The sequence below is a fragment of the Desulfogranum japonicum DSM 18378 genome, from assembly GCF_000429945.1.
Taxonomy (GTDB): Bacteria; Desulfobacterota; Desulfobulbia; order Desulfobulbales; family Desulfobulbaceae; genus Desulfogranum; species Desulfogranum japonicum.
In genome coordinates, this window is the sequence record NZ_AUCV01000001.1 from 288,358 (window position 1) to 452,846 (window position 164,489).

A 164,489-nucleotide genomic window follows, 5' to 3' on the forward strand; every position below is an offset into this window, starting at 1 on the left:
GGCTGGTTCTGTAACTGTGATTGGCTGGAACAATGATGTACCGGACAGCTGTCAAATCGGTACAGGGTGCACTGTCTGGCCCAAAATTACCGCAGAAAGGTGGCCGGGAAGACCATTGCAGGACGGGGAGGAACTCAAATGAAAAATGGTTCAGACGCGCTGGTCCTGCTTTTGGCAGGCGGCATTGGCAGTCGCCTTAATCTTTTGGTCGGGCATAGGGCAAAACCGGCAGTACCTTTTGGCGGCCTGTACCGAATCATCGATTTCAGTCTTTCCAACGTCATGAATTCAGGATTAAGCAAGGTTGGGGTACTCACCCAGTATAAGCCTCTTTCCCTCATGGGGCATATTGGTGGTGGTGAGGCCTGGGATTTTACCGGCCGTACACGCGGCGTAAAGATTTTGCCGCCGCGTACAGGGGAAAAGGACAGCGACTGGTACCAAGGGACAGCTGATGCCATCAGGCAGAATATTGATTTTATACAGAATAATCCTTCTGAGCAGGTGGTGATTCTCTCCGGTGACCATATTTATCGCATGGATTTTGACGCCATGCTTTCCTACCATCAGTATAAACAGGCAGATATTACCATTGGTATGATGGTTGTTCCCAAAAGTGAGATTCATCAATTCGGTGCCGGAATAGTCGATGGCCAGAACCGTATCATCGATTGGGAAGAAAAACCCAAGGAACCTAAAACCAACCTGGCGTCCATGGGCATCTATGTGTTTGATACCGGTTATCTTCTGCGCACCCTGGCCAATAATAAACAGGAGTTTGACTTTGGTATGCATATCGTACCCAGAGCAATTCAGCAAGATCGAGTCTTTGCCTATCCATTCTATGGGTATTGGCGTGATGTCGGTACTATCCAGGCGTACTGGGAAGCGAATATGGATCTTATTCGGGAAAATTCAGGTATTTCCCCAGAAGAATGGGAAATTCAACCCAATCCCGAATATGGAGGTCGTCCCATGGACCGTGCTCCCAGTCGTTTCGTCAATGGCTGTTCTGTGACTTCGTCCATTATTTCAGCTGGCTGTGTCATTGAAGGGACTGTTGAAAACTCTGTGCTCTCCCCCGGGGTACATGTAAAGAAAGGAGCTGTGGTTTCCAATTCGGTCGTTTTTGATGACAGCGTCATAGAAGAAGGAGCCAAAGTGGACCTGGCTATCTGTGACAAGCGCATCTGGGTTGGTCCGAATGCTGTCATTGGTAACGGTAATAACATGGATATTGCGAATAAACTCTTTCCCAAGCATCTCTATACAGGAATCAGTCTTGTCGGCAAGGAGGCCAGAATACCTGCCGGCGCACGAGTTGGTCGAAATTGCCGAATTAATTTCGGGTTTGCTGAGAGTACATTTAATGGTTCTCTGGAGCTGTCAGATGGTGATTCTGTTTGATTTTTCGCACAGATAGTACCAGGTAGCTTCCCCCTGGGATCAGGCTCATCTGGCTTTCGCAATAATCTGAAATCAGGGGTAATAGATGCAGGTTGGCCGTTACCGTTTTGATCGTATGGAGCTGGCCGGGTCTCTGGGAGATCTTGGAACTCTCTTGCCCATTGCCTTAGCTATGGTACAGGTGAATGGCATGAGCCCGGTTGGGATTTTTTTCAGCATTGGGCTCTATTACATTCTGGCTGGCTTCTACTTTGGTATAACTGTGCCTGTGCAACCCATGAAGGTTGTCGGGGCATATGCCGTTGCTACTTCGGTAAGCGGTACCCAGATTGGTGCAGCTGGCCTGTGTATCGCGCTCTTTCTCCTCCTCATTGCCGTCACCGGGGCCATAGACCTTATCAGGAAATATACTCCTGCCAGTGTCATTCGAGGTGTGCAGCTCAGTACCGGAATCCTGCTCATGGTCAGCGGGCTTCGGTTTATTCTCGGTACATCGAGATTGCAGGAACTCCTGGAGGCTGTCGAGCCTCACCTTGTTCTGCAGAGAATTGGACCTGTTCCTGTCAGCCTGATTATCGGATCCACAGGTATTGTCCTTACATTCTTTTTGCTCAAAAGCAGGCGTATGCCGGCAGCTATTGCCGTCCTCGGTTTTGGGATCATTACAGGGCTGGTACTTGGCGGTATTGCTTCCCTGTATAAATTGGCACCCGGTGTGTTCCTTCCTCAACTGCTGCCCCTGTCTTTCCCTTCACCTGCAGATTTCATGTTTGCTTTGCCTGTTCTGGTGTTACCGCAATTACCCATGACTTTGGGTAACGCCGTTATGGCATATACGGATTTATCCAGGCAATATTTTGGATCAGAAGCGAACAGGGTGACGAATCGTGCCGTCTGTTTAAGTATGGCCATTGCCAACTTGTTGAGTTTCCTGGTTGGAGGCATGCCGCTCTGCCATGGTGCTGGCGGGTTGGCGGCCCATTATCGTTTTGGAGCCCGTACAGCCGGTTCAAACCTGATTATCGGCGTAGTGTTTCTTTTGCTTGTTATATGCTTCGGCACGCAGATTACCCTGTTTCTCGATTTAATTCCTTTGTCCATTCTTGGAGTTCTGTTGCTGTTTGCCGGCTCTCATCTGGCTGTATCCATCATGGACCTGGAGGAACGCAAAGATTATGTTGTTGTAGTTACAATGCTCAGTATAACTTTGGTGCTCAACCTGGCCATAGCCTTTCTTGTAGGTTTGCTTTTGGCTCACTTGTTTGAACGTAAGGAGTTTTCAGCTTAGGGTCGCGGAAAATAATAAATGTCCAAAAATTGCGTAGGATATCGGTTTGGTAACGTCGTCGCGTCAATGGTTCCATACTGGCTGTATTGAGCCATTGACGCGACGACGTTACCGAGTTGAGAGACAAGCAAGATTGGATATTTATTTTTTCCGTGACCCTTAATAACGAATCTGATTTCACATAACAGATCACAGGGCGTGTAATGACGGAGATAACATGGGAAAAACATTGCTTCGTGACAAGCAGACGCCGCTATGGAATACAACAGTTCTCGTTATAGGCTGGCTGGCAGGTTTGTTGATTGCAACTGTTGTCTATCTGCAAGTGGAGCCGTTACAGCAACTTGAACGTTTAAGTTATGATTTTTTCCTCAGGTATCGCAGTCCTCCCCTTGATCAACCCAAAGACATCCTCCTGATCGATATTGATGAGTCCAGCTTGGCGCAATATGGTCAGTGGCCCTGGCCCAGATATCTGCTTGCCAGAATGCTGGCCCGTGTGAATCACGGTAATCCTCAAGTCGTTGGCATGGATATCATTTTCGGGGAACATGACCGGGCAGCACTCGCCAATGTTCAGCAAAGCCTGGAGAAGAGCCATAACGTGAAATTGATGCTGAGTAATTTGCCCGATGAAATTGTGCATACAGACCTTGCTCTGGGAAAAGAGTTGCGGAAAAGTCCGAGTTATCTTGGAGCTATGTTTCTTTTTGGAGAAGACTCTGTCAAAAATGATGTATCGGTTGCACCGGGGCTTGGGGTTGTGGTCCTGCAGCCTTCACATGTTGCTGACCTCTTTACCACTGCATCAGGTCTTGTGGCTCCTGTCCCCCTTCTATTGGAGGCTGCCAGGGGTGTAGGGTTTGTGAATGTATTACCTGACACTGATGGCGTCCTCCGAAGGGTTCCCTTGTTGCTCAGGTATAAACAGGAACTGTATCCATCCCTCGCTCTCCGTATGGCTTGCGAAGCCCTGGGGGAGAATATGGTGCTTGTTGAACAGAACATGCTTGGGGAGACATCCCTTCAACTCGGTGCTTTTTCTTTGCCACTGGATGAACAGGGATATTTTCTGGTACCATTTACGGGCAATGGTACAACCCATGAGACCATCAAAGCTAAAGATATTTTAAACGGTGCTGTGGCCCCGTTGGTATTTACCGACAAGATTGTGCTTGTTGGATCATCTGCCAATGGACTGCTGGATACCCATGCCACACCAATGGATTGGAGTCTGCCTGGTGTGGAGGTGCATGCCGCAACCATTGCTGCAATACTTCATAATGACACTATTGCGGAGCCGGGCTGGATTAAAAGTGCCCAGGCCCTGTTCGCTTTTTTGGCAGTGATCAGCGCGGTGATTGTGGGGTTACGTTTTTCAACGTTGGGAGCAGCTTCAATTCTGCCCATAGGTTTTATTACGATACCGTTATGTTCCTTTCTGCTCTTTGTTTTTGTACACGTGTTCGTAGCGCCCACAACGGTACTGATAATTTTTGTCAGTACGTTCATATTGGTTGCTTTGGTACGCTTTCGCAGTGAAGAGCTGGCCGAGCAACGTCGTGAGCGCGATTTGATTGCAGCAAGGGATTGCGCCATAGTTGCTCTTGCCTCGCTGACGGAAACGCGGGATACCGAAACAGGAGGTCATGTGTTGCGAACCCAACATTATATCCAGGCCCTGGCACAACATCTGGCTGTTCACGGTCCGCAGGAATACCGTTTGGCACCACAGGAAATCGAGATGTTGGTGAAATCGTCTCCTTTACATGATGTGGGTAAGGTTGGGGTGAGAGATTCTGTTCTTTTGAAACCAGGGCGTTTGACAGAAGAAGAATTTGAAGAAATGAAAATGCACACCATTTACGGCAACACTGCTTTGGTTAAGGCTGAGATTGCCTCGGGGATTCCTCACAGTGCTTCTTTTCTGAAAACAGCTCAGGAAATTTCGTTAACTCACCATGAGCGTTGGGATGGATCTGGTTATCCAAACGGGCTTGAAGGTAAAGAAATACCTCTCAGCGGTCGTTTGATGGCCGTAGCCGATGTGTATGATGCCCTGATTTCCAAACGGGTGTATAAATCTGCAATGAGTCATGCTGAAGCAGCGAAGATTATCAGAAATTGTGCACACACACATTTTGATCCGGTAATTGTGCAAGCCTTCAAGGCGTTGGAGCATGTCTTTCAAGACATTGCCAGACAGTTTGCTGATAATGATGCAGGTGCATCGCAGCCCGACTCAAGTAACGAGATATCCACTTGACGAAATTGAGTGTGTTTGGTAAAAACATCATCCCATTTTTTGTACAAGAAAAATTTCGCTTTTTGTCTTTGATCCTGCTATATCAAAGATAGTCACCATATGTGGTCCCGTAGCTCAGTAGGATAGAGCACCAGATTCCTAATCTGGGTGTCGCAGGTTCGAATCCTGCCGGGATCACCATTTTTTTCTGGCGCTTATCCAGGGTCGGGAAAATCTTTTCATTAAACACCGATGTGTTCAACTTCTGCACATTCTTTTCCTGTTAAATGTGTTTTCTTGGTTGATCCATCTCCCCATAAAAGTTGAAGCGATGATTTAAAAAGAAGTCATGGCCATAAATACCGAAGAAGAATTCATTAATCTGGTCAAGAAGGCAGAAAAAGAAGCCGAAACCAACTCGAAGGCTTATGCAGCGAAAGTTGCCTTATTCGCCCTGTTTGGATATTTGGTGATATTACTTGTATTTGTCGTGCTTCTAGGGCTTGGGGCAGGTCTGGTCGCCGCCGCCTTTTTTAGTACAGCGCTGTTCTTTCTTCTCATCAAGAAAAAGCTCATATTTATCGTGGCGAGTGGAATTTGGGTGCTGTTTCAAGCGCTGTGGGTGAAAATAACACCGCCGGATGGCTATTCTTTACAACGAAAGGAGTTCCCCGAACTGTTTGCGGAGCTTGATGCCCTGAGCAGCCAGCTGAAGTCTCTCAAAATCCACGAAGTGATTCTCGACAACAATCTCAATGCTTCTGTATTACAACATCCGAGATTGGGTGTACTGGGCTGGAATAAAAATTACCTGATTCTTGGGTACCAGTTGTTGCTCACGCTCTCACCTGAGGAGATGCGCTCAGTATTGGCCCACGAATTTGGTCATCTCTCCGGCAACCACAGTCGCTTCAATGGATGGATATACCGGGTCCGCCTGTCATGGCTTCGAGTGATGGCCGCTTTCGACCAGGCAGAGTCGTGGGGTGGTATGTTGATGGGTAGATTTTTCGATTGGTATTCACCCCGATTTGAGGCGTATTCGTTTGCCCTTGCACGTAGCAACGAATATGAGGCGGATTCAATTGCCTCTGAATTAACCTCGCCAGAGATAGCTACTCGCGCTCTGGTAAACGTTTACGCAACTGCACCTTACCTGGATCAAAGGTACTGGGATATCTACCTGCATTATGCAGACGAGCATGCGCAACCGCCATATGCGCCTTTTGAAGGGTTGATCCGTTTTTTGAAAGATAATCCGTTGTCCAAGGAGGATATGCTCGTTCGTATAAAAGAGGAGATGACCTTAAAAACCCACTATGCGGACACGCATCCCTGCCTCCACGATCGAGTTGCTGCACTGGGTGCTTCGCCTCAACTCCCTGTTCCTTCTGAAACCAGTGCTGCTGAAGCCTGGTTGGGGGAAGGTAATAAGAAGATAAGGGAAGATTTCGATCAGGAATGGATTCGCAATAATCTTGATTCCTGGAAAGAACGCTATGAATATGTAGTCAATGCACAGACCCGTTTAGCGGAATTCGCTCAGGCGCAACCTGTGGATCTCTGTGATGACGACCTATGGAGCTATGCTTGCTGGACGGATGAGTTCGTCTCCGGAAAAACAGCCCTTCCTCTGTTTCGTATTTTCCAGGAGCGTTACCCTGAAGATCCCTATCCCGCTTTCTTTATCGGTGTTGCCTTGCTTGAACAAGGCGATGATGCCGGGTTAGAGCATCTTCGTCTGGCTAGTAAAAGCGTCCAACTCATCGAGCGTGTAGCACATGCCGGGTACGATTTCCTCAAACAGAATGACAGGGGGGAAGAGGCAGAGGCGTGGTGGCAAATGGCGTTGGAGCAAAACAAGATTTTTATTGCGGCTCAGCAGGAGAGGGAAACTATAACCTGCGAGGACGAGCTGGAACATCCACAGATAGACAATGAATTGCTTCAGCAATTGATTGCCAATCTCAAGAAGCAAAAGAAAGTAGGCAAGGTCTGGCTGGCACAGAAAACGGTCCAGTATTTTCCCGAAAGCCCTGTTTATATTATCGCCTTCGCTGCCAAAGGATTTTTGTTCTCTCTCCATGGGATCCAGCAAAAGGTTGCTGAGAAATTGGATGTTGAGGGTGATTTTTTTGTAGTGTGCAGAGCGGGTGAGACCAGGAAGTTTGCCAAAAGGGTTGCAAAGACTGGCAAGAGAATCATCTGAGTAAAAGTATTGGTTTTTTGTCATAGTTGCGGAACGATGCGTCTTCCCAACCCCTTCTCCTTATGGGTAAAAGGGCTTTGGGCGAAATGAAAGTATATACCAAGATATAGCGCCGGATATTCTCAAGAAATATATTATGGGAGAATCGCTATGTAACTTGTTGTCTTGTCATTAGTAAGCGTCGTGAGGAACATGTGACCTACCCGCAACTATGACAAAGGTACTGATATCTGGCCGTGACTGTAACCAGATAACGCGCTCTGACAATCCAACTACTTATACTCAGATCTCGTTTCATTTTTTCTTTATTCTTTTATAAGGCAACCAATGCAAAGACCATATAATGACAACCAGTCCTATCATTTACAGATCTGCGGTAAGGTGGCAACGGAATTACAGTTAAGCATGTATGATTTACGCGAACTTGATCAGTTCGAGGCCAACCAACTGCCCCTGAGATGCGGCAGTGGCGAACCCAAGGGATGTTCACTCTCTGGAAAAGGAGTGCTGCTCACAGATGTAATTAATCTGGCGGATGTAATTGCTGCCGGGCATAATGATACAAAAAAAATGTTTATCATTGCCAGGTCAGACGATGGGTATACAACCGTATTTTCCTGGCAGGAATTGTTCAACACAGTGGTGGGCGAGGGGGTTTTGATCCTACTGGAAAAAGATGGTGTGCCTCTCTATGGCGGCCATGGGCCTGCGGACCTTATCTCTGGACGAGATTTTTTGAGTGGTCCCCGTTATGTGAAACGCCTTGCACGTATAGAAATTGTTTTGCTTGATGAGTTCATATAAAAACAGGTAACTGTTCACCGTGCACCTGATCTTTCCGCGATCAGCCTGGCTTACGTATGATCCAATGCTACGCCAGCCTGATTGCGAAAATCTCAGATACCATGTAACCAGTTACAAATACAGGTGAGTTTCAAGTTTATCCCTTTCTCTATGAGTAGGTACAAAAACAGTTGGCGAACTCTGTATTGAGGTGACTGCCAGCCAACTGTTCCCAGGAGTCTGTGGGAGAATTGCTATTTTTTCTCCCACAGGCTTCTAGCTTGCTGCAAGCCTCTTACACTACAGCACTGGCAAATCGCAAATGCTTTTTCAGGAGTTTGGTGCCGCCACCTTCAGAGAGAATCACCTTCAATGGTTTTGGCTCAGTGACAAATGCCCCGCTGAGTTGGCTTATCCGGGTATCTTTAAATATTTCAGGACAAACAGGTGTGGAAGGACCGAGCATGAGAGCTGCTCTATTTTTTTTCAGCGATGCCAGCACTTCTTCACAGGTATTGTTGATAATGGTGGTGGCAGTGATGATGGCCACGTCACAGCGGGCAAGGGCTTCTTTACCCTGTTGAGCATTTAAGACATTTGGCTTGAAGGTGTTCAGTTCCACAATATCAAGGGAGCATCCTGTTTCACGGATACGTTTGAGCACAGGAGCAAAGTAGCCAACCATAACCACATGGTCTTCCGGTTTAATTCCAAGCAGTGAAATAGCTTCCTCATCGGAAAGAGAACGGTCAACTTTGCTGTTCAGGGCATTAAAGACTGCAAGACCAATGGCGCGGGCCAGGTGATTGTCACTTTCCAGCCATTCCAGACAGGTAAGGGCATCGCTGCCCTGGATGGTACCGGCGGTTTTGAAGTGGGTACATGTTCCCTGTGGATTTTTATCTGGAGTCCAGGCGATGCCCATACTATTGTCAGATAACTCTGCGCAGCTATAGCCCAGCCCAAGGCGAATTTCCTTGACTGTTAACCCGTTGGCAAGTGGGGTTCCAAAACGGATAAGTTCTGCTGCAATACTCATGTGATTCTCCCATGGTGTGAGGAAAAGATAAGGGAATCCTTCATCTTTTCCGAGTTCCGCCTACCTGCAGACAGCAATACTGAAAAAATTGTAAACAGGCAAGGGATTTAGACCTATTGTCTCGCTGTAACTGCTCACAGAACACCCGATCTTTACGCGATTAGCCAGGCTTACGTATGATTCAATGCGATCCGCCAGCCTGCTTGCGAAAACCTCAGGTGCCCTCTTAGGTCTGATCAGGCCTTATCACATGGCCAACCATGGAAAAAAATCTGCTTCAATGAATCAGGGACCCGAGATAAACAGGTACTGGCGCAAGTTGATACCTGCTGTTTCATAGCCGGCGAGCAGTTACACATTTTCAGTTTCATTTGTGTTGTGTGCCACCTTGTAGCATGAAAACCATGTTGAAAAATTGTCATAATTCTTCTATAACCTTGAAGGTCTAATTGGTGAACCTGTTTCTTGCTGTTATTGAACAGTCTTCGGTTTGTATGTGGTTACAGAGTGCCTGGGTCATTCGCAAGCAGGCTGGCGGATCGTATTGGATCATGCGTAAGTCAGGCTGATAGAGGAAAGATCAGGTGCCATGTGAGCAGCCGCCCTGTATTTTTCGTTTATGAGTTTTATATGTCATCCCCCCGTAAAGTCTATGTAGAAGTAACCACCCTTTGTAATTTGCAGTGTTCCATGTGTGTGAAGCATGCCCAGGGCAGTTGTATACCTGAGGGGCATATGGCGATGGAGGTTTTTCAATCTCTTGTAACAGGTTTGCAGTCTGTGGAATTTCTCGTGTTGAACGGGATTGGTGAACCGCTCCTGCATCCAGATCTCGTCAAAATGGTTCAGTTGGCAAGGCAACACATGCCGGAGAAGGGGATTATAGGTTTTCAATCCAATGGCCTGCTGGTAAATGATAGTAACGCTGAAAAACTGTTGGTATCAGGGCTGGATACCATCTGCCTGTCTCTCGATAATCTGGAAGATACGCGTGCGGAATTAAGAGGAAAAGAGCATTCTTTGTCACCAGTCATCAATGCGGTAAAGAGCCTTGACCGTGCCCGCAACAAAAGTGCACGACCATTCCAACTCGGTATTGAGGTGGTGATCAGTAGAGACAACATGCATCAATTGAATGATCTCGTTGCCTGGGCTGGCACGCATAGGGTCGATTACATCCTGGTCAGTCATCTGTATTCCTATGATGGAAGAGGGCAAGAGTCTATTCTCTTTTCTCCAAACACCAGAAGTGCAGTGCAGCTCTATGAAAAATGGCAAAAGAGAGCCCAAGAACTAGGGGTGAATCTGGAAAATCTTCCGAATGTCCGGCTGCACTATGCTCGCGATCATCAGGACCAGACTCTTCTGGAAATTGGAGAATGGATGCGCAAAGAAGCAACTGCCTCAGGTATACGAATGCATCTGCAGAATTTATTTACTTTTGATGCAGAGTTGGCGCAAACGTTGGGACAGATTTTTGAACAAGCTGAGTGTGCAGCAAAGTCCCTGGGGATAGCCCTGCATTTACCTCCCAAACTTGCCTACGAAGAGAAAGAACGTCACTGTTTTTTCATGGATGAGCAGGCATCGTTTGTTGATCAATATGGTAATATCTCTCCGTGCCATTTTCTATGGCACACCTTCAGGTGTCAGGTGAATAATGAACCCCTTCTGGTTGAACACCATACTTATGGAAATGTTCAAGACGAATCCCTGGAGGAGATTTGGCAGAAAAAGAGCTACAAGGAGTTTCGCCAAGAGGCGACACAAAGTTCCTACTCCACCTGCTGGAGCTGTACCCCTGGACCGTGTGCTAACCTGTTGAAACAGAATGCCATGGATATTCGCGACTGTCACGGTAGCCAAGTGCCATGCGGGCACTGTATGTGGTCAATAGGTTGGACCAGGTGTCTTTAAAATGGATTTTAGCTCTTGACAATTAGTTTAGGCTAGACTAATCAGGGAAGGAAGATATCGCGTTCACTATGCTGGTGGGCGCGAAAATTTTTGCCAAAAGGTTTAGGGGTGCCTAATAAAAAGTGTTGTCCCTAATGGGTGATTGTGTTGCCATGCATGCAAGCTGACTTTTTTGAAAAGTGTGTATCATCTTTACCGGAACGTAAGCATGGAATGGTTGTGTGGACAGTTGAAAGTAGGAAAAAATTAGGCAAGAAACCACAGCAGGTAATCATGATTGCGCCACAAGTTTTTTGGTTGATTACAAAGGATTAATGGGAGGTAATATGAAATTACCATCTGAAAAGCAAGTCGATTCCAGTAACAGAAAAAACCGTAAAAAATTATGGGAGATCCATGAGGGGTATCACTGTTCCGTCGTCGGAACGTGTCTCAGTAAGCATGATCTTCAGGTGCTGGCAAGGAAAAAGCTTTTTTCTCAATCATCAAAACCCACTGAATATACTACGCACTCAGTTCTAGTCGGGCTTGCCTCGGTTCGGCAACCGCAGTCCAGGTATCTGCAGAAATTGCTGGATCGAAAATACCGTCTGGCCATAGTCAGGTATAAACGTGCAGGTAACGATGAGCAGATCTGGCAGCTTTGGAACGAAGATTTTGAGTCGGGAAGGGTTGCAGGAGCATATTGGGCTGTCATGACCCATCCTTCGCCGGATAATAAGCTCATTAATGAAATATACGGGCAAGTGCATATGTTGGGGCATGAATGTATGGCGCAATTTCAGCATCGTAAAAAGACTGTTGATACATTGCAGACAAGGTTGAGCATGCTTGAGGAAGTATTGGCATCTGAAAGACAGGTGACTAGGGAAAAAGCAGCTCTGCTGATAGAAAAAAGCCAAGAGGCTGATGGGTTGAGTCTGGCCAATTTGAAACTTCAGGGCACAAACGAAGCTTTGGTCAGAAAAATCAAGGATCTGGAAAGCGGTCAGCATTACAGGGAAATAGCTGAAGAACGTGACAGTTTAGGAATGGAACTCGCAGCATCTCGGCAGGAGTGCAATCTGTTATGTGGCAATATGGATATACTTTCCCGTGAACGTGATGAAATGTTGGCGGAGCTAGAGCGAACCCGGGCAGAGGTTTTGAGTTTAAAACAATCTCTCATACAGGCACATCGACAGCAGCATGAAGTTGAAGAGGAGCTGCAATCTTTGGAGGCTATCTGGCATAGTGCTCTGAATACAGAGACGCATTGTGCTGCATGCGATGATCGTGATTCTGACCGATGTCCTGGGGCTGATCTATGTGGAAAAGTCGTACTGTACGTTGGTGGGATGCATAATCTTGTGCCTCGGTACAGGACAATAGTAGAGCAGCACGGAGGGAAATTCCTCCATCATGACGGAGGAAGGGAGGTGGCGCGCAGCATGTTACCGAAACTGCTTAATACGGCCGATGCCGTTGTTTGTCCGGTGGACTGCGTAAGTCATGACGCCTGTACATGTGTGAAGAAAATCTGCAAACGTTACGATAAACCGTTCGTGATGATGCGCAGTTCAGGTTTATCCTCTCTTGCGAGGGGAATTGCTGAAATTGTCCAGTGAATGGATGGTTCAAGCTACTATAATGAAGGTGAGTGGTATGGGCGTTCAGAATCGCATCGAAGCAAATCAACGAAATGGTAATCTGCATATAAAGGTGTATGGCTATTTTAGCCAGGAAACAGCGGGGGAGGTGGTGTCTCTTGTAAGTCATGTATACACAGGGCAGGGGAATGTGTTTATTCATACTAAAGGGCTAACCAGGGTCGATCCCTTTGCAAAGTATATTTTTTCAAGCCATCTCAAACAAATACGTGTGCCTTGCGAACGTGTATATCTCACGGGTGAGAAGGGGATGGAAATCAGCCATGACGCAGCCAGGGTTATTGTTCAGCCGGCAAAAAAGAAAAGGTGCGGAGGGTGTGGAAGCCGGCAATGTGGTATTAAAAACAAGTAGTCCCCAGTTACTGAGTGCTGAGTGATGTATTTTTTGAAACCGGCAATGTGTCTCCTCCCCAATTCTTGGGCCGTTGCCGGTTCCCCTTCCACGATCCATTTTCCAAACTTCATTCTTCCTCGTTTTTTCTCATAATCCCGATCATTGCCTGCACAATCTCCAGTTTCTTGATCAGGTAAGCTTTGCCTGATGTGGAAAATATGGTATACATGGTGCGAGAATTTCGTGAATATAAAGGGGTATATTCGGAGATTAATGACAGCGCCCACAGACAGAAAACCAAATACGGCAGTGATCATGAGGGGACGAGGAGTCTCGCTTATGGTCGTAGAGGTGTTCCATGCCGATCTCGTTGCATTGGAACAGGAATTACAAGAAAAATTAACAGTAGCACCCGCCTTTTTTCGCAATGCACCTGTGCTCATGGATTTTGAGCATCTGGAAGATGCCATTGATCTTAAGTGGTTCAACGATGCGTATGATATGCTCTATATGCATTCGTTTATTCCAGTTGGTGTGGTTGCGCCTCCTGATTATCTTAAGCAGGCTATTGCAAAGCAACAGATAGCTGTCTGGCCTTCAGCGGAAACTGCCCGTAAAGGGAATCAAAGCGTTTCGTCCAGACATGAGGATTCTGTTGCTGAACAGCAGGAAGCTGATACAGAAGAGAGGACTGTTCCTGAAGATCAGCAGGATGAATCAGGAGCAACAGCCACTTCCGCAGGGCAAACTGTCTGCGGAGAGTTGGTTGATGAGCCGCAGGCGCAACCAACAATGTTGGTTCTGCAGCCTGTACGTTCCGGGCAGAAAGTGTATGCCAAAGGAGGAGATCTTATTATCATGGCTGCTGTGAGCACAGGAGCCGAGGTGATGGCAGATGGCCATATTCATGTGTACGGGACACTACGTGGCAGGGCTTTTGCAGGTGCTCAGGGAGATGAGAGTGCGAGGATTTTCTGTAAAGATCTTCAGGCAGACCTGATATCTGTAGCAGGTACCTACCTGATTAATGATGATTTACCGCAAAAATTTCGAGGAGCTTCAGTGCAGGTGTATCTGCGTGAAGAACAACTCATCATCAATCCCCTGTAACGCATGGCTGTATCTCAACAAATGTACTATTTCTGGATATTCACCAGGTAACGATTCAGTATAGAGGAGACTTCGATGGCAAAAGTTATCGTCACTACATCGGGAAAAGGAGGGGTTGGTAAAACAACTACCAGCGCCGCTGTGGCAACAGGTCTGGCCTTGCGGGGCTATAAAACTGTTGTGATTGATTTTGATGTCGGCCTGCGTAACCTGGATTTGATCATGGGATGTGAGCGCAGGGTTGTATATGATTTCGTGAACGTCATACGTAAAGAATCCAATTTAAAACAGTCGCTCATTAAAGACAAAAGGGTGAGTGATTTGTATATCCTGCCCGCTTCACAGACACGCGATAAAGATACTCTGGATATTGATGGGGTTGGCCGAGTTATTGAAGAGTTGTCTGAAGATTTTGATTACATTGTCTGCGATTCCCCCGCCGGTATTGAACGGGGAGCGTTTATGGCCATGTACTTTGCCGATGAGGCCATAGTTGTTACCAACCCTGAAGTCAGTTCAGTTCGTGATTCTGATCGTATTCTGGGGTTGCTTGCCAGTAAAACAAAGCGCGCTGAGAACGGTCAGGATCCAGTGAAGGAACACTTGCTGTTAACCAGGTATGATCCTTTACGAGTTGAAAAAGGAGAAATGCTGAGTGTTGAGGATGTTACTGAGATTTTAGCAATTCCACTGCTTGGAGTCATTCCCGAATCTAAGGACGTACTACAGGCATCCAATGCAGGGTGTCCCATTATTTTGGAAAATGAAACAGATGCAGGGCAGGCGTATGATGATGCCGTTGGCAGGTTGCTTGGCGAAGATATAAATCATCGTTTTATTGAGGTGGAGAAAAAAGGTTTTTTTAATAAGTTACGACTGTTCAGGAGCTAACTATGCGTTTTTTAGACTTCTTTCGCAGTAATAAAAAAACATCTGCAACAGTCGCCAAGGAACGATTGCAGATTATTGTGGCCCGCGAACGGTCTACACGTGGTGGCCCTGATTATCTGCCGCTTATGAAAGAAGAGTTGCTCCTGGTAGTGCGAAAGTATGTGATGATTGATGAAAGTGCAGTCCAGGTGCAGCTGGAGCGGGACGGTGACTGTGAAGTATTGGAGTTGAATATAACTTTGCCTGAGGAGGAAAAGGAGGGCGTGTAACCCTTTTTCTCATATTTCAATCTCTTTTTAGAACCGGTAGATGGGGTTTACCATCTACCGGTTTTTTTTTGCCGAAGCTCAGGCTGTACTTCCTGGGAAGATGTCAATCTGAAATGAGATAGCCTGTTTGCGGAGATCTCACTTGTCGGACATACAGCAGCGAGTGAGTGCTTGTCAATAATAGCTCTTTTCTGCATCCCTTAAGATAAAACTTATTTATGGACAGAAACTAGCCTGTCTATGTGTGAAATTGCGATTACACAAAGAGGCAAGCTACCAGAAGGAGGCTCCGTGAGTGTCTGTGATCAGTTCGTTTAACTGAGAAGTCAGGAATCATGTAACTATTTACAAATAGTAATCTGTTTATAATTGCCCTTATTGAGCAACGTGATTCCTGGAAATATTGCTGGTGAAAGACATTTTAAGTTTGAGTAAAAAGTTTAGGAGCTGGTTAAAATTTAGCATCTTCTAACTTTAATGTTGACATGGAAGCCACGGCAAGATAGAACACGGGTATATTTTATTAGGCATGACTAATATTGCAAAGCTTGATTAACAATGCAAGGTGGTGTGAATATGTCGAAGGTTTATTGTGCTCGTGGCTTTGAGCGAGAATATGGTTTATCCCCGTGTGCTTTACCATTATCGATGGCCTGTGAAGGTGAGGTGGTTCGAGTGGTCGGCATACGTGGGGGGTGCGGTATGCAGGAGCGTCTGTTGAGCATGGGCATTGCTCTGGATGATGAGATAAATGTGTTGCAGAGACAGGGGAAGGGAGCTGTTCTTATAGGCAGGAATGGTACCAAGTACGCCCTTGGTGGTGGCATGGCTCAAAAGATTCAGGTGATAAGGTGTAAGTAATGAAAACGACATTAGCTGAAATGGCTGTTGGCAGAGAAGGAAAAGTTATAGGGTTTGCTTCAGGTTCCAGCGCGTACAGGCAAAAATTGCTTGCCATGGGAATGGTTAAAGGAACTGAATTTGCCGTAACCAGGGTGGCTCCAATGGGAGACCCGGTGGAAATTACAGTCAGAGGTTACAGGTTAAGTTTAAGAAAAGATGAAGCATGTGCTCTGCAGATTGAGGAATTGAAATAATGAACACAATACAGATTGGAATAGTTGGAAACCCTAATTGTGGTAAAACTACTCTGTTTAATAATCTGACTGGTGCAAGGCAAAAGGTTGGCAATTGGCCCGGTGTTACCGTTGATCGTAAGGAAGGAAGATATGAGTACAAGTCTGTCCCCGTGACGGTAGTTGATACACCAGGTATTTATTCGCTGGCTGCGACTTCATTGGACGAGGAAATAGCCAGAGGATATGTGCTTTCAGGTGATGTACAGGTCGTTGTGAACATAGTTGACGCGTCAAATATTGAGCGCAATTTATATCTTACATGTCAATTGCTTGAAATGCGTGTTCCCATGATTGTTGTATTGAACATGATGGATATTGCTCAAGACAAGCAGATGCAGATCAATGTGACAAAACTTGAGGAGGAGCTTGGGTGTCCGGTTGTGACCATGGTAGCTTCCCGCGGGGTTGGTCTGGATACACTAAAAACAAAAATTATTGAAGTTGCAGAAGATCGCATTGTCCCAACAGCACAGATAGAATTTCCACAGGTTGTGAAAGATATGACTGTGGGGTTGGAAAATGATTTGGTTGAACTTGCAGCTGTACACAGGCTAGAAAAATCATGGTTGGCACTCAAGTTACTGGAAGGTGATCAACAGATATGCCAGATGATTGGCAGCAAGCAGTTGCAGATAGTTGATAGGTATCGGGAAACAATTGAGTCCATCGAAAAGGAAGAAGCTGATATCGTTATTGCCTCTGCTCGGTATGATTATATATCATATTTAACACGCGAATGCCTTACTAGAAAAGGAGAGATGAGTGAAACTGTTTCAGACACGGTTGATAGATTTGTTTTGAATCGCTTTGTTGGGATTCCCCTGTTTTTGGTCGTGATGTATGCAGTGTTCATGATGACCATTAATGTAGGTGGCGCATTTATTGACTTTTTTGATCTGTTTGCCGGAGCAATCTTTGTAGATGGCATAAGTTACCTTTTGCAGAATGTATCTGCACCTGACTGGATAGTTACCGTCCTTGCCAACGGGATAGGCGGTGGGGTGCAGACCATGGCCACTTTTATTCCGCCCATTGGTTTCATGTTTCTCTGTCTGTCGTTTTTGGAAGACTCCGGATATATGGCAAGGGCGGCATTTGTTATGGACCGCTTTATGCGCATAATAGGTCTGCCTGGTAAGGCTTTTGTACCAATGCTCGTGGGGTTTGGTTGTAACGTGCCAGCAATAATGGCAACACGTACATTGGAAAATGAGCGTGATAGAAAGCTTACAATAATGATGAATCCCTTTATGTCATGTGGGGCACGCTTGCCTGTATATGCATTGTTCGCTGCTGCATTTTTTCCAGTAGGCGGGCAAAATTTGGTTTTTTTGCTTTATCTCATCGGGATTGGTTTTGCTGTTTTAACCGGGTTAGTGTTGAAAAATACTCTACTTAAAGGAGAGGTCACCCCATTTGTAATGGAACTGCCGCCTTATCATCTACCTGGTGTGCGCACCGTAATTTTACGTGCTTACGAACGGTTGACAAGCTTTCTTTTTAAAGCAGGTAAAGTTTTGGTTCCAGTCATTGTTGTTTTGAGTTTTTTGAATAGCATGGGGATTGACGGTAGTTTTGGAAACGAAGAAAAGGAAACGTCCGTGCTGGCTGCAGTAAGCAAAGCCATAACTCCAGTTTTCGCTCCAATGGGTATTACAGAAGAGAACTGGCCTGCAACCGTTGGTATCTTTACAGGAATTTTTGCTAAAGAGGCAGTGGTTGGAACTCTGGATTCTCTCTATGCAGGGATTGGAGAAGATGAAGGTAAGGAAGACAGTTCTTTTCAACTGGGGCGGGCAATAGCAGATGCCTTAGCAACTATCCCTGAAAATCTGTCCGGTTTGGCAGGAACTTTCCTTGATCCCCTGGGGATCTCTGTTGGTGATGTAAGTAATAGAGATACTGCAGCAGAAGAACAGGAAGTTGGCGTTGGTACTTTTGGCAGTATGGTGGCTCTCTTTGAGACAAAAATAGCAGCTTTTGCCTACCTGTTGTTTATTTTACTGTATTTCCCATGCAGCGCTGCCATCGCGGCTGTATATCGTGAAACCAATTTAGCCTGGACAGCTTTTGCAGGCTTCTGGACGACTTTTCTTGCCTACCTGGCTTCTACGTTATTTTATCAGGTCGCAATGTTTAGCAAGGCACCAGCAGTATCTACCATGTTTATCATTGGAGACATCTTAGCTTTTATAATAGTATTCATGCTCTTGAAATATTTGGGCGGAAATCACTTTGGGCACCATTCTCAATCAACCCGGCCAAGCTACGGTACCACAGAAGGATATACGATATAGGGAAGTGGAGGACTTATGAATCTCATAGAGGTACGTGATTATGTTCAAGGGCGAAAATTGGTCCCTTTGTATGATATAGCTTGCCATTTTAGAGTTAATGTCGAGGCTGTCCGACCCTTGCTGGGAGTTTGGGTGGAGAAGAAAAAAATAGTTAAACACAAGGGGAACATTGGTTGTGCCAAGGGGTGTTGTGCTTGTGATCCTGCAACTGTGGAGACGTATGAGTGGGTAGGAGGTTGATAAATACCTTGGGATAATCATTGTGATAACGTAGCGCCTTCATCTATCCTGTTGCTTTAATGCCTCGGAAGACATAGTGTTTATTGCTTTAGAGTATGATTCAGGGTGAGCAGAGATAAACAAAACGTGTTGGTGCTATGATTTATAGAAGATTTGGCAAAACCGATCTCCCCATGCCGGTTCTTTCCGCCGGGGCCATGCGTTCCATGCAGTCCTGGAGTGATCTGGAATTAGGAAAAGTAGAGAAAGGCGAGCAGAGACGGCTCAAGGACATCATTGGAACCGCTCTGGACAAAGGTATTAACCATATCGAAACTGCCAGAGCGTATGGTAGTTCTGAACGACAACTGGGGCAGGTGCTCCCGTGTTTTTCCAGGGGGCAGTATATTCTGCAAACCAAAGTCGCCCCGGAAGCTGATCCTGAAAGATTCAGAGAAAATGTGTTGGATTCTCTGTTGCGATTAGGCGTAGAACGGGTTGACCTTTTAGCCCTGCATGGCGTAAATAATTATCGGAAATTATGGTATTCCTGTAGGCCTGGAGGATGTCTTTTTCAGGCGAGAAAGCTGCAGCTGGAAGGTAAGGTCGGGTATGTCGGCTTTTCAGGTCATGGGCCTGTTGACGTTTTGCTACAGGCTGTATCCCATGCAGAGGATGGTGGTTTTGATTATATCAATCTTCACTGGTATACTATTTTTCAGCATAATAATCCCGTGTTAGCTGCGGCAACGGAAAGGGATCTTGGGATATTTATCATCAGTCCTTCGGATAAAGGGGGGCGTTTGTATTCGCCTCCCCCTATCATTGAACAATTTTGTTATCCTCTCAGTCCGATGCAGTTCAATGACATGTATTGTCTCCAGCGTGAGGGAGTACACACCATCAGCGTAGGGGCAGCTGCTGCAACAGATTATGATGCTCATCTGGACGCTCTAGAATATATTCATGATTATGAACGTATACGCTCCATCTATTCCAAATGGAGCGAACGCATGGAAAATAAATGCGGAGTCCCAAGGCCCGATAGCCATTGGGACAGATTCCCTCCATTTGAAGAAATTCCTGGGTTCATGAATATTTCCTTTATTCTTTGGCTGTATAATCTGGCTATTGGATGGGATCTTATGGAGTATGCCCGGGCAAGGTATGCCATGCTAGGCAATGGAATGGAATGGGTGCAGGGCAATAACGCTGCCAACGTCTCCCAACATTCGCTGAAAAAAGTAGCTCAACGGTCTGGGATGGAAGAAGGTGATCTGATGGAGAAACTATTTCTCGCTCACGGTCTTTTAGGTCAGGGGAAAGGGTGCCCAGGTTCTTGAGCTCGGACGGACGCGCCGCAGGTTTTCGCGTGCGAAAAACCATTTACTGGAATTCTCTCCCCACGTTTATCGGTGGTGGAACTTCAGGTGTCCTCTTCAAGAAGGTTTTCCTGGGTTAACAATTCATTTACTTTTTGAAGAACGTCTTTGTAGTTTTCTGCTGTGATACGGAGTTTCAGAGAATAGCAGGGGTGTTTTGCCCGCTTGTCTCTGGTCAGGTTGAAGTCTGTCTTTTTGGCTTTGTCGCCAAAATATTCCTTGCGGAGATGTTCTACCTTTGTCGGCAATGAGACCATTTTCTCCTTCGCTGGAGAGGTGCCATGCCTGAAGAGGCGCATGAATGTTTGAACGGGTTGAGGGGATTCAAGGGCTTTCTGAAGACTCTCCTGGGTTTTTGCGTTTTTGATAACCTGGCTGAGAGATGGCCCACTGTGCTCCAGCAAGCTGATAATTTTTTTAATCTGGGGGCGTGTTGGTGTTAGGGGTTTAATGATTTCAGTGTAAAGTAAATCTCTGTCCTCTGTATTTTTAATAGGAGCCAGAATTTCTGCTGCTACGGAAAACTGCAGTTTTTCGTTGATGATATCATTTATCATCTCCGAAGATTCGCCTCTCTCACGTATCTGATTTATTTTTCTATACTTGTGAATGGTCGAATGAGAGACCTTTTGGCCAGGTGTACCTATCCCCAGAGTCTGCCCGAATTGTTCGGCAAGTAAAGTGTTATTGAGACCCATCGTTCGGCTGGCTGCATCCAGGAAATTACCTATTTCAACGGGGTTCAGGTTGCGACGTCTGGTATTCTCAGCTAGTGAAATGTTAAAAAAATCCTCTGTGTTGAAATCTGATTCCTGATATATTTTTGCTTCAACCCACTCCTGGTGTAACCTGGAAATTGCCTGAAATCTCCGAAATCCACAGAGTATTTTGTAACGACCATCCTCCTTCTGCAGAAGAACCAGAGGGTGTAACAGACCGTTACGTTTAATGGACAGCGCCAGTTCATCAATATATGATTCCCTGGCCAGTTCGGTATAACGATTATCGTTGTGAATACGGAAAATATATTGCAGGTCAGAGTCACTGAGCGTATCTATGTCACTGATTTTAATCTGACGAACCAGTGACATCTTTTGAGCAAACGGTTTAAACGCTCTGGAAAGTCTTAATGCTGTTGATTTGGCGGTTTGCTGATCTTTTGTAAGTTCAGGTGACAGTGTAACGAGGAGGGAGTGCACTTCGGGATCGTAAAATCCTTCCAGATAGTTTTTCTGTTTGAAGAGTTGATTAAGACTGGATGCTTCCCTGCCGCAGAATTCTGACTCCAGCGGTGCTGTATCAGTGCGTATATTCTGGTCCTCCACAGCTAAACGGATTTTGGTAAGCAGGGATGGCGGGAGAGTCGGACTGTGTCGCCGCTGTGTGTTACCCCTTTCTCCCTGGCCATAGCCAAAAAGTATCTGTGCATCTTGGGTTGCATGCCCTTGTTGCAGGATCAAAACCAAAGGCAGGAGGCCATTGCCAGAAATCTCATCTTTAAATCTACGTATCTGCAACAAAAACGACTCTGTTAGCTTCCTTCGTGACTTGACTGAGTCCAGGTTGTTCAGGTCTGCGATGGCTTTCTTATATTTTGCATTAAGAACTGCATAACAGCGAAGGTGCCTGGTAAGTTCCGTTCCCAGGTCTATGAGATGATTTGGAGCGCCTTGTCGGTCGACATGTCCATGGGGAAGAAGAATGAGAATATTGTTATTTCCCAGAGTGGTGTGGATAGTCGGAACGGCAGATCTGTCCATGTTGATCTCTATAAACTGGTTAGCGGAAATGAATGTTGATTAACTGCTTTCTTGGCACCTTGGAGAGCGAGTTCGCTGAGGTGTGCACCTGGAGATGTGTTTTGTTCTGCCCCAAGAACAATGTCTATGACTTCGCCTGGATTCAGTTGCTTTGCCACTGTAACCGGGAGGAAGTTGTCTTCGTCGTTGACAGAGGCAACCCGAAGCAGGTTTCCTTCAACCAGGTGTTGGGCAATCCACTCAACTTCTGTTAAGAAAGCCCATGGGATATCCGAGGCAAGATGCTCTGCTGTTGCAGGAAGACGTTTAACATGCCTGTGGAAGGTTGCGTTCAGTACATCATAAGCCAGTTGAAGCTGACGCTGTGGGGACAGTTTCTCTTCATGTGTCATATAGTGCTTCTGATTCTGTACGGCATAGGCTAAGGTCGCACCAAGTAAAATAATGATCCATCCTAGATGCATCCAGATTAAAAACAGGGGAACCGTGGCAAATGAACCATATATGGCGTTGTAGTTGGCAACCCCGACTTGCAGGAAAATGTATATTTTTTGTACTATAAACCAGAAAATAGCTGCAAAAAGAGCACCTGACAATGCTGCGGCTGTGGTCACCCTGGCTCTGGAAAAAAAGAGGTACATTGCCATTAAGCTGAGGACAATAAACAGGAAAGGAAGGAGGCTTAAGAGCATTTTTAACAGCCAGGGAATGGGGATTACAGTGTGCAGGTGCTTTAAAATTTTGTCGCTGGCCAAAATCGCTTCCCCTGCAAAAGCTGTATTTATAGATAATGGCAAAAGAATAAGCAGGGCAACATAATCCATTATCTTGCGAAAAAGTGAGCGGCCTCGATGTGCTCTCCATATAGAATTCATGGCATCTTCCACAGCACTGAATACGCCAATGGCTACCACAAGAAAGCCGATGACCCCGAAAACTCCCAATGCTGCAAAATTCGTGTTGTCCACATAATTGAAGATGGTGTCCACTGCCTCATGTAGATGATCTGACAGGGTTTTTCCTTCGATACTATCATTTTCATCGGTAGGGGAAGTATATGTGTTGGCAGGTACTACCTGGTCAATCACTCGTTCTGCAGCCAGCCTGAGCTGGCCTCCGCTGCCAATGCCTTTCAAAATCGCAGTGGATAGTGCGAGCATGGGGACCATGGCCAGAATAATTGAGTAGGTCAGCGCAGAAGCGCGGATGGTAACCTTTGCACGCATGGCTTCAAGTGTCATAATGGTGAGTACTCTGACAACTATGCGGCAAAGGCGGATGTAGGCATTGTCGTGTAATGTTGAACGAAATGCCCAGTTGTGAATCCGATTCAGTCGGTTTTGGCCGTTGATATCATTGTGGTTGGTTGTTTCACCAGCTTCAGAAGACATGAGCAAGCCTTATCTCCCGAGCTCTCGGAATAACCATTTTTCAATTATTTCAAAGACAATTTCTCTTTTTATCGGTTTGCTGATGTAATCATTCATGCCTGCTTCCAGGCAGATTTCTCTGTCCCCTTTCATGGCATTTGCCGTCATGGCGATAATTGGAACACCGGTATAACCTTTTTCCCTCAATGTTCTGGTCGCCTCAAGGCCATCCATCTCTGGCATTTGAATATCCATGAGAATGAGATCAATATTTTCAGAATCTTCCATATACAGATCTACAGCTATTTTCCCATTGTCTGCAACCTGTACATTGTAGCCAGCTTTGCTTAGAATCAGGGTGGCTAATTTCTGATTTACCAGATTGTCTTCTGCCAGGAGTATACGAATGGATTGCTTAATCTCTTCACGAACGCTGTACTGGGTGATGAGTTTCTCCTTTGAGATTTTATCTGACATCTGCTCCTCCTCACCGAGAAGTTTTTCTATGGTCTTAAAAAGTATTTCTCGACGGGTAGGTTTGGTTAAAAATGCGTCAAACCCCGCTTCGTTGCAGCGTTGGGCATTTCTTTCGGTGGTAGAGGTGTAAGCAAGCAGAGGGATATTGCGAGTTTCGGCTAATTCATGTCGTAAAAGGTTTGCCAGGGCGTATCCGTCAGGCTGTGGCATTTGAATATCAAGGATAATGAGGTCGAAAAGTTGATTTTCGATTTTTGCCTTTTCAATAATCTGCTCCACCTTTTCACTGTCACATTCAGCTGTCACCACAAGGCCGGCGGAAGAAAGGATGTGATTAAGAATACTTAAATTGCTTTTGTTATCATCAACAATGAGTACACGTTTACCTATCAGTGAAATTTTACGAAATTTTTTAATGTGCTGTTGTTTGGATTTCTTCAGGGTTGCCGTAAAATGAAATACACTTCCCCCTTTTTCTCCACCGGATTCTGCCCAAACCGAGCCATGCATCAGTCCTGCAATTTTTCGACAGATGGATAACCCCAAACCTGTACCACCGTATTCTCTGGTGGTTGAACCATCAGCCTGTTGGAATGCCTCGAAAATGGAATCAAGCTTATCTTCGGGGATACCAATACCGGTATCGCGAATATAAGAGTGCAGTGTGATGGTATCCTCTGTTTCATCGTCAACCATAATGGCCAACTCAACCTCTCCCTTTTTGGTGAATTTAGCCGAATTTCCCATAAGATTGACAAGAACCTGGCGAAAACGTCCGGGATCTCCCATAACATTGGCCGGAAGGTTATCGTCAATACGGCAGAGTACTTCTATCGGACGAAAACTCACCTTTGGCCGGATAAGGTCGCAAACATCCTGGGCCGTGATTTCCGGATCAAAGTCAATGACTTCCAAGTCCAGTTTGCCAGCTTCGACTTTGGAAAAGTCCAGGATGTCGTTGATGAGTGACAGCAGTGCTTCTGCGCTTCGTTTTATGGTTTGGGCAAATTCATCCTGTGCTTCATCAAGATCAGTGTCCAGCAGCATATCTGTGAAGCCGATAACTCCGTTCATAGGTGTACGAATCTCGTGACTCATCGCGGCAAGGAATTCGCTTTTGGCCACATTGGCTGATTCGGCTGCTTTTTTTGCTTTCCGGAGTTCGGCTGTCTGTTGTTTTATCTCCTCTTGCAATCGTTTGGAATAACTGAGCTGTTGTTCTTGTATTTTTCTGTAGTTCTGTTCGTTTTCAGCCATGATGTCCTGGAATTTTTTTTCCAGAACCGCTGTCTTCCGGTCGTACTGTTTTTTCTGTATACGGAGACGGTTTATGGTTTCCTCTGTTTCTCTGTGTGCAAGGAAGAGGCGAACTACGGAACGTAGCGAGGTGGTTAGCAAATCTGATTGCGGGAGTTCTGGCACCGACGACGAAGGCGTTGCCAGTACAAAACTCATCAGGTCCGGCACTGCCTGGAGTGCGTAATGTCTGCCGCCGTGTTCAAGGAGTATTTCAGAAGACTGGTCCATGGATTTGTTTATAATATCCAGGGCTTCTTCAGAAGACAGGGGAAAAGATTTTGTTGCAGAAAAATTTCCGTTGGTGTCGGCACAAAAAAAGAGCAGTGCATCGGTTTCCTGCTCAAGGCGATCACACAGAGTTGTTAATTCTTGAACCGGATCAACCAGGTCTGGAAAAAGTTGATTCAGAACCATGTAGATACCCTCTATTGACCGTACATTGCTTTTGTATTTTCCAACTCTTCCGGCAGATCTTCAGCCAGCACTTTATATTCTTCCATATTGCTCTGAATGTGCATGGTTAATTCCGGTGCAAGGCTTCCTGGTACGCCTTCCTTGACAGCAATGCCAAGCTGATTGACAATATATTCAGCCATTTGCAGTATTCCTGTTGCGGATTGAGCCTGCTGGTCAACATTGACGCCGTGATGGTCTCTGATAGCCTCGGACAGCTGATCGGCAACCTGCCATTCCTGCGCTAGGATATAGCCGATCTCACAGTGATCGGTACCGAGAATTTCTCGTTCTATAACCATAATATCAGGGCCACCGGGTTCCAGGCGCTGAATAATTTCCAAAAAGCCTTCAGATGCAGCTTCATATTCAACAATAAGGCCGATGTCATGAAGAATTCCGCAGAGATACGCATCATCTCCATTGATACTGAAAATACGTTCAGCAATCATCTTGCAGCAGATACCGACAGCCGCACTGTGGGACCATAGTCTATCAGGAGAAAAACCTGCAGGCTTGATGTTCGTGTCGATCATGCCTTTGATAGCATCTGTGATGGCTATGTTGTGCAAATTTTTCATACCAAGCAAGGCGACAGCTCTGGATATGGAGTCCACCTTTCTTGCCATGCCGAAATAGGAACTGTTGACCAGGGTGAGGAGGCGTGCCACAAGGGTAGGATCAAGTTTGATAACTTCCTCAAAATCTTGCAGTGTGGAATCCTCATCATTGATAAGCTCAGCCAATCTGGTCACAATGTGTGGCAGAGTTTTTGTTTTTTTGAATTTTTTGATAAGAGATTTGGCCGAGGTCATGACAATTTCCCTGAAGGTTTGAGGTTCAAGGTCTCAGGATGCGTTGCCTGTCCAACCGAACTACATATATGAACAGGCCGGGGGCTGATTGGCATCGCATCCTGTAGCTCGGTTGCGTAAGGAAACAGTGTATCCGTAACTGATAACGTATATTTATTCTATTTCTGTTTTGGAAACAGCTTCAGCTTTGATTCTGTCAAGCAGGTCAGAAAGGACTGGTTTGATGTTTTCCCTGATGTCTCCGGCGACAAGAATAAAGAGTAGGTCATCTCCTGGCTTGAATGTCCCTGAATGGGCTTCAACAAGTATTTCGTAGATCCCTTCGGATTTCAGATATTCCTGACGAAGTTGTTCGATTTTATCAAAGTCAACCGTTGTCTGTAACTCGCTTACCTGCTGTTTATCTTTTCTCGACCAGTTGCGAACCGTGCCGTTATGAACGAGGATCATTCCAACATTATCGGTAAAGTCGGGGCGTTGTTTAAGTTCTGCGATGGTTTTAGATATATCCATAACTAACTAACTCGATTAATTGGGTTTTGTTTTTCCTTTCCCAATAACAAGGGTGGGCCTCGTTGACTGGAGGGGAAGGAATAATTGCTGTCCTGCTATGATTGTAGCGGTTTTGTCTAATTTGTTCAGTTTTTTAAGCACATTTATGGAAATTTTATTTCGTTTTGCGATCTGACTGAGTGTGTCTCCCTTTTTTACAATATAAATAGTGTGGTTATGTTGACGCTTATGATAGGGAAATTGACGCATTTGCATGCAACGCAGTCGTATCCGTTTATTTTTGGGAAGTCTGACTTCGTATCCCTTAGGTATATACGATATACCTTTGACAACCGGTGAAAGGAGTGCCGGGTTAAGTCGCGTTATATCTTCTTGAGAGATTCGAAAGAACGTACATATATCAGATACTGAAGCGAAGCCTGTCATCGGTACCAGAAGGGTGGCTTCCGGTCTCTCCAGAATAATAGTACTATCTGCCTCAATGCGCTTGGCAACCTTTACGGCGGCAAGGAATTCCGAATAGAAGTTTCGGGAGGCAAATTTAAAGAGCCCTGTTTCATGTTTGCTGAAAATGGTTTCGTAATCTTTGTGACTTGCCACAGCACGGACCATACCGGGCCGTCCGTAATTGTATGCCGTCAAGGCTAGGGGCCAGCTTTGCAGGTGTTTGTAATTTTCCTTGAGGAGTTCTGCGGCAGCATGAGTTGATAGCCATGGGTCGTAACGCTCATCAACATGTTCGTTTATGGTCGTATACATGAGGCCTGTACTTTTTGTAAATTGCCATAAGCCAACCGCACCTGCTTTGCTGCTTGCCGTGGGATTAAAAGATGACTCAACGTGGGGAAGATAGGCCAGAGCTTCTGGAAGACCATGCTCTTTGAAAATCTTCTTTATAGCAGGCATATACTTACCTGAACGTATGACTCCCTCTATAAAACGGTTTTTTTGCCCGAGTTGGAGCCTGATGTTATCCTTTGCCTTGAGATACGATGTCCGCCTGGCTTTTGGAAAGAGCGCGGCAATACGTTTTTCCTCTTCAGTAGATGGGGATCGGCCGTGACCAAGCTTATCCAGGGTATCCTTGAGCTGAATTTTTGCAAGCTTGATCAGGTTGCTGTTAATCTTTGATGAGCCGGGTGTTCCCCATGGGACGAGTTGGACAACAGCATAGATTCTGTTGATTTCTTCCCGGTCGTGTAATACCGCTTCCCTGGTGGAATATTTTCCGTATATATCTTCCCAGAAGGATACATTGGGCCGTATGATTTGGTACTCGGGAAAGGTTGCGCAAAGACAACTTCTGGGAGACAGAGCACCGGCCAGAAAGAATAAAAGAATAACGGGAAGTGCGAATTGCATCGGCCCAATCTTTATTATGCGTGTATAAGATGTTGAAAACATGGTTATATGTCTGCAGTCAGGCCCAGTTGGTTAGGTGAGGCTTTAGCTACTGTTTGTAAAGAACGAATAGTACTGATTGTCTGGCTGAGAACTTGTTGATAGTTTATCACAGAATAGAAATACCAGATGGAAATTTTTTCTTTTGAAAATGATAATATATATTACATAGAGTAGCACATGGAAAAACAGACCTATCAAAGTATTATAGGCACACTGGGATTTATTTTATCTGCCGATGGGCAGGAAACACTTCTTGTGTACAGAAATGCCAGGAAAGATGACCAGCATTTGGGTAAATATAATGGACTTGGCGGGAAATTGGAAGAAGGAGAGGACGTGGTAACCTGTATGCGCAGGGAGATTATGGAAGAAGCCGGGATCTATTGTGAGCGTATGGAGTTACGGGGAACGGTTCATTGGCCTGGCTTTGGCCCCAATGGAGAAAATTGGCTGGGGTTTATTTTTCTCATCCATTCCTTCAGAGGTACACCACGAACACATAATGAAGAAGGTGAATTGGCCTGGCATAAAATCGAAATGCTGCACAAACTCCCCATGTGGGAGGGGGACAGGTATTTTCTTCCCCTTGTTTTTGATAAAGACCCAAGGGTTTTTCATGGTCATATGCCCTATTCTCAGGGACGACCTGTTTCATGGCAATATAGAAGATGCTGAGCTTCGTGTTTGAATGTTACTCTGTGGAAAGGCGACTTCGTTATAAGCCTGCAGCGTGATTTATATGAAGACTGAAAAACAGAATGGCCTAATCCCGCCCCCAGGTGGGTATCTTTTTGCTCAACGTGAGTAAACATCCGTATTGATGGGCAGGTGCCAAGTAATATCGTGAATATAGGACCCTCCGCGAATCTTTGAGGATGAGGATTTGCGTGAAAAACAATGGTTGCTTGAAACGCGTGTTAATGGACAGGTGAAAAATAGGAACACGCAAGCAGGAATGTAAATAAACTCTCTGAACGAGAGTCACTAACCTGCCCTAAAAATCTTGCGTAAGCATTGTACGGTCGGTATAGTGAAAGTCTCTTGCCGGAGCCTGTACAAAAAGGCCTATAGCCCGTCAGGAAAGAGATTTTTACTCCGATAGCTGAACCAGACTTTATATCTTATACACAGAATGCAGCTTTGTGTATACTGCGGTAAAATGCATCGCGTGCTTTAGCCTGAGGCTAAAATACTATTTCCGGAGAAGGCTTTGCAGAGAGAGTTTTTTTCTTACATATAGGAGAAACGTCCTGTAACGGGACATTTGTTTAGAGAGTACGTAGCACCAGTTTAAAATACCTTCGGCATTGCCGGATAAATTTGTACAAGGGGATGATATGGATCAAAACGCTGAAATGGTTCGGCTGGAAGAACTTGTTGACAAACTGCTTTCAAAGTATACTCAACTTCAGGCCGATTATCAGGCTATAGAGGAGATGCTTCAGGAAAGGGATATGGAGTGTGCTGAGCTGAAGCGTAATATCGAAAACCTCAGTGATGAACAGGCAACTGTCAGCAACAGGGTGGCGAGCCTGCTCGACAGAATTACCCAGTGGGAATCTGAACAGAATGGTGAGACTGTATCTGCCGGGCAAGAGGAAGAAAACCCCCAGGGGTTTGCTGTTCAGGGAGAATCTGAAGGAAACTTCGGTTAAGTTGTTGAGCGGTTATGAAAGATCGCCTTGTTCAATTTGAACTTTTCGGGCAGGAATTCGCCTTTTACAGTGATGCTCCCGATGACGAGGTGGAGAAGGCGATCAAGTTGCTCCGTGATGAGCTGGAAGGAGACGAACATTATGGTAGAAGTCATCTACCTTCCAGCAAAATGTTAGTATTGGGTTGTCTTCGGCTTGCTGCAAAATATGTGCAGATGGAGCGGGAACACGCTGTGTTATATCAGGAACAATCTCGCTCTATTGCCAATTTGATTCGTAAAATGACTGTGAGCATTGAGTAATTTGATTCAGTAAGAAATATTATCGTTTAGTTTCAGTCCGTATTCTGCTATATTGATAATAAGGAACACCCCTGCTCTGTTGGTGATTATCGGAGTATTGAGCCAACTCTCATGACAAGGGTAGCTTCATTGCATAAGGATGGAAATCTTTATTGATTACCTGATTTGTGTAAGATGCATTGCCCACCTAATTTTATTAGGTTTAATCATTTCGTTAACACGGCAGCGCGGGGGTTCTTTTTGATGAATCAGTGAGCACGTAGACTTACTGTATATATATACAAAACCGTCTTGGGTGGTGAGGTCGGGATGGTTACAGGAAGCATAATGGGCACCGGTAGGTCCAGTAAAAAAAGACAACTCTGATGAGATCAGGTTTATATAGAACCCCCTTCAACTGGGCTGTTTTTCAGAGAAAATTATTGCTATGTCAAGGTGGATTTTCTCTTGAGGGTCTTCATACATGATGAAAACGCGTATACACTGAGTTTCCACCGCAGGCCGTCTCCCCCCTCCTGTAGCAGCTTTCCTGCATGCTGAAATGTATGCTGAAAAGACTTCTTTGTCTCCCGCCTGTAGTATTTTCGCAGTGATTTCAAACTTTACTGCACTACACATTTAGGAAATATACATGGAACTCAATGTTATGACCATGGTTCTGGCAGTGGTCAATTTTGTCATTGGTGTCGTACTGGGGGTGTATTTCAGGAAAAGACTTATTGAAGGAAATCAGCGTAACCTGGAGTCTCAGGGACGCCAGATAATTGAAAATGCCATCAGTGAAGCTGAACAGATCAAGAAAGAAGCAATCATCCAGGCTAAAGAGGATGCCTACCATATAAAACAGGAAGCCGACAGGGAAATAAAGGTAAGCAGGCAGGAACTCAAAGACGATCAACGTCGGCTGAATCGCAAATTTGACGAAGTACAGAAAGATTTTCAACTCCTTGAAGAACGCCAGTCTATTCTCCGTGAACGCGAAGAGATAGTCACCGCAGCTGAAAAGGTGGCCGAAGAACAGAAAGATAAACTCGAGACGCTCGTTAATGAGCAGCGTTACAAATTGGAGCAGATCGCAGGTATAGATCGTGAAGAAGCCAAAGTGCAACTCATGCAGTCCATTGAGAGCGAGGCCAGGATGGAGTGTGCAAAACGGCTTTCCAGAATTGAAAATGAAATGAAAATAGAGGCAGACAGGAAAGGGAAAAATATCCTGGCCCTGGCCATCGCAAGGTATGCCGGCGATTATGTTGCTGATAAAACCGTATCCATGGTGCCTTTGCCAAATGACGAGATGAAAGGGCGGATCATCGGTCGTGAAGGACGAAATATCAGAGCCATTGAAGCTGCAACCGGCATTGACATAATTATAGATGATACGCCTGAAGCCGTAATTCTTTCTGGGTTTAATCCCATTCGCCGTGAAGTTGCCCGCCTTGCCCTGGAACAGCTTATCTCCGATGGTAGGATTCATCCGGCTCGGATTGAGGAAGTGGTACAGAAAGTAACAGAAGAGCTTGAAGTAAGCATTCGCGAATCCGGCGAGCAGGCCACCTTTGATGTAGGTGCCCACGGTATTCACGTCGAACTTGTTAATCTTATAGGCAGACTTAAGTATCGTACCAGTTATGGACAAAATATTCTGCAGCACTCCCTGGAAGTAGCCTTTCTCTGTGGCATAATGGCCTCTGAACTCGGTTTGGATGTGAAAAAAGCAAAGCGGGCTGGTCTGTTGCACGACATCGGCAAGGCTGTTGATCATGAGGTTGAAGGGAGTCATGCGATCATTGGCCGGGATCTGGCAAGAAAATATGGTGAGGCAGAGGACATCGTCTACGCTATCGGGGCCCATCATGAAGATCAACCTCCTAAAAGCGTTCTTGATGTTTTGGTGCAATCTGCAGATGCCCTGTCAGGTGCCAGACCTGGTGCCAGAAAGGAAATGCTGCAGAGCTATGTTAAAAGGCTGGAAGATCTCGAAAATATAGCCAATTCATTTACAGGTGTTGAAAAATCGTACGCCATTCAGGCTGGTAGAGAATTGCGAATCATAGTTGACAGCCATAAAATAGCTGACGAAGCCGCATTTCTGATGAGTAGAGATATTGCAAAGGCTGTGGAAGAACAACTTACATATCCTGGTCAGATCCGGGTGACTGTCATCCGTGAAACTCGAGCTGTAGAATATGCAAAATAGGCGGTAGGATGAGACAAAGCAAAATGCCTTGATTGGGGAAAAATGCTTATTTTCGCACGAAGATTCTCACGTATTGACAGACACCATACTTTACGGTAGCCCCACTGGTTTGGTGCTGCCGTTTTTTTGTTCATGGGCAGTGCGAGGCCTGGGATCTTCGCTGTTAAAAGATGAGGAAGTATGCTAGGTTGCTTCCGTACGTCACTGTGCAGAGCCTGGGTTTGTTCACCTGCTACAAAACGTCATAACACATGGGCAATTGAACTCAGGCTCAAGGCAATCCGTAATCTGGAGATACAACAAGCTTTGGACAGTATAAAGGTGTGTCTTTCTACAGTAACTGAAAGAGCAGAATTTCTGTCGTTATTCCTCGTATTCATCTTCTTGAATTTTCTGGCATTCTGGACAAATACCCGTAAATTCTATATGGTGACCAAGAATTTGATAGGAGCTTGCCGTAGATGCTTCTTCGGTCAGCGTGTTGAAAACAGGGATTTCCAGATCATCAACCTTGCCGCATCGTGCGCAACGAATATGATAGTGGTTGTCTGTTGTTGCATCAAATCTTTTTTGTGTTCCCCCTACTTCCAGTTTGAGTATCATGCCGTTTTCTGCCATTAACTCAAGGTTTCGGTATACGGTACCCAATCCTATACGTGGAAGCCGTTTTCGGACCATATCGTAGATTTCACTTGCCGTAGGATGGGTTTTAACTTTGGAGAGCTCTTCTAATATGACTTGGCGCTGGGTTGTCAACCGCAGCATGGGTGCTGGAGCATTCATGTGTATAACTCAATTTACAAATTATTAATAAGGAATCATTATCAGTATAATACTGATCCATGATGAAATTTTCAAGTATGAAATGAATCATTATTCAGAGAAAGAAAATCTACAGAAAGCCAATATACAAGTGAGAGGCTTGGAGATCAGCCCTCCATTACTCCTGGCACCCATGGCAGGGCTTACCCACTCTGCTCTGCGAACAACAATTCAATCCTGTGGCGGGATAGGTTTGCTCAGTACCGAGATGCTTGCTGCATGGCGTCTGCCTAACGAAAATGCAACTGTTTCACCTTTTCTATTTCGAACAAAAAGTGAAAAACCTCTTTCCTATCAGATTCTTATCAATGATGTTTCGCAATTGGAGCCAGCTGTACAGGCTTTGCATCGGTTACAAGCTGATGCCATTGATATCAATATAGGGTGCCCTGCACCCAGGGTGCGTAAGGCGGGTGGTGGGAGTGCTCTAGTTGAAAAACCTCAGCTGTTAAGAGATATACTTTCCCGTGCCCGAAACATAACCGAAGGTCCATTGACTGCAAAAATACGACTCGGCGATGGCAACGAAGCAGTCCTGAAGCCATTTTGTCAGATGTTGGTGGATCAGGGCGTTGATATGTTGAGTATTCATGCCCGGTTGCAGGGCGAATCCTTTGCAAGGAAGCCGCATTGGTCGATGATAGCTGAAATTAAGAAATGGGTGAATGTTCCAGTTATTGCAAACGGGGGCATTGATTCTGTTAATACCGCCAGGGCATGTCTTGACCAGAGTGGGGCAGACGGTCTCATGATTGGAAGAGCAGCCGCAGCAAAGCCCTGGCTCTTTGCAGAGATCGCAAGAGATCTTTATAATGAAAAAGGCCTGGATACAAACTATAGCAAAGTGGAACTGTACAACCAATTCTGCAAGGCTCTCAATGAACGTTTTCGAATTGAGAGAAGATTGGGCAGGCTCAAGGAATTCACCCATTATTTTGCAACGAATTATGCGTATGGGCATCATCTTGCCAGCAAAGTACAGGCCAGTAATACTATGGAGCAGGCAGTTGAAAGGGCCCAACATTTTTTTTCCGTGCATGACCCGGAAGGTTTTGCACGGGTGTGGAGCCAGCCGGCTGATTAGTGCAGCCGGTCATTCATTGAAGGTAGCGGGCATGTCCGGCAATGTATTACAACCATGTAAACTTTTATTCAACGTGAACAGGGGGGTTATAGTACCCGTAACGCAAGTTTGGAAAGGTACTGCGAAGTTCTTGGAACCATTTCCGCATCCCCATTGCTGCATCAGCCTGGTGTAAGGTGGCTTTGAGATATACCTCAGGGTCAATATTCAAGTTTCGCAATTGGATAAAGTCTGGTCGGTGGGCTGTAATGAGTTGACAGAGAGCCTCAAATTCAGAGGGATGATCTGTAAAACCGGGAAGGATAAAGTAATTGAGGGAGACATGGCGGTTATACTCTTTCATGACATCAATGGATTGCATGACGTCGGCAAAGGCAAAGCCTTTTGGACGATAGTAAAGAGTATGTTGCTTTTCCCTGGCACTATTGAGCGATATTCGTATCGAATCCAGTCCTGCCTGCGCCAGCCGTCTTACCGCATGAGGCAGGCTGCCATTGGTATTCAAATTGATTGTTCCCTGATGGGTTGCCTTGCGAATACGCTGTATGGCTTTCTCCATCACCTCTGCCTGAAGAAGAGGCTCACCTTCACACCCTTGTCCGAAACTCACAATTGGCTTTTCTGCTGTTTCCAGATGCTCAACTGCTATTTCGGCAATTTCCAGCGGTGTAGGAACAAAGGTGATTCTGTCTTGTGTAGATGCACAGCATCCTGAAGGTTGCAGGGAAATGCATCCGATGCAGGATGCATTGCATTGGGGAGAGCATGGAAGAGGCGCTTCCCATCGATTGAGAAAGTAATTTTTTGCTGCAGGACAACAGTATGTCAGGCAGCATTTTCCCAGGTGCTGAATAAGACGGTTGTGAGGATGGCGCTGTAATTTTGCCCTGGTCTGTTTCTCAAGAAGGGACTGATTGAAATGGGCCACATCCTGACGAACATCAGCATCGGAACGAAATCCTGTTACCCAGAATTTACCGTCCAGCCAACCCACGGCAGCATAGGAAAAAAGCGGCAGCATTGGACTCTGTGAATCAGTTGTCAAATATCCTGCTGTATAGAGGGCCGTATGCGCTGGAGCCATGAAAGCTGCCACAGCTTGAACCTGCTCACCTGCTTCATAAGGGTTTTCTGCAAGCAGTGCCGCTTCATTGCTATCAAGCTCTATACCAACCGGTTGTCTTCCTGGAAGTATGAAAAGCTCACTTCCTTCGGGCAGTTCTATGAGATCCTCAAGTTCAGGTTCATAAAAGTTGCCGGCACTGCTTCCGGACATTTTCAATCCGTCATATTCCAGAATTTCTCCTTCCGCATTGGCAAACACCAAAAAGGGAGTTGTCCGTGGGTGTAGCATATCCATAGTGTTGAGCGTACCTGGCTTCAGGGACGCAATACGCGCATCACGCTGTCGACAGCTCGATAGACGTCAAGATCATCTCCAAACACATCCTGTATATTGGAGTGATCAATAAGGTCCTCAACAATGTATTGGGTGAGATAGAGGCTGATAAGGTTAGGGTCCTGGGTTAAGTTTCGAATGGGAGCTATTTTATAGCGCATTTCAAACTCTTCCAGGTCTATCATTGTTCGTAATTGCTTTTCGATTACTTCTTGAATTTTACCCACAGAATCAGTTTCGATAATATGGGTGTCGAGCAATCTTTGTACTAACGTAATAGCCAGATCCTTGGAATTATCTCGCGCTTTTTTCAACATGAACATTCGTTCACGTTCGCGTTTTCGATCGATGGCATCGATAGTCTTGTTGGTCGAGTTACTGGGATTAATATGACGGGCCATGGGTTTTGCTCCTTATATGCATAAATGGCGCGAATAACCGTATCGTATTTCAACAGGAAGCATTCCACGTGAGGTAACTGGTCACGGGTATCTTCTTGGTTTCACTAACCTCTAAACTGCAAACGGGCCACAAGTGCTTCATTTTGGATTAGTGCGATTTTACGCAGGCAAGCATAGATTCCGTAGGATTAGCTATGCGTGAAATTGCGATCCATCAAAGATGGAGTGCCTGTGATCCGTTACCTGGTAACAGCTGCGGTAGTTCAGTGGTGATACATACGAAGAATTGGCTTGCATTCAAGCTTCATGCGATCATCGTTGAATCTTAAAACCTTTGCTGTTTTCCTCATCCTCCTGAAATAACTGGTATGTCAGGTTTTACAGGGCTCGTAGACAACACAAGCTTCGCCATATTACGCAAACAAGCCATTCTTTGCATCCTCTATTTGCATGAAGTTGTTATTTCCCCTCAATGACTTCGCTCTACAGGCTAATACCATGATGGTATCAGCCGATCAAGGATGCGTGGATGTATGTAAGGGCTGAATAGATGCATATATCGTCAAAAATCGCTGGGAAGATCGCTTTGATACAGTTCCTTGAAGCTGTTAATTTTTGCAGCTGCATCAGGCTCCAAATGTAAGTTGTACGTTTGAATGTATTCAGCTGCCATTCTGTGTGTATTGAATATTGGGACATTCAGCTTCAGGTTATTGACAGCTATATCAAGAAATTCGTCATGTTTACTGTAAAATGTTTCGAGCACCGATGGCAGGAGATTGTAAAATGAATCGGCATCTTCTGCGTACAGGAGGCTTTCCCGATCTTCACTCAGGTCCGAATCTTCAATCGGCCCTTCATAACCAAATTTCCATCCTGTAGCACCGTTATGATACCCTTCCACCCACCATCCATCCATGACACTGATGTTTGGTACACCGTTCATCGCGGCTTTCATTCCACTTGTTCCGCTGGCCTCAAGTGGACGTTTGGGACAATTCAGCCATGAGTGAACGCCTGAGACGAGAAGTTTGGCGATACACATGTCATAGCCGGGAATAAATACAAGTTTACCGAGACCATTGCTGAGTTTATAAAGTCGTTCCTGATTATCAAGGATGAGTTTGAGAACCATTTTTCCAGGTTCGTCTTCCGGGTGGGCTTTTCCGGCAAAAAGAAAATTGATTTTCCAGTTGTTTTTTACCAGAATTTCAGCCAGCCTTGAAATATCGTCGAAAATGAGATCCGCTCGTTTATAGGTGGAAAACCGGCGGGCAAAGCCCACTGTGAACACATTAGGTTCCAGCCAGTCCGGGACCGAAAGATGGGAAAGATAATTTGGCGGATCTATCCAGGTTTCTGTCATCTGCCGACGATGATTATCCAACATGTGGTTGGTGTAGGCTATCAGGCGCTGGTTATCAATCAGCCATGCCTTACGGAGGCCTGATACAAGCTCTGGATAGTCAGAACGGGAAAGTGAGGAAAAACAACCTGGGGCTGTACGCCAGTCACGTGTGGAGGCAATACTGTCAAAGAGAGCTGCCCGACTGTTACTGGTCCAGGTCAAATGGTGCACTCCGTTGGTTATTGCTTTAATTTTTGATGCAAAGGATGGAAATTGTTTACGCGTGACATCACGATGCAGACGGCTTACACTGTTGATCCCTCGATTAATACGCATGGCCATTGCTGTGAAATTGTATTCATGCTGATTGTCCTCATCATGGGCCACCAGATCAAGAATACGTTCAACCGTACCATGACTGAAGGAAGAATAGAGATCTCTGCTGAAACGGTCATGTCCCGCCTTTACGGGGGTGTGAATGGTGTATATAATCTGTTGACCAACTTTTTCAGCTGCATGTATAATGTCTTCTTTTGACATGCGCTGTATGTAATCAGGCCCAAGTGCTTTCTCCAGTTCTTTTACAATGAGGTGAAGAGTGACGGTAACACCGTGTTGTTCGTTGAGATGTATGGTGTTTGCCGTAAAGCCGAATGCTTCCATTATAGGAAGTACTGCACTTCCGAGCATTCTTCGTTGATTGGCCTTTACAAGATTGGACTTGGCATTGTAAAGTTGCTGTGAAGCTTCGCTCAACCATTTGGGTGCGCCTGGCAAGTCGTAATCCAGAAGGAATTCGGGGGTAAAGTAGTCAAGATTGTCGGAGCATTCCAGTTTCATCCAGACTTGAGCTGTGCAGTAAACGGGATCTTCATGTTCACTGAAAAACGGGACTTCAATCTCCAGGGGCAGTTCCGGTTTTTCAGGGTCTTTGAGCTGGTAGAGTGTTGGTGTGGTTTCCGGGGTCCAGGTGGTGGCTTGATCAATTTGGCCGATTTTGGAATCAACAAATTGAGAGAAATATCCACCCCTGTATAAAAGGCTGACTGCAAGAACCGGCATATGCAGGTCAGCAAAGCTTTTCAGCGTGTCGCCGGCAAGGACGCCAAGGCCACCGCTATAATTTGGGATTTTACGCGGGCCGTCCAGGTATTGTTTGAGAAAATGACTCAGAATACGATGAGAACTTTCCAGAATGCCTTCCTGTTGTAAATAATTTTTCACAGGAGAAAAAACATCGGGATCTGCACCAATCTCCATGGAAATATAGACAACTGAGTTACCTGTAGGTGAGCAGAGACGTTTCCAGACACGATCAAAAGTGGCCTGAGAAATACCGAAGTATGTCCCAAAATCATTACAGGACAAGAGCTTTGAGGCTAAGTCTGGTTTCATGTTAAAAAAATCCGATGGATTGAATTAAAAAGTAATTGTCTCAATAGTCAAAAGATAATAAGGAATGTTTCTCGAAAAGCCAAGTAGGCAAAGTGTAGATTCACACTAATAGTTTTGCAAGGAAATTTCTTGAATGGAAAAAAATGTTGTATTCCTTCGTGGGTTAGGTAGAATCGACGCTTATTTTATACATGTTGTCAAATAATTATTACTTTTGGGAGGATGTGATGCGCATCAATAAACCGTTGTATTTAGTCATAGCCATGTTGGTGTTTATCACCTTGGGTCTTACCGCCGGTTGCAGCAAAAAAGCACCTGAGACCAATCCGGAACCACCGGCAGAGGGGTTAGGGCCGGAAGAGCCTTTGGAAAGCCAGGATACGGGCATTATGGAAGGCCGCACATCTGGGCCAATGCTGCCAGTGTACTTTGCCTTTGATGATTCGAATATTACTGGCGATCAGGTACAGCGGATAGAAGGGAATGCTGCCTTCTTGTCCGAGAGTGCAGATGTTACTATTCGTATCGAGGGCAATTGTGATCCTCGCGGGACCAAAGAATACAATCTGGCACTTGGTGAAAGAAGGGCACAGAGCGCAAAAGCATATTTAATCAATCTGGGCATTGACTCTGAACGCCTCAGCACGGTAAGCTGGGGAGAAGAGAAGTTGCTGTTGTTTGGACATGATGAGCTTTCCTGGGCCCAAAATCGTCGGGCAGACTTTGTTATTGTAAAATAGGAACAGAGTAAATGTTCGCGAAACCGGGCTGGGACGGGTCCCATGCCCGGTTTTCTTTTTTAGGTTGAATTGTAGCTGAATACGCGTTATTCGGAGCAGACCGCTTCTGAAGGTATCCAGAGGCTGACAATTCGATTCATAAACATTTATGAGGGGAATACTGTGATATACAATAAAATGATTGGTGCGTTGCTGTGTACTATTCTGGCATTGGGGGTACAATTTCCGTTATCCCAGGCGCAGGCTGCAGATCTCAAAATCGGGATAATAGACATGCAGCGCGTGGTTGTTACTTCAACAGGCGGGAAGAAGGCTCAGGAAATTGTAAATAAAAGAATGAAGGAACTCCAGGGAGACTTCAAAAAGGATGAAGACGCTCTGCTGGGCCTTCAGAAAGAAATTGAAAAGAAGAGCTCTGCCTGGAGCGATGAAATGAAGCAGGAAAAGGCCAATGAATTTCGAAAAATGCGCAGAGACCTCATGGCAAAGCAGGAAGATGCCAATGTGGAAATCAAACAGCTGCGTGAAGAAAATTTAGGGCCAATTCTCCAGGAACTGCAGAAGGTCGTATCCCAGCTGGGCGAGAAAGAGGGATATACGTTGATTTTGCCACGCCAGGCGGCTATTCACGTAGATAAAGAAATTGATCTGACTGACAAAGTCATCAAAGCATTGAACGAAGCCAGTAAATGAGTTGATAAGCGATCATCGGCCTCTCCCCCCTTCCTGGGGAATCTGTTGGTCGCGTCCTTCCTTGCATGGGCGCGATTGCCCGTATTAATATGATGTTGTCTTGCCAATCCGGCCATTTTTACGAGCGATCACGCCTGCACAGATTAGAGCATCTCTTGGTAGTTACAGAGTATGTGGTATAATACATATTGAATCACACTGCCCGTAATGGGCATATGGAGATCAATATAAATCATTAAGGTATATTATCTGCAATGATGCAGCACGCATATATAGACATGGTCAACCAATTCAAGGGCTGCAATGTACTTGTAATTGGTGATATCATCATAGATCATTTTATCTGGGGATCGGTAACCAGAATTTCTCCGGAAGCTCCTGTTCCGGTTGTCAACGTCAAGAAAGAAGAATTATTGCTGGGTGGAAGTGCAAATGTCTTGCGCAACATCATATCCCTTGGAGGCAGAGGAGCGCTCTGTGGCCTCATTGGCAGTGATGCCATGGGAGAGCAAGTAGTTACATTAGTAGAAGAACTTGGCGCCGGAGGGCAGGGGATAATACAAGGCCAACGGCCAACGACGGTTAAGACTCGAATTATTGCCCAGGGGCAGCAGGTAGTCCGTTTTGATCGTGAACAGACAGGTGACCCATCCCCGGAAACTTTTTCATATCTCATCGGTTATTTACAAGAACATGTGCATCAATTTGACGCTGTCATGATATCTGATTATGCCAAAGGTGTTGTTCATGAACAGTTGATGATAGAGCTTCGTCGTCTTCTTCAGCAGCATGCCGATAAAACGGGCAGGCGTTTACCTGTAATTGTTGACCCCAAACCGTCAAATATGCACTGTTTTGTTGGGTGTTCGGTTATAACCCCGAATCACCATGAAGCATCACAGATGAGTGGTATCCGCATTCATGATGAGCAGACGTTACTTGCTGCTGCACGTCAGATTCGGGAGGACATCGGTTGCGAAGGGGTTCTTATTACCCGTGGAGAAGCTGGAATGGCCCTTCTTGAGGGAAATCATGATCTTGTTACCATTCCTACAATGGCGAAAGAAGTCTATGACGTCACAGGCGCGGGTGATACCGTTGCAGCGACCATGGCTTTGGGGATGGCTGCAGGGTGTTCGCTTGCAGATGCTGCCGTTCTTGCCAACCACGCCGCAAGTGTTGTTGTCGGTAAGGTAGGAACAGCTTCTGTGAGCACAGAAGAATTACTTGAAGCCCTGCCCAGGAGCACGTCGCGCTAGGCAACTGCCAGCACTCCGTCTGTATGAGCTGACTGACCTGGCATAGAGAAATCATGGCCTGCCAGCCGATTTGTGCACAGGCGAAGTCTTGGTGGTCTTACTGTGATGATGTGAAAGCGAGTAAGGCGTTATATACCTGTGATCAGTTAGTGCCTGTCCGTAAATAGTCTTTTTGCCCAATTATTTGTATTATGCTTAAAGCTTTATCAATGAAATATCGGGTAGATGTTTGTGGTGAAACTTGTCGCATGCCTTAAATGTAGCAAGAAAGCCTATTTCCGGACAGACACCAGTTACCTAAATATTGTTACCCCAGAGGAGAATCGTCTATGGGACGTCCCAGAAGTATGACCGGTTTTGGGCGAGGAGAAGCTGAAGCCCAGGGTCGCACCTGGATTGCAGAGGTTCGAACGGTTAATCATCGTTTTTTGGACCAGCGTGTCGTGTTACCTAGAAGATTTGCAGCCTGTGAAGAGCAGGTTAAAAAGACTGTCGCACAGGCAATGGATCGTGGCCGGGTTGACATTTCATTGACAGCCAAAGGTGATCTGGCAGATCGTGGGAGTTTTTCAGTGGATCATGGCATTGCCGAGCAGTACCACCGCTGCCTCAGTCAACTGCAGGACACCTATGAATTATCAGGTGGAATTACTGTTTCCGACATGTTGACCATCAGGGATATCATCAGTCAGGAAGAGGTTGACCCTGATATGGATGCAGAGCTTAAAATCATTATTACATCGGTACAACGAGCTCTTCTGGCCTGCGATCAGATGAGGGAGCAGGAAGGACAGTCTTTGAAACGCGAATTGTTAGAGCGGCTGGCTGGCTTTGAAAAGATTGTATCAACCATTGAAACGAACAGCCCGAAAATTTTGGAACAGCGGCAGCAGGAATTGCAGGTGAGATTAGCTAAACTTCTCAGCAATGTTGATATTGATCCTGCTCGGCTGGCCCAGGAATCTGCTATCATGGCTGACAAGAGTGATATCACTGAGGAGATAGTGCGTCTACATAGTCATATTGAACAGTTTCGCCAATATTTGGAGAGTGATGAAGCGGTTGGCAGACGGCTCGATTTTCTTTTACAGGAATTTCTGCGAGAAGTGAATACACTGGCTTCAAAAATTACAAACGCCAGCATCGCTCACCTTGGTGTTGAAATGAAAAATGAGATTGAAAAACTGCGTGAGCAGGTACAGAATATTGAATAGTATTAATGTCGTCCATGGCGTTGTCGTATTGATTAGCCTGTCCAACAGGCTGTCACTCTTAAAGCATACCATTTTGTACAAGAGCTTGGGTTTTCATCTTTCAGGGAATATCATATGATAAACAGTCGCTTGGTAAATATAGGGTTTGGTAATGCTGTCAAGGTTAACAGAATTCTTGCAGTAGTGAATCCTGGATCTTCTCCCATTCGAAAACTGAAAGATGATGCACGCACAGAAAAAAAGTTGATTGATGTTACAGAAGGCAGGCGTACTCGGGCTATCATAATCCTTGATACCGGTCATCTGGTTTTATCATCTGTTCAACCTGAAACAATCAATCAAAGACTGGCTGCCTTGGATATGGAGCATGTTGATCCGGCAGGAGCGCTATCCTCTAAACTGTATGGAGAGTAGGGATGAGTAACGGTTCTCTTTTCGTACTTTCAGCACCTTCAGGCTGTGGGAAGACCACAATGGTCTCTCTGGTTATGCAGAGACTCAACGGGATTTCTTTTTCCATCTCCCATACCACCAGGTCCGCAAGGGATAAGGAAGTTCATGGAAAAGACTACTATTTTGTAAACCATGAAGAGTTCATTCGCATACGGGATGAAGAAAATCGAGGGTTTATCGAATGGGCAGAGGTACATGGCAATTATTATGGAACCAGTTGTCAGGAAGTGGACAGGCTATTGGCGACGGGAAGTGATGTCCTTCTTGATATTGATGTGCAGGGGGCTCTACAGGTGATGCACTCAACGTATCATCCTGTAACTATTTTCATTGCTCCCCCTTCTCTCGATGAACTTGAAAGAAGGTTGCGTGGCCGTATGACCGATGATGAACATACCATCGAGGTGCGTTTGCGAAATGCCAGAGGAGAAATACGGCAGGCTACCAAATATCAATACCTCATAGTAAACGACAACTTGGATGAAGCCGTACAAAGTCTGGAATCCATTATCATCTCTGAGCGTTGCAGGACTCGGAGAACTCTGCATGGCGAACCTGCACGTTATACACATCGATGAAGAATAACAGTAAAAAAACACAGTATAAAGAAAGCAAACCCGGCCATGAGCAGGTAGAGCAAAGTGAAGTAATCTGGGGCATTCACTCTGTTACTGAGGCGTTGAATAGTAATCCCAATGGCATTAATGAAATTAAAGTGCAGAAAGGGAAATCCAATGCCAGGTTACAGCATATCATAGACCTTGCCCGGGAACACAGTGTAAGGTTGCGTTTTCTTGATCCGGCAAGATTTGGTGTGGGGAGGCAATGTAACCATCAGGGGGTTGTTGCCCAACTTTCTGAATTGCCTGTGCAATCATTTGAGGACCTTAGAGAGTTTCTTAGCAGAACAGAAGCGGACGCTGCACCTAGAATTCTGGCTCTTGATTCCATTCAGGATCCTCGAAATCTAGGCTCAATTCTTCGGTCTGCACTTGCAGCCGGTTTCACCCACATTTGTATGACCCGTGAGCGGAGTGTTTCCATAACACCGACGGTGGTACGCACCTCGGCTGGTGCCACTGCGCACCTTCACATTTTTCAAGCTGTCAATATGGCTGATGCGTTAACCAGAATAAAAGAATTTGGTTATTGGGTATATGGGGCGGTGGTTGACAGGGAAAAAAGCCAATCCATTTATCAGGTGGATTTTGCGCAGCAGGTGTGCCTGGTCATTGGCAGCGAAGGCAAGGGTATTCGTCCGTTGGTACAAAAGCAATGTGATCAACTGGTAACCATACCTATGTATGGAGATTTTGATTCACTTAATGCGTCGGTAGCTGCAGCGGTTGTCATGTTTGAGGTGAACCGCCGCAGGCTTTCGTAGAGTATTGGTGTAAGGGGCACGGAAAAAATAAATTATCCAATCTTGTTTGTCTCTCAACTCGGTAACGTCGTTGCGTCAGTGGTTCAATACGACCACTATAGAACCATTGACGCGACGACGTTACCAGGCCGATATTCTACGCAATTTTTGGATATCTATTATTTTCCGCAACCCTAACGTATCTGAATCCATGAACAGTGGGCCAGACCCGGCTTTGCGTGCTGTTAACTCGATCAGTTTCAGCTCCCGTAACTAAGTGCCTGCCCATAAATGGCTTTTTATGCCAATTTTAGCGTTATGCTTTAAATTTTTCCTCGAAATATCAATTGTATATCTATGGAAAAATGTATCGCATTTTTTAAGCTTGAGCAAAAAAACTCATTTATGAACAGACACTAACTAGCGATGGCTTCGTTTCCAGTAATTACGGAGTTGTTCGGATTCTGGTGTCGAATTCGCTACGGATTCCGGAACCAGTCTATTTATTTCTGTTAAGCTGAGCTTTCAGCAGGTCACCCAACGTTCCCATGGAGCGGGTTTCTTTTTCCGCTGCCGGTGGAGGTGTGTAGCTTTTTTCTTCAGACTTTTCCTGATAATCATCAGGCACCAGGGAAATCCTCTGTTGGTCCGTGTCAATAGAATCAATGCGGACCGTTATCTCCTGACCAGCTTCCAATACCTCGCGCGGATGATTTATTTTACGCCCGCTTCCAAGTTTGGAAATATGAAGAAGGCCGTCAATGCCTGATTCCAAAGTGACAAAAGCCCCGAAAGGAACAAGCCTGGAAACTGTGGCGATATGTGTACTGCCGACAGGGTAGTTTTCCTCAACCTTATCCCAGGGATTTGGTAGCGTTTCTTTCAGGCTCAGGGATATTTTATCATTTTCCCAGTCCAGACGTTTAATAATAACTTCAACCTGCTGACCGAGTTGGAGCACATCTTCCACCTTGTCTGTCTGTCCCCATGCAAGTTCTGAAATGGGAATAAGACCATCAATCCCTCCGATATCGACAAAGGCACCAAAATTGCGGATAGCGGTTACTGTACCGCTGGCCTGCATGCCTTCTTCCAGGGACTCGCGAAGTTTCTCTCGCTCCTCTGCGCGCTGCTCCTCAAGGAGTACCCTGGCGGATAATATGATATTGCGGCCCCGATTACCAAACTCTATAACTCGAAAAGCCAGGGTTTGCTCCAGGTAATCTTCTGGGCGTTCGATACGACGTATATCCATCTGAGAGTACGGGCAGAATGCTCTGGAACCGGCAACATCAACGGAAAAACCACCCTTGATTTCACCAGTGACCTTGCCTTGGACAGGGATTCCTGATTGAAAAGCATCTTCCACTTCCTGTAGGGAAGCTTGGCCAGAGCCAATCCGAGTAGTGAAGAGCAATTCACCTCCTCGATTGGACAGAAGAAAAACCTGGATGCTTTCACCAGGCGCATATTGCATATTGCCTTCTTCATCAACAAGTTCAGCTTTGTTTATCACTCCTTCACTTTTTGCTCCAATGTCGAGAAACACATTTTCTCCGGAGATCTCAGCTATAACTGCTTTGACCTTATCACCAGGCTTCAGTTTTGGGCCATCAATAGGGGTTTCTTGGAACAGGTCGGCAAATTTGTCGTCACTCATAACAATGGGCAATTGGTTTAGGTTTATAATATTAAAGGTTATTGGATGTTTATTGAGGGGTAATTACAGAGATAGTGTTTTCAAATTCCTTCTGAAAATCCATCGAGTCTCCAACGCGAATATGTTGAATGGTTGAAGTTTTTGTATCAAGGAGGATGAATCCTGGTGCCACTTCCTTACCAAGAAGATCCCCTGGGTTGATAAGCAGGCATTTTCCTATTTTCTGGACTCGGCATATGTGGTTGTGTCCACAGCATACATAGTCAAATCTTCCTGATTGCGCCAAAGGTAATGCCAGCTCAGGGTAATGGTGAAAGCCAACGCGTTTGCCATCCACCTCCACTGAACCGAGTATTCCGTGATGTGTGAATTGATCTTTCTGCTTTTCACAACGTGTGGAAATCAAATGTTGATCACCTACATTGTTTCCGTAAATCAGGTGAACATGGCCTGTAAACTTGTCGAGTTGGTTCAGCATGAAGGGAGAAACCAGATCTCCGCAATGGATAAGTATTTCGGCTCCAGCCCTGTTGGCATGGGAGACAGCCCTGTGTACATGAACTATGGCATCGTGGCTGTCTGAAAGTATGGCAATAATCATGAAACAAATATTTTGTAATGTGAGACAATAGAAAGAACTGTGTGCTCTTTGACAAGGATTTTTTACACGGGTTATCTCCGTGAAGCAACCATTCTTTTTTGGTCTCTATTGACGAATGATCTCTGTTTCAGGGGGAATATCAAGATGACCGAGCTCCATTAAAACCTCTGCAGAGGATGTTTTGATAGAATTCACCGCAAAATCTGAAAGAGTGAGCATGGTTTGGGTGCCAAAATGATCATCTATGCGTATTCTTTCCAGAGTGTGATTGTCATCAAACCATATTTGAATGGCTTGTACCTGTTGTTGTGCTTTTTTGGGTGTGAGTATGGCTGTTGATATCCCAGGAGTGTGTGCATTGTCATCAGCGGGGTCAATATTGAAGGCTTCATCCAGCGAAAGATGTCCTGAGAACAGAGAAAATGTAATATCATTGTCCATTGATTCGGCAGGCGTAATGATCAACTGGTTATCCTGTTTCGTATAAATCTGCATTTCTGCGCCTGTACTGAGAATGATTTGCTCATAAGGGGTGAGGTAATTCCAGCGCATGAGTGGGGTCGAGGAAGGTGCGGGCCCTGTCCGTACGAATGTTGCGTTTCCGCTGCCTTTTCTGTTTCGGCCATTACTGTATGTCTGCTGTTCAAAGTCAAAGGTAATGGATTCAAGTGACTGGTAATACTGCTGCAGTTTTTTCACCTTACTCACAAGCTCGGCGTTTGAGGCAAAGGAGATAGCAGGAAGCAGTAACGATAGCAGAAGGATACATGCTTGTAAAGTGAGCGGGAATTTCCGCATAGATGATCTGAAAGAGTGTGTACATATCTTAAATCCGAGTGCCTTGCCGTGCAGGCAGGCAGTGTTCGCTGAGGGACAATGTGCTCGGTTGCGGTGAAAAGGTAAGAGGAGGTTAAACATGTACTTTCTCCAGTTGGATTGTTCGGCCAAAAATAGCGTTTGCCATGGGGCTAACCGGGGCAGGGAGATCAGAAACAAAATATCTGCTTGCTTTCTTTGGATTATATAGTTTTTCCCTGATGTCTGTATTTGCTTCCAGGTAAGTGTGCAGAGCTTTGGCTGCTTCAATTGACGAGTCTACAATATGTACCCTGTTTCCTATTCTTGGCGCAATGATTGATTTGAGTAATGGGTAGTGGGTGCAGCCGAGTATGAGAGTATCCACCTGTTGCCTGCGTAGTGGTTGGATGTATTTTTTTACTATCATTTTTGTTTCCCGTCTGTTAATCCATCCTTCCTCAACCAGGGGAACCAGCAAAGGGCAGGCCTGGGTGTAGGTGGCGGCAGCAGGGTTACGTTCTTTGATGCAGCGCTGATAGATTTCTGAGGCGATGGTCGCCCGGGTGCCAATAATCCCAACTCGTCCGGTATGGCTCCGGGTAACGGCATTTTCCACAGCCGGGGCGATTACATCGATGATAGGATATGAAAATCGCTGCCGCATGATTTCTCCAGCAGCACTGGCTGCGGAGTTGCACGCTATGACTATAAGCGTTGCACCATGCTCGGCAAGAAATTCGATGTTTTTTTGAGAATATTCAATAAGCCGCTCTGTACTTTTGGACCCGTAAGGAGTGCGGGCAAGGTCTCCAAAATACAGAAGAGGGAATCCTGGGCAGAGGCTTTCGATGGCTCGAGCAACGGTCATGCCACCGAGTCCGGAGTCAAAAATACCGATCATGACAGTAAAGATATATATGTGTGTTCTTATAAGAATCAGGCAGTCCGAGAGAAGACGACTGTAGCTTAAGAAATTGATCTGTTATTTTACGGTAAGCGGTCAGAATGTATGGAACACTTACAGGACTCAGTCCTCTGGGCCAAAGCATTTACCAAGAGGACTGAGGGTGACGGAGGTTTTTATTTCTTTTTGTTTTTTGTACGTGCTTCAATAGCTTTCCGCAGATTCTCCGGTAACCCCCTTTCCTTTCCAGATTGTGAACGTCGTTCTGAAAGAGAACGCGCACAGAGGGGCTGGCGAGCAGAGAATCCATATTTTTTACGATATTCTTTAGAGGTGAGACCATGAGATTTAAGGTGCTTTGGAGAAAGCATCTTAAACTCTTGACCACATTCCAGACAAACAACTTTATTTTTTTGGATTGACTTTTTGGGGTCCATGACAGGACCAGCCTCTTCCTCCGTGGCTTCCAATCCTGTTACTTCAGCATCCTGAAGAGTTTTAAGTGTTTGGAATGTATCGTTTAATGCAGTCTTTATTTCGTCAGTGGTCATTTCTTTGCTGCCGATCTGCGACTGGATAATTTCAGCGGTCATTTCAACAAGAGTTTTGCTCATTGTCTACTCCTATGAAAAAAATAAAGATAAAAGTAACTGGTATTATCACTATTACATTAGAACACGTTGATAAATAACGCAATTAAAATATAACATGTTTGTAAATTGTCTCTTTTCCTGATTTTTTTTGTCATAAGTGCCTCAATGTTGGTAACGAATCATAGGGGATGGCAATATTTGCACAACCCGTATCGAGCCAGTTCATGTTTGGTCTTCCCGGAGCAGCGTTCTTCATCTACCACTCAGATCGCCAATTTATTACAAATGATGTGTCCTCGTGCGGAATCCAGAGGAGAGGAATTTTTCGTTTTTGTGTTGTGACTCTGCGGGTACTGGAAATACATGGCTGAAGGTTGACAGGTTTGGGTGGAGATATTACTATTTGGCCCATCTGGAAGTGCCTGTACATACATGGCCTTGTCGGAGTCCCGTTCTTCGCTTGCTGGTCCGATAAACGTGTTGTATGCAAAATTTTATCCTTGGAATATCAGTGATATGCCAGGGGTAAAGTTTTGAATAGACCCTGCTCTCGGTCGAAAATTCCCATTTATGGCCAGGCACAGTGTAAAACATTTTAACGTTACTACTAATTTTTAAGATTGTTTCGAGGTATTACTATGCCTGTATATGAGTATGAGTGCTCTGGGTGCAAAAAGGTTTTTGAAGTTCAACAAAAAATTTCAGAAGCTCCTTTGGAAAACTGCCCGGAGTGCGGAGATGCTGTGAAAAAAATCGTTTCAATGAGTTCTTTTCAATTGAAAGGTGGCGGTTGGTATTCTGACGGGTACAGTGGATCTTCCAATGGAAAGGGAAGTTCTTCGCCAGCCCCGGCCTGTCCTGCCGGCGGAAGTGCATGTAAGGGCTGTGCAGCCGCATCGTGAGTCGTTTCCGGATGACTGTTTTTAGCGGTTTAAGACGTATTCCATCCAGTTTTTTATGTTGTTTGGCCTGTCCTGCATATTGTTATACTTTTCTGCGGTGACCATATAAAACTGAAACAACTAATGTCACTCTGTTTTCTTTCATATTTTTTCTGGTTGGGCCAGTTCCCCTGTTACAGTCTCGAGGAGAATGTATGCGTTTTCTACAAAGATACTTTGTTGTCACGGTTATCACCTTGCTGATGGTCGGATGTTCCTCGGCGTATTACGGAACATTGGAAAAATTCGGGGTTCATAAGCGAGATGTTCTGGTCGACCGTGTCGGAGAAGCAAGAGATGCGCAGGAACAGGCTAAAGATCAGTTCCAGACAGCATATGAACAATTCGCAACTGTAGTTGAGGTTGATGGTGGAGATCTTGAGAAACAGTATACCATTCTTAACAGGGCTTACGAGCATAGTGTGCAGAAAGCTGAAGCCGTACACGATCGAATTGATGCAGTGGAATCGGTGAGCGAGGCCTTGTTTGATGAATGGGAAGATGAGCTCGATGATTATTCCAGCAAGGCTTTGCGTCGAGATAGTGAAAGAAAATTACAAGATACCCGTCGACAGTATGAACAACTGATAACCGCCATGAAAAAAGCGGAAGAGAAGATTGATCCGGTATTGACGGTGTTTCATGATCAGGTGCTTTATCTGAAGCACAATCTGAATGCACGGGCAATAGCTGCTCTGCAGGGGGAAATGATGAGTCTTGAAAAGGATGTAGAGCGTTTGTTACGTGAGATGGAGGCTTCCATTCAAGAGGCTGATGAGTTCATATCGCACTTACAACAGGGGTAAGGCTGTTACCACTGGGATGTGTTACGCTATCATCGGTAACTGATCACAGGCACGTTATGTTTGAACGGTTGCGGTTTCACGCATAGATTGGCTAGCGGACTCTGTGCTTACCTGCTCAAAATTGCGATTGTTCAAATATAAAGCGCCTGTGGTCAGTTGCTGTTCGGAGGTAAGTGACATCAAAAAGATACAGACTCTGTGATTAGTTCCTTCTTTTTTCAAGCCTGAGTCCATACCGGCGTGCTGTCTGGTTTTGAACAATTTCGTCTTGCTGCATACTCTTCCATTATTCGAGCCCTCTCAAAGTATTTCGCTGTTATTCCTCATCTCATTATAATAGCCATGGCATCGCCGTAAGAAAAGAAGCGATAGCCAGACCGGACTGCTTCTCTGTATGCGTCAAGGATGTTTTGCCTTCCTGCAAGCGCTGAAACCAGAAATAATAAAGATGATTTTGGGAGATGGAAATTCGTGATCAGATTATCCACCACGGCAAAGGTGTGGCCAGGATAGATAAAAAGGTCACAATTTCCCGAGCAGGCTGTTACTTTACCATGTTGAGCTGCCACGTATTCCAGAGTGCGGACCGTGGTTGTTCCAACAGCCCATATTTTCCCTCCCTTTTCTTTTGTGTTGTTTATTGCATCTGCTGTGTCTTGAGAGACGGTGAAATGTTCGCTGTGGATCTGGTGGTCTCGAATGTCCTGGGTTCGTACCGGAGCAAAGGTGCCGTAACCAACATGCAGTGTGACCTCTGCGGTGGAGATGCCCTGATTACTGAGCTGGTGAAGGAGTTCAGTGCTGAAATGAAGGCCTGCCGTGGGAGCGGCCACAGATCCTGTATGCCGTGCATAGAGGGTTTGATAGCGTTCCCTGTCGGTTGCCGTGGTTCCGCTTTCACGATGAATGTAAGGCGGAAGAGGAATTTGTCCCATACGATAGAGGAGGTGTTCTAGTGCATGTTCCTGTTCCGCATGGGATGAGCAGGGAAAATGCAGTATGACATCTACTTTGCCGTCATCATGATACCCTGCAACTTCAGCAACCAGGTCATGTTCAAACAGAAGCTCACTGCCAGGGCGAGGCCTTTTCGAACTTTTAAGCAAAGCTGTTGCTTTGGCCCTGCCTATTTTCAGGGATGTTGTCAGGGGAGGAAGAACTATGGGAAAGTGCAGTAAAAAAAGCTCAACTTTTCCCCCTGATGCTTTCTTACCATACAGTCTTGCAGGAAAAACCTTTGTATTATTAACAACCAGGAGATCTTTTGGAGAAATATAGTTGATGATATCAGAAAATATTCCGTGGGCAACTTGTTGTTTTGGCTGCAAAATCATCAGTCTGCTGGCATCTCTTTTATCAGCGGGATGCTGGGCGATTTGCTGTTCAGGCAGGTGAAAATCGTAATCCGTGAGTTGAAACAGGTCTTCAGACATAAAAAATCGGTTGGGTTGTGGATAGTAAAGGGTAGTGAATCACAGGTGTTGAGGTCTTGAATTTGTCCCATGGCCTTTGTTACACAGGCCGGGAAATACAACCATGAGACCTTTGGATGAGTGTAGGCTCTTGCCAAAAAAGACGGAAATGGTTACACACTTTCTGTGTTCTTCCAGCGCTTTTGTGTCCTATGGTAAAAAGTCGGCTAAAATAACAAAAGTAACGAAAAATTGCGAGGCTCTTTCACGATTTTTCAAAGAGAATTTAACGCATGTGTTTGCGATAACCTCGTGAGAAGTGCGGGCTGAGAGGTGGCTCCGATGATATTGGTAACTGCAGCAACAGAGATGGAACTGGATGCTTTTACAAGCAAATGTACAAGGCGAACTCAAATCGAGACCTGCCTGACAGGGATTGGGCCAGTGGAAGCTGCTACTCGTGTAGCCTTGTTCCTTGCTTCTACTGATAGTCTGCCTGCAATGGTTCTAAATATTGGTGTTGCCGGTGCCTTTGTTTATTCACAACCTCATCCCGAAATCCTTGACCTCTGTTTGGCAGAGCGTGAAATTCTTGGTGATTTAGGGATCTGCAATCATGAACAGGTTAAAAAATTTTCTTCATCCGCTTTGCATATTCGCGATGATTTTATCCTGGACAAAGATCTACGTTCCAGGGCCCTGGAGATCCTTTACGCAAATGGAGAAAAGGTAAGCACAGGTCCTTTTGTAACGGTAAATTGTGTGTCAGCCACTCGTCGGCGTGGTGATTTACTCGGCAGGCAACACTGTGCTATTTGCGAAAATATGGAAGGCGCTGCCGTGGCAAGGGTCTGTGAGACTTTTGCTCTGCCTATGCTGGAAATTCGCTGTATTTCTAATCTGGTGGAAGATCGTGATACAAAAAAATGGAAATTACAAGAGGCTTGTACCCGATGTGGGGAAATCGCAGCCATTCTCGTCGAGGGGTTTGTGAATGCATTGTAAACAGCTTACATTAGGATATTCTCCCTGTCCCAATGATACATTTATCTTCTATGCGCTTGTTCATGGATTGATACCATTGCGTTACATCCAATTGAAGGAGCCACGGTTGGAGGATGTGGAGACTTTGAATCGAATGGCCATGTCAGCAACCCTTGACGTGACCAAACTTTCTTTCCATGCACTGGGGCATACTCTCAATGACTATTCTCTCCTCAGATCAGGGGCTGCACTGGGAAGAGGGTGCGGGCCACTGCTGATTACCTCATCTCAGTCCAAAAGAAGCGATGTGAAGACATGGTCCATCGCTTTGCCCGGCGAGATGACTACTGCGGCATTGCTGCTCAAATTATACTGTCCTCAGGTACGTGAACTGCACATTATGCCTTTTGAGACTATACTTTCCGCTGTTGCAGAAGGGGCCGTGGATGGAGGGGTAATTATTCACGAAAGTCGTTTTACGTATCAGCAGTACGGTCTTGAATGCGTCCAGGATCTGGGGCAATGGTGGGAAGAAACGACTGGTTTGCCCATACCGCTTGGCTGTATAGCTGCAAAAAGAAGTTTACCCTTACAGGATGTTCATGAGATCGAACAGGCTATTGCCGCCAGTCTGCAATGGGCATGGAGACATCCTGAAAAATGCAACTCATATATCAAAGAATACGCTCAGGAAATGGAAAGTGACGTTGTTACCAGTCACATTAATCTCTATGTGAATGCATTTTCAGAAGACTTGGGCGAAGACGGCATCGCGGCCGTCGAAGAGCTTTTTCAGCGTGCCAGTATGGCCGGTCTTTTTCATGGCTATACAGGTATGAAACAGGAGTTGATTAGGCTGTGATGACGCATCCCATGGTGCAGCTGTGGGATGGGGCCACACCTGTCGTTTTGATTTATGATGGCAGTGCTGAGCAGCGCAAAAATCTTGCATCGAGATGTTCAGTTGTTTTGGAAACAACTGAGAGCATCGTAGAGTGTCTGTATGTACAGAAAAATACAGATGGAGCCCGCATTGTATCTCAACTGGACCTGATAGTACGTAGTTGTGACGTTTTTGTTCTCGTCAGTGAAAAGTGGCTGCCTCTTGATACGCTTATTGCTGGAGTCTCGGCAAGCACAGAAAAAGATCCCTCTTCTGCAGGACTGGAGCAAAGTCTCTCCATGGGCTCTAATGCAGAAATATCAGAACCTGTTGCTCTCAAATTTATTCATTGGTTTGTAAGCCGATGGACAGCCGCTGAAGTGGGCGCCTGTTTGCTTGTAGGGGGAAAGAGCAGTCGAATGGGGCGAGCCAAACATCTCATTCAGGATCTGGATGGAATTACATGGGCGGAAAAAACTGTACAAACCTTGCAGCTACGTCTCAATCGGCTTGTCATTTCCGGGGCCGGTGAATTGCCAGATGCTATTTCGCATCTGCCAAGGGTGCCAGACGAACCTGGAGTCGCCGGACCCATTGCAGGTATCTTGTCGGTTTTAAAACACTATCCAGGAATTTCCTGGGTTGTTACTGCCTGCGATATGCCAGAAATGCGGGTTGAAGCATTGGACTGGCTTCTTTCGTGTCGTAGACCAGGTGTCCGTGGCATTTTTCCTGATTTATCCGGTCAGGGAAGGGTTGAACCGTTGCTGGCATATTACGATTTTCGAGTGCTGGATGCTGTGCAGAATATTGTGGACAGTGGTTCCTGGCGAATAAGCAGGCTCAAAGAAGTTGAGGGAGTATTGGCGCCACGCCCGCCGTCCCGGTTATTTCGATGCTGGCGTAATATCAATACTCCCAGGGAATTACTAGACAACACCTGATGGGATTGATCAGGCGTTGATATTTAGTGTCTGTCTTGCCAGGAGTACTACTGCAATCCGCATTTTTCAGGATTGTCAGCTCGTAAGAAATCCCGGCTAGAAGAAGCTGAGTGTTTTTGATACATCATGCACCAGTTCTCTTTTGGATCCGTTGATATAGTAGTACAGTTTCGCATCTATACGAACTTCATCCGTGTCAGTGTCAAAGTGGATAAGGTACTGTTCTTTTTGAGTGGCAAGTGGAGGGAGGGTGAGGTCTATTATTTCTTTGATCTGCCATGCTCCGTAGCGCATGTCTTTGTCTGGATCTATACCGATTTCAAACCATTTTTTTTCGTTTTTAAAGAGTTCGTTACCTTCAGCGTCTTTTGCGGTCACTTCCAGGACCACTTTTCCAGACCAGAGTCAGCCGTCTGGAATACGATGACCAGCCCTGTTTTCGATAAAGGCAGTAACGATGGCGCTCGGCACCCATTTATTGGCATCTTTCACAGATGTGATTTGACCGGGCAGATGTTTGTATTTGGCAATCTGGACATTAAATCCCAATCCCTGTTTTACTGTATCGAGATCATGGCCACCTGGAAACATGTGCCCTTTAGCAGAATGACATTCCTGACAGGTTTTGCTGCCTCCAGCTGCCAGGTATCCATGCCTGTAACTCCCTGAGAGGGTGTTGCATTGGATAGTTTCTCCGTCAGGTGCATGATATACGCCATGACATTGCATACAGAACGCAGAGGTCTTGAGGTCAACTGTTTCTACAGACGTGTGAAAATCGTCGCCGTCTTCACCGGTTGGCCCATACATAACCCCTTCTTGCGGACGTCCCCTGAGACCTGGAGCCACTCCGGTTGCCTTGATGTTGTGGCACGCGTAACAGCCCACGTTAAGCTTCGCAAGTTCCTTTAGGGCTTCCGTGCCTGTAGGAGTCGTAGGGAAATCTTTAGCTGTAACGATAAGTCGACCAATGTCTCTGGCAAGTTCTTCTGAGGCGAAATTGACAATCGGTGCGTGACAATCCAGGCATTTCAGCACTTCATTCTTGGTTAAGGGGGTATTCCATTCCTTTTTCAGACCCACTTCGATAAAATTCCTGATCCCGCCTAACGACGAGTTGACTGCTTTTGCGTGCCAGGAATTTTGCCATTCCTGGTAAATTTCCTCGTGGCATCCTCCGCATTTTTGAGAGTCATATTTTTCAACAAGTTCATCGATGGTGGTTGCTTCAGGGGTACATTGCCCGGCAATAGGGTATGAAACGACCCAGAATAGGGAAGAGCAAAGTAAAAGCCATGTGTTTTTGTATTTCCTCATGATACCTCCTTTGGAAAATGATGATGGGGGTGTTGTGTTGATCCTCCTTGATGAAACTGTATAGAATTATCTTTTCGAAATAACTGCCTTTACACTGGAGATACGTATTTGCTTAAAGTTGTGTTGTGATCGATATGAATATTATCCCTCAATGTAGGAGAACTGTAAAGGGATGCTGTGAGGAATTGAGAGAGTATGTCTTGTGTCTATCCTAAGCGTAACGCCTTGTATGTGTGGGACGCTTGGGTGTTCACTTTTTAAGCCGTCAGCATGTATATTAAAATGATGCGTTGTCTGGTGGAAAAGTTGTTTTCGAATGTGTTTATGGATACCATACGTTATAAGGTGGGCAAAATATGCGGGTGCCTTCTGTTCCTTTCCTGAAAGATTCTTCTGGGCAACTTGCTTCCCACCCCATTGCCAGGTGATGCGTAAGGTGTAATATTCGCATCTTTGATATTTTTGAGAGGTCTGTGTCAAAAGGCAGCATTTGTTTGGTTTATTGCAGTCCATCAGCAGGTGTACACACGAACCGATCAATCATCGTACAGCGTTGGACGTGGTGTGATTCATGAAAAGAACTCGACCTGATGTTCACATGTTAGGCTATGATCCTCATTTTAAGATTTTTCATGAGCTTATGCGATATAAGGTTCGGGAAATCTTATTGGTATCAAGTCCTTATGATGCCTATATCATGGAGGAAGACGGAAGCCTGACTTCCCGGATTATTAATGAATACTTTGGGCTTAATCTCAGTCAGCCTCCGCGCATTACAAGAGTTGCCGCAGGCGAAGATGCCCTCGCCGCCCTGGAGCGAAAAAAATTCGATCTCATTGTTACCATGCCCCATGTGGGTGGTATGGATGCCTGTACATTTAGTGCAAAAGTAAAAGAGAAGAATTCAAAAATTCCTGTTGTTCTCCTTTCCCATACCAAGAGGGATCTCGTAGAGGACACTCATAGTATGGGTTCCAAGTGTATTGATAATAGTTTTGTCTGGTGTTGTGATTCCGATTTATTGCTGGCGATTGTTAAAAATGTAGAAGATCAGCAAAATGTGGATTTTGACACCCAAAGGGCCATGGTCAGGGTGATTTTGCTGGTTGAAGATACCGCTTTACATCGATCACGGCTTTTACCCATGCTCTATGGCGAGTTGGTCAAGCAAACTCAGTCTGTGTTGGGAGAAGGTTTGAATGAACAGCATCGGTTGCTCAAGATGAGAGCACGTCCGAAAATATTGACAGCTTCCAACTATGAGCAGGCGGAAAGTCTTTTTAGAAAGTACAAGCCTTATATTTTCGCTGTTATGTCTGATGCCAGGTTTCCTAGGAACGGGGTGGTAAGGGACGATTCTGGTTTTCATTTATTGACTATGATCCGCGATGAAAAACAGGATCTGCCTCTTCTTATGCTCAGCACCGATTCGGACAACAAAAAGGTGGCAGAGAAAATTCCCGCGGTCTTTATAGATAAAAGTGATCATGATATTGAAGAAAGAGTGCATGATTTTTTCCTTCGATATCTTGGGTTCGGCGATTTTGTATTTCGTTTGCCGGATATGACCCAGGTAGGCAGGGCAACAAGTTTTTATGAATTCGAGCAGCAATTGAACAGTATTCCCCTGGAGTCTATTCGGTATCATGCTGAAAATAATCATTTTTTTAATTGGGTGATGGCCCGTGCAGAGGTGGCGTTGGCGGCACGGCTTCATAAGCATCATTTTGCCTCCATAAAGGATGATCAACAATTGAAAGAAGATATAGTTGCAAAGGTTCATGCACTGAGGAAATTACGCCAGCAAGGCGTTATTACGCAGTTTAATCGCCGTCGATTTGACCCAAAGATTTCAGACTTTATTCGTATAGGCAAGGGATCCTTAGGGGGAAAGGCGAGAGGGATCGCCTTTATGGCAGCAGAGTTGTATCGAGCAGGGCGTGACTATCCTCTACTGAACCAGTACTGTATCAGAATACCGCAAACTTGTGTTGTTTCGGATGTGGGATTTGATGATTTTATTGCTCTCAATAATCTTCGCTGTTGCGAAGAGGAAAGCGATGAACAGATAGCAGAGCGTTTTCTTGACGCGCGTTTTCCCGAATGGCTGGAAAAAGATTTAACAGCGTACCTTTCTTCAATTACCTTTCCCATATCGGTACGTTCGTCAAGTATGTTGGAAGACGCACAGTTTCGTCCATATGCAGGTTTGTATAAGACATTTATGCTGGCAAATAATCATTCCCGTTTTGAGGTCAGGCTTGAGCAGTTGCTTCAGGCAATAAAATTGGTTTACGCGTCAACCTGGTTTGAGGCACCACGAGCGTTTTCACGTTCAACCGGGCAGACCCAGGAAGATTCCATGGGCGTTATTATACAGCAACTGATAGGCAGTTTTCAGGGGCAGTTTTATTATCCGGCCCTTTCTGGCGTTGTGCAATCCTATAATTATTATCCTGTAGGGAAAATGCAGGCAGACGAAGGGATTGCTCATATTGCCCTTGGTTTTGGAAAAACTGTGGTGGAAGGTGAAAAAAGTCTGCGTTTTTCTCCCCGTTATCCACAATATTTACCACAATTTTCAACTGTTCCTGACATTTTAAAAACATCTCAGCGCTCTTTCTATGCCCTGGATTGTTCGGAAAACACCACGCTGGCAACCGCAAATAGTAATCTTGTTTCCCGAGAAGTCTGCGATGCGGCGGATGAGTTTCCCGTACGATTTTTATGCTCAACATATAATAGCCAGGAAGACAGGATTCGCGATGCCGATCTCCCTGGGTATAAAATCGTTACGTTTGCGCCTATCTTAAAATATGATGTTTATCCTCTACCTGAGCTGCTTTCTGTTCTGGCTGACATGGGTAAAGCAGGTATGGGGTGTGAGGTGGAAGTGGAGTTCGCCCTTGATCTGAATAAGGATGCTGGTAAAAGTGAGCTGTATTTTTTGCAAATTCGGCCCATCGTGACCGGTGGTGAAAAAACACATACTGCAATTACAGAGGAGGACAGGAAAAAGGCCTTCTTGCATTCCAGTCGTTCCCTTGGGCATGGCATCTATGAAAACATATGGGATATTGTTTACGTTAAACCCAAATGTTTTGACCGTGCCGCAACCCGGCAGATAGCAACTGAAATCGGTCGGGTAAATGCTATTCTTGAAAAAGCAGAGAGATCTTACATTCTTATAGGGCCAGGAAGGTGGGGTACTGCTGATCCATGGCTTGGCATCCCGGTACAGTGGAATGATATATCAGGCGTGACAGCCATTGTCGAGTTACAGAATAGTGGGGTGCATGCGGAACCATCACAGGGGTCACATTTTTTTCAGAACATAACTTCTCTGGATATACCGTATTTATTGATCAATAGCGAGCATAGCAGCAGAGAAGATGATATAGGAGAAGAGCGAATATCCTGGGAAGTGGTCGAGCGTGTGTCTGCTGTATATGAGGGGCGTTATATACGCCACGTTCGCCTGACCAGTGCTGTGGTTTTAAAGGTTGACGGCACTACCTCTGAAGCTGTTGCCAGAGCGATGCCGGACAAGATGAGAGGGCAGCTGGTACTTGGTTAAAATCAATTGATGAAGCCCTGTGTGATCGGTTGGGGAGAAAATATATGGAAAAAGCAGTAACAAAAATTATTCATCGAGATCCTGAACAAAAAGAATTTCAACAGGCTGTACAGGAAGTTTTGGAAACAGTTCGTCCTGTACTCGAGCGTAATCCGGAGTATCGAAAACAGGCGGTACTGCAACGTATCGTAGAGCCTGAAAGAGTCATTATGTTTCGTGTTCCTTGGATGGACGACCAGGGGCAGGTTCACGTAAACCGGGGGTTCCGGGTGGAAATGAACTCCGCCATAGGACCGTATAAAGGGGGGCTGAGATTTCATCCGTCTGTGAATTTGTCAATAATTAAATTCCTGGCGTTTGAACAGGTTTTTAAGAATAGCCTTACTACATTGCATATGGGAGGTGGTAAGGGTGGCTCGGATTTTGATCCCAAGGGGCGCTCTGATGCCGAAGTAATGCGATTTTGCCAGGCATTCATGGCAGAACTGTTTCGCCATATAGGTCCGAATACCGATGTGCCTGCCGGTGATATAGGGGTTGGCTCCCGGGAAATCGGATACCTTTTTGGCATGTATAAAAAATTATGTAACGAGTTCACCGGAGTACTGACAGGGAAAAGCCTTGCATGGGGAGGTAGCCTGGTTCGTCCTGAAGCGACAGGGTACGGAGTTGTTTACTTTGCTGCGGAAATGCTTGCAACGAGAAAAGAGGTTTTTGAAGGGAAAACCTGCCTGGTTTCCGGCTCTGGTAATGTCGCACAATTTACCACTGAAAAGATTTTGGAGCTTGGTGGTAAGGTCGTGACCCTGTCTGACTCATCGGGCTATATTTATGATGAAGAAGGCATTGATGCGGAAAAACTTTCTTTTGTAAAAGAGCTGAAAAACATCCGCCGGGGTAGAATCAGGGAATACTGTGAACGATATCCACATACTGTATACAGAGATGCTGATTCATCGTTAGATCATAATCCATTGTGGGATCATAAGGCCGATTGTGCCATGCCGTGCGCTACCCAGAATGAGATCAATGAAAATGACGCCATAACTTTAATTAATAATGGAGTATTTCTGGTGAGCGAAGGGGCAAATATGCCATGTTCTCCCAGTGCAGTTGATATTTTTCTCGAAAATGCTATTTTGTACGGTCCGGGAAAGGCTGCCAATGCTGGCGGGGTAGCCGTATCCGGGCTGGAAATGGCCCAAAATTCCATGCGATTGAAGTGGCCCCGCGAGGAGGTGGACGCACGATTGAAACAGATTATGAAATCTATCCACACTACGTGTGTGGATGCAGCAGAGGAATATGGGCTGAAAGGGAATTATGTGGCTGGCGCCAATATTGCAGGTTTTGTCAACGTGGTAAATGCAATGCTGGATCAAGGGCTTGTGTAGTAATCGGCTGGTGAAGGTGGACCGTACCGTGAATAATCGTAGATATGAAGGCCATAGAGAAATAGAACCATTGTGGGATAATATCGAAAAATATTTCGTTGATGTATCCTCTCGATGTCCATATGGCCTGGACCAGAAAGCTATGTATCATCAGGCCGTATTTGGTTGGTTGGACGATTATACTATGGAGCGCTTTTTGGAAAAGGGGTATCGACGAAACGGAAACAGTATGTATAACATGCGGTGCCCAAATTGTTCGTTGTGCGTCCCTATTCGCATACGGCCAGAGAGATTTGTGCCGAACAGAAATCAGAAACGGGTGCTCAAAAAAAACAGAGATGTAGTAGCCGGCGTTGCTCCCCTTTCCATGTCACGCGAAAATTTGTATCTGCTGGAGAAATTTCTCTGTACGAGGTTCCCTGGAAGTAACAGTCATGCAGAGGGCTACTATACAGGTTTTTTTATCACCAGCATTACACGATGCTTTGAAATCAGGTATAGAGTTGGGGAAAAACTTATTGGCGTGGCTGTTGTGGATGGCAGCATGGATTGGCTGAATGCTGTCTATTTTTATTTTGACCCTGAGGAAAGCTGGCGAAGTCCGGGGGTATTTAACATCCAGTATCTTATTAACTTTTGTGCAAACCAAAAGATAGCACATCTGTATCTAGGCTATTGGATAGAAAACCTTTCTGAAATGGATTATAAAAGACATTTCCGTGCTCATGAAATACTCCAGGGCGGAAGTTGGAAAGAGGTCAGGTAATTGAGTTGTAAGGTAACTGATCACGGGGTTAACAACACAGATATTTCAATTAATTCTGAGTCGTAAGTGATCACAGGCGCCGTATATGTTGTCAGTATGTTAAACATTGATAGCTTTTCATAAGGATCTTCATCGTCTATTCTCAAAGGCGTAGTTACCGATAGAACAAACAGGGGAAAATGAGCCCAGGTTATATAACGGCTTGGTTTCATTTCCCTTTGAATCGTATCTGGTGACAGGTGTTTTAGATTTGGATAAGTGTGATTTCTCGCTATAGCCTGACTATGCGGGGAAGCATGGGCATCCAAAGATGGAATGCCTGTGATCAGTTGCAATCAAGGTGATGATGCTTTTTTGATGGATAGGTCTGCACGTAAGAGTTCACTGATTGTAACAATGTATTACTCAAGAAACTATATATATTATCACGAGCATGTTGAATGTACGTTGATAGGCGCCTCTGCTCTGTTTTTATAACATTAAGAAATAAGAAAAAATTGTCTTGTGATACATTATATGATTGATCTATTACGTACCATCGCAAGTGTTATCGTTCATATGAGCAAGGAAAAAGAACTTCTTGTTACGCTCATTATCAACGACTTTCGAAAACAATATCTAGGCTCTTACCTGGGATTATCCTGGGCATTTCTGCAGCCATTGGTTTTTATCCTGGTAATATGGACTGTTTTTGAACATGGATTTAAGGTAAAGCCGGTTTCAGATGAATTACCCTTTTTTGTCTGGCTTGTCTGCGGGATGGTACCATGGTTTTTTTTCTCAAACAGCCTTGCTATGGGCGTTGATGCCATTACCTCCAATTCGTTTTTAGTCAAAAAAGTCTCTTTTCGAGTGGGTATTCTGCCTGTAGTGGTAATCTGTTCTGAAATGATAATACACTTGGGACTCATACTCTGTGTGATGGTAATTTTAATGCTATATGGTTTGTATCCAACTCTCTATTGGCTACAATTTATTTACTATTTGGGGTGTCAGTTTTTGTTGTTGATTGGGCTTACGCTGTTGTTTTCAGCTTTACGTGTCTTTATAAAAGACATGAGCAATATTATTTCAGTAATGCTCCAGATAGGTTTTTGGTGCACACCTATTTTTTGGAATTCAGAGATGCTATCGCCGAAGCATCAAATTTTTATTAAAATTAATCCTCTGTACTATATAATAAATGGTTATAGAGAAACGTTCACCGGGGAAGTTTGGTTTTGGCATCATTATAAATTAGCAGTTTTCTTTTTCTGTATTAGTTTCTTTTTTATTATAATTGGCTCGCTCTTTTTCAAAAGATTGAGGCCCCATTTTGGAGATGTGCTGTGACCGAAAAAGAAATTGCTATTATTGTTGATGATGTAGTTAAAACATATAAACTGTACGGTTCTATATCTGATCGTATGAAAGAGGCTCTTGATCCTTTTCGTCGTCGATTCAGCAAAGATCATCACGCATTAAAAAATATACAACTGAAGATTCATAAAGGCGAGTCTATCGGTATTATTGGTAATAATGGAAGTGGAAAATCCACATTGCTAAAAATAATTACAGGGGTAGTAAGTCCTTCACAGGGGCAGATATATGTGAATGGAAAGATATCCGCTATCCTCGAATTAGCCTCTGGCTTTAATCAGGATCTGAATGGTATAGATAATATATTTCTCAATGCCTCTCTTAATGGTTTGTCAAGAGAGGAGACGAAAAAAAAGCTTGGCCAAATTATTGACTTTGCAGAGTTGGGAGATTTTATATATCAACCTATAAAAACTTACAGTAGTGGTATGAATGCGAGGCTGGCTTTTTCCGTTGCAGTCTGTATTGATCCTGATGTTTTTATTGTGGATGAGGCGTTAAGTGTTGGTGATGCTGCTTTTTCAAGGAAATGTATTGCTCGGATGGAGCAGATAAAGAAAAACAATGCAACAATACTTTTTGTATCTCACGGTATTTCTAGTATTGTCAGTCTGTGTGAACGTGTCATCTGGTTGGATAAGGGACAGGTTGTACTTGATGGTGATCCTAAGTTGGTTACTGGACTCTATCTGAGGAATTCTGGAGATGCCAGCATCGATATCAATAAGGTGAGAGAACAGTATCATGAAATCCTTGGCGGACAAGATCCTCGGGAAAGAGAGAAAAAGAAGTCATCTTCTCAGGCCGTCCTCACTGAAGCGTACGATATCAATCTAAAAACAAAATCAATTATTAGCTACCCTGAAAATGGGGCAGTTCTATCAAATTTCGGAATCCTTAATGAACATCGTGACTCTGTGAATATTTTGAGCAGCGGTAAGCTGTATAGATATCATTACGACGTAACTTTTGAAAAAGGGTTATATAAAGTTCAGTATAGTTTTTTAATAAAAGATAAAGATGGTGTGAATATAGCTGGTGGAGTTTTGCCATCTATAAATGAATGGTTTGATTTTCAGGATGGCAGGAAGCATGTCGAGATAGCCTTTAAATGTGATTTAAATCCTGGGTATTATTATTTTAACGCGGGTGTTGTTGCTCTGCTTGATGATAAAATTGATTACGCCCACAGAGTACTGGATGCATATATGTTTCGTGTTGAGGGGGGAAAAAATATGGGTACAGGGTTTCTTGATCTTATAGATGAGTATTCTGTAGAGGCCGTATGATTGGTGGGGAAATGAGCGCAGTGTGCCCTGCTTTTCTTGTTTACCCTGACCCTTTCTCAATGAAGAATTTGTAGGATACTTGCTTTGCTGTTAATCAAATGAAAAAGCACGCATCTGATATGTAGTCATTGTAGCCAGCCCGTTTCTTTTTTTGCTCCATGTCAGTAATTAGTCACTGGGAGTACCGCTTCCGCTTTCATGTACATCAGGGCTGTGATTGTAATTGTCCTGTATTTGCCAAACTATCATAATGGCGCGAGTGTTGCGTGTTTTGATCTGGCGCTTGATGGAGACTTTGTGAGGTATCGGTGAACGCTTGCTGCTCACCGAATGGATAGAACTCTGGGTAGGTCACTTGTATGAATGTGGTTGAACGAAAAATACAGGTGTAAGTGATAACAGGCGCTCCGCGAACTCTCCCGCTGGTCGCTTATCTCTTTGGGTGATCTCAAATTCACGCATAGATAGGCGAACGGAATCTGGGCTTACCTGGGAACAATCACGCGTGCATAAATCTGGAACGCCTGAAATCATTTACAATTATGATAGAGATGAAAGCAAGAGGGGTATATACCCCATGATCAGTTATATAAAGGTTATGGTAAAATGAAACAAACCTGTCTGTTGATATTGGGTATGCATAGAAGTGGAACATCTGCTTTAACAGGAACATTGAATATATTAGATGTTTATGTTGGCAGTGATTTGATGGGTGGTGATTCAGGTAATAGAAAAGGCTACTTTGAGAACAATGTACTATATAATATAAACGAGATGCTGTTGTCTCAAATTGGAAGTTCGTGGCAAGATTTATTTTATTCTGCTGATAAACTTGAGGCAAGCGTTGACAAAGATAAACTCAAGTTTACGCTTGAAAAAGAATTTCGCAATAAAGAAATTTTTGCGATTAAGGATCCTAGAATAATTTTACTGTTTCCTTTGTATCAAAAGGTGTTGAATGAACTGGATATAGAAATAAAAATTATTATTCCGTATAGAAATCCTGTGGAAGTTGCTATGTCATTGCATAAGCGAAATAACTTTTCCTTTGAAAAAGGATTTCTTCTTTGGTGTTATCACCTTTTGTATGCAGAAAAATATTCTCGAAATTGCTGTAGGGTTGTTCTTGAATATGAAAAATTACTTTCGCATACAGAAGAGACTCTCCGATATATTTCCAGGGAAATTGGGGTTGACTTTATTACCAAATACAATGAAAGACGTGGTCAGGTCGAAGATTTTCTTGATCCTCAATTAAGACATCACGATACAACTGTGACTGAGAATGTAGTATCTGTTCCAGGTGTAGTGAGGAAAATTGTTCAAAGGTTGGAGGGTTTTAATGTTGAAAACGTTCAGGCTGAATTTGACCTGTTAATGTCCGAATTTGTAGAGTATAAAAAATTATTTCTTAATAAAGAAATACATAACATGTGTTCGGCCTACGTCAAGATTGCAGGCTATGATGAGCAGATTGGTCAGTGTGAAAAATTCAATGATGAGTATATTGAAACAGCATATGTTAAAAAATTCTTACTGGAACAATCAGATATAATATCCTCTTTGGAAGAAAAATATCAAGAATTGAAACACAGAATGAAACATAAAGAGGACATGTTGGATGAATGTCATAGGGATATTATAAAAAAACAGTCAAATATTGATAGTCTACAACGTGAACTCTCAAATATTTATTGTAGCCTAAGCTGGAGATTGACTCGTCCTTTGAGAAAGGTTATGAGGAAATTGGAAAAATGAATAATATCCTGACTTTTTATAAGTGGAAAAAAATAATAACAAAAAGTAAATTGTTTGATTTTAGATATTATTTCTTTACGTATTCAGATATTAGGTTGGGTGATATTGATCCTGTTTCACATTATATAAAGTATGGTGAAAAGGAAGGACGTTTTCCTAATAGAAATTTTGATCCAAAATATTATAGAGATACATATCCAGACGTTGATGCAAGTGAACTGAATGCATTTGTACATTATATTTTATATGGAAAACAACAAGATCGATTTGTTAATCATGGTCAATATATACAAAATGAAGAAGAATTGTATTGGTATAAAATAATTAGTGAAAGCGGTATGTTTGATGTTAGCTATTATTTGGAAAGTAATAGTGAAGTGTTAAACGCTTCTGTGGATCCAATCATGCATTATATAAAAAATGGTGTTTCTCAAAAGAAAAATCCTTCTAAATCTTTTGATACGTATTTCTATTTGCATTTCCATAAGGATGTTCAGGCCAGTAATATGAATCCGTTTGTACACTATATTTTATATGGTAAAAAAGAGGGAAGATGTTGTTCTTAGATGGAAAAATAGCTATGTATACAAAACCGTTTTTTGTAACTATGAGATATTATGTAGATCGAGGAAACAGAGACCAGTAGAAAATATGAATGTTGCGCTTAGACAAAAATTACGGCATCTGAGAAGAAAAATACTAAAATTACGTTTTAGTCTTTATAGGCCTTATCAAAAAATTCTTCAGTCTGGCCTGTTTGATGAAGAATATTATTTTCGAACGAACGAAGATTTATCTCGAGACGAAATTGATCCCCTTATTCATTATCTGCAATATGGTCATGCTGAGGGGCGTAAACCCAATTGTCTTTTCGAAACTGCCTGGTATCCTGGGAAATATCGGAAGGTATTGATCAAGGGTACAAATCCTCTCTACCATTATATTTGCAAAGGGTGGAAGGAAGGAAAGAATCCTTGTGCACTCTTTGAGACACGGTACTATCTGCAGTCTCACCCTGAGATAGCGAATAAAGGCATTAATCCTTTATTTCACTACCTACAGTATGGAGCATGGAATGGCAGTTGGCCAAACCCACGGTTTGACTCCGCATTTTATCTGAGTTTAAGTCCTGAACTCTTTGAAACTAAAGAGAATCCTCTAGCCCATTATATGAGGCGCGGTAAATGGGAAGGCCGGTCAACCATGGAGCGGGAGATCGAGTTTGATTATGCTCCTACCATAAGCTTATTGACTCCGGTTTATAACGTACCTGAATCATTTTTGCGCGATTGTGTGCAATCTGTACTTCTGCAAAGTTATCCCCATTGGGAGCTTTGTCTAGCGGATGACGGGAGTTCAGCAGCGCATATTCGTCCGGTATTGGAAGAGTTAAGCAGGAAGGATACCCGTATAAAAGTTGTCTGTTTAGACGAAAATAAAGGTATAGCTGGTGCCACAAATGCCGCAGCATCTCTTGCTACAGGTGAGTATATAGGATTTTTGGATAATGACGATGAACTGACCCGTGACGCATTGCTGGAGGTGGTTCGTCTACTCAACGAGCAAAAAGCGGATATTATATATTCCGATGAATGTATTGTTAACAGCGCCGGAGAATTACTTGAGTGCCATTATAAACCGGATTATTCTCCGGATTTGCTCCGCACTCACAATTATATTACCCATTTTCTGGTTATTCGGAGAGAACTTTTCCAACAGGTTGGAGGGGTGGGAACAGAGTATAATGGTGCTCAGGACTACGATCTTCTCCTTAAAGTAACAGATAAAACCAATGCGATTCGGCACATACCTCAGGTCTTATATCGTTGGCGAACCATAGAAACTTCAACAAGTGCCAATCCTGATGCGAAATCGTATGCCCATGATGCCGGCAAAAAGGCGTTGCAGGCCTCACTGCAAAGGCAAAACGTTGCTGCTGATGTTCTTGATGCCAATCTTCCTTTCTATTATAGAGTAAGAAGGCAACTTACGCATCAGCCATTGGTTTCAATAATTATTCCCTTCCATAATCAGCCCCAATTGCTCCAGCAGTGCATTGAATCGGTTGTAACTGTTACCTCCTACGATAATATCGAGATTCTTGGGGTGAGTAATAACAGCGATGATCCGGCAGTGTTTGAGCTGATGAATGCATTGAGTCACAAGTATGAACAGGTTCGTTTTTTCGAATTCAACCATCCGTTCAACTATTCGGAAATCAATAATTATGCAGTGAATTTGAGCAAGGGGGAACATGTCGTTTTGATGAATAACGACATAGAGGTTCTAAATCATGACTGGCTTGCTTGTATGCTTGAGCATTCACAACGTGAGGATGTCGGCGCTGTTGGGGCTAAACTGTATTATCCCGACGACACCATTCAGCATGCCGGGGTTATTCTTGGCATTGGCGGATTTGCCGGACACGCGCACAGACACGCTGACCGAAAGGATCCCGGCTACTTCAACAGATTAAACTGTATACAGGATTTCAGTGCTGTAACTGCAGCCTTGCTCATGGTAAAAAGGCGTTTGTATGATCATGTCGGAGGACTTGATGAAGAGCACTTGGGGATAGCGCTGAACGATGTTGATTTTTGCTTGAAACTTCGTGAAGCAGGGTTTCTTAATGTGTTTACTCCATATGCAGAGGCATATCATCACGAATCTGCGTCACGCGGTTATGAGGATACTGCTGCCAAAAAGAAACGATTCAATAAAGAGGTGGCGTATTTTAAAGAGCGATGGGCTGAAATTTTGGAGCATGGCGACCCCTATTACAACCTCAACCTTTGTACGTATCGAGAAGATTTTGCTCGTGATACCTATGTGAGCTGGTATACCTCTGATGAAGAGCGAAAGGCGATTCTTACACAACTTGGAGTGAGAATTTCTGATCAATAGTCCATATCCGTGAAGGGATGTTGACACAGGTGTGGATATGCTTGACATAATACTGAAAATACAATCATTATTCGATGGCACCCGTAACAGGGAGGTTTCGTTGATTGATTTAAATAGTCATGAGGGACACAGGCTGGTCTATGCAGGATAATCATTCGTCGGAGCAGGAACGTTTAATTCGTGAACAGGCTCGAACCATCGAACGTCTGAATAAGCAAATACAGGAAATGGAGCAATCCAAGGTTTGGCGTATTGCGGAATTTTTTCGCAGGCTTATCCGGGTACATTTCTTGAACTGGTTTCCGTCCATTCAGATATATTATTTGCCCCTTTTCAAAAGGACCTTCCGGCGTTATGTGTTACAACCTTTAATACGTGGTGGCTTCGTCGCTGATTCCTATACCAAGTGGATGCGCCTGGAAGAACAGTTCGTAAAGCAAACCGTTGCAAGAAGTAAGAAGATGGAGAGTTCTGCTAAACTGCCAACCATAAGTCTCCTGATGCCTGTCTATAACGTCGAGCCCGTCTGGCTTGAGGCTGCGATTTGCTCGGTGCTTGACCAGTCATATGGCCGTTGGCAGTTGTGCATTGCAGATGACTGTTCTACCAAGCCAGGCATAAGGCCGATGCTTGAGGCGTTTGCTCGGAAAGATGAACGTATTACCATTTCATTTTTAGCGGAAAATCTTGGCATAGTTGGTGCCTCAAACGCTGCTCTTGAAATGGCGACGGGTGATTATATCGGTCTGCTGGATAATGATGACACCCTGGCTCCCCACGCTTTACAACTGGTGGCAGAAGCTATTGATGAAAAGCCGGAAGCAGAATGTTTTTATAGTGACGAGGATAAGATATCTGAGCAAGGCAGACGCTACGAACCATTTTTTAAGCCTGATTGGTCCCCAGATACCCTGCGAAGCTATAATTACTTGTGTCATTTCACGGTCATCAAGAGAGATTTGTTCCTTTCTCTGGGCGGCTTTCGCCCTGGGTATGATGGATCCCAGGATTATGATCTATTTCTTCGTGTAAGCGAACAGGCTCGTGAAATCGAACATATCCCGCATATCCTCTATCACTGGAGAGCAATTGAGGGGTCGGTAGGAAAACGGGGAGATGCGAAAATGTATGCTTACGACAGCGCAAAAAAAGCTCTGAACGATCATCTTGACCGCCTGCACCTGCCAGCAAAAGTCGAAGATGGTCTTTTTCTGGGATCCTATAGAATTCGCTACCAGCTTGCCGGTCAGCATCGCGTAGCAATAATTATTCCGACCAAAGACAAGGTTTCTGTGCTCAAACGATGCGTGGACTCCATTCTATCCTGCTCCACCTACGGGAACTACCACGTCTATATTGTGGATAATGGGAGTAGCGAACAGGCAACTTTTGAATATTACGCATCTCTGGATGAGCAGAAAAGGGTTTCTCTCTTTCATTTTGACGAGCCGTTTAATTTTTCCAAAATCAATAATTTTGCCGTTCGAGAAACAAAAGAGGAGTTTCTTGTGTTTCTCAATAACGACACCGAGATCCTTTCTCCGGAGTGGCTTGAAGAAATGCTTGGATATGCCCAGCGGCAAGATGTCGGAGCTGTTGGCTCGTTGCTCTATTACCCCAACAATACCGTACAACATGGGGGGATAATTATGGGCATTGGCGGGGTCGCAGGACACAGTCATAAATATTTTCATCGGCGGGAATACGGGTATTTCGGCAGGTTGAAAATCGTCCAGAATTTAAGCGGGGTTACGGCTGCCTGTCTTATGATGAGACGCTCGGTGTTCGAGGAGGTCGGGGGATTCGAGGAGTTCCTCAGTCATGCCTTTAATGATGTGGACCTCTGTCTGAAAGTCAGAAGCAGGGGATACCTGATTGTGTATACTCCATTCGCAGAATTGTATCATCACGAATCAATAAGCCGTGGGTATGAGACAACCCCTGAAAAAAAAGACCGTTTTCATCAGGAATGGGCTTTTTGTGATAACAGATGGGGGCATATGTTTCAGGCAGGTGATCCATATTATAATTGCCACCTGACTTTATTGAGAGAAGACTTCTCCATTGGTTTAGGTGAAGCAGCAAGATACAAATCTGATAAATCCGGGGTTGTAGATAAAGGTTTATAATTTCAAAGAGATTGGGTGGTGATGACAAGCAGATGCGATACAGTTACTGAGACGCCTTCACGGAATAATGTCTTTTCGCTGATGTCCGGCCGAACCTGGTTGGTAATAGCCTTTACACTTATTTGGAGCATCGTCTTCTATAAATACCTTGTTCTTGATAAAGTATTTATTTTCAGTCAGTTGGCCATTGACTCGGTGAGCCAGTTTTATCCGGTCGATTATTTTCGCATTAAGAATTATCTTGCTGGCCAAATACCTTTCTGGTCGTTTCAATTGGATCTGGGAACGAATATTTATGGTATAATGACCAACATCAGCCCTTTTGACATACTGCTGGTGCCATTTGGTCCAGATCATTTTCACACTGCAATACATCTTGCTGTTTTTTTAAAGCTTTTTGGGTGCTGTGTTTTTTTTCATGCCTTTTTACGCCGGTTGAACATAGCCACTCCCTGGGCTTTGACAGGTGCTCTTCTATTTACCTTCAACGGATATCTGTTAGTCAACAGTCACTGGTACCATTATTCCAATTATGCGGTTTTCATCGCTTTGTTTCTTCTCTTCTTTGAGGTCTGGTTTCAAGATGGTCGCTGGCTGCCCCTGGTACTTGTACTCGGCCTTATTCCTCTCAAGGGGGAATTGCAGTTGCTGCAAATGGTTGCTTTTGGCAGTGTGTACGTATTTTTTCGTGCTGTAAATGTTTTTGGTTGGTCATGGCACGTAGTACGAACTTTTTTTTGGTTAGGTGTGTTTTTTTCCCTTGGGGTATGCATTCAGTCGTATCTATTACTGCCAAATATTCTTACTATTCTCTCTTCTTCCCGTGCGGCTGCTGCTGTCGATCACATTTCTCTTGGAGAAAAAATCGCCTACATTCTGCGTGTGGAAAATTGGGAAGTCATTAAGATTATCTTTGCCCGAATGACAGCCAATGATTTGCTTGGTTCCTGGACTGGCTATCATGGCATGTATAATTATTTTGAAGATTCCACGCTCTATTCAGGGATTCTTACCTTACTACTCTTGCCTCTGTGTTTTGTAAGAACTGCAGGGACAAGACTTTTATGGAGTTTTCCTTTCGTATGCAGCATTATTTTCCTCTTTCCTCAAATGCGTTGGGCATTGAATGGCTTTGCAAGCGGCACGTTTAAGTACATATCTCTCTATGTCAGTACGTTTTCCATTATCTGCTGTGTATTTCTGCTTCAAAATTGGGTAGATAAGAACTCCCGGAGTAATATCGTTACTACTGGCAGCGGGCGAATCAACTGGTTGATTGTTTTACTCTGTTGGGCCGGTCTCATTGTTGTTTGTCTGATTGACCTGTTGTTCGGATCTTTTTTAAGCTTACGCGCAGATTCAAAAGTTGTTCAGCAGGCACTTTTTCTGGTTGTCACGTATGTATCTCTTCTTGTTGTATCCTGGAAATTTCCCCGGTGTTCTTGGTCGAGATATCTGTTGGTGGCAGTGATAATTATTGAGATAGTTCTTTTTTCCAGACAAACCGTTAGTCGAAACCGTGGCGCTCTTCCCCCTACTTTTGTGCAACAGGGCCGGTTTTATTTTTCCCCCTCAACACAATCTGCTTTACATCAGATACAGTCCACAGACACTTCCTTTTATCGTATAGAGAAGGGGTATAATGACGGCCACCTTAATGATGCCATGATCCAGGGGTATAATGGTACTTCTGCCTATTTTGGGTTTGTCAGTTCAGGCGTTGTCCAGTTTTATCGACATTTTGGACTTTCTCTGAACTCACCGAGATTGTCTTCGTATCGATACGGTATGGAAAAACGGGCCGACCTGCAGACATTGCTTGCAGTTAAGTATTTTTTGTGTCGAACTGATGAAGAGTGTGGCGGGCTGCAAAATTTCACCTTACGTGATGAGATTGATGGGGTAAAAATATATCAAAATCAAAATGTTAATGGGTTTGCACGGATGTACTATGCCCAATGTCCTGCTATAGATTTTCAATCCTATTCTTCTGTTCAAAAAGATAGACTGACCAAAACAGCTGTGATTACGGAGCAAAAACTTCCAGATGTCCAGCTGGATTGCAGAGGGGCAGGTGATATTGAAGGGGAGGCAAGGAACCAAGACCAGTTTATTTTGGAACAGTGGCAGCAGGATTACTTCAAGGGTAACATACAGGTAACCCGGCCCGGTATACTGTTTTTCCCAATCCCCTATGATCGGGGCTGGCAGGTTATGGTGAATGGGATTCCGGCAGATCTCTATCCTCTTGATTATGGTTTTATGGGTATTGCCCTGCAAGACAGGGGCCCAAAGGAAGTCGTACTGCACTACCAACCACCATTCATGGGGCTTGCCATTGTCGTGTCAGTTCTGGCACTTGCCTTCAGCTTGTTAATGTATTGGCGATATCCTTGTGTGGCGGGCTATCGCAACAGAGAAAAAGGAAAACCGAATTATAGGGGAACGGATGACAATAAATAATCCGATCTTTTCAGGCTCTCAATTCAATCCCATTGGTTGTTCAATGGGGACAATGCGGCAAACTTTCTTAAAGAGTACCTGAAGACAGTTTTATGTTACAACAGGTTGTTATTTCATTGTGTAAAAAAAATATGAGGAATACGAAGTAGTAATGGCGGAATCGTCTTCTGTAACCATCATTATTGTTACCCATAATGCTGATGCATATTTTGCAGCCTGTCTTGATTCGCTCTATGGGCAGTCCCTGGCGCCTCGACAAGTTCTGGTTGTGGATTCTGGCTCCCGATCCGTTGATTATCTTGAGAAACTTGGAAACGCGTATCCTTTTATAACTGTTCAAGAAGATAATATCGGTTTTTCCAGAGCAAATAATGCAGGGTTATCATGTTGTGACATGGAGAGCGATTTTTTTATATTTCTTAATCCCGATACCGTGTTGCCTTCAAAATGTCTGGAAACTGCATGTGCAGAATTGAAAAGTTGCCCTGAAGCCGGATGCCTCACCCCACGGCTGCTAGGATATGACTTGCAAGGGCAGGCTCCAAGCGGCAGACTGGATTCAACGGGCATTTTCCGCAAAGCGTATGGCAGGTGGTATGATCGTGGTCAGGGGGAAGTGGAGCATGGGCAGTATTCATCGCGAGAGTTTGTTCCTGCTGCATGCGGTGCTTTTTTTTTCATGAGAAAAGAGGCGCTGCAAGATGTCTTATTGGCTCCTGACACCTTGTTTGAGCCGGAGTTTTTTCTGTATAAAGAGGATATTGAATTAAGTCTTCGGCTACGCAGAAAAGGGTGGCGTATCCTATACAGCCCGAGTGTGATCGCTTATCACGGCCGTGGCTGGCAGGCAGATCGAAAAAAAATGGAGTACGGATTGCGAATGCAGGCTGCCCGAAATGAAATGATATTGTACAGGAAACATCCTTCGCCATACTTCTTCTGGGCAATGTTGAAATGGCTGCTGGTAAAATATTTTCGCATTTAATACATAGTTCACGGTGAACACCATTTCACTGTATTCCCCAAAGAGATATCCGTTGTGCAACAACCAATACCTGCAGTTTCCGTTATTATACCGACGCTGAACGCTGAGTCCTGTCTTGAAGGCCTCCTTGAGAGCCTTTCACGGCAGACAGTTCTCCCTGACGAAATTCTCGTTATTGATTCCAGTTCGTCGGACAGCACTCATGCCATTTGTCGGAAATACCAAGTCAATCTTAGAATTATTTCCCGTGAAACGTTCGATCATGGCAATACTCGAACTCTCGCAGCACAAAAGGCGATTGGCGATCTACTTGTTTACTTTACCCAGGATGCTTTGCCTATGGATGATACAGCGCTGGAAAAGTTGCTGCGTCCATTGCTTGAGCATAAAGAGATCGCTGCGTCATATGGTCGGCAATTGGCTCATCCTGGAGCTTCGTTGATCAGTGAACATCTACGCCTCTTCAATTATCCGGGCATTTCTGAAAAAAGATGCTTCCATGACCGGCATACATTCGGTTTTAAAACTGTTTTCATCTCCAATTCGTTTGCAGCGTATAAAAGAAAACCTTTAACCGATGCAGGGTATTTCCCGCAACGGCAGATTTTTGGTGAAGACACCTGTGCTTTGGCTCGGATGTTGCGAGATGGGTATTGTGTGCAGTATGTACATGATGCCTGTGTGTATCACTCCCATGACTATACTGTGGCCCAGGATTTTAAACGGTATTTTGACATTGGGGTACTGCATACGTATCGAAAGGATATTTTTGCTCCCTTTGGTACTCCTGCCGGCACTGGAAAAAAATATGTTCTCTCTGAGATACGCTTTCTTTTAAGGAAGAAAGCATATATACTTGCAGCCCAAAGTGTGTTGCGTAATATGGCAAAATACATTGGCTATATTATTGGTAAAAAATACGAATATTTACCGCGTGTAGTGACTCGCGCGATGAGTATGCATTCTCGTTGGTGGTAAAAAGACCACATAGTGTAATTCATGTCTCCTATTCTATCCTGGAATTTACGTGAACGGAGTTCGGTTATTTACCGAATTCTCCATATCGTTGATTGTCTGTTGGTTTGTTTTCTTCTGTGGTTCTACGTCTGGATCTATGAGGTACCATGGAATTTTTATTATACGCGCCTGGAGTTGATAGTCTTTTTTTCTTCCTTTATAAGCTTTCATTCTTTTCAACTTTATCGTTCCTGGCGTGGCTGGAAGTACTACCGTGAATTTATGGTAATCATCCAGGCGTGGTCGGTGGTTGTAGGAGTGTTGCTCTTATACTTTTTTATCTTTAAAATATCAGAGGCGTATTCACGTGCAGTGTTTACCCTTTTGACTACGACAACGCCGTTAGTGCTTTTTGCCGGTCATTTTCTCGTGCGGAGATTGTTACGGTTTTATCGAAGCCAGGGCAAAAATATCAGGCATGCTGTGATTGTGGGGGCAGGTGAGCTTGGAATTCGTATGGCACGGCAGTTGGAAACCATTCCGTGGGCCGGTATCGAGGTTGTTGGTTTTTTTGATGACAAGCTTGAAAAAAAGGAGCTTTTTAATCAGTTTAACAGGCCGTTATTGGGAGCCATTGATGGTATACAGTCCTACCTGAAAAACAATGATATCGATTATGTATATATTGCTCTGCCCATGCGGGCCGAACGGAAAATATTCCGAATTCTCCAGGAGTGTCGTGACCTGGGCGCACAGATTCTTCTCGTTCCTGACATCTATATTTTCGGCCTTCATCATGCCGAAATTCAATCGCTGGGTGATATGCTTGTGCTTAATTTCAACCCTGATACACAATGGAAAAGAGGGTTTGATGTTATTTTTTCAAGCATGGTACTTTTGTTTGGGGCTCCAATTTTCTTATGTATCGCTCTCGCAATAAAACTCGAGAGCAGAGGGCCGGTTTTCTACAAGCATAGGCGAATCATGGCAACAGGCAGAGAATTTCCCTGTCTGAAATTCAGGACCATGGTGCAGAATGCTGATAAACAGCTCAACGAAATTTTAAAAAATGATCCTGAGCTCCGCCAGGAGTGGGAAACCCACTATAAACTCAAGAATGATCCTCGTATTACAAGGGTTGGAAAATTTTTGCGAAGAACTAGCTTGGACGAAATTCCACAGTTTTTTAACGTGCTGAAAGGCGAAATGAGTGTGGTTGGCGCCAGGCCTATTGTTGGAAAAGAGTTGGAAAACTTTTACAAGGGAAACGGCGAGCAGAGCGCAGGCCGCTATTGTTCAATGAAACCTGGCATTACCGGTCCCTGGCAGGTCATGAAGCGCAGTGATGTGGTTGATTATAAAGAAAGAGTTGAACTTGATGATTGGTATGTTCTTAATTATTCGTTGAAAACTGATATAAAAATTATTCTTAAAACCATTGTCTGCATGTTCAGCGGAAAGGGGGCGTATTAAGTTCTCAAATATTGGTATTCCTCAAAAATATGTTTATAGTGTCAGTTATGTATACTGTGTGAGCCTATTTTTTTCCCCGAATATTTAAGCGATAAGGAGTATGTGATGCAAACGCAGACAGGAACAGGGCAGGTTACTCTTGCCCAGGCCAGACTTGAGGCTTCGACCGTATTTCTGGCAAAGGTTTTTAACTGGATGGCTATAGGATTGGCTGTCACCGGCGGGTTGGCCTATCTTGTAGCTCAGACAGACCTGGCATTACGTATTGCCAGCAGCCCATTGCTAATAGTACTGCTGCTCGCGGAGCTCGGACTGGTTTTTTTTCTCTCAGCCCGAATTGACAAAATTCAGCCGGGTACGGCTACAGGACTGTTTTTGTTTTACTCTGCCCTGAACGGTCTTACTCTTTCCGTCATTTTTCTGGCATATACGAGAACATCCATAGGTGGAACATTTTTAATCACAGCAGGCATGTTTGCAGGCATGGCCATATATGGAATGGTGACTAAAAGGGATTTATCCGGCATGGGTTCCTTTTTGTTTATGGGGCTGATTGGTATTATTTTAGCGTCGGTGGTTAATATGTTTTTGCAAAGTTCCAGTCTTTACTGGACGATTTCCCTTATAGGAGTACTTATTTTTGTTGGCTTGACCGCCTATGATGTACAGAAAATAAAAACCATGGGTGAACAGGGGATTATGGAGCAGGGAGAAGCTGCTGTTCAGCGCGGAGCAATTCTAGGGGCTTTAACCCTGTATCTGGATTTTATTAATCTGTTCCTGCTTCTGCTGCGTTTTTTTGGCGGAAGTCGCGATTAACCAGGATTTCCCACCAGTATATTCTGTGGTAGTAGCGAGGTCCCGGACGTACAGCTGTAGCGTACTGGAGAAGTTTGCACTGCCTGCAAATGTTGGGTAACAAGCAAGGTACTACACCATAAGGAAACTCTTGTGAGGTGACACAACAACTTGAGGATAGGCTGAGATGGTATCTGTCGAGTGGTGATTGCAGAGAGAGAACGGAATATTGAAAAAAGGCAGCCATAAAAGGCTGCCTTTTTTCGTTTGGCAGTACTTGAGTGAGGCTATCAGTTACTCCTGTTGGCTTGTTTCAAGCAATTCGTACAGGGTGTCCAGGTATTGTTCTTTGTAAATGAGTTGGTTGGATGATTCAATTTCATTGATTAACAGAGGTATGCTCTGCGCAATATTGATTCCATGTCTGTTGCGTCCCCTTTTCTGCATCTGGTCAGTGATCAGAACAGCATAGTAGTTGATAAGAATACGGGACCGACTGTCTCGTCTGAAAAGATACGAACGGCCTCCCATGGTATTAAGAAAGAAGCCTGCGTATTCATAAAGCTCTTCCAGAGGGGCTGTGAGTTCAAAAGTTTTCTGACTACAATTTCCGTAAATAGCCCAGGTGTAAAGATTTTTAAAGACATCCTCGATCTTTTCTCTCTCATGGCCCAGCACGGCTTTGCTTAACGAAATGTTATCCTTGCCCATAATGCGGAAGAAATGGGCCATGTTGGTGAGAATGGTGTATAGATCATCAGTCTCTCTTGTGACCACAGGAGGAGTTTCAAGCAATTTTTTCAACAGCATGATGAAATGTTCCTGGGTCGACGTTTTCAGGCCGTAAGATTGGATATATGGCTTGCTGTCCAAATCAAGAAAAAAAGCATGCAAATCATTGGCGAGTCCATTGCATGTTGGGGGGGATTGAAAATTGCCAGTGGAATGTTCCGGGGCGAATATTTGTCCCGATGAGGGCGTTTCCAGAGGTTCTGCTATCTCCTCCAGTAGATTGGAGTCTACGTGATCTGTCCCGGCTTTATCTGCATGTTCTTTGTTGTCGGCAAGCAGGTTCTGCCCGGTGGAGGATGATTCCGGCTGGGCAGTATCTTGTGGAGAGACAGGTTGGGTAGTGTGCCGTATCCCCTCATCCTGCTGGTCAGCAGCGTCTTTTTTTTCTTTCCAGATTGGTCCTAAAAAAAGAGTGGCGCCTGCAAGAAGGATGAAAAAAGTGAGAATGAGTTTCGGTAAGATTCTCTTTTTTCCTTGTGATGAAGGATCGTCGTGTGATGAAGAGTTGTGTGCTGTCATAGACGTCTCTTGGTTGACTTGTTAGTGCCTGTCCATAAATGGCCTTTCGGCCCGATAGATTGAAGTGCCTTCGTATATTTTATTCTCCGTAATACACAGTGCATCTGTCTTTACTTCGCTTTATTCAAGCTGCAGGTAAATGGTTATAGTGAGTCACTTTACCGAACCTGGCAAGATCTGCCTCAAAAAAAACAGGACTGAATTTCTAATGTTCTAATTATCAGGTGACATCAGGTAAATAGAAGTGAATCCTGAGGATTCTGTTTTTCTGCTTGACCGATATAAGTATCCGTTATAAAGTCGTTCAATTTTATTGTTCTTGAGACCCCGTCAATGACGAGGTCTGGAAAAGCTACACATAACAGTGTCATTTATCAAGTTTCTGGGAGGAAATACGCTATGTCTGTTTATGTTTTTGGTCACAAGAGTCCTGATACCGATTCTGTAACTGCGGCTATTGCTTATGCTGAATTGATGAAAGCGAAAGGCGAGGATTTTATTCCCGTCATGCAGGGAGAGGCTAATCCAGAGACAGTAACTGTCCTGGAACGTTTTGGTGTTGCTGCTCCTGAAATTATGACAGATGCCGCTGGCAAGCAGGTTGCACTCGTAGATCACAGTGATCTCTCCCAGGCTCCAGATAACCTGAGTGAAGGAGAAGTTGTTGCAGTAGTTGATCATCATAAAATTGGTGATGTAACCACAAACAGCCCAATCTTTTTCTGCAACATGCCTGTAGGCTGTACAGGTACTGTTCTGAAAATTCTTTACGATTTGGAAGGCATTGCCGTTGACCCTAAGGTTGCAGGGCTTATGCTGGCTGCGATTTTGAGCGATACTGTTAACTTCAAATCACCAACCTGCACCGATGCAGATAAAAAAGCTGTCGCAGAATTAGCTCCTATCGCTGGCGTTACCGATACTGATGCACTGTTCATGGACATGCTGAAAGCAAAAAGTGCTGTAGCTGGTGTACCTGCCATGGATCTTCTGAACCGTGACTACAAAGATTTTGATATGAAGGGTAAAAAAGTTGGCGTTGGACAGCTTGAGCTTGCAACCCTTGATCAGGTAGCTGATATGCGCGGAGATCTGATGAAGGCAATGGAGGAAATGAAAGCTGATGGTCGTCATTCCATCCTGCTGATGCTCACCGATGTTGTTAAGGAAGGAACAGACTTGGTCGTTCTTTCAGATGAGCCTGAAGTTATCGAGAAGGCTTTTGATGGTAAATTGACCGACAACACCATGTGGATTGACGGTATGATGAGCCGTAAAAAACAGACTGTTCCAAATCTGCAAAAAGCTTTTGGCTGCTAAAACAGCACGGTTGTTGTAGGTAAAAGAGAAGCAGTGTCACGCTGCTTCTCTTTTTTTTTGCTGATTATTTTTTCAAAAGTGCTTTCCGTTTTTCCAGTGCTTCCTTGACATGACGACTGACCTGTTCATCTTCAGGTAAAGAGTCGTGCAGAGGCATAAACCTGTTTGTGTAAAGATCTCCCTTGCCTTTGGTTTGCTGGGTACCTTGCAGGTAAAGGGCTTTTTTCTGCTGCAACTGTTCCAGCATGGCCTGCAGCTTTTCCTGTTTGAACTTTTCATTTTCAGAAAGCTGGTCTTTTTGGGCATAGGGCGATAGTAACCTGGTAACCTGGGTAATCTCCCGTTCCATCTGTCTATATTCCCCTGTGTGCTTCTTTTCCCAGAATCCGTTTCCTTCAAGGGAAATTTTGAGTACTCCAAGATATTTCCCCCGTTTTTCCGTTTGGCAGATAATAGCGTTATTCACCTGCTGCGGAGCAAGATTGCTGGCGCGATATCCGGATTGGAGAATGATTCGTATGTTGCTGAATTGTTCAGCAATACGAACATTTTCCTTGTAGGCATAGTTAGACAGCAGCATAATGAAATCGCTTTGCTGACTGAGCTGCTCAAGTTCGCTGCTAATCGCCTTTTCCCAGGGAAGAGCCTGGATATCCTGTGCATTATCAAGCAGACTGTGATCTGTGAGCGCGATAATCCCCAGGGTATGTGGCCCTGCCTGTACGGTTGTTGCAGGTGTAAAAAGCAGTTGGTTTTTGCTGTCAAAAATATTGGCTGAAAGTGCAGTGAACGCGTGTATGTTCAACAGCGTTTTCAGGTATTCAATTCCTGGCGCAAGATCACCGGATCCAATCCCATACACAGCACTTTGTCCATGCAGGTAGTCTTTTGCGATGACATTGAGTTCTGGCAACCTTGAGGAAATCTGCTGTTTTACCCTGATTGATGGGCTGAAAAAACAGTTTCCTCCTTCCAGCAGCAACGTATGCTGTTCCTTTGACTGCAGCGTTTGTATCAGTTCGATTCTTTTGGACAGACCGCCCAATGAGTTGTGGCCTCAGCCACAGGAATCGAGTTCACCCTGGAGATCATTGCCATAGAGGATCTGCACTACTGTCGGAACAGCGGCTGCTGATGCCATTTGCAGCTGGGTTACGAGACATACAGAAAAGAAGAAGAAACATATTCTATGTAAAAATTGCATGGTGTCACACTCGTCTGTAATACTAAAGTAATTGATTTTTGTAGGGCCCGTGTTGTACTCAGACTCTCATCTGCTTGAGCAAAATCTTTCTGGTATCCAGCCTTGACCATGGAAATACTTCGGTTCCGTGCAAGCAGATGCCTCACTATTGGAAGGCGGTAAAATAGTCCTGAAAAATTAGGCTGTTCAGAACGATAAAATATATAGCTGAGCTTTACTTGACCGCAATGACATGGTACTGTTTTACAAATACTTCTTAAGCTTATTCACGTCACCATATGAGACATAGTATCCTGCTTGTAACACAAGATGACGATGTAGCCGCATGTGTTGCGGCCGCTTTGTCTCAGTATACACTCTTATTGAGTAAGAGTGAAGAGGAGGCGTTGGATCTCCTTGCCGATAACGAGGTTGCGTTGGCACTCATTGATGACGCAATATCAGGTTATGACGGTAGAGAGCTATTTGCCAGCCTCAATCTTCAACATCCTGCAATAGCTGGAATCTTGTTAATCCACACACCAGAGAATGAGCAACTTCGAGCTTCTTTTGAAGCTGGTTTTTCCGGTGTTGCCATAAAACCTCTGAAGCCGGTACATCTGCAAAAAGTAGTTCGTCAGGCCTTTGATCGAATAACCCTGCAGGCGGAAAATATACAGTTAAGGACTCTGCTTCCTCTATATAAATTGGCAGAGCAGTTTTTAGCATCAACAGACGAACAAGGAGTGCTGGACTGTCTTCTTGCCACCATAGAGCAACTGACGGACGCGAAAAATATATCCATAATGCTTTATGATGAGTCGTCGGCCTGTCTGCGCATAGCCAGAGCCAAAGGACTGGACCAGGGAGTAATCAAATCCATCAGAATGCAACCCGGTGAGCAGATAGCCGGATGGGTTTTTGCAGAGGGGAAACCTGTAATTCTCAATAAGGAAGACCAGTACCATTCCATTTTTGCTCCTTTTCTCAAGCGGAATGATATTGTCTCTGCCATTTCTTATCCGTTGTCAGTTCGTAGTCATATTCTCGGCGTGTTGAATATCAGCCTGACCTCCAGTGACCGGCGGTTTAGCGAAGCAGACAAAGAGATGCTCAGTATTGTTACCAGCCAGGCAGCCCTCGCCCTTGAAAATGTACGTGCTCTCGTTCAAGTGGAGTCTGCCGTGCGTACCAGGACTTTGCTGGAACAATTTGTAGCCCCCCAGGTTGCAGAACTGCTTATCAATAAACAGGCAGACCCCGTGGATTTGGGAGAAGTTCTCAGGGCTACGGTGCTGTTTGCAGATATCAGAAATTTTACAGGTTTAGTACAGCATCTTGCACTGGACCAGCTTCGTCTTTTCCTGAATGATTTTTTTAAAATATTTATTGATGCTATTTTTCAGGAACAGGGCACCATAGACAAATTTATGGGAGACGCTGTACTTGCCGTATTCGGGGCTCCTGTATCCATGGAAAAACCCAACCACGCTGCAATGAGAACCGCGCTTATAATTAGACAGAGGTTTCATGAACTGCGTGAAAAATGGACTGTAAAATGCGATGTTCTAGCTTCCGTTGATTTGGGAATAGGAGTAACCTGCGGCGATGTGTTTTTGGGGAATGTCGGCTCGGTGCAGCGTTTTGACTATACGGTGATTGGTCACGATGTCAACTTGGCCCAGCGTCTGGCAGCACTCTCTTCATCCTGCAGTATTTATGTGACGAGCCGGGTAAAGGAGAATGTAAAAGACGCGTTTGTTCTGGAGAGCAGGGGCCCTACTCAGCTCAGGGGCATTGAACATCCACTTGAAGTTTTTTCTCTCAAAGGTATGAAAGATAAGGGCTGTGGCAAATACTAACTATCCCAAAATTGCGCAGGATATCGGCTCATTTTCATAATTGTTCCAATGCTTTCATACTGCCCGTATTGATCCCTTGGTAGAGTTATGGGAATGAGTTGAGGGACAAACAAGATTGGATAATTAATTTTTCCCGCGGCTCTGAGATCAAGGTGCGGATGGAGGATTTTTATCGATTGTCAGAGGGGCTGAACAGGCCGCTTACTTCTTCCCACCAGGCTTTTCGTGTAGTACTCCCTTTTTGTAATATTGTTTTTATGTTGTTCATGTGTGCTCCCCGTGGGTTGTCAGTAAACTCAACGCCAAGCTTGTATGCACACACATTTTTATGCCTGAATAAATTCATCCAAATCGGTTTTGCTTTAATGGTGACGTTGTTGAGGTTCGGAGGAAGATCAATCGTCAACTGCAGAAGGTATGCCGTGTGCTCCATCGTAGAGTGAAAGATATGGAAATTACCCTGCATTACCTGGGTAATGAGCAGGCATGAACCATGTTCAGAGATGTCAATAATACGGGTAGAAAATGGACCAGCCAGGATTTCGCCAGTGTCATTGTTTATGGCATGAATAGCAATGGGAAGGTAATCCGGCTCCCGTTTTGATCTGCGTTTGTCAATTGTCATGTTATCATGGAGAAGTAAGTGTTTTTCGTATGATATCACACAACAACTCCAGGGAAAATTAAAATAACGTGTAACTACTCGCAGAAGAGACGTATAAGCTTGAAAGTCTCCAATATTTGTAACCAGTTACAAATACTGAAGTTAATCGAAGGTCTAGGTCTTCTCCTGTGAGTAGTTACCAATCAGCAACAGGAGGAGTCCAGGTCCTTGCTGTCAATATACGCATAAGCGCTGTGTTTGTGTATTGATTCGAAACTTTCAACCTCTACAGAAAACCAGTCGATTTCTTTACGTTTGCGTAATTCCATGGTCACTTTGCGGGCTACGTCTTCAACAAACATGGGGGTATTATATGCTTTTTCCGTGACAAATTTTTCGTCAGGTCGCTTTAAGAGAGCATATACTTCACAAGATCCACATTGTTCAATGAGCCTGATCAGGTCTTCGAGCCATATAAAACCGCTTGGCTGCACTGTTAAGGTTACTTGCGCCCGCTGGTTATGTGCACCGAATTCACTGATTTCTTTGGAGCATGGACATAACGTGGTGAGGGGAACTGTTACACTAAGTCGTGGAGAAGGGTTGGGCTCTGAAGAACCGGTAATACGGCATTGATACTCCATGATGCTGGTTGTTCCTGAGACCGGAGCAACCTTTTGAATAAAATAGGGGAACGTGAAGCTCATTCGAGCTTCTTCTGCCTGGAGTTGTTGCTTCACTTCCCTTAGCAGCGTTGGCAGTATACCAACGTGAAGATCTTCTGTATACGTCCCCAGCAAGGGGATTATCTGTTCGATGCAGGAGTCTTTGTCACCATGTACCATATGCACATGGAGGTCGACTGTGGCGATGCTTTGTTGGATTGTTCCTTCTTTGGTTCTAATGGAAATGGGGCGGCTGAGTTGATGGATGCCGACTGCCTGTAGGGTCATTTACGATCTCTTCCTCTCTGTAATAAAAAAAAGTATTGCTTCTTTCTACCATGAACCGGCGGGTTAATGGAAGATGATTTGCAAGGCCAGCGAGCGAAAAAGGTAGCTGGTTGCACCAACTTTGTTTGATGCACATAATAAACTGTGTTAAGGTTTTATATTTCATTTCATTCATGTCGATTGCTGATAGAAAAGCAATTTGCAGTAAGAACATCTTCAATCAGTTAATTTTATGGTGGATACTGTCAGGATAGATAAATGGCTGTGGGCAGCACGCTTTTTTAAAACCCGATCACTCGCGGCCAAGGCTGTCAACGGTGGGCATGTACATGTTAACGGAAGCAGGGTAAAACCGGCCAGGACGGTACGTGAAGGGGATCAGCTCGTTATTACCAAAGGGAGCCTGGCATTTGATGTAACTATACTCGAACTGAGTGAACGTAGAGGACCTGCTCAAGTAGCACAGACTCTTTATGTCGAAAGTGAGGAGTCGAAAGTCAGACGGGAGCGAATCAGGGAAGATAGAAAACTGATACGAGCGCCGGCTGCAAAACCAGACAGACGACCGGATAAACGTGAACGTCGAAAAATTAGAGCTTTTTTGAAAAAAGATTAACTATATCCGGTTTTTGCAATCAATATCGGATGATTACCCCGACCATGAGGAAGGGCTATTGGTGGAGAAAAAAATATGCAGACTGTTAAGCGTGCCTTGATTAGCTTAACCGATAAAAGCGGTATCGAAGAATTTGCCAGAGAACTGGCGGATTTGGGGATTGAATTACTTTCAACCGGTGGTACGGCAAAAAAACTGCGTGACAGTGGATTGGTGGTTACCGATGTCTCGACGTTTACGGGTTTCCCTGAAATGTTGGATGGCCGGGTAAAGACATTGCATCCTAAGGTTCATGGCGCAATTCTCCATCAAAGGGATAATGAACAGCACCTGCAACAATGCCAGGAGCATTGTATCGGCTCCATAGATTTGGTTGCAGTCAACCTTTATGCGTTCAGTGAGACTGTAGCCCAGCCTGATTGTAAATTTGCTGATGCCATTGAAAATATAGATATTGGCGGGCCAACATTGTTGAGGGCTTCTGCCAAGAATTTTCAAGATGTTACCGTTATCGTTGACCCGGATGATTATCCATTGGTTCTACAGGAAATTAAGGAGCACGGTAATACCACTTTGACCACACGATTTTACCTGGCTAAAAAAGTTTTTTCACTGACATCATCCTATGACAATGCCATTATCAGATGGATGGAAACCGTAGATGTGAGTAAAGAATCCTATTTCTGCGGAGAATAAAGATGCTGCGTCTAGCCGTTTTACTCTCCGGAAGTGGAAGAACACTTGATAATTTTCATGAGTGTATAACTACTGGAAAACTCAAGGCTCAGATAGAAGTTGTCGTATCCAATGTCGAAACCGCGTTGGGGCTGACCAAGGCAAAACAGTATGGGTATCCTGCTTTCTATGCTGAGGACAGTGATGCGATCAATTCCCTGCTCAGAGAATACTCCATTGATTTGATAGTGCTTGCCGGGTATCTGAAATTGTATCAGCCTCCGGAAGAGTTTGGCCGTGCTGTGTTAAATATTCACCCCTCTTTAATCCCTTCGTTTTGCGGTAAAGGCTATTATGGCCATCATGTCCACGAAGCCGTAAAGTCGAAAGGGTGTACGGTCAGTGGGTGTACTGTCCATTTTGCCAATGAACGTTATGATGAGGGACCAATAGTTCTTCAGCGTTGTGTTGCCATAGACTATGATGATTCTCCTGATGATATTGCCGATAAAGTGTTTGCTGTGGAGTGTGAAACCTTCCCGGAAGCAATCAACCTGGTAGATACCCTGGGGATTGACTTTTTTTGGAATCGGGGAGGACGATAATGGAAAAGCAGGCAATTATGAATGGCCAGGACATTGAGCGGAGCCTTGACCGAATCAGCTTGGAAATCATCGAGAGGCACCACGGTGTTGAAGAGTTGTCTCTTGTGGGCATACATACAGGAGGAGTATTCCTGGCCAGACGATTGCAAGAAAAAATTTTTGAGCACGAAGGGATGAGACTGCCCATCGGCGAGCTGGATATCACTCTGTACAGGGACGATTGGAGCCTGATTTCACAGAATCCCATTGTGCGCAGGTCTGATATAGGTTTTGTGCTTGAAGACAGAAAAGTAATACTTGTAGATGATGTCGTTTTTACCGGACGGACCATCAGAGCAGCCATGGACGCACTGATGGATTACGGACGGCCCCGTTCAATTCAACTGGCAGTTCTTATAGATCGAGGTGGAAGGGAACTTCCCATTCAACCCGATTATGTCGGAATGGCCATGTGTGTAACATCCAATGAGCGTGTAGATGTTTTGTTACATGAGTGTAATGAAGAGGATGGCGTTGTATTAACAACGGTCTGAACATATGTAATCGCTCACCAGCGGTCCCACGGAGTCTTTCTTCAGCCGTTTACGAATTGGCTGCTGTGCATGGACAGGCCCACGCCCGCCAGTCAATGTGTGCATAAGTTACGCACCTGAACCGCTTAGAGTTAGGGAAGACAGCCAATTTTTTTATCCTGGTGAAAACGGTTATGAACATATTCAAGACGGGGAGCCGCTGTCTGGTGAACCATATACTGGCAACAGGCTATGGAGCATAATCAGAATAATATACCAACTCCTGACGATCTGCAAAGCATCTGTCAAAGAGTACAGGCAAAGTCGGAGAGTTACGAAAAATACAATTTTTCCAGGCGGCATAACGACTTTCTCAAGGCATTTTTCGACCTTGCCCAGGAATATGATACGCTGGATGATTTTTACAGAATCTGTGTATCTGTCCCGTGCATTATGCTTGGCATTTACAGCAACCTGTATCTCTGTAAAGATGAGATGTTGAAGCTGGTATGCTCTTCGAAGAATGGTGTTATTACTCAGCCCTGTCCTGCTCGATATCCGGTTCAAATACATGAAACTCCGTATGAAATGAGCGGTTCCTATATTATACCGATCTTCAGTAAATATGCTTTTGCTCCCACATCCATTCATGAAAATCGGCATAAACATGAAAGCAGCCATAGACAGACTTCCCTCTGGAATGATATCCAGGGGAATTGTGAGAGCGGAAGAATTCTTGGTATGTATGAAATTCTCGTACCAGAGGGTATTTGCGAAGAGGATAAGTTCTTCTTTGCAAAATATGCGAACCGTATAGGGTATAATCTTGATAACAGACTTATCGCTTTACAGAATATTGAGCACCTGAAATTCATAAATAGCCTGGTTGTCGATATTGAGCATAATATCATTGTGCCCAATATGTACTTTAAACATCTGTTCAATCAGCTGAAAAAGAAAATTGATCGGATAGATCAACTGCTGGATTCAATGCATGCGCTGGAACAGAATGAAACTGTTACAAAAGATGACTGCAAAAAATGTCACAGTCAACTTCAGGAAGTACAGGACGACCTGTTGACCTACCACCAGGAAATGGTCAAGCACCATTCCAATACCAGCCTTTTTCTTGAAAGCCTGTTCCGTCGAGAGCATTTTGAGCGAGGGTATCTGGTATTGCGGCCCAAACAATGTTATGTGGAAAAAGATGTCATTCTTCCCCAGCTGGAACATTATGCCAGTCGCTTACAGGCAGCCAACATAACCATAGAACGGCCTGAAGACATGAAAGAAGAAGACTTTCATATTGTGGTGGATATCGGTCTGCTTGCACAGGTATATGCCAATCTGTTCTCCAATGCCGCCAAATATACCCAAGAGGTGGTGGATGAAAATGGAACAAAGCGGAAAACAATGGCATATGGTCGTGAGTTGGTTGAGAATTTTCCGGGTCCCGGCCAAAAAGGAGTTAAATTTAATGTCTTTACCACTGGTCCTCATATGACTTCCTCAGAGGGGGAAGGCCTTTTTCAGGAAGGAATTCGTGGTCAGGGGAGCAGTTCTATTCCAGGAACGGGCCATGGACTTTCGTTTATTCGTCAGGTCATAGAGTTGCATGGTGGTATTGCTGGATATGAACCGACCCCTTTGGGTAATAATTTTTATTTTATTCTGCCACTGCCATCAATGGACTATCCTTTGAAAGTGTTTAGCGCCTAAGCCTGAATATCTTTCTCTTCTTTACTATCAATCCCAGTATTTATGACAGAAATTAGTCAGCATGCTCCCCTGGAACTTCTCGCACCTGCAGGGAGTCTGGAAGCTTTTGCCGTTGCCCTGGAAGAAGGGGCTGATGCCGTTTATGTAGGGGCTCCCGGAGCTAATGCCAGGGCTCTGAGTCGTGATTTTTCCATGTCGGAAATTGCCTGGATGTCCAGCTACGCCCATGAGAGAAAGAAAAAACTCTATGTGGCCATGAATTCCCTGCTCAAGGAAAGCGAGTTAAGGCCTGTTGTGGAATTTCTATCTGCCTGCGCAGAGGAAATTCATCCCGATGCGTTGATTATACAAGACATAGGGCTCTGGTTTCTTGCCCGCACGTACTTTCCCGGGCTACCTCTGCATGCATCCACGCTTCTTTCTGTGCATAATTCAACAGGGGTGCGTACCATGGAGTCACTGGGTATTGAACGTGTCGTTCTTGCCAGAGAACTCTCAATGCCTGAAATCAGAAAAATCAGTAATGAAACGACTGCGGAACTGGAAGTCTTTATCCATGGAGCCATGTGTTACAGCTACTCGGGATTGTGTCTCTTTTCAAGTCTCCATGGTGGAAAATCCAGCCTGCGGGGCCAATGTGTTCAACCCTGTAGAAGGAAATATACCCTGCAATCTTCCAAAGGCGGACGTGGTACAAAGGGACAGGGGAAGAGTGGCTACTATTTTTCCATGAATGATTTAGGTGCGTTACGTTTTCTCAGGCAATTGCAGCAGACCAACGTTGTCAGTTTGAAAATCGAAGGACGTTTACGACCCGTCGAGTATGTACGCAACACCGTAAGGGCGTATAGGCTATGTCTTGATAATCTTCATACAAAGGGAAAAGAACAGGAGGCTGTTGAACAACAGGCCAGGCAGCTGCTCGACCAGGCCATGGGAAGATATCGTTGTGAAGGATACCTGGGAAAAGATCTGCACCAGGTGATAATGCCACAGAAGACAGGTGGTGCAGGCACCTTTTTGGGATTTTGTAAACAGACTCAAGGCAAGGGAAAAGATACTCTGCTTACTCTGGTGTTAAAACAAAACATCCAGGTCGGCGATCGATTGCGTTTCCACGATGAAAAGCAGGATATTCGACAAAGTTTCACTTTAAAACGTCTGTGGAAACAGAATAAAGCTGTTAACACGGCCATTAAAGGACAGACAGTGACCCTGCAGCTGCAAGACCAGTTGACCTCCCAGAGAGGACGGCCTTTAACTGGCCCATTGTTTAAGGTCGATGTAAAGGGAAGAGGGAAAAAGCACTCAGGATTCACTGACGACATAGAGAGAAAGCTTCCACGGATAAATATTGACCCAAATAACATTGAGCATGTGCTTAGGTCTATCTCGTGTAATCAGAGAATGGAGGCAAGTAAAAGCAGTGCCAGGAATCGCTCTGTTTCCACTTTGGACTGGTGGTATCGTCTCAGCTCTTTGCCCCCTGTCAAACAGCGATTTCCAACCTCTGTTGCTCGCATTATTCTGCCGCTCAATACAAGAAATATGGAGCAGGTGCAGCAGTTGGGTAAACGAGCGATCCAGTTATATCCTTCCCTGGTATGGGCTCTTCCACCCATTATCCTAGAAAAGGATATGTCCCTGTATTCTCGCTGGCTGCAGCAACTTTTAGATTTTGGTTTTTTCTCTTTTCAACTGGGGATGGTCAGCCAGGTTGCTCTCTTCCACCAGATTGGACCGAGAACGCAGCCATGTTCTCTGTTTGCAGATTATACCTGGAATGTGTTAAACAGTGCTGCTCTGCGTTTTGGTCAGTCAATGGGACTGAAAGGAATGATATTTTCCATTGAAACAGATAGGGAATCCCTGCAGCATAGTCTTCAATCCTATAATCCTGACAATCTTCAGGGGGGTGAAAAGACGTGTAGCAGGCTTCAGGTAGGGATGTATGCCTATGGGTATCCACCTCTTTTTACTGCTCGGCTTCCTGTTGCAGAAGATAAGGAAAGACAGCGAATACGGAGTCCCAAGGGTGAGCAGTTTCTGGTTGAACGAAATCGGGAACTGACCCAGGTTCGTTCCCAACAGCCATTCAGCCTTCTGCACGCTATACGTGATATCAGCGATGACGGCGTTGACTATGTGCTGATTGATTTGGAAGGCACTCTGATCAATAAAGAATTTCACAGAATCAGTCGTTTGCTGAAAGGCGTTGACAGTGGTCAGAACACCATGAACGGTAACTATGCTGCTGGTCTACTGTAAGTCTTCCGTGTTTTGTTACAATAGAATATCAGCCTAATATATAGCTGTTGCAGGTATACAACTAATGACAAATAAAGAAATTATAGCCAGGCTTAGCCATGTGCTGAGTCCATATAAAAGAAAATTGTTTGTTGCCATGATTGCCATGGTGGTCGTGGCAGCATTCAACGCGTTGCAGGCATATATTATAAAACCATTGCTTGATGAAATATTTTTTAATAAGGATACCAGCCTGCTTAATATCCTTCCTATCGCGCTTTTGCTTGTTTTTTTGATTAAAGGGCTCTTCTATTTTACCTATACCTATCTGTTGCAATGGATAGGACAAAGTGTGATCAGGGATCTGCGTAATGCCATTTATACTCACCTGAACAGCCTCAGTCTCAGTTTTTTTCATAAAAATCCCACAGGGGAGCTGATCTCGAGGATTATGAATGATGTCAGTATGCTTCAGGGATGTATTTCCCATGCCTTTATTTATCTTCTCAGAGATTTTTTCACTGTTCTTGGTCTCTTGGTGGTTATTTTCTATATGGATTGGAAGCTGGCCCTGATCTCCTTTCTATTTATACCCGCTGCCGCAATTCCCATTGTTGTTTTTGGTAAAAAATTCAGACGGATAAGTACAGATTATCAAACCGAGATTGGTGTTTCCACCAATATACTCCATGAAACCATTGCCGGAGCCAGGATAGTAAAAGCATTTTGTATGGAACGTGCAGAAACCGCCAGGTTTGCAAAACAAATGCAATTTCTTTTTGATATCCTGATGAATGAAACTCGTTTTAAAAGTCTTTCCCATCCTATGGTTGAATTCATGGGAGGAATCGGTATGGCTCTGATCATCTGGTACGGTGGAACGCAGGTGTTGGATGGTGTTTCTACACCAGGTACGTTTATGGCATTTCTTACTGCCCTGATCATGCTCTATGAACCTGTCAAGGGGGTCAGTAAGATTAATTCCACCATACAATCGGGCATGGCCTCTGCGGCACGTATTTTCAATATATTGGATGTTCAGCCTTCTATCACTGAAAAACAGGACGCCATTACTCTGCCAAGCTTCTCTCAGGGTATTGAATTCCGTGATGTGACCTTCTGGTACAATGAGAACGAGCCGGTGTTGCATAATCTTGAACTCAATATACAACGGGGAGAAGTCCTTGCTGTTGTCGGGCCCAGTGGTGGGGGAAAGAGTACTCTTGCCAACCTTATTCCTCGCTTTTACGAGGTCAGACAAGGCGGTGTGTTCATAGACGGCCACGATATACGCGATGTGACCATGGAGTCGTTGCGAAAGCAGATAGCTCTTGTTACTCAGCAGACTATTCTTTTTAACGATACCATTGCCAACAATATCGGTTATGGTGTTGAACATTGCACAGAAGAAATGATACGCGAGGCTGCACGCTCAGCACACGCACTGGGCTTTATTGAAAGCCTGCCTGACGGCTTCAACACCATAGTTGGCGAATCTGGAGCCAGGTTATCCGGTGGTCAGCAGCAACGTGTTTCCATAGCCCGGGCTCTGCTCAAGGATGCACCTATCCTTATTCTGGATGAAGCAACCTCTTCTCTGGATACTGAATCAGAACAAAAAGTACAGAGCGCTCTGGAAAATCTGATGAAAAACAGAACCACCATCGTTATTGCCCATCGGTTATCGACCATCAAGAATGCAGATCGTATTGTGGTGCTTAAAGAAGGCCATTTGGTTGAAAGCGGAACCCATGAAGAACTCCTTGCCAAGGGTGGTGAGTATGAGTCCCTGTACAACCTGCAATATGCGGATTAAAGAGTGTGGATTCTATGAGTAATTTCAGGAAACGCGTAAAGAAAATCAATTTCTGGTGTACAGTGGGGTTAGTTTTTTCGCTGCCGTTGTCCACTTCTGCCATTTCAATATTTGCCTGTCTTATTTTCCTGTTATGGCTGATGGAAGGTGAGTATCGTGCAAAATTTCAGGAAATGATGGACAACCCTGTCTGTCTTGCTGTCTTTTTCTTTATTTTCTGTATTATTCTTGGTTTACTTTGGAGCGCTGACACTCTTGCCGGATTAGCTTTTATAGAAAAAATGTGGAAAGTTATGCTTATGCCCGTTTTTCTTACCGTGGTTTGTACACAGCGTCGGCATGTGCATATCTGGGCTTTCATTATCGGAATTATTGTGGCGATGAGCCTCACCTATCTGGCGTGGTTCGGTCTTATTCAATATGCAGATGTGACACCGCAGCATTTGACAAAAAAGACGTTCCATGTGGTCTATAACCCGATGCTGGCTTTTGCGATTTATTGTCTGGCCTATGAGTTGTATTTCAGGGTGCGTCCTCTCTGGGCACGATTGAGTGGAACTGTGCTCCTCGCTGTTATGATTTTTAATATGTTTATCACAGAAGGCAGAGCCGGGCAGTTGGTTTTTCTGGTACTGGTTGGTGTATTTTTCCTTCAGTTGTTTCGTCGGCATATTGGGCTGGCATTTGCTGGGGCTATGCTCTCCATGTGCCTGCTGTTCGGTGCAGCCTATACAACGAGTCCTGTATTCCGCCAACGGGTGGATACGGCACATAGTGAAATTGCGCAGTTCAAGGATAATGCCAACACTTCCATAGGCCTGAGGCTGCTTTTCTGGGAAAATTCGTGGGACATTATTAAAAATTATCCACTGTTAGGTGTCGGCACCGGCGACTTTGAGAGTGAATACCGTAAAGTGAATGAACGAAGATCGCCCCATATTCGTCCCACCGACAATCCACATAACCAATATGTGCTGATGGCCACTCGTCTTGGATTATTAGGTATCGTAGCTCTATTTTGGCTGTTATACGTTCAATTTCGAGCTGCGTTACAGACGGCATATCCCCTGCGTCATGTATTGATAGCTTTTCCTGTATTCTATATGGTGATTATGCTTACTGAATCCTATCTGGTAGTGTATGAGACAGGATTCTTGTTTTCATTGTTTTCAGCTGTTCTGTACAAGAAGGACCAGGTTGAACAGACAACATGCACAATAGAAAGGGCAGCCTGATGAAAGTTGCCATAATTCATAATCAGTTCAACAAATCCGGTGGGATGGAGTCCTATCTCCTCACACTTGTACAGGGGTTTCAGGCGGCAGGTGACGAGGTACATATCCATGCCTACAAAGTGGATAGAGCTCTGGCACAAAAACATGGGTGTATTATCCATAAAACTCCAGTGTATTTCCTGCCAAGACGCTTAAAGAAATATTATTTTTTGCAGCGGTGTAATCACAGGTTTGCCAAACAGGCCTATGATTTATGCATAAGTTTAACCCGGACTGCCTGCCAGGACATTGCCATTGTGGGTGGAGTGCATCCCCAATCAGTTTTGACCAGGGAAACACGTAATATCTACAGGTCGATGCATGATGCGGTAGAAAATAGTTTTGAGAAACAGCTGATGTCTCAAACTCCTGCCATCGTTGCTCATTCAGCATCCATTCGTGATGAAATCCTTTGTCATTACAGTATTCCTGAGGAAAAAATTACAGTCTTATATCCTCCGATAAATGAACAGCGCTTTTCCTTGGCTCTAGGCATGGATCGCCAGGTAGCAAAAGATAAATACGGAATACAGCAGGAAAAAATGACGTTGCTGTTTCCTTCTTTAAGCCACAAAAGAAAAGGGCTTACTTCCTTGCTTACCGCGTATGCCAGCCTTGATCCTGAACTCTTTGAGCTGATCATTGTGGGGGACGGCGTGCATCGGAATACCTCTCTTGGCACTAATATTCGGTGCATAGGCTATGTTGATGATATGGCAACGTTATACAGGGCCGTTGATTATGTTATTCTCCCGTCTAATTATGAACCTTTTGGATTGGTTATTGCCGAGTCACTTGCCTGCGGGACTCCGGTCATTACAACTGCAAAGGTAGGTGCGGCAGAACTACTGACTGAGGATGATGGTATAATTTTAAAAGACAATCAACCTGAAACAATTGTAGAAGCCTTGATAACCTTAGATAAAGTTGATGTTCGTCCTGGTTTTGCCGCCAGGCACAGTCTTGAAACATGCCAGCATATAGAGAGGCTGAAGCAGATCGGTCGCGAGGTGAGAAGCTCGATATATGAATCTTAATGGACAACGTATTCTTATTATTAAACAAAGTTCGCTTGGCGACGTAGTCCACACTCTTCCGCTGGCACATGCATTGAAACGAACTTACCCCTCCTGCGAATTAGGCTGGGTTATTGAGGCTGGATTGCAGGATTTGATACAATATGACAGCACCATTGATAACGTGTTTCCTATTCATATTCCTTCCACCAGTGAACCCGGTGCCGGAAAAGGGGTATATTGGGCTGCTTTAAAAGCAACTGTTCAGGTCCTGGCTTCTTTACGTAAACAGTTTACCTCCAGAGCATACGATATTGTCCTGGATCTTCATGCATCGTTTCGAAGCGGGATGCTCAGTCTCACTAATCCGGGAGGCAAACGATACGGATTTGCCGATGCAAAAGAAGGAAATACATTTTTCCAGCATGTGTTGGTTCACAATGAGCACGGCAGAGAACATGCAGTTGAAAAAAACCTGCTGTTTTGTGAACAGCTGCAATGTGCTGTGGAAAAGCAAGATTTTTTTATGGAGACTGGAGATGGCGCACGTGATCGGGTCACTGCTTTTTTAACCGAATCCGGATACAGTCATACACAACCGCTGGTTTATATTAATCCTACCGCACGTTGGCAAAGCAAATTCTGGTTGCAGGAACGTTGGGCTGCACTTGCAGATAAGCTGCTCGTTACCGGGTATCAGGTGGTTTTTGGTGGAAGTGCTGCTGATGTACCATACATTGAAGCGGTAACCAGTACAATGCACAGGCAGGCTCTAATTGCTGCAGGAAAGTTATCCCTTGCCCAATCCGTTGCACTTCTGCAATATGCTGATTTTTACATTGGGCTGGATACCGGTCCCATGCACATAGCCGCAATGGTCAACACTCCTGTTGTCGCGCTGTTTGGGCCAACGCATCCTGAGCGGGTTGCTCCCTACGGGGTAGCCAGTGAAGTTCTTCAAGCCCTGGATGTGGATTGTCTTTGTTGTCGTATGAGAAGTTGCACACATCACTCCTGCATGAAAGGAATTACAGTGGAAAGAGTTTTTGATGCTCTGGAGAGGTTGCACGTTCAGGTGCGGAAAGTAAAAAATGCAGGTTAGTCTTATAATAACAACATACAACTGGCCAAGGGCTCTACAGCTTTCAGTTGACAGTGTTTTTCGCCAGAGTGTTTTGCCTGTTGAAATTATCGTTGCGGATGACGGTTCCGGTTATGACACTGTTCAGGTCGTACAAGAACTAACCAAACGGTCACCTGTGCGCCTCATTCATTCCTGGCAGGAAGATAATGGGTTTCGCCTGGCTATGAGCCGAAATAAGGCTATCGCTAAAGCCAGGGGAGATTATATTATCTTGATTGATGGCGACATCATTCTTGAAAAACACTTCATTGAAGATCACTGTAATTTTGCAACCAGTGGGTGTTTTGTACAGGGCACCAGGGTGCTGCTTAATGAAGAGTGTTCAGCTCAAACCCTGGAACAGGGAGAGCTGAAAGTATGCCTTTTTTCCAGGGGAGTGGAGAACAAAAAGAATTGTATTCGTTCCCCATTTCTTTCCCGTCATCTTTCCTTTCGCAGTGCCCGGATAAAAGGGGTAAAAACCTGTAATTTTTCATTCTGGAAGGATGATTGCCTGCGAATTAACGGTTTTAATGAAGCATTTGTCGGTTGGGGCAGAGAGGATTCTGAATTTACTGCCCGTCTCTTGAACATCGGTATTGAACGACAGAACGTTCGTTTCAGAGCAATTGGCTATCATCTGCACCATAAGATGAATACCAGGGACCGGCTCACTTTCAACGATGCCATACTTCAAGAAACCATAGCCCGCAAGCTGGTCTGGTGTGACAAAGGTATAAGTCAATACCTGTAGCAGTAACTGCTCACAGTGCATCTGATATTTTCGCGAAAGACAGGCTTACGTATGAGCCAATACGCTGTGTCAGCCTGCTGACGAAAACATCAGACATTCTGTAAGCAGTTACATTTTAGCCAATGAATCAATGCGTTAAAAAGGTAGTGAGTAATGCGGGGTTAGCGTAGTGGGGGTGACGGCGGGGGTTGCCAGGCAGCCTGTCGTTCATGTAATTTTGCATATTTGTAAAAAGTGCCCTCAAAATTTCCCAGAGCAATAATAAAACCCGGCCATCCGTCTAATATGCCTTTTTTAAGAAAATACATGTGAAAAAAAGACCAGAGGCCACGGCCAAAAGCTTTGAACATTCCCCCTGTTTTCCCTCGCTGTGCAAGTTTCTCTGCTCCCAGTGTGGAGTATTTGTTGGCCTTGTGCACAACCTCCTCAAGATTTTTATACGGTATCTGCCAGATCGCATTCCTGAGGTAGCCTACAGGCTTGTCAGATTGTATGGTGTATTCCTCGTGCACAGGATCGTTCTTGAAGTGCAAGGTTCCCTTAGTAAAAAGTTGTGGCTGTCGGTAATCGGGATAAAATCCCGAATGTTTTATCCACTGCCCCATGAAGAAGTTTTTTCTGGGAACATAGTAGGCGTCAGCCTGAGGATTTTCAAGGATTGACAGTATTTCCTGTTTCGCTTCCGGAGTACACCGCTCATCGGAGTCCAGGGAAAATATCCATTCATGCGTGCAGGCCGCCATGGCCTGGTTACGCAGTTCTCCAAAGCCCTGAAAAGGAATCTGAACAACTCGCGCACCAAGGCGTTCTGCAATAGCAGCCGTTTCGTCCTGGCTATGAGAATCGGCTAGAATAATCTCATCTGCCCAGAGAACAGAGTTAATGGCTGCTTCAATTTTATCTGCTTCGTTGTACGCTATAATATATACGGAAAGTTTATTCATGCTTTATGCACGTCGGACCATTTGTTGCGGCCTGCCTCTGCCTGCTCCGGCAAGTTGAACCACAATACGATCGGTTTTCTGCAGTCGTTCGACCACTGTTTTGAAAAGATGTTTGGATACCTCCGGATATTTTTCGATAAGTTCACCGAGTTTATCGCCGGGATACCGTTTGATGACACAACGTCCGGATGAGACAATACTTGCTGAACGCGCCTCGTCGAGAATGGCTGCCATTTCTCCAAAATATTCACCAGGCTCAGTAATTTCAGCTATTTTTTTACCGCCTCGAAGAACAGACACCTTCCCGCGAACCAGCTTGAAAAAGTCCCTGTCTTTGTTGGATTCCTGGATTATGATATCGCCATCCTGGTATTCCTCAACGTCAGGATTTACCAGGTAAGAAGGGAGGCTGTCCTCATGGATGACTGTGCGCCGGAGAACTTCCTCAAGACTGGTGACGCCTTCTCTGGCCTTTTGCAAAGCTGCTTCACGCAGGGTAAACATCCCCTCCTGAACAGCTACTTTACGGAGTTGTTCTTCGCTGACCTCTGCTTGAATGGCTTTGGCAACTTCATCTGTCACTTCCATGAGTTCAAAGAAACCAACGCGTCCTTTATACCCCAAACCATTACATTCAGCACATCCTTTTGCAGCATACAATTCCAAAGAATCCAGTTCATCTTCTTTGAAGCCTGCGCTGATAAGTTCCTCTTGGGAGTAGCTGGTGCGTTCTTTACAGTGTACGCACAATCGTCTTCCAAGACGTTGAGAGAGAATCATGGTCAGGGAAGATGCAAGAATATAGGATGGAACACCGATATCAACCAAACGGCCAACAGTGGCAGGTGAGTCATTGGTATGCAGCGTTGAAAAGACCAGATGGCCTGTCATAGCTGCTTTTATTGCGATTTCAGCAGTTTCATAGTCTCGAATCTCACCAACCATGATGATGTCGGGATCCTGACGGAGAAAAGCCTTCAGAGCTGCGGCAAAGGTCATACCCACTTCGGTATTCACGTTTACCTGGCTGATGCCCTTAAAGTTGAACTCAACAGGGTCTTCTGCAGTCAGAATTTTTATATCTTCCGTGTTCAGAGAGTTCAGGGCAGAATAAAGGGTAACTGTTTTACCGGAACCTGTCGGCCCCGTAACCAGCAGCAACCCCTGGGGACGTTTGAGACATCTCTTCAGAGATTCAAACGTATCCACTGTAAAACCCAGTTTCGTGAGATCGACGTTGAGTGAGCTTTTATCGAGAATACGGAGAACTATACCTTCGCCAAAGAGCAGGGGCAGTGTTGAGACACGAAAATCCACAGCCCTGTTTCTTCCCAGACGCATTTTAATCCTGCCATCCTGGGGTACTCTGCGTTCTGTAATATTCAGATCTGAAAGAATTTTTATTCGGGCCACCATTGCATTTTTAATGGTCAGTGGCAAGTTCATTGATTTGAACAGAGCACCGTCCTTTCGATAACGCACCTGCATGGTCTTTTCAAAAGGCTCGATGTGAATATCGCTGACCCCCTCCTGAACAGCTTTAACCAAAATACCGTTAACAAGTTTGATAATGGGGGCGTCCGAGGCTGAGAACTGTTCAAAGACGCTTTCATCCTCTTCTCCGCTTTCAATCTCAAAATCTTCGGCAGCATCGGATACCAGGGCTCCAAAGTCGTCTACCTGGGTGACCTGTTCCTCTTCTTCCTGTCCGCCTGAAGAAAAGAACGACTGATATTCTTCTTCGGAAATATTGTAATATTTTTTATAGCCCTCGATGATGTCAATGGCAATGGACACACAGACATCCAGTTCTTTTTGCGTGTAATCCTGCAGTTCCTCAACTTCAATGGCATCCGTCGGCTCGGCCATGGTGAGTTGCAGGGTACTTCCTACCACCCGCAGGGGAAATGCCATGTATTTTTTGGCGATATCATAGGGAAGAAGTTCCAGAGCTTCTTTGCTCGGAGGCTCCCTCTCAATGGTCACCATGGTGTAATTGAAGTTACGGTTGAGAAAGTTGGCAACAGTATCTCGTTCAATGGCACCGTCTTCAAGCAGGATTTGACTAAGGCGTTTTCCGCTCTTACGCATTACTGCCTTAGCCCCTTCAAACTGGGCGGCTGTGATGTACCCTGCCTTACTCAGCAGTTCACCAATTTTGATTCTACCGGCTCCGGACTGATCTTTGACGGTTTTTTTCATTTTTGCTCTGCCGGAAGCCTGGGCCGTCTGTCGTGGTTTAATAGCCATAAAACTGAAACAAAGTATAAAGTTATTCTGAGTAACGGATCATATAGACAATAATACTATATCTGAGATAGGGGGTCAAAGAAAGGAATCATTATCCATAAGGAAACTTATAAAGCGTCTTCCTATCATAGGACAATGAAAGGCTTGTAGCATGTAAACAAATGTTAAATTATTGTCATTTTATGTGTCAGTCTTTCTTTGTGCGCTTCGGGCATTCATTGGCGTGGAGATGGCAGGAATTTGTTGACGGAGGTATTCCATAGTATTCCGGTATCCAGCTTAACCTGCCGTCAGGAATACTATGGGAGATCGGTATGCAATCTATGCCTGAAGCGTGGTGAAAAGATTCGGATAACGGAGTGCCAACTCTTCCTGGAGAGGGATCATGACTTCCCGCATGGAAGGATCAGCATTGGCTGGTGTTCGTAGGGCACAAATGTGCTGCCAGTGTTCCAGTGTGGTGTAGACGATGATTTCTGTTTTACAGGAGTTGGGTAGTACTGTACGCGCAGCCTGCGGAGTAGAGGTTTTGAGCAGCTCAAGGTAAATTTTTTCGGTTTCCTCCATGGCGCGTACCCACAGGGCGTATTCCTCACTGTTTTCATCGTAGAAAAGAGGTTTGATAAAGGTTACTTCATTGCCGAATTTATCGGCAGAATAACGGCAGTAGCGCTGACTTTCCTGGAGAAATGAGCAGGGGCGGTGCCTGACCAGTTCATGGGTAACCGCTCTGTTGACGATGAATTTTACTGCAAGATACCTGTGCTTTGCCATGAGCTTTGGGGGAAGTTGTTCCACTTTTTCCAGGCTCATTCGCTGAATACGTATATTTGCGGGGTGCTCTATGGTTAGTGGTACCAAGCCTGGTTTCAGGTAAAAATACGGATGAGCATCGGCAAGTTGGCGGGTAAGGGCCTGGACAAGAGGGTTTTCGGGGTAAAATACAAACATTTCCTTCAGGCCGCGGACGGTCCCCGATATCAGTAATGTATCCTCCTCAAGCCTGTCAACCTGGAGGTATTTGGGTTGGCAGAGAAAGAAGGCTTCAACCTGTTGAGATGTCGCGCCTGAGACCAGAAAGCTCACTGCTCCCATTTCCAGTACGGAATTGTGACCATGTTCAGCCATTTTCTGGACAAAGGGGATCGCGGATTGTTCATCGATGCGATCTTCACTTTTGTAGCATATTCGACCGCAGTATTCGATTCGAACAGGAAGGCTTTTCTGGTCAAGATCATCGAGTATTTGAGTGGAGGGAGCAAGTACATTCATGTATTTGAGCTGATTGGGATTGGCCCTGGGTACCAGGCACAGTTATGGTGATGGGAAAGCCTGAAACGGGTTCGTGTCTGTCCATATATGGTCTTTTTGCCCGATATCTGCGGTATCTGTATACTCAGAGGTCAGCGTAGACGCTGATACACCTTCATGCCTGTGGCAAAATTTTGAAGATGCCTCGGGGTCTTCGCTGACCTGCTCTTGAACAAAAATCCTTGTTTCTGGACAGACACTAACTTATATGCTCTCCGCGGGTTGTTTTTTATTCCTCTTCCCAGAAAGGAGAGAGAGCACGTAAATTGGCAATGATGGACGGCATTTTTTCAATAACAAAGTCTACTTCCTGTTCAGTATTGTAGACAGAAAGGCTGAAACGAATGGAACCATGGGCTGCTGTGAAAGGAACCCCCATGGCCCGTAACACGTGAGATGGTTCCAGTGAACCGGAAGTACACGCTGAGCCGGAAGAAGCACAGATGTTGAGTTGATTCATATGCAACAGGATGGCTTCACCCTCAACGTACTCAAAACTGATATTGGCGGTATTGGGCAGGCGTTTATCCTTGTGGCCATTGAGCAGGGCTTTGGGAATATTTTCCAAAAGCCCTTTTTCCAGTTTGTCGCGCAGTGCTTTGACCCTGGTGTTTTCCTCTTCCATGTTTGCCGCGGCCATTTGACACGCCTTACCAAGGCCAATGATTGAAGCTACATTTTCAGTGCCACCCCTGCGGCCGTTTTCCTGGTGGCCACCGTTGAGAAAAGGAACATAGGGTGTACCTTTTTTTACATAGAGAACTCCAATACCCTTTGGGGCATGCAGTTTATGCCCGGATAATGAAAGAAAGTCTATGGCTGTTTCTTTCAGATTAATCGGTACTTTACCCACCGCCTGTACTGCGTCGGTATGGAAGAGAACTCCATGGTCATGGGCGATTTGTGCCATTTCTTCTACCGGGAAAATAACTCCGGTTTCATTGTTGGCCCACATGACACTGACAATGGCTGTATCCTCGGTAAGGCTTTGCCTGAACTGTTCCAGGTCCAGAGTACCGTCAGACTCCACCGGTAACCAGGTAATGCGATGTTTGCGGCCGGTCAGGGTATCCAGATTTTCACACAGGCTTTTTACCGCGGGATGTTCAACTCTGGTCGTCACGATGTGGCGTTTTTCAGGGAAGGTGCACAAGGCGGATAAGATCGCTGTACTGTCACTTTCCGTGCCACAGCTGGTGAAGACAATCTCTTCGGGAGCTGCACCGATGAGTTCGGCAACTGAAGCGCGCGCATCTTTCAGAGCTGCACCGACCTGGCCACCAAAATTATGCATTGAAGAAGGATTGCCGTAGTAATTACTTAGATACGGCAGCATTGTTTCTACAACTTCAGGGGCAACCCGGGTTGTTGCATTATTATCAAGATAAATGACGTTTTCGTGATCCAATGGCATTATTTTTCCTCCTCAACAATCAGAGTATCAAGAACCTGCTCACGTAATTTTTTTTCCACGTATTCTTTGAGGGTTGTCTGAGAGGAATGACAGCCGGAGCAGGAACCGCGAAGGGAAACAATGACAAAATCACCATCCACATCGATCAACTCAATACTGCCCCCGTCTTTTTTCAAGGTCGGTCTGATTTCTCTTTCAAGAACTTCTTCTATTTTCTTAATTTTCTGCAGTGTGGTCATGCGTTTTTTCTTTTCCTGTGCCTTGGGAACATCAGAACTTTTGGCAACAGTATCATCAAGTAGGTTACGAAGGCGGTCTTCACATTTTCCACAGCCCCCTCCAGCCTTGGTGAAATTGGTGATTTCCTCCACTGAACGCAGATTATTTTCTTCAATGGCCCTGATGATTTCCAGATCGGTTACCCCAAAACATTCACAGATAACTTCTCCCTGGGCCATGGGAAGTATGGTTCCCGTAAAATCGGCAATGGCAGCTTCCAGGGCTTCACGTCCCATTACCGAGCAATGCATTTTTTCTTTGGGCAATCCTCCCAAAGCGCTGGCTATATCATCATTGGTAATATGCTTGGCCTCATCTATATGTTTGCCGATAAGCATTTCTGTCAGCACCGAGGACGAGGCAATGGCTGAGGCACAGCCAAACGTCTTGAATTTCGCATCAGTGATGATGTCGTTCTCATCCACCTGGATAGTCAGCTTTAGAGCATCGCCACAGGCTAGAGAGCCCACATTGCCAACACCACTGGCATTCTTGATTTCACCAACGTTTTTGGGGTTGATAAAATGCTCCTGAACTTTATCTGTATAGTCCCACATGGTAGTACCTTTTTGGTTGTTGTAATAATAGGGTAAATCGTGTTATGGCGAGCGCCGCTTTGAGGTTCGGGGAAGATAATTGTCCGAAAAGCAAAAGATAAGCGGAAAAATTTTGTATGCTCTCCCTGATTTTAGTCGCCGATACAGGACAACTTCTGGCCTGGGTCTTGTGGCTTGAGATAAAAAGGAGTGCATGCCCCAATATACGCCTTGTTGTAACATCAATTTCCTTTGAAATATGATAACACTATGGCAGGAGTCCGATTTGGGCAAGCATTGAATGCGCACTTTTCACCAGAAGTTCTGTTTCTTCAGGGTCACGCGCTTCCACATAAAAGCGAACCTTGGGTTCTGTGCCGGATGGACGTATCATGATCCACGAACCATCATCAAAAATCATCTTTCTGCCGTCAATATCAATGACTTCACGAATTTTTTTGTTGTTTTCACCTACTTGTACATTGGTTCCCCGGGCATAGACTTCCAGTTGCTCCAACGTTTGCAGCAACTCCTTGCCCTGTTGACTGACCGTTATGCCACCCCGGCCTGGATAATAATGACCAAAGGTCTGCTCAATCTCGTGGAGATATTCACCCAGAGAAATATTCTGGGTCAGCACCATATCAATAGCCAGAATCAGTCCAATAAAGGCATCTTTCTCAGGTGTATGGCCAGTAATGGAGATTCCATCGGATTCTTCAAAACAAACCAAGGCTTTATTCAGGACAGGTTTAAATTCTTTAAAGCCAACTCTAGGTTCAAAAACTTTTTCCCCCAGTTTTTCGGCAACAGCATTGGCGAGATTGCTGGAAGCGACGGTTTTGGCGACCATACCTTTTTTTTGCTTCACTTCATGGAGAAAATGGTACGCCATGGCACCAAACTGATTCATGGATATCTCAACCTTGCCGTCTGTAAAGCGGATTCGATCGCCGTCCGGATCAATTATCGCCCCAATTTTCAGGGCAGAACTCTGTTTGTTGAGAAAGGCAATGGTTGGCTGCATGTTAGCTGAAGAGGGTTCCGGTGCTATTCCGCCAAATGTGGGATCCGCATTATCACGCAATACAGTCAACCTGGATGCTTCCGGATCGCCGAGAAGTCGATGTAGATAGTTACGTGATGCACCGTGGACAGCATCAACGCAGATGATCAGATCATCTCTGGATGCTATGGCTGTTTTGAGTTCAGCGTAGTTGATACCATGGAAAGAACTGTTGGCTGTGACAAGATCCTGCCAGCTTGCTAGGGCATCTTCCTCGATGATACCTGTGAGAGAATCAAGGGGGCGTTTGAGTTGCTCTTGGCTTACCATGAATGGGCAGGGTGTGCCTGTGAGAAAATCTCTTGCCGTAGCCGTGATGGTATCGGTTAGAATCGGAGCTGCAGGGCCGGCATCCGCAGCATTGTATTTGAATCCGCCGTACTCCATGGGGTTGTGACTCGGGGTCAGGTTTATGGAAAAGGCGGCTTTGTTGCGGAGCACTGAAGCAGAGAGGGCGCCTGTTGTTGATTCACCTGCATAGTAGACCTTAATTTCGTTGGCGCAGAGGATATTGACCACAGCACGGGCCAGCAATTCGCCACCAAAGCGGTTATCAAAACCTACGACACAACCCTGTTTCTGCATGTCTCTGTAGGTCAGTTTTCCTAGTGCATTATGGATGTCCTGATCCCCTTCACCCAGTTTATAGAGCTGCAGAATGGCACAGGTCACATAGGCCACAGACTGAACAAAGATGTCTTTGCCCAGAATGCCACGCCAACCTGATGTTCCAAACTTGACGGTTTGCACGGGCTGGGCTGTATTGGTGAGGATTTCATCCTCTATATAGGTGTAAATAGTATCAATTGCCCGTTGCCATGTGTCTTGTTCCGTATCGTTGGCAGAGTTGTTTCTGGCGCTGACGCATGTTTTTAAGGCGGCGAAATAGTCGCTGGCCGCGTGATTTCCCGATGTGATGTGCTGTTCTATAATTCCCTGGGTAGTACCATTATTGGACATTTCTGTTCCTCATTGTAGGTGAAAGGGAGAAAGATAAGCCATGTAATTTTCATTCAATTGTGCTATCAATGGCAGAATATAGCGCTTCGGTAATTGAATGGCAATATTACGATGTCCCTTCGGACACCATTCTCTGGCAGTTTTGTTACATTGGGTTATTTTTTCAGCAAATATAACCGGTCAAAGGTGATGTGGCTTTACCCTGTACAGGGCCTTAATACCGTACGTGATTACAGGTACTCCTGTGTGTGTGCGCAATTGTCTGCAGGTGGGTGAGGAAGGGAGATGTTGAAAATCTATCCTGCAGGCTACAAGGTGTGTGCCATAAATGAGTGCCTGTGAGTCCTTATCAGCAAATGGCTTCGCAATATCTGTAGGAGGGGGTAGGTGAGCTGTTGAGCCTTTGCTGTTCAGAAAACCAACGCAGGCAATTTTTATTGAAGGAGGAATAAATGGGGAATGCACACGATCGCGAACTGATACTCTGGTTTGACCAGATAGGTATCGATGATGTCCCTCTGGTTGGAGGAAAAAATGCTTCATTGGGCGAAATGTATCAGCATTTGCACTCCCATGGGGTTGCGGTTCCCAACGGATACGCAATTACTGCTTATGCTTATCAGTATCTGCTTCAGGAGGCAGGCATAGAAAAAGCCATTCAGGAGGTGCTAGCAGATCTGGATACCCATGATTTGCATAACTTGCAGGAAAGGGGAGCCAAGGTACGAGAAATTATTCGCACTGCATCATTCCCGGACACCCTTCGTCAGGCCATCCTGGATGCCTATAAAAAAATGGAAGCTGAATATGGCGAAGGTGTTGATGTTGCGGTACGCTCTTCTGCCACAGCAGAGGACCTGCCCGATGCCTCTTTTGCAGGACAGCAGGATACCTATTTGAACATTCGTGGTCCGGAGGCGCTTATTGATGCGTGCAAGCGCTGTTTTGCCTCCCTGTTTACCAACAGGGCGATTTCATACCGGCATGATAAAGGATTCAGTCAGTTTGATGTCTATTTGTCCATTGTTGTACAGAAGATGGTTCGCTCTGACTCTGCCAGCTCAGGGGTTATGTTTTCCATTGATACAGAATCTGGTTTTGAAGATGCTGTCTTTATCACCGGTGCCTGGGGGCTTGGAGAAAATGTAGTTCAGGGGGCAGTAAATCCTGATGAATACTATGTATTCAAACCAACCCTGAAACAGGGGAAGAGGCCCATCGTCGGTAAACGCGTTGGTTCCAAAGATATCAAAATGGTCTACAACACTGCTGCTGACGCTGACGAGCCAGTCATGAATGTGGACACGACCAGGGAAGAGCGTGGCCTGTATGTACTGAGTGACGATGAAATTCTTCAATTAGCCAAATGGGCCTGCATTATTGAGGAGCATTATGGTCGGCCCATGGATATTGAGTGGGCAAAAGATGGTGATGGTAAGGAGGTCGGAACAGGAGAACTGTTTGTCGTCCAGGCCCGTCCAGAGACCGTGCATTCCCAGGCCAGCTCAAAGACCATGAAGACTTACGTGCTCAAAGATAAAGGGAAGCTCATTACTACGGGTCAGGCTGTTGGCTCCAAAATCGGTCAGGGTATAACGCGTATCCTGAACGATGTCAGTCAGATGCATGATTTTCAAAAGGGAGAGGTCCTGGTCACGGATATGACTGATCCTGATTGGGAACCAATCATGAAAATTGCCGGAGCCATTGTAACCAATCGCGGCGGTCGTACCTGTCATGCTGCGATCATATCCCGTGAACTCGGTATTCCCTGCGTCATCGGGACAGAAGACGGAACAGAATTGATTCAACCCGGCCAGGAAGTCACAGTTTCCTGTGCAGAAGGTGAAACCGGGAATATTTACCAGGGCCTTCTTGACTATGAAGTGGTTACCCTGGATCTGGAGCAATTGCCTGAAACCCGTACAAGGGTCATGATGAATGTGGGTTTGCCTGAGAAGGCTTTTACCGAGGGACAGATTCCTAACGAAGGCGTTGGACTCGCTCGGGAAGAATTTATCATTAATTCACACATCGGAATTCATCCTCTGGCGCTTTATCACTACAAGCAACTGTGTGAAGATGCAAAAGATGATCAGGAAATAGCTGAAGTAATTGAAGATATCAATTACAAAACCTCAGCTTATCCCGAAGATAAAAAGCAGTATTTTATCGATAAACTGGCTGAAGGTGTGGGACGTATTGCAGCGGGATTTTATCCCAGGGACGTGATTGTTCGTCTTTCTGATTTCAAATCCAATGAATACGCTAATCTCATTGGCGGTTTTCTGTTTGAGCCTGAAGAATCCAACCCCATGATTGGTTGGCGTGGCGCTTCCCGATACTATGACGATCGTTATAAGCCAGCCTTTGAATTGGAATGCAAGGCTTTGCTCAAGGCACGCAACGACATGGGGATGACCAACATTAAACTCATGGTGCCATTTTGCAGAACTCCTCAGGAAGGCAGGAAAGTAGTTGAAGTGTTGAAGGAAAACGGTTTGGTGCAGGGAGAAAATGGGCTGGAGCTCTACGTTATGTGCGAGATTCCGTCCAATGTTATTTCTGCAGATGCCTTTGCCGATATTTTTGATGGATTTTCCATCGGGTCCAACGACCTCACCCAGCTTACCCTGGGCCTTGATCGCGATTCAGATCTGGTTTCACATATTTATGATGAGCGTAATGAGGCTGTGAAAACAATGATCTCCATGGTTATCAAGACCGCCAAAGCCAGAGGACGTAAAATTGGAATCTGTGGCCAGGGGCCATCTGATTTCCCTGATTTTGCAACTTTTCTGGTGGAACAGGGCATAGATTCAATCAGCCTGGTGTCTGACACTGTGGTAAAAACCAGAATGGCCATTGCCGAAAAAGAGAAAGAAATGGGGATTAATCCCTGATAGATTTCTGCACAGCTGAATAACCTGCTTTAAACCCCGAATATCCTGGATATTCGGGGTGTTGTTCTTTCAGCTCATATATAAACGTATCTCCATCAGAGACGTTTGGTTGCAATGTTTTGAAATATTGCTTCTGGTAAGTATGGATTTGAAGATCTGGCAGGTAAATTGTATGGACGCGGAATACCGGGAGAGGGCTTTTCCCTTTCATTCCATTACAATGGAATGCCCATTGACTGATAGTATAACGGGGTGTGGAGAAGCTTTTCTGAGAATGTTGATGGCGCAGTATTCCTGAGGGATTGTAAGTAGATCCTGCAAGGGTGATTTTTGCAGGTGAGAAAGAATAACACGATTTACGCCAGCATGGGCAACAATCAAAATGTTGCCCATGCTGTGGGTTGCAAGAGGTTCAAACGCTTTCAACACTCGTTTTTGTAGATCCTGAAAACTTTCTCCATCTTCTGGGCAGAAAGAATCAAAATGTTTCCCTCTAGCCTCATACTGACCAGGGTATCTGTGTTGTATTTCAGCCACGGTCAGGCCTTCCCATCTACCCAGGTCAATTTCTCTAAATTGCTCAACAATCTGTATGTCGGCACAAGACAGGCCCGTTGCCAGTTCCGCGGTTTGCCTGGCACGCATAAGGGGAGAGCTGAAAATTTGACTGAAATGGACAGGTTCCAATATTGATTTCAATGCAATGGCCTGTTGTTTTCCCTGCTCCGAGAGTTCAACATCGGCCTGTCCCAGGAAACGACGAGGCTTTCCACCAGATACATGACCATGGCGTAGGAGGTAGATGCAATCTGACAAAACGTCTAGCCCCTGTTTTGTACAATATCTGTCAGGGATTTTTCAGTGAGCGCTTCCACGGCCTTCTTAATGGTCAGCGCCTGCTCCATTCTTTTCTGTATTGCCTGTACAGCCAGAGGGTCATCCTTGAATATTTCCATTTTTTCCCCGAACCTCTCTGCAACTTTAACCAGCTGACTGCCGCGAACAACCTTGTCTGCCAGGTGGACCAGTTCTTTTTCCGTCAAGTCCATATCAGGCGAATAAACTATATCTTTGTGTGCCGCAACAAGGGTGGCTACCTGATGAAAACCAAGTTGCCAGAGCCAGGTGGCTCCGGTTGCCTCATGCTGTGGATAGCCTTTGGCTATATCGTGCAGTAAACCTCCTGCGTAGCAGAGAGAGGGATCCAGGGGCGTGTCCAGGTACCGGTTAACCTCTTTGCACAGGCAGACCGCAACCCAGGCAACCTGCTCCCCATGGGCAATACCTCTTTCCTCCATGGGATAAATTTCGTTGATCAGGCTCTGGCATTCCTCCTCAGTCGGATATCCCAGCACAAGGGCACGCGAATATGCCAGATGGTAATCATCAGGCGTATCCACATCAAAAAGGATATTTGCGTCACAGGTAGCAACCTCCTGCACTGCCAGGGGATCATTGTCTTCAACGTAAGTAAGAAGAGAGCGCAATCCCTGTTCGCAATGATCACCTCTCTTGATCATGTCAAACAGGGACTTATGAATAAGAGGCGGATGTCCCCGGTGGCCGTTAAAGACCGGGTAGAGAATTTGTGTTGCAGATGTTTTGTGGGTAAGCAGAAGGCGTTGAATGGTACCTGTTCGTATGAGAGGAATGTCGACCGGCAACAGAAAAAAGGCTTCGGTATTTGCTGGGAGACTGGCAACGCCCGCCTGAATGGAACTGAACATACCTGCGGCAAAATTCGCATTATAGACAGTCTTGCAACCATACTCGCGGGCGGCGGTCTCTATATGTTCCCGAGCATGTCCGCTTACCACCGTGATATTTTCCAGTCCGCTGTCACGGAAAATATCCACGCAACGCTTTAGTACGGAGCATGAACGTTCACAGGGTAAAGGAAGTAGCCCCTTCAGTTTTCCCATTCGGGAGGAATATCCTGCTGCCAGGATCAGTACACTCAGGCTGTCTGCCATGTTTTGTGTCCTGTAGCTCTTTTATAGATCAGTTCACCCATAATGCTGATGGCGATTTCTTCGGGCGTGTCTGCTTCTATCGATAAACCGATGGGGCTATGGACCTGCTCCAGCTGTTCGTGGGAGATGCCTTTTTCCAACAGACGTTTATAGAGAGCGTCCCGTTTTTTACGACTGCCTATCATCCCAATGTATCCGGCATTCGTTTGCAGAGCCTGTTCGAGCACTTCAAGGTCATGCATGTGCCCTCGTGTGACAATGACCAGATAACTATCCTCATTGATTTCCTGGTCAGCGAAGCAGTCATCAAAGTTGGAGAGAACAACGATATTTTCAGCCATGGGAAACCTGGCTTCATTGGCAAACTCGGCGCGATCATCCATGACTGTGATTCGAAAACCGACTCGGGCCGCGACTTCTGCTGTGCAGGCTGAAACATGACCCGCTCCCAAAAGAAACAGATGCCCTCCCACAGTAAAATAAGAAAGCAGGTACTGATTGCCGTCATGTTCAATCATGGTTGCGGAAGAAGTGGAAGTACGAACCCTTTTGATTTCGGTTAGCAGATCTGGGGCAATATCTTCCCGAGTGGTAAGACCATTGCTGTCAATCACAAAACGGTTTTCCCTGTCAGCTGTACCTACCGGGCAGACAAGTGTGACCCGCCGACCTCCGGCTACTGCAGTGAGTAGAGAGTTGAACACTTCCAGGTTACTTTCTCCCGCTTTGATATAATCCAGATAAATATCCAGTTTTCCTCCACATATCATGTCGGTATTGGCTGCCTCACTGTTGGTAAGGTCAAAGCTTTTCTGCATGGAGCAACCTTGTTCAAAGCAGTGTCCGGCATGTTTCATAGCCAGCGCTTCCACCATTCCTCCACCTATGGTGCCAGCGATACTACCATCTTTGCAAACCATCATTTTGGCCCCAGCTACCCTTGGCGTCGAGCCCGACTGGTTGCAAATTGTGACAAGAACTACGTCTTCGCCTTTTTTAAGTTGAGCACACAACTGTTGTACAAGCTGTTTCATACTGAATCCTGACGTCTATCGTAAATAATCCGCTTAGCGGGGTGAATATGAAGGTCCCGGGAAATATGTATGCTGGTATGGAGGCTGCGAAACGGCAGACTGTTTTGCAGGCATTGTTCTGCCTGATATACTGTCTCACGTTCACTGCCAGGTAGAGTCACCAGGTGCAGATCCAGGGTTTCCTTGGTATTGTTTCTGTGTAATTCGGCGCTGATATCCAACAGTCCCTGAAGGGGGAACAGTAATTCGTCAAGTTGCTGCATATTGATGATGTTGCCGTCATCCAAACTCAAATCGCTGTCAATTCGTCCCTGTACTCTGTCCAGGCGTTGGATATGACTGCCACATGGACATTGACCTGGAATCAAGCGCCCTGAATCTCCTGTACGGTATCTGATAAGAGGCATGCCGACACGGGAGAGGGTCGTGATCACGATTTCTCCGTATTGACCCTGCTCGACCGGTTCAAGGGTCTTTGGATGAATGATTTCCAGAAGAAGATCCGCTTCACGAATATGACAACCCTGATGGGATTGGCAATCCACGGCTCCTCCCAGTCCGGTTTCCACTGTACCATAATGGGAGAAAATACCACATTCCCACTGATTTTTCAGTTCTAGACAAATACTGTCAGCAATGTAGTCAGAACAGAGCAGGATTGAAGAAATCCCGGAAAGATTCAAGTTGTGGTAGGCAGCACATCTGGCGATAGCCAGTAACTGCACAGGAAAACCGACAAGAACATCGGGATCGATCTCGGCCAATCGTCTGGCGCCTTGTGCAGGGTCGCTGATCAGACCAATAATATTGCTTTCAACATCCAGTCCTCTCAGGGCGCGGGACAGTAATTCTCCGGTTGAATCAGGGGTTTGTCCCGGGAGTAGTATGGCAACTTGTTGTCCGGGCCGAACCATGGCCTGCATGCCCCAATAAAAAAACTGTAAGGTATGTTCGAGATCCTCTCGGGTGAAAAAGAGGCGTTTGGGAGCTCCGGTGGTACCTGAGCTCTGCATGGTGATTATGCGGGCTATTTCGTCCTGGCTTACACAGATCATCTGCTGGCCGCAGTCACGGATATCCTGTTCTGTCAGTAGCGGGAGATGAGCAATATCTGGCAGTTGGTGAAGTCTGGTAACTTGTTTCTGTCCCAGCGTTCTGCGGTAATAGGGAGAGTTTTCAGCTGCGTGGCTAATGGTTTTTCGCAATTGGTCAAGCTGGAATTGTTCGATGAGGGAACGATCCAGGCACGTGTGAATGGGCTGATTAAGCTGTCTGCTGACTAATGCATCCAATGGTGTGCGTAGGTGATCGATACTCATCGGTATAAAGCAATTCCCTGGCTTGAGGTGATGTTATAGGCGCAGAAGGGTACGAGATTGCCTTCAGGAGAGACAATATGGATGCAGCAGCCCTGTACTCTTTCAAGGTCCAGATTCCAGATATCCTGAAAAGCCATTGCCGAAATGGAAAAGGTGTGTGTTTTAGCGCGCAGAAGAAAACGATCAAGGTCATCAAGGGGAGTCGCTGCTCCGGGAGGCTTAGCCATAGGTAGTGGGTGAGACCACTGTCTTGCTGTAAAGGAAATGCTTTTCTGTCTCCCTTCACGTGCTGATATGGGGCTTTGTTCACTGGTTGAGCAACAGGCGGACTGTCCTGAACTCAGCGGGCGGAGACGATTTTCTTCATCAATGAGAAAAGATGCATGAAAAGAACAGAGTGCATGTTCACAGGCAGGTGGTGCAAACCAGGAAGCCTGAATGCGGCCATTACTTTGCCGCTCCAGCTGTGCAAGGACTTCAGGGAGAGTCAATCGATCCCTGTCTGCCGGTGGGGTAGGATACCGGCCAAAATAACTGACTGGTTGAAAATGTACTCCGCGGACAGCAGGTGCATTACGCACACCAAAGTCGACAATAGCATTAATTTCATGGATATTAACCCCAGGTACCAGCGTAGGGACCAGGACTATGCCAAGTTCAGCCTGCGCACAGTGGTGCACAGCCTTCTCTTTGATATCGCATAAATTCCTACCTCGAAGAACCCTGTGCACTTCCTCGTTTGTCCCGTCAAACTGAAGAAAAACCGAGGATAAGCCGGCTTGTTTTAATTCCATTGCATAGCTTGGATCAGCGGCGAGTTGAAGACCGTTGGTATTGAGCTGCAAGAATGGAAACCCTTTGCGTTTTCCCAGGGCAATAATGTCTGGCAGGTCTTTACGAACAGTTGGTTCACCACCCGATATCTGAATGTTGCAGGGCCCTGATGCTTCGAGCACACGGTCATACCAGAATTCTATTGTTTCCAGGTCGGGATCAAGGGGACCATCGGTTTGAGATGTATCTGCAAAGCAGACCGGGCAGTGGAGATTGCACCTCTTGGTTATCTCCAGCAGGGCTGTACAGGTGTGTTGTTTGTGATTGGAGCAAAGGCCGCAATCCAGAGGGCACCCTTTATCACGTTGTGTAAAGGCCTTTTGCGGGGTTGATGGAATTTTTGGTCGCTGCCAATTTTCAAACACAGGGGCATCTCTCCATATGACGGTTCGAAAGGTGCCGTGTTCCGGACAACTTTTGACAAGGTATATTGCATCCCCCTCCCTGTGGCGTGTGGCAGGGAGTTGAGCGAAACACACCGGACAGAGGCTTTTGGTGGTGGAGAGTACTGATTGCACCTGTTGATTCATGTATTATTCCCTCGGCATGGTGGGGTCAATATCATATTCGGCTAGCAATTCCAGAATTTTTGTTCTGGCCTTGAGCATAATGTTGCCGCATACTTCTTTGTTCTGTCCTCCATGATAGGCAACAATTTCTTCACACCGTATTCCACCCCAGGATTGAGCGTTTGAGGTAAACCACTCCATGAATCCGGAAAGGAGTAGAGGAAAGCTCTCCAGAGCCTGTTCCTGGGCGCTTCCCTTGCCTGAATACAATGCGAGAACGCAAGCTGCACTTGAGGCAACGCCACAAAGACCGTTGTTGTCGGCAACACCTTCGCAGAGACCTGACATGGCTCTGACCAGTGAAGGATTGTCTTCACCCATATCTTCAAGGGCAAGCATCATCATCATTTGTGAGCAGCAGAACCCTTGGGCGTCCCACTGCATGAGTTGAAAAGCAGTATCATCCATGATGTATGTTCTTTTTCTTTGTTTTCAGTTTGTTCATATCAGTACCTGAGGAGCAGTTGACGATCGGACAGGAAATGGAGCATTGCTAACCTCAGGACCTTTTGTTGCGATAAGTTGATAATACCCAAGTTTGACCTTACTGAGGTGTGAGCAGGTTTTCAATGCACCAGCAGTACCTAAAAAGATTTCCCAGAATTCTTTGAGACTACCACAGCTGAAAATAATTTCACCTGCCAGCTGTTGTAACTGCTGAGTAAGGTTTGAGCAGGATTGCAGGTTAAAGTGCGTATTTTGAATCAGTGTAAGAATGTGATTCATGGGTAATGCACGGGTTGCGCAACTGTGGATGGAAGAGAGTGCGTGCGGTAAATATCCATTCCGCAAGTAAATATCACTGAGCAGAAGAGAACCGTTGTGTTTCAGAACCCGTTGCATCTCTCCTAATGATTCTTGCGGATTGGAAGTGAGGGAGAGAACACACTCACATACTATGAGGTCAAAACTCTTGTCACGAAAAGGAAGGGAGCCTGCATCACCTTGCACAGGAGAAGTATCAGGCTCTGTGAGTTTTGTTGCAGAGAGCATTTGCCGTAACTGGTCAAAGGCTGTCACGGTACAGCTATATTCCCGTTTGAGTAATGCCGCGGTCTTCCCTGTACCACAACCAAGGTCAAGGACGTGAGCGCCTGGCATTACCTGGCATTTGTCAAGGCCCAGTCTGGTCGTGTCAAGCCCTCCAGGACGAAGTACTCCATCGGTCAGATCAAGCAAGGCCCGATGCGTATAGGGTGTGCCATCCTGATGGGAGAGATGTTGCGGGACTGCCATAGGGTTTATTTATCTTCCAGAAGTTGCTCCACTTCAAACATTTTGCCCACTGCCAGGTCTTCTTCTACAAGGGTCATGTTGCATTGTGGGCATGCCATTAATTCGACGTGAAATTCTGATTTCAGGTAGGTAATACTCATCTTTCTGGGAATCAACGGCTGGTCACATGCCGCGCATTTCCATGGAGTATCCTGGGCAAAGGAAAAGGTTGTCATGGTTGATCCTCCGGCAACACCATCCGGTGACTGTAACAGTTATGAATTCGATACCCTGAATCTTCCTCTGAATATTCAACCCAATAGGTAACACGAATAGGCCGGTATTTAGCCAGGCGTCGATTGTTTTCCGGGTTGATAAAATACGATCTGTTCTGATTGACGTGATGGATAACCTTGCGTACATCCTCTTCAAGAATGTGGCGTCGATTCATCAACTCTATTACCTGAGGCTCAATGAGCAGTTCAATGGCAGAATGAGGGGCCGTTGTAAAGTCAGTTTCCTGAAACAGAGATTCCGAAATTTTTTGCTTGAGACGTGCCCTGTTTTCATGACGGCCTGAGAACCCAGGATTTGGTCTTTCCAGTAGAGAATTCACATCAGGATCGGGAAAAAGAAAATCCAGTAGGTGCGCAATGGGCTTTCCTGTTGATACCAGGTTATCTCTGCACATGGCGCAGTAAGCAAGACCTGGATGCGGACTACGTTCTCCTTTTGCCTTGGCAGTTCTTTCTCCAAGATTTTGGTTTGCAAACTGCATCAAGCCACCATATCCGCAACAATCAGCGAGTTCTGCATTGAAAGGAAATTCATCAATTTCTATTCCAATTTTACTGCACAGGTTGCGTACGCTTTGCCGAACCAGTTTTTGTTCTCTTGCCGTACAGGGATCAAATACAGCCATGGTGGAAGGCAATTCAGCCGTGGATGCGGGTAGGTTCTCAAGGCTGTCAAGGACTTCCCATAAAGAGGTGACAGATATATCGTCAGTGAACTCCTTGAAAATAGACAGACAGCTTGAACAGGCAGTGATCACTGTAGGCATTCCCATGGAATTCACCGCATCGGTGAACGCCGTCAGAACCTGCTCGAATTGAGTGGGTTGACCTGCCCAGTGGGCTGGAATTCCACAGCAACTGAGCATAATGCCAACGTTTCCGTCCAGATGATCGCAGAGAAATTGATAACTACGAATCACTGTTTCCGGTGATGAGCCGGACAACTGGCAACCTGGAAAGTACAGGTACTGGCTGCTGTCTGTTCCGGGTTGGTGTTTGAGAAGGCTGCAGGTATCACTCAGGCTGAAGGCCATATCTTCCAGGGCGAATTCATGGGCAGAGGGAGGCATGTGCTTGGCCTGGACCAGTTGCTCTCTGGCTGTTCTGCAAACTTCGGCAACGGGAAAATCATTCGGGCAGATAACAGTACACTGGTTACAGAGACTGCAGGAATTGATCATGGTATTGGCTTGCCGCGTACCCTGGACAATGGATTCGTTGTTGAAAATTTTACGGACAAGTGTCTTGGGGTACTCCTTATACGCCTGGAGGAACTGGCATTGTTTAACACATTCCATGCATTCACATTGAATACAGCGTCCGGCTTCCTCTGTTGCTTCTTCTGGAGAGAGATGTTGTTCTTTCTGAGTTTTTTGTGGTAGTACCGCAACACCTTCCAATGAGGTGTAGAGTCTGGTCGTGGTTGCACCTTCCCCTGTCCGTTGTGCTGTGAGTGAGGCATTCTGCAAAAAACGCTCAATGGAAAGTGCAGCACGCCTTCCATCTGCAACTTGTTTTATAGGAGAAAAGTTTTCACCGGTCAGAGAACCTCCGCCAGCAAAATTTTTTCCACCGATATGTAGAGAAATTGGATCTGCCTCAATGCGATCAGCTGGTAGTATATCAAGGGAAATCGTATCCAGATCAAAGAGAACAGCATCACAATCATTTGTGAGCTCTGTAATACGTTCTGGCGTTATCTTCTGGTTGAGTGTAATTGTGACATCATATCTTTCCAGCATTTGCACGGCTGTTTCCCGACTTTCCAAGGGCAGTATGGTGTCATCAATCTCCAGAATACTTCCACCAAGTTCCGAAGCTGAGCTGATAATGGTGGATTGACGGCCTTTGCGTGCCAGATCAAGTGCTGCGGTCATGGCGGTCAGGCCAGAGCCAAAAACAAGGACTTTTCCACCTTTGCCTGGAAGCTTTGGAAGTTTGAGGACCTGGCTGGTGTTGCTGACGCAGTGGAACTCCAAGCCATGAATATTCAAACTCTCATCAAGCTGGTTCCTGATGCAAGCCTGTTCGCAGGGATGATCACAAATGCGGCCAAGAATCTCAGGAAAAGGCATGGAACGATCAAGAATCTTGCGGGCATCCTTGAGTTTACCCTTTGCCATGAATGCCATAAAGCCACGCACATCAACATGAATCGGGCAGGCTGCGGTGCAGTAGGGATGTTCTTCCTGAATACAGTGGGATTCAAATTCTCTAAGTTGTTTCTGATCCATTGGGCAACGAGACCTGTTGAAATGAAAAAACCACAGGGGTAGGAATGGCTCTACCCCTGTGGCGAAGAAAAAGAGGCTTACCTCTCTTACTTCATTGCCGCAAGTACTTTCTCCGGACGTGCAGGCAGGTCACGAACGCGTGCTCCGCATGCGTTGTAGATACCGTTGATAATCGCCGCATGTGGCGCTGTCAGTGGCATCTCTCCAACACCGGAGGCTCCGAATGGTCCGTCAGGACGTGGAGACTCAACATAGATGATATCCATCTTGTCTGGAATTTGATTAATCATTGGAAAACCGGCTCCAGCCAAGGTCGAATGCTTCTTGAAGTCTTCGAAATCTTCAGTCAGCGCAAGGCCTATTCCCTGTGCCAAGCCGCCATAAATCTGGCCGTCAACAACCAGTTTATTCATTACGGTTCCGACATCAGCCACACAGGTCATACCTTCAACCGTTGTTTTTCCTGTGGCAACTTCAACGGCAACTTCGGCAACGAAAACACCGTACATGTAACAGCAGAAGGGGTTACCCTGTCCGTTTTCATCGCAGTCATTGGCTGGAGCTGTCCATTTTCCGTTAACCTTTGTCGGGATGTTTTCAGCAACCATCTCATCATAGGTGCGGTATGAACCATCGGATTTGGTCATGGATTTGATCAATTCTTCGCAGCTTACGCGAATTGCCTGACCAACCATTACCTGACTACGGCTACCACCGGCAGGTCCTGAGTTCGGGCACTTGGAAGTGTCGTTCATGACGAGTTTGATCTGATCCGGGGTCAGTCCAAGAGGACGCAATGCCTCATGAGCTGTTGCCAGGGTACCCATGTCGGCTCCCTGTCCGTGGTCTTCCCAGCAGTTGTAGATGGTAACGGTTCCATCTGCGTTGAGCTCGATATCACTCTCTGCAGTATCAGGGCCGTCAAGTCCAGCACCGTATACACCAACTGCGAGACCAACACCGCGTTTGATTTCGGCGGTTGAATTTGCAGCAGATGCTTTCTTGGCTTCTTCGTATGCAGGTTTTGCTTTCTCAAGCATTTCTGGCAGGGAGTATACTTCCGGATCCTGCCCTGTCGGTGTAGTGGAACCTTCGCGATAGGCATTTTTGAAACGCAGATCCCATGGGTCCATACCCAGTTTTTCTGCCAATTCGTCCATTGCCACTTCTGACGGGAACTCAGCTTCAGGTCCGCCGTATCCACGGAACGCAGCACCCCAGGCGTGGTTGGTGCAGACTGTGCGTCCTTCACCCCGAATGTTTGCGATGTCATAACCAGCACCAATATACTGGGCACCGCGGAGGGTTAGCAAGTCGCCGAACTCTGAGTAAGGTCCGTGGTCAACTGACCAGTCTGTCTCCATTGCAAGCAGCTTACCTTCTTTGTCCGCTGCAAGCTTAACAGTGGTAAACTGGGGTGAACGTTTACCTGTGTAGATCTGTTGTTGTGCATAATCGTAGCAGAGATAGACTGGGCGTCCTGTTGCCAGGGCCGCAACACCAACCAGTGCTTCCATGGTTGGGCTGAATTTGTAGCCAAAGGTACCGCCTGTTGGGTTCTGGATAAGTGCCAGTTGATCAGGCTCAAGACCAAGACCGGGAGCAATCATGTACAAGTGCAGGTGCAGACCGATGGACTTGGAATGGATCATCAGCTTGCCGTCATCGGCAATGTAGGCGAATCCTACATCCGGCTCGATTGGCAGATGAGGCTGACGCTGGGTATAATAGTCGCCTTCGTGGGTAACTGCTGCTTTTTCGAAAATAGGAGCCGTTTCCTCTCCTTTGGCAATCTTCTGGATGTAGTAGATGTTCGGGGTACCAGGATGAATCTCTATGGCATCCGGTTCCATGGCTGCAGGAGCGCTCAGGTATGCTGGCAATTCTTCCAGTTCAACTTTAACTTTTGCTGCAGCAGCTTTTGCATTGGCCTCTGTATCTGCACAGACGATGGCTATGGCGTCACCCATCTGGAATACTTTTTCATCACAGAGAATCGGTCGATCCCAACCGTCACCTTTATTGGTTGGGAAAGTGATCAGGCCGGTTATGCGGTTTTTACCCTTAACGTCTTTATGGGTAACAACTTTGACAACACCTGGCATTTTTTCAGCTTCACTGGTGTCGATGGAGATGATGTTGGCATGTGGTACTTCAGCCTGAACCAGGGCGAGCTGCAGGGTTCCCTCTGGCATTCCAAGCGCTTTGTCCGCACCAAATTCCCATGTACCTGTGACCTTGGCTGTAGCGCTTGGTCGAGGCATGTTGGTGCCGAGAACTTTGCCATCTTCAGGAAGCTTGTAGCTCAGGTCCTTGATACTCATTTCACCTCTGAGCACCTTGGCTGCATCCATGACAGCATCAACAAGTGGCTTGTACCCTGTGCATCGGCAGGCGTTTTTATGTTTCTGAAACCAGTCACGAACATCTTCTCTGCTTGGAGAAGCGTTGCTTTCCAACAGAGCTTTGGTGGAAACAATGAAACCAGGGGTACAGAAACCGCACTGTGCACCACCATGAACAGCCCATGCCATCTGAATTGCGTGCAGGTTTGTTGGGGTTCCAATTCCCTCAACTGTCGTGATCACGGCATTATTTGGAACTCGATTCATTTTAGTAATACAGGAGCGGATCAATTTACCGTCCATAATCACGTTACAAGCACCACACTGTCCTTTTCCACAACCAACCTTGGTCCCTGGAAGGTGCAGAGATTTTCGAATAACGTCAGAGAGCAGGTCTGAATCGTTCACTATGACGGACCGCTCTATGCCGTTCACGTACAGTTTTTTCTCAAGCATTTACGTTCTCCAAATTCCTAATTATTGATGGATGCAGCGAGAGCTGCAAAATACCCATTTTGGTTGGAGCGTCCTTTCATGTGTACCCGATATAATGAGACACGAACGGTGGATTGAATGCTCATGGCTAAAGCACGTAGCTCTATCTGCCTTTGTCGGTGTCCCCCAAGCTTCCCGGGAAAGGATGCATCACCCCTTATATTCAGAGTGTTTGCAGGCATTGGTTTATTTGCTGCACGTCATCTCTGTATATCCATACACACAGCGTTTTTTACTGTATGCTACATTAAGTGTAGAGCAATGTGTGTGCCATTAAAAAATTATCGTATTATCAATAGTTTAGACGGGTATATTTTGGATAAAGACTGACGGATACCGACAAAAACTTACTCTTGAAATTGAAAATGGGTTATTGTGGACCAGAAAAGGATGCTTGTTGCCCGGAGCTTTGCATGAATGATTACTGGCAGGCAAAAGAAGAAAATGTGGCCTTGTGTCACGCCAAATATATTTTGTGAGCCTTTGATGAAACAAAAATGTAGAGCAACTCTTTCTACTTTATATGTAAAACAGGGCACAAAGACGCTTTGTGGCGTAATGACACGTCAAAAAAACGCGAAGTGTCATACTGACACGTACGCTCCGGCTGAGGGTTTTTTATTGGCCCAATGGTCGGGTTTTCCAATATTTGCAGTTGGTTCGCCTTTTGCAGAGATTGGTGTGGCCTCATTGAATTGTTTAGACGCGTTGCCATGAAGAAAAATTTTACCTGTAAAAAAAGGAAAATATACTATGCCAGAATCAAATACACCCCATTTGCTGATTTCGTTGGATCACATGACCTTGGCCGGTTTTCCATCTCTGTTGCAATATGGGATACTGCTTTCAGTTGAAAAACCTGTTCCGGTCATGCGCCTGCTGCTCGATCTGCCTGGCATAAATGAAAAGTATCTGCAGGATGAAGTGCAGACAATATTTGTGGATGGAGTGGCAGCAGATGACTTGCAACAGGATCTGTCTACCGGACAGACGTTGGCACTTTCAGCTGCCATGCCAGGGTTAGCCGGAGCCATTTTCAGACGTGAAGGGATGCATGGCTCGTTGCGTTCACGCCCTGTAAAGGAGAAAAAACACCAGGTAGAAACAGACGGATACGTCACCTTGAAATTATTCAATTCAGTTGCATCTGATCTTGTAGAACCGTTATTGCAATCAGGGGTGTGCATGCATGGTGAGCACTTCCATGCCTTTGCATCCAGGAGAAAAGATCTTATTGAACGATCAAATATGCTGGTTTTGGATGGTGACGCACTGAGTGTTGATACCTTATTGGAAAAGGTGAAAACTCTTCCAAACCTGGTCATCCAAATAGCGTTTACAGACTCGGCTAAAGATAAATGATACGGAGGGTATGCGGTCTGTTTTAATCAATTGGGAAAATGGTAATGGCTCTGGGGGGAATGGTTACTTGTACCCTTTCACCGATTTGCAGGTTTATGGCAGCGTACTCTTCTACAGGAACAAGTACGACTATCTGAACGCCTATATCTACAATTACACGGATGAATTCATCATCCTGCATGAGAAGGACAACCGTGGAATCAAGGATCAGCGCTTTTTGGCCGCTATGACCTTGTTGATTGATACGCACGGCAAAAGGATCAATACAGAGCCTGCCCCGTTTTCCCGTTAAGGCTGCATGGGTCGCTACCAATGGCAAAGATAGGTTGGCCTGCATTATTGCTGAAATGCTTTGATCCTGGGACGCAACCACTTTGCACGAAAAGCAATTTTCGTAAATGGTGGCAGCCAGTTTGCCGTTTTCAAGCACAATGGTGTGATCAGCCAGCGATGCTGCCTGGAGCCGGTCATGGGTGGTTGCGAGTATGGTTGTGCCCAGTTCTTCATTAATGTGTTTCAGCAGCCCGGTAATCACAGTTTTATTTTCAGAATCAACACTGGCAGTAGGTTCGTCGCAGAGTAACACCTGTGGTTTCAATGCCAGTGCCCTGGCCAGGGCAAGTCTTTGGGTCTCTCCCCCGCTGAGTCGGTGAGCAGGTGCCTGACGGTATCTCTCCAGTGAAACCAGGGCCAGAACTTCATCGATTATGCGTTTTCTTTCCGGTGAGGGGTACTTGCGTATTTTCAGACCAAATTCTATGTTTTTGTAGACCGAAGTGGAAAACATTATAGGATGTTGATCCACACAGACCACCTGTCTGCGCAAGGTCAGAATTTCGTTTTTGGAGCGCCTGTCAACCATCCTTCCTTGATAATACAGGCGGCCGTGGGAAGGGTGATTGAGGAATCCAAGAATGTCGAGGAGCGTAGTTTTACCAGCCCCATTTGGTCCAAGTAATGCGTATATCTTGCCTTGTTCTATATCCAGTTGCTCGATGTCAAGCACAACGCGGCCGCGAAATTGTTGTCGAATGTGCTCCAGATGATAAATGTTCATTTGGTTCCCTTGCCTTGAATAAGATTGAAACACACGTTGATCAGCAGACTGAGTGTCATGAGAACCAGTCCCAGGGCAACGGCCAGGGTGAACGCTCCTTTATCATATTCCAGGGCCATGGCGGTTGTCATGGTTCTGGTGAAACCCTTGATATTGCCGCCCAGCATCATTGATATACCTATCTCGGAGAGTACCCGTCCAAAGGCAGATATAATGGCTGCTGCTATGGCAAAGCGGCCTTCTCGTAAAATGATAAGTGCTGTCTGTAGAGAGGTTGCCCCCAGGGTCCTGGCTGTTTTGCGGTACCGTTCGTCAACCCTGCTTACCGCTGCAATGGTCAGGGCGGTGATGAGAGGCAGGATGAGAATGAACTGGCCAAAAATAATGGCGTTTTTGGTGTAAAGCAGCTCAAGCGGCCCCAGAATGCCGCGCCTGGAAATAAAGGCGTAGACAAAAAGTCCTATGACAACCGTGGGTAAGGCAAGGAGCGTATTTAACAGAGTTATGATGACTCGTTTACCTGGGATCTGCGCATAGGCGATGGTGAAGCCAAGGGGCACGCCGAACAGGGTTGCAAAAAATGCTGAGGTGGAACTCACTGTCAGTGAGACCGTGACAATGGTCAGCAGTTCAGGGTTCAGGGAAGTGACTAGAGCTATGGCAGCTACAAAGCTATCCAAAAAATACGACATGGCAGCGCTCGGTGCTAAAGTGAAGCGAGCCATCAACGCTATTGGAAGGGCTGATGGCTCGCGTGAGCTATTTACAGAGTTCAGTACATCTTACATGGCATCGGGGTAAAAGAGCTGCTGGCCATGGAGTTTGTAATTATTGATTACAGTCTGGCCTTTTTCAGAGGTAATCCATTCTGCAAATTCCTTTGCCAGGTCTGCCTTAACGTGACTGTGTTTTTCCGGGTTGACCGGGATGACCCCATAGGGATTGGCCAGGTCATCGCCGCCTTCACAGAGGACTTCAAGCTCAATGGGTATATCACGGCCATATTTATACTTGATATAGGTGCCGCGATCAGCCATGGTATATGCCTGTTTCTCATCAGCCATGGTTAAGGTCTTACCCATACCCTGGCCAATGGAAAGGTACCATTCTGCACTGTCTGCAGGTCGAAGGGCACTGATCGTAACGGTTTTGCCTTTTTTGGTAATGGTAAAATCTGTTGTTTGTGTTTCCACTCCGGAAGCTTTCCAGAGTTTTTGTTCCTTGGAGTGGGTCCCGGAGTCATCACCGCGGGAGATGAAGGTTGCCTTGGCTGCCGCAATTTTCTTCATGGCTGCCGGACCATCGTGAAGTCCTTTTATGCCGGCTGTATCCGCTGCCGGGCCAACGATTACAAAATCGTTGTGCATAACGGCATAGCGTTTTGTGCCATAGCCTTCAGCAACAAATTTTTCTTCACGGGCAGTGTCATGAACAAAAATAACATCCACGTTACCATCCATACCGTCGCGGATAGCTGCACCTGTACCTTTGGCGATAACCTTTATCTGTATACCTGTATCTTTCTCCAGTGCGGGCAACAATACATCCAGCAAGCCTGAAGCCTGGGTACTGGTGGTAGTGGACATCTTCAGTACCTTATCTTCAGCCGTGGCCAACCCTGTACTTAGGGATATGGCTGCCAGGGTAATGAAGAACAATTTACATAGTTTCATATTTTCTCCTTCTTTTTTTGGGGGGAGACAGGCTCTTTTCTGTCCATTCAGTGCTTATCGCTTTTCTGGTAGACTATTTTGCCTGCCATACTCAGGTCATATCCTGGAACAGTTTGTCCCAGTTTTCGAAACTCATCAGTGAGTAACAGTCCAAAGAAGTTTTGGATGGTCTGCTCAAAGAAAATATCCTTTGCAACCAGAAGGTCAAAGCGTTCCCAGCGCAGTGGAATGAAATCCAGGTCGAGGGCCTTGGCGACCGCCTCAATTCCAGGCCCCACGTCAGCGCGACCTGCAAGAATTTCTTGCCCCACATCCATATGTCTTGCAACTTCGTGATGATACCCCTGAATTTTTTCTCCTTTGATGCCTGCTTTTTTCAATTCCTTGTCCAGTAAGAGCCTTGTGCCTGTACCAAGTGATCGGTTGACCAGTCGGATTCCCTGCTTATTGAGATCAGCCACAGACATTATTTCCATGGGATTGTGTTTTCTTACCAGTAAGCCCTGGAGCCTTTTACAGAAATTGACAATCACGGGCATGGTGGTGAATTCCTGGGCAGCGAATTCAAAATTGTAATCCTGTTCATTGTCCTGGATTAAATGGCTGGCCGCAATATGACACAGGTTGTTTCGCAGGGCCTGTACTCCGCCGGCGCTGCCGACATTACCAAAAACAGCCAGGTGTCCATTGAAGGATCTATTAAATAGAGCAATGGCCTTGTCCAGCATAAGGTCATTGCTGCCAGCCAGGACAATGAGACGTTGATTTGATGTCAGCGGTTGGATATGTTCTGGAAAATTGATGGTATTGTTTTCCACCCACTGTTCAATCAGGTACTGGGGGAAAAGCCACTTCCCAGCTATTTTGGTTGCCGGCATGGCTTTTTCCGAAACCAGGGAATAAACCATTTTCTCGTGAATATTGAGAAACTCGGCAACTTCTTTTGTCGTGAGTAATTTATCCATACTGCAGATACCTCTATTTGAATTGTCTATGGGGTTCAATATAATGAGGCATAATGGCAGAAATGGTAAGTCCTGGTCAAGTTTTTAGCTTATTCTTTGATAAAACAAACTACGAGTTACTGATTCTTACTCATTCAAACAGTAGCTTGCAATAATATCGCGGCCATGTTTAGAGTTGATTAACAACTTGATTTATCGATTGTATTGACATTTTTTGTCTGTGGGGGTAATGTTTTTGTTTTGAGTAATATTCAATAGTTATTTTGTTTGAGTGATTTTGTGGATACACTTTTCAAGACCTTTGAACGTAACTTAGGTACTCTTACTCCGGATGAGCAACAGGCCCTTCAAAAGGCAACGGTTGCAGTCATTGGTTGTGGGGGCCTGGGCGGATATGTGATTGAAGAGTTGGCCCGCGTAGGTGTGGGAAAACTCCTGGTTGCTGACCCTGATCATTTTTCGGTCAGTAATCTCAATCGCCAGGTCAATGCCTGTTCCTCAACATTGAATCGCAATAAAGCTCTTGTTGCTGCAGAGCGAGTGCAGGCTATACATAACCATACCGTGGTGCAGCCATTTCCTGTTGATTTCAGAGCTGTCCCGGTGGAGCGCCTTCGTGGCGCAGATGTACTTGTTGACTGCCTGGACGACATTCAGGTACGAAGAGATTTATCAGTCCTGGCCAACCAATTGCAGGTGCCGTTGGTTCACGGTGCTGTCAATGGCTGGTTTGGGCAGGTTGGTGTACAGATGCCAACCTATGACTTATTTGCCCTTATCTACCCGCAAAGGGGGGACTGCAGAAAAACTCTTAACCCGCCGTCAGTCCTTTCGTTTACAGTGGCGCTTATCGCAAGTCTTCAGGCAGCTGAAACAGTCAAGCTTCTTCTCCGTGTTCCCTCACAACTCCACAATCGATACTGCACTGTTGATTTAAAAGACAATGAGTGGATACTTTTTTAAGCAGTCATCACTGGCATTGCATTTCTTCGTCAATGTATCAACGCAAGCACGAAGTGTGTAGAATCAAGTCATGAATACAACCTGAGCATTTTGATGCCTGTGTTACGCAGGCATCAAAATATGACAGGATGTCTTGTACTATAAAGTCTTCAATCATCCCCGGATTACCGCAATTACAGAGGCCAACTCCCCACAAAGCGTTGTCGGTTTACTCTTGAGAAACCTGTTTTCCCGTATCCCTGGTTGAATATCCGCCCATGTTTTCAACCGCTGTTGTAAATGCATCAGTGCTGATAGTTTCCAGAACAGCCTGGATCATGGGTAATTCAATACATTCTTCAGGTATAAGCAGATCATAACGTTCCTCAGCCAGGGGGACAAAATCCAATCCCAGCGCTCTGGCGGCACTTTTGATACCAAGACCAACATCTGCTTTTCCGGAAAGAACCGAGACACTTACCGCCATGTGCGTGTACTCTTCACTATCGTATCCCAAAATATCATCACCATCCAAATTATTTTTCTTCAAAGCATAATCAAAGAGTACTCTGGTGCCTGATCCTGCCTGTCGGTTGATGAATGTGATATGCTCAGAAAAAAGATCGTGTATGGAGCCAATGTTTTTAGGGTTTCCCTTGGGAACGATAAACCCCTGTTCTCTGTGCACAAGGGTGATGACTCGAATATTGCGGTCTGATAAATAGCGTTTGATGTAACTTAGGTTGTACGAACCGTCATCCGGGTTCAGTAGATGGGAACCGGCCATGTGACACAAGCCCTGTTTAAGAGCCATAATACCGCCCAGGGAACCGACATGGGTTGAGGCCAGCGGATATGCAGGATCACGTTTTTGCAGAAAATCGTGGAGAATATCCAGGCTCAGGTCATGACTTCCTGTACAGATCAAGGTTTGCTCTATACGGGATCTGGGGGTGAGTAATTCCACCTGTACAGTTTTTCCCTGCTGTTCACCTTCAGAAGCTGAAGCGATACGCAGCATGCTGTTGGCACGGGTAAGGGTGGTAATAGTACCTGACCCTTTTTTTAGAGGAACTGTAATAAAATGCGGACCAATTTTGCCGGTAATCATTCGGCGGAATTCTTCTATGCCGGCCCGTGAAGGCAGGCTTTTAGCCAACACCGCATCAATGGTTTCAGGTTGCTGCTGATGTATTCCCTGGAGTCTCGACAGCAGGGGGACAACAAACTGTTCCATGGAAATGATGGCTGATACCGGGTAGCCGGGAAGGCCAATAACAGGTTTGTCATGAATCATCCCCAGAATAGAAGGTTTACCTGGCATGATGGTTACGCCGTGAACATGTACAGTGCCAAGTTCTTCAATAATTTTCGCTGTGTAATCGGCGCTGCCTGCGGAAGAACCTGCATTGATTATAACCACATCAGCATCACTCTCAACTGCCGCGAGAAGTTGCTGTTGTATAGTTTCGAACTGGTCGCTGAGAATGGGTGTAATAGTGACCTCTGCCCCTGCCTGTTCTGCCAGACCGGACAGTGCCGCGGAATTGGATTCAATGGTTTTTCCAGGAGGTGGCGCATCCATGGATGGATCAAGGTCGATAAGTTCGGAGCCTGTTGGCATGATGGTGACTTTTGGTTTTGCATAAACTGTAACCGATGCACAACCTGCAGTGAGCATGGCAGCCATATCTGCTGGGGTGATACGGTGACCCGTTGGGTACAGAAGTTCCGTTGCAACTATATCTTCACCAACTTTTCGTACATATTGCCAGGGATATGAAGATTCACGTATCGTCCCTGTGGATCCATCTTCACTCAATACAACATTTTCAATCATGATAACAGCATCCTTGCCTTCAGGCATGGGATAGCCGGTATTAATCATTTCTGCCTGGCCGGTATCAAGACGCAGGGTACATGGCGTTTCGTCGCTTGCTCCAAAAGTGTCTGCGGCAACCACCGCAATGCCATCCATTGCAGCGGCATGAAAACTGGGCGCGGAAAATCGGGCTATCACCGGAGCAGCTGTGACGCGGCCGATGGCTGAACGGGTAGAGATGGTTTCCTGAGGGGTTCGACGTTGTCCGAGAAGAGAAGGGTACAGGGACTGGGCCTCTTCCCTGCTGCGCATTTGCAGATAGATTTTACGTTTCATTGCAAGCTCAAAATTTAGGGGATTTAAGGGAAAAGTAGAACACAGGTTTCAATCCCTTTGTCCAGGCCTTCCACATCACGGCCAATGGGCAACAGGCCGTCGGCAAGAACAAGTGGCTTAAGTAACCCTGACTTGCCATATACTGGAAAAATTACAGGAGGATGGCCAGGTTCCTTTGCTGGTTCAATCCTGACCCTAACATACTCTTCACGGCCAATGGCTGAAGGTATTTGTTCACCTGTAAGGGCCGTTATGGCACGTAAACCGTGGTTGATTCCCTGTCCGGTAAAGTGATGAAGCAATGGGCGGACAAAAAGGTAAAAAATAACCATGGCAGAGCCCACATGACCAGGAAGACCAATGAGTGCTTTGTTATCCATTCTGGCAACAATGGTAGGCTTGCCGGGGCGTACAGAAATGCCGTGAACAAGGATTTCTGCTCTGGGAAGAGATTTAAATACGTCCAGGGTAAAGTCTCGTCTTCCGACGGAACTACCTCCGGAAAGCAGTACAAGATCTACCTGTTCCAACGCATCTGCACAGCAGTCTCGTATGCCGTCAAAGTCATCTCCCTGGATACCCAGGTTTATGGCAGTTGCGCCTGCTTCCTCAACCAGTGCAGCAAGGGTGGTGGAGTTAATGTCACGGATTTTTCCGGGTGATGGCTCTGCATCCGGAGGGATAAGTTCATCACCTGTGGACAATATGGCTACAACGGGCTTCCGGTATACAGGAATGTTGGTAATTCCCAATCCTGCCAGTATGCCGAGGTCTTGAGGACGCAGTTGCTTTCCCTGGCTAAGTACAGGTGAACCTTGGGCGAAGTCGTCGCCTGCCTGAATGACGTTTTCTCCCGGGGCGACCGGACGATAAAGCTCAACGGTTTGGTCATCCAGTTTTCGTGAATATTCAATCATACAGACACTGTCTGCTTTTCTGGGCAATTCGCCACCTGTCCAGATTTGCATGGTATCACCGCTAGCCAGCATATGCTGCTGACCTGAATCACCCATGGCTATCTCGCCTGTGATGTTCAGCAGTGCCGGCTCAGATTCTGAGCATCCAAAGGTGTTTTTTGCCCGAACAGCAAAACCATCCATGGTCGAACGAGCAAAGGGAGGAAGGTTTTCCGGAGCGGAAATGTTTTTACTCAGAATTCTGCCGAGTCCCTTGCTGAGGGGAACGTTTTCTTCTGTAAAAGTGGTAAAGTGTTGGTAGAGTTTTAGCACGTCAGATGGACTGGTGAGGGTAAAGAAATCTTTCATAGTCTGACCTTAATCCGCAGATGGGCCTGTGACTACCCATTCTTTCAGAAGAATGGGTGCCGGTATGTTTATAGGAATTGTAGCAAAAACAGCTCGGTATGTGGAAGAAAAACTGCAGTGATTCCAGCTGGGACAGTAGTTGGTGGGGGCTCAGCCCCCACCAACTACTGGAAAGATTGCTAACTGATCACCCTCTTGAGGCTCCTGCTGGAGGGTGCAATGGCGTGAATTAATCATGAGCACGCCAACCTCTTCAAGGTCAATATCCAGGGAGCGAATGACATCCTCAACAGTTGTTCCTTCAGGATATTCGCTCAATCTTTCTTTAAATCGATTATCCCGGAAATAGGCGAACAGTTTTACATTAAATTGCATCGTATCTCCGGATTAGAAATCCCAAAATGAATCGATGGCTTCATCACTGATGTCCCAAACAACATTGTGTGGTGCAATGGGCTCTTCTTTGAAGAATTCTGGCAGACGGTCATCCAGATTGGTGAACCCAGCCTTAAGGTTAAACTCGTGTTCTGTCTTAAGGATGGTCTTACCAAGGTTGGTAACATCGTCTGCTACCAGGCCAATACCAAAACGGGCGTTGATCAAATCAATCAATGCAGGCAGACAGGTGGCATCATCCAACGCGGCAAAAGCTATGAAAAGACACATACCTGTAGAGTCAATGGCTGCGGTGGCAATCTGCAAGTTACGGGAAAGCTCTACCTGACCTTCTTTGCTCAAAGGATCAAGGGATCCGCCGACACCAAGAACGTTGGTGGCAATGGTGTATCCCATGGTATGATCTGCGCCCATGGTGGAGGTGGCATAGGTGATACCAATACCTTTGATAGCCCTTGGGTCATATGCAGGAATAGCCTGGTTTTTCACTACCGGCACACGGGTAATGCCATAGGTCCGGCCAACAGATCCGGCTCCACAACCGATGATTCTTCCCAGCGGGGTTCCTTTGCCTATCTCTTCGCGAAGGATACGGATAACTTCTGCACCGTCTCCAAATTCCAGTACACCGGCTTCCATGGCCACTGCAAAAGCGACAGGAATTTCAATGGAATCAAGTCCCAGATCGTCAAGAATATTGTCTGCTTCAGCGACCTGATCAAGATTATCTATACAGCAATCGGCGCCAAAGGCCCAGATTGTTTCATATTCAAACCCGGATGTTCTGTATCCACCCTGCATGTCAGCGTAAACCTGTGAACAGTTGATGACACAACCTGGATGACAGTTATGCTTGGGTTTACCACCACGAGCCACAATGGTATCATGCATGGTCTCACCGGAAATGGCTTCGTGTCCGGCAAATTGTCCCTGGGTGAAGTTTTTGGTTGGTAAACCGCCAGCTTCGTTGATGATGTTTACGAGAACATTGGTACCGTACTGGGCAAGGGCCTGGGTGATGGGGTTGTCGACAAGAGCTTTGGCAAAAGTGCGATTGGCAGTTTTAAATGCTTCTGGGTCTGCAATCTCTACTTTGTTCATGGTTGGCTCAACGGAAATGAACTTAATTTTTTTAGAGCCCATGACCGCGCCGAGTCCACCACGTCCGTTGGAACGAATGTGGTTGTCTGGATCCTTGACAGAGATGTTGGCAGCCAGCATTTTCATTTCACCGGCAGGCCCGATGGTGATGACACCGGTTTTTGCTCCCAATCTCTCATTGATGGTTTCAACAACTTTAAAGTTGCCCATGCCAAGGGTTTCTGTTTCTTCATTGATGGTTACACCATCTTCGGTTACATGCAGGTTGTACCACTTATCTCCTTTGGGCTGCCCTTCAATGATGAGAGCTTTGATACCAAGGCGAGCAAGCAGTTGAGCTGATGTGCCGCCAGCATTTGCCTCTTTAATGGTACCGGTCAAAGGACTTTTACCGCCACAGGAGAGGCGACCGGAATTGGCGGCAGTGGTTCCTGAAAGTAGGCCCGGAGCAAAAACGAGTTTATTCTTGCTGCCCAGTGGGTTACAAGTCGGATCAACCTCAGCAGCTACAACTGTGGAGGTCAGGCCACGTCCACCAAGGCCCATCCATGCCTCGGGAACGTCTTCAACCTTGGCGGTAAGATCCGTCATGTTTACGCGAAAAATTTTGTCTGCCATTCGAAAACTCCTCAATAATGTTAAATCTGCGGCTCTGTGTTACACAGACCCGCTGCCGGGCCAGGTAAAATGCGGCTTATGTAAAAAATACATAATTTTTACCTGGTTTATTGTAAACCATCAGACCCATTTGGTCAAAGGAATGGACCTTTTAAAGTAAGTATCGGTCATTTTTTGTCGGAATAGCGGTTTTTCCAAGCGTAACGCAAACTTACCCCTTGGGCACTGAGGGAAAATAAAAAAAAAGGCCATTGTTCCCTTAGGCTTTATTTTATAATTGTTCTCTTCTCTCTTGTTCTAGTTGTAATTCTTGTTGAAAGTGATGTCTGTGAGTATTCTTGGTTTGAACGTATTCAGTGTTACCTGGTGCAGCGGAAGCTCTTGATATGTAAGGCAAAGAAACCTTGCCCATGATTCAGTGGCCATGGGCAAGGGTATTGTAGGCCTGTGTACAAGCAAACTACATGGCAGCTTTTTTACAGAGCTGCTTTGTAAATAGCCTTGACGTCATCATCTTTAGGAACGCGTGGGTTGGTTAGACCGCAGGCGTCTTTCTGAGCATTCACCGTCATGGTATCTATGTCTTCAGCTTTTACATCTTTGCCATAACGTTTTCCAAGCTCAACCAGGCCGGCAGGAATACCGATATCCGTTGAAAGATTCTGGATTGCCATAAGTGCCAGTTCGGCAGCATCACGTGTGGAAAGGCCGTCAATATTTTCACCCATAAGCTGGGCAATTTTTGCGAAACGATCCATTTTCGCGATCAGGTTAAAACGGCTTACATGGGGCAACAGAATAGCGTTGCATTCACCATGTGGCAGATCATAGAAACCACCTAATTGGTGGGCCATGGCATGAACATGACCAAGGCTTGCATTGTTGAATGCCATGCCGGCCAGGTACTGTGCGTAGCACATACCTTCACGGGCAACAATGTCTCCTCCGTTGGCAACAGCAGGGCGGAGATGGGTTGCAATGAGTTCAATGGCTTTTTCAGCAGCAGAATCGGTCATCGGGGTGGCAGCTGTGGAAACATAGGCCTCTACAGCGTGTGTCAAAGCGTCCATGCCTGTGGCTGCCGTGAGTGCAGGCGGCATTCCCATCATCAGGACTGGATCATCAACAGCAATACCTGGGGTAACTCGCCAGTCAACAATGGCCATTTTTACTTTACGGCTAGTGTCGGTAATGATGCAGAAACGAGTCATTTCTGAAGCAGTACCTGCAGTGGTGTTGACTGCAACGTAGGGAGGCATGGGGTTGGAGGATTTGTCAACTCCTTCGAAATCATGAATTTTTCCGCCATTAGCAATAACGAGGCCGACACCCTTGCCACAGTCATGGGAACTACCACCACCAAGTGTGATCAGGCTGTCGCAATTATTTGATTTGTAAATGTCAACTCCATCGTGGACATTTTTATCGGTAGGGTTAGGGATTGTCTCATCGTAGACAACGCAATCCATTCCGGCTGCCTCAAGCAGATCTGTGATCTGTTTGGTAATGCCTGCCCCAGTGATACCCTTGTCCGTTACAACCAGAGGCTTGTTGCCGCCAAGTGCTTTAATTTTTGCAGGAATTTCCTTAGCTGCTCCAATGCCGATCAGAGTAACGCTGGGGATGAAGTAACCGAATACTTGTTCTCGAATTGCCATAGTGAATCACCCTCTTGTGTAAAATCTTTAATCTTTTACAACTCCTCTCTTAGAGATCCAACATACGTGTTTGTCCTAGCAATATCTGTTCCAAAAAAGAATTCTTGATAAATCAAGTGATTGCAAGAGGTTATTTCAATGGGGGAAATATGGGGTTGTCTTTTTGTCTCTATCCAGGCTGTTGAAATAGAATTAAAAGCGTAACCGGTGAAGCAAAAGCAACTGGTAACTCTTTGTGATATTGGTCTAATTGATAGACTGGGGCATTGTGACACGTTAAAGCGGGTGCGTGGGGCAATATTTCACGTGATAAGGTTGCGGAAAAAATATGGTGTGAAATTAAGCTGTTGACTTTTTATGAGTGATCTTTGGGTGGTCTGTGCGGTCGGTTGAATGTTACTTTTTAATAATTAATCAGCTGATCGGAGGAGGGTAAAGGTCTTCTGTGTGGCGCGCTGTTTTTTTAAGGTTAGTGTATATACGACAAGTCTGCGGCAGAGTTTCTGGTGGCTGACGTATGGGATGCAGTGAATTGTAAACAGCGAGGTACTTATGCAAAAGGGGGTAATGCGGAAGTGTAAGGAGAAAATGCCCCCGCATTACCAATCCAAGGAGTAGTACATCGTGAACCGGCCTTGGGGCCGGTTCATTTACAACAAGAATTAAACAGTGTTATTTTTCAATCATCTTCTTCAGGAACTTGTTTTCCCGGATCATGCATAGTGGAATACTGTCTTCATTTGCGATACTGACGACTCAATAATCCTTCTGTATGTCGAAAAAAAACAAGATGAAGCCCATCCAAGGGGGGGTGGGGTGGAAGCGGTGGAAGGATAGGCTTCATCTATTCCTTTTGTACAGCTGAAAACTGAACGATTACAGTGCTGCTTTGTAAATTGCAGCTACGTCCATATCTTTAGGTGTACGAGGATTGGTCAGACCACAAGCGTCTTTCTGAGCATTGGCGGTCATGGTGTCGATGTCTTCTGCTTTGACTTCTTTACCATAACGTTTTCCAAGCTCGATCAGACCAGCAGGGATACCGATGTCTTTAGACAGGTTCTGAATAGCGGTCAAGGCCAGTTCAGCAGCGTCACGGGTGGAAAGTCCCTCTGTGTTCTCGCCCATGAGCTGAGCGATTTTCGCGAAACGATCCATTTTTGCGATCAGGTTGAAACGCTCTACGTGTGGCAACAGGATGGCATTACACTCTCCGTGTGGCAGGTCGTAAAAGCCGCCAAGCTGATGCGCCATTGCGTGTACGTGGCCAAGGCTTGCATTGTTGAATGCCATACCAGCAAGGTACTGAGCGTAGCACATGCCTTCACGGGCAACGATATCTTGTCCATTGGCAACTGCTGGGCGCAGGTGTGTTGCGATGAGTTCGATGGCTTTCTCTGCAGCAGAGTCGGTCATTGGGGTAGCAATTGTGGAAACATACGCTTCTACAGCGTGGGTCAGTGCGTCCATACCGGTTGCAGCTGTCAGTGCAGGAGGCATTCCCATCATCAGCAGTGGATCGTCCAGGGCAACGCCAGGAGTAACGCGCCAGTCAACGATAGCCATTTTAACTTTACGGCTGGTGTCGGTGATGATGCAGAAGCGTGTCATCTCTGAAGCTGTACCAGCAGTGGTGTTTACTGCAACATAAGGAGGCATTGGCTTGGTGGATTGATCAACGCCTTCAAAGTCATGAATTTTGCCACCATTGGCAACAACCAGTCCGATACCTTTACCACAGTCATGGGAGCTACCACCACCGAGGGTGATCAAGCTGTCACAACCTTCAGCTTTATAGATATCAACGCCGTCATGCACGTTTTTGTCGGTTGGGTTAGGAATTGTCTCGTCATAGACGACACAAGGCATGCCTGCTGCTTCAAGCAGATCAGTGATCTGTTTGGTAATTCCAGCACCGGTGATACCTTTGTCGGTTACAACCAAAGGCTTGCTTCCACCAAGAGCTTTGATTTTGCCTGGGATTTCTTTTGCTGCTCCAATGCCGATCAGGGTAACGCTGGGAATAAAGTAACCGTATACTTCTTCACGTACTGCCATAATTAAACCATCCTCTCTATTATTAGATTTAATAAGTGGTTTTCCCTTACTTCTTTGGATCCAAAAACACCCTTATATAGCAATGGCCGTGCCATGTTTGTAAATTGTGCAAATACAGTCAGTTAAAAGAAGTGCTCCGTTGGCTTTGAAGTCAAACTGACCTAATGGCATAACTATTTCAGGAACATAGCCACCGGGATTACGCAGGCTCGTGCTCTGAATCCCTCTTGTAGCGTGATAAAATGGGTATGGGTCTAATTGACACGGCTTTGATCCTCCATGGGACTAATTTAGCTAACAGGTCTATGTAATAGTCCACCCTGTGGATTGTGTGGTATGGGTGTTGTGGGTTGGCAGTATGGTGGCGGCAGGTTGCTGGGAAAATTATGTAATAACAAGGATGTTATGAATTGCCGATTTCCCGTTGCTGTGAGACAGGGTCTTTCGGCTGCTTCTGTTCTGGAGTCTGTAATAGCTGGTGTGTTTTTTTCTGGGTGGACGTCAGCCTTCCCTGTATGTCGTGTGGATCGGCAGTGCGAGGTGGTGAAAGGGTGCGCTTGGGGTTGGGGGACTGTAGCACAAAGAGAGGCTAATCTTTTGTATTTATATATTTTGTTATCAATTGTCCGGTTATGGAATGGCAAAGGTACAGTTGGTGGCAGGAGCTGTTATATTGGTATGGTCTTTGGTTGGGTTAATTTTTCTATTGGTATAAAAAATGGCTGGGGCTTTATCTGGCTTTCCTCTCCTTTCTGCACTGGGAGAAAAGTGGATGTGTCCCGGTTATGTTTTTCTGATTTTTTACCTGTGGTTATGATTGCACATACTACAATTTCGCTTTTTCAAATTGGGCTATGCTGGGTTGCCGAGACCTGCTACACGTCTTATCACAGACATATACCTGATAGCGGAACCTGCACTTCTTCCGAGAATACAATGTTGAGCATAACGCAAATATTTGCAGGGAGACGACGAAACTGCGAAAAGGTTATTTCAGAACAGGTCCAAACGAATCGTGACAGCTCTGCAAAGGCAGCAATACCGCTTGGCTATTAACAGAATAATGGTTATGACTAATGGGACTAGTACATATATTAGGTGATTATTGAATCAGCTGTAATGCCCTGCGCCCAGAAGAGTCAGGTATCTTGTGCATATCCTGGCAACGCAATAATGAGGAGTTACCATGCCGTCTGTTATTCATCCTGAAATAAAAGTTGCCGAAATTGTGCAGCGTTATCCGGAAACCCGTTCTGTTTTTATAAGCCATGGCCTCGGTGCTCTGGTCAGTGAAGACGGTATGCGTGTTTTGTCACCATTTCTTCCCTTGTCTACAGCACTGCGCAGTCGACTGATCAGTCAAGATACATTTATAGATCTTCTTCACCAGGCTATTGTTCCTGAAGAACATGTGGAATCCCCAGGTTTGGAGAGTTACGATAAGCAGGGAGAGTTGAGTTTGCTGGCATTGATGCCCTGTGGTTTGAAAATGGGGTTTGGTCGTGCTTTAACAGGATTCCTGGAAGAGTTGGAGCAGAATCAGGGAATGGCTGTTTCCTATGCCGTGGAAGGTAATGTGAATCAGGAGCTTTCATATTATTCCTTTGTCAACACCATTAATGAGGTGAGTGAATTACCCGACATCATCGTTTCAGCCGACTTTAATTCATTTTTTGGCAACAGGTTTTACAAGCGATTTGTCGAAACCGGCCTGTTTACCGGCTACGGTTCGGTGGATCCTACCGAGGCGTATACTAATGCCGGGATCATAGACCCCTTGGGGCATTATCATGTCATGGGCATAAATCCACTGGTGATGGTGGCAAATCTTGACCAGATTGGTGAGAGGCAATTGCCACAGACATGGCAGGATCTACTCAGCTCTCAGTGGAAACGAAGTGTCACGTTGAGAGGTGGCAATGGATTTTTTTGCCATGCCGTTTTGTTGCCGACCTATCAACAGTATGGTGATGACGGGCTTCGCGCATTGTCTGCCAATGTGTTTCAGGGCCTGCACCCTTCCCAAATGGTAAAGCAGATCGACGCCAATGGGCCTGGAGCGATATATGTAATGCCTGAATTTTTTGCACACAGGGTCAAGCACCAAGAGCGTGTTAAAATTATCTGGCCTGAGGACGGGGCCCTGGCAAGTCCGGTAACTCTACAGACAAAGGCAGACCGTATTGATGAGCTTCGTCCGGTGCTTGATTATCTTACCGGTCCTGAATTGGCACAATCCCTTGTCGGAGCCCGTTTTCCCGTTCCCCATAAAAGCGTTCAGGCTGAAGTACAGAATAAACCTCTGTACTGGCTTGGGTGGGACTATCTGCGCAACCATGATCTTCTTGCCTTAAATGAGGAGATTGATCGTGTCTTTATGCCGGGTGTACAAATCGTATGAGTAAAGGGCTGTTTCGTTTTATTACGGTTGCGGGCCCGCCTTCATGCGGCAAGACTTCGGTTATTTTACGCACCATTGAGCCTTTGATTGCCCAGGGCTACAAGGTTGGGGTAGTCAAGTTTGACTGTCTCACCAGCGAGGATCATGTGCGCTATCAGCAGGCAGGAGTCACTGTGAAAAAAGGTCTTGCCGGCAGCCTCTGCCCAGATCATTTTTTTATCGCCAATATTGAGCAGGCTGTGCAATGGGGGAAAAAAAAGGGGTTTGATCTGTTGATAAGTGAAAGTGCCGGGCTTTGCAATCGTTGTTCTCCCCACATCAGAAATGTGATGGCTGTCTGTGTCATAGACCATTTGAGTGGAGTACACACCCCCAGAAAGATCGGGCCGATGTTGAAAACTGCAGATGTGGTGGTACTGACCAAAGGAGATATTGTTTCCCAGGCAGAGCGTGAAGTTTTTGCTTTTCGTGTCCGACAGGTAAATTCCAGGGCTGCAGTACTTCCGGTTAACGGGCTTACCGGTCAGGGAAATCTGCTTCTGCAGCAGCATTTTCAGCAGGCGCCCCAAGTTGATAGTCTTGAAGGGCGGAAATTGCGGTTCACCATGCCGGCAGCACTGTGCTCTTACTGCCTTGGAGAAACCCAAATTGGAGAAGATTGCCAGATCGGCAATGTGAAAACCATGGATTTTTCATGAATTTTGAAGAACTGCTTCAGCGTCCTTTGAGAGAGGTCCTGCAAACATATCCCTACCTGCGCGATTTTTTTGCAGCGCTGGCTATTTCACTACCGAACAGTACAATTGGTTTCGGTGAATTTTTGGCAGGGCAGGATACCGCAAAATTAGAGGAATTCTCACTGGGGCAGGAAGAATTACGCAAGCAGTGTGCAGAATTCATAAACCAGATGGAACTGTTCAAAGTTCAGGGGGACCAGAGAATCCGGGAGATTACCGTTAAAGCCGGATATGATAAGAACGGGCAGGCTGAGAAACAGGATCTGATTTTACGTACCGGGGAGGTCGTGTGTGTCGTCGGTCCAACCGGTTCGGGGAAGAGTCGTCTACTGGCTGATATTGAATGCCTTGCCCAGGCCGACACTCCATCTGGACGTAGTGTTCTGCTCGATGGCCAGGCTCCTGATCAACGCCAGCGATTGTCCGGAGAACAACAGCTTGTGGCACAACTCTCCCAAAACATGAATTTTGTTATGGATCTTTCTGTGGAAGAGTTTATCACCATGCACGCAGAAAGTCGTCTGGTCGTTGACATTGAACATACAGTGGAGCAGGTGTATACCACTGCTGTGAGCCTTGCAGGTGAGTCTTTTTCAAGGCAGACCCCTGTAACCGCTTTGTCAGGGGGGCAGTCACGGGCGCTTATGATTGCAGATGTAGCTTGTCTCAGTCGTTCACCCATTGTTCTGATTGATGAAATTGAAAATGCCGGGGTTGATCGCAGACAGGCTTTACAGATACTGGTGCAGGAGGAAAAAATCGTTCTTATCGCTACCCATGATCCTCTGCTTGCCCTCTCCGGAGATCGTCGGCTGGTTATTCGTAACGGCGGCGTCGCCAGCATTATTGAAACCAGCGAAGAAGAACGCCAGGGCCTGTTGCAGCTGGCTGAATTGGACCATCGCTTGAACAGACTCAGGGAGCAGGTCCGCGCAGGTGAGCGCCTGGACTTTGACTTGCAGCAGTTTTTCCAATAACACCACCATTCACCCCGTATCTTGTTTCCTCCTTTTTATCTGCACTGCTTTTATAAATATCTCCACTTCTGATACAATGGAGAGAAATACCCCTTCTATGAGGTAACCGTTCACCAACTTAAAATAATGTTGGCTGCTCCCCTTGTTGCAAGCGGCTATCAGTGCGTCATGTGTGCACAGATTTGCCGGTGAACGATTACGGTCTAATCAATCCACTATGGAGGTAGATATGGCCGGTGCTCCACGTATGGTTACAACTCCCCATCGGAAAATCCCCATGGATATTCCAGAGGGAATAGCTCCCACTGAATTTTTTAACAGTCCCTGTAATCTGCGCCATCTAACCCGTGAAAATGGTCTGCTGCGCACCAAGGAAGGTTTTTTGCTGTATCGTAAGGCTATTGGTCATTCCAACCTTTTTGATACATCCATTATTTTTGACACTTCACATAAAGTATTGGATCCAATGGGGCGTCCTGTTCGCCGAGACCAGCTGACCAGGGAGGAAAGTATCGTTTTCAGCCGCATGACAAAGGTTGTCACCCACTATATGCTGGAAAAATACCCGGATCCCGGTGAACATCTCGTGTTTTGTGGTGAAGCCAGCCTGGATGCCACCTGGCCGCTCAATAAACCAGGCGTTCCAAGTATTCGCATGATGCACAATCATTTCATGGTATTTGAAAAGGCAATGCTGGAGGCAGCGCCCGAGGCTGATGCAGACAATCCAAACCTGACAGATAGTGGCCAGAACGGTCTTTTCCTGCAGTATCTGCGGGATGTTTATCTGCGATTTTTTGATGTGCTGCGTTTACAGGTGCTTAAACCGCTGCCTCCCGACGATGGGTGTTTGCGAATAACCGGGTATCCCCAGGGCTTGCCAAGCTGGGAAGTGGTGGGAGGGGAGAAAACGCTGGATAAAGGACAGTTCTGGAAAGAGTATGATCTGGTTCTTGCCGGTTTCCTTGATTTCTACAGGGCCTTTTTTGCACTCGTGGCAGCAGAAGATGCAAGAATTCCAAAGGACGCAGCGTATCCTGATCAAATTGAGGATATTTTGCTGTATAGTGATCAGTTTCATCAGGCAGCTCGGATGCTGCGTTTACGAGTGATGGAGGATCCAATGTTTGCCAATGAAATTCGTTGGCAACCTGCATATAAGCAGTTGTTGTATCGTGATGATACTGGCCGGCTCATTGTGACTATTAGTCAAAATTCTGTGGGGAACGCTATTACGGAACTGTTGGGTATTGTGGTGAAACGAATAGCCGACGAAGATGCATATGCCAAGGCGGAGCCACATTTGCTCAAGCAATTGTTGGAACTGCGAGGACGCCTGGTTATGTATAATCTGGGTACACCAATTTCTACGGCATTATGGTAGGCACCTGGTTGGTAAGCAAAGAAAGTTATTGGCAAGAGAGATCTGGTCATATTCCCGAAGGCGTATCAGATAATCTCCTGGCAGGGTTGTTAAAAAACTAAAAATGATCGATACGGCCTGCCACATGTAGTGCTGATCTTAAGGCGTGTAGCATGCGGCAAGTTGTGTCAAAAATGTCTTTTTCAACAGGCTGCTGGCCCAAATTTTTATAAAGGAGCCTTTTTTGCGAGCATACTGTGTTTTGAGATGTTTCTTGTGCATGAAGTTACCCTTGAATGGGCAATCTCACTACCCAACCGGGTATGTCCGCGAGCGGGTAGTGGTATGTCGCTGTCAGTCTGATATTCCTGAAAATGTGAACGTCACCAGGCGAGTATCTGGCTCATTATTGCCAATTATCCTATCGATGATATCGATACCCATAGTCCATTGAACTATTACCTTGTCTCCCATATCTCTGCCCATGACTGTTCAAAGGGATCAGCGAACTGAGCACGACGGTGGCTAATACCGCAGCAATGATCCCTGCTGCCGCTTTACTGTTTTTCATATAGGCTGTGAAGGGACGCCAGTTGAGCGTGAGATGCACAACTCCTGCAGTAACGAACAATAACCCGCCCCATTGGTGAATTTGGTTCATTCCTGGAGTCTTCAGGTGTAAGAGTAAAAGAACTCCTGTGATGGAGGTGGCAGCAAAGGTTGTTGCCGTGAAAGGGCTGAGCCATTGTTTGTGGGAAGGGTTTATCATTCGAAATCTCCATATCTGGTTGAAGGGTGTGAGTGGCAGCAGGTAGCGGCTGTAGCATTGTATGTATTGTTTAGTCTGGATGCTGACGTGTTCTATGCATAGTGCAGGCCACTTGGGATGAATAATACTATTCACAGGTTCAAAGCGAGCCCGGATTTTTTCATTCTTTTCTTAATGGCTGTCATCATTACTTGCTCTAACCTTGAGATTATTTTCAGCGCAATGACGACACGCATTCCAGATTCATTGCCCTTTACTGTACTCTTCTAATTTTCATGAAATAAGGAAAAAATGTGCAAATATTTTAAGAGGTAATCTCTTGCTGCGTTTATGAGCACGCCTCGAAATTATACCAAAGGGTACATCGTGAGATGTACATGTTCTCTGAAGGGGAGGTGTTGGAGGAATCTCACAAATCACAGAGGGAATTGAAAAGAGTTATGCCCTTTGCGGTTTTGTCTGTAACAGCATGAGAAAGGGAATGGACGCAAGGGTAAGCCACATTATGAAAGCAAAATCGTTCAGGTAAGAGATGGTAGCAGCTTGAACAGTAACTTCGCTGTTCAAGGCTATTTTACCTGTCAGTGTGGTCCAGTTCCACAGCTGGGGTAGTGCTTCCGGCTGCATGGTGTCGCGAAAAGGGTGGAGAAGTTCGCTCATGCTTGCATGGTTTATCTGGGTGTTTCTTGCCAGCAGGGTAACCACCACGGAAATACCTATGGAACTGCCTATATTACGAACCAGGCTGTACATGGCTGTTCCCTCTGTCCGTAGGTGCTGCTGGAGGGTTGAAAAGGTGACAGTACTTAAGGGGACGAAAACGAAACCAAAACCAAATCCCTGTACAATGCCTGTCCAGAGCAGGGCAGCAATGCTTACCTCCTGGTTGAAAGTGCTCATGACACCCAGTGCAGCGGCTGTCAGACCAAAACCTGTCAATAAAAGCAGACGGATATCCACTTTTCGGATCAGGCGTCCCACAATCACCATGGCTACCATGGTTCCCATTCCCCTGGGAGCGAGAATGTAGCCTGTAGTCAACACCGGAAATCCCATGATTTGCTGCATGAATGGCGGCAACAGGGCCAGGGTGGCATAGAGGGTCATTCCCACCAGAAAAATAAGGACCAGGCCAACGACAAGGTTTCGATCCTTAAACAGTGCTGGCTCAAAGAATGGCTTGTCAGCAGTAAAAGTATGAACCAGAAAAAGATAGAAAAAGAGGCCTGTGATAACTGATTCTGTGATAATTTCACGGCTCTGCCACCAATCCAGTGATTGCCCCCTGTCGAGCAGGAGTTGGAGGGCTCCGATGGAAATCCCAAGCAGCAGAAAACCCAGGGTGTCGAACTTGTGTGCTGAATTGCGTGAACTTTCAGGGACCGCAGCAAAGATTCCCATAAACGCGAGGAGGCCTATGGGCAGATTAATATAAAAGACCCAGCGCCAATTGTAGTATTCAGTCAGATAGCCACCAAGGGAGGGACCCAGGATGGGTCCAACCATTACCCCCAATCCCCATATCGCCATGGCTGTGCCATGTTTTTCAGTTGGATAGGTATCTAAAAGAACAGCTTGAGAGAGCGGAACCAGACCAGCACCGAAGATTCCCTGCAGGAGACGGAAGAGAACAATCTCGGTCAGGCTGCCTGAGGCTCCGCAGAGCATGGAAGCCAGGGTAAACCCTACCACGGAGAGAAGGAAAAGTCTTTTTCGGCCAAATCTGGAGGAGAGTACCCCTGTAAGCGGCGTAAAGATGGCAGCGGCAACAATGTACGAGGTCAATACCCAGGAGATCTGATCCTGGGTAGCAGACATGCCACCCTGCATACTTGGCAGGGCCACATTGGCAATGGTGGTATCCAATGCCTGCATAACCGTTGCCAGCATGATGGAAACGGTTATCAGCCCACGGTTTATGGCTGGCTCACTCTCTGGATGCAGTGTCAAAAGAAACTCTCAGCTGTGGGAAAATGCCATTATTCGCCGGCGTTAGCGGCTTGAGTTGCAGCAAAACCGTTTACTAAGGCTGTAATAAAGCCGGGAAGAGGGCGATGATATCCTGTGTCTATGGTTACGACTGTGCTCATTCCGGCACGGAGTTGCATGTCGTTTGAAGTTTCATGTAGTGCAATACGGACAGGAATGCGTTGAACAACCTTTACCCAGTTGCCTGTGGCGTTCTGTGCTGGAATGACAGAGAATTCACTTCCCGTACCTGGGCTGATACTGGCCACGGTACCCTCCCATGTGGCATCCGGGTAGGTGTCGACGTGTATATCAGCAGGTTGGCCGGATCGGACCCGGGTAAGATCGGTCTCTTTAAAATTAGCTTCTATCCAGTAGTTGCTGTCTGAGATCAGACTGAGAACTGCTGAGCCGGGAGATACATGTTTTCCTGGTTTTGGGAGTTTGGTTACCAGCCCTGAAAAGGGAGCGCGTACCACTGTACGTTCAAGGTCCAGAGCAGCCTGTTCCACTTCACTTTTTGCCAAAAGGTAAGCCGGTAGTTTTTCTTTTGGGGTGTTGGGGGCGCCTTCAAGGTTTGCCAGGATTTGTGCGATTTCATCATTGATAATGCCCATTTTCTGTTTGCAGATATCCACTTCATGGCGAGCCTGATCCAGTTTGGCCTCAGAGATGACTCTATTGCCTGCAAGGGCTGATTGTCGTTTCAGTTCTTTAACGGCAAAATCCAGATTAACCTGGGCCAGTTTCAGTTCGTTTTGCTTTTGTCCGTATTCGGCTTTGAGTTTATGGATATCGGCAATTTCTGCCTTGAGGTGTGCTTGAGCCTGGTCCAGGCGAAGCAGGTAACTTCTATTATCAATGGTGAAAAGAGGATCTCCTTTTTTCACCTGGGCATTTTCCTTGATATGTATAGACTCAATGGTTCCGGAAACCTCTGCGCTGATAATGACCTTGTCAGCTTGAATATACGCATTGTCGGTTTCTACGTAGCGGCCTCCGGTCCAATAGAAAAATACTGTCGCAGCAAGTACAATGCATGGTCCTGCTAAAAACAGAATGCGTCTACGCTTTGTTTTCGGGGACAGGGATGCTTTGGGAGAGGCTGTTTCTGCTTTATTTTCCTGCATATACTCTCAATGGTTATCCTGGCTGAGATTCTTTTTGACTTTGAGCAGGGTCGTGGTGAGTTGTTTCTGCTCCTCTTCGGAAAGACCATGGATGGCCCGATTTCTTGTCTGCAAGGCAAGTTCTTTCATCTGGTCCAGCCTGGGTCTGGCTTGCTCACTTATATAGATTTGTACAGCCCTGCGGTCTTGTGGGTTTGGACGCCGTTCCACCAGGTTTGCATTCTCAAGTTTATCAAGCAGACGACACAGCGTAATGGGTTTGATTTCCAAAACATCGGCAAGGGTGGCCTGGCTGCATCCTTCCATGCGTGCAATGTGGGCAATGGCTCGCCATTGTGCCTGGGTGAGGCCAAGGGGCTGAACCCTGCTGTCAAAATCTTTACGCAGCAGTCGGGAGATATCATAGATAAGAAAAGCGATGCTTTCTTTTGGATTATAATTTTTCATGGGGGTTGTTTGTACCAGAAAGTTGTATTGTAAGCAATGCTTATAATAAGCAACCCTTTTGTTTTTGGCTGTTGTGTTCCTGTAACCAACGGGAAACGCTGCCAAAGGCATCGCGGTAAACCATTTCGGAGTGCAGGATGCGATGAGAAGTGGTATGAGGACATTGTAGCTGTATAATCTTGATATAGAGTCTAAAACGGTACGTGATTTCGAAGGTGTCAGTTATTTTGAAAGCTCGTGTTCCGGTGTGTTGTCCCTGCTGTGCTCTTCTGGAAATATCATTTTGAAAGAAGCCATTGATGTGAAGTCGCCACTTCAGATCAGGCCCTAACAAAAACGTGTTCTATGCGACGTTTCATAAATGCATCTCAAAAGATTGGATATTGGACGATTGTCATGCACCTGATCGGGGGGGCAGCCATGGCTGAGCCATTGGCAGACAGTGAGCATCAGGCTCCTCCGCCATCTCCTCCAACGGTTGAACAAGAACCTCTTCCCCTTGAACAGCAGCCACAAAAAGATGCAGTTAAAGCAGGAATGAGCGAATGGGCGTATCATAAAACTGGTGACAGTGCTCATCCCAATGGCAACGAGCAGCAAATGCTGTGGCTGCTTAACCGTGCCCGTGTCAATCCTTCCCAGGAAGGTTACTGGCTGGCAATCATGGATGAGTCTGATGTGGTATCTGCACGAAGTTATTTCAATGTGAATCTTACAGTGTTGCAGGATGAGTTTGACAGTTATACAGCAAAACCTCCGGCAGCTTTTGATTCGCGCCTGTATGAGGCTGCACGACTGCACAATCTGTATTTGATTACTGAAGATACACAAAGTCATGATGGTCAGGTCGAATTGGTGCAAGCTCAGGATTTTCATTTCCAATACTGGCGGGGAAATGTTTATTCGTATTCCAAGTCAGCCGTTTATGGCCATGTTGGTTTTAATATAGACTGGGGGAGTGGCACTGATGATGGAATGCAGGATCCCAGAGGGCACAGAATGGGAATCATGTCCATAGATCATAACTACTCAAACGTGGGTATTGCGGTTACTCCGGAAAATAATGCTGGTACCAGCGTCGGGCCTCTGGTCGTCACCCAGAATTTTTGTACCGCATTGGCCTATTTCCCTGATCATTCCAATCGCTTTATTGTGGGCACTGTGTGGCAGGACGCGAATAATAATGATCAATATGATCCAGGTGAAGGGCTCGCCGGAGTTCAGGTTATGCCTGATGGAGGCAGTTATTATGCTGTAACGGCAGACAGTGGCGGGTATGCCTTCCCTGTTGAGACTGGCACCTATGATCTTGTTTTCTCCGGGGGGATGCTTGAGGCATCCCACTCCATAACGGTAGAAGTTCTTGCGGAGAGTGTACTGGTTGATTACAAGCTGCCTCCTCTGCCTGGAAATATTAATAGTGATGAAGTCGTTGACCTGACCGATGCCATGATTGTACTGCGCATGCTAACTGGTCAGACATCCGGAACAACTGTTGAGTTGAACGCGGATGTGGATGGTAATGGATATCTTGGCATGCCCGACGTGTTGTATATACTACAACAGGTGGCAGAGTAAGAGCCAGGAGATACTGAGAATCTCAGATTGTTACCATGCCAGGGGAAGCTGACGCCTGATTCGTCGAGAAAGCAAATCATTGATTGGTTGCTGTTCGCTGGAGACCATAGATGGCATCGGCCATAGATATTTTTTGTTGATTGACGGTTGATGAAGCGTATACTTTTTCAGTTGGCGACATCCCTGTCAGTATCTGGAGAGCCTGGATGGAATCCTGTATATCCACCACACCATCATGATCAATATCTCCTGCCTGGGCATCAGCTTTAATCAGGCGGATAACGTAAACAGAGAGATCAGAGTCGTTGGTTACAACCAGTTTAAAATGTGCCCCGTCAGTAAATGTGGTGCTGAGATCTCTGGCATCCAGGGTAAAAGTTGCTGTTTTTATGCTGTGATCATTCTTGTTTTGTACTTCAGCAGAAGTGTAAGAAGGGGTACGGAGCTGCCAGGTTGCAGTTGAAGAATCCCTGAACATCACCTTGATCTTCGCCAGTTCACCTAGAGAGTTTTTGAAATCATTGTCAATGGATATGGCTATTTGTGTATTGCCGCTTGCCACATCAGTTGTTGCTGACAAGTAGTCATAGTGCTTTTTTTCACAGTCATGGGAAAAATCCCCCCCTGTTAAGGCTGAGCGGTCGTAATAACCTGTTGATACGGTAGTTTTTCCGGCGCCATATACCTGAAAAAGGCCAAGTTTAAAGTTGAAGACGGTATTGCAGTTGACACCGTCACTGTAATAACTCTCCCGTAACCAGATTGCCGCATCCGGTGCCTCTTCAAGGGGAAGCCCTGCTCTATAGCTGTACCAGTCGAGTATGGCACGGTTTCTTCTGATGAAATTGTTGAGGCTTGGATTAGGAAGCCATATGTGGGTGGCGCCGATCATGGCTTCCACCCATATTGTTGAGATGAATAGCGGATCATACACCGCACTGTCTATAAACTGTTCATCTTCGCCCCCAATGAAGCGGTTGTAATCACGGTATGGCCAGTCTGGGTCAATGATGAGTGAAGACGTCGCTGGGTCATAGATCAGGCCCCACTGTTCAGAAAATGCGTTGTTGAACTGCTCGTTGCCTCCACTACGTATTCCCATGCCCAAGGCCGCTGCACGACTATTTAAAAACGTTCTTACGTTCTGGTACTCATAGTCATACTCTTCGGATGGCTTAAAGTAATTCATGCCTACCCAGGCAAGTTTGTTTGTATTGTCTCCCGCTGCGACAGCCCATGCCTCCAGCCGTTGCTGGTATGTAAATGCAATGGTTAGAGGTGTCATTCCCACATCTTCTGCATTGACAACTGCCTGGGCGTTCAACCACATTTCTTCTCCGGCTGAACTGGAAATACCATGAATATAGAGGCCTGCAAAGTTAGGATGAGAGAGAAAGTCCTGGGCACCAAATTCGTTTACAAACTGGAGGTATTTTGCTGCAACCCCTGTGTCCCATGGTGCTGCAACGGTGATATATTCATCGGATTCTGCCTTGCCATAGGTATAAAATATCGGGGGGCGATACTTGTCCAATACCCATTGCGGGATAAATGGCACATCACCTGTTCCCCATGGTGTCTTACGGTCGACCACATGGGATTTAAGGCGTGCCACAAGGCACTTGTCATCAGCCTGTGCGGCGGCAAGGGCAACATTGACATTGTTGAAGTCGTAGATATCTTCTGCTGGATTCAGGGATGCCCAGGTAAAGGTCACACCGTAACAATTTATCAGGTCGCTCAAGTCATCCGGAATGGCAGTTGCTGAGACCGTGTCGGTCATTTGGAAATAGCCTATTTTGGGAGAAGGCTCTGTGCTAGAGGGAAAAGACCAGTCCAGGCCTTGTGAGATAACCACAGATGTGGAACCCATGGCCGGTAGTTGTGTGAAAATAATAAAGAGAAAAACCAGAGTGTTGAGGGCAAATGTTTTTATCACGTATCTGATACCCCATTGTGGATGCTTTCTTGCCGCCGCTTTGTCGTTTCTGTTGTACAGAACAAATTACATACGCATTTATGCATATGTTGGGCGAGTGATGAACCTTGGTTGAAAAAGCAAATAGCGAGCCACTTATGTATGGTATTTCTATATGAATTGTATGTGATTCTTTGCCGGAAAAGAATAGGAATTTCAACAAACTGACAGAGTGAGAAAATATAAATGTGCTGGAGCAGCTGTGAAGCTTGCTGTTTTCAGATATTATGCACTCGTTACATGGTGCTCTTTTTCTGTGCCTGTCCAGAAATGAAGATTTTTGCCCAAGTTTAAGGCTTTCGAGACATTTTACCGTAGACATATAATTGAAATTTCGAGGGTAAAGTTTTGAGCATAACGCAAAAATTGGGAGAAAAGACCATTTATGGACAGTCTCCTCTCCGGAAGACTGTTCGCAAATGTGCTTTTCGCCCATACTTTTTATTTACCCTGAAAAAATATTCCCGGAGGGAAGGCTATCGGTGTGGTAAGGTCGTCGCGTCAATGGTCCCATACTGGCCGTATTGAGCCATTGACGCGACGACCTTACCGAGTAGAGAGACAAGCAAGATCGGATTATTTTTTCCGTGACCCTGAACTGAGCGAACAAACGCATATATCAACAGGTACTCGTTCGCAGGCCGGCTCCTGGTTAGAGAGGACACGCTTGTGTTTGCCAACAGGATAAGTGTTGTCAAGGTGAGACGTGTTGTGCAGCCGGAGAACAACATCAGGCAGCTAGATATCCTTTTTCAACTGCCTTGTCGATAAGGGTGGATGCAAAGTCCCATAGTATTGTGGAGCCTTTTGCTATATGCTTATTGCGGTCTATGACCTGCTGTTTGCGAATGCCATGTTTTTTCCAAGACTTACCTTGAGAATAGTAGTTCAGCATAAGTGGCATAAGGCGATCAAGCGCATTGGCAAACTTGGCTTCTCTGGTCTCACCCCGTTCAAATTCCTGCCACAGTTGAAAGCATTCCTTTTGCTGTTCAGGCGGCAGAATACCAAAAATTCTCTTTGCTGCACGTAATTCACGATCTGCTTTGTCTGTGTGCCCTTTTTCATCATAGCAAAAGGTGTCGCCGGCATCAATTTCCACAATATCATGGAGGAGAACCATTTTCATAACATGGCTCGGTTGTATTTCTTCATTGGCATGTTCTGATAAAATTATCGCCATTACGGCAAGCTGCCAGCTATGCTCAGCGTCGTTTTCCCACCTGTCGGTATCTAGAATATAACTGCGTCGAAATATGGATTTAAGTTTTTCCAGCTCAAGAAGAAATTCCAGTTGTTGGCCAAGAGAGACGTGATCTGTTTCTGTAATGCGTTGCATGGTTATATAAGTGTTTGTAAAGATGTATGAATAATTTAAATTACTAGCCAAGGTCTTTGTTTATAACAATAACCTTGATTCGATGTTTGGGATACGGTTTTTCTGTGATCGTCCAGCTGTTGCAGATACGATCAGGGCTGCTGCAGTATGATGTTTTTTGCTTTTGTAGAACTTTGGACGATGAATGGGGAAAAATTATTTTTCTTCAGTGCATTATAGCAGGTATTTAATCGAAGTCGCCAATATGTATCAAGATTTTTGCTGTTCATGATGTTTCGCCTTTTATTATTTGCAGTATCAAGGAGATCGCCTCTGGTAAGGTGATGGTATTGCATGTGGGCTGATTTGGACTGCTAGATTGCCTCCATGGTATTATTTATGAGCAGTTACATCCATGAAAACAAATTCTTTTTAGTCCTGATCTGTATAAAAGTCATGAGAAATACGGGAGTGAAGGAATAGGATCAGCCAAAGAGAGGAAACATGAGAACTGTAGGGCGTGTTGAGGTCCACTGAAAATGCAAAGCTATCTATGGAGCTGTCAAATAAAAAAAGGAGCTGGCCCAAAAGGCTAGCTCCTTGATATATCTGGCGTCCCCAAGGGGATTCGAACCCCTGTTGCCGGCGTGAAAGGCCGGTGTCCTGGACCTGGCTAGACGATGGGGACTGGAACGTCAAATTTTGAAAGGTCGTTCGAAACTTCCTGGTTAAGAGACTGAAGTTCTGCCAGCTGTCTATCGACCCATTTTGCTGGAGCCGGAGTATTTACGAAAAAAAGAGGAAGCTGTCAATAAAAAAAATCATGTGTAGAGGGAACAATTGCGAGAAGGCATCATGGAACGCCGGTGAATGGTTGCGACAGTTCATATACTCTTTTCGTCATGCACCTTGCGAACCCTTTGAGCAAGAGCCCCCCTTGCTGCTTCCGAAATGAATCTGTATTGATACGGGCCTGAAAAAAAGAGTGATTTGCTTGGAAATGATAGACGGAGACATGAAACGAACTTACATATACTAATGTATATGGATTTTTAGGCGATACTATGGCAGGGAGGAGGTTGTATTCTGTACTCAAAATCTTAAGATATAGACCTGATATATGTTCACCCACTGGAAGGAAATTTATGCAACGATTTAAAAGGATACTCTATCTTCAAAGTACAGATGATACCAGGTTTGAAGAACAGGTTCTGGATAAGCTGATCTCTTTGGCAAAAGCAAACATAGCTGAAGTAACTGTAGTTAATGTGTTCGAAGATTCTTTTATCGAACATGTCGGAAGAGCGTTGTATCCTCATTCAAATGAGTTGTTGGGTTTCATAAGAGAAAAGAAACAGCAACGTCTCGATCATGCTGTTTCTGTTCTATCTGATGCTGGTGTTCAGGTACGGGGAGAATTATTTCAAGGTACCATGTTTGTTGAAGTTATTCGTGAAGTTTTGCGAAATCAGCAACAGCTTGTTGTGAAAGTGCGGGATCCTTTCGATAACCATGATGCGGTAGCCATGCATCTTTTTCGTAAGTGTCCCTGTCCTGTGTGGATCATCAATGGTGAACAGTTCGATGGCTTTCGTGTTTGTCTGGGTGCTCTTGATTTGGGATCTACTCGAGAAGAAACCATAGACTTAAATCGAAAAATCGTAGAGTTGACGTGTTCCATGGCCGAGCGAATGAAAGGGAATGCATATTTTGTTCATGCCTGGGAGCTTGAGCATGAAGTTATGCTGAGGGGGCCTCGCTTTAATTATGGAGAAGACAAGCTTGCGGATATGAAGAAATCTTTACAGAAAACTCTTGTGAAGAATTTTGATGCCCTGACTGCCGGCCTGGAATTTCATGTACCCTCAGAACGTGTCCATCTTGTTGAAGGAGACGTGAAGCCCGTGGTGCATCATATTTTACAGCAGGTGGGAGCAGATTTGTTGATTATGGGATCTGTGGCACGCACCGGTTTACCGGGATTGTTGATCGGCAATAGCGCGGAAACAATTTTGTCTGAGGTACGGTGCAGTATATTGGCCGTGAAGCCTGATGGATTTATTTCTCCAATTTCTCTTACAACATGAAGAATTTGAATAGAAAACAGGATGTATTTCTATGGGGGCTCAAACTTTGTATCCATAGCTGCCTGAAATTGCTGAGCCTGCTGATGGTACTGGTTATTTTTTTTGGTGTGCTTGACGTGGCTTTTATGATTTACCAGCGGTTATCGGCACCGCCACGTTTTGTTCTCAGTATCGGTGATGTCTTGGCAACCTTTGGAGCTTTTATGGTGGTACTGATAGCCATAGAGATTTTTCAAAACATCATTCTTTATCTGCGCGATAATGTAATACATGTGAAAATTGTCCTGGCAACTGCCCTTATGGCAATTGCCAGGAAAGTGATCATACTCGATTATGATCAACTGGAGCCGTTATATATTTTTGCCAGCGGAATGGTTCTTTTGGCCACAGGAATTACCTATTATCTTGTCCATAAAATTCCTGATGACTTTCATGATGAGGCTCCTTGATTCCGCGACGATTGAAAAGTTTATTTTACATGGAGAGTCTTACAGTTTCCGGGCTTATTCTACGTTCCAGTCTGCCAGCATACAGACTTATTGAATAGCAGCAGATAAAGTAAAGTACAGCAATAGTCGTATAAATTTCAAAAGGGTAGAGCATCAGACGATTATTGATGGAATAGGCTGCTGTGGTGAGCTCCATGACACCTATAATATAGGCCAGGGAGGTATCCTTAAAAGCTGCTATAAACATGCCGACAAGGGCTGGCAGCATCTGCTTCAATGCTTGGGGTAAAATAATCCTGCGCATGGTTTGCATGTAATTCAAACCAGTTGACTTGGCTGCCTCCAGCTGGCCTGGAGGAAGATTTTCTATGCCACTGCGTACGATTTCCGCAATATACGCTCCAAAAAAGACCGTCATGGCCACCACGGCACTCCAGAATACATCTAACTGGAGTTTAAACATGGGTGGAACAAAAAAATACACCCAGAAAATGACCATGATGAGAGGGTTGCCACGTATCAGTTCGATGTAGAGGAGGGCGGGAAAACGAAAAATCCGATTTTTTGCCGTTCGTCCCACACCGACTATCAGGCCTATGAAAAAGCTGACCGTGATACAGAAAATGGCCATGAGCAGAGACATGGAAAGACCACCGAGTCCGGCAAATGTTTCCGTACTGCCTCCGTTGGGAAAACGCCAGATCAAAAGAGCCTGAATATTGTCCTTGATAATGGCAAAGTTGAAGCCAAGTAAACCCCGTACAGCCTGAACGACCAGGGCGAGGAGAAAAAGAAGGAACAGCACCTTGGCGCAGACTCGTATCACCAGCCAGATCTTAGAGGCTGCGAGATGAAGCAGGTATTGACTGCGGGTCAGTGTGCGTTGGCGTGATGAACCTGAGGCAAACCGATCAAGCAGCAGGGATAATGTGTGAAAAATCAGCTCCAGAGGCGCAAAAAACAACTCTGCAAAACGCTGTATTATCGTTTTGTTACGTTTGCTGGCTATTTTGAGTCTGGCATTGACCAGGTTGAGTAACCCGGCAATACACAGAGACAGGGCAAGGTAAATGCCAGTTGCGGCTGCAGTTGCTTCGAAACCACTGTAGGTCAGGGCTTCAACCTCCTGGGCAGACCAGCAGACTTCTGCAACCCCTACTGTCATAGCCAGCGATGAGTTTTTCATGTTGTTGAGAAATTCGCTGCCCAGTGGAGGAATGATCTCTCTGAATGCAAGGGGGAGAATGATTTTTCTCAGTGATTGTCCGTAGGTCATGCCTGAGGAATAGGATGCCTCAAGCAATCCTGTTGGCACAGACTGTATACCTGCACGAATGATTTCCGCCATAAACGCACTGGTATACATGCCCAATCCGATGGTAGCCACCCAGAATTCGTATTGCAGACTGAAGAGGAATTGTTTGACTTCCTGGGGAAGAGCCGCAGGCAGTGCAAAATTCCAGAAGAACAGTTGCACCAGTAATGGGGTGTTGCGAAACAGCTCTATATAGGCTGTGGCAAACAGGTATACCGGCTTGAAACGGGAAAGCCTGGCCAGTCCAAACAATGTACCGAGGCTCAGGGCAATGACTGCTGAGTAGAGTGAAATGGTAACTGTCAGTTTGAGGCCATGGAGCAGGAGTTCTCCCATATGTCCATATTCTGTTTCACTGACCAGTACGGACCAGTTAAAGTCATAATCAAAGTGAAACCAAAAGGTAAAATACAGCCCTGTCAGGAAGAGTAGAAGAAATAAGACAAGGTACTGAAACCAAAGTTTGTCAAAGGTATGTCGAAACATGGCGAAAAAAAGAACCTTCCAGGAATTCCTGGAAGGTCTGTTGGAGTTGTTTATATGTCGGGACAGCAGTTTCTGAATGCATTATTTGTGTACGCAACTGAAAAGCCTGCTGTTCCTTTGTGGGTTGAGCCTGAAAAAATACCTGTTAAGGCCACATCTCTATTTTTTCGGTCATAGGAAATGGAGTCTCGGTGTCCGGGCCAAACCATTTATTGTAAATCTCCATGTAGGTTCCGTCTTTCCATATATCCTGAATGGCGAAATTTATCGCATCGCGCCAGGCACTGTCATCCGCTGGCAGGCCAACGCCGTAAGGCTCATCGGAAATGAATTCACCAACCAGTTCATACTTCCCCGGTTCCTTGCTAGCCAGTGCTATGAGCAGGGTGGAGTCGGTACTGATTGCCTGAACCCGCCCCGAACGTAGGGCCTCAAACATTTCAACTTCGTTCTGGTATCCAGTGACCTGTGGATTGCTGTCACCTAATTTTTTCAGGTAAGCCTTGGCATTTACAATGGAAGTCGTTCCCTGCATTGAGCCGACTTTTTTTCCTGCCAGATCTTTGGCTTCTTTGATGGTGCCTGCAGGTGCGAGGAATTTTTGGCCATCAAAAAAATACGTGATGGAAAAATCAATTTTTTCATCGCGAACTCTTTTGTGAGTCATATTGGCGAGAACCATATCCACCTTTGGTGGGTTGGTCTGCACAAAAGAGACTCTTGTTTTATTGTTTACAACAACTGGTTCGAAATCCACGCCAAGACGCTTGGCAATCTCCCTGGCCATATCCATGTCAAAGCCAACCCATTCATTGTTGGCATCGATAAAACCAAAGGGTTTACCTTTATTACTGATACCTGCTTTGACAGTCTTGTCCTTCATTACCCTGTCATAGGTTGGGCCTGCCATTGAAAAATTTGCGGCAACAACGACCAGCAGCGTTGAGAAGAGAGCAACTTTCAAGTATTTCATTGTTTTTCTCCTTGGTGGTACATGCAGGTTGAGGACTTGGCGTACTTACCGGGTACGCCAAGGCCGTGATGGATAGCCTGCCCGAAAAGAGCATCCATAGCCAAAATTGGCACACTGTAACCCCGTATTGGGCAGCAAGGGCTGATGCGGGCAATCCGGATTTCGGGCCGGGCATGACTCAGGCCATCAATGGCTGAGAATCTTACTTAAAAAATCCTTGGTTCTCTGGTTGGTAGGCTGAGTGAAAAATAATTCCGGTGTGTTTTCTTCCACCAGAAGTCCTCCGTCCATAAAAATTACCCGGTCAGCCACTTCACGGGCAAATCCCATTTCATGGGTAACACAGACCATGGTGATACCCTCCTGGGCAAGTGATTTCATGACGTCAAGAACTTCATTGATCATTTCCGGGTCCAGTGCACTGGTTGGTTCGTCAAATAGCATTATCTGGGGTTGCATGGCCAGGCCCCTTGCTATGGCTACACGCTGTTGCTGTCCCCCTGAGAGTTGTGAGGGATAGAAATGGGCTTTGTCCGGAATGTTGACTTTATTAAGCAGGTCCATGGCGATTCGGGTGGCTTCCTTTTTAGCCATACGTCGCACAAGCGTGGGCGCCAATGTGATGTTTTCCAGAACCGTCATGTGAGGGTACAGGTTGAATTGCTGAAAAACAAACCCTACCTCTGCACGAAGATGTGTCATGTTGGTTCGAGGATCATTTACATCCATACCGTCAACGATAATAGTTCCAGCCTGAATGGGTTCAAGGCGATTAATACAACGGATGAGTGTACTTTTTCCCGATCCTGATGGACCGCAAATAACGACCACCTCACCTTTATCAATGGTCAGGTTGAGGTCTGTGAGCACTTGAAAATCGCCGAACCATTTACTGACATTTTCAAAGCGTATAATTGTTTCCTTGGTCATGGGGTTTCTATTGTTATGCTTGTCAGAGAATAATCTGTATACACTGTGTACAGGCTTCTACTCACAAGGGGATTGCATGGATAACTGCCGGTACCGATAATACAACAGCATAGTCTGTTCATGAAACAGGTGCAATTGTTTGTTTGTCTGCTTTTCCCGCTGTAAAAAAGGTGGCGTGCAGGGCATGGATACCTTTGTGCAGATCTTCCTGTTTGAGCAAAAAGTAGAGCGCTGCCTTGGAAGGTCCAAAAGATATCATTTCCACGTTAATTCCCTGTTCGGCAATTGCCGAGAAGCAACGTGCCGCCACTCCTTTGCTGGAAGACAGTCCTTCGCCGACAATGGCAAGGAGAACAAGCTCCCGTTCCTTTTCCAGTGCCCTGTAAGGTACAGGCCGGATTTTTTCCAGGGTTGCATAGGCCTCGTCAATATCTTTTTTGGAAAAAAGAAAGCTGATGCAGGTCTGTGTAGCCACCACTGACCTGATATTCAGACCTGCATCGGTGAGTGCGCTGGCAACAATGGAGAGAATGCCCGGTCTATAGCCAACTCCAGAAGCGTGCACCTTGAGAATACTGACGTCATCGGTATAGGTGATACTTTTTATGACAAGGTCAGATTGTTCGGATTTCTCACTGATTATCGTCCCCTGGGCATCGGGGTTCAGCGTGTTTTTTATTACAATCTCAATGTTACGCTGGCGAACGGGTTCCACGGTCCGTGGATGGAGAATGGATGCTCCGAAATAGGAAAGTTCAGCACATTCTTCATAGGAAAGACGATTGATAAAGGCGGCCTGGGGAACAAATTTTGGATTTGCTGTCATGAAGCCGTCCACATCCTTCCAAATTTCAAGCAAATCTGCTGACAGCGCCGCTGCAACTGCTGCTGCCGCATAATCACTGCCCCCGCGACCAAAAGTAGTGATTTCCCCTTTGAGGCTTATCCCGTAAAACCCAGGGATAAATATCATGTCATATGTCTGCAGTGCGGGTTTCAGGGTAGAGTTGAGAGATTCCGTGGCAGCTGGCAGGTCAATGGTGGCATCCCCGAATTTGCCATCCGTGTATAATCCCATAGTCTGAGGTGTCATGGAAGCCGCAGCGACTCCAAGAGACTGTAATGTCCAGGAGAGGAGAAGAGCTGAAAAGCGTTCACCCATGCAGCTTATGGCATCTTTCATTTTCGGAGTGAGTTCACCTGTGAAGTTGAGGCCGTAATAATAGCGCTCAAGCTGTTTCATAGCTCCAGACAAATCTTGGTGAAAACCCTGGATGCACGATTCCGACTTCATGATGAACCTGGCGACAGACAGGTGCAGGCGAAGGAGTACCTCAATGTGAGGCATGATTTTTTCTTCGTCTTGCAGCGCTTTCTGTATGCCGTCTATCAGGATGTCCGTGACGCCGTAGAGGGCTGAAACAACTATAACATGCCCTTTGGCATGGGTGCTTGTAAGTTCAGTGATGTGACGGATGGTGGGAATTCCTTTCAGGCACCCTCCACCAATTTTAATAACTTTCATGTGGTCCAATGCTGATTGAATGTGACTGATTTGGTAATTGGTCACCAGGTGTTTAACTTTGCGTATCGCAGAGCTGGGCCTGGTCATACATGGCCGTTTTACAGTGTCGCTCCTCGCTTATCTGCTCTTGAACGAAGATCTCGTTTACGGCCAGACACTGCCATAGCCCGGAAGACTGTAGCATATCCAGGCCAAAGGTGGAAGCGGTGATGAAAATATTCACGGGCTGACAGGTGGAAATCTTTGTTGCAACTGATTGCAGGTGTCTATTTGCTCATGCAGGAAAGTGCTGATAACGATTTGTACTTTTTTGAAAACCGTGCCCTTTTCTGGTGGAAAGCCGGCAATTGATCCTGTGGGTACATAACAAGCTCATCGTATACGGTTAAACAGAACGCTCCTTGGCAATTGCCAATGGCAGTTGAAGTTGTGATGATTCTGGGATGATTTTTAATCAAGTTGGGAAAAAGAGCAGGTCTGGAGATTCTGGCTTTATTTTTGCATAATAATTAAAAATAAACGAAGAATTGCTGAAAAACGACAGGAAAAAATAAGAAATATGTACAAAATTGTCGATACCACGTTACGAGAAGGAGAGCAGACTCCAGGTGTTCAGTTCAGCCTGGAGCAGAAAAAGCAGATAGTGAGCTATCTGGCTCAAATAGGAGTGCATGAGGTTGAGCTGGGCATTGCTTCGCCTCTTTTCTCCTGTTTACCTGAGCTGATTACCTATACACATGCTCTGTATCCAGATCTGCCCTGTTCTCTCTGGTCCCGTTGTCGAGAGGAAGATATAAGATGTGCCGCCACCCTTGGAATACGTCGTGTTTCCCTGTCTATACCTGTTTCTGATCGACATATTGTCACCAAGCTCGGAAAAAACAGAGAGTGGGCTGAGCAGCATATGTTGGCAGGTATTTCTCTATGTATGTCCCTGGGGCTGGAAGTGGCAGTAGGTTTTGAAGACAGTTCAAGGGCCGGAACCGGGTTTTTGCAACATATGGCGCGTCAGGCTGAGCGAGCCGGAGCCTGGAGAATTCGACTCGCAGACACTGTGGGAATTCTCTCTCCAGGTAAGGCGGGAGACATGGTTTCCTTGGTAGCCGGCTCACTGCAGAGGGCGGAAGTCGGTGTGCATACCCATAACGATTTTGGGATGGCCACTGGTAATGCCATTGCAGCTTATGAGCATGGGGCGCTGTGGGCAGACGGTGCTATGCTTGGGCTTGGGGAGCGTACAGGATGTGCCCGCCTGGAAGAACTTGTTGCTTATCTCTCCCTGGTTTGCGAGCAACCTGGTTTTGAGGTAGGGGTGCTGAAAAGCTTTGCCAGGTATGTGGCGGAAGCCGCAAACGAACCGGTTCAGGCACGTCATCCTGTCTTGGGAGATGCGATTTTTGCCTGTGAAACCGGATTGCATCTCCAGGGGCTGTTTAAGGATCCGCAAACGTATGAACCCTTTTCACCTGAACTGGTAGGCGCAGAGCGCAGGTTGATGATCGGGGCAAAGAGTGGGCGCAGTGCCATTCGTTTTCAAATGGATCGTTTAGGTGTAGATGTTGGAAATGACGATGCCATGGATAGATGTGTTGCCGCTGTGCGCGACGCTGCCAGAGCAAAAGGTGGCGCTCTCAGTGATGCTGAGTTGATCGCTTTATGCCGTGTTCACTGATCCGCGGATGAGTTTTTTTGATGGGCTGTAAATCCATAACACACAAACAGCCTGCTGTGCGCAGGCTGTTTGTTTTGTATACGTTCAATCGGATTTCAGGCTGAGAACTGATTGTTGATCTGTTTGTATGGGTTTTGTTTATCCAGGCCGTATTTTTTTATACGGTAACCTATCTGGCGCTGGGTTAATCCCAGTTCTTTTGCGGCCCTGGCCTGTATCCAGCCATTTCGTTTGAGGGCGGCTACAATTTCTTCGCGCTCCATATCTTTGAGTGATTTTGGCGAATCGTCCAACTCCATATAATGGGTATTGGCCTGCTGTTCTTCCAGATAATTAGAGTGAGCAGGGTACTGCCTGAAAGACTGTGTTGGCGCCTGTGTCGGCAGACAGGACTGGTAGGCCAAAATATTTGCAGGAAGATCGTTTATTGTGAGACGGTCGTGCTCGGCCAATATAACCATGCGCTCAACCAGGTTCTGCATTTCCCTCACATTGCCAGGCCATGGATATGCCATGAGGAAATCAAGCAAGTCGGAGGTGATTTTCAGCTCTCTGTTGTTGCGCCGGTTGCTGGATACGAGGAAGTGGTTGAGCAGGAGAGGTATATCGTCCTGTCTGTCCCTGAGCGGGGGAAGCATGATCGGCACCACATTGAGGCGATAATACAGGTCTGCCCGAAAAGAACCTTCGGTTACTGCTTCTTCAAGACTCACATTGGTTGCGGCAATGATGCGTACATCAACGGTAAAGGTCTTGGTGCCGCCCAGTCTTTCAAACTGCTTTTCCTGTAACGCTCGGAGCATTTTTGCCTGCAGGGATAATGGCATTTCACCAATTTCATCTAAAAAGAGTGTGCCTCCGTCTGCCAATTCGAATCTACCGGGACGATTACTGTGCGCACCTGTAAAGGCACCGCGTTCATGACCGAACAGTTCGCTTTCAAGCAGGGTTTCTGGCAGAGCTGCGCAGTTAACCTTGATAAATGATTTTTTCTGGCGAACACCGCTTTCATGGATAGCCCTGGCAACCAGTTCTTTTCCTGTGCCGGACTCACCAAGAAGCAGTGCTGTTGCGTCGCTTCTACTGAGTTTGTCTATGATACTGAAGACTTCCTGCATGGGTTTGGAATTGCCAATAATATAATGACCGTTGTGCACCTGGTGTAGTTTGGCCTTCAGATTCTCGTTTTCCTCAAGCAGTTTTGCTTCTTTACGTTCAATTTCCTTGTGAAGGGTCAGGAACTGGGCAATGAGTGTGGCCAGTACGGTCAGGAAGCGGATGTCCTCTTCAAAGGAGACATCGTCGTCAAATATACGATCCACCGTAAGCACTCCTGCTGGCTTTCCCTGAACCATTACAGGAACGCCAAGAAAAGAAACGGTTTCCCGGCTGAATTTTGATCTGGCCCCTGTTCGATTGAGAAAAAGCGGTTCGCTGTTGATATCAGGAACTACAAACGGCGACCTGGTTTTGAAAATCTGGCCACAAACGCCTTCGTCAGGGCTGTAGACCCCCCGCATTTCCTCTTCTTCGGAAAGGCCGTATGAAGCCTGGATGGTCAGTTTCTGTTTTTTTTCATCATAGAGGAGAAGGGTAGCTCTCTCCATTTGAACAGTATCGTGGAGTACTGCGAGAATATTTCCCAGAGTAGTGTCGAGGTCAGCTGCATTACCGATCAGTTCAGTGATTCTGTGGAGGGCCAGAAGCTCCATGCCCTGAGTTGTCGAGGCTTCTGATGTGGGTTTTCGCTGGTTGAGCGCCATTGGTTACATGTCTCCTATGTGAAGCAGAGCGTGCCGGATGTGGATGTTCCGATCTGGTGGTCAATGCTAATGGTAGTTGATTTGTTGGTTCTGAGGTCGACTGATCGCAGTTCCATGATATGGAAAAGCAAGCACCGTACCAATTTTGTTTTTAGCGCAGGATAGGCGGTAACTCGATGGTTTAATGCCACTTCTTTGTATGGATGGTACAAAACTGTGTCTAGATGTTTACAATTATGTTCTCTGTGAACGTCAATTTTAGCATAATTGTAAAAAAACAGCTTTGCTGCAGGAGGAAATGTGTAATCTTCAAAAACGTATAATTATATACAAAAATGACTATTAGCGCACACGGTACGATATATATTTTGTTACTTTGTAGGACTTGAAAGTTTGAGAATTATTATCAAACTTCTCGCAAGCGTGCTGATATACTGCAACAGGCAAAAGATAGTACAACGTGGCACAGGCTTTGCCATTAAAAGGGCATGAGATAACAACCTCCCTTGCTTCACTGTTAATGACAAAGAGAGCGGTAACAGGCAGGAGCGGTTTGGCTGAATAGTTCACTTACGTTGTATTAAACATAACACAGTAGGAAATGATTATGAGAAAAGTAGCTATCTACGGAAAAGGCGGTATTGGTAAATCCACAACAACGCAGAACACAGTGGCCGGATTGGCGGAAATGGGTCGTAAGGTAATGGTTGTTGGCTGTGACCCTAAAGCTGACTCCACCCGTCTGCTGCTCGGAGGTCTGGCACAGAAATCAGTTCTTGATACCCTGCGTGAAGAGGGTGAGGACGTGGAGCTTGAGGATATCCGTAAAGCTGGTTACGGCGAAACATGGTGTGTTGAGTCCGGCGGACCTGAGCCGGGAGTCGGTTGTGCCGGTCGCGGTATCATTACCTCCATTAACATGCTTGAGGCACTGGGCGCATATGAGGAGAGCGAAGGCCTTGATTATGCATTCTATGACGTACTTGGTGATGTTGTGTGCGGTGGTTTTGCCATGCCGATTCGCGATGGTAAGGCAGAGGAAATCTACATTGTCTGTTCCGGTGAAATGATGGCTATGTACGCAGCCAACAATATCTGTAAAGGTATCATGAAGTATGCTCAGTCCGGTTCCGTACGTCTGGGAGGGCTGATCTGTAACTCCCGAAATGTTGATAACGAGAAGGAGATGATCGAAGAGCTGGCTAGGAAGCTGGGTACCCAGATGATTTACTTTGTACCTCGCGACAACGATGTACAGCGTGCAGAGATTAACAGAAAAACAGTTATTGAGTGGAACGGTGCATGTCAGCAGGCCGACGAATACCGTGGACTGGCCAAGGCCATTGATGAGAACGAGATGTTCGTTATTCCTACCCCGCTTGAGATTGAGCAGTTGGAACAGCTGTTGCTCGATTTTGGTCTCTTGGAAGAAGCGTAATTTGTTAACGAGATAGAGTAATTTACGAGTATTAAGGAGATAGTAGCCATGATGATCATGATCAGAGCAATTGTTC

At 45.7% G+C, this 164,489-nt stretch carries 134 protein-coding genes, 2 tRNA genes, 1 other RNA gene and 1 pseudogene (1 of these 138 running past the window's edge); 75 read left to right on the plus strand and 63 right to left on the minus strand.

Features of this window, described 5'->3' with window-relative positions:
• From G493_RS0101250 to G493_RS27265, 7 genes are all read left to right on the plus strand, one after another.
• Positions 1-142, plus strand: the end of a protein-coding gene (locus G493_RS0101250) for a glucose-1-phosphate adenylyltransferase family protein (protein WP_028578904.1). 1,112 nt of this gene lie to the left of the window's left edge; 142 of the gene's 1,254 nt are visible here — the last part of the coding sequence; the start codon falls outside the window, past its left edge; it ends in the stop codon at positions 140-142.
• Positions 139-1,407 carry a glucose-1-phosphate adenylyltransferase family protein gene (locus tag G493_RS0101255; RefSeq protein WP_028578905.1) on the plus strand — a complete coding sequence of 423 codons (1,269 nt, stop codon included), beginning with the start codon at positions 139-141 and terminating at the stop codon, positions 1,405-1,407. Before G493_RS0101250 ends, G493_RS0101255 begins: the two co-directional genes overlap by 4 nt.
• 85 nt (positions 1,408-1,492) lie before the next feature.
• Positions 1,493-2,695, plus strand: a complete 1,203-nt coding sequence (locus tag G493_RS0101260; RefSeq protein WP_028578906.1) for a putative sulfate/molybdate transporter — start codon at positions 1,493-1,495, stop codon at positions 2,693-2,695.
• Positions 2,696-2,912: 217 nt separating this feature from the next.
• Entirely contained in the window at positions 2,913-4,961 is a 2,049-nt protein-coding gene (locus G493_RS34230) for a CHASE2 domain-containing protein (protein WP_028578907.1), read from the plus strand.
• Between the two features lie 103 nt (positions 4,962-5,064).
• A tRNA-Arg gene (locus tag G493_RS0101270) sits at positions 5,065-5,141 on the plus strand.
• Between the two features lie 148 nt (positions 5,142-5,289).
• Positions 5,290-7,149: a M48 family metallopeptidase gene (locus tag G493_RS0101275; protein ID WP_028578908.1), complete on the plus strand. Its 1,860-nt coding sequence runs from the start codon at positions 5,290-5,292 to the stop codon at positions 7,147-7,149.
• A gap of 327 nt (positions 7,150-7,476) precedes the next feature.
• Complete coding sequence (locus G493_RS27265) at positions 7,477-7,953, plus strand: molybdopterin-dependent oxidoreductase (RefSeq protein WP_084813361.1); 477 nt, start codon at positions 7,477-7,479, stop codon at positions 7,951-7,953.
• 274 nt (positions 7,954-8,227) lie between these two features.
• Here G493_RS27265 and G493_RS27270 read toward each other — a convergent pair whose 3' ends face one another.
• Complete coding sequence (locus tag G493_RS27270; RefSeq protein WP_035272907.1) at positions 8,228-8,971, minus strand: DUF364 domain-containing protein; 744 nt, start codon at positions 8,969-8,971, stop codon at positions 8,228-8,230.
• Between the two features lie 630 nt (positions 8,972-9,601).
• On the opposite strand from G493_RS27270, the gene G493_RS0101290 reads away from it, so the two are divergent.
• The 11 genes from G493_RS0101290 (at position 9,602) to G493_RS0101345 (ending at position 20,139) form a co-directional block, all read left to right on the plus strand.
• The gene (locus G493_RS0101290; protein WP_028578909.1) at positions 9,602-10,888 is read left to right on the plus strand and encodes a radical SAM/SPASM family putative metalloenzyme maturase; all 1,287 of its coding nucleotides are present in this window, start codon (positions 9,602-9,604) and stop codon (positions 10,886-10,888) included.
• Between the two features lie 326 nt (positions 10,889-11,214).
• Positions 11,215-12,495 carry a DUF2325 domain-containing protein gene (locus G493_RS0101295; protein WP_028578910.1) on the plus strand — a complete coding sequence of 427 codons (1,281 nt, stop codon included), beginning with the start codon at positions 11,215-11,217 and terminating at the stop codon, positions 12,493-12,495.
• Positions 12,496-12,532: 37 nt separating this feature from the next.
• Positions 12,533-12,889, plus strand: coding sequence for a hypothetical protein (locus G493_RS0101300; protein WP_028578911.1), 357 nt, complete (start codon positions 12,533-12,535; stop codon positions 12,887-12,889).
• 255 nt (positions 12,890-13,144) lie between these two features.
• Positions 13,145-13,981: a septum site-determining protein MinC gene (gene minC / locus G493_RS0101310; protein WP_161629774.1), complete on the plus strand. Its 837-nt coding sequence runs from the start codon at positions 13,145-13,147 to the stop codon at positions 13,979-13,981.
• Between the two features lie 75 nt (positions 13,982-14,056).
• Complete coding sequence (gene minD, locus G493_RS0101315) at positions 14,057-14,872, plus strand: septum site-determining protein MinD (RefSeq protein ID WP_028578913.1); 816 nt, start codon at positions 14,057-14,059, stop codon at positions 14,870-14,872.
• Between the two features lie 2 nt (positions 14,873-14,874).
• The gene (minE, locus tag G493_RS0101320; protein ID WP_028578914.1) at positions 14,875-15,141 is read left to right on the plus strand and encodes a cell division topological specificity factor MinE; all 267 of its coding nucleotides are present in this window, start codon (positions 14,875-14,877) and stop codon (positions 15,139-15,141) included.
• Positions 15,142-15,717: 576 nt separating this feature from the next.
• The gene (locus G493_RS27275; protein ID WP_051308919.1) at positions 15,718-16,002 is read left to right on the plus strand and encodes a FeoA family protein; all 285 of its coding nucleotides are present in this window, start codon (positions 15,718-15,720) and stop codon (positions 16,000-16,002) included.
• Positions 16,002-16,238, plus strand: coding sequence for a FeoA family protein (locus G493_RS0101330; protein ID WP_028578915.1), 237 nt, complete (start codon positions 16,002-16,004; stop codon positions 16,236-16,238). The genes G493_RS27275 and G493_RS0101330 overlap by 1 nt, the downstream gene beginning before the upstream one ends.
• Entirely contained in the window at positions 16,238-18,577 is a 2,340-nt protein-coding gene (feoB, locus tag G493_RS27280; RefSeq protein WP_084813364.1) for a Fe(2+) transporter permease subunit FeoB, read from the plus strand. Before G493_RS0101330 ends, feoB begins: the two co-directional genes overlap by 1 nt.
• Before the next feature lie 15 nt (positions 18,578-18,592).
• A complete protein-coding gene (locus G493_RS0101340; protein ID WP_028578916.1) occupies positions 18,593-18,817 on the plus strand; it encodes a FeoC-like transcriptional regulator in 225 nt (74 codons plus the stop codon).
• A gap of 137 nt (positions 18,818-18,954) precedes the next feature.
• The gene (locus G493_RS0101345; RefSeq protein ID WP_028578917.1) at positions 18,955-20,139 is read left to right on the plus strand and encodes an aldo/keto reductase; all 1,185 of its coding nucleotides are present in this window, start codon (positions 18,955-18,957) and stop codon (positions 20,137-20,139) included.
• A gap of 83 nt (positions 20,140-20,222) precedes the next feature.
• Here G493_RS0101345 and G493_RS0101350 read toward each other — a convergent pair whose 3' ends face one another.
• The 6 genes from G493_RS0101350 to G493_RS27295 all read right to left on the minus strand — a co-directional run bounded on the left by G493_RS0101350 (position 20,223) and on the right by G493_RS27295 (position 28,227).
• Positions 20,223-21,938 (minus strand): ParB/RepB/Spo0J family partition protein, encoded by a 1,716-nt coding sequence (locus G493_RS0101350; protein ID WP_028578918.1) that lies wholly within the window; start codon positions 21,936-21,938, stop codon positions 20,223-20,225.
• 8 nt (positions 21,939-21,946) lie between these two features.
• Positions 21,947-23,329, minus strand: a complete 1,383-nt coding sequence (locus G493_RS27285) for a YihY/virulence factor BrkB family protein (protein WP_051308920.1) — start codon at positions 23,327-23,329, stop codon at positions 21,947-21,949.
• A 9-nt stretch (positions 23,330-23,338) separates the two neighbouring features.
• On the minus strand, positions 23,339-25,498 hold the full coding sequence (locus tag G493_RS27290) for a response regulator (RefSeq protein ID WP_028578919.1): 2,160 nt from the start codon (positions 25,496-25,498) through the stop codon (positions 23,339-23,341).
• An 11-nt stretch (positions 25,499-25,509) separates the two neighbouring features.
• The gene (locus tag G493_RS0101365) at positions 25,510-26,352 is read right to left on the minus strand and encodes an HDOD domain-containing protein (protein ID WP_028578920.1); all 843 of its coding nucleotides are present in this window, start codon (positions 26,350-26,352) and stop codon (positions 25,510-25,512) included.
• 153 nt (positions 26,353-26,505) lie between these two features.
• The gene (locus G493_RS0101370; protein ID WP_028578921.1) at positions 26,506-26,865 is read right to left on the minus strand and encodes a molybdenum cofactor biosynthesis protein MoaE; all 360 of its coding nucleotides are present in this window, start codon (positions 26,863-26,865) and stop codon (positions 26,506-26,508) included.
• Positions 26,866-26,880: 15 nt separating this feature from the next.
• A complete protein-coding gene (locus G493_RS27295) occupies positions 26,881-28,227 on the minus strand; it encodes a lytic transglycosylase domain-containing protein (protein WP_161629775.1) in 1,347 nt (448 codons plus the stop codon).
• A 219-nt stretch (positions 28,228-28,446) separates the two neighbouring features.
• On the opposite strand from G493_RS27295, the gene G493_RS0101380 reads away from it, so the two are divergent.
• The 5 genes from G493_RS0101380 to rny all read left to right on the plus strand — a co-directional run bounded on the left by G493_RS0101380 (position 28,447) and on the right by rny (position 32,423).
• Positions 28,447-28,944 carry an NUDIX hydrolase gene (locus G493_RS0101380; RefSeq protein ID WP_028578922.1) on the plus strand — a complete coding sequence of 166 codons (498 nt, stop codon included), beginning with the start codon at positions 28,447-28,449 and terminating at the stop codon, positions 28,942-28,944.
• 662 nt (positions 28,945-29,606) lie between these two features.
• On the plus strand, positions 29,607-29,924 hold the full coding sequence (locus G493_RS0101385) for a cell division protein ZapB (protein ID WP_028578923.1): 318 nt from the start codon (positions 29,607-29,609) through the stop codon (positions 29,922-29,924).
• A 14-nt stretch (positions 29,925-29,938) separates the two neighbouring features.
• On the plus strand, positions 29,939-30,226 hold the full coding sequence (gene zapA, locus G493_RS27300; protein WP_051308922.1) for a cell division protein ZapA: 288 nt from the start codon (positions 29,939-29,941) through the stop codon (positions 30,224-30,226).
• 65 nt (positions 30,227-30,291) lie between these two features.
• Positions 30,292-30,464, plus strand: a non-coding RNA gene (gene ssrS, locus G493_RS32880) — 6S RNA.
• Between the two features lie 393 nt (positions 30,465-30,857).
• On the plus strand, positions 30,858-32,423 hold the full coding sequence (gene rny, locus G493_RS0101400; protein WP_028578925.1) for a ribonuclease Y: 1,566 nt from the start codon (positions 30,858-30,860) through the stop codon (positions 32,421-32,423).
• Positions 32,424-32,786: 363 nt separating this feature from the next.
• On the opposite strand, the gene G493_RS0101405 is transcribed toward rny, so the two are convergent.
• On the minus strand, positions 32,787-33,206 hold the full coding sequence (locus G493_RS0101405; RefSeq protein ID WP_035272910.1) for a Fur family transcriptional regulator: 420 nt from the start codon (positions 33,204-33,206) through the stop codon (positions 32,787-32,789).
• A gap of 82 nt (positions 33,207-33,288) precedes the next feature.
• On the opposite strand from G493_RS0101405, the gene G493_RS27305 reads away from it, so the two are divergent.
• A complete protein-coding gene (locus G493_RS27305) occupies positions 33,289-34,329 on the plus strand; it encodes a tRNA-dihydrouridine synthase family protein (RefSeq protein ID WP_051308923.1) in 1,041 nt (346 codons plus the stop codon).
• A gap of 64 nt (positions 34,330-34,393) precedes the next feature.
• Here the strand turns inward: G493_RS27305 and G493_RS0101415 are convergent, their stop codons facing one another.
• The 3 genes from G493_RS0101415 to glgP all read right to left on the minus strand — a co-directional run bounded on the left by G493_RS0101415 (position 34,394) and on the right by glgP (position 38,872).
• Positions 34,394-35,689, minus strand: coding sequence for a radical SAM protein (locus G493_RS0101415; protein ID WP_028578927.1), 1,296 nt, complete (start codon positions 35,687-35,689; stop codon positions 34,394-34,396).
• Positions 35,690-35,709: 20 nt separating this feature from the next.
• Positions 35,710-36,129 carry a hypothetical protein gene (locus tag G493_RS0101420; protein WP_028578928.1) on the minus strand — a complete coding sequence of 140 codons (420 nt, stop codon included), beginning with the start codon at positions 36,127-36,129 and terminating at the stop codon, positions 35,710-35,712.
• 562 nt (positions 36,130-36,691) lie between these two features.
• Entirely contained in the window at positions 36,692-38,872 is a 2,181-nt protein-coding gene (gene glgP, locus G493_RS0101425; protein WP_028578929.1) for an alpha-glucan family phosphorylase, read from the minus strand.
• 227 nt (positions 38,873-39,099) lie between these two features.
• Between glgP and G493_RS0101430 the strand changes: the two genes are divergently transcribed.
• From G493_RS0101430 to rlmB, 7 genes are all read left to right on the plus strand, one after another.
• On the plus strand, positions 39,100-39,612 hold the full coding sequence (locus tag G493_RS0101430; RefSeq protein ID WP_153306403.1) for an OmpA family protein: 513 nt from the start codon (positions 39,100-39,102) through the stop codon (positions 39,610-39,612).
• A gap of 162 nt (positions 39,613-39,774) precedes the next feature.
• On the plus strand, positions 39,775-40,305 hold the full coding sequence (locus G493_RS0101435; protein ID WP_153306404.1) for an OmpH family outer membrane protein: 531 nt from the start codon (positions 39,775-39,777) through the stop codon (positions 40,303-40,305).
• A 254-nt stretch (positions 40,306-40,559) separates the two neighbouring features.
• Positions 40,560-41,564 (plus strand): D-glycero-beta-D-manno-heptose-7-phosphate kinase, encoded by a 1,005-nt coding sequence (gene rfaE1, locus G493_RS0101440; protein ID WP_028578932.1) that lies wholly within the window; start codon positions 40,560-40,562, stop codon positions 41,562-41,564.
• A gap of 329 nt (positions 41,565-41,893) precedes the next feature.
• Complete coding sequence (locus G493_RS0101445; protein WP_028578933.1) at positions 41,894-42,778, plus strand: YicC/YloC family endoribonuclease; 885 nt, start codon at positions 41,894-41,896, stop codon at positions 42,776-42,778.
• 114 nt (positions 42,779-42,892) lie between these two features.
• The gene (locus G493_RS27310; RefSeq protein ID WP_035272913.1) at positions 42,893-43,192 is read left to right on the plus strand and encodes a DUF370 domain-containing protein; all 300 of its coding nucleotides are present in this window, start codon (positions 42,893-42,895) and stop codon (positions 43,190-43,192) included.
• A gap of 2 nt (positions 43,193-43,194) precedes the next feature.
• Positions 43,195-43,809 (plus strand): guanylate kinase, encoded by a 615-nt coding sequence (gene gmk / locus G493_RS0101455; RefSeq protein ID WP_028578934.1) that lies wholly within the window; start codon positions 43,195-43,197, stop codon positions 43,807-43,809.
• Entirely contained in the window at positions 43,806-44,615 is an 810-nt protein-coding gene (gene rlmB / locus G493_RS0101460; protein WP_028578935.1) for a 23S rRNA (guanosine(2251)-2'-O)-methyltransferase RlmB, read from the plus strand. The genes gmk and rlmB overlap by 4 nt, the downstream gene beginning before the upstream one ends.
• A 478-nt stretch (positions 44,616-45,093) precedes the next feature.
• Here rlmB and rpsA read toward each other — a convergent pair whose 3' ends face one another.
• From rpsA to G493_RS0101485, 5 genes are all read right to left on the minus strand, one after another.
• Positions 45,094-46,254 carry a 30S ribosomal protein S1 gene (gene rpsA, locus G493_RS0101465; protein ID WP_028578936.1) on the minus strand — a complete coding sequence of 387 codons (1,161 nt, stop codon included), beginning with the start codon at positions 46,252-46,254 and terminating at the stop codon, positions 45,094-45,096.
• Between the two features lie 49 nt (positions 46,255-46,303).
• Entirely contained in the window at positions 46,304-46,855 is a 552-nt protein-coding gene (locus G493_RS27315; protein ID WP_051308924.1) for a YfcE family phosphodiesterase, read from the minus strand.
• Between the two features lie 105 nt (positions 46,856-46,960).
• Entirely contained in the window at positions 46,961-47,653 is a 693-nt protein-coding gene (locus G493_RS0101475; protein WP_161629776.1) for a LolA family protein, read from the minus strand.
• Positions 47,654-47,765: 112 nt separating this feature from the next.
• Positions 47,766-48,554, minus strand: a complete 789-nt coding sequence (gene murI / locus G493_RS0101480) for a glutamate racemase (RefSeq protein ID WP_028578938.1) — start codon at positions 48,552-48,554, stop codon at positions 47,766-47,768.
• A gap of 179 nt (positions 48,555-48,733) precedes the next feature.
• On the minus strand, positions 48,734-49,171 hold the full coding sequence (locus G493_RS0101485; RefSeq protein WP_028578939.1) for a MucR family transcriptional regulator: 438 nt from the start codon (positions 49,169-49,171) through the stop codon (positions 48,734-48,736).
• 617 nt (positions 49,172-49,788) lie between these two features.
• Here G493_RS0101485 and G493_RS0101490 point away from each other — a divergent pair.
• Together G493_RS0101490 and G493_RS0101495 are read left to right on the plus strand one after the other, a co-directional pair.
• Positions 49,789-50,052: an FmdB family zinc ribbon protein gene (locus G493_RS0101490; RefSeq protein ID WP_028578940.1), complete on the plus strand. Its 264-nt coding sequence runs from the start codon at positions 49,789-49,791 to the stop codon at positions 50,050-50,052.
• Positions 50,053-50,246: 194 nt separating this feature from the next.
• Positions 50,247-50,897, plus strand: coding sequence for a DUF2959 domain-containing protein (locus G493_RS0101495; protein WP_028578941.1), 651 nt, complete (start codon positions 50,247-50,249; stop codon positions 50,895-50,897).
• Positions 50,898-51,220: 323 nt separating this feature from the next.
• On the opposite strand, the gene queA is transcribed toward G493_RS0101495, so the two are convergent.
• Positions 51,221-52,330 carry a tRNA preQ1(34) S-adenosylmethionine ribosyltransferase-isomerase QueA gene (gene queA / locus G493_RS0101505; RefSeq protein ID WP_028578943.1) on the minus strand — a complete coding sequence of 370 codons (1,110 nt, stop codon included), beginning with the start codon at positions 52,328-52,330 and terminating at the stop codon, positions 51,221-51,223.
• Between the two features lie 321 nt (positions 52,331-52,651).
• Here queA and mqnB point away from each other — a divergent pair, with 321 nt between their 5' ends.
• Genes mqnB through mobA form a run of 3 tightly spaced genes read left to right on the plus strand, consistent with a single transcriptional unit; the run spans position 52,652 to position 55,120 of the window.
• A complete protein-coding gene (mqnB, locus tag G493_RS31655) occupies positions 52,652-53,314 on the plus strand; it encodes a futalosine hydrolase (protein WP_028578944.1) in 663 nt (220 codons plus the stop codon).
• The gene (locus tag G493_RS0101515; RefSeq protein WP_028578945.1) at positions 53,304-54,155 is read left to right on the plus strand and encodes a 1,4-dihydroxy-6-naphthoate synthase; all 852 of its coding nucleotides are present in this window, start codon (positions 53,304-53,306) and stop codon (positions 54,153-54,155) included. The genes mqnB and G493_RS0101515 overlap by 11 nt, the downstream gene beginning before the upstream one ends.
• Positions 54,155-55,120 (plus strand): molybdenum cofactor guanylyltransferase, encoded by a 966-nt coding sequence (gene mobA, locus G493_RS0101520; protein ID WP_028578946.1) that lies wholly within the window; start codon positions 54,155-54,157, stop codon positions 55,118-55,120. The genes G493_RS0101515 and mobA overlap by 1 nt, the downstream gene beginning before the upstream one ends.
• 96 nt (positions 55,121-55,216) lie before the next feature.
• Here mobA and extKL read toward each other — a convergent pair whose 3' ends face one another.
• Entirely contained in the window at positions 55,217-56,437 is a 1,221-nt protein-coding gene (gene extKL / locus G493_RS0101530) for a multiheme c-type cytochrome (seleno)protein ExtKL (protein WP_248595813.1), read from the minus strand.
• A gap of 571 nt (positions 56,438-57,008) precedes the next feature.
• On the opposite strand from extKL, the gene G493_RS27325 reads away from it, so the two are divergent.
• The 14 genes from G493_RS27325 (at position 57,009) to G493_RS0101605 (ending at position 78,310) form a co-directional block, all read left to right on the plus strand.
• Positions 57,009-60,014 (plus strand): PEP/pyruvate-binding domain-containing protein, encoded by a 3,006-nt coding sequence (locus G493_RS27325; protein ID WP_232363696.1) that lies wholly within the window; start codon positions 57,009-57,011, stop codon positions 60,012-60,014.
• Positions 60,015-60,058: 44 nt separating this feature from the next.
• Positions 60,059-61,408: an NADP-specific glutamate dehydrogenase gene (gdhA, locus tag G493_RS0101540; protein WP_028578949.1), complete on the plus strand. Its 1,350-nt coding sequence runs from the start codon at positions 60,059-60,061 to the stop codon at positions 61,406-61,408.
• 28 nt (positions 61,409-61,436) lie between these two features.
• Complete coding sequence (locus tag G493_RS0101545; RefSeq protein WP_028578950.1) at positions 61,437-62,174, plus strand: arginyltransferase; 738 nt, start codon at positions 61,437-61,439, stop codon at positions 62,172-62,174.
• A 516-nt stretch (positions 62,175-62,690) separates the two neighbouring features.
• Positions 62,691-63,506 carry an ABC transporter permease gene (locus G493_RS0101550; RefSeq protein WP_035272935.1) on the plus strand — a complete coding sequence of 272 codons (816 nt, stop codon included), beginning with the start codon at positions 62,691-62,693 and terminating at the stop codon, positions 63,504-63,506.
• Entirely contained in the window at positions 63,503-64,822 is a 1,320-nt protein-coding gene (locus G493_RS0101555; protein ID WP_028578952.1) for an ABC transporter ATP-binding protein, read from the plus strand. Before G493_RS0101550 ends, G493_RS0101555 begins: the two co-directional genes overlap by 4 nt.
• 606 nt (positions 64,823-65,428) lie before the next feature.
• Entirely contained in the window at positions 65,429-66,580 is a 1,152-nt protein-coding gene (locus G493_RS0101560) for a sulfotransferase family protein (RefSeq protein WP_028578953.1), read from the plus strand.
• Entirely contained in the window at positions 66,577-67,146 is a 570-nt protein-coding gene (locus G493_RS0101565) for a hypothetical protein (RefSeq protein ID WP_028578954.1), read from the plus strand. The genes G493_RS0101560 and G493_RS0101565 overlap by 4 nt, the downstream gene beginning before the upstream one ends.
• 85 nt (positions 67,147-67,231) lie before the next feature.
• Positions 67,232-69,484 (plus strand): glycosyltransferase family 2 protein, encoded by a 2,253-nt coding sequence (locus tag G493_RS27330; RefSeq protein WP_051308925.1) that lies wholly within the window; start codon positions 67,232-67,234, stop codon positions 69,482-69,484.
• Between the two features lie 140 nt (positions 69,485-69,624).
• Entirely contained in the window at positions 69,625-71,613 is a 1,989-nt protein-coding gene (locus G493_RS27335) for a glycosyltransferase family 2 protein (RefSeq protein ID WP_051308926.1), read from the plus strand.
• 21 nt (positions 71,614-71,634) lie between these two features.
• Positions 71,635-74,076: a YfhO family protein gene (locus tag G493_RS0101580; RefSeq protein ID WP_028578955.1), complete on the plus strand. Its 2,442-nt coding sequence runs from the start codon at positions 71,635-71,637 to the stop codon at positions 74,074-74,076.
• 151 nt (positions 74,077-74,227) lie between these two features.
• Positions 74,228-75,061 (plus strand): glycosyltransferase family 2 protein, encoded by an 834-nt coding sequence (locus G493_RS0101585; protein WP_028578956.1) that lies wholly within the window; start codon positions 74,228-74,230, stop codon positions 75,059-75,061.
• Positions 75,062-75,115: 54 nt separating this feature from the next.
• The gene (locus tag G493_RS0101590) at positions 75,116-76,039 is read left to right on the plus strand and encodes a glycosyltransferase family 2 protein (protein WP_161629777.1); all 924 of its coding nucleotides are present in this window, start codon (positions 75,116-75,118) and stop codon (positions 76,037-76,039) included.
• 21 nt (positions 76,040-76,060) lie between these two features.
• Positions 76,061-77,491, plus strand: coding sequence for a sugar transferase (locus G493_RS32885; protein ID WP_084813369.1), 1,431 nt, complete (start codon positions 76,061-76,063; stop codon positions 77,489-77,491).
• A gap of 105 nt (positions 77,492-77,596) precedes the next feature.
• The gene (locus tag G493_RS0101605) at positions 77,597-78,310 is read left to right on the plus strand and encodes a Bax inhibitor-1/YccA family protein (RefSeq protein WP_035272943.1); all 714 of its coding nucleotides are present in this window, start codon (positions 77,597-77,599) and stop codon (positions 78,308-78,310) included.
• A gap of 273 nt (positions 78,311-78,583) precedes the next feature.
• Here G493_RS0101605 and G493_RS0101610 read toward each other — a convergent pair whose 3' ends face one another.
• Positions 78,584-79,600 carry a hypothetical protein gene (locus tag G493_RS0101610; protein ID WP_028578960.1) on the minus strand — a complete coding sequence of 339 codons (1,017 nt, stop codon included), beginning with the start codon at positions 79,598-79,600 and terminating at the stop codon, positions 78,584-78,586.
• A gap of 399 nt (positions 79,601-79,999) precedes the next feature.
• Here G493_RS0101610 and G493_RS0101615 point away from each other — a divergent pair, with 399 nt between their 5' ends.
• Positions 80,000-80,920, plus strand: a complete 921-nt coding sequence (locus G493_RS0101615) for a manganese-dependent inorganic pyrophosphatase (RefSeq protein ID WP_028578961.1) — start codon at positions 80,000-80,002, stop codon at positions 80,918-80,920.
• A gap of 64 nt (positions 80,921-80,984) precedes the next feature.
• Here G493_RS0101615 and G493_RS0101620 read toward each other — a convergent pair whose 3' ends face one another.
• Positions 80,985-81,965 carry a bifunctional UDP-sugar hydrolase/5'-nucleotidase gene (locus G493_RS0101620; RefSeq protein WP_028578962.1) on the minus strand — a complete coding sequence of 327 codons (981 nt, stop codon included), beginning with the start codon at positions 81,963-81,965 and terminating at the stop codon, positions 80,985-80,987.
• A 437-nt stretch (positions 81,966-82,402) separates the two neighbouring features.
• Between G493_RS0101620 and G493_RS0101625 the strand changes: the two genes are divergently transcribed.
• Positions 82,403-83,965: an adenylate/guanylate cyclase domain-containing protein gene (locus tag G493_RS0101625; RefSeq protein ID WP_084813370.1), complete on the plus strand. Its 1,563-nt coding sequence runs from the start codon at positions 82,403-82,405 to the stop codon at positions 83,963-83,965.
• A 169-nt stretch (positions 83,966-84,134) separates the two neighbouring features.
• Here the strand turns inward: G493_RS0101625 and G493_RS0101630 are convergent, their stop codons facing one another.
• Together G493_RS0101630 and folE2 are read right to left on the minus strand one after the other, a co-directional pair.
• A complete protein-coding gene (locus tag G493_RS0101630; protein WP_028578964.1) occupies positions 84,135-84,629 on the minus strand; it encodes a PilZ domain-containing protein in 495 nt (164 codons plus the stop codon).
• A 143-nt stretch (positions 84,630-84,772) separates the two neighbouring features.
• The gene (gene folE2 / locus G493_RS0101635; protein WP_028578965.1) at positions 84,773-85,522 is read right to left on the minus strand and encodes a GTP cyclohydrolase FolE2; all 750 of its coding nucleotides are present in this window, start codon (positions 85,520-85,522) and stop codon (positions 84,773-84,775) included.
• Positions 85,523-85,754: 232 nt separating this feature from the next.
• On the opposite strand from folE2, the gene G493_RS0101640 reads away from it, so the two are divergent.
• From G493_RS0101640 to G493_RS0101690, 11 genes are all read left to right on the plus strand, one after another.
• Entirely contained in the window at positions 85,755-86,138 is a 384-nt protein-coding gene (locus G493_RS0101640; protein ID WP_232363697.1) for an RNA-binding S4 domain-containing protein, read from the plus strand.
• A gap of 75 nt (positions 86,139-86,213) precedes the next feature.
• Positions 86,214-86,834 (plus strand): IMP cyclohydrolase, encoded by a 621-nt coding sequence (locus G493_RS0101645; protein ID WP_028578967.1) that lies wholly within the window; start codon positions 86,214-86,216, stop codon positions 86,832-86,834.
• A gap of 2 nt (positions 86,835-86,836) precedes the next feature.
• Positions 86,837-87,418 carry a phosphoribosylglycinamide formyltransferase gene (gene purN, locus G493_RS0101650; protein ID WP_028578968.1) on the plus strand — a complete coding sequence of 194 codons (582 nt, stop codon included), beginning with the start codon at positions 86,837-86,839 and terminating at the stop codon, positions 87,416-87,418.
• On the plus strand, positions 87,418-87,951 hold the full coding sequence (gene pyrR / locus G493_RS0101655; protein ID WP_035272949.1) for a bifunctional pyr operon transcriptional regulator/uracil phosphoribosyltransferase PyrR: 534 nt from the start codon (positions 87,418-87,420) through the stop codon (positions 87,949-87,951). Before purN ends, pyrR begins: the two co-directional genes overlap by 1 nt.
• Positions 87,952-88,182: 231 nt before the next feature.
• Complete coding sequence (locus tag G493_RS27340; protein ID WP_051308927.1) at positions 88,183-89,649, plus strand: sensor histidine kinase; 1,467 nt, start codon at positions 88,183-88,185, stop codon at positions 89,647-89,649.
• Between the two features lie 42 nt (positions 89,650-89,691).
• A complete protein-coding gene (locus G493_RS31660; protein ID WP_028578970.1) occupies positions 89,692-91,917 on the plus strand; it encodes a peptidase U32 family protein in 2,226 nt (741 codons plus the stop codon).
• Between the two features lie 64 nt (positions 91,918-91,981).
• The gene (gene msbA, locus G493_RS0101670) at positions 91,982-93,712 is read left to right on the plus strand and encodes a lipid A export permease/ATP-binding protein MsbA (RefSeq protein WP_028578971.1); all 1,731 of its coding nucleotides are present in this window, start codon (positions 91,982-91,984) and stop codon (positions 93,710-93,712) included.
• 14 nt (positions 93,713-93,726) lie between these two features.
• Positions 93,727-94,947 carry an O-antigen ligase family protein gene (locus tag G493_RS0101675; protein ID WP_028578972.1) on the plus strand — a complete coding sequence of 407 codons (1,221 nt, stop codon included), beginning with the start codon at positions 93,727-93,729 and terminating at the stop codon, positions 94,945-94,947.
• The gene (locus G493_RS0101680; protein WP_084813371.1) at positions 94,923-96,023 is read left to right on the plus strand and encodes a glycosyltransferase family 4 protein; all 1,101 of its coding nucleotides are present in this window, start codon (positions 94,923-94,925) and stop codon (positions 96,021-96,023) included. Before G493_RS0101675 ends, G493_RS0101680 begins: the two co-directional genes overlap by 25 nt.
• The gene (locus tag G493_RS27350; RefSeq protein WP_051308928.1) at positions 96,013-97,104 is read left to right on the plus strand and encodes a glycosyltransferase family 9 protein; all 1,092 of its coding nucleotides are present in this window, start codon (positions 96,013-96,015) and stop codon (positions 97,102-97,104) included. Before G493_RS0101680 ends, G493_RS27350 begins: the two co-directional genes overlap by 11 nt.
• A complete protein-coding gene (locus G493_RS0101690; RefSeq protein WP_028578974.1) occupies positions 97,094-97,879 on the plus strand; it encodes a glycosyltransferase family 2 protein in 786 nt (261 codons plus the stop codon). Before G493_RS27350 ends, G493_RS0101690 begins: the two co-directional genes overlap by 11 nt.
• Positions 97,880-98,040: 161 nt before the next feature.
• Here the strand turns inward: G493_RS0101690 and G493_RS0101695 are convergent, their stop codons facing one another.
• From G493_RS0101695 to G493_RS0101725, 6 genes are all read right to left on the minus strand, one after another.
• Positions 98,041-98,823, minus strand: coding sequence for a glycosyltransferase family 2 protein (locus tag G493_RS0101695; RefSeq protein ID WP_028578975.1), 783 nt, complete (start codon positions 98,821-98,823; stop codon positions 98,041-98,043).
• Between the two features lie 3 nt (positions 98,824-98,826).
• Positions 98,827-101,025 carry a type IV-A pilus assembly ATPase PilB gene (gene pilB / locus G493_RS0101700; RefSeq protein ID WP_028578976.1) on the minus strand — a complete coding sequence of 733 codons (2,199 nt, stop codon included), beginning with the start codon at positions 101,023-101,025 and terminating at the stop codon, positions 98,827-98,829.
• Between the two features lie 369 nt (positions 101,026-101,394).
• A complete protein-coding gene (locus tag G493_RS0101705) occupies positions 101,395-102,345 on the minus strand; it encodes an FAD-dependent thymidylate synthase (RefSeq protein ID WP_028578977.1) in 951 nt (316 codons plus the stop codon).
• Positions 102,346-102,613: 268 nt separating this feature from the next.
• A complete protein-coding gene (gene nifS / locus G493_RS0101710; protein WP_035272961.1) occupies positions 102,614-103,798 on the minus strand; it encodes a cysteine desulfurase NifS in 1,185 nt (394 codons plus the stop codon).
• On the minus strand, positions 103,798-104,634 hold the full coding sequence (gene nifU, locus G493_RS0101715) for a Fe-S cluster assembly protein NifU (RefSeq protein WP_028578979.1): 837 nt from the start codon (positions 104,632-104,634) through the stop codon (positions 103,798-103,800). Before nifU ends, nifS begins: the two co-directional genes overlap by 1 nt.
• Before the next feature lie 247 nt (positions 104,635-104,881).
• Positions 104,882-106,639: a phosphohexomutase domain-containing protein gene (locus G493_RS0101725; protein ID WP_028578980.1), complete on the minus strand. Its 1,758-nt coding sequence runs from the start codon at positions 106,637-106,639 to the stop codon at positions 104,882-104,884.
• Between the two features lie 452 nt (positions 106,640-107,091).
• Here G493_RS0101725 and ppsA point away from each other — a divergent pair, with 452 nt between their 5' ends.
• A complete protein-coding gene (gene ppsA, locus G493_RS0101730) occupies positions 107,092-109,542 on the plus strand; it encodes a phosphoenolpyruvate synthase (RefSeq protein ID WP_028578981.1) in 2,451 nt (816 codons plus the stop codon).
• 207 nt (positions 109,543-109,749) lie between these two features.
• On the opposite strand, the gene cobC is transcribed toward ppsA, so the two are convergent.
• From cobC to G493_RS0101790, 11 genes are read right to left on the minus strand one after another with little or no spacing between them, the layout of a single operon-like run.
• On the minus strand, positions 109,750-110,358 hold the full coding sequence (gene cobC / locus G493_RS27355) for an alpha-ribazole phosphatase (RefSeq protein WP_051308929.1): 609 nt from the start codon (positions 110,356-110,358) through the stop codon (positions 109,750-109,752).
• Positions 110,359-110,363: 5 nt separating this feature from the next.
• The gene (locus tag G493_RS27360; RefSeq protein ID WP_035272968.1) at positions 110,364-111,515 is read right to left on the minus strand and encodes a DVU_1551 family NTP transferase; all 1,152 of its coding nucleotides are present in this window, start codon (positions 111,513-111,515) and stop codon (positions 110,364-110,366) included.
• The gene (locus G493_RS0101750) at positions 111,500-112,549 is read right to left on the minus strand and encodes an XdhC family aldehyde oxidoreductase maturation factor (RefSeq protein ID WP_028578983.1); all 1,050 of its coding nucleotides are present in this window, start codon (positions 112,547-112,549) and stop codon (positions 111,500-111,502) included. Before G493_RS0101750 ends, G493_RS27360 begins: the two co-directional genes overlap by 16 nt.
• Positions 112,546-113,868, minus strand: coding sequence for a DVU_1553 family AMP-dependent CoA ligase (locus G493_RS27365; RefSeq protein WP_051308930.1), 1,323 nt, complete (start codon positions 113,866-113,868; stop codon positions 112,546-112,548). Before G493_RS27365 ends, G493_RS0101750 begins: the two co-directional genes overlap by 4 nt.
• The gene (gene trsS / locus G493_RS0101760) at positions 113,865-115,232 is read right to left on the minus strand and encodes a radical SAM (seleno)protein TrsS (protein ID WP_028578984.1); all 1,368 of its coding nucleotides are present in this window, start codon (positions 115,230-115,232) and stop codon (positions 113,865-113,867) included. Before trsS ends, G493_RS27365 begins: the two co-directional genes overlap by 4 nt.
• 3 nt (positions 115,233-115,235) lie before the next feature.
• The gene (locus tag G493_RS0101765) at positions 115,236-115,679 is read right to left on the minus strand and encodes a DVU_1555 family C-GCAxxG-C-C protein (RefSeq protein ID WP_035272979.1); all 444 of its coding nucleotides are present in this window, start codon (positions 115,677-115,679) and stop codon (positions 115,236-115,238) included.
• Positions 115,680-115,712: 33 nt separating this feature from the next.
• Positions 115,713-116,507, minus strand: a complete 795-nt coding sequence (trsM, locus tag G493_RS31665; protein ID WP_051308931.1) for a DVU_1556 family methyltransferase — start codon at positions 116,505-116,507, stop codon at positions 115,713-115,715.
• Between the two features lie 5 nt (positions 116,508-116,512).
• The gene (locus tag G493_RS0101775; RefSeq protein WP_028578986.1) at positions 116,513-116,722 is read right to left on the minus strand and encodes a DVU_1557 family redox protein; all 210 of its coding nucleotides are present in this window, start codon (positions 116,720-116,722) and stop codon (positions 116,513-116,515) included.
• Entirely contained in the window at positions 116,719-119,052 is a 2,334-nt protein-coding gene (locus G493_RS0101780; RefSeq protein WP_408608793.1) for a pyridine nucleotide-disulfide oxidoreductase/dicluster-binding protein, read from the minus strand. Before G493_RS0101780 ends, G493_RS0101775 begins: the two co-directional genes overlap by 4 nt.
• A gap of 50 nt (positions 119,053-119,102) precedes the next feature.
• Entirely contained in the window at positions 119,103-121,817 is a 2,715-nt protein-coding gene (locus G493_RS0101785; RefSeq protein WP_028578988.1) for a molybdopterin-dependent aldehyde oxidoreductase, read from the minus strand.
• Between the two features lie 17 nt (positions 121,818-121,834).
• Positions 121,835-122,038, minus strand: coding sequence for a hypothetical protein (locus G493_RS0101790; protein WP_028578989.1), 204 nt, complete (start codon positions 122,036-122,038; stop codon positions 121,835-121,837).
• A 571-nt stretch (positions 122,039-122,609) separates the two neighbouring features.
• Here G493_RS0101790 and G493_RS31670 point away from each other — a divergent pair.
• Positions 122,610-123,218 (plus strand): hypothetical protein, encoded by a 609-nt coding sequence (locus G493_RS31670; RefSeq protein ID WP_028578991.1) that lies wholly within the window; start codon positions 122,610-122,612, stop codon positions 123,216-123,218.
• A 22-nt stretch (positions 123,219-123,240) separates the two neighbouring features.
• Here G493_RS31670 and G493_RS31675 read toward each other — a convergent pair whose 3' ends face one another.
• The 4 genes from G493_RS31675 to G493_RS0101820 form a co-directional block, all read right to left on the minus strand.
• Positions 123,241-124,275, minus strand: coding sequence for an ATP-binding cassette domain-containing protein (locus G493_RS31675; RefSeq protein WP_051308932.1), 1,035 nt, complete (start codon positions 124,273-124,275; stop codon positions 123,241-123,243).
• On the minus strand, positions 124,272-124,967 hold the full coding sequence (locus tag G493_RS0101810; RefSeq protein WP_028578992.1) for an ABC transporter permease: 696 nt from the start codon (positions 124,965-124,967) through the stop codon (positions 124,272-124,274). The genes G493_RS31675 and G493_RS0101810 overlap by 4 nt, the downstream gene beginning before the upstream one ends.
• Positions 124,968-125,057: 90 nt before the next feature.
• Positions 125,058-125,948 carry a substrate-binding domain-containing protein gene (locus tag G493_RS0101815; RefSeq protein ID WP_028578993.1) on the minus strand — a complete coding sequence of 297 codons (891 nt, stop codon included), beginning with the start codon at positions 125,946-125,948 and terminating at the stop codon, positions 125,058-125,060.
• Positions 125,949-125,995: 47 nt separating this feature from the next.
• Positions 125,996-126,913: a helix-turn-helix transcriptional regulator gene (locus tag G493_RS0101820; protein WP_028578994.1), complete on the minus strand. Its 918-nt coding sequence runs from the start codon at positions 126,911-126,913 to the stop codon at positions 125,996-125,998.
• 279 nt (positions 126,914-127,192) lie between these two features.
• Between G493_RS0101820 and G493_RS27385 the strand changes: the two genes are divergently transcribed.
• A complete protein-coding gene (locus G493_RS27385) occupies positions 127,193-127,876 on the plus strand; it encodes a HesA/MoeB/ThiF family protein (protein ID WP_051308933.1) in 684 nt (227 codons plus the stop codon).
• 208 nt (positions 127,877-128,084) lie between these two features.
• Here the strand turns inward: G493_RS27385 and G493_RS0101830 are convergent, their stop codons facing one another.
• The 6 genes from G493_RS0101830 to G493_RS0101860 all read right to left on the minus strand — a co-directional run bounded on the left by G493_RS0101830 (position 128,085) and on the right by G493_RS0101860 (position 137,109).
• On the minus strand, positions 128,085-130,013 hold the full coding sequence (locus G493_RS0101830; RefSeq protein ID WP_028578995.1) for a molybdopterin biosynthesis protein: 1,929 nt from the start codon (positions 130,011-130,013) through the stop codon (positions 128,085-128,087).
• A 23-nt stretch (positions 130,014-130,036) separates the two neighbouring features.
• On the minus strand, positions 130,037-131,278 hold the full coding sequence (locus G493_RS0101835) for a molybdopterin molybdotransferase MoeA (protein WP_028578996.1): 1,242 nt from the start codon (positions 131,276-131,278) through the stop codon (positions 130,037-130,039).
• Positions 131,279-131,428: 150 nt separating this feature from the next.
• On the minus strand, positions 131,429-131,653 hold the full coding sequence (locus G493_RS0101845) for a MoaD/ThiS family protein (RefSeq protein ID WP_028578997.1): 225 nt from the start codon (positions 131,651-131,653) through the stop codon (positions 131,429-131,431).
• Positions 131,654-131,665: 12 nt separating this feature from the next.
• Entirely contained in the window at positions 131,666-133,393 is a 1,728-nt protein-coding gene (locus G493_RS0101850) for an aldehyde ferredoxin oxidoreductase family protein (protein ID WP_028578998.1), read from the minus strand.
• Between the two features lie 476 nt (positions 133,394-133,869).
• Entirely contained in the window at positions 133,870-135,051 is a 1,182-nt protein-coding gene (locus G493_RS0101855; RefSeq protein ID WP_028578999.1) for an iron-containing alcohol dehydrogenase, read from the minus strand.
• Between the two features lie 876 nt (positions 135,052-135,927).
• On the minus strand, positions 135,928-137,109 hold the full coding sequence (locus tag G493_RS0101860) for an iron-containing alcohol dehydrogenase (RefSeq protein WP_028579000.1): 1,182 nt from the start codon (positions 137,107-137,109) through the stop codon (positions 135,928-135,930).
• Positions 137,110-138,295: 1,186 nt separating this feature from the next.
• Here G493_RS0101860 and G493_RS0101870 point away from each other — a divergent pair.
• The 4 genes from G493_RS0101870 to G493_RS0101885 all read left to right on the plus strand — a co-directional run bounded on the left by G493_RS0101870 (position 138,296) and on the right by G493_RS0101885 (position 142,608).
• Positions 138,296-139,510, plus strand: a complete 1,215-nt coding sequence (locus G493_RS0101870; RefSeq protein ID WP_028579002.1) for an ABC transporter substrate-binding protein — start codon at positions 138,296-138,298, stop codon at positions 139,508-139,510.
• Entirely contained in the window at positions 139,507-140,208 is a 702-nt protein-coding gene (locus G493_RS0101875) for a GTP-binding protein (protein WP_028579003.1), read from the plus strand. The genes G493_RS0101870 and G493_RS0101875 overlap by 4 nt, the downstream gene beginning before the upstream one ends.
• Positions 140,205-141,224: an ATP-binding cassette domain-containing protein gene (locus G493_RS0101880; RefSeq protein ID WP_028579004.1), complete on the plus strand. Its 1,020-nt coding sequence runs from the start codon at positions 140,205-140,207 to the stop codon at positions 141,222-141,224. The genes G493_RS0101875 and G493_RS0101880 overlap by 4 nt, the downstream gene beginning before the upstream one ends.
• 229 nt (positions 141,225-141,453) lie before the next feature.
• The gene (locus tag G493_RS0101885; protein ID WP_028579005.1) at positions 141,454-142,608 is read left to right on the plus strand and encodes a hypothetical protein; all 1,155 of its coding nucleotides are present in this window, start codon (positions 141,454-141,456) and stop codon (positions 142,606-142,608) included.
• Between the two features lie 400 nt (positions 142,609-143,008).
• Here the strand turns inward: G493_RS0101885 and G493_RS0101890 are convergent, their stop codons facing one another.
• The 4 genes from G493_RS0101890 to G493_RS0101905 all read right to left on the minus strand — a co-directional run bounded on the left by G493_RS0101890 (position 143,009) and on the right by G493_RS0101905 (position 146,901).
• A complete protein-coding gene (locus G493_RS0101890) occupies positions 143,009-143,356 on the minus strand; it encodes a DUF4405 domain-containing protein (RefSeq protein ID WP_028579006.1) in 348 nt (115 codons plus the stop codon).
• A 438-nt stretch (positions 143,357-143,794) separates the two neighbouring features.
• Entirely contained in the window at positions 143,795-145,306 is a 1,512-nt protein-coding gene (locus G493_RS0101895; protein WP_035273005.1) for a DHA2 family efflux MFS transporter permease subunit, read from the minus strand.
• Positions 145,307-145,335: 29 nt separating this feature from the next.
• Entirely contained in the window at positions 145,336-146,454 is a 1,119-nt protein-coding gene (locus tag G493_RS27395) for an HlyD family secretion protein (protein WP_051308934.1), read from the minus strand.
• Between the two features lie 6 nt (positions 146,455-146,460).
• Positions 146,461-146,901, minus strand: coding sequence for a MarR family winged helix-turn-helix transcriptional regulator (locus tag G493_RS0101905; RefSeq protein WP_028579008.1), 441 nt, complete (start codon positions 146,899-146,901; stop codon positions 146,461-146,463).
• A 345-nt stretch (positions 146,902-147,246) separates the two neighbouring features.
• Here G493_RS0101905 and G493_RS0101910 point away from each other — a divergent pair, with 345 nt between their 5' ends.
• Entirely contained in the window at positions 147,247-148,479 is a 1,233-nt protein-coding gene (locus G493_RS0101910) for a dockerin type I domain-containing protein (RefSeq protein WP_028579009.1), read from the plus strand.
• Between the two features lie 76 nt (positions 148,480-148,555).
• Here the strand turns inward: G493_RS0101910 and G493_RS0101915 are convergent, their stop codons facing one another.
• The 4 genes and pseudogenes from G493_RS0101915 to G493_RS0101930 form a co-directional block, all read right to left on the minus strand.
• On the minus strand, positions 148,556-150,418 hold the full coding sequence (locus G493_RS0101915) for a hypothetical protein (protein WP_028579010.1): 1,863 nt from the start codon (positions 150,416-150,418) through the stop codon (positions 148,556-148,558).
• A gap of 769 nt (positions 150,419-151,187) precedes the next feature.
• Complete coding sequence (locus G493_RS0101920; RefSeq protein ID WP_028579011.1) at positions 151,188-151,796, minus strand: HD domain-containing protein; 609 nt, start codon at positions 151,794-151,796, stop codon at positions 151,188-151,190.
• A 43-nt stretch (positions 151,797-151,839) separates the two neighbouring features.
• Positions 151,840-151,941: pseudogene (locus tag G493_RS34755) on the minus strand (lactate utilization protein); the annotation flags it as partial.
• Positions 151,942-152,385: 444 nt separating this feature from the next.
• A tRNA-Glu gene (locus G493_RS0101930) sits at positions 152,386-152,463 on the minus strand.
• A 457-nt stretch (positions 152,464-152,920) separates the two neighbouring features.
• Between G493_RS0101930 and G493_RS0101935 the strand changes: the two genes are divergently transcribed.
• Together G493_RS0101935 and G493_RS0101940 are read left to right on the plus strand one after the other, a co-directional pair.
• Entirely contained in the window at positions 152,921-153,862 is a 942-nt protein-coding gene (locus G493_RS0101935) for a universal stress protein (RefSeq protein ID WP_028579013.1), read from the plus strand.
• Positions 153,859-154,311, plus strand: coding sequence for a phosphate-starvation-inducible PsiE family protein (locus tag G493_RS0101940; protein WP_028579014.1), 453 nt, complete (start codon positions 153,859-153,861; stop codon positions 154,309-154,311). The genes G493_RS0101935 and G493_RS0101940 overlap by 4 nt, the downstream gene beginning before the upstream one ends.
• A 25-nt stretch (positions 154,312-154,336) precedes the next feature.
• Here G493_RS0101940 and G493_RS0101945 read toward each other — a convergent pair whose 3' ends face one another.
• From G493_RS0101945 to G493_RS33290, 5 genes are all read right to left on the minus strand, one after another.
• Positions 154,337-156,112 carry an amino acid ABC transporter permease gene (locus G493_RS0101945; protein WP_028579015.1) on the minus strand — a complete coding sequence of 592 codons (1,776 nt, stop codon included), beginning with the start codon at positions 156,110-156,112 and terminating at the stop codon, positions 154,337-154,339.
• Positions 156,113-156,257: 145 nt separating this feature from the next.
• Entirely contained in the window at positions 156,258-157,085 is an 828-nt protein-coding gene (locus G493_RS0101950; protein ID WP_028579016.1) for an ABC transporter substrate-binding protein, read from the minus strand.
• A 186-nt stretch (positions 157,086-157,271) separates the two neighbouring features.
• The gene (locus G493_RS0101960) at positions 157,272-158,000 is read right to left on the minus strand and encodes an amino acid ABC transporter ATP-binding protein (RefSeq protein ID WP_028579017.1); all 729 of its coding nucleotides are present in this window, start codon (positions 157,998-158,000) and stop codon (positions 157,272-157,274) included.
• 133 nt (positions 158,001-158,133) lie between these two features.
• Positions 158,134-159,540, minus strand: coding sequence for an aspartate kinase (locus tag G493_RS27400; RefSeq protein WP_035273202.1), 1,407 nt, complete (start codon positions 159,538-159,540; stop codon positions 158,134-158,136).
• 52 nt (positions 159,541-159,592) lie between these two features.
• Positions 159,593-159,763 carry a hypothetical protein gene (locus G493_RS33290; protein WP_153306406.1) on the minus strand — a complete coding sequence of 57 codons (171 nt, stop codon included), beginning with the start codon at positions 159,761-159,763 and terminating at the stop codon, positions 159,593-159,595.
• 336 nt (positions 159,764-160,099) lie between these two features.
• Between G493_RS33290 and G493_RS27405 the strand changes: the two genes are divergently transcribed.
• Positions 160,100-161,212 (plus strand): LeuA family protein, encoded by a 1,113-nt coding sequence (locus G493_RS27405; RefSeq protein WP_035273020.1) that lies wholly within the window; start codon positions 160,100-160,102, stop codon positions 161,210-161,212.
• A 95-nt stretch (positions 161,213-161,307) separates the two neighbouring features.
• Here the strand turns inward: G493_RS27405 and nifA are convergent, their stop codons facing one another.
• Positions 161,308-162,975 (minus strand): nif-specific transcriptional activator NifA, encoded by a 1,668-nt coding sequence (nifA, locus tag G493_RS0101980; protein ID WP_051308935.1) that lies wholly within the window; start codon positions 162,973-162,975, stop codon positions 161,308-161,310.
• Positions 162,976-163,582: 607 nt separating this feature from the next.
• Here nifA and nifH point away from each other — a divergent pair.
• Positions 163,583-164,413 carry a nitrogenase iron protein gene (gene nifH, locus G493_RS0101985; protein ID WP_028579019.1) on the plus strand — a complete coding sequence of 277 codons (831 nt, stop codon included), beginning with the start codon at positions 163,583-163,585 and terminating at the stop codon, positions 164,411-164,413.
• Positions 164,414-164,489 lie beyond the last annotated feature (76 nt).

What these genes read in the sequence shown, in the direction of transcription:
- G493_RS0101255 (WP_028578905.1), top strand. Translation starts at nt 139, where the DNA reads ATGAAAAATGGTTCAGACGCGCTGGTCCTGCTTTTGGCAGGCGGCATT.
- G493_RS0101260 (WP_028578906.1), top strand. Translation starts at nt 1,493, where the DNA reads ATGCAGGTTGGCCGTTACCGTTTTGATCGTATGGAGCTGGCCGGGTCT.
- G493_RS34230 (WP_028578907.1), top strand. Translation starts at nt 2,913, where the DNA reads ATGGGAAAAACATTGCTTCGTGACAAGCAGACGCCGCTATGGAATACA.
- G493_RS0101275 (WP_028578908.1), top strand. Translation starts at nt 5,290, where the DNA reads ATGGCCATAAATACCGAAGAAGAATTCATTAATCTGGTCAAGAAGGCA.
- G493_RS27265 (WP_084813361.1), top strand. Translation starts at nt 7,477, where the DNA reads ATGCAAAGACCATATAATGACAACCAGTCCTATCATTTACAGATCTGC.
- G493_RS27270 (WP_035272907.1), bottom strand. Translation starts at nt 8,971, where the DNA reads ATGAGTATTGCAGCAGAACTTATCCGTTTTGGAACCCCACTTGCCAAC.
- G493_RS0101290 (WP_028578909.1), top strand. Translation starts at nt 9,602, where the DNA reads ATGTCATCCCCCCGTAAAGTCTATGTAGAAGTAACCACCCTTTGTAAT.
- G493_RS0101295 (WP_028578910.1), top strand. Translation starts at nt 11,215, where the DNA reads ATGAAATTACCATCTGAAAAGCAAGTCGATTCCAGTAACAGAAAAAAC.
- G493_RS0101300 (WP_028578911.1), top strand. Translation starts at nt 12,533, where the DNA reads ATGGGCGTTCAGAATCGCATCGAAGCAAATCAACGAAATGGTAATCTG.
- minC (WP_161629774.1), top strand. Translation starts at nt 13,145, where the DNA reads ATGACAGCGCCCACAGACAGAAAACCAAATACGGCAGTGATCATGAGG.
- minD (WP_028578913.1), top strand. Translation starts at nt 14,057, where the DNA reads ATGGCAAAAGTTATCGTCACTACATCGGGAAAAGGAGGGGTTGGTAAA.
- minE (WP_028578914.1), top strand. Translation starts at nt 14,875, where the DNA reads ATGCGTTTTTTAGACTTCTTTCGCAGTAATAAAAAAACATCTGCAACA.
- G493_RS27275 (WP_051308919.1), top strand. Translation starts at nt 15,718, where the DNA reads ATGTCGAAGGTTTATTGTGCTCGTGGCTTTGAGCGAGAATATGGTTTA.
- G493_RS0101330 (WP_028578915.1), top strand. Translation starts at nt 16,002, where the DNA reads ATGAAAACGACATTAGCTGAAATGGCTGTTGGCAGAGAAGGAAAAGTT.
- feoB (WP_084813364.1), top strand. Translation starts at nt 16,238, where the DNA reads ATGAACACAATACAGATTGGAATAGTTGGAAACCCTAATTGTGGTAAA.
- G493_RS0101340 (WP_028578916.1), top strand. Translation starts at nt 18,593, where the DNA reads ATGAATCTCATAGAGGTACGTGATTATGTTCAAGGGCGAAAATTGGTC.
- G493_RS0101345 (WP_028578917.1), top strand. Translation starts at nt 18,955, where the DNA reads ATGATTTATAGAAGATTTGGCAAAACCGATCTCCCCATGCCGGTTCTT.
- G493_RS0101350 (WP_028578918.1), bottom strand. Translation starts at nt 21,938, where the DNA reads ATGGACAGATCTGCCGTTCCGACTATCCACACCACTCTGGGAAATAAC.
- G493_RS27285 (WP_051308920.1), bottom strand. Translation starts at nt 23,329, where the DNA reads ATGTCTTCTGAAGCTGGTGAAACAACCAACCACAATGATATCAACGGC.
- G493_RS27290 (WP_028578919.1), bottom strand. Translation starts at nt 25,498, where the DNA reads ATGGTTCTGAATCAACTTTTTCCAGACCTGGTTGATCCGGTTCAAGAA.
- G493_RS0101365 (WP_028578920.1), bottom strand. Translation starts at nt 26,352, where the DNA reads ATGACCTCGGCCAAATCTCTTATCAAAAAATTCAAAAAAACAAAAACT.
- G493_RS0101370 (WP_028578921.1), bottom strand. Translation starts at nt 26,865, where the DNA reads ATGGATATATCTAAAACCATCGCAGAACTTAAACAACGCCCCGACTTT.
- G493_RS27295 (WP_161629775.1), bottom strand. Translation starts at nt 28,227, where the DNA reads ATGCAATTCGCACTTCCCGTTATTCTTTTATTCTTTCTGGCCGGTGCT.
- G493_RS0101380 (WP_028578922.1), top strand. Translation starts at nt 28,447, where the DNA reads ATGGAAAAACAGACCTATCAAAGTATTATAGGCACACTGGGATTTATT.
- G493_RS0101385 (WP_028578923.1), top strand. Translation starts at nt 29,607, where the DNA reads ATGGATCAAAACGCTGAAATGGTTCGGCTGGAAGAACTTGTTGACAAA.
- zapA (WP_051308922.1), top strand. Translation starts at nt 29,939, where the DNA reads ATGAAAGATCGCCTTGTTCAATTTGAACTTTTCGGGCAGGAATTCGCC.
- rny (WP_028578925.1), top strand. Translation starts at nt 30,858, where the DNA reads ATGGAACTCAATGTTATGACCATGGTTCTGGCAGTGGTCAATTTTGTC.
- G493_RS0101405 (WP_035272910.1), bottom strand. Translation starts at nt 33,206, where the DNA reads ATGAATGCTCCAGCACCCATGCTGCGGTTGACAACCCAGCGCCAAGTC.
- G493_RS27305 (WP_051308923.1), top strand. Translation starts at nt 33,289, where the DNA reads ATGAATCATTATTCAGAGAAAGAAAATCTACAGAAAGCCAATATACAA.
- G493_RS0101415 (WP_028578927.1), bottom strand. Translation starts at nt 35,689, where the DNA reads ATGGATATGCTACACCCACGGACAACTCCCTTTTTGGTGTTTGCCAAT.
- G493_RS0101420 (WP_028578928.1), bottom strand. Translation starts at nt 36,129, where the DNA reads ATGGCCCGTCATATTAATCCCAGTAACTCGACCAACAAGACTATCGAT.
- glgP (WP_028578929.1), bottom strand. Translation starts at nt 38,872, where the DNA reads ATGAAACCAGACTTAGCCTCAAAGCTCTTGTCCTGTAATGATTTTGGG.
- G493_RS0101430 (WP_153306403.1), top strand. Translation starts at nt 39,100, where the DNA reads ATGCGCATCAATAAACCGTTGTATTTAGTCATAGCCATGTTGGTGTTT.
- rfaE1 (WP_028578932.1), top strand. Translation starts at nt 40,560, where the DNA reads ATGATGCAGCACGCATATATAGACATGGTCAACCAATTCAAGGGCTGC.
- G493_RS0101445 (WP_028578933.1), top strand. Translation starts at nt 41,894, where the DNA reads ATGGGACGTCCCAGAAGTATGACCGGTTTTGGGCGAGGAGAAGCTGAA.
- G493_RS27310 (WP_035272913.1), top strand. Translation starts at nt 42,893, where the DNA reads ATGATAAACAGTCGCTTGGTAAATATAGGGTTTGGTAATGCTGTCAAG.
- gmk (WP_028578934.1), top strand. Translation starts at nt 43,195, where the DNA reads ATGAGTAACGGTTCTCTTTTCGTACTTTCAGCACCTTCAGGCTGTGGG.
- rlmB (WP_028578935.1), top strand. Translation starts at nt 43,806, where the DNA reads ATGAAGAATAACAGTAAAAAAACACAGTATAAAGAAAGCAAACCCGGC.
- rpsA (WP_028578936.1), bottom strand. Translation starts at nt 46,254, where the DNA reads ATGAGTGACGACAAATTTGCCGACCTGTTCCAAGAAACCCCTATTGAT.
- G493_RS27315 (WP_051308924.1), bottom strand. Translation starts at nt 46,855, where the DNA reads ATGATTATTGCCATACTTTCAGACAGCCACGATGCCATAGTTCATGTA.
- G493_RS0101475 (WP_161629776.1), bottom strand. Translation starts at nt 47,653, where the DNA reads ATGCGGAAATTCCCGCTCACTTTACAAGCATGTATCCTTCTGCTATCG.
- murI (WP_028578938.1), bottom strand. Translation starts at nt 48,554, where the DNA reads ATGATCGGTATTTTTGACTCCGGACTCGGTGGCATGACCGTTGCTCGA.
- G493_RS0101485 (WP_028578939.1), bottom strand. Translation starts at nt 49,171, where the DNA reads ATGAGCAAAACTCTTGTTGAAATGACCGCTGAAATTATCCAGTCGCAG.
- G493_RS0101490 (WP_028578940.1), top strand. Translation starts at nt 49,789, where the DNA reads ATGCCTGTATATGAGTATGAGTGCTCTGGGTGCAAAAAGGTTTTTGAA.
- G493_RS0101495 (WP_028578941.1), top strand. Translation starts at nt 50,247, where the DNA reads ATGCGTTTTCTACAAAGATACTTTGTTGTCACGGTTATCACCTTGCTG.
- queA (WP_028578943.1), bottom strand. Translation starts at nt 52,330, where the DNA reads ATGTCTGAAGACCTGTTTCAACTCACGGATTACGATTTTCACCTGCCT.
- mqnB (WP_028578944.1), top strand. Translation starts at nt 52,652, where the DNA reads ATGATATTGGTAACTGCAGCAACAGAGATGGAACTGGATGCTTTTACA.
- G493_RS0101515 (WP_028578945.1), top strand. Translation starts at nt 53,304, where the DNA reads ATGCATTGTAAACAGCTTACATTAGGATATTCTCCCTGTCCCAATGAT.
- mobA (WP_028578946.1), top strand. Translation starts at nt 54,155, where the DNA reads ATGACGCATCCCATGGTGCAGCTGTGGGATGGGGCCACACCTGTCGTT.
- G493_RS27325 (WP_232363696.1), top strand. Translation starts at nt 57,009, where the DNA reads ATGAAAAGAACTCGACCTGATGTTCACATGTTAGGCTATGATCCTCAT.
- gdhA (WP_028578949.1), top strand. Translation starts at nt 60,059, where the DNA reads ATGGAAAAAGCAGTAACAAAAATTATTCATCGAGATCCTGAACAAAAA.
- G493_RS0101550 (WP_035272935.1), top strand. Translation starts at nt 62,691, where the DNA reads ATGATTGATCTATTACGTACCATCGCAAGTGTTATCGTTCATATGAGC.
- G493_RS0101560 (WP_028578953.1), top strand. Translation starts at nt 65,429, where the DNA reads ATGAAACAAACCTGTCTGTTGATATTGGGTATGCATAGAAGTGGAACA.
- G493_RS0101565 (WP_028578954.1), top strand. Translation starts at nt 66,577, where the DNA reads ATGAATAATATCCTGACTTTTTATAAGTGGAAAAAAATAATAACAAAA.
- G493_RS27330 (WP_051308925.1), top strand. Translation starts at nt 67,232, where the DNA reads ATGAATGTTGCGCTTAGACAAAAATTACGGCATCTGAGAAGAAAAATA.
- G493_RS27335 (WP_051308926.1), top strand. Translation starts at nt 69,625, where the DNA reads ATGCAGGATAATCATTCGTCGGAGCAGGAACGTTTAATTCGTGAACAG.
- G493_RS0101580 (WP_028578955.1), top strand. Translation starts at nt 71,635, where the DNA reads ATGACAAGCAGATGCGATACAGTTACTGAGACGCCTTCACGGAATAAT.
- G493_RS0101585 (WP_028578956.1), top strand. Translation starts at nt 74,228, where the DNA reads ATGGCGGAATCGTCTTCTGTAACCATCATTATTGTTACCCATAATGCT.
- G493_RS32885 (WP_084813369.1), top strand. Translation starts at nt 76,061, where the DNA reads ATGTCTCCTATTCTATCCTGGAATTTACGTGAACGGAGTTCGGTTATT.
- G493_RS0101605 (WP_035272943.1), top strand. Translation starts at nt 77,597, where the DNA reads ATGCAAACGCAGACAGGAACAGGGCAGGTTACTCTTGCCCAGGCCAGA.
- G493_RS0101610 (WP_028578960.1), bottom strand. Translation starts at nt 79,600, where the DNA reads ATGACAGCACACAACTCTTCATCACACGACGATCCTTCATCACAAGGA.
- G493_RS0101615 (WP_028578961.1), top strand. Translation starts at nt 80,000, where the DNA reads ATGTCTGTTTATGTTTTTGGTCACAAGAGTCCTGATACCGATTCTGTA.
- G493_RS0101625 (WP_084813370.1), top strand. Translation starts at nt 82,403, where the DNA reads ATGAGACATAGTATCCTGCTTGTAACACAAGATGACGATGTAGCCGCA.
- folE2 (WP_028578965.1), bottom strand. Translation starts at nt 85,522, where the DNA reads ATGACCCTACAGGCAGTCGGCATCCATCAACTCAGCCGCCCCATTTCC.
- G493_RS0101640 (WP_232363697.1), top strand. Translation starts at nt 85,755, where the DNA reads ATGGTGGATACTGTCAGGATAGATAAATGGCTGTGGGCAGCACGCTTT.
- G493_RS0101645 (WP_028578967.1), top strand. Translation starts at nt 86,214, where the DNA reads ATGCAGACTGTTAAGCGTGCCTTGATTAGCTTAACCGATAAAAGCGGT.
- purN (WP_028578968.1), top strand. Translation starts at nt 86,837, where the DNA reads ATGCTGCGTCTAGCCGTTTTACTCTCCGGAAGTGGAAGAACACTTGAT.
- pyrR (WP_035272949.1), top strand. Translation starts at nt 87,418, where the DNA reads ATGGAAAAGCAGGCAATTATGAATGGCCAGGACATTGAGCGGAGCCTT.
- G493_RS27340 (WP_051308927.1), top strand. Translation starts at nt 88,183, where the DNA reads ATGGAGCATAATCAGAATAATATACCAACTCCTGACGATCTGCAAAGC.
- G493_RS31660 (WP_028578970.1), top strand. Translation starts at nt 89,692, where the DNA reads ATGACAGAAATTAGTCAGCATGCTCCCCTGGAACTTCTCGCACCTGCA.
- msbA (WP_028578971.1), top strand. Translation starts at nt 91,982, where the DNA reads ATGACAAATAAAGAAATTATAGCCAGGCTTAGCCATGTGCTGAGTCCA.
- G493_RS0101675 (WP_028578972.1), top strand. Translation starts at nt 93,727, where the DNA reads ATGAGTAATTTCAGGAAACGCGTAAAGAAAATCAATTTCTGGTGTACA.
- G493_RS0101680 (WP_084813371.1), top strand. Translation starts at nt 94,923, where the DNA reads ATGCACAATAGAAAGGGCAGCCTGATGAAAGTTGCCATAATTCATAAT.
- G493_RS27350 (WP_051308928.1), top strand. Translation starts at nt 96,013, where the DNA reads ATGAATCTTAATGGACAACGTATTCTTATTATTAAACAAAGTTCGCTT.
- G493_RS0101690 (WP_028578974.1), top strand. Translation starts at nt 97,094, where the DNA reads ATGCAGGTTAGTCTTATAATAACAACATACAACTGGCCAAGGGCTCTA.
- G493_RS0101695 (WP_028578975.1), bottom strand. Translation starts at nt 98,823, where the DNA reads ATGAATAAACTTTCCGTATATATTATAGCGTACAACGAAGCAGATAAA.
- pilB (WP_028578976.1), bottom strand. Translation starts at nt 101,025, where the DNA reads ATGAAAAAAACCGTCAAAGATCAGTCCGGAGCCGGTAGAATCAAAATT.
- G493_RS0101705 (WP_028578977.1), bottom strand. Translation starts at nt 102,345, where the DNA reads ATGAATGTACTTGCTCCCTCCACTCAAATACTCGATGATCTTGACCAG.
- nifS (WP_035272961.1), bottom strand. Translation starts at nt 103,798, where the DNA reads ATGCCATTGGATCACGAAAACGTCATTTATCTTGATAATAATGCAACA.
- nifU (WP_028578979.1), bottom strand. Translation starts at nt 104,634, where the DNA reads ATGTGGGACTATACAGATAAAGTTCAGGAGCATTTTATCAACCCCAAA.
- G493_RS0101725 (WP_028578980.1), bottom strand. Translation starts at nt 106,639, where the DNA reads ATGTCCAATAATGGTACTACCCAGGGAATTATAGAACAGCACATCACA.
- ppsA (WP_028578981.1), top strand. Translation starts at nt 107,092, where the DNA reads ATGGGGAATGCACACGATCGCGAACTGATACTCTGGTTTGACCAGATA.
- G493_RS27360 (WP_035272968.1), bottom strand. Translation starts at nt 111,515, where the DNA reads ATGGCAGACAGCCTGAGTGTACTGATCCTGGCAGCAGGATATTCCTCC.
- G493_RS0101750 (WP_028578983.1), bottom strand. Translation starts at nt 112,549, where the DNA reads ATGAAACAGCTTGTACAACAGTTGTGTGCTCAACTTAAAAAAGGCGAA.
- G493_RS27365 (WP_051308930.1), bottom strand. Translation starts at nt 113,868, where the DNA reads ATGAGTATCGATCACCTACGCACACCATTGGATGCATTAGTCAGCAGA.
- trsS (WP_028578984.1), bottom strand. Translation starts at nt 115,232, where the DNA reads ATGAATCAACAGGTGCAATCAGTACTCTCCACCACCAAAAGCCTCTGT.
- G493_RS0101765 (WP_035272979.1), bottom strand. Translation starts at nt 115,679, where the DNA reads ATGGATGATACTGCTTTTCAACTCATGCAGTGGGACGCCCAAGGGTTC.
- trsM (WP_051308931.1), bottom strand. Translation starts at nt 116,507, where the DNA reads ATGGCAGTCCCGCAACATCTCTCCCATCAGGATGGCACACCCTATACG.
- G493_RS0101775 (WP_028578986.1), bottom strand. Translation starts at nt 116,722, where the DNA reads ATGACAACCTTTTCCTTTGCCCAGGATACTCCATGGAAATGCGCGGCA.
- G493_RS0101785 (WP_028578988.1), bottom strand. Translation starts at nt 121,817, where the DNA reads ATGCTTGAGAAAAAACTGTACGTGAACGGCATAGAGCGGTCCGTCATA.
- G493_RS0101790 (WP_028578989.1), bottom strand. Translation starts at nt 122,038, where the DNA reads ATGCCTGCAAACACTCTGAATATAAGGGGTGATGCATCCTTTCCCGGG.
- G493_RS31670 (WP_028578991.1), top strand. Translation starts at nt 122,610, where the DNA reads ATGCCAGAATCAAATACACCCCATTTGCTGATTTCGTTGGATCACATG.
- G493_RS31675 (WP_051308932.1), bottom strand. Translation starts at nt 124,275, where the DNA reads ATGAACATTTATCATCTGGAGCACATTCGACAACAATTTCGCGGCCGC.
- G493_RS0101810 (WP_028578992.1), bottom strand. Translation starts at nt 124,967, where the DNA reads ATGTCGTATTTTTTGGATAGCTTTGTAGCTGCCATAGCTCTAGTCACT.
- G493_RS0101815 (WP_028578993.1), bottom strand. Translation starts at nt 125,948, where the DNA reads ATGAAACTATGTAAATTGTTCTTCATTACCCTGGCAGCCATATCCCTA.
- G493_RS0101820 (WP_028578994.1), bottom strand. Translation starts at nt 126,913, where the DNA reads ATGGATAAATTACTCACGACAAAAGAAGTTGCCGAGTTTCTCAATATT.
- G493_RS0101830 (WP_028578995.1), bottom strand. Translation starts at nt 130,013, where the DNA reads ATGAAACGTAAAATCTATCTGCAAATGCGCAGCAGGGAAGAGGCCCAG.
- G493_RS0101835 (WP_028578996.1), bottom strand. Translation starts at nt 131,278, where the DNA reads ATGAAAGATTTCTTTACCCTCACCAGTCCATCTGACGTGCTAAAACTC.
- G493_RS0101845 (WP_028578997.1), bottom strand. Translation starts at nt 131,653, where the DNA reads ATGCAATTTAATGTAAAACTGTTCGCCTATTTCCGGGATAATCGATTT.
- G493_RS0101850 (WP_028578998.1), bottom strand. Translation starts at nt 133,393, where the DNA reads ATGGCAGACAAAATTTTTCGCGTAAACATGACGGATCTTACCGCCAAG.
- G493_RS0101855 (WP_028578999.1), bottom strand. Translation starts at nt 135,051, where the DNA reads ATGGCAATTCGAGAACAAGTATTCGGTTACTTCATCCCCAGCGTTACT.
- G493_RS0101860 (WP_028579000.1), bottom strand. Translation starts at nt 137,109, where the DNA reads ATGGCAGTACGTGAAGAAGTATACGGTTACTTTATTCCCAGCGTTACC.
- G493_RS0101870 (WP_028579002.1), top strand. Translation starts at nt 138,296, where the DNA reads ATGCCGTCTGTTATTCATCCTGAAATAAAAGTTGCCGAAATTGTGCAG.
- G493_RS0101875 (WP_028579003.1), top strand. Translation starts at nt 139,507, where the DNA reads ATGAGTAAAGGGCTGTTTCGTTTTATTACGGTTGCGGGCCCGCCTTCA.
- G493_RS0101880 (WP_028579004.1), top strand. Translation starts at nt 140,205, where the DNA reads ATGAATTTTGAAGAACTGCTTCAGCGTCCTTTGAGAGAGGTCCTGCAA.
- G493_RS0101885 (WP_028579005.1), top strand. Translation starts at nt 141,454, where the DNA reads ATGGCCGGTGCTCCACGTATGGTTACAACTCCCCATCGGAAAATCCCC.
- G493_RS0101890 (WP_028579006.1), bottom strand. Translation starts at nt 143,356, where the DNA reads ATGATAAACCCTTCCCACAAACAATGGCTCAGCCCTTTCACGGCAACA.
- G493_RS27395 (WP_051308934.1), bottom strand. Translation starts at nt 146,454, where the DNA reads ATGCAGGAAAATAAAGCAGAAACAGCCTCTCCCAAAGCATCCCTGTCC.
- G493_RS0101905 (WP_028579008.1), bottom strand. Translation starts at nt 146,901, where the DNA reads ATGAAAAATTATAATCCAAAAGAAAGCATCGCTTTTCTTATCTATGAT.
- G493_RS0101910 (WP_028579009.1), top strand. Translation starts at nt 147,247, where the DNA reads ATGCGACGTTTCATAAATGCATCTCAAAAGATTGGATATTGGACGATT.
- G493_RS0101920 (WP_028579011.1), bottom strand. Translation starts at nt 151,796, where the DNA reads ATGCAACGCATTACAGAAACAGATCACGTCTCTCTTGGCCAACAACTG.
- G493_RS0101935 (WP_028579013.1), top strand. Translation starts at nt 152,921, where the DNA reads ATGCAACGATTTAAAAGGATACTCTATCTTCAAAGTACAGATGATACC.
- G493_RS0101940 (WP_028579014.1), top strand. Translation starts at nt 153,859, where the DNA reads ATGAAGAATTTGAATAGAAAACAGGATGTATTTCTATGGGGGCTCAAA.
- G493_RS0101945 (WP_028579015.1), bottom strand. Translation starts at nt 156,112, where the DNA reads ATGTTTCGACATACCTTTGACAAACTTTGGTTTCAGTACCTTGTCTTA.
- G493_RS0101950 (WP_028579016.1), bottom strand. Translation starts at nt 157,085, where the DNA reads ATGAAATACTTGAAAGTTGCTCTCTTCTCAACGCTGCTGGTCGTTGTT.
- G493_RS27400 (WP_035273202.1), bottom strand. Translation starts at nt 159,540, where the DNA reads ATGAAAGTTATTAAAATTGGTGGAGGGTGCCTGAAAGGAATTCCCACC.
- G493_RS27405 (WP_035273020.1), top strand. Translation starts at nt 160,100, where the DNA reads ATGTACAAAATTGTCGATACCACGTTACGAGAAGGAGAGCAGACTCCA.
- nifA (WP_051308935.1), bottom strand. Translation starts at nt 162,975, where the DNA reads ATGGCGCTCAACCAGCGAAAACCCACATCAGAAGCCTCGACAACTCAG.
- nifH (WP_028579019.1), top strand. Translation starts at nt 163,583, where the DNA reads ATGAGAAAAGTAGCTATCTACGGAAAAGGCGGTATTGGTAAATCCACA.